This window comes from Mucilaginibacter galii (assembly GCF_014635825.1).
In the GTDB taxonomy this organism is placed as follows: Bacteria; Bacteroidota; Bacteroidia; order Sphingobacteriales; family Sphingobacteriaceae; genus Mucilaginibacter; species Mucilaginibacter galii.
Genome location: NZ_BMDO01000006.1, coordinates 1 through 230,686, shown reverse-complemented (window position 1 = coordinate 230,686; position 230,686 = coordinate 1). Strand labels below are relative to the sequence as shown.

At 44.0% G+C, this 230,686-nt stretch carries 204 protein-coding genes, 5 tRNA genes and 2 pseudogenes (1 of these 211 cut by a window edge); 115 read left to right on the top strand and 96 right to left on the bottom strand.

The annotated features are described in order from the left end of the window. Together IEV61_RS12480 and IEV61_RS12475 are read left to right on the top strand one after the other, a co-directional pair. Positions 1-844: the final stretch of a DUF885 domain-containing protein gene (locus IEV61_RS12480; RefSeq protein WP_229747125.1), read on the top strand. The gene continues 920 nt to the left of window position 1, outside the view; the window shows 844 of its 1,764 coding nt (coding positions 921-1,764); its start codon lies beyond the left edge, outside the window; the stop codon is at positions 842-844. A gap of 221 nt (positions 845-1,065) precedes the next feature. Continuing rightward, positions 1,066-1,245: a hypothetical protein gene (locus tag IEV61_RS12475; protein WP_188417325.1), complete on the top strand. Its 180-nt coding sequence runs from the start codon at positions 1,066-1,068 to the stop codon at positions 1,243-1,245. Here IEV61_RS12475 and IEV61_RS12470 read toward each other — a convergent pair. Continuing rightward, positions 1,220-2,857: a M28 family metallopeptidase gene (locus IEV61_RS12470; protein ID WP_188417140.1), complete on the bottom strand. Its 1,638-nt coding sequence runs from the start codon at positions 2,855-2,857 to the stop codon at positions 1,220-1,222. The two genes, IEV61_RS12475 and IEV61_RS12470, sit on opposite strands and share 26 nt — an antisense overlap. Positions 2,858-2,995: 138 nt before the next feature. After that, positions 2,996-3,193, bottom strand: coding sequence for a hypothetical protein (locus IEV61_RS12465; RefSeq protein ID WP_188417138.1), 198 nt, complete (start codon positions 3,191-3,193; stop codon positions 2,996-2,998). A gap of 177 nt (positions 3,194-3,370) precedes the next feature. Between IEV61_RS12465 and IEV61_RS12460 the strand changes: the two genes are divergently transcribed. Next, positions 3,371-4,738 (top strand): M16 family metallopeptidase, encoded by a 1,368-nt coding sequence (locus IEV61_RS12460; protein ID WP_188417136.1) that lies wholly within the window; start codon positions 3,371-3,373, stop codon positions 4,736-4,738. 10 nt (positions 4,739-4,748) lie between these two features. After that, positions 4,749-6,056: a M16 family metallopeptidase gene (locus IEV61_RS12455; protein WP_188417134.1), complete on the top strand. Its 1,308-nt coding sequence runs from the start codon at positions 4,749-4,751 to the stop codon at positions 6,054-6,056. Between the two features lie 113 nt (positions 6,057-6,169). Here IEV61_RS12455 and IEV61_RS12450 read toward each other — a convergent pair whose 3' ends face one another. Next, a complete protein-coding gene (locus IEV61_RS12450) occupies positions 6,170-6,622 on the bottom strand; it encodes a DoxX family protein (RefSeq protein ID WP_188417132.1) in 453 nt (150 codons plus the stop codon). 218 nt (positions 6,623-6,840) lie between these two features. Between IEV61_RS12450 and IEV61_RS12445 the strand changes: the two genes are divergently transcribed. Then, positions 6,841-7,320, top strand: coding sequence for a universal stress protein (locus tag IEV61_RS12445; protein WP_188417130.1), 480 nt, complete (start codon positions 6,841-6,843; stop codon positions 7,318-7,320). Between the two features lie 185 nt (positions 7,321-7,505). Here IEV61_RS12445 and IEV61_RS12440 read toward each other — a convergent pair whose 3' ends face one another. Beyond that, a complete protein-coding gene (locus tag IEV61_RS12440) occupies positions 7,506-8,573 on the bottom strand; it encodes a branched-chain amino acid aminotransferase (protein WP_188417128.1) in 1,068 nt (355 codons plus the stop codon). Between the two features lie 239 nt (positions 8,574-8,812). Here IEV61_RS12440 and IEV61_RS12435 point away from each other — a divergent pair, with 239 nt between their 5' ends. Continuing rightward, positions 8,813-9,973: a TlpA disulfide reductase family protein gene (locus IEV61_RS12435; RefSeq protein ID WP_188417126.1), complete on the top strand. Its 1,161-nt coding sequence runs from the start codon at positions 8,813-8,815 to the stop codon at positions 9,971-9,973. A 73-nt stretch (positions 9,974-10,046) separates the two neighbouring features. Beyond that, positions 10,047-10,766 carry a TlpA family protein disulfide reductase gene (locus IEV61_RS12430; protein WP_188417125.1) on the top strand — a complete coding sequence of 240 codons (720 nt, stop codon included), beginning with the start codon at positions 10,047-10,049 and terminating at the stop codon, positions 10,764-10,766. A 56-nt stretch (positions 10,767-10,822) separates the two neighbouring features. Here IEV61_RS12430 and IEV61_RS12425 read toward each other — a convergent pair whose 3' ends face one another. The 3 genes from IEV61_RS12425 to secA all read right to left on the bottom strand — a co-directional run bounded on the left by IEV61_RS12425 (position 10,823) and on the right by secA (position 15,968). Further along, positions 10,823-12,007: a M20 metallopeptidase family protein gene (locus IEV61_RS12425; RefSeq protein ID WP_188417124.1), complete on the bottom strand. Its 1,185-nt coding sequence runs from the start codon at positions 12,005-12,007 to the stop codon at positions 10,823-10,825. Next, the gene (locus IEV61_RS12420; protein WP_188417123.1) at positions 12,004-12,552 is read right to left on the bottom strand and encodes an SPOR domain-containing protein; all 549 of its coding nucleotides are present in this window, start codon (positions 12,550-12,552) and stop codon (positions 12,004-12,006) included. The genes IEV61_RS12425 and IEV61_RS12420 overlap by 4 nt, the downstream gene beginning before the upstream one ends. A 119-nt stretch (positions 12,553-12,671) precedes the next feature. After that, positions 12,672-15,968, bottom strand: a complete 3,297-nt coding sequence (gene secA, locus IEV61_RS12415; protein WP_188417122.1) for a preprotein translocase subunit SecA — start codon at positions 15,966-15,968, stop codon at positions 12,672-12,674. A 200-nt stretch (positions 15,969-16,168) separates the two neighbouring features. Between secA and purD the strand changes: the two genes are divergently transcribed. Continuing rightward, positions 16,169-17,443 (top strand): phosphoribosylamine--glycine ligase, encoded by a 1,275-nt coding sequence (gene purD / locus IEV61_RS12410; protein WP_188417121.1) that lies wholly within the window; start codon positions 16,169-16,171, stop codon positions 17,441-17,443. 122 nt (positions 17,444-17,565) lie between these two features. Here the strand turns inward: purD and IEV61_RS12405 are convergent, their stop codons facing one another. The 4 genes from IEV61_RS12405 to IEV61_RS12390 form a co-directional block, all read right to left on the bottom strand. Further along, on the bottom strand, positions 17,566-20,820 hold the full coding sequence (locus IEV61_RS12405) for a S41 family peptidase (protein WP_188417120.1): 3,255 nt from the start codon (positions 20,818-20,820) through the stop codon (positions 17,566-17,568). Between the two features lie 128 nt (positions 20,821-20,948). Continuing rightward, positions 20,949-21,656, bottom strand: coding sequence for an SDR family NAD(P)-dependent oxidoreductase (locus IEV61_RS12400; RefSeq protein WP_188417119.1), 708 nt, complete (start codon positions 21,654-21,656; stop codon positions 20,949-20,951). A gap of 23 nt (positions 21,657-21,679) precedes the next feature. Further along, the gene (locus IEV61_RS12395) at positions 21,680-23,449 is read right to left on the bottom strand and encodes an aromatic amino acid hydroxylase (protein WP_188417117.1); all 1,770 of its coding nucleotides are present in this window, start codon (positions 23,447-23,449) and stop codon (positions 21,680-21,682) included. Positions 23,450-23,598: 149 nt separating this feature from the next. Then, positions 23,599-24,531, bottom strand: coding sequence for a lysylphosphatidylglycerol synthase transmembrane domain-containing protein (locus tag IEV61_RS12390; protein ID WP_188417115.1), 933 nt, complete (start codon positions 24,529-24,531; stop codon positions 23,599-23,601). A 194-nt stretch (positions 24,532-24,725) separates the two neighbouring features. Here IEV61_RS12390 and IEV61_RS12385 point away from each other — a divergent pair, with 194 nt between their 5' ends. From IEV61_RS12385 to IEV61_RS12365, 5 genes are all read left to right on the top strand, one after another. Further along, positions 24,726-25,595 carry a carbon-nitrogen hydrolase gene (locus IEV61_RS12385; RefSeq protein WP_188417113.1) on the top strand — a complete coding sequence of 290 codons (870 nt, stop codon included), beginning with the start codon at positions 24,726-24,728 and terminating at the stop codon, positions 25,593-25,595. 124 nt (positions 25,596-25,719) lie between these two features. Further along, the gene (locus IEV61_RS12380; RefSeq protein WP_188417111.1) at positions 25,720-26,793 is read left to right on the top strand and encodes an agmatine deiminase family protein; all 1,074 of its coding nucleotides are present in this window, start codon (positions 25,720-25,722) and stop codon (positions 26,791-26,793) included. 216 nt (positions 26,794-27,009) lie between these two features. Beyond that, positions 27,010-27,825 (top strand): LiaF transmembrane domain-containing protein, encoded by an 816-nt coding sequence (locus tag IEV61_RS12375; RefSeq protein ID WP_188417110.1) that lies wholly within the window; start codon positions 27,010-27,012, stop codon positions 27,823-27,825. A gap of 147 nt (positions 27,826-27,972) precedes the next feature. Then, positions 27,973-29,007, top strand: a complete 1,035-nt coding sequence (locus IEV61_RS12370) for a sensor histidine kinase (protein ID WP_188417108.1) — start codon at positions 27,973-27,975, stop codon at positions 29,005-29,007. Then, positions 29,004-29,750, top strand: a complete 747-nt coding sequence (locus IEV61_RS12365) for a LytR/AlgR family response regulator transcription factor (protein WP_188417105.1) — start codon at positions 29,004-29,006, stop codon at positions 29,748-29,750. Before IEV61_RS12370 ends, IEV61_RS12365 begins: the two co-directional genes overlap by 4 nt. A gap of 133 nt (positions 29,751-29,883) precedes the next feature. Here the strand turns inward: IEV61_RS12365 and IEV61_RS12360 are convergent, their stop codons facing one another. The 3 genes from IEV61_RS12360 to IEV61_RS12350 all read right to left on the bottom strand — a co-directional run bounded on the left by IEV61_RS12360 (position 29,884) and on the right by IEV61_RS12350 (position 31,505). Beyond that, entirely contained in the window at positions 29,884-30,609 is a 726-nt protein-coding gene (locus IEV61_RS12360) for a DUF3891 family protein (protein ID WP_188417101.1), read from the bottom strand. Positions 30,610-30,778: 169 nt separating this feature from the next. After that, positions 30,779-30,991, bottom strand: a complete 213-nt coding sequence (locus tag IEV61_RS20590) for a Beta-galactosidase C-terminal domain (protein WP_229747124.1) — start codon at positions 30,989-30,991, stop codon at positions 30,779-30,781. A gap of 109 nt (positions 30,992-31,100) precedes the next feature. After that, entirely contained in the window at positions 31,101-31,505 is a 405-nt protein-coding gene (locus tag IEV61_RS12350; protein WP_188417096.1) for a VOC family protein, read from the bottom strand. 185 nt (positions 31,506-31,690) lie between these two features. Here IEV61_RS12350 and IEV61_RS20695 point away from each other — a divergent pair, with 185 nt between their 5' ends. From IEV61_RS20695 to IEV61_RS12340, 3 genes are all read left to right on the top strand, one after another. Continuing rightward, positions 31,691-31,825: a hypothetical protein gene (locus tag IEV61_RS20695; protein WP_262890602.1), complete on the top strand. Its 135-nt coding sequence runs from the start codon at positions 31,691-31,693 to the stop codon at positions 31,823-31,825. Between the two features lie 89 nt (positions 31,826-31,914). Then, positions 31,915-32,421, top strand: coding sequence for a hypothetical protein (locus tag IEV61_RS12345; protein ID WP_229747123.1), 507 nt, complete (start codon positions 31,915-31,917; stop codon positions 32,419-32,421). Between the two features lie 51 nt (positions 32,422-32,472). Continuing rightward, the gene (locus tag IEV61_RS12340) at positions 32,473-33,234 is read left to right on the top strand and encodes an oxygenase MpaB family protein (protein ID WP_188417095.1); all 762 of its coding nucleotides are present in this window, start codon (positions 32,473-32,475) and stop codon (positions 33,232-33,234) included. On the opposite strand, the pseudogene IEV61_RS12335 reads toward IEV61_RS12340, so the two are convergent. Together IEV61_RS12335 and IEV61_RS12330 are read right to left on the bottom strand one after the other, a co-directional pair. After that, a pseudogene (locus IEV61_RS12335) lies at positions 33,222-33,836 on the bottom strand (class I SAM-dependent methyltransferase). The gene IEV61_RS12340 and the pseudogene IEV61_RS12335 sit on opposite strands and share 13 nt — an antisense overlap. 43 nt (positions 33,837-33,879) lie before the next feature. Then, complete coding sequence (locus IEV61_RS12330; RefSeq protein WP_188417093.1) at positions 33,880-36,591, bottom strand: Ig-like domain-containing protein; 2,712 nt, start codon at positions 36,589-36,591, stop codon at positions 33,880-33,882. A gap of 209 nt (positions 36,592-36,800) precedes the next feature. Between IEV61_RS12330 and IEV61_RS12325 the strand changes: the two genes are divergently transcribed. Further along, positions 36,801-37,079, top strand: a complete 279-nt coding sequence (locus tag IEV61_RS12325) for a hypothetical protein (protein WP_188417091.1) — start codon at positions 36,801-36,803, stop codon at positions 37,077-37,079. Between the two features lie 63 nt (positions 37,080-37,142). Here the strand turns inward: IEV61_RS12325 and IEV61_RS12320 are convergent. Both IEV61_RS12320 and IEV61_RS12315 read right to left on the bottom strand, forming a co-directional pair. Further along, a tRNA-Leu gene (locus IEV61_RS12320) sits at positions 37,143-37,226 on the bottom strand. A gap of 129 nt (positions 37,227-37,355) precedes the next feature. Continuing rightward, positions 37,356-37,439, bottom strand: a tRNA-Leu gene (locus IEV61_RS12315). Between the two features lie 240 nt (positions 37,440-37,679). On the opposite strand from IEV61_RS12315, the gene IEV61_RS12310 reads away from it, so the two are divergent. The 4 genes from IEV61_RS12310 (at position 37,680) to IEV61_RS12295 (ending at position 39,464) form a co-directional block, all read left to right on the top strand. After that, on the top strand, positions 37,680-38,072 hold the full coding sequence (locus IEV61_RS12310; RefSeq protein ID WP_229747122.1) for a DUF2147 domain-containing protein: 393 nt from the start codon (positions 37,680-37,682) through the stop codon (positions 38,070-38,072). Positions 38,073-38,078: 6 nt separating this feature from the next. Continuing rightward, positions 38,079-39,092: a WD40/YVTN/BNR-like repeat-containing protein gene (locus IEV61_RS12305; RefSeq protein WP_188417089.1), complete on the top strand. Its 1,014-nt coding sequence runs from the start codon at positions 38,079-38,081 to the stop codon at positions 39,090-39,092. A gap of 112 nt (positions 39,093-39,204) precedes the next feature. Continuing rightward, positions 39,205-39,277 (top strand) — tRNA-Lys (locus IEV61_RS12300). Positions 39,278-39,391: 114 nt separating this feature from the next. Further along, positions 39,392-39,464 (top strand) — tRNA-Lys (locus tag IEV61_RS12295). Between the two features lie 55 nt (positions 39,465-39,519). On the opposite strand, the gene IEV61_RS12290 is transcribed toward IEV61_RS12295, so the two are convergent. Further along, positions 39,520-39,846, bottom strand: a complete 327-nt coding sequence (locus IEV61_RS12290; protein WP_188417087.1) for a hypothetical protein — start codon at positions 39,844-39,846, stop codon at positions 39,520-39,522. A gap of 95 nt (positions 39,847-39,941) precedes the next feature. On the opposite strand from IEV61_RS12290, the gene IEV61_RS12285 reads away from it, so the two are divergent. Beyond that, positions 39,942-40,313: an AraC family ligand binding domain-containing protein gene (locus tag IEV61_RS12285; RefSeq protein ID WP_188417085.1), complete on the top strand. Its 372-nt coding sequence runs from the start codon at positions 39,942-39,944 to the stop codon at positions 40,311-40,313. Between the two features lie 97 nt (positions 40,314-40,410). Next, positions 40,411-41,499 carry an acyltransferase family protein gene (locus tag IEV61_RS12280; RefSeq protein WP_188417083.1) on the top strand — a complete coding sequence of 363 codons (1,089 nt, stop codon included), beginning with the start codon at positions 40,411-40,413 and terminating at the stop codon, positions 41,497-41,499. Between the two features lies 1 nt (position 41,500). On the opposite strand, the gene IEV61_RS12275 is transcribed toward IEV61_RS12280, so the two are convergent. Both IEV61_RS12275 and IEV61_RS12270 read right to left on the bottom strand, forming a co-directional pair. Continuing rightward, the gene (locus IEV61_RS12275) at positions 41,501-41,953 is read right to left on the bottom strand and encodes a hypothetical protein (protein WP_188417080.1); all 453 of its coding nucleotides are present in this window, start codon (positions 41,951-41,953) and stop codon (positions 41,501-41,503) included. 253 nt (positions 41,954-42,206) lie between these two features. After that, complete coding sequence (locus tag IEV61_RS12270; protein ID WP_188417078.1) at positions 42,207-42,668, bottom strand: glycoside hydrolase family 73 protein; 462 nt, start codon at positions 42,666-42,668, stop codon at positions 42,207-42,209. Between the two features lie 82 nt (positions 42,669-42,750). On the opposite strand from IEV61_RS12270, the gene IEV61_RS12265 reads away from it, so the two are divergent. Together IEV61_RS12265 and IEV61_RS12260 are read left to right on the top strand one after the other, a co-directional pair. Then, positions 42,751-43,632: a glycosyltransferase family 8 protein gene (locus IEV61_RS12265; protein ID WP_188417076.1), complete on the top strand. Its 882-nt coding sequence runs from the start codon at positions 42,751-42,753 to the stop codon at positions 43,630-43,632. A gap of 74 nt (positions 43,633-43,706) precedes the next feature. Next, positions 43,707-44,714: an acyltransferase family protein gene (locus IEV61_RS12260; RefSeq protein ID WP_188417074.1), complete on the top strand. Its 1,008-nt coding sequence runs from the start codon at positions 43,707-43,709 to the stop codon at positions 44,712-44,714. A 491-nt stretch (positions 44,715-45,205) separates the two neighbouring features. Here the strand turns inward: IEV61_RS12260 and IEV61_RS12255 are convergent, their stop codons facing one another. From IEV61_RS12255 to IEV61_RS12165, 19 genes are all read right to left on the bottom strand, one after another. After that, on the bottom strand, positions 45,206-46,579 hold the full coding sequence (locus IEV61_RS12255; protein ID WP_188417072.1) for a hypothetical protein: 1,374 nt from the start codon (positions 46,577-46,579) through the stop codon (positions 45,206-45,208). After that, positions 46,569-46,847 carry a hypothetical protein gene (locus IEV61_RS12250; RefSeq protein WP_188417070.1) on the bottom strand — a complete coding sequence of 93 codons (279 nt, stop codon included), beginning with the start codon at positions 46,845-46,847 and terminating at the stop codon, positions 46,569-46,571. Before IEV61_RS12250 ends, IEV61_RS12255 begins: the two co-directional genes overlap by 11 nt. Before the next feature lie 2 nt (positions 46,848-46,849). Beyond that, positions 46,850-47,737 carry a collagen-like triple helix repeat-containing protein gene (locus IEV61_RS12245; protein ID WP_188417068.1) on the bottom strand — a complete coding sequence of 296 codons (888 nt, stop codon included), beginning with the start codon at positions 47,735-47,737 and terminating at the stop codon, positions 46,850-46,852. Next, on the bottom strand, positions 47,737-49,212 hold the full coding sequence (locus IEV61_RS12240; RefSeq protein ID WP_188417066.1) for a hypothetical protein: 1,476 nt from the start codon (positions 49,210-49,212) through the stop codon (positions 47,737-47,739). Before IEV61_RS12240 ends, IEV61_RS12245 begins: the two co-directional genes overlap by 1 nt. Before the next feature lie 3 nt (positions 49,213-49,215). Beyond that, a complete protein-coding gene (locus IEV61_RS12235; protein WP_188417064.1) occupies positions 49,216-49,869 on the bottom strand; it encodes a DUF6712 family protein in 654 nt (217 codons plus the stop codon). A gap of 40 nt (positions 49,870-49,909) precedes the next feature. Beyond that, entirely contained in the window at positions 49,910-51,193 is a 1,284-nt protein-coding gene (locus IEV61_RS12230) for a hypothetical protein (protein WP_188417062.1), read from the bottom strand. A gap of 106 nt (positions 51,194-51,299) precedes the next feature. Next, complete coding sequence (locus IEV61_RS12225) at positions 51,300-51,890, bottom strand: hypothetical protein (RefSeq protein WP_188417060.1); 591 nt, start codon at positions 51,888-51,890, stop codon at positions 51,300-51,302. Between the two features lie 193 nt (positions 51,891-52,083). Further along, positions 52,084-53,295, bottom strand: coding sequence for a hypothetical protein (locus IEV61_RS12220; protein WP_188417058.1), 1,212 nt, complete (start codon positions 53,293-53,295; stop codon positions 52,084-52,086). 148 nt (positions 53,296-53,443) lie between these two features. Continuing rightward, positions 53,444-54,652: a head maturation protease, ClpP-related gene (locus IEV61_RS12215; protein WP_188417056.1), complete on the bottom strand. Its 1,209-nt coding sequence runs from the start codon at positions 54,650-54,652 to the stop codon at positions 53,444-53,446. A 353-nt stretch (positions 54,653-55,005) separates the two neighbouring features. Then, positions 55,006-55,260 carry a hypothetical protein gene (locus IEV61_RS12210; protein WP_188417054.1) on the bottom strand — a complete coding sequence of 85 codons (255 nt, stop codon included), beginning with the start codon at positions 55,258-55,260 and terminating at the stop codon, positions 55,006-55,008. Positions 55,261-55,392: 132 nt separating this feature from the next. Next, positions 55,393-58,422: a phage tail family protein gene (locus IEV61_RS12205; RefSeq protein WP_188417053.1), complete on the bottom strand. Its 3,030-nt coding sequence runs from the start codon at positions 58,420-58,422 to the stop codon at positions 55,393-55,395. 203 nt (positions 58,423-58,625) lie between these two features. After that, the gene (locus tag IEV61_RS12200; RefSeq protein WP_188417052.1) at positions 58,626-59,189 is read right to left on the bottom strand and encodes a hypothetical protein; all 564 of its coding nucleotides are present in this window, start codon (positions 59,187-59,189) and stop codon (positions 58,626-58,628) included. An 81-nt stretch (positions 59,190-59,270) separates the two neighbouring features. Continuing rightward, the gene (locus IEV61_RS12195) at positions 59,271-61,289 is read right to left on the bottom strand and encodes a hypothetical protein (RefSeq protein ID WP_188417051.1); all 2,019 of its coding nucleotides are present in this window, start codon (positions 61,287-61,289) and stop codon (positions 59,271-59,273) included. Between the two features lie 129 nt (positions 61,290-61,418). Next, positions 61,419-63,581, bottom strand: coding sequence for a hypothetical protein (locus IEV61_RS12190; RefSeq protein WP_188417050.1), 2,163 nt, complete (start codon positions 63,579-63,581; stop codon positions 61,419-61,421). Between the two features lie 32 nt (positions 63,582-63,613). Then, positions 63,614-64,063 (bottom strand): hypothetical protein, encoded by a 450-nt coding sequence (locus IEV61_RS12185; RefSeq protein ID WP_188417049.1) that lies wholly within the window; start codon positions 64,061-64,063, stop codon positions 63,614-63,616. A gap of 181 nt (positions 64,064-64,244) precedes the next feature. Further along, complete coding sequence (locus IEV61_RS12180) at positions 64,245-64,445, bottom strand: hypothetical protein (RefSeq protein ID WP_188417048.1); 201 nt, start codon at positions 64,443-64,445, stop codon at positions 64,245-64,247. Beyond that, positions 64,379-65,134, bottom strand: a complete 756-nt coding sequence (locus tag IEV61_RS12175; protein WP_229747120.1) for a hypothetical protein — start codon at positions 65,132-65,134, stop codon at positions 64,379-64,381. Before IEV61_RS12175 ends, IEV61_RS12180 begins: the two co-directional genes overlap by 67 nt. 129 nt (positions 65,135-65,263) lie before the next feature. Next, positions 65,264-66,472 (bottom strand): PBSX family phage terminase large subunit, encoded by a 1,209-nt coding sequence (locus tag IEV61_RS12170; protein ID WP_188417044.1) that lies wholly within the window; start codon positions 66,470-66,472, stop codon positions 65,264-65,266. Position 66,473: 1 nt separating this feature from the next. After that, entirely contained in the window at positions 66,474-66,953 is a 480-nt protein-coding gene (locus IEV61_RS12165; RefSeq protein ID WP_188417042.1) for a terminase small subunit, read from the bottom strand. A gap of 195 nt (positions 66,954-67,148) precedes the next feature. Between IEV61_RS12165 and IEV61_RS12160 the strand changes: the two genes are divergently transcribed. Then, positions 67,149-67,484, top strand: a complete 336-nt coding sequence (locus IEV61_RS12160; RefSeq protein ID WP_188417040.1) for a hypothetical protein — start codon at positions 67,149-67,151, stop codon at positions 67,482-67,484. A gap of 137 nt (positions 67,485-67,621) precedes the next feature. Beyond that, a complete protein-coding gene (locus tag IEV61_RS12155) occupies positions 67,622-68,146 on the top strand; it encodes a GNAT family N-acetyltransferase (protein ID WP_188417038.1) in 525 nt (174 codons plus the stop codon). 24 nt (positions 68,147-68,170) lie between these two features. On the opposite strand, the gene IEV61_RS12150 is transcribed toward IEV61_RS12155, so the two are convergent. Next, a complete protein-coding gene (locus tag IEV61_RS12150; RefSeq protein ID WP_188417036.1) occupies positions 68,171-68,590 on the bottom strand; it encodes a hypothetical protein in 420 nt (139 codons plus the stop codon). 426 nt (positions 68,591-69,016) lie between these two features. On the opposite strand from IEV61_RS12150, the gene IEV61_RS12145 reads away from it, so the two are divergent. Continuing rightward, positions 69,017-69,712, top strand: coding sequence for a S24 family peptidase (locus IEV61_RS12145; RefSeq protein ID WP_188417034.1), 696 nt, complete (start codon positions 69,017-69,019; stop codon positions 69,710-69,712). A gap of 60 nt (positions 69,713-69,772) precedes the next feature. Here the strand turns inward: IEV61_RS12145 and IEV61_RS12140 are convergent, their stop codons facing one another. The 3 genes from IEV61_RS12140 to IEV61_RS12130 all read right to left on the bottom strand — a co-directional run bounded on the left by IEV61_RS12140 (position 69,773) and on the right by IEV61_RS12130 (position 73,780). Then, entirely contained in the window at positions 69,773-70,270 is a 498-nt protein-coding gene (locus IEV61_RS12140; protein ID WP_188417032.1) for a hypothetical protein, read from the bottom strand. 134 nt (positions 70,271-70,404) lie between these two features. Continuing rightward, positions 70,405-70,767, bottom strand: coding sequence for a response regulator (locus IEV61_RS12135; RefSeq protein WP_188417030.1), 363 nt, complete (start codon positions 70,765-70,767; stop codon positions 70,405-70,407). Between the two features lie 238 nt (positions 70,768-71,005). Next, entirely contained in the window at positions 71,006-73,780 is a 2,775-nt protein-coding gene (locus IEV61_RS12130) for a M16 family metallopeptidase (RefSeq protein ID WP_188417027.1), read from the bottom strand. 370 nt (positions 73,781-74,150) lie between these two features. Here IEV61_RS12130 and rbp point away from each other — a divergent pair, with 370 nt between their 5' ends. The 6 genes from rbp to IEV61_RS12100 all read left to right on the top strand — a co-directional run bounded on the left by rbp (position 74,151) and on the right by IEV61_RS12100 (position 79,393). Next, positions 74,151-74,564: an RNA-binding regulator gene (gene rbp / locus IEV61_RS20690; protein ID WP_188417026.1), complete on the top strand. Its 414-nt coding sequence runs from the start codon at positions 74,151-74,153 to the stop codon at positions 74,562-74,564. Positions 74,565-74,969: 405 nt separating this feature from the next. Further along, positions 74,970-75,266: a hypothetical protein gene (locus IEV61_RS12120; RefSeq protein ID WP_188417025.1), complete on the top strand. Its 297-nt coding sequence runs from the start codon at positions 74,970-74,972 to the stop codon at positions 75,264-75,266. A gap of 100 nt (positions 75,267-75,366) precedes the next feature. After that, positions 75,367-76,392 (top strand): hypothetical protein, encoded by a 1,026-nt coding sequence (locus tag IEV61_RS12115; protein WP_188417024.1) that lies wholly within the window; start codon positions 75,367-75,369, stop codon positions 76,390-76,392. A gap of 56 nt (positions 76,393-76,448) precedes the next feature. Then, positions 76,449-76,952, top strand: a complete 504-nt coding sequence (locus IEV61_RS12110; protein WP_188417023.1) for a DUF3347 domain-containing protein — start codon at positions 76,449-76,451, stop codon at positions 76,950-76,952. A gap of 164 nt (positions 76,953-77,116) precedes the next feature. Beyond that, positions 77,117-78,403 (top strand): citrate synthase, encoded by a 1,287-nt coding sequence (locus tag IEV61_RS12105; protein ID WP_188417022.1) that lies wholly within the window; start codon positions 77,117-77,119, stop codon positions 78,401-78,403. A gap of 189 nt (positions 78,404-78,592) precedes the next feature. Then, on the top strand, positions 78,593-79,393 hold the full coding sequence (locus IEV61_RS12100) for an alpha/beta hydrolase (protein ID WP_188417018.1): 801 nt from the start codon (positions 78,593-78,595) through the stop codon (positions 79,391-79,393). A 25-nt stretch (positions 79,394-79,418) separates the two neighbouring features. Here the strand turns inward: IEV61_RS12100 and IEV61_RS12095 are convergent, their stop codons facing one another. Further along, positions 79,419-79,832, bottom strand: coding sequence for a DUF1810 domain-containing protein (locus IEV61_RS12095; RefSeq protein ID WP_188417016.1), 414 nt, complete (start codon positions 79,830-79,832; stop codon positions 79,419-79,421). Positions 79,833-79,934: 102 nt separating this feature from the next. Then, positions 79,935-83,168 carry an amidohydrolase family protein gene (locus IEV61_RS12090; RefSeq protein ID WP_188417014.1) on the bottom strand — a complete coding sequence of 1,078 codons (3,234 nt, stop codon included), beginning with the start codon at positions 83,166-83,168 and terminating at the stop codon, positions 79,935-79,937. A gap of 136 nt (positions 83,169-83,304) precedes the next feature. On the opposite strand from IEV61_RS12090, the gene IEV61_RS12085 reads away from it, so the two are divergent. Continuing rightward, a complete protein-coding gene (locus IEV61_RS12085; protein ID WP_188417012.1) occupies positions 83,305-84,552 on the top strand; it encodes a dicarboxylate/amino acid:cation symporter in 1,248 nt (415 codons plus the stop codon). A 116-nt stretch (positions 84,553-84,668) separates the two neighbouring features. Further along, positions 84,669-85,145, top strand: a complete 477-nt coding sequence (locus tag IEV61_RS12080) for a DUF4920 domain-containing protein (RefSeq protein WP_188417010.1) — start codon at positions 84,669-84,671, stop codon at positions 85,143-85,145. Positions 85,146-85,249: 104 nt separating this feature from the next. Here the strand turns inward: IEV61_RS12080 and IEV61_RS12075 are convergent, their stop codons facing one another. Further along, on the bottom strand, positions 85,250-86,278 hold the full coding sequence (locus IEV61_RS12075) for a chitinase (RefSeq protein ID WP_188417008.1): 1,029 nt from the start codon (positions 86,276-86,278) through the stop codon (positions 85,250-85,252). An 80-nt stretch (positions 86,279-86,358) separates the two neighbouring features. Between IEV61_RS12075 and IEV61_RS12070 the strand changes: the two genes are divergently transcribed. From IEV61_RS12070 to IEV61_RS12055, 4 genes are all read left to right on the top strand, one after another. Continuing rightward, positions 86,359-86,907 carry a cob(I)yrinic acid a,c-diamide adenosyltransferase gene (locus IEV61_RS12070; RefSeq protein WP_188417000.1) on the top strand — a complete coding sequence of 183 codons (549 nt, stop codon included), beginning with the start codon at positions 86,359-86,361 and terminating at the stop codon, positions 86,905-86,907. A gap of 92 nt (positions 86,908-86,999) precedes the next feature. Further along, a complete protein-coding gene (locus tag IEV61_RS12065; RefSeq protein WP_002996718.1) occupies positions 87,000-87,221 on the top strand; it encodes a DUF2795 domain-containing protein in 222 nt (73 codons plus the stop codon). A 117-nt stretch (positions 87,222-87,338) separates the two neighbouring features. Further along, positions 87,339-87,500, top strand: coding sequence for a lmo0937 family membrane protein (locus IEV61_RS12060; protein WP_188416998.1), 162 nt, complete (start codon positions 87,339-87,341; stop codon positions 87,498-87,500). Between the two features lie 32 nt (positions 87,501-87,532). Next, entirely contained in the window at positions 87,533-87,694 is a 162-nt protein-coding gene (locus tag IEV61_RS12055) for a lmo0937 family membrane protein (RefSeq protein ID WP_188416996.1), read from the top strand. A 48-nt stretch (positions 87,695-87,742) separates the two neighbouring features. Here the strand turns inward: IEV61_RS12055 and IEV61_RS12050 are convergent, their stop codons facing one another. Then, complete coding sequence (locus IEV61_RS12050; protein WP_188416994.1) at positions 87,743-88,456, bottom strand: 2-C-methyl-D-erythritol 4-phosphate cytidylyltransferase; 714 nt, start codon at positions 88,454-88,456, stop codon at positions 87,743-87,745. Positions 88,457-88,563: 107 nt separating this feature from the next. After that, positions 88,564-89,613, bottom strand: a complete 1,050-nt coding sequence (gene queA, locus IEV61_RS12045) for a tRNA preQ1(34) S-adenosylmethionine ribosyltransferase-isomerase QueA (RefSeq protein ID WP_188416992.1) — start codon at positions 89,611-89,613, stop codon at positions 88,564-88,566. Positions 89,614-89,826: 213 nt separating this feature from the next. Here queA and IEV61_RS12040 point away from each other — a divergent pair, with 213 nt between their 5' ends. The 5 genes from IEV61_RS12040 to IEV61_RS12020 all read left to right on the top strand — a co-directional run bounded on the left by IEV61_RS12040 (position 89,827) and on the right by IEV61_RS12020 (position 94,339). After that, complete coding sequence (locus tag IEV61_RS12040; RefSeq protein ID WP_188416990.1) at positions 89,827-91,071, top strand: cation:proton antiporter; 1,245 nt, start codon at positions 89,827-89,829, stop codon at positions 91,069-91,071. Between the two features lie 234 nt (positions 91,072-91,305). Further along, positions 91,306-91,998, top strand: a complete 693-nt coding sequence (locus IEV61_RS12035) for an HAD family hydrolase (protein ID WP_229747119.1) — start codon at positions 91,306-91,308, stop codon at positions 91,996-91,998. Positions 91,999-92,183: 185 nt separating this feature from the next. After that, entirely contained in the window at positions 92,184-93,080 is an 897-nt protein-coding gene (locus IEV61_RS12030) for a diacylglycerol/lipid kinase family protein (protein WP_188416988.1), read from the top strand. Beyond that, a complete protein-coding gene (locus IEV61_RS12025; RefSeq protein ID WP_188416980.1) occupies positions 93,073-93,621 on the top strand; it encodes a dual specificity protein phosphatase family protein in 549 nt (182 codons plus the stop codon). Before IEV61_RS12030 ends, IEV61_RS12025 begins: the two co-directional genes overlap by 8 nt. 88 nt (positions 93,622-93,709) lie before the next feature. Then, a complete protein-coding gene (locus IEV61_RS12020; RefSeq protein ID WP_188416978.1) occupies positions 93,710-94,339 on the top strand; it encodes a chloramphenicol acetyltransferase in 630 nt (209 codons plus the stop codon). Positions 94,340-94,449: 110 nt separating this feature from the next. Here the strand turns inward: IEV61_RS12020 and IEV61_RS12015 are convergent, their stop codons facing one another. The 3 genes from IEV61_RS12015 to IEV61_RS12005 form a co-directional block, all read right to left on the bottom strand. Next, entirely contained in the window at positions 94,450-96,924 is a 2,475-nt protein-coding gene (locus tag IEV61_RS12015) for an ABC transporter permease (RefSeq protein ID WP_188416976.1), read from the bottom strand. Positions 96,925-96,970: 46 nt separating this feature from the next. Beyond that, positions 96,971-99,433, bottom strand: coding sequence for an ABC transporter permease (locus IEV61_RS12010; protein ID WP_188416974.1), 2,463 nt, complete (start codon positions 99,431-99,433; stop codon positions 96,971-96,973). 147 nt (positions 99,434-99,580) lie between these two features. Next, entirely contained in the window at positions 99,581-100,468 is an 888-nt protein-coding gene (locus IEV61_RS12005; RefSeq protein ID WP_188416971.1) for a TraB/GumN family protein, read from the bottom strand. 117 nt (positions 100,469-100,585) lie between these two features. Between IEV61_RS12005 and IEV61_RS12000 the strand changes: the two genes are divergently transcribed. The 6 genes from IEV61_RS12000 (at position 100,586) to IEV61_RS11975 (ending at position 109,308) form a co-directional block, all read left to right on the top strand. Further along, positions 100,586-100,858: a hypothetical protein gene (locus tag IEV61_RS12000; RefSeq protein WP_188416969.1), complete on the top strand. Its 273-nt coding sequence runs from the start codon at positions 100,586-100,588 to the stop codon at positions 100,856-100,858. Beyond that, positions 100,855-101,616, top strand: coding sequence for an MBL fold metallo-hydrolase (locus tag IEV61_RS11995; protein WP_188416968.1), 762 nt, complete (start codon positions 100,855-100,857; stop codon positions 101,614-101,616). The genes IEV61_RS12000 and IEV61_RS11995 overlap by 4 nt, the downstream gene beginning before the upstream one ends. A 134-nt stretch (positions 101,617-101,750) precedes the next feature. Next, on the top strand, positions 101,751-103,052 hold the full coding sequence (locus tag IEV61_RS11990) for a flavin monoamine oxidase family protein (protein ID WP_188416966.1): 1,302 nt from the start codon (positions 101,751-101,753) through the stop codon (positions 103,050-103,052). A 375-nt stretch (positions 103,053-103,427) separates the two neighbouring features. After that, entirely contained in the window at positions 103,428-104,750 is a 1,323-nt protein-coding gene (locus IEV61_RS11985; protein WP_229747118.1) for a TolC family protein, read from the top strand. A 27-nt stretch (positions 104,751-104,777) separates the two neighbouring features. After that, the gene (locus tag IEV61_RS11980) at positions 104,778-108,011 is read left to right on the top strand and encodes an efflux RND transporter permease subunit (RefSeq protein WP_188416954.1); all 3,234 of its coding nucleotides are present in this window, start codon (positions 104,778-104,780) and stop codon (positions 108,009-108,011) included. Between the two features lie 127 nt (positions 108,012-108,138). Beyond that, complete coding sequence (locus IEV61_RS11975) at positions 108,139-109,308, top strand: efflux RND transporter periplasmic adaptor subunit (RefSeq protein ID WP_188416952.1); 1,170 nt, start codon at positions 108,139-108,141, stop codon at positions 109,306-109,308. Positions 109,309-109,437: 129 nt separating this feature from the next. Here IEV61_RS11975 and IEV61_RS11970 read toward each other — a convergent pair whose 3' ends face one another. From IEV61_RS11970 to rpsA, 5 genes are all read right to left on the bottom strand, one after another. Beyond that, positions 109,438-109,719: a hypothetical protein gene (locus IEV61_RS11970; RefSeq protein WP_188416951.1), complete on the bottom strand. Its 282-nt coding sequence runs from the start codon at positions 109,717-109,719 to the stop codon at positions 109,438-109,440. 13 nt (positions 109,720-109,732) lie between these two features. Beyond that, the gene (locus IEV61_RS11965) at positions 109,733-110,653 is read right to left on the bottom strand and encodes an aspartate carbamoyltransferase catalytic subunit (protein ID WP_188416950.1); all 921 of its coding nucleotides are present in this window, start codon (positions 110,651-110,653) and stop codon (positions 109,733-109,735) included. Positions 110,654-110,784: 131 nt separating this feature from the next. Next, complete coding sequence (gene pyrR / locus IEV61_RS11960; protein WP_188416949.1) at positions 110,785-111,327, bottom strand: bifunctional pyr operon transcriptional regulator/uracil phosphoribosyltransferase PyrR; 543 nt, start codon at positions 111,325-111,327, stop codon at positions 110,785-110,787. Positions 111,328-111,575: 248 nt separating this feature from the next. Then, positions 111,576-112,157 carry a cupin domain-containing protein gene (locus IEV61_RS11955; RefSeq protein WP_188416948.1) on the bottom strand — a complete coding sequence of 194 codons (582 nt, stop codon included), beginning with the start codon at positions 112,155-112,157 and terminating at the stop codon, positions 111,576-111,578. A 169-nt stretch (positions 112,158-112,326) separates the two neighbouring features. After that, complete coding sequence (gene rpsA, locus IEV61_RS11950; RefSeq protein WP_188416947.1) at positions 112,327-114,270, bottom strand: 30S ribosomal protein S1; 1,944 nt, start codon at positions 114,268-114,270, stop codon at positions 112,327-112,329. Positions 114,271-114,562: 292 nt separating this feature from the next. On the opposite strand from rpsA, the gene IEV61_RS11945 reads away from it, so the two are divergent. Beyond that, positions 114,563-115,828 carry an MFS transporter gene (locus IEV61_RS11945; RefSeq protein ID WP_188416945.1) on the top strand — a complete coding sequence of 422 codons (1,266 nt, stop codon included), beginning with the start codon at positions 114,563-114,565 and terminating at the stop codon, positions 115,826-115,828. Between the two features lie 12 nt (positions 115,829-115,840). Here IEV61_RS11945 and IEV61_RS11940 read toward each other — a convergent pair whose 3' ends face one another. Next, positions 115,841-116,506 carry an ACP phosphodiesterase gene (locus tag IEV61_RS11940; protein WP_188416943.1) on the bottom strand — a complete coding sequence of 222 codons (666 nt, stop codon included), beginning with the start codon at positions 116,504-116,506 and terminating at the stop codon, positions 115,841-115,843. A 166-nt stretch (positions 116,507-116,672) separates the two neighbouring features. Between IEV61_RS11940 and IEV61_RS11935 the strand changes: the two genes are divergently transcribed. Further along, complete coding sequence (locus IEV61_RS11935; RefSeq protein WP_188416941.1) at positions 116,673-118,010, top strand: BamA/TamA family outer membrane protein; 1,338 nt, start codon at positions 116,673-116,675, stop codon at positions 118,008-118,010. Between the two features lie 14 nt (positions 118,011-118,024). Here the strand turns inward: IEV61_RS11935 and IEV61_RS11930 are convergent, their stop codons facing one another. Both IEV61_RS11930 and IEV61_RS11925 read right to left on the bottom strand, forming a co-directional pair. Continuing rightward, complete coding sequence (locus tag IEV61_RS11930) at positions 118,025-118,939, bottom strand: helix-turn-helix domain-containing protein (protein WP_188416939.1); 915 nt, start codon at positions 118,937-118,939, stop codon at positions 118,025-118,027. Between the two features lie 8 nt (positions 118,940-118,947). Then, positions 118,948-119,847, bottom strand: a complete 900-nt coding sequence (locus IEV61_RS11925) for an NmrA family NAD(P)-binding protein (RefSeq protein WP_188416937.1) — start codon at positions 119,845-119,847, stop codon at positions 118,948-118,950. Between the two features lie 167 nt (positions 119,848-120,014). On the opposite strand from IEV61_RS11925, the gene IEV61_RS11920 reads away from it, so the two are divergent. The 8 genes from IEV61_RS11920 to IEV61_RS11890 all read left to right on the top strand — a co-directional run bounded on the left by IEV61_RS11920 (position 120,015) and on the right by IEV61_RS11890 (position 128,372). Next, positions 120,015-120,617, top strand: coding sequence for a DUF5694 domain-containing protein (locus IEV61_RS11920; RefSeq protein ID WP_188416929.1), 603 nt, complete (start codon positions 120,015-120,017; stop codon positions 120,615-120,617). Further along, on the top strand, positions 120,596-120,907 hold the full coding sequence (locus IEV61_RS20785) for a DUF5694 domain-containing protein (protein ID WP_373867839.1): 312 nt from the start codon (positions 120,596-120,598) through the stop codon (positions 120,905-120,907). Before IEV61_RS11920 ends, IEV61_RS20785 begins: the two co-directional genes overlap by 22 nt. Positions 120,908-121,075: 168 nt before the next feature. Then, positions 121,076-122,020 (top strand): hypothetical protein, encoded by a 945-nt coding sequence (locus IEV61_RS11915; RefSeq protein ID WP_188416926.1) that lies wholly within the window; start codon positions 121,076-121,078, stop codon positions 122,018-122,020. 226 nt (positions 122,021-122,246) lie between these two features. Then, positions 122,247-123,530: a tyrosine--tRNA ligase gene (gene tyrS, locus IEV61_RS11910; RefSeq protein ID WP_188416925.1), complete on the top strand. Its 1,284-nt coding sequence runs from the start codon at positions 122,247-122,249 to the stop codon at positions 123,528-123,530. A 37-nt stretch (positions 123,531-123,567) separates the two neighbouring features. Beyond that, positions 123,568-124,062, top strand: a complete 495-nt coding sequence (locus IEV61_RS11905) for an Xre family toxin-antitoxin system antitoxin (RefSeq protein ID WP_188416923.1) — start codon at positions 123,568-123,570, stop codon at positions 124,060-124,062. 2 nt (positions 124,063-124,064) lie between these two features. Then, complete coding sequence (locus IEV61_RS11900; RefSeq protein WP_188416921.1) at positions 124,065-124,514, top strand: RES family NAD+ phosphorylase; 450 nt, start codon at positions 124,065-124,067, stop codon at positions 124,512-124,514. A gap of 193 nt (positions 124,515-124,707) precedes the next feature. After that, the gene (locus IEV61_RS11895) at positions 124,708-125,691 is read left to right on the top strand and encodes a GLPGLI family protein (protein WP_188416919.1); all 984 of its coding nucleotides are present in this window, start codon (positions 124,708-124,710) and stop codon (positions 125,689-125,691) included. Next, positions 125,688-128,372: a TonB-dependent receptor gene (locus IEV61_RS11890; protein ID WP_188416917.1), complete on the top strand. Its 2,685-nt coding sequence runs from the start codon at positions 125,688-125,690 to the stop codon at positions 128,370-128,372. The genes IEV61_RS11895 and IEV61_RS11890 overlap by 4 nt, the downstream gene beginning before the upstream one ends. Positions 128,373-128,634: 262 nt before the next feature. Here the strand turns inward: IEV61_RS11890 and IEV61_RS11885 are convergent, their stop codons facing one another. Both IEV61_RS11885 and IEV61_RS11880 read right to left on the bottom strand, forming a co-directional pair. Next, positions 128,635-129,279: a PH domain-containing protein gene (locus IEV61_RS11885; RefSeq protein ID WP_188417314.1), complete on the bottom strand. Its 645-nt coding sequence runs from the start codon at positions 129,277-129,279 to the stop codon at positions 128,635-128,637. Between the two features lie 150 nt (positions 129,280-129,429). Continuing rightward, entirely contained in the window at positions 129,430-130,416 is a 987-nt protein-coding gene (locus IEV61_RS11880; RefSeq protein ID WP_188416915.1) for a LuxE/PaaK family acyltransferase, read from the bottom strand. A 152-nt stretch (positions 130,417-130,568) separates the two neighbouring features. On the opposite strand from IEV61_RS11880, the gene IEV61_RS11875 reads away from it, so the two are divergent. Further along, positions 130,569-131,240, top strand: coding sequence for a lipid-binding SYLF domain-containing protein (locus tag IEV61_RS11875; protein WP_188416912.1), 672 nt, complete (start codon positions 130,569-130,571; stop codon positions 131,238-131,240). A gap of 41 nt (positions 131,241-131,281) precedes the next feature. On the opposite strand, the gene IEV61_RS11870 is transcribed toward IEV61_RS11875, so the two are convergent. After that, positions 131,282-131,650: a hypothetical protein gene (locus tag IEV61_RS11870; protein WP_188416911.1), complete on the bottom strand. Its 369-nt coding sequence runs from the start codon at positions 131,648-131,650 to the stop codon at positions 131,282-131,284. A 119-nt stretch (positions 131,651-131,769) separates the two neighbouring features. Continuing rightward, the gene (locus tag IEV61_RS11865) at positions 131,770-134,199 is read right to left on the bottom strand and encodes a penicillin acylase family protein (protein ID WP_188416910.1); all 2,430 of its coding nucleotides are present in this window, start codon (positions 134,197-134,199) and stop codon (positions 131,770-131,772) included. Between the two features lie 191 nt (positions 134,200-134,390). Between IEV61_RS11865 and IEV61_RS11860 the strand changes: the two genes are divergently transcribed. The 3 genes from IEV61_RS11860 to IEV61_RS11850 all read left to right on the top strand — a co-directional run bounded on the left by IEV61_RS11860 (position 134,391) and on the right by IEV61_RS11850 (position 137,957). Then, positions 134,391-136,109: an alpha-amylase family glycosyl hydrolase gene (locus IEV61_RS11860; RefSeq protein ID WP_229747117.1), complete on the top strand. Its 1,719-nt coding sequence runs from the start codon at positions 134,391-134,393 to the stop codon at positions 136,107-136,109. A gap of 236 nt (positions 136,110-136,345) precedes the next feature. Beyond that, entirely contained in the window at positions 136,346-136,957 is a 612-nt protein-coding gene (locus IEV61_RS11855; protein ID WP_188416908.1) for a hypothetical protein, read from the top strand. Continuing rightward, positions 136,935-137,957 carry a hypothetical protein gene (locus IEV61_RS11850; protein ID WP_188416906.1) on the top strand — a complete coding sequence of 341 codons (1,023 nt, stop codon included), beginning with the start codon at positions 136,935-136,937 and terminating at the stop codon, positions 137,955-137,957. Before IEV61_RS11855 ends, IEV61_RS11850 begins: the two co-directional genes overlap by 23 nt. 55 nt (positions 137,958-138,012) lie before the next feature. Here IEV61_RS11850 and IEV61_RS11845 read toward each other — a convergent pair whose 3' ends face one another. Both IEV61_RS11845 and IEV61_RS11840 read right to left on the bottom strand, forming a co-directional pair. Continuing rightward, the gene (locus IEV61_RS11845; protein WP_188416904.1) at positions 138,013-141,300 is read right to left on the bottom strand and encodes a TraB/GumN family protein; all 3,288 of its coding nucleotides are present in this window, start codon (positions 141,298-141,300) and stop codon (positions 138,013-138,015) included. Then, entirely contained in the window at positions 141,300-141,524 is a 225-nt protein-coding gene (locus IEV61_RS11840) for a hypothetical protein (protein ID WP_188416902.1), read from the bottom strand. The genes IEV61_RS11845 and IEV61_RS11840 overlap by 1 nt, the downstream gene beginning before the upstream one ends. A gap of 330 nt (positions 141,525-141,854) precedes the next feature. Here IEV61_RS11840 and IEV61_RS11835 point away from each other — a divergent pair, with 330 nt between their 5' ends. Further along, positions 141,855-144,326: a glycoside hydrolase family 31 protein gene (locus IEV61_RS11835; protein ID WP_188416900.1), complete on the top strand. Its 2,472-nt coding sequence runs from the start codon at positions 141,855-141,857 to the stop codon at positions 144,324-144,326. A gap of 185 nt (positions 144,327-144,511) precedes the next feature. Here the strand turns inward: IEV61_RS11835 and IEV61_RS11830 are convergent, their stop codons facing one another. Next, complete coding sequence (locus IEV61_RS11830) at positions 144,512-145,093, bottom strand: class I SAM-dependent methyltransferase (protein ID WP_188416898.1); 582 nt, start codon at positions 145,091-145,093, stop codon at positions 144,512-144,514. A gap of 293 nt (positions 145,094-145,386) precedes the next feature. Between IEV61_RS11830 and glgB the strand changes: the two genes are divergently transcribed. Continuing rightward, the gene (gene glgB, locus IEV61_RS11825; protein ID WP_188416896.1) at positions 145,387-147,663 is read left to right on the top strand and encodes a 1,4-alpha-glucan branching protein GlgB; all 2,277 of its coding nucleotides are present in this window, start codon (positions 145,387-145,389) and stop codon (positions 147,661-147,663) included. Between the two features lie 124 nt (positions 147,664-147,787). On the opposite strand, the gene IEV61_RS11820 is transcribed toward glgB, so the two are convergent. Continuing rightward, entirely contained in the window at positions 147,788-148,270 is a 483-nt protein-coding gene (locus tag IEV61_RS11820; RefSeq protein ID WP_188416894.1) for a tetratricopeptide repeat protein, read from the bottom strand. A 122-nt stretch (positions 148,271-148,392) separates the two neighbouring features. Between IEV61_RS11820 and IEV61_RS11815 the strand changes: the two genes are divergently transcribed. Together IEV61_RS11815 and IEV61_RS11810 are read left to right on the top strand one after the other, a co-directional pair. Then, positions 148,393-148,584: a hypothetical protein gene (locus tag IEV61_RS11815; protein WP_188416893.1), complete on the top strand. Its 192-nt coding sequence runs from the start codon at positions 148,393-148,395 to the stop codon at positions 148,582-148,584. A 98-nt stretch (positions 148,585-148,682) separates the two neighbouring features. Then, positions 148,683-149,270, top strand: a complete 588-nt coding sequence (locus IEV61_RS11810) for a hypothetical protein (protein ID WP_188416891.1) — start codon at positions 148,683-148,685, stop codon at positions 149,268-149,270. A gap of 80 nt (positions 149,271-149,350) precedes the next feature. On the opposite strand, the gene IEV61_RS11805 is transcribed toward IEV61_RS11810, so the two are convergent. Continuing rightward, on the bottom strand, positions 149,351-150,310 hold the full coding sequence (locus IEV61_RS11805) for a helix-turn-helix transcriptional regulator (protein WP_188416889.1): 960 nt from the start codon (positions 150,308-150,310) through the stop codon (positions 149,351-149,353). Here IEV61_RS11805 and IEV61_RS11800 point away from each other — a divergent pair. The 6 genes from IEV61_RS11800 to fbp all read left to right on the top strand — a co-directional run bounded on the left by IEV61_RS11800 (position 150,276) and on the right by fbp (position 156,824). Then, on the top strand, positions 150,276-151,562 hold the full coding sequence (locus IEV61_RS11800) for an FAD-dependent oxidoreductase (protein WP_229747116.1): 1,287 nt from the start codon (positions 150,276-150,278) through the stop codon (positions 151,560-151,562). The genes IEV61_RS11805 and IEV61_RS11800 overlap by 35 nt on opposite strands. 205 nt (positions 151,563-151,767) lie before the next feature. Then, entirely contained in the window at positions 151,768-153,990 is a 2,223-nt protein-coding gene (gene purL / locus IEV61_RS11795; RefSeq protein WP_188416887.1) for a phosphoribosylformylglycinamidine synthase subunit PurL, read from the top strand. Next, a complete protein-coding gene (gene gloA2, locus IEV61_RS11790) occupies positions 153,991-154,380 on the top strand; it encodes an SMU1112c/YaeR family gloxylase I-like metalloprotein (RefSeq protein ID WP_188416885.1) in 390 nt (129 codons plus the stop codon). A gap of 118 nt (positions 154,381-154,498) precedes the next feature. Continuing rightward, positions 154,499-155,206, top strand: a complete 708-nt coding sequence (locus IEV61_RS11785) for a tRNA1(Val) (adenine(37)-N6)-methyltransferase (RefSeq protein ID WP_188416883.1) — start codon at positions 154,499-154,501, stop codon at positions 155,204-155,206. Positions 155,207-155,260: 54 nt separating this feature from the next. Beyond that, positions 155,261-155,758, top strand: a complete 498-nt coding sequence (locus IEV61_RS11780; protein WP_188416881.1) for a metallophosphoesterase family protein — start codon at positions 155,261-155,263, stop codon at positions 155,756-155,758. 16 nt (positions 155,759-155,774) lie between these two features. Next, positions 155,775-156,824, top strand: a complete 1,050-nt coding sequence (gene fbp / locus IEV61_RS11775; protein ID WP_188416879.1) for a class 1 fructose-bisphosphatase — start codon at positions 155,775-155,777, stop codon at positions 156,822-156,824. Positions 156,825-156,886: 62 nt separating this feature from the next. Here the strand turns inward: fbp and rnhA are convergent, their stop codons facing one another. Then, positions 156,887-157,357, bottom strand: coding sequence for a ribonuclease HI (gene rnhA, locus IEV61_RS11770; RefSeq protein ID WP_188416877.1), 471 nt, complete (start codon positions 157,355-157,357; stop codon positions 156,887-156,889). A 113-nt stretch (positions 157,358-157,470) separates the two neighbouring features. On the opposite strand from rnhA, the gene IEV61_RS11765 reads away from it, so the two are divergent. From IEV61_RS11765 to IEV61_RS11715, 11 genes are all read left to right on the top strand, one after another. Further along, positions 157,471-157,544: transfer RNA gene (locus IEV61_RS11765), tRNA-His, on the top strand. A gap of 172 nt (positions 157,545-157,716) precedes the next feature. Beyond that, positions 157,717-158,961, top strand: a complete 1,245-nt coding sequence (locus IEV61_RS11760; RefSeq protein ID WP_188416875.1) for a phage integrase SAM-like domain-containing protein — start codon at positions 157,717-157,719, stop codon at positions 158,959-158,961. 545 nt (positions 158,962-159,506) lie between these two features. Further along, complete coding sequence (locus IEV61_RS11755) at positions 159,507-160,085, top strand: RNA polymerase sigma factor (protein WP_188416873.1); 579 nt, start codon at positions 159,507-159,509, stop codon at positions 160,083-160,085. A 112-nt stretch (positions 160,086-160,197) separates the two neighbouring features. Next, positions 160,198-161,331 (top strand): FecR family protein, encoded by a 1,134-nt coding sequence (locus IEV61_RS11750; RefSeq protein ID WP_188416871.1) that lies wholly within the window; start codon positions 160,198-160,200, stop codon positions 161,329-161,331. A 278-nt stretch (positions 161,332-161,609) separates the two neighbouring features. After that, positions 161,610-165,284 (top strand): SusC/RagA family TonB-linked outer membrane protein, encoded by a 3,675-nt coding sequence (locus IEV61_RS11745; protein WP_188416869.1) that lies wholly within the window; start codon positions 161,610-161,612, stop codon positions 165,282-165,284. A gap of 15 nt (positions 165,285-165,299) precedes the next feature. Further along, positions 165,300-166,817: a RagB/SusD family nutrient uptake outer membrane protein gene (locus IEV61_RS11740; RefSeq protein WP_188416866.1), complete on the top strand. Its 1,518-nt coding sequence runs from the start codon at positions 165,300-165,302 to the stop codon at positions 166,815-166,817. An 85-nt stretch (positions 166,818-166,902) separates the two neighbouring features. Further along, positions 166,903-167,835 (top strand): ABC transporter ATP-binding protein, encoded by a 933-nt coding sequence (locus tag IEV61_RS11735; RefSeq protein ID WP_188416864.1) that lies wholly within the window; start codon positions 166,903-166,905, stop codon positions 167,833-167,835. 3 nt (positions 167,836-167,838) lie between these two features. Then, positions 167,839-170,283, top strand: coding sequence for a Gldg family protein (locus IEV61_RS11730; RefSeq protein ID WP_188416862.1), 2,445 nt, complete (start codon positions 167,839-167,841; stop codon positions 170,281-170,283). A 73-nt stretch (positions 170,284-170,356) separates the two neighbouring features. Beyond that, on the top strand, positions 170,357-171,703 hold the full coding sequence (locus IEV61_RS11725) for a MutS-related protein (RefSeq protein ID WP_188416861.1): 1,347 nt from the start codon (positions 170,357-170,359) through the stop codon (positions 171,701-171,703). Next, a complete protein-coding gene (locus IEV61_RS11720) occupies positions 171,703-173,040 on the top strand; it encodes a MutS-related protein (RefSeq protein ID WP_188416859.1) in 1,338 nt (445 codons plus the stop codon). Before IEV61_RS11725 ends, IEV61_RS11720 begins: the two co-directional genes overlap by 1 nt. Before the next feature lie 34 nt (positions 173,041-173,074). Then, complete coding sequence (locus tag IEV61_RS11715) at positions 173,075-175,861, top strand: M16 family metallopeptidase (protein WP_188416857.1); 2,787 nt, start codon at positions 173,075-173,077, stop codon at positions 175,859-175,861. Positions 175,862-176,233: 372 nt separating this feature from the next. Here the strand turns inward: IEV61_RS11715 and IEV61_RS11710 are convergent, their stop codons facing one another. The 5 genes from IEV61_RS11710 to IEV61_RS11695 all read right to left on the bottom strand — a co-directional run bounded on the left by IEV61_RS11710 (position 176,234) and on the right by IEV61_RS11695 (position 182,841). Next, positions 176,234-178,243, bottom strand: a complete 2,010-nt coding sequence (locus IEV61_RS11710) for a sensor histidine kinase (protein WP_188416855.1) — start codon at positions 178,241-178,243, stop codon at positions 176,234-176,236. A 480-nt stretch (positions 178,244-178,723) separates the two neighbouring features. After that, the gene (locus IEV61_RS11705) at positions 178,724-178,948 is read right to left on the bottom strand and encodes a helix-turn-helix domain-containing protein (protein WP_188416853.1); all 225 of its coding nucleotides are present in this window, start codon (positions 178,946-178,948) and stop codon (positions 178,724-178,726) included. 504 nt (positions 178,949-179,452) lie between these two features. Further along, on the bottom strand, positions 179,453-180,739 hold the full coding sequence (locus IEV61_RS11700; RefSeq protein WP_229747115.1) for a group II intron reverse transcriptase: 1,287 nt from the start codon (positions 180,737-180,739) through the stop codon (positions 179,453-179,455). Positions 180,740-180,742: 3 nt separating this feature from the next. Next, positions 180,743-181,129 carry a reverse transcriptase N-terminal domain-containing protein gene (locus tag IEV61_RS20580; protein WP_229747114.1) on the bottom strand — a complete coding sequence of 129 codons (387 nt, stop codon included), beginning with the start codon at positions 181,127-181,129 and terminating at the stop codon, positions 180,743-180,745. An 809-nt stretch (positions 181,130-181,938) separates the two neighbouring features. After that, positions 181,939-182,841: a potassium channel family protein gene (locus IEV61_RS11695; protein ID WP_229747113.1), complete on the bottom strand. Its 903-nt coding sequence runs from the start codon at positions 182,839-182,841 to the stop codon at positions 181,939-181,941. Between the two features lie 373 nt (positions 182,842-183,214). Between IEV61_RS11695 and IEV61_RS11690 the strand changes: the two genes are divergently transcribed. From IEV61_RS11690 to IEV61_RS11655, 8 genes are all read left to right on the top strand, one after another. Then, the gene (locus IEV61_RS11690; protein WP_229747112.1) at positions 183,215-184,075 is read left to right on the top strand and encodes a DUF5694 domain-containing protein; all 861 of its coding nucleotides are present in this window, start codon (positions 183,215-183,217) and stop codon (positions 184,073-184,075) included. A gap of 476 nt (positions 184,076-184,551) precedes the next feature. After that, a complete protein-coding gene (locus tag IEV61_RS11685; protein ID WP_188416849.1) occupies positions 184,552-186,066 on the top strand; it encodes a type IV secretory system conjugative DNA transfer family protein in 1,515 nt (504 codons plus the stop codon). Continuing rightward, positions 186,066-186,488 (top strand): hypothetical protein, encoded by a 423-nt coding sequence (locus IEV61_RS11680; RefSeq protein WP_188416844.1) that lies wholly within the window; start codon positions 186,066-186,068, stop codon positions 186,486-186,488. The genes IEV61_RS11685 and IEV61_RS11680 overlap by 1 nt, the downstream gene beginning before the upstream one ends. Positions 186,489-186,539: 51 nt before the next feature. Further along, entirely contained in the window at positions 186,540-186,950 is a 411-nt protein-coding gene (locus tag IEV61_RS11675; RefSeq protein WP_188416843.1) for a hypothetical protein, read from the top strand. Next, a complete protein-coding gene (locus tag IEV61_RS11670) occupies positions 186,947-187,384 on the top strand; it encodes a M23 family metallopeptidase (protein WP_188416842.1) in 438 nt (145 codons plus the stop codon). The genes IEV61_RS11675 and IEV61_RS11670 overlap by 4 nt, the downstream gene beginning before the upstream one ends. Then, positions 187,362-188,552 (top strand): ArdC family protein, encoded by a 1,191-nt coding sequence (locus IEV61_RS11665; RefSeq protein WP_188416841.1) that lies wholly within the window; start codon positions 187,362-187,364, stop codon positions 188,550-188,552. The genes IEV61_RS11670 and IEV61_RS11665 overlap by 23 nt, the downstream gene beginning before the upstream one ends. Before the next feature lie 3 nt (positions 188,553-188,555). Then, entirely contained in the window at positions 188,556-189,320 is a 765-nt protein-coding gene (locus tag IEV61_RS11660) for a DUF4099 domain-containing protein (RefSeq protein WP_188416839.1), read from the top strand. Next, a complete protein-coding gene (locus tag IEV61_RS11655; RefSeq protein WP_188416838.1) occupies positions 189,320-189,916 on the top strand; it encodes a hypothetical protein in 597 nt (198 codons plus the stop codon). Before IEV61_RS11660 ends, IEV61_RS11655 begins: the two co-directional genes overlap by 1 nt. Positions 189,917-190,831: 915 nt before the next feature. Here IEV61_RS11655 and xseB read toward each other — a convergent pair. Beyond that, positions 190,832-191,059: an exodeoxyribonuclease VII small subunit gene (xseB, locus tag IEV61_RS11650; RefSeq protein ID WP_188416835.1), complete on the bottom strand. Its 228-nt coding sequence runs from the start codon at positions 191,057-191,059 to the stop codon at positions 190,832-190,834. After that, complete coding sequence (gene xseA / locus IEV61_RS11645; protein ID WP_188416833.1) at positions 191,034-192,473, bottom strand: exodeoxyribonuclease VII large subunit; 1,440 nt, start codon at positions 192,471-192,473, stop codon at positions 191,034-191,036. Before xseA ends, xseB begins: the two co-directional genes overlap by 26 nt. A 200-nt stretch (positions 192,474-192,673) precedes the next feature. Between xseA and IEV61_RS11640 the strand changes: the two genes are divergently transcribed. Both IEV61_RS11640 and IEV61_RS11635 read left to right on the top strand, forming a co-directional pair. After that, entirely contained in the window at positions 192,674-192,976 is a 303-nt protein-coding gene (locus IEV61_RS11640; protein ID WP_188416831.1) for a hypothetical protein, read from the top strand. Next, complete coding sequence (locus IEV61_RS11635; protein ID WP_188416829.1) at positions 192,925-193,851, top strand: SOS response-associated peptidase; 927 nt, start codon at positions 192,925-192,927, stop codon at positions 193,849-193,851. The genes IEV61_RS11640 and IEV61_RS11635 overlap by 52 nt, the downstream gene beginning before the upstream one ends. 1 nt (position 193,852) lies before the next feature. Here IEV61_RS11635 and IEV61_RS11630 read toward each other — a convergent pair whose 3' ends face one another. Genes IEV61_RS11630 through IEV61_RS11615 form a run of 4 tightly spaced genes read right to left on the bottom strand, consistent with a single transcriptional unit; the run spans position 193,853 to position 199,629 of the window. After that, complete coding sequence (locus tag IEV61_RS11630; RefSeq protein WP_188416827.1) at positions 193,853-197,056, bottom strand: error-prone DNA polymerase; 3,204 nt, start codon at positions 197,054-197,056, stop codon at positions 193,853-193,855. Next, positions 197,053-198,555 (bottom strand): Y-family DNA polymerase, encoded by a 1,503-nt coding sequence (locus IEV61_RS11625; RefSeq protein ID WP_188416826.1) that lies wholly within the window; start codon positions 198,553-198,555, stop codon positions 197,053-197,055. The genes IEV61_RS11630 and IEV61_RS11625 overlap by 4 nt, the downstream gene beginning before the upstream one ends. Continuing rightward, positions 198,548-199,273: an ImuA family protein gene (locus tag IEV61_RS11620; protein WP_188416824.1), complete on the bottom strand. Its 726-nt coding sequence runs from the start codon at positions 199,271-199,273 to the stop codon at positions 198,548-198,550. Before IEV61_RS11620 ends, IEV61_RS11625 begins: the two co-directional genes overlap by 8 nt. An 11-nt stretch (positions 199,274-199,284) precedes the next feature. Further along, a complete protein-coding gene (locus tag IEV61_RS11615; RefSeq protein WP_188416822.1) occupies positions 199,285-199,629 on the bottom strand; it encodes a hypothetical protein in 345 nt (114 codons plus the stop codon). Positions 199,630-199,719: 90 nt separating this feature from the next. Between IEV61_RS11615 and IEV61_RS11610 the strand changes: the two genes are divergently transcribed. The 4 genes from IEV61_RS11610 to IEV61_RS11595 are packed head-to-tail and all read left to right on the top strand — an operon-like array spanning position 199,720 to position 201,333. Beyond that, entirely contained in the window at positions 199,720-199,995 is a 276-nt protein-coding gene (locus tag IEV61_RS11610) for a hypothetical protein (RefSeq protein WP_188416820.1), read from the top strand. Next, entirely contained in the window at positions 199,979-200,473 is a 495-nt protein-coding gene (locus IEV61_RS11605) for a helix-hairpin-helix domain-containing protein (protein WP_188416818.1), read from the top strand. The genes IEV61_RS11610 and IEV61_RS11605 overlap by 17 nt, the downstream gene beginning before the upstream one ends. Positions 200,474-200,477: 4 nt before the next feature. Further along, a complete protein-coding gene (locus IEV61_RS11600) occupies positions 200,478-201,086 on the top strand; it encodes an alpha-ketoglutarate-dependent dioxygenase AlkB family protein (protein ID WP_188416815.1) in 609 nt (202 codons plus the stop codon). Positions 201,087-201,099: 13 nt separating this feature from the next. Beyond that, the gene (locus IEV61_RS11595; RefSeq protein ID WP_188416813.1) at positions 201,100-201,333 is read left to right on the top strand and encodes a hypothetical protein; all 234 of its coding nucleotides are present in this window, start codon (positions 201,100-201,102) and stop codon (positions 201,331-201,333) included. Positions 201,334-201,549: 216 nt separating this feature from the next. On the opposite strand, the gene IEV61_RS11590 is transcribed toward IEV61_RS11595, so the two are convergent. Then, positions 201,550-202,653, bottom strand: a complete 1,104-nt coding sequence (locus IEV61_RS11590) for a S1/P1 nuclease (protein ID WP_188416811.1) — start codon at positions 202,651-202,653, stop codon at positions 201,550-201,552. Positions 202,654-202,752: 99 nt separating this feature from the next. On the opposite strand from IEV61_RS11590, the gene IEV61_RS11585 reads away from it, so the two are divergent. From IEV61_RS11585 to uvrA, 3 genes and pseudogenes are all read left to right on the top strand, one after another. Further along, a complete protein-coding gene (locus IEV61_RS11585) occupies positions 202,753-203,535 on the top strand; it encodes an SDR family oxidoreductase (protein WP_188416809.1) in 783 nt (260 codons plus the stop codon). A gap of 70 nt (positions 203,536-203,605) precedes the next feature. Continuing rightward, positions 203,606-203,716, top strand: a pseudogene (locus tag IEV61_RS20780) (DUF3606 domain-containing protein); the annotation flags it as partial. Between the two features lie 260 nt (positions 203,717-203,976). After that, positions 203,977-206,499, top strand: a complete 2,523-nt coding sequence (gene uvrA, locus IEV61_RS11575; protein WP_188416807.1) for an excinuclease ABC subunit UvrA — start codon at positions 203,977-203,979, stop codon at positions 206,497-206,499. An 82-nt stretch (positions 206,500-206,581) separates the two neighbouring features. Here uvrA and IEV61_RS11570 read toward each other — a convergent pair whose 3' ends face one another. Beyond that, entirely contained in the window at positions 206,582-206,965 is a 384-nt protein-coding gene (locus tag IEV61_RS11570; RefSeq protein ID WP_188416805.1) for a winged helix-turn-helix transcriptional regulator, read from the bottom strand. A 109-nt stretch (positions 206,966-207,074) separates the two neighbouring features. On the opposite strand from IEV61_RS11570, the gene IEV61_RS11565 reads away from it, so the two are divergent. Next, positions 207,075-208,052: an NmrA/HSCARG family protein gene (locus IEV61_RS11565; RefSeq protein ID WP_188416803.1), complete on the top strand. Its 978-nt coding sequence runs from the start codon at positions 207,075-207,077 to the stop codon at positions 208,050-208,052. A 68-nt stretch (positions 208,053-208,120) separates the two neighbouring features. Here the strand turns inward: IEV61_RS11565 and IEV61_RS11560 are convergent, their stop codons facing one another. After that, positions 208,121-209,185 (bottom strand): SDR family oxidoreductase, encoded by a 1,065-nt coding sequence (locus IEV61_RS11560; RefSeq protein ID WP_188416801.1) that lies wholly within the window; start codon positions 209,183-209,185, stop codon positions 208,121-208,123. A gap of 115 nt (positions 209,186-209,300) precedes the next feature. Here IEV61_RS11560 and IEV61_RS11555 point away from each other — a divergent pair, with 115 nt between their 5' ends. From IEV61_RS11555 to IEV61_RS11510, 10 genes are all read left to right on the top strand, one after another. Then, entirely contained in the window at positions 209,301-210,083 is a 783-nt protein-coding gene (locus IEV61_RS11555; RefSeq protein ID WP_188416799.1) for a helix-turn-helix domain-containing protein, read from the top strand. 26 nt (positions 210,084-210,109) lie between these two features. Further along, positions 210,110-210,664 carry a Crp/Fnr family transcriptional regulator gene (locus IEV61_RS11550; protein ID WP_188416797.1) on the top strand — a complete coding sequence of 185 codons (555 nt, stop codon included), beginning with the start codon at positions 210,110-210,112 and terminating at the stop codon, positions 210,662-210,664. A 125-nt stretch (positions 210,665-210,789) separates the two neighbouring features. Beyond that, complete coding sequence (locus IEV61_RS11545; RefSeq protein WP_229747111.1) at positions 210,790-211,407, top strand: hypothetical protein; 618 nt, start codon at positions 210,790-210,792, stop codon at positions 211,405-211,407. Between the two features lie 184 nt (positions 211,408-211,591). Beyond that, positions 211,592-212,200 (top strand): Crp/Fnr family transcriptional regulator, encoded by a 609-nt coding sequence (locus tag IEV61_RS11540; RefSeq protein ID WP_188416794.1) that lies wholly within the window; start codon positions 211,592-211,594, stop codon positions 212,198-212,200. Between the two features lie 60 nt (positions 212,201-212,260). After that, a complete protein-coding gene (locus tag IEV61_RS11535; RefSeq protein WP_188416792.1) occupies positions 212,261-213,070 on the top strand; it encodes a sulfite exporter TauE/SafE family protein in 810 nt (269 codons plus the stop codon). Further along, a complete protein-coding gene (locus tag IEV61_RS11530; RefSeq protein ID WP_188416789.1) occupies positions 213,067-213,630 on the top strand; it encodes a YeeE/YedE family protein in 564 nt (187 codons plus the stop codon). Before IEV61_RS11535 ends, IEV61_RS11530 begins: the two co-directional genes overlap by 4 nt. 2 nt (positions 213,631-213,632) lie before the next feature. Continuing rightward, positions 213,633-214,043 carry a DUF6691 family protein gene (locus IEV61_RS11525; protein WP_188416787.1) on the top strand — a complete coding sequence of 137 codons (411 nt, stop codon included), beginning with the start codon at positions 213,633-213,635 and terminating at the stop codon, positions 214,041-214,043. Positions 214,044-214,103: 60 nt separating this feature from the next. After that, on the top strand, positions 214,104-215,435 hold the full coding sequence (locus IEV61_RS11520; RefSeq protein ID WP_188416785.1) for an MBL fold metallo-hydrolase: 1,332 nt from the start codon (positions 214,104-214,106) through the stop codon (positions 215,433-215,435). A gap of 192 nt (positions 215,436-215,627) precedes the next feature. Further along, complete coding sequence (locus tag IEV61_RS11515) at positions 215,628-216,524, top strand: LysR family transcriptional regulator (protein ID WP_188416783.1); 897 nt, start codon at positions 215,628-215,630, stop codon at positions 216,522-216,524. Between the two features lie 98 nt (positions 216,525-216,622). Next, positions 216,623-217,603 (top strand): YeiH family protein, encoded by a 981-nt coding sequence (locus tag IEV61_RS11510; RefSeq protein ID WP_188416781.1) that lies wholly within the window; start codon positions 216,623-216,625, stop codon positions 217,601-217,603. Positions 217,604-217,721: 118 nt separating this feature from the next. Here the strand turns inward: IEV61_RS11510 and IEV61_RS11505 are convergent, their stop codons facing one another. The 5 genes from IEV61_RS11505 to IEV61_RS11485 all read right to left on the bottom strand — a co-directional run bounded on the left by IEV61_RS11505 (position 217,722) and on the right by IEV61_RS11485 (position 221,509). Then, positions 217,722-218,489, bottom strand: coding sequence for a LytR/AlgR family response regulator transcription factor (locus IEV61_RS11505; protein ID WP_188416780.1), 768 nt, complete (start codon positions 218,487-218,489; stop codon positions 217,722-217,724). Then, positions 218,470-219,513 (bottom strand): sensor histidine kinase, encoded by a 1,044-nt coding sequence (locus IEV61_RS11500; RefSeq protein WP_188416778.1) that lies wholly within the window; start codon positions 219,511-219,513, stop codon positions 218,470-218,472. The genes IEV61_RS11505 and IEV61_RS11500 overlap by 20 nt, the downstream gene beginning before the upstream one ends. Beyond that, complete coding sequence (locus IEV61_RS11495) at positions 219,510-219,989, bottom strand: hypothetical protein (RefSeq protein ID WP_188416776.1); 480 nt, start codon at positions 219,987-219,989, stop codon at positions 219,510-219,512. Before IEV61_RS11495 ends, IEV61_RS11500 begins: the two co-directional genes overlap by 4 nt. Before the next feature lie 2 nt (positions 219,990-219,991). Then, a complete protein-coding gene (locus tag IEV61_RS11490) occupies positions 219,992-220,921 on the bottom strand; it encodes a heme-binding domain-containing protein (RefSeq protein WP_188416774.1) in 930 nt (309 codons plus the stop codon). Positions 220,922-221,077: 156 nt separating this feature from the next. Beyond that, a complete protein-coding gene (locus tag IEV61_RS11485; RefSeq protein ID WP_188416772.1) occupies positions 221,078-221,509 on the bottom strand; it encodes a winged helix-turn-helix transcriptional regulator in 432 nt (143 codons plus the stop codon). Between the two features lie 108 nt (positions 221,510-221,617). On the opposite strand from IEV61_RS11485, the gene IEV61_RS11480 reads away from it, so the two are divergent. Then, positions 221,618-222,364 (top strand): SDR family oxidoreductase, encoded by a 747-nt coding sequence (locus IEV61_RS11480; RefSeq protein ID WP_188416770.1) that lies wholly within the window; start codon positions 221,618-221,620, stop codon positions 222,362-222,364. Positions 222,365-222,410: 46 nt separating this feature from the next. Here IEV61_RS11480 and IEV61_RS11475 read toward each other — a convergent pair whose 3' ends face one another. The 7 genes from IEV61_RS11475 to IEV61_RS11445 all read right to left on the bottom strand — a co-directional run bounded on the left by IEV61_RS11475 (position 222,411) and on the right by IEV61_RS11445 (position 230,362). Continuing rightward, a complete protein-coding gene (locus IEV61_RS11475; RefSeq protein ID WP_188416768.1) occupies positions 222,411-222,860 on the bottom strand; it encodes a MarR family winged helix-turn-helix transcriptional regulator in 450 nt (149 codons plus the stop codon). A 2-nt stretch (positions 222,861-222,862) separates the two neighbouring features. After that, entirely contained in the window at positions 222,863-223,954 is a 1,092-nt protein-coding gene (locus tag IEV61_RS11470) for an efflux RND transporter periplasmic adaptor subunit (RefSeq protein ID WP_188416767.1), read from the bottom strand. Positions 223,955-223,958: 4 nt separating this feature from the next. Further along, positions 223,959-227,198: an efflux RND transporter permease subunit gene (locus IEV61_RS11465; protein WP_229747109.1), complete on the bottom strand. Its 3,240-nt coding sequence runs from the start codon at positions 227,196-227,198 to the stop codon at positions 223,959-223,961. A 14-nt stretch (positions 227,199-227,212) separates the two neighbouring features. Then, on the bottom strand, positions 227,213-228,604 hold the full coding sequence (locus tag IEV61_RS11460) for a TolC family protein (RefSeq protein ID WP_188416765.1): 1,392 nt from the start codon (positions 228,602-228,604) through the stop codon (positions 227,213-227,215). A 100-nt stretch (positions 228,605-228,704) separates the two neighbouring features. Next, positions 228,705-229,076 carry a hypothetical protein gene (locus tag IEV61_RS11455; RefSeq protein WP_188416764.1) on the bottom strand — a complete coding sequence of 124 codons (372 nt, stop codon included), beginning with the start codon at positions 229,074-229,076 and terminating at the stop codon, positions 228,705-228,707. Positions 229,077-229,180: 104 nt separating this feature from the next. Continuing rightward, on the bottom strand, positions 229,181-229,570 hold the full coding sequence (locus IEV61_RS11450) for a YidH family protein (protein WP_188416762.1): 390 nt from the start codon (positions 229,568-229,570) through the stop codon (positions 229,181-229,183). Positions 229,571-229,843: 273 nt separating this feature from the next. Next, positions 229,844-230,362, bottom strand: coding sequence for a hypothetical protein (locus IEV61_RS11445; RefSeq protein ID WP_188416760.1), 519 nt, complete (start codon positions 230,360-230,362; stop codon positions 229,844-229,846). Positions 230,363-230,686: the final 324 nt, after the last annotated feature.

Sequence of the window (230,686 nt, the reverse complement as noted above, 5' to 3'; positions counted from 1 at the left end):
AGAGTTGATCGGTAAAATAATAGACACCTTATCTACAAAACATGTTAAACCCGAAGAGTTTCAACCGGCTATTGAGAAGCTGATACCTAAGTTAACTGAGTTTGTAAAAGCTAAAGATCTGCTGACCCAGGATGCAAGCAAACCCTTAATAGTGCGTAAGGAACCTGCCTACATGGCGGGCGTAGCAGGAGCATCGGTAAGTTCGCCGGGACCATATGACAAGGGTGGCAATACCTATTTTAACGTAGGCAGTTTAGCTGGCTGGGCACCAGAACGTGCGGAGAGTTACCTGCGGGAATATAATCAGTACCTGCTGCAGATCTTATGCATTCATGAGGCTATACCGGGGCATTATACGCAGTTAGTTTATTCCAACAAAACGCCAAGTCTTATTAAATCGGTGTTACAAAATGGGGCAATGATAGAGGGCTGGGCCGTTTACAGTGAAGAGATGATGCTGGATGCCGGTTACGGCAACAATGAGCCCGAAATGCGCCTCATGTGGTATAAATGGAACCTGCGCTCGGTGTGCAATACCATACTCGATTATAGCGTGCATTGCAATAATATGAGTAAGGAACAAGCCATTAAGTTGCTTACCCGCGAAGCTTTTCAACAACAAGCCGAAGCCGAAGGAAAGTGGAAACGTGTGAGTGTAAGCAGTGTACAGCTTACCAGCTATTATACAGGTTATAAAGAGATAGTAGACCTGCGCGATGCTTACAAAAAGAAGATGGGCGACAAGTATTCGGTGAAGGAATTTAACGAGAAATTTTTGAGTTATGGCAGTGCCCCTGTTAAGTTTATTAAAGAGCTAATGTTGGGGAAATCAGCTAAAAAGTAACTTTAGAAATTCTACGGATTTCTATCATAAATCTTCATGTTTCTTCACAAAATTACATATTTACTCATTGGTAACAGATGGTTCACGGACCGGGTAAATATGGGTTGGACCAACCTTCGAAGAGAGTGATTTTTTAGTTATTTCACTGTTCAATCAAAGTGACGGTTGTTACCTGATCTTGCGTTTAGTGGTTACCTTTGTCAAGCTTAACAATCCTCCTCATGATCAAATGGCTTAAACGTATTGGTGTGGTTGGTTTTCTGTTCTTTTTGGTTAAAGGGCTGGTATGGCTATATGTGATATTTTTTATTCGTTCTTGCAGCCAGCAGCAAAAAGAAAAGGCCGGAAATAGTTCCCGGCCTTCATCTTCTATATCTATTTCATATACTTATCGCGGATAGCTTTAAACTCCGAGCCTGCTTTCCATTTAGGCCATAAGGTGCTGGAGTAAGCCAGTTTTTTACCAACCGAAAACAACAATTGCAGATCTTGTAGGGTGCCGGTTACATTCCATGTGGCGGCGTTGTATTCATCGCCCGGTTTGTGGTATATGTTTGTGGTAAAGTCATCCTGTAGCTGTCGGCCGTAGGCCTTACCTTTTCCGGGAATGTCTATGCCGGTTTCTATATACAGGGCGGGGATGCCTATTTTAGCAAAGTTGAAATGATCCGACCTGAAATATAGGCCTTTCGATGGATCCGGCTCTGGAGCTACATAGCGGCCCTGTTGCTTGGCGGCATCCTTCAGGTAATCTTCCAGTTCCGATTGTCCTGCGCCTATTAAAGATACATCCATGGTTTTACCGTAGGGAAACAGCATATCCATGTTAATATCGGCCACGGTTTTTTCTTTCGGAAATACCGGGTTTTCGGCATAATAGGCCGAACCCCACAAGCCCTGCTCTTCGGCCGTTACCGAAAGGAAGATGATCGTACGATCGGGCTTGGTCTTCATGGATTTGAAGCCTTTAGCCAAGGTGAGCAACGCGGCTGTGCCCGTGGCGTTGTCGCCTGCACCATTGTAGATGCTGTCGCCTTTGGCATCGGGCTTGCCTATGCCCAGGTGATCCCAGTGTGCAGAGTAAATAATGCACTCGTCGGGCTTTTTACTGCCCGGTATTTTGGCTATCACGTTGTGCGATTCCTTGTACTCGGTAGCCACCGTTAAAGATGTGCTCAGTTTAAGCGGCGAAGGTTTGGCTTTAAAGTCGGTACGCAGGGCTTGCGCTAACAAGGCCTTGTAATTAGTACCCGCGGCCTGTAAGATATGCTCTGTGGCGGGCAGGGTTAGCCAGCCTTCAATAGCACATTTATAGCTTTCGTGTCCGCGCGGGTCAAGGTAAAGTTTGGTTGCTTTCCAGCTGTTTTGCACCACGCCGAAGCCATAGGCAGCCGGGCCGGTATCATGTACAATTAAGCAGCCTTTTGCACCATGGCGGGCAGCTTCATCATACTTATAGGTCCAGCGGCCATAGTAGGTCATGGTTTTACCTTTAAACTGTTGGGCATCATAATACCCCGGGTCGTTCACCAGTACTACTACCACTTTGCCTTTTACGTCAAGCCCGGCATAATCGTCGTGGTTAAACTCGGGTGCGGTAATACCAAAACCGGCAAATACCAGTTCCTCATTGTTAAGGTTAATAGATGGTGCAGTTTGGCGTGTCCACAATACATAATCTTTCAAGCCTTCCAGTTCAAAATTACTGTCGGGCCCTGTAATGGCCATATTAGCAGCAGGGTTAGTAGTGATAGCCACCATGGGTACCGGCTGAAAGTAGCTGCCCTTATTACCAGGCTGCAAGCCGAGGGCCTTAAATTGCTGTTCTAAGTAGTTAATGGTTTTGGTTTCGCTGCGGGTAAAAGGCTTGCGGCCTTCAAAAGCATCAGACGCTAAAGTTTTTACGTAACCTGTATAGCTGGCTGCACTTAAGTTACCTGTTTGGGCCGATGCCGTTAGCGCAGTACAAAGGCTTAACCCGCTAAGCAGGACTTGAAATTTTTTAGAGCGCATAAAAAAGCAGTGTATGGATTAAATACACTGCCCAAAATAACTATTTTCAGTAGAATGTGTGCGTTAAAATTCGGTAATGGTTACGTTACAAACTTTGCTCGCTTATAAAGTACGGGTAAGCAGCACGCAAAGTTTTGCCTACTTGCTGTCTTTTGAATTGGCTTTAAGCATAACCCTTCCTTTTTTGGTTAAGGTACAAACCGGAACTTTTTCGGTTGCATCAATGTCTATAAGGTTATACTTTTTGAGGTCTTGCAAGTCATCTTTACTTATACCTGCTGCTGTTTGGGTATCGGCAATTGTTTTAAGCGCAGCAACTACTTCTTCATGTTTCATAGTACAAATGTAGGCATTTCAGTTTTGCCTGTGCATGAGCGCATATATTATTAAATACGCGGTCAGCGTTCAACTCTAAATGAATGGCATTACTCAAAAGTTAAAATTCGGCTTTGTGCTGCCCGGAGTTTTATAAATGAATAATGTTATTTAGCTTAAGCCCTTTATTTGAACCTTATGACAAAAAGACTTTTATTGCTCTTTAGCCTGCTTTTGCTTTTAGCTACAGGTCTGCAGGCGCAAAGCAAACTGCCTGCTAATATGTTTTTGCGCAAGTTGCCCAATGGACTTGATGTATTGGTGGTAGAAGATAATAGCGTGCCCCTGGCCACCGTTATGATTACCAGTAAAAACGGTTCTTACACCGAAACGCCGGCCTTCAACGGGCTAAGCCATTTGTATGAGCACATGTTTTTTAAAGCTAATAAAGATTATAAAAGCCAGGAAGAATTCATGGATCGCGTAAGCGAACTGGGTATAGATTTTAATGGTTCTACCACGTTTGAAAACGTAGATTACTTTTTTACCCTGCCCAAGTTTAATTTGAAGGATGGTTTGAAGTTCATGAACTCTGCCATCCGTTATCCTAAGTTTGATGCCAAGGAAATGGCCCGCGAGAATATTGTGGTAGATGGGGAGTTTCAGCGTCAGGAATCAAGCCCGGGTTATGCGTTGAGCGAGGCTATGGATCGCCATTTGTGGGGCGATCTGTACAGCCGCAAGAATCCTATTGGTAACCATAATGTGATCCGCAATGCCGTACCTGCGCAAATGGATTCTATCAAGAACAAATATTATTATCCTAACAATTGCCTGCTTACCGTAGCCGGCGATGTACTGCATGAAGATGTTTTTAAGCAGGTGACCGCTATTTATGGCAGCTGGAAATCGTCGGACTTTGATCCGTTTAAAAAATGGCCTATCCCGGAGATTAAGCCGTTGCAAAAGATTGATAACTTCTTTGTGGTATCTAACCTTACCCAGGTACCGGTACTCGAAATTACCTGGATAGGGCCCGATACCCGCACCGATATTCCGGCCACTTATGCTGCCGACGTATTTTCATATATCTTGAATCAAAACTCATCGCGGTTGAGCCAGTCGCTCGTGCAATCGGGCCTGGCATTACAGGCCAATATTGGTTATTTAACGTTGAGCCATTCGGGGCCTATTACGCTGTTTGTGGTGCCTAATCCTTCAAAAATAAGCGAGTGTCTGGCCGAGGTAAAAAGGCAGATAGCCTTGTTTGATGCCGACGATTATGTAAGCAACGAGCAAATTGAAACCGCTAAACTCAAATTAGGCATCAGGCAAACGGAAGAGGCCGAGGTAACTACCGATTTTGTGAAAACACTTTCGTTTTGGTGGGCATCTGCTTCCATTGATTATTTTACCACTTACCAGGAAAACCTGAAAAAAGTTAGCCGGGCCAATTTGCAGGAGTATGTGCGCAAGTACATCAAGAACAAACCTTATTGCGCAGGCTTACTGGTTAACCCACAATTACGTTCACAGGTACCGGCCGAATTTGTAGCTTCTAAATAATTTAAATTCCATGAAAAAAATCATTGCTACCCTAATTATAGCGGCCACCTGCATACTGCCTGTTTTAGCCCAAACTACCGAAAGTGTAAGTACTTTAACCACTACCTCGTTTGAGGTAAACGGCTTAAAGGTGATATTTAAACCCACCGTCAAAGAAGTGATCAGCGTGCGTATGTATTACCGTGGCGGCAATACCAATTACCCCGCCGGCCAGGCAGGTATAGAAAACTTTGCCCTGAAAGCCACTACAGAGTGTGGTGTAAAAAAGTATGGTGCCAACACGTTTAAAGACATGGCCGATAACTACAACATTAATATTGGTGGTTCATCAACTTACGATTATGGCAATATTAGCCTCAACTGTGTAGCCAAATACTTTGACCTTGGATGGGACCTGTTCTCGCGCGCCGTTACCGAACCTTCGTTTGAAGCCGGCGAGGTAGAACTGCTTAAAGCCAAACTGCTGGCCGCTATTGGCAGCAGCGCTACCAACCCCGACGATCGTATTGAAAAGCTGGCCATGAAAGGTGCTTTTGAAGGCACACCTTACGCTTATGATCCCGATGGTACCGAAGAAGCAGTATCGGCCTTGAACGCTGATGCCCTGAGAGCGTACTATTATAAACTGCTGAATAAAAAACGCATGTTTTTAGTGGTAGCCGGTAAAATTACCCGTGAGCAGTTGGAGCAAAAAGTGAAAGCTGCCTTTGCCAACCTGCCCGAAGCTCCATACCAGCCGGCCGCATACCAGGCACCCCAATGGGAAGGGCAAAAAATACTGGCCGAAAAGCGCGACATCGCCACCAACTATTTAAACGCTATGATGAATGCACCGGTAATGAGCAGCCCCGATTATGTGCCGTTTCGTATGGGAATTAACGGGTTGAGTGGTGTTCTTTTTTCGCAATTGCGTACTAAGTACAACCTGTCGTACGCACCGGGTGCATATTCTGTAATGCAGCAAATGCCTTATGCTATGATGTATGTAAGTACTACAAACCCAAAAGAAGCCGCCAAAATAATGCTCAACTGTATTGATCGTATTAAAAATTCTACGCTTACCAATGCCGGCCTGCGCGATATGAAAAGTGGTTACATTACCTCCAACTATATGAAACAGCAAAGCTCAGAAGCGGTAACCGGCAACCTGGGCACTGCTGAAGTTATGGGCGATTATATGTATGCCGAACGCATGCCCGATTTGATCAACAACGTAACGCCGGCCCAAATTAACCAGGCACTCAATAAATACATTAAAGGTTTACGCTGGAGCTACCTGGGTACCGAAAAAGATGCTGTTGGCTTGTTACAGGATTAATAGTGTTAAAATTGACTGCTCCTGCATTTAGTTCCGAAGAGCGGCGGTTGAAGATATGGCATGGTGCTTAATATGGTGAGAGTGATGTGTACGATAGGCATATAATGGCAGCACTACAACGCACACCAGTAAACCCAGGCTATAAAAAATAATTGTAAGGGCACCCTAAACCAAAGGTAATTTAGGCCGCTGCCCATATAATTTGCTTTTTCCAGGTTAATATGCTGCCTGGCGGCTATGATATTTGCCGGGAGAATGATTATAAAGAACAGGATGAGCAAAATGCCCGTTACAAGTCTTGTGGCCGGTAGCAGTAAGCCGGCCGCTGCCAATAGCTCTACAACACCGGTAAAGTACACCATGGTTTTTTTATAAGGAATAATACTGGGTATCATCAGCATCATGCCGCGCCAAAACACCCAATGAGCTACCGATGTAAAGGCCATCATGGCGGCCATGGCCACGCAGCCGCTCTGCCTCAAGTTTGCAGTACTCCAGCCTGTATAATAATATGTGAATAAACAACTTAGCCCAAAAACGCTTAAAAGCACCAGTAATGGTTTCATGGCGTAAAATTAGAAGTGATTAATCAGAATTAATATTTTTTTAGATAAGTGGTAGTAAACCATCATTGAACCGGTTTATTTGACGGATAAATTTTGTTTCAGGACAAATATTATTTAAACATAGCCCCCGTACACCTGTATAATTTGAAGTATTGGAGTGGATAAAAAACATATTACGCTTCAACTGTTATTAATTACACACCATAAAACCTTAAAATATGGATATTACAAGAATACTGATAGGTATTGACGACAGCAAGTATGCCGATCATGCCGCACAATATGGTTTCGACCTGGCCCGTAAACTAAATGCCTCGGTGGGTATAGTAAGTATTGTGGAGCCTATCCCCGCTGCAGTTACGCCAATAAATGATACCGGTTTTGGGATGCCCTTTGAAGGTGCTGCCGATATTAACAGTGTTGAACTGATGGAAACCCAAAACCAAGCTGCCGATAGCCTGCTTAACCGCATCATTGCTAAATATGGCACCGATATGGAGGTTACCCAATATACCGATTATGGTTCGAGTGCCGATGGTATTATTAATTGCAGCGCCACTTTTGGTGCTAACCTTATCATTATTGGCACCCACAAACGCAGTGGTTTCGACCGCTTGCTAATGGGCAGCGTAGCCGAAGATGTGGTACGTCATGCTGATGTACCGGTTATGGTTGTGCCCCTGAAAGAAGAGGAATAGTCAAATATTAGAAGTCATCTCGAACGATAGTGAGAGATCTTGTTGGATATTGTAATTAACCATGTTGTAGGAGTAACATGGTTTTTCGTTAATACTTGATATGACATGATCTAAAATAATCAGGCGCTTCTGAAAAGAAGCGCCTGATTATTTTTTATACTCCCACTTTTGGGGAATGTGGTCATTTACACCATGTAATTCCAGTCGTGTGTGTCTTCCGTACGGCCATAACGAATGTCGTTCAGGGTATTGAACACACGGTTAGAAAACTCGCGGGTGGCAGGGTCGCTTAGCGGGTACTCTTCACCTTCGTAATTTAACGAACCTACCGGGGCAATAGTGGCAGCGGTACCGGCACCAAAGGCATCGGTTAGTTTGCCGTTTTTAGCGCCTTCCACAATTTCCGCAATAGAAATGCGGCGTTCTTCCACCGGGATGCCCCAGTCTTTAGCCATGGCTATTACGGTATCGCGCGTAACACCATCTAAAATAGTATCGCGGGTTGAGGGGGTTACTAACGTACCGTCGATAAAAAACATCACGTTGGCGGCACCCATTTCTTCGGCGTATAAATGCTCTTTAGCATCGGTCCATATCATTTGGTCAAAGCCTTCTTCAACGGCACGGCGGGTAGGCAGCATAGCACCTGCGTAGTTACCGGCTGCTTTGGCGTAACCAAAACCACCTTCGGCAGCGCGGGTAAACTTAGTTTCAAACTTAACACGCAACGGTTTAGTAAAGTAAGGCCCAACCGGGCAGGTAAGTATCATGAATTTGTACGTTTTTGATGGCACCACACCCAAAAACGGATCGGTAGCAAACATAAACGGACGAATGTATAAAGCGTGGTTTTCTGCTGTAGGTATCCAATTGCGCTCTACATCTACCAAAGCTGCAATGCTTTGAATAAACATCTCTTCGGGCAGTTCGGGCATGCAAAGGCGCTGTGCCGATTTATTAAAACGGGCTGCATTCTTGTCAGGGCGGAAAACCGATACCTGGCCATCCTGATGTTTATAAGCTTTCAGGCCTTCAAAAAACGCTTGTCCGTAGTGTAAAGACGAGATAGCAGGGCTCAGGCCAATTTCGCCATAAGGTACAATTTCAAAGTTCTTCCATTCGCCGTCGGCATAATCGGCCACCAGCATATGGTCGGTAAAAGTATGGCCAAACACCAGCTGGCTAAAATCTGTTTGTGCCAGGCGCGATTGTGCGGCTTTAGTTATCTTAATGTCAAGGGTTTCTGTGGTCATGGCCCGATGTATTTTAGTAAAGTTGCAATTTATGATTTTTTTAAGGGAATTGGATAGTGCATCAGAAAAAATAGAAAGGGGCTGCCAGTTTTCCAAGCATGAATATTTATAATTGCGTAAAATATTCTACTTATTTGGTAGTCTTTTTTTAATATTGATAAAAGCTTGATTAGCTGTTGGATTTAACGTTTTACAATATTAGATTTGTGAATACACGATTTACATACACTTAAAAATATATGAAAAAAGCAGTCTTTACATTATTGGCCGCCCTGCCTTTAGCCGCCATGGCCCAGGCCCCGACCGGAGCTTTCACCGTTAAAGGAAAAGTAGGTGCGGTAAGCACCCCTGCAATGGCTTACCTTGAGTACCGTAAAGATGGCAAAACCATTGATGATTCGGTTGCCATTAAAAATGGTGAATTTGAGTTTAAAGGCGAAACTGCTAAGATACCTTCCCAGGCTTACCTGATCATGAACAGGGCCGGTACCGGCATGAGCAAAGCCCGCGATTATCAGCAAATTTACCTGGAACCGGGTGTAATTACCGTTAAGAATGCGGTTGATTCTATGCAAACAGCTACGGTAGGAGGTACTCAAACCAATATAGAGAACGAAGCTTATAAACTGGCCAACAAGCCGGTGAACGATATTTATGCTGCCATGAGCGCCAAGCGTAAAGCGGCCACGCCAGCCCAGCGCGAATCGGCCGAGTTTAAGGCTGAGATGGATGCAATGGATAAGAAAGCTGACGAACTGTCTGACGGGATCAGCAAGAAGTTTGTTAAAGCCTATCCTAAATCATTGATCAGTTTAAACCTCATCCGTAACCTGGCCTACAGTACAGATTATGCCGAGATAGCACCGATATTTGCCGCCTTGTCGCCCACAATTAAAGATAGCGAAAGCGGTAAAAAGTTTGCTGCCCAACTGGCCGGTATGAAAAACGTAGCCATTGGCGCTACCGCTACTGATTTTGCCATGGCCGATACCAATGGCGTTATGGTGAAACTGTCATCGTTCAGAGGTAAATACCTGCTGGTTGATCTTTGGGCATCATGGTGCGGCCCTTGCCGCCAGGAAAATCCTAATGTGGTACGCACCTTTAACAAATACAAAGACCGCAACTTTACCATTTTAGGCGTATCGTTAGACCGCCCGGATGCCAAAGCCAAGTGGCTGGCCGCTATCCACAAAGATGGCTTGCAATGGACACAGGTATCTGACCTTAAATTTTGGGATAACGATTTGGCCAAACTGTACGGCGTACAAGCCATCCCCCAAAACTTCCTTTTAGACCCTAACGGTAAAGTGATAGCCAAAAACCTGCGCGGCGATGCGTTGGATGCCAAGCTGGCCGAAGTGTTGGCTAAGCAAGAAAAAGTGAAAGCTGAAGAATAACCGTTGAATTATCAATAATAATAAGACAGGCATTGCTTTAAAAAGTAATGCCTGTTTTGCTTTTATCTTAATTATGACTACTGTGAAATATATTTTACTGACCATAATCTTGTGGAGTGCTTATGCAATTATCTGTAATGCTGGTGTATTAACAGCAAACGAAGACACGGCACAGGTTAATACCATTCGTTCGTACATTGTTAAACATCCAAACGATGCCAAAAGCCTGAGGATGGTAAAAGGATTATCCTTTACGTACGATTATACAACCATAGAACCGTTATTTAAACTCTTGGGCAACAGCTTAAAGCAAAGTCCTGCCGGGTTGAAATTTGGCCGGCAACTGGAGGGAATGAAAAATGTAATTATTGGTAACACCATGCCTGATTTTACATCAACCGATGCCGATGGCCATCTATTGAGCTTAAGTCAGTTCCGGGGTAGTTATGTGCTGATTGACTTCTGGGCTTCCTGGTGTGTACCCTGTCGGCAAGCTAATCCGGCACTGGTGAAACTTTATAACAGGTTTAAATCTAAAAATCTGGTGATCGTTGGCGTATCGCTCGATAGAAAGAAGGAAGCCTGGTTGAGTGCTATTAAAGCTGATGGTTTAGCGTGGTATCAGGTGTCTGACCTGCAATATTGGGATAATCAAGTGGCTAAGCTTTACGGTATACAAGCCGTACCTCAAAGTTTCTTAGTTGACCCTGCTGGGAAGTTGATAGCCAAGAATTTGCGCGGCGATGCTTTGGATGTAAAACTCGCTGAGGTGTTAGTTAAAGATGAAAAGTGAGGTTTAAACAAAAAGAGCTGCATTAGCAGCTCTTTTTGTTTCCTATTGTTGCTTTATCAGTTACCCAATTGCTTCAACGCCATGTAAGCCATTAAACCAGTACTTACACCCAACGCACTTTCTTCCACATCAAAAGTTGGGGTGTGTACTGCTGATGTGATGCCACGGCTTTCATTGCGGGTACCCAGGCGGTAAAAGCAACTGTCGGCTACCTGCGAGTAATAGGCAAAATCTTCGGCTGCCATCCAGATGTCGAGGTCTAATACGTTCTCTTTCCCCAGGTAATCTTCGGCATGGCCACGTACGGAGGCGGTTAGTTTTTCTTCGTTGATGAGGAACGGATAGCCACGCACGATGTTGAAATCGCAGCTGCCACCCATGCTTTCGGCAATGCCTTCGGCCATTTTCTTCATGCGGATGTGTGCTTCGTTACGCCATTTCTCGTCCATAGTACGGAAAGTGCCTTCCAGGTAAACCTCGTTGGGGATAATGTTGGTAGCCCCATTGGCAATCACTTTACCAAACGATAATACAGACGGACTTTTAGGGTCGGCAAAGCGGCTTACTACCTGCTGCAGGGCTGTAAGCATATGGGCGGTAATAATAACCGGGTCGATATTTTGTTGTGGTTGCGCACCATGGCCGCCTTTACCTTTTACGGTTACATAAATCTCATCGGTGCTGGCCATATATTTACCGGCACGGAAACCTACCTTGCCGGCATCAATCAACGGCATTACGTGCTGGCCTAATACCGCATGGGGCTTAGGATTTTCTAACACGCCCTGCTGTATCATCAAATTTGCACCGCCGGGCAATTTCTCCTCGGCAGGCTGGAATATAAATTTAATAGTACCGGCAAACTGATCTTTCAAATTGCTTAGTATCGTAGCGGTACCCAATAATGAAGAAGTGTGCACATCATGACCACAAGCATGCATTACGCCAGGATTGGTCGATTTGTAAGGCACGTCGTTAGCTTCCAGAATAGGTAAGGCATCCATATCGGCACGAAGGGCAACTACCTGGTCGGATGGTTTGCTCCCTTTCAACAAGCCCACAATACCGTTATCGGCCATGCGGACATGAGGGATGTTCAGTTCATCTAACTTGGCTGCCACATAAGCCGAGGTGGCTACCTCGTTAAATGATAATTCGGGATGTGCATGCAAATGACGGCGGTTGGCCACTACATCGTTAAATACTTTTTGAGAAAGCTCTTGTATTTGTTCTTTGATCATTGCGGGGTGGTATTTGGATCGGCCAGTTTCGGCGGATTAATTCTTTCGGATATGATGAACAGGCTGGAAAATATGCCTTTAAGGTCTTGTATGAGTTTTGTAGCCTCCAGCCGACTACGAAAATCACCTGCTTTTACTTTAAAGTTGGGTTCCTTGTAATTGATGTAAGTCCGCAGCTCGGGATGCATTTGCAATAACCGGTTCTGCGCATTAAAAGCCTCCTTACGGTTAGGTCCGCTGTAAAACTGCACACGGTAACCGTATGCCGATATACTGCTGCTGGCTGTACGGCTTGAACCACCTTTGCCAACGGTATAGCGATGAGCAATGAGAGAATCTATGCGGGAATCCTTAATAATCTCTAAATGGCCGCGGGTGGGTGCAGTTTGGGCATGGCTAACCTGTATGCTGAAAAGTATCAACACATAAGTAATAAAAGTTAATTTAAAAAAAATGTCATGCTGAGCTTGTCGAAGCATTATGCGTTCGGCTAAGTCTTCCACAGGCTCAGACTGACCATATTTAGTGTTTTTGAACTTATGCATTACCTCTTATAACATCAATTGCGAGGTTCGAAGCAATATGCGCTTTTAAGGCTGTTTGCCTGCACATAGGATTGCTTCGTACCTCGCAATGATACGATTGTATTTATTTGATTAACTCCTTACGCGCCGTGGCAGTTTTTAAACTTTTTACCGCTACCGCAAGGGCAGGGGTCGTTACGGCCAATGCGTTGCTCGGCTTTAGCGGGCACTTGTTTTTGTGGTTCCTGATCCTCAAGCTGTATAACAGTGCCATCTGTATCAAGTTCAGGTTTGCTCATACGCATTTGGCGCATATCGGTCTTAGGCTCAGGACGGGCTTCGCGAATTTCTTCGGGAGCTTGCTGAACCGGAATACCACCTCTGAACAGGAAGCTCACCAATTCTTTATTTACCGTAGCCAGCATTTGGCGGAATAGTTGGAATGCTTCGAACTTATAAACCAACAGCGGATCTTTTTGCTCGTAAACGGCATTTTGTACCGATTGCTTCAACTCATCCATTTCACGCAAATGCTCTTTCCATGCATCGTCTATCAGGTACAAGGTTACGTTCTTCTCAAAAGACTTGAACACTTCCAAACCATGATTTTCAACTGCTTTTTTCAACGGAACGGCTACCTGTATACCGTGTACACCATCGGTAAATGGCACCACAATGTTTTCCACGTACTCGCCGCGGGTTTCGTATACATCTTTCAAAACAGGGTAAGCCTGCTCAGATATAGCTTCGGTTTTACGTTTGTAAAAGTCGGTTACTACGTTTGAGGTGCCTTCTATCAGGTTATTCAAATTAGCTGCGGCAAACTCTTCCTGGGTAATTTCCGGATCAACAGAGAACAAACGGATCATTTCCAGTTGGAAACCTTCATAGTTGTTAGCTTCTTTGTACTCAGTAACCACATCCTCAACCACATCGTAAATGGTGTTGCTGATGTCTACTTCCAAACGCTCGCCAAACAAGGCGTTTTTACGTTTAGCATAAACTACGGTACGCTGTGAGTTCATCACATCATCATACTCCAGCAAACGCTTACGTATACCAAAGTTGTTTTCTTCTACTTTCTTTTGCGCACGCTCAATAGATTTAGAGATCATAGAGTGCTGAATTACTTCGCCCTCTTCAATACCCATACGCACCATGAGGTTGGAGATACGCTCCGATCCGAATAAACGCATCAGGTTATCCTCCAACGATACAAAGAACTGTGAAGAACCCGGATCTCCCTGACGACCGGCACGACCACGCAACTGCCTGTCAACACGGCGAGATTCATGGCGTTCGGTACCTACAATGGCTAAACCACCCGATTCCTTAACACCTTTACCAAGCTTAATATCTGTACCACGACCGGCCATGTTGGTGGCTATAGTAACAGTACCTGCCTGACCAGCTTCGGCCACAATGTCGGCCTCTTTCTGGTGCATCTTAGCATTCAGTACGTTATGCTTGATGCCACGCAGTTTCAGCATACGGCTTAGTAACTCCGAAATTTCTACTGAGGTAGTACCTACCAGTACTGGTCTGCCGGCTTCGGTCAGTTTTACAATTTCTTCGGCTACGGCATTATATTTTTCGCGCATGGTGCGGTATACCAAATCCTGACGGTCATCGCGCTGGGCTTTTACGTTGGTTGGTATTTCTACCACATCCAGTTTGTAAATTTCCCAAAGCTCGCCGGCTTCAGTTACGGCAGTACCCGTCATACCGCAAAGCTTGTGGTACATACGGAAATAGTTTTGCAGCGTAATGGTGGCAAAGGTTTGGGTAGCATCTTCTACCTTCACATTTTCTTTAGCCTCAATAGCCTGGTGTAAACCATCAGAGTAACGGCGGCCATCTAATACACGGCCGGTTTGCTCATCTACAATTTTCACTTTACCTTCATCCAGGATGTATTCGGTATCCTTTTCAAACAGGGTATAGGCTTTTAGCAATTGGTTAATGGAGTGTATACGCTCAGACTTGATAGAAAAATCGCGCATCAGTTCATCTTTATGCGCCAGTTTATCTTCGGCAGAAAGGTCTGATTTTTCAATCTTGGCAATTTCGGTACCTACATCAGGCATCACGAAGAAATTAGTGTCTTCGCCAGATGCGGTGATCAGATGAATACCTTTTTCGGTCAGTTCTACCGAGTTGTTTTTTTCGTCTATAACGAAGAACAGTTCTGTATCAACCTTAGGCATATCCTTGCCCTGGTCTTGCATGTAACTATTCTCCGTTTTTTGCAGTACGGTACGGTTACCGCCCTCACTTAAAAATTTAATTAAGGCTTTGCTCTTAGGTAAACCACGGTGCGCGCGCAATAATGCTAAACCACCATCATCAATGCCGGTTTTACCTTCGGCAATTTGTTTTTTAGCTTCGTTTAAAGCAGTGTTGATGTATGCTTTTTGTGCATTCACCAAACGCTCTATACGTGGTTTCAGCATATAAAACTCGTGCTCATCGCCACGAGGTATAGGGCCTGATATAATTAAAGGGGTACGGGCATCATCCACTAACACGGAGTCAACCTCATCCACCATGGCAAAGTGCAGTTTGCGCTGTACCAATTCTTCAGGTGTGCGTGTCATATTGTCACGCAGGTAATCAAAACCAAACTCGTTGTTGGTGCCAAAAGTAATATCGGCCAGGTAAGCATTGCGGCGCTCCTCAGAGTTTGGCTCGTGCTTGTCAATACAATCAACCGATAAACCGTGGAACTCGTACAACGGGCCCATCCACTCCGAGTCACGGCGTGCCAGGTAATCGTTCACGGTTACAATGTGTACGCCTTGTCCGGCAAGTGCATTCAAGTAAGCAGGTAGTGTTGCTACCAGCGTTTTACCCTCACCTGTGGCCATCTCGGCAATTTTACCGCTGTGCAGTACGGTACCACCTATCAACTGAACATCGTAATGTACCATGTTCCAGGTAACATCGTTACCGGCAGCCTTCCAGGTGCTACTGTGGTGAGCTTTATCACCTTTAAGTACCACGTTACCTTTTTTAGAGGCTAAGTAGCGGTCAAATTCAGTAGCGGTAACTTCAATGCCATTGCCTGCCGAAAAACGTTTTGCTGTTTCTTTAACTACGGCAAAAGCTTCGGGCAATATATTTAATAAAATAACTTCAAGTTCCTTATTGCGATCTTTTTCCAGCTTATCAATACGGGTATACAAATCAACCTTGGCATTTACATCCATATCCAGATTGGTTTCTATATCACTTTTAATGGCAGCAATCTGCTCATCAATGATGGCCAAACCCTGTGCAATTCTTTCTTTAAAATTGATGGTCATGGCCCGTAGCTCATCGTTGCTGATATTTTCGAGCTTGGCAAATTCGCTTTTTATTTTTTCAACCAGTGGCTGGATGGCTTTAACATCGCGCTCCGATTTGCTTCCAAAAAGCTTACTAATAAATCCTAACATGTTCAATAAAATATATTCCGTCTAAACCAACAATTGCGCCAATAGGTTGTAAAGGCCATTATGGCAGGTAAAGGTAGGAAATTTGCAGGGAGTATCAAGTATTTAGTAGCAAGTATCAAGACATTTACCGGTGATATAAGCACCTAATCTTGCTACTAAATACTTGATACTTGCTACTCAAAAATTCTATCTTTACCGCCATGAATATCCTGTTAATTGGTTCGGGCGGCCGCGAGAGTGCATTTGCCTGGAAACTTACCCAAAGCCCGCAATGCGAAAAACTTTTTATAGCACCCGGTAATGCCGGTACAGGCCAGTTTGGTACCAACGTTGATTTGAAGGTTACCGATTTTGAAGGCATTAAAGCTTTTGTATTGGCTAACGGGATTAACCTGGTTTTGGTTGGACCCGAAGAACCGCTGGTAAAAGGTATTCATGATTTCTTTTTGGATGACGAACAACTGAAAAGCATCCCGGTAATTGGTCCGCAGCGCGAAGCCGCACAATTAGAGGGCAGCAAAGATTTTTCTAAACAGTTTATGCAGCGTCATAACATCCCTACAGCGGCATCGCGCACGTTTACGCGCGACACTTTGCAGGATGGCTTAACTTACCTGGCTACCCAAGGCTTACCCATAGTTTTAAAAGCGGATGGATTGGCTGCGGGTAAAGGCGTTTTAATATGCCTTTCATTACAGGAAGCACAGCAGGAATTAGTAGAAATGCTGACCGAAGCAAAATTTGGCGAAGCCAGTTCGAAAGTAGTAGTAGAACAATTTTTACAAGGCATTGAGCTATCGGTTTTTGTACTCACAGATGGCAACAGCTACAAAATACTACCCGAAGCCAAGGACTATAAACGTATAGGCGAGGGCGATACAGGCTTGAATACCGGCGGCATGGGCTCAGTATCTCCCGTACCATTTGCCGATGCCGCCTTTATGCAAAAGGTAGAAGAGCGCATTGTGATCCCTACCGTAGAAGGTTTAAAACAAGAAGGCATACCTTACAAAGGCTTCATTTTTATAGGGTTGATGAATTGTGATGGCGACCCCTACACCATTGAATACAACTGCCGCATGGGCGACCCTGAAACTGAAAGCGTATTGCCCCGCATAGAATCTGACTTAGTTGATTTACTGATGGGCGTAGCAGAAGGTAATTTGGTAGAAAAGCAATTCTCCATTTCGCCCAAAATTGCGGCCACCGTAGTTTGCGTAGCAGGTGGTTACCCTGGCGAGTATTTGAAAGACAAAGTAATTAGCGGGTTAGATAACGTACGTGGTTCCATCGCTTTCCACGCGGGTACAGGTATGCAAGGGGATGATGTAATTACTACCGGCGGACGGGTGCTGGCCATTACCTCTTTGCAGGATGATCTGTTTACCGCCCTGCAACAATCCACACTGGATGCCAGCCGTATTTATTATGACGGTAAGTACTTTAGAAAAGATATTGGGTTTGATTTGTTGTAACACCCCTCCCAACCCTCCCCAAAGGGGAGGGCTTTTCTTGTTTAGAGGAAGTTGTTATTCCGAATATACTAAAATGACTTATCTTTTAAAGCCCTCCCCTTTGGGGAGGGTTGGGAGGGGTGTTACTTCACCGTTTTCAACATCTCCTTAACCGCGGTTTCCAGTTGCTGATCTTCGCCGGAAAGTACCTTATTATAATCGTTTTGCACTTTAATATCGGGTTCTACCTGGGCGTTCTCGGTAGGGTGGGTGGCACCAATACCCCAGGTTGATACCATAGGAATGCCGAAAACCAGCGTGCCGTCTATTTGGCGTTCCCACCATACGGCGGTACCGGTACCTGCCACCGGCATACCAATGAGCTTACCTAATTTCAATTCTTTATAAGCCCAGGGGAAAATAAAGGCATCAGAGTAGTTGCCCTCGCTCATGAGTACACAGCTTGGTTTGTTCCACTTGCCTAAAGACTCGCCACCTTCAGTGGGGTGACCCTGCGGGCGCAACTCCATATATTTCTTTCCACCCAGGAAAGTCACCAAATCATCGTGCAGCCAGCCGCCTCCGTTAAAGCGGGTATCAACGATCAGCGCTTTTTTGCCATAGTTCTTACCTAATACTTTGTCGAAAGTTACACGATAACTTGGATCGTTCATGCCTTGAACATGCACATAGCCTACTTGGCCGTTAGACAGGCTGTCGGTCATGCGTTCCATGCGTTTCACCCAGCGGTTGTATAGTAATACGCTGCGCTCAAAACTCGGACTAACCGGTTTTACGTTTTCTTGGTACTGGGTATTGGTTTTAGGGTCGTGGAAGCTAATGAGGGTATACTTGTCAACTTTGTGGTTAAGTAGTTTTGCCCAGTCGGAATCGTCGGTTATGGCGTCGCCATCAATTTTGTCAATCACATAGCCTTTTCTCATTTTAGTACGGGCTACGTCAAAGGGGCCGCCGGTAATAATATCGGTCACTACCAACCCGTTGCCGCCTTTGCTTTGATCATACAGTAAACCTAAAGCACCGGTTTGATCTGCGTTAGGGAATACCGGCGAGTAACGTCCGCCGGTATGTGAGCCGTTGAGTTCGCCCAGCAGTTCGCTTAGCAGGATCTGGAAATCGTAGTTGTTATTAATGTGCGGTAAAAATTGGGCGTAAGCGGTATGATAATAGTTCCAATCCACACCTTGCAATTTAGGGTCGAAGAACTTTTTGCCTACCTGTTTCCAGGCATGCTCAAACACGTAGCTACGCTCAGCAGCGGCATCCAGATCCATAGTGCTGTTGATCTTTACCGGCGTAATTTTGCCATCCTCAACGTTTACCTTCATTACGTTACCGCTGGCTAACACGAACAGGCTTTTACCATCGGGCGTTAGCTCTAAAGATCCTCCACTGGCATTCAGTGCTGCTAATACTTTGGTTTCTTTGGTACGGGCCATGGTTTGCCATAAGTCGTAACCTTTGTCATACTTGGCCAGATAGAAAAGTTTCTCGCCGTCTTTAGAAAGCACATCATCAGAAATACTGGCCGAGCCCACAGTTAAACGAATAACGCGGTCGTCGAGGTTCTTGAAGTTTGGCTCGTAAGCATAAGGCGCAACACCTGCCGGTGTTTTGGCATTAGCTGGGGTAGATTTGGTGGGTTTACTGGCAACCTTATCCAGCGAATCGCGTTTCTCTTCCTGCTTACGGATGTCCAGATCTTCTTTGCTCAAGCGGAATCTGTCCCAGGCCGATTGATCGAAAAACATAGCATAGATATCAGTTTGCGAGCCGCTCGACAGGTTTTTCATTCCCAGCTTATCGCTTAACCAGTACATCATTTTACCATTTAAACCCCATTGCGCATGCCCATCATCAAAACCGCTTTCGGTTAAGTTTAGGCGCTGACCTGTACCGTCGGCTTTAACCAAGGCTACTTCACTACGGCCAAAGGCGCCTTCTTCAGATTGAATGAGCAGGTACTTGCTATCGGGGGACCAGGAGAAATACTGATCTCCATCTGAGTATGAAAAGTTCACGCCGGCCGGTAAAACGGTTACCGTTTTTTTAGTGGCAGGGTCATACACCTTTACAATGTTCCTTTCTTCCAGATAAGCTATCTTTTTTCCATCGGGCGAAAATACGGCCTGAAATTCGTCCTTATCCGTATTCACCACAGGCTCCGATTTTAAGGTTGTGCCCGCAAAAAAGTAAGGCTCTGAGTTAACCGATAGCGTGGTTTTATAAATATCCCACGATCCGGCGTTTTCAACTGAGTACATCAGCGTGCGGCCATCAGGGCTAAATTGTACCATGCGTTCCTGGTAAGGCGTATTGGTAATGCGCTTAGTAATATTACCATCGGCCGAAGTAACAAAAATTTCGCCGCGGTAAACCAGTGCTACTTCTTTGCCGTTTGGAGATACCGCAATTTCGGTAGCATCTCCTCGTACAGGCATGTTTTGTACCTGGTCGCCGTTGAAATCGGCACTCAGGCTAATGTTGATCTTTTGAGGTTGTCCGCCTTCGCGTAAAGTAAATAATTCACCATTTTGCGTAAAGGCCATCAGGCCATCGTCGGCGCGCGACAAATTGCGCACAGGATCTTTGGTAAAAGTGGTAAGCTGGGTGATGCTGCTTGTATTGGCTAACGAAGATTTGTAAAGGTTTTGATTGCCGTTGCGCTCGCTCAGGTAATAAAAGCTGTCGCCGCTGCCCCAAACCGGTTCGCGGTCTTCGCCCACGTAAGTAGAAACTTTGGTGTAAGACTTTTGAGGTACATCGTATACCCAAATATCGCGCGTAACGGCCGAGGTGTGATGTTTGCGCCATGGGTCTTCGTAACCCTTGCGGTCTTGGTAAATAAACTTGTCGCCTGTTTTGTTGAAGTGCACGTACTCTGTCCCTGCGGAGTTAAACATAATGCTGCGGCCACCTTTTACAGGCACCACATACATTTTCATAAAATAGGCATTACCAGGAAAACGTACCGAGGTATAGATATCATGACGATCGGTGCCGAAGTACACTTTCTGGTTATCGGGCGAAAAATCAAAGGGTATGTCTTTATCCGAACTAAAGGTTAGACGTGTAGCCGAACCGCCGTCAGCAGGCATGGTGTACACATCAAAATTGCCGTAACGGTCGCTCGCAAAAGCAATGGTTTTACCATCGTGGCTCCATATAGGGTAGCCGTTATAGGCGCTGTTTATGGTGAGCGGCACGGCAGTACCGCCGGCAGAGGGAACTTTGAATAAATTGCCTTTATACTCAAAAGCCAGCCATTTGCCATCGGGCGATAGACTGGGCTGCTGCATCCAAAGTAGGTGCTGCTGTGCAAAAACGCTGCTTTGCGCAATAATAAAGGTGAATAAAGCAAGTAATAGTTTTTTCATGAGATTACTTAAGTGAGAGTTAATGCACTAAAATAGTTAAAAATGCATTTAATAATACTTAACCACCTGTTTTTTAGAAAACGGGTGGTTATCATCTCTTTAAGTAACCTGTACGATAAGTAATGTATTTATGGCGTAGTTACCGCTACGGGCAGCACCTTACCGTTGAAAAATTTATTACCGGTTAAAGCAAAATCGGCAATGTATTTACCCATTTCAAAAGCCATTACGGGCGATTGGTAGTCGGGGAAAGCTTTCTCCAGCATTTCGGTTTGGGCCGAACCCAGAGCCAGGCAGTTCACGCTGATCTTGCGGTCGGCAAGTTCTAAGGCGAGGCATTCGGTTAAAGTATGCAGTGCTGCTTTGCTGGCCGAGTAAGCTGCCAAGCCTGGGAATTTTACGCTTCCCTGAACGCCGCCCATGCTGCCAATGTTTACAATGTGCCCGCCATTGTTAATTTGAGGCAACATATTTTGGATCATGCGCACATGGCCCAGGTAATTGCTTTGCAGCATTTCTACAAAATCAAACTCACCCATTTGGGTAAAAGGCTTGTTAATTAAAGCCCCGGCGTTGTTGATAAGGATATCTATATGTCCATCCAAATGCATGTTGACGAACTGTTGCAGCCCGGCATAATCATCATGTACAATATCAAAGGTTACAGGGTAAAGTACGCAATCGGGGTTTAATCCTTTGGCAATTTCGAGCAGGCGGGTAAGCTTATCTTGCGAACGGGCCAAAGCCAAAATTTTATAGTTTTTGTTTTGCAAACATAGCTCAATTACGGCCTCGAAGCCTACGCCGCTGCTGGCACCGGTGATAATGATATTCATGGTAAAATTCTGATTCTTAAAATTTAATCTTGCTCAATAGGATGAGCTATCAGCGCAAGGCCATCCTGAATGAGTTTACTTAATGCTAATTGTTTTGCTGCCTTATTTGCCAAAAATCCGCTTATAGATTTTTGTAATTCCTGATTCATGTTTTCCTGATGTAATAGTTCTAATATTTCCAGGGAACATAACCAATCATCAGTAAATTTAGTTTGTAACTGCTGCCACAAGCCGGTTAAGGCATCGTAGCCACTTTGGTTTCCCCTAATGTTACGCACCTCCTGATAAACAGACTGCAAATTTAAGGTAGCATCATCATATGCTGCATGATAGGTTTCTATCGTAGATTTATAGGTGACGTTTTCAAATGCGTCTTTATCGGCAGTGCCACAAAATACAGATACTATTTTTTCGCCAACGGCCATATCATAATTTCCCCAGGAAGGATCGAACAACAGTTGTCCTTTTGCATTTGTAACAGTGCATTGGGTAAAGGTAATGAGCTGTATTTGGCTGTTTTGCGACAGTATGTTTTCCACCCGGCCTTGTACGACAATGCCAGCTTCAAATTTGAGAACGGTCGTATGGTGTAAGATCAATCCGGCAGTTTGTAATTCTTCTGCAGTAAAGTTTTCTAATGGTTTATCATAACCGGTTATTTTACCCACGGGCGAACTGAAGCCATCCTTGTGATAGTTCTTACCATGACCATCTAACTGTGTGTTGTCGACCGCCAGGGCCGTAGGGCCCGTGGTTTTAATAAATAAAGGCTGATCGTTATTGCCAGCAGTAAAACCCGTAAATACTCCCGACACCTGCAAGCCCGAACTGTAAACCGCTGTGCAAACATTCATGCTGTTTACCGCCTTTTCTAAACCATAAATGCCACCCACCCTGAAAGACATGGTATTGGCATATTCATCAAGCACGTCAATTAAATTTTGAAAACTGGGCGTTACAAAAAGCTGGGGTTGTTCGCGGGTAATATCGTAGGTGTAATTAATGGTATCAATATTATACCATAGCTTTTTGATCTCCGGTTTCATGCAGGTAGCGCTTTCGCCTATAGAAGAAAGTAAGCCGGCACCGTATATCTTAGGGTTCTCCAATGTGCCAATCAGCCCGTATTCTACGCTCCACCAGTGCAGGCGGCTAAGCAGGGCCATCTCAGAGGGTTGGCCCATGTTGGCCTGGCACCATGCAACCTGCTCTTCAGCGGCTATGATGGCATCTCCGTTGGCATCGGGCATTTCCTTGAGGATAGAGAGGCGGCGTATGGCTTCGTACAACTCAAAGTCTTGTGCCGAAAACATAGCTTTGGCACCTATTTGTCCAAAGTAGCTCAAATAAGCGTGGTAATCGGGTTCGGCAATAATGGGGGCGTGCCCGGCCGATTCGTGGATAATATCGGGTGCGGGTGTGTATTCTATATGATGAAGCTGGCGTATATCTGCCGCAATAACGAGCACCTTATAGGCTTGGTACTCCATAAATGCAACGGGAGGTATAAAGCCATCAACCGTAACCGCGCCCCAGCCAATACGGCCAAGCGCGTTGTTCATTTCCTGCAAATCGGGAATGCGCTCAATGGTGAGGCCTGCTTTGCGCAAGCCGGGTATGTAAGGATAGTAGGCAAAATCTTTTAGGTAACTGTAATTTTGGCGCATTACATACCGCCATACGGCTTGGTCTACAGCGGTGTAACGGCTGTATTGCTGCGGAACAATATACTGCCTTAAATGCCGGGGCAGCGCAGCAACCTGCGGATTGTTGAAATCATCAAAATCGCTCATCACATAACTCATTTATCATCTCGAAAGATAATGAAAGATCTTCATTAGAACCTTATACCGCGTCTATCGGCTGTAGTATCAAGATTTCTTGATACATTCTAAATTGCAGTTTTTAAAACTTCACACCAGCCTTAATTGCTATATGTTCCTTAGGTCAGTTCATCTGCTTCAACCGGTGGTAAGCCTTCCTGTAATTTATCTTCGCGGAAAACATAATAAACACCAGTTAACGAAACAATGGCCGAAATAACATAAAACGATAAGCTCAGAAATACCGCCAGTTCATCATTCATGTGAAAAATATCGGCTATAACGTACTTGAAGATAAATTCACGGGCACCCAAACCGCCAAAAGTAAATGGCACCACTGCTGCCAGCGACGACATTAGGAATGCGAACAAGTAAGGTGCAAACTTAGTTTCGTGGTGTAAACCAACCATCACCAGTAGAATGGTTAACACCTGTAACGATTGTACCACAATGGCCTTACCATGCGCTTCAAAAAAGTGATTGGTATACTCTCTAAAAAACTTTTTAGCTACAACATAGTAAACGATAGTTCCTACTACAAAAATAGCCAAGGGGATGGCTATATGTACGCCCATTTGCGGCAAAAAGGCTATGAGTATCACTGTTATAAAGCCAATTGCCCAAAAGCCGCTTAACCTGTCGAACAAAATAGCCCAAAATACTTTTTTTGCAGGCAGTTTATAGCTCTTGTTAAGCAGGTAGATCTTGTAACCATCGCCGCCAATGCCGCCGGGTAAAAACAGGTTATAAAACATGCCCAGCAGGTAAAGCCGCAGGTTAAAGCGCCAGTCGAGATGCAGGTGAATAGATTTAAAAAAGCTTAATAACCGCGATGCCGAAACTATGGTAGAAGCAAAGAAGCATACAATGGCAGCAATAATCCAGTAGGGGTTGGCTTGTGCTACCAGCAACTTTACTTTCTGAATATCAATCTTATTGAAGATATAATAAAGCAATGCGCCGGTAAAGGCTATTTTAAGCACAATCTTGGTAACACTCCATAGGGTTGTTTTCCAGTTTTTGGGCTTTGGAAGAGTTTCCGAATCAGTCATTTGCTGGCAAAATTATAAAATTCGTTGTATATGTGAGTAGTGAGTGGTTGAATAGTTGGTAACAGACGTGTAACTATTTAAGCTAAAAAGTCAATTCATAGAAATGTAATAAACTGCCGGCTGCTAACTATTCAACCACTCACTACTTACTATTCACTACACAATTCTTATTTTTGCGGCAAATTTTATAGCCCATGAGTAAAGTTAAAGTTGGTTTGGTACAGATGAGCTGTACGGCTGATAAACAGCAAAATTTGGAAAAAGCCATTGAAAAGGTACGTGAAGCCGCTAATCAGGGTGCGCAGATTGTATGTTTGCAGGAGCTTTTTACTTCTTTGTACTTTTGCGACGAAGAAAATTACGATAATTTTCAACTGGCCGAAGCTATTCCCGGCCCGTCAACAGATGAGCTATCGAAAGTAGCAGCTGAGTTGGGCGTGGTTATTATTGCCTCTTTATTTGAAAAGCGTACCCAAGGGTTATACCACAATACTACTGCCGTGCTTGATGCCGATGGTGCTTATCTGGGTAAATACCGAAAAATGCATATTCCGGATGATCCGGGTTTCTATGAGAAGTTTTACTTTACTCCGGGCGATTTAGGTTATAAAATATTTAATACCAAGTTTGCCAAAATAGGCGTATTGATTTGCTGGGATCAATGGTATCCTGAAGCTGCCCGTATCACTGCCTTAATGGGTGCCGAAATATTATTCTATCCAACCGCCATTGGCTGGGCATCAACTCAGGATGTAGATACCAATACGGAGCAATACAATGCATGGCAAACCATCCAGCGTTCGCACGCTATTGCCAACGGCGTACACGTAGTAAGCGTAAACCGGGTAGGCGAAGAAGTGGGACTGAAATTCTGGGGTGGTTCTTTCGTGTCTAACCCTTTCGGTAAAGTCATCTTTCAGGGCGATCATCATGATGAACAAACCACCACCATTGAACTGGATTTAGATAAGACAGATCACTACCGTACCCACTGGCCATTTTTGCGCGATAGAAGGATTGATACTTATCAGCCTATCACCAAACGTTTAATTGACGAGGATTAATTTAAAAAACTAAAAAACCATGTTATTGCGAGCGTAGCGTGGCAATCTCCGACGCCCGGTAACCAAGCGCACAGAGATTGCCACGTCGCTATCGCTCCTCGCAATGACATTTATATAATTGACAATGACTAACCAGACCGACTTACGGACTTACGGACAAACGGACTTCCCTGCATCACAAGGCTACACCTTCCCCGCCGAATGGGCACCGCATACCGCTACCTGGTTAAGCTGGCCGCATAAAGAGGCTTCGTGGCCGGGCAAGTTAGAGCGCATTTATGCCCATTACTGTGCTTTTATTAAAGAAGTAGCCAAAGGCGAACTGGTACGTATTAACGTGGGCAGTCAGCAATTGAAGGATTCGGCTATAACACACTTACTTAAAGCCGGTGTGGATATGAACCGCATTGAGTTTTACGATTTTCCCACCAACGATGCCTGGTGTCGCGATCACGGTCCGGCTTTTCTCATCAACAAGGAAACCAAAAGTAAAGTGGTGGTTGATTGGGGCTACAATGCTTGGGGAGGCAAGTATCCACCGTTTGATCTGGACGATGTGATTCCTACCCGCATTGCCGAGCACTTTAACTTGCCGGTGTATCATCCCGGTATTGTGATGGAGGGTGGCTCAGTAGAATTTAACGGGAAGGGTACCTTGTTAACTACTACCGCCTGCCTGTTAAACGAAAACCGTAACCCGCATTTAAATCAGCAGCAAATTGAAGAATACCTGCATAACTACTACGGTGTGGAGCAGGTGCTTTGGTTAGGCGAAGGCATAATTGGCGACGATACCGACGGCCACATTGATGATATTACCCGTTTTGTGAACGAAGATACCGTGGTTACCGTGGTTGAAGAGAATAAGAACGACGAGAACTACCAACTGCTGCAGGAGAACTTGCAAGCATTAAAAACCATGCGCCTGCTTAACGGCAAACAATTAAATGTAATTGAACTGCCTATGCCTACGCCGGTCATCCATGAAGACCAGTTGCTACCGGCATCTTACGCTAACTTTTACATTAGTAATGCCGCCGTTGTAGTGCCAACTTATCGCTGCGCTACCGACGACAAAGCTTTAGACATTTTACAGCAATGCTTTACCGACCGTAAGGTTGTTGGTATCGACTCTACCGATATCATCTGGGGCCTGGGCAGCTTTCACTGCCTCAGCCAGCAAGAACCGGAAGTATAAAAGAAAAGGCCTGATCATCACATCAGGCCTTTTCTTTTATAGTTGAACTATGGAATAGCAAGCCTCAATTCCAGGGTTTGAAAATCACTTTGTACAATTTCCAAATTATTTCACCGACAAAACCATGCCGTTTACCGACTTACTATAGCCGGTTGCCATATAACCGTAGGCTGGCTGTAAGTTCTCCATTACATTTACATCATTATTAACAGAGTCATGAGTATACAACCATCATATCCGCACCAGCCGCGCAACAACGGAAAAGTTTTTGCCGGCTTAATACTGCTTGCCGTAGGTAGCTTATTGCTGCTGCGCCAGTTCGATTTCTTCTTTTTTCCAGGTTGGATTTTTAGTTTTCCCATGCTGCTCATCGTAATAGGTGTGTTCACGGGTATTAAGCACGACTTTAAAAAGCCTACATCCTTTATACTGATTCTCATTGGTGTAGTTTTCTTGTCGGGCCGTTTAATACCCTGGTTCGATCTGCGTTCATTCATATTTCCAATCGTGATCATTGCCTTAGGGCTTTGGTTAATTGTAAGGCGCAATAATCAGCATCAACCCTGGAAAAAAAACGGCGGTTTTACTGCTGATCCTTTTACTACCGACAATGCCGCTTTTGTTCCGGAAGCCGATTATACCGTTAAACCCGATGGTTACGTAGCCCCCGAACCTAGGCAGGCTACGTTGAACGACGATTATATTGATGCCGTGGCTGTGTTCGGCAGTGTAAAAAGGATCATCATGTCTAAAGACTTTAAGGGAGGCGAGATCGTGAATATTTTTGGCGGTGCCGAGATAGACTTTACCAACGCTGATATTAAAGGCGTGGTAACCATAGAAATAACCCAGGTTTTTGGCGGAACCAAGTTAGTAGTACCATCGCACTGGCAGGTACGCTCGGATATGGCTGCTGTTTTTGCCGGTATAGACGATAAACGCTTTGGCAACGCCGGCGCACAAAGTGCCGATAAGGTATTGATACTGAAAGGCACCTCCATTTTTGCCGGCGTAGATGTCCGTAGTTTTTAACCATAAAATTTTTGAATTATGAACTGGTATTTGATCATCATTAGTATTTACACCATCTTATCGGCAGTTATTGGCTTTTTAGCCTGGCCGGTAAGCTAAAATACTTTCAACCTAAACCTTTTTACATAACTGACCACTCCCTATAGCATGTCTGCACAATATACTTTATATAGCCGTTTGGGCATAGTGTTCGCCATAGGTGGACTGGCCTGGGCGGCACTGCAAACCTATATTTTGCATAGCTTTGGCTTTGAGTGGTACGTTGCAGGCATGGATAGTGCAGTAAGTGTAGTGCCATTGGCGGCATCGTGCTGGTTAATTGATAATAACCTGCGTTATTACCAGCCCGGCAAAGGGAGCTACATTAACCTGCTTATTTGGTGTGTGGTTTTAGCTTGTTTGAGCACATTGGCCATCAGGTGGACGCTGCCATTCTTAAACCTGGGTCAGGCACACCGGGTGTTTTTGCTGCAATCGCTCACGCTGCGGTTCTTTACCAGCTTTTTAGCCATTGGCTGGATGGCCATGATAAGCCTGATATGGTATGTGCAGCAAGATCAAAAGGAAAATGAGAAACGTAAGGCCGAGGCTGAACAATTGGCCCGCGATGCAGAGTTGTATAACCTGCGCCAGCAATTACAGCCACACTTTCTTTTTAACAGCTTGAATTCTATCAACGCATTGATAGGTTTTAAGCCCGATGAAGCCCGGAAGATGATTCACCAATTATCTGACTTTTTGCGTGGTACCCTTAAAAAGGACGATCAAAAACAGGTGCCTTTAAGCGAAGAATTACAGCACCTCAACCTATACCTCGACATTGAGAAAGTACGTTTTGGCCACCGCCTGCAAACCGAAATTAGTTGCGATGATCATTGCCACGAAGCTATGCTGCCTCCCTTACTCTTGCAGCCTATTGTGGAAAATGCTATTAAGTTTGGTTTGTACGATACTACGGGTGAGGTAACTATCAGCATTCGTGCCGAAATTGAGGATAAGTACCTGGTGGTCATGGTGCAAAATCCTTACGACCCGCAAACTGCCCGCCCTCAACATGGTACGGGTTTTGGCATCAGGGGCATACAACGCCGCCTTTATTTGCTTTTTGCCCGTAACGATTTAGTGGAAACTTACTTAAATGATGATATATTTACCATCATGATTAAGATTCCGCAGGCATGAAACGTGTACTGATTATTGACGATGAACCGCTGGCACGAATGGTAGTGCTGGAGTATTTACAAGCGTTTACTGAACAAATTGAAGTAATGCAGGAATGCGGCGATGGTTTTGAAGGTATTAAAGCCATTATACAGCACCAACCCGATCTTATTTTTTTGGATGTGCAAATGCCTAAGATCAACGGCTTTGAGATGCTGGAACTCGTGGAGCAGCCGCCCCAGGTCATATTCACCACCGCATTTGATGAGTATGCCATTAAAGCATTTGAAACCCATGCGGTTGATTACCTGTTAAAACCATTTAGCCGCGAACGTTTTAACAAAGCCATCGAAAAATACTTAGCACAGGCGGGCAGCAAGCCATCTCCTAAACCAACCGAAGCTCTGTTAGAAGCCGCGGCACAATCACCCGCCCAGCATGAGCGTATAGTGGTAAAAACCGGCACAAAAGTGAAGATAATTCCTGTGCATGATATAGAGTACCTGGCAGCAGACGATGACTATGTAAGCATATTCACTCCCGAAGGTTCATTCCTTAAAAACAAGACCATGAACTTTTTTGAACAAACGCTTGATCCACGGCATTTTGCCCGGGTGCATCGTTCGTATATAGTAAGCATCTCGCAAATTACCCGTATAGACCCATATGAAAAAGACGCTCACCTGGCCATCCTCAAATCGGGTGCGCGTATCCCGGTGAGTAAGGCGGGTTATGTGAAGTTAAAGCAGGTGTTAGGAATTTAATAGTCAAAGTACTTCAACGCTGTCATTTCGAGTGATAACGAGAAATCTTGTTTGTCAATGCTATTGTTAGCATTGTATTTTGAACAGTTTTTCTCACTATCGTTCGAGATAAAAATTAAACCACCTTGTTTTATTACTTCTTTCTTAACTCCCAGCATTTCTCCTCAACCTCGGCCGCTAAAAACTGCTTTTTAAAATCCTCATTATCCTTAAATTGTAATTGCGGAATAATGCGTTTCTCTAATCTTAACTTAAAGGAACTATCCTCAAAAGGCCAGGGAGTAACGGTTAGCTGGTTGCCTTTAGAGAGGAGATGATAGGTTGTGCCATCGGGGCCCTGGCTAATTTCAATAGTGCGCTCCTCGGGTTGTACTTCGTGGCGACATAACAGCAGCGAAAATGCATCGCACCACTCTAATAAATGATAGATGCACTTGGCTTCATCTGGTTCAATGTTAAGTTCTTTAAACCATTGTTTTTGCAATTTCTCCTGTTCTTTTAGGAATGGTTTAACCAGTGGGTTAGTGCCTTCTTCTTTTTTAAACAAGAACACCATATGCATGGAGGTTAACAACGCAATGTACCTGCTTTTTGACAGGGAGTTATTGAACATTAACCTGCAATGATCGGGGTTGAACAACTGCATATCAAAATTAAGAGGGCCGCCTTGTGGTGTAAGCAACTCATCCGATTCCAGTTCGGTGCGGGCATCATCATGCTCGGCAATAGCCAGTATGGTTTCTGTCCAGCGCTGCGGACGTTCTTTAACGGCCCAGTGCATGGCTATCTGCGCGGCCAATAGTCCGTGGGCACGCTGAGTAACAATCTCCCATCCTTTATTAGTATAATTAACAATCATAGCAGTAACTGGCAATAGCCGATAATACAACTGTTAAAAAGGATATAATGTGTTAGTAAGAAGAAATAAAATGAGAGTGAACTAAGGATGCGGCGATACATAGACAAGTTATGGATAACAACCCGATCATCCGCAATCGAATAATCGGGTTGTTATAAATTTTGGTTACCTACTCTTTCCAAACCAGCACGTCAGCAGGTTTCAATACTTTTTGGCCTATCAGTATCTTTGCGTTAGCAGGCAGGGCAACCGTATATGGTTTACCCGAATAATTTACGCCTACCCAAAAGCCATCGCGCCATTCTAAAATTACACCTTCAGGAAGTTCTCTAACAGGGATGCCGGCTTGCTGGTAAACCCGGCGCAGCACTGCTTTTCCCAAAGCACCATCATCGGTATCGGGGCCTACATAGGTAACAGTGCCCTTTAGGCATGTTAGATAACGAAAAAGGCCTTCTGTTAAGAAGACCTTTTCGTTAGTAGTTGTATGTTTATGCTTGAAGGTGAGCCGGATCCATCCAGGCGTATTCCCACAGGTGGCCATCGAGGTCAATAAAATCACGACCATACATAAAGCCGTGATCTTGCGGTGGGTGAGGTGCTGTTGCGCCGGCCTCAATAGCCTTGCTTACCATGAGGTCTACATGGGCTCTGCTATCGGCCGATAAGCAAATGATGCACTCGTTGCCGTTGGCCGTATCGGTGATTTCTTTCTTAGTAAAACCTTTGAACAACGGCTCAACCAGCAACATCACGAAAATATTATCGCTGATGATCATACAGGTGGCGTTTTCGTTGGTAAACTGTGCATTAAAGGTATAACCCAGCTTTATAAAAAATTGGACAGACTTGTTTAGGTCCTTAACAGGAAGGTTTAAAAAGATTTGAGTAGCCATGTGGTGTTGAAATTTATGTATAGCAAACATACGGCACATACATAAGCTGTGGCATGTGTGTAAGCGACAAACTAAGGGCTAATCACGACATAATAGAAATAAAGAGCTTGAAGAGAAAATAATATTAGGAATGGTAACCTATTTAAGTTTACTTTGTATTTGAAAGTACTTTTAATATTAAAAATATGCAGACAAGTAAAAGCTGGATTAGCTACTTCACCATGAATGCCCGTAAGCAAAGGGTAAACTGGAATTTAAAACCTGCCATAACCGGCAGGAAATTGCCGCCATACTGCCATCCCTTCAAGCCTGGCAATTAGGCGAAACATCGGAAGGGGAGAACCTGATCAAAGCTGCTACGCGTTATGCCTGGCGTATAAGGGATTCTGATTATGTTGATGCCGTCCGCTTGTTTATAAAAGAGGAGCAGAAGCACGGCAACAATTTAGGGATGTATTTAGATGCCATTAATCAGCCTCGTATTCAAAAAGATCTGGGCGATTCGGCATTTCGTAAGTTCAGGCATTTTTGCAGCAGTATGGAAGCCTGGACACTAACCGTTATTATTATTGAAAGCACCGCACAGATATTTTATCAGGCGCTTAAAGATGCCACCCAATGCGAGTTGTTGCAGCAAATATGCACCGATATTTTGATAGACGAAGCTTACCACATTACCTTTCAAACCGAGCGGCTGGCTGTCATTTTTGATAACCGGTCTTCTTTTGGCAAAGTATGGCGTAAGGCTTTTTACAAGTGCTTCTTTTTTGCTACTTCGCTGGTGGTATGGTTCGCACATAAAAAATTATTTAAGGCCGGCGGTAATACGTTTGCCGGATTTTTAAGAAAGATGAATTTTAAATACCAAAAAACCATCAATCAAATTACTACGCCTTTCTTGGTCGAACTGGCTTAGTGAGAGATTAAAACACCAATAAATTTGTAGCGAAAAACGTTAAATAATTGTATGAAATTTTTTGTGAACGAAGGTTCTATTGTGAGAAAGATATGGGGTAAGGCTGATACGGTTCTCTTTATTTTTGCAGGTGCCGCAGCCGAGTTTGCACTTAACAAGGCGGTAGATTGGCTTTATTTTACAGGTCGTTTACCTGCCGACCCGTTAGGCCGTTTGTTTTCTACCGTAGAATACTCCAAGCGTATCCTGTTTTCGGAGCATGAAGCAGCTTTAAAGGCTATAGATCAGATAACAGCAATACACCAGGGGGTAGAAGCTGCTCGTGGCGCACAAATACCCGACTGGGCTTATAGAGATGTTCTATACTTGCTCATAGATTATTCTGTACGATCTTTTGAGTTACTTGAGCGGGATTTAACTAACGATGAAAAGGAAGAGGTTTATGATGTGTTTTATAGAATGGGACAACGTATGCAACTTAGCGGTTTACCGCATAACTATACCCAATGGCAAATAGCACGTGCACAGCAACTGCAAGATAACTTTTTAAAAAGCACGTTTACCATTGACCTGTACAAGCAATACCGAAAACACTTAGGCTTTTTGCGTTACCACCTTATGAAGCAGGTGCAAACATTGCTCGTACCTGCGCAGGTTAGGGAACTATTGGGCTTAGGCAGATTTGCATTGTTGAAACCGGTTTTATGGGGCTATAAGCTTACCCGTTTAATTAAGTTGGACTGGCTGGTTAAGGAAGCGATATTGCCGACAGATTATAAAGCGCAAATACGTAGCCTTGATCATAGCTTTTGAACGCACCAAGTGGTCATACAACGTAAGTTCTGCACATTCGTCGTTTTAATGGGCTCGTGCAATTGGCCTTGTAATTCATAGGTATAGCGTAACAAAGTATGTTCGTTTACCAAAAAGCGTTCAGATTCGTCGGGTAAAAGATAGCGGCCGTTACCGAGGCTCTGCACTTTATTCTCGATGCCAATGTCTGAGGCCAGCCGGACAAATAAATAGCCTCCTGGGTGCATCACCCGCCAAATTGAGCGGAGCATACTGTCAAAATGCTCATGATTTTGTGCAAAGTGAAGCACAGCACTGCAAATTACGAGGTCAAACATACCATCTGCAAACGGCATGTCTTCGGCGAGATGAACAATAAAGTTTTGTAGCGGGTTTGCAGGTGCTAAAGTGGCAGACAAATTTTTGACCGCCTCTACCGCTTAAGGGTTAGGATCAACACCATATACCTCAAAACCGTTTTGTAAAAAGTATACCAAGTTACGCCCACCACCGCAGCCAACATCAAGCACATTATGGCAACCGTTATAAGTGCCTTTCAGCAACTGGTCAAACAGGTATATGTCGATGTTGCCGTATAGCTGTTGCAGGTTATTGGTTATCATATGTTATTAATGCTCCCTCCCTCTTGGGGAGGGCGGAGTGGGGTTACTGTACCTTATACCGGTAAATAAAACGGCCAAGGTTGCCATCTTTATCCCAGCCTTCAATTACCGCACGATAGGAGCCCTTGCCATCAGCGTTATAAAACTCTAAAGATGCAGTGCCTGTTTTATCTGTGCTTACGCGCGGATTCCAGTAAATGGTACTGCGATAATCAACGCCTATTGGTTTAGGTACATCATACTTGGGCGAATAAAACTCGCGCGAAATATTGTAGCCCATAGGTGTAAAGTTTACTACGTTGGGTTGTGGTATCATATCCTGCAAATCTTGCAAACTAATTTTAGTGCCTTTGGGGGGCACTTTCGTATTAATTACGATGACACCGTTGGTTTGATAAGCGTTATTAACCAAGCCTAATTCATCCCTCAAAAATACTTCAATAGATTCTACGTCGGCACCGTTTAAACTGGCTAAGTAGCTTACATCAACCGGCATTCCTCTTACAAAAACCGACATCGGTACTTTTTTGCCCTGATTATAATCGCGGCTAACGTAAAAGTTGTTGTTTTCAAAAGTAACACCTGCCAGCATGCCTTGTAAGCATAAAAGCAGAGTAGAGCAGCTTTTCAGCTGATCGGCGTTTACAGTGTGGTCGGCCATCATACTTAAACCGGTTAACGCGGGGTAATCAGTGTGGCTTGGTCCTTTAGGAGTAGGAGCCCTTACAATAACCTCCTTAATTTGCTGCATGCTACCCAAGCGCTTTTTGCTGTTGAGCAGGTAAGAATGCATGGTGCTGTCAATATTAGTTTCCTCATCAGGGTAAAGCTTGTTTTTAGGCAAAGCAGGGAAGGTGCTGCCATCTATCATCAGCATTAGGTTTTTTGCATTGTAGTTGTTTTTGGCAGTGATGACAACTTTGGCGGTATCTGTAAAAGTAAGATTTGTGAATTTAAACTGTCCTTCGGGATTGCTTACCGCATTGGCCGAAAAGTAGCGGTTAGGGATGAGCATACGCAGGTTTCCGCCTTTAACCGGCATGCCATTAAGTGTGCGTAGTGTGCCGGTTATCTCAATTCCCTGTTCAGGCAGGTATGTCACCTGCGGTAATGCATTTGCAATTACATCAGTGTATGTAAAGCGACGGTAACCCTGGGTCAACATCAATATATCCAGGTCTGATGCTGTTTTCTCATTGATCTTAGAGAAATAGTAGTTAGGCTTTTCTACGTACCCTTTTAAATCTGAGGTCAACAGCAGGCTGGATAAAATTGTTGTTTCTGCGTCTTCATCAACTGGTACCTTGCTTTCGTCAATTACTGCAACAGAAAAGTCGCCCTCTACCGGTGCGGTTTTATTTTTAGCCGTAACTGCTAATTTAACACGTTGCCGTACGCCGTATAAGGGCTTATCGCTGCTAAGGCTTAGGTTAAGTTGATCTTTATGCTGAATGAAAACAAGGCGTTCGCTCAAAGGCACTCCCGCCGATGACAGCAGCGTAAACTGTACTACACCTGTAGGGAACTTATTCTGCGAAATTACGGCAGAGTAAACTTGTTCTTTAAGCACTGTTTGTGCTGCAAAGCACACCGTGCCCACACTTTGAGCAATAAGGTAAAATGCTTTGCCCTTATTGGCTGCAAAAAAAGCAGGACTGGCCGAAAGTTTTAAACTTAGATTGTCGCCCTCTAAGCTGTTTATGCTTACATTAAAACCGGCGTCCTGTGTTTTAGGCAGGTCATAAGTGCCTTTAGTTCCATTAGCGAATGTAATGTTAGCTTTATAAGTTTTGCCTTGCTCCGGAGTAATAATAAACACACCCATACCTGCATGTTGCGAAGATATATTAGCCATCACTGTACCTGCATTGTCGGTTATGGTACCTGTAAAGTTAGTTCCCAGCCCGCTGGCAGCTAAAGCTTTAACCGCCACCTTGCCGCGTACTCCGGTAAGCAGGTATCCACCTTCTGGAAAGAATTGAACATCAGTGTTGCCTAAAACAGGTTTGAGCGATATGGTACTGCCTGCGGTTTTACGGTTGCCTAAATCTATAATGGCAACAATGTTGGCGCCTGTTAAATCAATTTGCTTGTTGTTGGTAAAGCTGATGGTTAGCGCACCCGACTGATCGGTGGTACCGCGGCCTTTAGCTACATCATCAACATTGCTCGATACTTCCCAGTTTACCTTTTTGTTAGATAGCGGGTTGCCATCCATGTCTTTATATACTACCCGGGTGGTAACTTGTAACGACTTTTCGCTGCCCGTTCTAGTGAATGATACTTGGGTATTTACCTGTTTTTCGATAGCATTGCCCACCAGTATCGTTTTTTTGAAAAAGTAGTCGGCATCAAAATTTACCATCCACTTGGTATAAGCACGAATGTGGTAATTATCTTGCCGGTAAGAGCCTTCGGGCAGGGGGAAACTACCGGTGGTTACTCCGTTCTTAACAGGCAATCTAAGTGTTTTTACCAGCGAATCGCGGCTGTTCATCAATTCAACATAAAGTACCTTGCTTAATTGTGAGGCCTGGTGAAAGTTATCGCTAACGTAACCTTTAAACCACATGGTATCATCAACTGCATAGTAAGGCTTATCAAAATGCAGGTAAACTTTTTCAATGGGCCTGGCGGCGTTCATTTTGCCGGTCCGCTCAATTAAAGTATTGAGGCTAATACTATCGCTTTGCGCCCGTACAGGTAAATAGCAGCCGACAAAGAGTAAAAGGGTAATAACGTAACGGTATATCATTTAAAACAGTTAGTATTGGTGCGGTAAATATACTATGCCAAACCCTGCCAGCCTAAGTTTGGGTGTAGGTTTAACATATTTTTACATAAACCCCGATTTAACAGGATTTATTGTTTGGTTATTAATAATAGCTTACTTTGAAGCGGCCAGATATAAGTCTGTATTTTGTAAGTAGCTTATGTTAATTAAACAATTATACAAAAAACTATATGGAAGATAACAGTTACGCGGTTGAGCAATATTGCATTGTGATAGCATCACCTCAATACTTTAGCAGTAAGATCAAACTTTTAATTGATTTTGGGAAAGAGTCGGGTACAAATTATGATCAGCAAACCGATAATGAAGCATTGAATACCATGACTTCATTGGTAGATGCGCTGAATTACATGTCGAAGCAGGGCTGGCAACTGATCAGTAGTTATACTTATAATGATCCTAACAAGGGATCCCTTCAACATTATATGATGCGAAAGAAGGTCAGATAAAAGGCGGAGATTTAAAATAGAAGAAATAAAAAAAGACTAACCGGTGAGTTAGTCTCTCAAATGTGCCCAGAACGAGATTCGAACTCGTACAACCTTGCGATTGCCACCCCCTCAAGATGGTGCGTCTACCAATTTCGCCACCTGGGCAGGGTACTTGTCATTAAACAGCGAATATTTCTGTTTAAAATCATTATCAAAAAAAATAGCACTTGATGAAGAGTGCTATTTTAAACTTTTTGGCGAATAATCAAAACTTTCAAAGCTTTGACGGTAATGTGCCCAGGGAGAGACTCGAACTCTCAAGAGACAATTCTCAACGGCTTCTGAGACCGCAACGTTTACCAATTTCGCCACCTGGGCTATTATTTGTGATTAGCCTGCATGAAATCGAACTAATTACTCTTCGATACACACTGCTGTAACCGCTATCAGCATTGGGCTGCAAATATAGCAGATTATGATAAATGGCATCAATAAAAAATAAAATTTATTAGTGTTTTGCTATAGTGCTTTATACCTGATACTTTCGGGTAACTAATTATAAATATGATGATGAAAAGAATGAGTTTTTTGCTGTTGCTTTACAGTTTGTTAAATGTTATGCCTGCACTTGCGCAGAATGCTGACGCTGTTTTAGGTAAATGGATAAACCCGAGCGGAGAAGGGCAGATACAAATTTATAAGAAAGGTAACTTGTACTATGGCAAACTGGTTTGGCTCAAATCTCCAAACGATGAAGCTACCGACAAGCCCAAGTTAGACAGAAACAACCCGGATAAAAACCTGCAAAGCCGCCCTATCTTAGGACTTGAGATTCTAAAGAACTTTAAATTTGACGGCGACAACGTTTATGAAGACGGTAATATTTACGATCCTAAAAACGGTAAGGACTACAGCTGTAAAATGACATTGAACGTAAATAAGTTAAAAATACGGGGTTATATAGGTATCTCGCTTTTAGGCCGATCTGAAGTTTGGACACGCGTTAAATAGCCATAAATGAAATATATTATATTCCTTGTCTCGATTTTGCTGGCCGTTGATACGCTAAGCGCTCAAACTATAAGCATTGTAGAGCAAAGCAGGAGCACCAGTATTAGAGGTTTATCAGTGGTTGACGAAAAGGTAGCATGGGTGAGCGGAAGCAAGGGACATGTGGCTTTGAGCACAAACGGAGGACAAACCTGGACCTGGCAACAAGTAAAAGGGTTTGAGCAAAGCGATTTTAGGGATATTGAAGCATTTTCTGCGAAAGAAGCTATTATTATGAGTTCGGGTACGCCTGCTGTGATCTTAAAAACCACAGATGGAGGATTAAGCTGGCAGCTTTGTTACCGAGAAGATGATAAAACCTATTTTTTAGACGGATTGGCGTTTTATGATAAGATGCACGGTATTTCTATGGGAGATCCCATCAATGGGAAATTTTTACTGCTGGAAACTAAGGACGGCGGGAAAACCTGGACTGAGGAATCTGCCGGACCTGATGCATTAAAAAATGAAGCTGCATTCGCCGCAAGCGGTACTTCGGTTTATATCGTCAATAAAAAAGCTAATGCCGTTGTTTTAACAGGTGGAAGCGTATCCCGACTACTGTATAGAACTAAGGCTGGTACCTGGAATCCAGTTACTATGCCTTTGGCTCAGGGTCAGGCCAGTAAAGGTGGCTTCTCGGTTGCTACAGGTGGTGGACAAACTGTTTTAGTAGGAGGTAATTATAGTAACGATAAGAATAGAGATTCAATTGCGTGCTACTATAATGGAGAACAAATAACCGGAAGTAATTTTCATCTCGCGGCTACAATGCCTAACGGGTACCAATCGTGTGTTACTTACATTGAAGGTAAGGTCTTTTTATCTACCGGCACCTCAGGTAGTAACGTAAGCTATGATGGCGGGCTTAATTGGAAGCCGGTTGACGCGGGAAGCTATAACGTTTGTCAAAGATCTAAGAAAGGAAAACTGGTATTGTTGGCCGGTGATAAAGGTAGAATAGCTATATTTAAGTTATAGGTTTCTGATAATTAACTACTTAAAATAACATGTAAATTTAATTGAAAAACTTTTGCAGGGAAAGGCAATAAACTCTATATTTGCACCACTTTAATCGGAAATGATAAGAGTTGATTCCGTAGCTCAGCTGGTAGAGCATTACACTTTTAATGTAGTGGTCCTGGGTTCGAATCCCAGCGGGATCACAAAAAAAGCCTTCTGATTTGCAGAAGGCTTTTCAATTTAAAAGTAGAAGGCTGTACTATGCTAACTACAAATAAAGCTTAGTTTCCAGGACTAAGCGTATTCTTAATAAAAATGATTCCGTAGCTCAGCTGGTAGAGCATTACACTTTTAATGTAGTGGTCCTGGGTTCGAATCCCAGCGGGATCACAAAAAGAGCCTTCAAATTATTTTGAAGGCTCTTTTTATTTTCTTTAAAAACTTATTACAACAAGTCAGGATCGGTTCCACCTGTGTTGGACTGTGTAATTTTGCTTAGGTTGTAGCTAACCTCACCATCTTGCTCAGCGCCTTTAATTAAACCCTTTTCGTACAAATTCATTAAAACTTGTTCAGCCTGGCGATGTAATACCTGTGGTGCTTCCTCCGGCTCATATTCGGTAAGTTTGGCAGCTACGTCGGGTGCTGTAGCTTCGCCTAATTGTGCAAGTGCATAAAGTACCTTATCTTGCCAACTGGCTTCAGGATGGTAAGCTTCTGGCGGGGCAACGGGTTTAAATTCGTCGTTGAAAGATTGATCAGCTTTGTTCATAGTACTCAAACAGTTACTTTAGATACAATGTTTAGAGATGATATAAATTTAATTAATCGCAAGTTGTCACCAAATAATAAATTATAATTGCGTTTATGATCAAAGCGTACCAACTATACACCGCAAAAGACGGGCACTCATATTTCAAAACAGGAAACGTATCTGAGGCTGTAATTACCCGCGCTCAATCTATTCGTTTTCAGGAATCACCTCCAGGGTCAGTTTATGACTGGCATCCTGCGCCTACCATGCAATTTGTTATAAATTTAAAAGGAACCTTGGAGTTTACCACATTCCAGGGACAAACCTTCACTTTAAAGCCGGGCGAAGTGCTTATTGCACAAGATACAACTGGCAGCGGGCATAAATGGCGTTTGTTAGGAACTGATCCATGGCAACGTGCCTATGTAGTTTTTAATCAAACTACCGACATCAATTTTGTGCCCGAACAGGTTGCAGATGTTTAGGGACTTGGCTTATTATGATTGATTAACAGGTTACAAAGAGCTGTATAATCTACATGGAAAGCGTATTTTGAAGTATTTCCTTATATTTAAGGCGTATATGCAATTAAAATATTTCAAAGAACTTGACGGCGTACGTGGCCTGGCCGCAATCATGGTGGTTTTATTCCACATTAAACAATCGGGAATAAGTAATGACGCTGTTGCCCGCATCCTATATAAAGCAGGTAATTTTGGACAAACAGGGGTTATCTTGTTTTTTGTGCTTTCAGGATTTTTGATTACCCGTATTCTGTTAATATCTAAACATAAAGAGGCTTACTTTAAGAAGTTTTACATCCGTAGAAGTTTACGCATATTTCCTCTTTACTATCTTGCGCTAGCAATTTTTGTAATAGTCGTTCCTTATTTTACTACCGGAAAAGTTGTCCCGTTTTCACAAAGCTGGTCATTTTGGGTGTACCTTCAGAATATAGGCTTTACTTTTAAATGGTCTTTAACAGGGCCTAATCATTTTTGGAGTTTAGCTGTTGAAGAACATTTTTACCTGGTGTGGCCGTTTGTGGTTTATTTTCTCTCTGAGAAGTGGTTGCTGCGTACTATAGGGTTAATTGTATTAGGCAGCATTATTACGCGTATTATCATGCTTAATATGGGGTATGCAGGCATTTTTTACTTTACACTTACTACAATGGATTGCCTGGCAATTGGTGGATTTGTGGCGCTTAATGAGCGGAATAAGTGGATAAATGTTAGGCAAACTTTATACATAATGGCGGCCACCTTGCTTTTGCTTATAACAAATTGGGCCTTATTTAAAGGCGAGGGGAATGATTTTATACAGGTATTGAAATTGCCTTTCATTTCAGTATTCTATATGTGTGTGATCAGCCTGCTCGTTTCTACTGTAAGCTATCTTAATAGGTTTTTCCAGTCATCTATATTAACTTATACCGGCAAGATAAGCTACGGTTTATATGTATTCCATCCATTATGTATTCTTGCAGTTGAAAAATATTTTAAAGGGCAACCTTTCATTGTGATACTAGCATTGATTGCTATAACGTCTTACTCGGTTGCTTCAATAAGTTATTATGGTTATGAATACTGGTTTTTAAAACAAAAAGACCGGTTCGAGAACTTCACATGGTCGAGAATAAGCAGAAAGAACCCCGCAAAATCAATTTAACTTAATTTGTTTTAAAGCGGTTTTGATAATACCACTCCATTATGGATGCTCCGTCTTGCCAGGTTAATTTGCCATCGGCAGCTACCTGGGCTATTAATACAGAAAGATTGTGAAGGAAAGCACTCTTTAGGTCGCCGGTTAAACTTTGGAGCGTTTTTATCGCGCAGCTCGTTAGTTCGGTCGGGTTGTTAATTTCGGAACAACTGTCGGCTAATTTTAATTGTATTAGTATTTGTGGAATAGCTTTACGCAGAACTACTCTTATGCGGTCATCCGTTTCTCCAGGAATTAACAGGGTTATAATGTCTGCTACCGGTGAGTCAACAAATGTTTTGATGTTTTCGGTGATTAGTACACCGGTATGAATTGCTACTTTGAGTTCTTCGGGTATGTGGTTAAATAAAGATTGAATAGCTTTCCAGATTTTTCTTAACCAGATTGGGATTTTTATCATTGCTTTTTAGATTTAATTTTAAATTGTCGATAGATCTTGATACCTCCAATAACGCCTCTAACTATCCAGGACAATGCAGTTGCGCATCCCACAACACAACCTGCACAGGAAGATATTGCAGCAACAAGTTTTAAAGTTTCATCGGTAAGGAGTAAACCTTTTACTGCAATTACATAACTCGTTAATGCAGATAAGATGCCTATTTGAGGCTTATAGTTGAAGTAGTGATATAGGTATTTGACGGTGTTTTGCATTACAGGTCGTATTGTTTGAGGTTGTATTTTTGAATGATACTAATGAGCTTTTGAGGGTAAGCCGGGTCTGTAGCGTAGCCAGCCTTTAAAAATGCTTTGGCCTGCTCTTCGGGTGTTGGGCTGCTAAAAACTCCGTTTATGGTGTAGCGCTTGTTGACCTGTAAAAATCTTACACGGTCGGCAAAGCCGTCGGTTAAGGTGGAGTAAGATCGGAACGGCTGTTTAACAGTTATAATTTTACCGTGTACGTATTCTTGAGTGGAGTAGATAACACTATCACCTTTCCAGCCAGCGCTTGCTTTTATACCAAAATAGTTATGGTGTAAACTTGATAATCGCGATCTGCCGTAATTGCTTTCCAGGCATGCCTGAGCGATCATTAGCGAGGGAAAGAGTTTTGTATTTTTGCAGACGGATATTGCTTGTTGGCAAATATGTTTAATGAAATTGCTCTGTTCCATAATAAGTATCAATGATTGTTATGAATTTTATATATTTTAGTGGCATATGCCGATTGGGATTTATCACATCATAATTTAATATATGAACATTGCTTTCTGTATCAACCGCCTGGCATTAATAGGGTTAGGTGTTACCGTATCCTCATTAATTCGCAACTGTTCAGATTCGAAGCAGATAACTTTGTGGTTTTTATGTGCTGGCTTATTGAAGGAAGATAAGAGCAATATTGAACAGCTACTCGCAAACGAAGGATTTCAGGGTAAGCAACATTGTATAGACTTTGATCCGGTTGCTCATTTTGGTTCTTTTCGTTCGCTCCATGGCGATTGGACACCCTATGGAAGACTTTTACTACCAGAGATATTAAAAGAGGATTCAGTTTTATATCTTGACGCGGACTTAGCGGTTGAATTAGATGTATTAACTCTAAAAGATGTTAAGTTAGAGAATACAGCCATTGGTGCTGTGGCAGGTGCTCAAATCAAATATGCTTTAGAAAATAAGTTTTTCATAGAAGACTTCAATCTGTCGCCTGATGATCGCTATTTCAATTCAGGTGTATTGTTGATGAACTTGGAATATTGGCGCCAAAACCAAATTAAAGATAAATGTATAGAGGTAGCCAGGCAATATTCAGAAAAACTAGCGGCAGTTGATCAAACTATATTAAATGCACTCTTTAGCAGAAGCTTCGCAAGTCTGCCTAAGTCTTTTAATTGTCCCTGGTATGCAGATAAGGGTAGACCTGTGGTTGCTGATAAGATGATCTTACACTATGTAGGTTCTCCAAAGCCTTGGGACATCGGAGCTAAATTTCTCCATAAAGGCTACAGAACTTGGCAAAGCTACCTCACGGCCGAGTGGGCTAAGCAGTATGGCTCGACTGCACGAGCAGACATTGTGAGAGCCTGGAATATCAGACGGTCCTACTTAAGAATTTTAAAGAAAGCTATTAAGGGTTAATAAGCTGGCACGCAGTTTCACCTTACTCACTGACGCACTACAGTCTTGATAAGTACGCTTTAATTATAGAAATAATGTCAAGAAACAAGATTAATGCTTTAGAGTCGCTACGGGGTTTTGCAAGCATTTACGTGGCCGTTGGTCACTGGATTTTATGGAATAAACTTAACCCAATATTCGATTCGCTGTTCAAATTTGGGACTGAAGCTGTAACAACTTTTTTCCTTTTATCTGGATTCGTTATTTTTTATTCAACGTTAAAATCAAGTGATATAAACTTGAAAGATTATTTCATAAGGCGTTTTAGGCGAATTTATTTTCCATTTGTTTGTGCTATTATCGTTTCCATCGCTATCTATCAAAGCTTAGATATTTCTCTCTCCGAATTCTTGGGAAATCTTTTTCTTCTTCAGGATCAAAGACGAACACCCGGTAATATAGTAAATCCTTTTTTAGGTAACCAGCCATTATGGTCACTGTCTTATGAGTGGATATTTTATCTAATTTTCCCTTTTATTTTTCGTGCAATTAAAAATACAAAACGTCGGGTTCATATAGTTGGAGTATTTAGTTTGCTAAGTTTTGGTATTTATTTACTTTTCCCCAATCACATTCTACTGGTTTTTGCACACTTTATCTTATGGTGGACAGGATTAGAGTTGGCGGAGTACTTTTTTGGAGATCGGACACTAAAACGCTGTAAAACGCTTATTATATATTATGTATTATTTATTGCTTTACTAGCTGTTAACTGGTGGTTTAATTACTCGAGCACGAAGGTACTTGACCTCGGATCTTACCCATTTTTGCCTTTGCGTCAATTCTGTTTCGCCTTCATTTGCTTACTATCGGTAATATACTTAACTAAAGCGACGAAAATTTTAGTAAGCAGATTAGATATTTTTATTAAGGTAGCGCCAATCTCTTATAGCATATACATACTTCATTTTCCAATCTTAATACAACTTCATATACCAGTACCATTTTTCATCGAAATACCATTGAAATTGTTACTTCTAATCGGCTCTTCATATTTGATTGAGGTTATATGGCAACCAAAAATCAACAAATATTTGAAATGACAGCTTTCTATATGGCAGAGGTATAACTCTTACTTTGTCCGTTCGTTCACAAATGCATGGTTCCATACATCGCCTTCGATGCTTATTTGGACATGAATTACTAGGAACTGAACTTCGCTATTTAGAGAAGGAATGCGCGGCTATAATCTGACTTGTGGCAACATTGGTGGTGCATTATCGCCGCCTCTTTAAAAATAAGCCCAAGGGTGGGGCCAACGCTCGTTATCCAGCAAAGCGGCGAAATATCTTAAGGTGTAAATTAAAAGGTAAGGCAGATAAAAACTAAATTGATGAGGCTTTTTTACTGCTGCTCACATATTCTATAGTGAACAATCTTACTCGTACTCCCGCCAGGTGCAGCTAAATGCGCCGTTACACCTTTGAAGCCGGTGGCTATCTCCAGTGTCTGTCTTTTGGTATAGAACACACCAATACCCTTGAAGCCCCTAATCGGCTGCACTGTTTCAGCCTTCTTTGTAAATACGGTTACACTAAACATTGCTTGAAAGGTTAGTTAGTGTTACCCGCAGTTGAATCCATACGGCGGATACGGGCGAAGTGATACCATTGGGATTAAACGAGGCGCTGCCGTTGCCATAACCGGCATTGTCAAAAATTGGTTTAGTATTCCATTCGTACCTTAAAAAATTACCGGGAGCAGTGATACCGCTGTTTAGCCAATCCACATCGCTACCTGGCATAAGGTCGTTATCAGTGTGCCTCATCTCATAGCTTAAACGGTCGGGGTTACCTCCTCCAGTAGTGTTATCCCCTGCAAATACGTTGCTGTCGGGCACGTTTACATTCGTGCCACTTCCACCCGCTAAACTTTTATTAAAGAGTAACAGGCCGTTATACTGCATTTTTTCTATTTGCACCGGGTTAAGTGCTATGCGCATAGGTGCCGAAGTAATAATGCCCCTTGTTTTGCCCGGGGCAATTGATAGATCTGTACCGGATATAACAAGGTCAGGAGTACCATCGGTTACTGAAATTACAGCTCCGTTAGCTACCTGCCATTCAGGTGCGGTTTGCGCTACGTATGGATTACCAAACAAAGTACCTCCTATGTTTTTGGTGTTATCACTTGCTGCGTTTAGCATAGGGCTATCAAACTGCAAAGAAAAATCCAACCGGGGCACGCTGTTGAACCGTGGCGAAAGCGTAGGTACAAGACTGTGCGTATTGTACGTTGGAAAGTCCGTATTAAAGTCGGTCAGGTTTTTATACGTACCCGATGAGGTATTCCGGATATAACCCATGATGTGGTTATAATCGAAGTTACCCACCGACATCCCGATCATGCTTACGGTCAGATAACAGTTGCCATTAAAATAACAATTAATTGCGCTACCTGCCAACAATGTACAATCAATGCATATACAATAACTGTAAGCAAATGAGTTAATAATGGCACAATTAACAAACACACTGTTTTGATTTATTGAACCCGAAGTGCCATTTATTGTAGGAATATTTTTTATCAAACAATTTACTACCCCCGCCCTTAGCGATATAGATGCATAATTTTCGATGATTAAACCGTCGAATATAGGTGCACCAACACTTGCATTGAGATTATTAGAACCGTTGCCCCTAATAACCACGTTGCCGTCCGCCACAATTCTCGACCCGCTGCCCATCTTTGATGTAGCCGGAAAAGCCTCCTCATAAGTACCACTGCCCACAATAATGAGCGCGGCTACGTTAGAACTAAGATTGCTTATTGCTGTGATTGCCCCTGACATAGTGGCCTTTGGAGCATCGGGAGTTGTCCCTGCATTACTGTCATTACCCGCCTTGCTAACATAATAAATTGCATTATATTGATTTGCCGGTACAATATATCTAAAATTATTTGCCATCTTGATAAGTATAAATAGTGTCCTCTAAACCTGCCCACTCTTTAGATGAGGCCGGGAAATTGTAGATATAATCAACGCTTAAAAGGCCATTGAAGAAAGTGTACTGCTCGTTAAGCACACGGCTGTTACCATCCCGGCAGGGTTCCGTAGTGCGGCTCACAGGCTCATCACTCATTGCTGCTCCAACGGCTTCCTGCACTTCGTAATCTTGCAGGTAAATTGGTTTTTCGGTGTCCCACACCAACGTTGCATTTAATTGAATAATCATTGTTATTGTATTAGAAGGTTAACTGATGCGCTAACCTGGTTAGCTGAAAACTTAATGCGCCACCGTACCCATGTTCCGGCCTGTATGGTAATATAGGTTGCTGGGGTTAGCGGTAGTGAGGGCGTAATGTAGCTTTGGCCGTCATTGATAGAATAAGAAAAAGTGTCGGCATTTTTCAAAACCACCTCCTTGATCACGGTTTGATTACGGAAGTAATCAGGCTCCGTAATACTACGCGGTGAGGCAAAGCCAACGGTAAAGTCGGTCACTATTTTGGCCAACTTGCTTTTTTCCGTTTGGGTGTAGTTTTGGTCAGACAACATTTGTGCACCTTTAACCCACGTCCACCAATTTTTCACACCTAAAGGGGTTGCGGCTTTAGTGTTGTCGGTACCTGTTTGCATATCCGTATCGGTAGCAATGCTGACAGGGCCAGCCGGGCCGGTATCACCCTTTGCACCCGTATCTCCCTTTGCACCGGGCGCACCATCGGCACCCTTTGCACCGGTATCGCCCTTTGTGCCTGGCGCACCATCGGCACCCTTTGCTCCTGTATCACCCTTTGTGCCGGGCGCACCATCGGCACCCTTTGCTCCTGTATCACCCTTTGCACCGGTATCGCCTTTAGGGCCTTGTAGTACGTTTATATCAACCTGCCAACCTACGCTCAAATTATTGATCTGATTAACGTCCTTTAAACGGTAGACCTGCTTTTCGCTAATTACATAGACAACCGTTATGTATTGCTTCAATTGGTCGACCTTTTGGCTAAAGTCTGTCAGTAGGGTTTGAAGGTTTGCGGTAACTTTACCACCACCCCTTATAAAATCGGCATCAACATAAGCAAGATCGGGGTTGTTGTGTCTTTTTTCGTCTCCTGAATATAACATTATGAAAAGGCTAGTGAAACGTTAGTAAATGCATTAGGTGCGTTTGAACGACCAATGATTAGTGAGGTGTTAACACCGGCGTTGTTAACAATGGTTACTCTTGACTGGAATGCAAAAGCTGTGAAATATGCTTCAACGCCATTAAGAATAATAGATGTGTATTCGCCTAATGCAGCATCATAGATATACCAGATAAAATTACCTACTCCGGCGGTGACACTATTGAACGTTCGCGCCCTGGAAGCCTGAAAGGCTCCGGCATTATAATTTTCCTGTATTTGTTGTAAAGTAAGATCAGCTGCTGAAATTAAAAATCCCCGGCCTCTGAATGCAATGGAGGCACTATCTGAAGTTGTATCATTACCGGTTGGAAATGCAACTTGTGAGCCGGCGACTATTAAACCACTTTTAGGTTTTGCGAAGGTAACATTGTAAGTACTATCTGCAACAATATTGTTGAGGGGCACGGTACCCGAAGGTGTATTAGCCGCCGGAAAGGGCGTACCGGCAAACAAACCACCAGCTGTTTGGGGTTGAGGCAGGGACTGAACAGGCGATGGTGCCGGATAGTTGTACTTTGCGGCTAAGTCGGCTTTTACCCCTTTGTCGACGGTTAATGCCTTTAGGCTGCTTACTGGGTTCATGTAATCAGAACCATCAGCTTTGTGCAGCAACCATGTAACTGAAAGGGTTGGAGTAATCAAGGATTTACTTTCGAGGTCAAGCTTTATTTTTTTTTCGCTCGTAATAGTAAGCCCTTGATCTATATCATCAGACTTGATGAAGCCAGAATCCTCTATAAGCCTATCAACATAAGTTTTGTCCGCCTTCAAGTCAAAGTCAATGGGGACTATCACGGTTCCGCTGCCCCAATCACTATTCCGCTTAGGGCCAAATAGGGTGTAAGTGCTGGTGTTTATGTAAAAGTCGCCATCAACACCCGTGGCCTGATTGGAAGGATCGAGGAGGCCATTCAATAAACTTTTGCCGTTTAAGCCAGGCAGTCCGGTGTCTCCCTTTGGGCCTGGGCCGCCTGTGGGTCCATTGAGCATAGAAAATACCTGCTGCCAACCGGCGGTTGCTTTTTGATAGAACCTTCCATTTGCAGTATTGATATAGGTATCGTTGATTTGCCCGCTGGAGGCATTAGGCTCTCCTAACCCGTAGGTAATTCCGCTACCATTGGAAGTGCTGCTGGCCGGTAGAGTATAAGTGTTTATCCAATTGTTAACCTGCTTTTGATAGAAAGCTCCAGTGGTAATGTTGATAGCAACGTCTGAATTTTTGCCTGTGTTGTTTTGTGGTACAGTGCTTACAAAAGTTACGTTGCAACCGGTGGCTATGTTTTGTGATATGTAGCTCAGTAATTGGCTAAAAGCATATTGGTAATCAGTTCCATTATTAACTAAGATACCTATATCGTCGCCTGTAATGGGTGGTGCTACCTGTAATTCGGTTATTTTTTTATCGGGCATAGTTTATAAGAAGATATCTAAGGGTAAAAAATTGTCTATCTCGGCTATCCCCGTCACGTCATTAAAGTTGGTACGATCAACACTGCGTATACGTGGGCCAGATTGGCGAGCGCTCTTATTGCGCTCGTTGTAGCGCCATAGCGGGTAATCGTTTTGCTTATCTTGCAAAAATTTTTCAACCTCATTGGCGTGGGCATTAGCTACGCTGCGTTGCTGCTGTACCAGGCGGGTTAAATCTTGCGTGCTCACAGCCTGTGCATTGTCGTACTGTTTAATTACCGGACCGGTGGCTGTATAGTGCACACCGTTGCCTTCAATAAAGCGGGCAAACGTAAAGTACACTAAAGTTGGAATCAGCCCTTCGTACCTGCTGATATAGCCTGATCTGTCGGTGTATTCGCAGCCATTTACCAGGTTCTTGTAGACTTGTGGCGTGTCGGTTTTCATTTGACCGTCGGCTTCAAAATATTTGTTAAGCTGGTAGTAAAGTGGGTAACTTAAAAAGGGCTTCAGGTCTAATTCCTGAGCTTTTTTAATATAAACCTGCAGGCGTTCGGGCTTAACGTTGATAGATATATCTTCAAATTGCTGGAAAATGGCGGGCGTAATAATCCCCCAATTCCCTGAAAGGGGAGTAGTGGTTTGATTGTCGGTCATGATATAATTGTGTTGTCCCCTCACAGGGAAAGGAGAGAAATTAAGCGGTCATGGCCTCTGCTTCGGCTTGTTTAAAGCCGTATGCATGAACCAGGATGGCTATCTTGTTTTCGCTAGGGATGGCAGATAAGAGTATTTGGTTAATACTGGTGCCGGCAGTCATACCTGCGCTATCATCGGCCACATTGCCGGGTACCGGTAGTATGTTCCAGTTACCTGATGGGTTTAAATTTTGACAGAAGTTGCTGAACAGTTCTTCAAACACCTCGCTTAGTTCTAAACGATCGGGTGCGGTATTGTCATTAAACTCACGGATGGCTTCTTTTTTCTCACCTCCATTGCTTAAGCCAGATGATTTTTCGGCGTTGATCAATTCTTTCGGAACCGAGAAGCCTTTGATAATTCGTGCTTCAACCGATTTTTCTGTGGCCTCAAATAACTTATCGTTATTTTGAATAGCATAAGGTTTAAATTCGGGTTTGGAAGCTTCATCCTCGTATTCAATTACGATGATCTTTTGCGCACTTTTGGTTCCCTGAAATGCACCCAGGTCTTTCTCTAATTGTGATGGCGAGTTGCTTCCATTCAGCAAATCTGCGTTAGGCGTACTATTGTCGGCTTCTTCTCGCCTTGCCTGCATAAACAGCATTGTGGAAGGTAAAAAGCCGGTAGTAACCTCGCGGTTATTAAAAGTTTTGATGCCGGCTTCAGTTTCAAAATCTTCCCAAACGCTGTCGGCTTCAATTAACGGATAATCTTCCACTTCAGGGTTAAAGTAATACAGTTGACCTTTGTAGTTTTCCCAACCACCGGCCTTTTCTACCTGTTCATCAATAGCTACCGGGTCAGGGTTGTAATGATCAATAAATACGATCTTCGAGCGCATTACATGCTTCCAACTCTTCCGGCCCCAATCATTGTAAATGGCATACTGGTTAGCAGTGTCTAAGGAATCGGTATTACCCATACGGATGTCTTCAAACTTAACGTAGTGCGCCGATGCAATTTGATAGTTGGCATTATAGTTCAAATGAATGCCAAATCCGCTGAAGAGTGCTTTATCAGTAGCTACAGCTTTAAGCAGCTTGGCCAGGGTTAAGCCTTTATCATTTACTAACTTCTTACCCAGTGTTTTTTCTTCGAAGCCGTTACCGCCTATAAATTTAGCCCGCTTGTTCCAGCAATCTTTGGCGGTAGGGGAGGCGGCCACCAACTCCAGCATACGTTGCGGGTAAGCGTTATCAACGTCGTAATTAAGTATACCAAAAGTTTGATTTGGGCGCACTCTTATACGACGCTCAATTTGTGGTAAGTAGGTTTTCATTTGATGTAGTTGCTTGGTTAGAGTGGCGGGTTGCGAGGTGAGGTTTTGGTTATAGAAATTGAAATTGTGATTGCCCGCAACCCGCTGCTCATAACCTATTACCCAATTAGGCTGCGGTTAATGCTTCAAGGGCAGCAATAGTGCTCGCGTAGCTTGGCGAACCAGAGTCGCCAATAAATACAGAACGTGGTGGAAATGGCTCGCGCAGTTTATCGGGGTTGGTTAACTTTAGTTTGTAACCACCTTCTAAAGCCTCATCGGCTGCATTGCGTTCCGCTTCGGTAAGGATGAGGCTGGTAACGGCGCCGAACAGTTCTACAGATGAATCGCTTTCTTTAAAGTTATTGATCACGATGGCTTTAACGCGGCCGTAGCCCATGGCACGTAACTGACCTTTAATATCTACCGATAAGCCGGCAATGTTGAAGTCAATTTCTTCGGTGTAACGTGGGCCAACCTGTGTTTTGGCCAGTTTGCTCATGGCGTTGAAGCTGTTGTTGGTTCCTTCAAATTTGTATACTTTACCGGATCCTACCTTTTCCAGATCATCAATAATGAGCGGATTGGTAGTGTTGTAAGTGATCTTGATATCGTCTTCGTTAAAGATATAGATCACATCTTCGATGCCTGAAGTTACAGGCGATGCAGTGGCAAGGCTGAAGCCTGCGTTGATTTTATTATAAATGGATGTTGGCATGGATAGTTAATGAGTTATTATGTTAATGAGTGATTTTTAGAATAGTATCAGGTAATGAGTATCAGGTATCAAGACAAAAATTATTGATAAGGGGACGCAGAATAAGGGAACCGCTTAATAGCAGTAATGATGATAAGGCAGATAGGAATTTAGAGCAGATTAATCTTGATACCTGATACTAACTACTTGCTACTTAAATAGCCGACAGGTAAAACAGCTCGTTGGCAAACTTAAAGTTAACGGCGGCTTTCATACGGGCTTTCATGCGCACCACATTGTCGTTAGTGTAAGGCTTCATGTAAACGGTTGATAGTTCTGAAGCATCGCCCAGCAAATCAACGCCAAGGAACAGGTTGGTAGAACGCGCACCCAGGATGGTATTTGCCTGCCAGTGGTTCATCAATTGAAGCGGCATACCAAGGTAATCCATCTTCTTTTTGTCGGTAAATGCATTTAACACGTTAGTAGCATTATTAGCCTGTGCTTGTGCATAAGCATAACCAATGTGTAATGGAATTTGCAGGTTAAAGTCTTCCTGACTGCGGTCTGCCGGATCTAACTGTGAATATACGCTGCTTAACACACCCAAAACGTTGCTGGCATTAACGTAGCTAATGCTGGCTACCGATGATGTACCGGTAAATGTTGCTGCTTTACGGGTGTTGATCTCGTTGTAATTACGCACCAATTTAAAAGTTGTAGCACCTAACACTTTAATAAAGTAGGATTGGGCTGCCACATCAACGCCCGGAGCGCCATTAGTGGTGTCTTTACTGGTACCGGTTGCTGCCGAAACTGTAATAACGTCGCCATCGGTTAAAGTGGTAGTGCTGGTTACGGTAACTACACCATTGGCATCAATACCCGAGGCCGACATGTAAGTAGGTGCTTTGCTTAAACCAACTTTGTATACGCCGGTACTTTCTGCTATGGCGGGTAGTAAGCCTTTAAACGCTGCGGTAAAAGTGGCTTCTTGCGTGGCCGATTTGCCCAACCAGTACAAGCGTTCGTTAGCGATCTGAATTTTGGTAAGGTAACGTTGCACCATAAAGTCCGACAGGTCTACCACGCCTTCATAATCGCCGAAGGCACCCGGTGTTAAACTTTGGGCTTCCCAGCTTTGCACCAGTTTATCCCATTGTTCCTGCTTCATGAATTCGTAGGTAACAGGGTCGAGGTAGGTTTCATCCTGGCGGGCGGTAGTACCCTGATCGATAAACATGCCCGATGGGTTCTGCAGTTTAACGTCGTCGTCTACGTCGAGGATTATCTTTCTCGATTTTACATCATTTATTACAGTTAATAGTCCGCGTTTAACGGAGTCGGCCTCGAGCAAAGTGCTAGCCATAAACCCGGCCAGCGCTTCGCCGGCATAGGTGTTGTTGGTAAAGGTAAATTGAGCCATTAAGATTGTTTAGTTTGTTATGGAGAGGTATCAAGTAGTTAGTATCAGGTATCAAGAGAAGATAACTACAGGATCAAAAAGGTAATAAGGGTTTGGAAAGATGAGTTTGAACGATTTCAAGAATGTAAATCTTGCTACTCGATACTAACTACTTGCTACTATCTACGGCTTGTTTAACCGCGTTTTTAGCAATGGTGGATTGTGGTGCAAAGAACGGTTGAGTTTCAGTTTGTGCTTTGTTACTGCGCTTTGAACCTTCGGGGGTGAAAGTAGATTTGATCTCGTTTTTTACCTGGGTATGGGTTTGCTGTAAGCGTGACTGGGCATTTTGCAAGGCGGTGCGTGCTTCAATGAGCAAGGCATTTTGGGCATGTAGTTTCGCTTTAAGGGTGGCTACCTGGTTTTGCACTTCGTGAGGCTTCATTTTACTTTTAGGTTTTTGCATCACTTCTTCTTCCTCACTCTCTGCAGCTTCCTCACCACCCGGTGTTATCTTTTTCACCTTGCCTTTTTCAACAGCTACCTCATCACCTTCGGCAGTGGTGTACACATCATCTGCGGCGGCTTCTTCCATGTCTTCGCTGTTGTATACTTCGGCGCCGGGCTCCAGTTCGGTGGTGTGGTGCAAAGGGCCTTTGTCGGTCATGGTTTGCTTGTTCATCACTTTCTTAAAAAAGTTCATCATCTTGTTTAAAACCAGCGTGGTTTTGTCCACGAGATCGGTGTTGTGCATGTTCATTTGTTTGTTGGGTGATTGATTTTTGTTTAGTAATATTTTGTTGATGCAGCGCTGGTAAACGGCCGGTGCGGTACTGGTGCACTTTTGCAAAATGGCGCTGTTGGTAATAGGGGTTTGATAATCATCAATACGGTCTATAAACCCCAGGGCCAGTGCCTGGTCGGCCGTCATCCAGGTTACGGCGTTAATGAGGCTGTTAATGGTTACCTCGTCCAGTCCCGTTTTATCGGTGTAGATGCTGGCCAGCCGCTCTTGTACAGTGTTTAGCATTTGTACATCTTTCAGTAACTCGTCGGCATTGCCACCGTTACCGGCCATGGGTTTGTGTATCATGAGCAGTGCGTATTTGCTCATCACAATGTGGTGCCCGCCCATGGCTACAATTGATGCTGCTGATGCGGCCAGGGCATCAATGTAGGTGGTTACACGGGCGGGATATTTCTTTAACAGATCGTAAATGGCAATGGCATCAAAGGCCGAACCGCCGGCCGAGCTAATGTGCAGCTCCACCTCCTGACCGCCGGCCACCTGCAACTGCTGTTGCACGTAGGCCGACGAAAGCGTTCCGGAGCCGATACCATCCTGATCGGTATCGTATAGATATATTTTGTAAGGCATGAGTTAGGTTTTTGATGTGAAAATGTGCGGGTGGGCAGATGTGCAAATGGCGTTGAGGAATTTGTTTGAACCGGAATTTTAAGAATTAATGGAATGGCCAGAATTCTCAAACGGGTAGGGATATTCTGTTATTTCTTAAATCCTGTGAATTCGGGTTCAGGAAAGATTTTTGATTGGCAATTCAAATATCGGGAACTTTCTGGATGATTGTGGTGACACAAGTGTGTCAGTAGTCGTTTTTTTGTAGGTCGAACAACCTTTTTTAGCTAATACTCACTCAATCACTCATTACAACATTTACACATTGCTTTATATGCTGATTGGCATAGTTCAAAGGTGCTAATAATAATTTATTAAAGTGGTGACACAAGTGTGTCAGTACCCGAAAAACTATTGATGGCGCGCCAAATGGTACGTTCATCCTTCTGGAATTTTCCTTGGGCTTCAATTACTGCCTTGTTCTTGCTTAGTTTACGCGTTTCCATTTGTGAATGTACCCACAAATAAATTTCACGATAGCTAAAAAATTTTTCGGTGATAAAACCTGCCTTGTACATTTCGCTCAAGGTGCCGTTGCTAAACAGGTGGTTAGCTGTTTGAATATTCATGGTTTGAAGTTGTTTGTGGTTGCGTGGAGCGGGGTTTTGAGGAGTGGGGAGGGAAGGGTGCGAGGTTATTAGTGTGGAGGAAGAAGATGGTGAAATATGCGACTTCTGCTCCCCCTTCAGGGGGCTGGGGGGTTATAAATTTACCCTATCAACCGTTTGCGCCAGAATGTTTTGCTGATTGTTTACGTCTTTCACATCTACGTAAATAGGGGGGAAGTTATTGATCATTTGGTAAGCCAGCGTGTTGGCCAAATCCTTCTGGTCGTTTACAGGCTGACTGTAATACCGGTTAGCATTACCACCATCGGTAAATATACCACCTATGGCATAACCCCGCCCTGCGTTAGGCACCGAAAAATCGCGACCGCCATGTGCCACGTTGATAGCGCTCACCAGGTTACGCGCCCAAGGGTTGCGCATAGCCTCCGACACCACCACCGCCTCGCCCGAACGCAGGTAAGCGTTGGTGTTATCGGTACGGCTATAGCCGGGTAGAATAGCGCCACGACCGTCAGACGTATAGTGGCCACCCCGGGCAAAGCCGGGCTTTTGTTTTGCAATTTCGGCAATGGACATAGCTCCTTGCACGCCAATGAATGCTCCTTGTGCTATAGCCAGTGCCTGACCTATAAATGGCATACCGGCATAACCTTTAAACGACTCAATTATAGCCGTCTTAGTACTCATAATTACATCAGCAATGGCAGTAGCTTTTTTTGCTAAAAATGCAGCTTTGTAAATAGCAGAATCCTTTTTTGCATTTTTAAGTACAGCATCAATATATTTATCACCAGCGTGTATCTTGGAAGCTACCAATTTACTTTCGAGGTCAGCTTTCTTTTTTGCATAGTCGGCTTCTATCTTTACTACGTCGTCGCCGTTCTTTTTAGCTGCTGTAATAGCTGCGGTGTGCTGGGCTTCTAATAGTTGCTTTTGTAGTTGTAGGGCTTTTATGCTGTGGCCGCCATCTTGAGCTTGGTCTATGCCGGTTTGCAGGTCATCCTGCTGCTTTTTTTGGTCAGAGGTTTGGTTTATGTCAGCTTCGTCATTACTTTTTTTAGTTTGCAGAGTGGCTTTAATGTTTTTGGCGCGAGCTATAAGTGCGTCTTCGGCACCTTTAGCAAGAGCATCAGTTGTGGCGGCTTTGCGGGCTTCGGCATCAGCAATTTGTTTATCAATAACGCTTATCTTAGCTGTGTATTCATCCTCTAACTGTTGCAAGGCTAACTCCTTAGCATTTTTGCCTGCTGTTTTACTAATTTTTAATAACTCAGCTTCATATTCATCCAACTTCTTTACATCCTCATTTTGAAATTTTTCAGTTATTTGCTTCAGTGCAGTTTGATGTGCTATTTCAACATTTTGAATTTCTTGAGTAGATAAGTTCCGTTTCTCCTTGAGCGATTTAAAGTAATTATTTGTTGCTTCAATGTTTTTGCTATAATTATTCAAGATCTCTTTCGAGTCTTGCCCAATAATATCTACTGTCAAACTTGAATTAACAACAGTATCACCCTCAGACTTTTTACTGCCAGTACGTCTTGCGCTTTTGGTCGATGACGTCTTGGTTCCTTTTCCTGCTGGTGGCTTTGCTCCTAATTTGGGAGGCCTGTCATGACCTTCCTGATAAGTCTTCTGTGCGCCATCAACCACCTTTGTGACTAATTTACCCGCATCATCATATAGTTCATTAACCCCCTTTTTAAATGTTTGCACTGCCTTAGCTGTTTTGTCAGTTATATTGGTTACTCCGGTTCCAATCTGCACAACACCATCTGCCATCTTCTTAAAATCCATGTGGAAAAGACCTTCTAACAAGACTTTTATACCTTTAAAGCGGCTAACTAAGTTATCTATGATCACATTCCAAATCTTCTTTACAGCTTCGCCAGGGTGCTTAAAGGCGTTCCCAATATTGTTGCCAATGGTTGAGAATATCGAAAATTTGTCTTTAATGAAAGCACTTAATGTTCCCCAAATCTTTTTAGCGGTATCTACTGGGTGCATTACAGCATCGATAATTACAGCTTTTATGGAGTTAAGCGTGTCTTTTACAAACGCTATTGCTTTTTGAACTACAGCCAATCCACCCTGGAACTGTTTGATTCCTTCCTTGTTCTTAGTAAAGTATTCATAGACCTTTTCAAGCACCAATTGTAGGAGCCATAAACCAGAACTTTTTATAGCACTGCCTATCCCTGTAAACCCGGTTTTGACCACATCAAAGCCCGACTGCATCATGTTAAAGCCCGTGGTTACGTCTGATACAGCACTGGCAAAATCGGTATTGCTTTTTTCAAGGTCATTAAAGGTTTTATCAACTGCTTTACCTGCTTCATCAAAAAAGTTTATACCATCAGCACTCTCCTTGCTCTTCTCAGCAGATTCGGTTACTGATTCGCCTAATTCGTCAGCAGACTTCTTTAGATCATCCGTTGTTTTTGAACTGTTGGCCTCTGCTTTGGCTTGGTCTTTTAAGGACTTTATACTTGATTTTGTTTTCTCGGAGAGCTTCTCTTGGGTCTTGCTTAAAGTGTTTAAGTCTTTATCAAGCTCTTTGCTTTTTAAATCGTCTTGTTTGCCGGCGTCTGCTACATCCTCATCACTAGTTTTTGCAGATTTCTTCTTTTTAGCACCTTCGGGCTTTGATTTGCCTTCAGTTTGAGAAGTTAACTCCTGATTTTCTTTAAGCTTCTTATTGGCTGCATCTACCTTTTTAGCTAAAGCATCATAGGCCTTAGCATTATCGGTAACTGCTTTTTTGTTTTTGGTGTGGTTAGTGGTAAGTTCTTTCAAAAACTTACTCAGTTCTTTCACCTTTGCTGAAGCGTCTTTTAAAGAGGTAGATAGTTTCTTTCCCTCCTCAGATAATTTTGACAGTTTTGATTCGCTGCCTTCTGCATTTTTGCCTGCAGTGTCAATGGCTTTATTAAAGTCCTTTAATTTTTTATTTACATCGTCAAATCGTTTGCTTAAAGCCTTTACCTTGTCATCATTCTTCTTGAGCGTATCAGTAGTTTTCTTGCCATTCTTAATAAGCTCTTCTTCTTCTTTAACAATATCGGCAATGGCTTTTGCCAATTTAATCGCTTCGCTTTCAAGTGCGGTAATCTCTTTAGTTATTTCGGATAGGTTTCCTTCGGATAGATTAAGTGTACTCATAGTATGTATTAAATGCCAAATGGCATATTTTAGAGGCGGTAATTCAAGTGTAATAATTGGTTAAATTTAAAAATAGAATTATCGGTATGTAGATCTTATTGTTATTCAGCAATCATATAAATGATTGCTGAATTGTTAAGCCTCGAGTGGCTGATTAGAAAAATGTAAAACAACGATTTTACTTTTAATAGGATTTGATATAACTACTTTCTGGAAAAAAGACACAAAAATTCTTGATATCGAGAATCTGGTTCTATATTATCAACTGCCGTATCATATAGTTTAAACTTTAGAATCGGAGATGTTTTTAATAAAGCAATATCAGCAGCAGTAAGAAGAATCATGGATTTACGTTGTGTCACATCGTTTTCGGTCTCTGTTTGTACCAATTGAGCTGGTTTGACTAACCGTTTTCCACTTTTTAATATAATTATTACCCCATTATTGTCATCTGCTTCATCCTCAGCATCAGCAGTTAAATTTAATAAGAAAGATACTTTCCCTTTTTCAGTCGCCTTTATAAGATTGCAATTATACATAGGCAATTTATTACCGTTTTTAATTGACTGCTTTATTTCATAGCTTGTAGGCGCAAAAGAAGTGTATACATACCTAATTTGCTCAAATTCATCATATTTTTCTGCTATAGCATTACAGGGGTTCTGTTTAACTTTTAAGTATTCGTTACGTTCTACAGTTGCACTGTCTTGTGCGAAAGCAGATGTAGCTAAAGTTGATACAAGTAATAAGGTAAGGATTGTTTTCACTTATATTGCTAATTTTATTGGTAAATATAAAATTCAACTTTAGAAATTACAAGTATCTTGAAAAATAAACTAAAGTTTAGGTTACCCCAACTTTACGAGCTCCACCTTGGTAGCCTGCCCTTTACGCCAACTATCAATTTTATTGATGTAATAGTAAGCGCCGTCTTGCTGCAGGTAAACGGGTATGAGCAGGTCAAGTTCTAAAATATCGCGTGGGGTAAGTAAAAACCAACGCACTACCTTCTTACTGTGATACAGTATCTTCTCCAGTTCGGGGTAATATTGCTCGCGCAGCTTTTCAAACATAAGGCTGTGTGCACCGCCGGGTTTATCAAAGTAGGGTGTACATATCACATCATTTACTACACGGTCGGTGCCGAGGCCATCGGTAAACTTAATGCTGCGGCCCAGGCTCCGCAAATCAACCAAATCATGTATAAGCAGGCGTGGCTGGGTGTTTACGCTAAAATTTATATTACCGCTGCCGGGTTCTACCTTGTTAATTTGAGCTATAGTGCCGCCAATATAGGGCCGGTTAAGTGTTGGCGCAAACTGACTCTCGAACAAGGTGCCGCTAGCAGGCAAGGTTCGGTCGTTGACGGTAATTTGCCCGTTGGCCAAATTAAGAGGCAACACGTTCTCGTCCTCCTTGTATTTTAAAAAATTATTTTGCGCATAGCCACCCAGCTGAAATGTTATGTTTTTGCCTTGATTAAGGCATTTGGTGGTCCAGTCTTTAGCCTGAGGGATATTGTTGACCAAATTACGCAGCGATGCCATGGTAACCATGCGGCGGGTATTATCGGTTTGGCAAATAATGCCGAAACGCTGCAGGGTATCTTTCAATAGGTCTTTAATGGCCAGGTCTGGCAAAATGCGTTCGGCTTGTACCTGCTGTCCGTAGAGTACGTTGCCTAACTTATCGGTAACGGTAAAGGTGGCTCCAGGGTGCATGTGAAAATAAACTTTCTCTTTAACTGCCTGTTCTATGTCATAAGCTATCTTTACCGATTGGCCAACGTTGAGAGAAGTATTAACGGTGATAGTTTGCCCGCTTATTTCGCCCTGGAAGTACTTGCCATCTTTAGGCACCCTGTCTGATCCGTGCCTGATGGAACCCAGCGAACTAACTTGTCCATCAGCATTGTTAACCAGTTTAATGGAAATGGTAACTGCTCCATCCGGTTTTTCAGATTGATAAAATATACCGTATTGCAGGGTAATGGTTACGTCGAGTTCGGCTGTGGCTATATAAGCGCTGGCCGGTAAGCTATAAATACGGCTGTTACCTCTAACGAGGTTACTAAAGCGAAGGTCTTCATTAGCGCCGTTTCGCTTGTACTGATAGCCCTGTAAAATAGTACTTTGCGCTATGAGCGAATAATTGCTGTTACTGTTATCATAATCAGGGCCGTGCTCAAAATTATCATTAGCGAACTGGATGATGAGCTTATTATACAGATCATCTTGCAGTAAAAAGCTCTCGGGATTTAAGGTGTAACCGCCGGGCTTCAGCATTACTTCCATTGCCGTGCGTAAGAAAAAACCAGGACGCAGGTTGCGCACATCAACAGTTGGCTGTCCATTGAAAGAATCGGGCAGGGTGCCGTAATCAACCACAGGCCATATCCACCCATTTTGGTAAGTGTGCTTTTGCGACGCCACTACATTGTCTATAGTCCAGGCGTGTTCATAGGGCTTCCATAGTTGTAGCCTACCTAGGTCTGTGGTGTTATCGCCCATGTCGTATATCTTCCCTTCAATGCCATCAAAAAAATCAACGTTGCCCGAAAGTACGGTGATACTGGCGGTACTGTCGTCAACGCTGTTAAGTTCAGCCTGGCCATAGGGAATGATCTCTAAACCATCCTGCATTATTTTGGCCGTGTATTGTTGATAAGGCTTATCATCGGTAAAGGCTACCTCATCGGGGAAACCCAAAATTTGACGGTTACGCTGGGTGAGGGGCAGCTTGAACTGGTTGCTGGTATTGCCCTGCTGGTTCTTAACCTCGGCCAGGTTATTAATTTGAAAGGTAAGCGCAATGGGGCTATCGTCGGTTAAATCGACCAGGTTGTCGTTAATGAAGAGTTGAAGCATAGGGTGGTTACGTGTTATGAGGTGCGGGGAGCGAGGTGCGAAGAACGGGGAGCGAGGATTTAGGGAGCGAGGTTTAAAGAGCGAGATTATGCATACTCCTCGCACCCCGCACCCAACAACTCCGCTCCTCTACTGCGTTTGTATATTAAGTGCCGGCAGGTTAAAGGTTACGCTGAAGGGGGCCTGACCGTTGCGGGTTTCATACTCGGCAAAGGTGGCGGTGTTGAGTACTACGGTTTGCCATTTAACCGGGTTTTTGTTCACAAGCATTTGCACTTTAGGCGAATACTTGATGGATTGCAGCCCCTTAATATCGGCCACCGACAGATCCTCTGCCATAACCTTCATTTTCATCCCGGCGCTTTTACTGATCACGTCTTCAGTGGCATCCTGGTTGGCCCAGTCGAGGATGTGGTTTTTTACGATAACAGCATTCTGCACATCTAAAGTTAGTTCCTGGTTATAAACAAAACGATAGTAGTTCCATGAGCCGCTCAAGCCTATCCAGCGCAGGTAAACCGATTGATCGTTTACCGCATCATCAATCCTCACGGTTTGTGTTTGGGTAATGGTATGTGTAACATTGCCGGAATATGTATACTTAAGGGCAAGGGTAAAGTAGCTGGCCTGCTCACTAAATTCGGTGTTGATGCGTAAGCGGTTAAGTCCAACACAGCGTGCTAAGGTTTGGGTAATTGGCTTGTTAATGATCTCCAGCCGTTTAATTACCAATTTGCTGCTATCCTGGTTAAGCAAAAACGAACGGTCCTCGTTAAGCAGGTAACTTACTTGTATACTGTTCAGTAGCGGATTACGGTTAACATCTAACGGGGTAATCTCTACATAAACATCAAGCCCGGCCAGTTCTTCACCGTAAATAAAACCTATATCAAAGGGGTAGCCGGTACTGTAAGCCGGTTCGGCAAAATCAGTGATCCAGCGTGCGCGGCGGCTTGCGCCGTCTACGGTTTTGAAGGGTACGTAGGCCGCCATGTTGCCACCAAAGGTATCTCCTAATTGCCGGGCCGAATACATGACGTAGTACGGCTTGCCTGCATCTATGTAAACATCGCCTGCTTTACCGCCGGTAGCAGGGTTTTGCCAAACCTCAGCGTATTTTATTTTATAGCTGGCGCTCAAATTGCTATCGCGAAAGTTTATCCGGGTAAAGTTGCTATCGTCTTTAGCGCGTAACAGGCTTTGCAAAAAACTGGAGATATCGGCCTTTACAACACCGTTTAAGTTGGGGCGATGGGTACAGGTGATGGTGTTTGTTTTTAATGTAATAGGATCCTCGTATTCAATTTGGGTATTAACCTGGTAATATGGCTTAAATTTATTGATGTTAATAAATCCTGTTTTATTCGCGGGGCTGCTGTAAGCTACGTCAATGGTAATCGTATTGTTGTAAGTGTCAACACCCGCAATTTTGTAAACGCCATCATAGTCGCCGGTGTTTATGTAAACCATATCGCCGGAGGTAACGCTTATTGTGTTTGAACTTAACGAGGCATTGATAACAAACGTTGTATTTTGTCCGAAAGCGGTGGCATAGGTGTCGCTGATGTAGAAGTCGCGGCGCTGATAGGTGAATACAATGGGGTTAAAGGCGGCGCTCCAACGGCTTAGGTTACCGTTGCCTACTTCAACCGTGGGGTCGGCAATAAGCAAACCGGCTACCGTTTCTATATTGAAGCTTTTGGAAGCCGTACCACCTATAGCATCTTTGATATATGCTATATAGCCGCCACCTGCTAAGCTTGAAAAAGTAGCACTATATTGCCAGTTAACACTATCCAGGCTATATTGAATGTTGCCCGCACTGGATGTTGCTATAACGGTAATTTGCCCATCTTTTCGTCCTGAGCCACTTTCTGTTTGATTGATGGTAACCGTGCTTATCGCCGCGTCGTAAATTGGAGGAGGTATGTAGCCGCCATTATTCTCCATTACATCGCCTATGATATCAGCACCAAAAACTGGGAGTGGAGACATGCTCGTATCTTCCAACAAGACATTACGCCCTATTTGATAATTCGTGCCTATGACGGTAGCTGTCTGTATGCCCGCTGCTACTCCATCGTAATAAGTCTGATATTTTACTGTTAGATAATCACCAGCAACAGGTTGTTCATTTTCATCTTTAATTTCAATGTAAACATCACCATAAATTCGATAGCCCGACAATGGGACTTGTGGCTGATTGTCGCTGACTTCAATGTCCGGTGCTATGCTGAACCCCGCTCTTATTGGACGACGCTTTACTTCATTTATGTATGCAAACTTAGGCATGATTAATATTAATAGATAGTTAGTTAAAATGATTAATTGAAGCTTTCGAAGCCCATGGCCTGTAAGTTGAGTGTGAGGCTTACACCAGTGGTATTCACATCATATTTATTATAAACCGGCACACACTTAGCCTTGCTGTTAGCCATTACTTTGAAGTAGCGCGACGGGCCTTCCTGGTACCGCGATGCCTTGACTAAAAACTCATTGGCCAGCTTTAATGCCCGGCTTACGTAAACTTCGTTATCGGCCGTGTATTGATCAAAATCTGTATTAAACAGAAATTCGAGGTTTAAAGTAAAGTTATTACTTACCGATCCGTTAATGGTAGGCGACAGTTCTATACCGGGCAAGGGGTACATAAACACGCAGGGAAAGGCTTCATCATCGGCCAGCCGGTTAAGCTCGTTAGCGGTACCGTAAATAAAGCCCGGCGCACCGGTAAGGCTTTGCGTTATATTATAAATTTGATTGCGTATAGGCATGAAGGAGATTTTTTAATGTGCAGATTTTTTGATGTGCAGATGTGCAAATGATGAATAAACTCAAACAATGCATCGCAAAGCCAATTCGAACTATGAACTATGAACTATGAACTATGAACTATGAACTATGAACTATGAACTATGAACTATGAACTATGAACTATGAACTATGAACTATGAACTATTTCTGCGCATGCAGTAATTCTGTGTAGCGCTTTTGAAAGGCGGCTTCGGTTTTGTTGAGCAGGAGCTTGGTGAGTACCCGGTTATAGGGCAGGTTAAGGATGAGGTTCCACTTGGTTACATCGCCGCCTGCTAGGGCATTAACGGTGTTGATATAGCGGAAAGTTTCAAACTCACGTATGCCAGCACGCTGTTCCAAAGCCGATACAGGCGATGCCAAAAGCCGGTTTTCGGTTTCGATAAGCTTGGAAAGTTCAAAAAAAAATATTTAGCAATGGGTAAACTTTGAGTGATGGGCAATTGCTCAACCTGTTGTGTAAAGGCGGCGGCCAGTTCTTCGTCATAAGGCTGCCCTGTTACCTTGGTATAAAAATATTGGGCCAATACCTGGCTGCAAACCTGTAACGACGGATTGAAACTTTCCTGCCAGTTGTCCTGACCATGCAGCGCAATGTGCCGGTTTATTTCTTCGGCAATAATATCGCGCGAAGCCATAAAAGCACCGGCAGGTTCAACGCTCAGGTTGCTCATCACTTTTACCTTTTTGGGCTTTCCATCTAGCTTAAACGTAACCGTTTCAAGTATGGCTTCGCTGTTGTAGAGCTGTTTGATCTCGATGGCCAGTGCTAAAACCTGTTCATTAAAAACTTGCAGTTCGGCATAGCTTTGTACCTGCTTCAATTCTTGCAGAGGGATGCCCGATAGGATATGGATTGCCTCCAGGTCGGTCATGTTTTCGGTAGCCTGCATGGCCATTAACTGCCCTAACTTAAGCTCATTAAGGCTGGTAGGTATGGCTACCGTTAGGCTACCTGTTGTTGTTTTTAGTTTTTTTTGGATCATGGGTTGATTCAATGGTTCATTAGGATGATAAAGTTTCACCGTCATGCCGAACTTGTTTCGGCATCCCACCAGAAAAGTTGACGGTAAAAACTATTAAACTTGTTAAGGAAGATGTGCAGCTTAGCGCGTGGGTTGCTGAAACAAGTTCAGCATGACATTAAATTTTGAACAGCCTTACGCCAATCCCATTACATCATCCTGTTGCACAACTGGTGCTTTCCATGGCATACGTGAGCGCATTTTGCCTGTAGAGCTGATCTTGAGCTTATTCAAGGCCACATAACGCAAAGGGTCAATCAGGTGGTTCCAGGTGTCGGTAGGTACGTTTAGGGGCCTGCCCGTGGTGTCTGTTTTCCATTGATACCGGCTCAATTCTTTACGCAAGTTAGTGCTCTGGCGGGTAACATTGATGCGGTATCGGCGCAAAATGTCTATGGAGTTTAAAATACTGTCGCCGCCTTTTTGAGCACCGGCCATATTCCAGCCTAATCTACGCAGTTCTTCAATTGATTTGGGCTCGGCGCTGTCGGCCACAATTTCGGTGTTTTTACTGATGCCTGCCGCCTGCATGCGCTGGTCTATATCCTGGTTAGTAAGGCTGGTTTCATAAAGGAGTTCATTTACCCATAGTTCGCCGTTTTGCAGGTATACTTCCAGTAAACCGGTTTGGTCGTTAGTATAGCCAAAATCTAAACCATAAGCCAGGCGCCTGGCCTGTTGCGGTATGGCATCGCACAGCAGCCAATTGGTAAATACAAGGCCCGTCACTTTTCCGGTTAAACCGCGGGCATAAACTTTCCACTGTTCTTCATCCTCGTTGCGTATACTTTCTATTTTTTGATGCGTATTATCATCCAAAAACGGATTATGCCTGTGGTCGGAGATCAGCAGTTGTACATCCTCTTTGCCAATTAGCCTGTCGTGTACCCAAAATGCGGCGTTGGGGTTATAATCCAAAAAAATTCGCTTCCGGGTGCGCAGGGCCAGTTCGTTGTATACATCCCAGCTAAATCCATTGGCTTCGTTTACGAATAAGTAATCGCGCTTACCGCTTTTGGCATCCTGGGCGTCGTCATAGCTCTTAAATTCAATAATGGAGCCGTTGTGAAACTCATATACCCGGTCAGATTTATTGAATGTCCGGATCATGCTTTGTATGTGAGGGCTGTGGCTCACAATGCTTTGCGCATCGCGCATGGCGCCTGCTTTGAGGTTAGGTATATCTTGCCCTACAATGGTTATAACCTGGCGGGTATTTTGGCAGGCCAGTGTAAATAGTACCTGTTCTATAGCATAGGTTTTGCCCGAACTGGTACCTCCCTGGTTTACAACTACATGGTGGCTGGCTTCATAATTATGTTGAAAAAGTAGCGATGTTTTCATGTTAAACTTTTACATCCTGCTCGCAAGATGCCGGTGCCGGGCCTGTGGGTATGATCTCTATTTTGAGGGTAGATTCGGCCGGTGTAAACTCGGGCGACTTGACAGTTTGTTTTTCCATCCACCCTAAGCTTTTTAAGGCAAATATGGCGCCGGTAGCTGGTTGATGGTGGAGCATTTTTTCGTACTCGCTTTCAATTTTGAGCCGTGCCCGCTGGGCTATAGCCGCAAAACGGCCGTTTTTTTCGTAAGCTTCAAAAGCTTGCAGGCTATCGAACCCAAGGTGAAAAGCCAAACCGCTGAGGGTAGGGGGCTGTGGTTCGCGATCCCAAACCTTTTGCTCGCGCATTTCGGGCGGGCTTTTAGCCGTAGGCTTAAATGGTAATAGTTGAGTATGGTATTCGCCTTCTATCCATTTAAAATAGTCGGCAATGCGATGGCTGATCTGTTCAACCTTGCTGAATAAAATGTATTTGTGCTTCATTATGATAGGAGTGCCGATTGGCATATTGGAGAGTGTAAAAGTAGTAAAAATAATTGATAAATGCAAATATTTTTAGCAATTTGTTGTTTGTAAACAGTCGTGTGTCGAACGGATTTAAGTTGAAAAACTAAGACATAAAAAAATTGTCGCCTATATTCTGAAACAAATAAAGTAATTGCCACCTTTGCAATACATATGAGACCCGGAGATAAAGTAATTTGCATTAACGATAAAATTGACGCCGATAAAGCTGAAGAGATCCGTCGCGATTTTGAAATTTGGATTACTAAAGATAAAGAATATACCCTACGCGAGATCTTAGATAATAACGGCATTGTGACTGGTGTACTGCTCGAGGAGGTACATAATTTCCCAAAATTCTTTAAACTCATCAATCGTTTCCAGGAACCTGCTTTTGCTATATGGCGCTTTCGTAAACTTAATTATGCCACCGCGCAACAGGCCGAAGAACACACCGAAGAACTGGTTGAAGTTGGCCGCCCCGCTAAGGAAGAAGAGGGACAGTTTTAGCTTTGAGGTGTGAGGATCGGGGTGCGGGCATTGTATATTGTACATAAATCAATTGCATTTATTAAAACCACATTCCGCTTAGCAAATTTGACTACTGACTACTGACTACTGACTACTGACTACTGACTACTGACCACATGATCATACGTTTAGCTACTTTACAAGATATCGGGCCTATTACCCAACTGGTGGCGCAGGTAGTGCCTGTAATGCAGGCCGCCGGCAATTTGCAATGGGATAATACTTACCCTAATGATGAGGTGTTTACCAATGACGTGCATAAGGGACAGTTATGGGTAGCCGACTTTGATGGTCAAATAGCTGGTGTAATTGCCATTGTAAATGAGCAAGAGCCTGAATATGCGCAGGTGCCAGGCTGGGACATTACAGAGCCTGCTGTGGTTGCACACCGTTTGGCAGTAAGCCCCGATTTTCAAGGTAAGGGTATTGCTGCTGCCTTATTGCACCAGTGCGAAGTAGTGGCGCGAGAACAAGGTGTTGATCTCATCCGTTTAGATACCAATACGGTAAACAGGCTTATGCAAAATCTATTTTTAAAGATAGGCTACAGTTTGGGTGGTGAAATTACTTTGCATAAAAAGCCCGGACTTCTTTTCATGGCTTTCGAAAAACGGTTAAGCACCCAAAGTGTGGATTTATGATACTGTTGCCAATTGGCATAGTTATTAAAAATCTAATTCGTAACTATACGTTTCGGTTTCTACCAATTGTGTAAGAATACTCTTCAACAAGGCTTCTCTCGCCCATTGTTGCTCTGTGGTACTGGCATCATTAGTGTACCAATGCATGGGCGAGCTAATAGGAATTTGAGTAGTGTAAACATACTTCTTGGTAGGATGCATCTTGGTTCCCTCATAGCTGTTCATGTTTTCGGCCTTAATAAGTTTGGTTAAATGGCTAACCGGTATGTGAAGCTGCAGGCATTCATCCAACGTATTTTTGTAATCCTGTTTGTCTTCCAACCACAAGGTTAGGGTTTGCCCGTTAATTTCATGGTCGGCAATGGCAATACGGCTATAGGTATAGTCTACCGAAATAATGAGCCACCAAAGCTGGTTACGTGTTTTCTGATTAAGCTTTATCATGTTGAATAAGTATTGTGTGGTTAGTAATGGTTAGCAGATGATTATGCTGTAACTAATAGCTATCTGTAAGGCTACCTAAATGCAGGTTTCCAACCGGGAAGGTATTGTTGAATAGTCGCTATTTCGTTCTGGTACTTTTCGCAGGCCGCCTGGTAGCCCTGGTATCGGAGCTGTCGTGCCTTCTTAGTAAAAGATGGTTTGTTGGATTGGTCGTTTTCATTAATGTTGCGGAGTGATGAATAAGCAAGGTGCATCTTTTATAAAATATGATATTTCCGTTTTACAATTTTTTATTGATAATTAGCTCTAAATGATCTCTGATTTGCATAATTCAATTTTTTTGTATTTCTTTGAATTATTACAGAACAAATATAAAGAAATATCTGTATTTAAGTAAAGAAAGTTATCAACATTATTTATTCGTGTATGGACAGTCAGCAGAAGATCGGTAAAATTAAAACTGTACGCCCGGAAACTTTGGAGTTTATTATACTGTACAATCAGCTTAAAGGAAAGGCATTTAGTAATAATGCAGAACTGGCTGAAACGTTGGGTTTTAACTCGCCCAGCTCAATTACAGAAATAATAAAGAGCAGGCAAAATATTGATACAGAGAAACTTCGTATATTTAAAGAAAAATTTCAAGAATATTTAGATGGCAAATCTGTATCGAGGGTTAATGATCCTGTGAAAAAGCAGTTTGTAGGTATACCTATGTACGAGGTAATTGCCACTGCCTCGGGTGTTGAGGTGTATAACGATATAAACGATACCCAGCCGGTAGGGCATATGTATTTCCCTGGCATTGAAGATTGCGACTTTGCCTTGCCTGTATGGGGGCACTCTATGTACCCCTACCTGGAGAATGGTTGCTGGGTGGCGTTAAAAATCATCCATGACAAAAAGATATTGCCCGGTGAGGTTTATTACATTGAATGGGGCGATTACCGCATGTACAAGCGCCTATTAGCTACCGATAAAGACGACGAAGTGATTGCCCACTCCGACAATACTACTGAAATGATTGCCGGCCGCTTAAAATATTCACCCTTCGTGATCAAGAAATCGGAGATTAAAAAGCTTTGTTTAGTTAAGGATATACATAAAAAGCATAATCATTAAATGATTATGCTTTTTATGTCTTTTAAATATCTTGTAAAGTGCTATTTAAAGTGCTTTGTTCTATTTATTGCAATCTGTAGGCTTTAATTCAATGGAATAAGGTGCAGCATGATCTGTTATTTGTCGGCCTGTAGCTGCATCGGCTTTCAGCGGTTTTTGAAGTAAGCTGGTATGGTTTAACCTAAATTCAACTGCCATGGTATCTTTAACACCTTCCTGCATAAAGGCCCATATGGCATTAATGCTCTTATCGGTGTTCATGGTGCCGGTTAAGGTACCTTTACGGCTGTCTTTCTCAAAAATTTCGTTAGTCATTTTACCGCTTACCTTGTTGTCCTGAATATGTAACTGTACATATAGGGTGTCTTGCATTTTATTGCCGCTGGTATACAGGTAACAGCCGTCTTGGGTGCGTTTAGAAATCTTTCCTTTTTTTCCTTTGGTTTGCGTAGTGTCGCCGCCAGTGTTTTTCTTTGCCGAACTTTGGCAGGCTGTGCATAAACTCAATACAGACAGTATTATAGCAATGTGCTGATAAGTGTTTTTGATCATTTTCATAGTGTTGGCTGAATATTCGTTATAGTAAACCCAGCACCATGCGTTTTGTTAGTAAAAACAAAATTTATGTGAAATTGATAATTTATCAAATGAAGCAATCGTAATCCTGTGTCTTATTACGGTAAATGATTTTCTTATTTTCCTTGTTTTTCAGAAAATGAGCGGATAATACGGCCTAAGTTGCTGATGTTGAATGGCTTTTCAACAAAGCCGTCGGCGCCGCTTTTTTCTGCCAGTTGTTCGAGGTTAGGCATGGTTGAAACCAGTACCACAGGAATATGCTTTAGTTCTGGATCGGTTTTAATGTACTTACACCACTCGCTGCCGCGTTTTCCCGGCAATAATTCGTCCATTAAAACAAGGTCGGGTTTTATCTCGCTAAACTGTTCGGCAATGGTGCCATCTTCAGAGGAGATTACTTCGTAACCGTCGTCTTTGAGGATATAATCCATTATTTCACTGATGTCGGGGTTATCCTCAATTACTACAATCTTCACCTTTACTCAATATTTTGGCTGCAAATATAACTTAAATTCAATAATGTTTTAATTCTACAGTTACAGCAAGCTGCTTATGTATCACAATGATAATGAATAACCATGAAATTTTAATTCAAACAGTTGTTTAAAAACCTGATTTCTTACGCTTTATAGCTCTAACAATTTTAATGTGAAAAAATACAGTCATAAAAAAAGCCGCAGTAAATAACTGCGGCTTGGTATTAATAAATAATGATTATTTAGCTTCAGCGGCTTTCTTTTTGGCAAAGTCGCCTGCCTTTATAATACTAATTTTACTGCTATCGTAATATTTTTTAGCAGCAGCATTAATTTGGGCGGTAGTTAATTTACTAACAGCATCGTCCAGCTTTTGCCAGAAAGCGATATTTTCGCCATAGTAAGCGTAAGTATTTAACGTGCCTGCCAATGCGTTATCTTGAGCAAGACTAACACTGCGCGATTGCAGGTAACCTTTTTTAGCTTCGGCCACTTCCTGGTCGGTAAATCCTTCTTTAACAGCTTTATCAACTTCCTCTTTAAAGGCAGCATCTAAGCGGCTTGCATTTTCAGGGGCATATATGGCGTAAAATTGCTCCATACCGGTGTTCTGATCAAAATAGCCAGCTGAAAGGCCCGAACCTACACCATAGCTAATACCTTCTTTTTGACGGATACGGTTAGCCATCCTTGAGTTCAAAGCACCACCACCTATAATATAGTCGGCCATTAAAAGTGCAGGATAATCGGCATCTTTAGTGCTTATCTGCAAAGGTTGAATAGCGAAGAAAAATGCGTTGGCTTTGTCTGGTGTCTCAATGTTTTTGATTAGCGGGGCAAAGTCTTTACGTTTAGGTATAAGGCGTGAAAAAGCTTGTGGACTTTTCCAGCTACCGAACTCCTGGGTAATTAAACTCTTAGCCTGTGCAGCATCAAAATCTCCGACAATAGAAACGTACCCATTAGATGCGCCATAGAAATCTTTGTAATAGCTTTTTACATCGCCTTCACTCACGGCTTTAGTCATTTCTATAGATTCGTCGATGCTTGGAACATAACGCGGGTCTGTTTTTGCGTAAGGATTCATGTAACGTTGCAGTTCATTTACTGCAATGTTTGTAGGCTCGCTGCGTTGTTGCTCAACCGCTGCTATGCGCTGTTGCTTCAATTTTTCCAACTCTTCGCCAGGGAATGTTGCTTCTTTCAGTATTTCTGAAACCAATTTTAATACCGCCGGGAAGTTGGTCTTGTTAGCTTCAATGCTTACCGAAAGATTATTAGCGCTGCCACCAAAACCAACGCGGGCTTTAAGTCTGTCTAACTCATCTTGTATTTGCTGGCGGGTCTTGCTTTTAGTGCCTTTATTTAGCATGGCTGCAGTTAAAGAAGCCGTAAGGCCCTTATTTTGCAATGCAGCTTCGGTTCCAAAGTAAAAACTCATGGTAGCAATAACCGATTCACCACGGGTTTGCTTGGTAAGCATATTTAGCGTAATGCCGCCTACTTTAGTAGTAACCAAGCGTTTTTGAATATTGGCCGGAGAGGCATCAAATGCTTCGCCCTGGGCAATGGTTTGAGAACCGGTATAGCCTTTTAGCATAGCGGCCAGATCTGGCGTAGCCGGTATTTCGGCACGGTCTGGCTTCTCGGTTGGGATAAATACGCCTAAGGTACGGTTTGATGGCTTGAAATATTTATCGGCCACACGTACCACATCGCCCGGGGTAACATTTTTCAACTGGTCGCGGGTGTAAAATAATAAGCGCCAGTCGCCCTGGGCAATATACTCGCTCAGGTTTAAGCCCACATTTTGTGATGAGTTTAAAGCAAGTTCAATGTTTTTAAGTTGCTTGTTGCGAATACGCTCAACCTCGGGTGCAGTTGGCTTCTCGGCCGAAAATTTTTCGATAGTGTTCAACAAGATCTCTTTGGCTTCATCCAGGCTTTTATCTTTAGGAACATCAACATCAAATATAGCCACACCCGGATCGGCGGTTTCATAGTCGCCTCCGCCTACACTGGTCGCTTTTTTGCTTTCAATAAGGTTTTTATATAAACGGCCCGAAGGCTGATCTGTTAGTAAGCCCACTAACACGTTTAATGGCTGAGTATCGGGGTGAGGGCCCGATGGTACGTGGTAACCCGCACTAATAGCCTGAATATCGCCTACACGACGTAGTGTAACCATACGTTCACCATCTTGCGTTGGCTCAACCGTATAGTTGGCAGGTAATACGCGTGCCGGCTTAGGAATAGTTCCAAATTTTTGATTAATGGCAGCCAGCGTTTTCGTCTGGTCAAATTTACCGGCAATAGTTAACACCGAATTATCGGGCTGGTAATATTTATGGTAAAAGGCTTGTAAGCGGTCAATAGGTACTTTCTCAACATCGGCACGGTTACCAATGGTAGATTTACCGTAATTGTGCCATAAGAACATGGTTGATATTACGCGCTCGTTCAATACGCGCTGCGGGCTATTCTCGCCCGATTCCATTTCATTGCGTACTACGCTAAATTCTTTGTCCAGCTCAGTTTTAGCAATAAAAGAATTAACCATACGATCAGCTTCTAAATCGAGCGCCCAGTTCAGGTTTTCATCGTTAGACGTAAAGGTTTCGTAGTAGTTGGTGCGGTCTAACCAGGTTGTTCCGTTAAAGTCGGCGCCATGGGCATTCAGTTCCTGCGGAACGTTGCGGTGCTTTGGTGTGCCTTTAAAAACCATATGTTCCAGCAAGTGGGCCATGCCGGTTTCACCATAGTTTTCAAATTTAGAGCCTACTAGGTAGGTAATGTTTACGGTAGCGGTTTGCTTCGACTGATCGGGGAACAGGAGCACGCGCATACCGTTGGCCAGTTTGTATTCGGTAATACCTTCTACAGAAGTTACCTTAACAGGTGCCGGCGGTGTTTTGACAGCAGGTTTTTTTGCCGCAGCTTTTTGTGCCATTACTGGCATAGCGCAAACTGCCGACAATGCACAAACCAGCATTGTTTTTTTGATCGTTACCATTGTTAATAAGCGTAATAGATTTTTCACCTAATATATATATTATTTATACAACTAATTATTAAGTTGTAATTTTATGTAAGGGAATTTTAGTAGAAGAATAGAGTAGGAGGGATTAGCTCTGCAGTTAACAAGTTTACAAAGCTGTATTTATGCTTTAATTTGAATTATATAATTGTTAAAAGCACAAAAATTACTTGTTAAGAACCTATTATTTAAGGGTTTTTGAATGTCAAAAAGGACATAAATTGGAGATTTTATTGATAATTAAAATTTATTTTTTTTATAAGCACAAATAATGAACAAATACAGAAATTTTTATGTTAATTGCGTTGTTAAGCAACCATGCTTGAAAATTGTAATTTAAAAATTGATGAACATTTTTGTAGGAAGCCTTCCTTATCGCTTAGAGGAAGCAGATTTAAAAGAACTCTTTGAAGCATACGGAGAGGTAAGCTCAGTGAAATTAATCTCTGACAGAGAAACCGGTAGAAGCAAAGGTTTTGGCTTTGTTGAAATGCCTGATGACGAAGCAGCCCAGAAAGCCATTGCTGGCTTAAATGGTGCTGAAGTTAGCGGCAGAAGCATTGCAGTTAGCCAGGCTGAAGAAAGAAAACCAAGCAGCGGCGGTGATCGTCGTGGTGGTGGTGGTGGCGGCTTCGGCGGTGGTAACCGTGGTGGCGGTGGCTATGGTGGCGGCAGCGGCGGCGGAAGTCGTGGCGGCAGCGGCGGTGGCTATTCTAAAGATAACAACCGTGGCGGTGGCGGCGGTGGTCGTTGGAGCTAATCATATAACAAAAAACGCCGGGATATTATTATTCCGGTGTTTTTTGTAATTGTCCCCAGTGGTTAACCCACTCGTATTATTTAATTTTCTCAGCCGTTCTAAAGGCTAAATGTTTGGGCATAATTGTTACGGATAAAGATATCCTTGTTTTACAATGCCATGATTATTAACTGCGACCCTTGTAGTTAAATACCCTGCCTATCTAAATAAATTTTCAATATTTTTTATAATTCATTAACGTTTCAGAAATGTTAAATGTATTTTCAATGTGCTGATTTTTAATTTACTAACATAAAAGTTGTAAAAAGTAGTTTGGTTGTGCTAAACCATCTTTAAAGTTCATCGTCTTACCTATATAACAAACAATGCGAAAGCGTTTATTTTTAACAAAGTAAATACAAGACTATGAAACGGATTACATTTTTAGCAGCACTTATAGTATCCCTGATGAGTTTTAGCGCCGCCAAGGCACAGGTAAGTGGCCATATTGGTATCAATATTGGTAGTCCCGGTTATTATAGCGGACCCGTATATCGCGAACCACGACGTGTAGTAGTGGTTGAGCGCCCGGTTTATCGCCGTTATCCGGTAAGAGAAGTCTATTACAATCGTCCGGTAATTGTGCGTCGCGATTATGGTTACTATGGTCCTCGTAGGGTTGTACATTACCGTCATCACGGTCGCGGCCACGGCAGATGGTAATATAAATGCAGTAAAATAAATATTAAGCCCTTTAGTTCTTCTAAAGGGCTTTTTTGTGTTAGGCTTAATAGTAGCCATAAAAAAACTATTTTTACATATCATGGCTTTACAAACGCATCCCCAATCAAATCACAAAAGAAATGCATTTATCATTGCCTTATTTGCTATCTTATTATTTGTGGGCGGGTCATATATGCTACATCGCATTAGCGTACCTAAGCGAAACAGCGTAGCCAACGGTTTACTGGCCGATATGCTAATCACTTTTCCGGTTGCTTATTACTATTTAATCATCAAGCCTTTTAAGTATAGTATATGGAAACTGTTGTTGGTTTTTACATGCTGTAGTGCTGTGGCTTATATGGTGCTGCCCCTGCAACAACAGCACTACGTACTTCAATTACGTAAAGTTTCTGTTTTAGTGGAGTTGGCTGTTATTGCCTATGCTATATCAAAGTTCAACAAGATAAGGCAAGAATACCAGCGCTTACAAACTGAACTGCCAGATGGGGCTTATCATATGCAGCAAAGCATAATTGCAGTACTTGGTAATACGTTTACCATACGCATGCTGGCTTGTGAGTTAACGGTTTTACGTTTCGGCTTATTTTGGTGGATGAAAAGCACGTTTGTTTCACTTGGGGCAAAGCGTTTCACTACGCACAGGGAATCCGGTTATATGGCTTTGTTTGGTGTGCTGCTATTTGTAATGTTGGTAGAACTTTTTGCCGTTCATTTGCTGCTAATGCAATATAGCGCTAAGGCAGCAATTATAGTAAGTGCTTTAAGTGCTTATGGAATGTTGTTCTTGCTGGCCGATATGGTTGCTATTAGTAAAAACCCGGTGCTTATTTTGGAAAAACAATTGTTGCTGCGTACAGGTATGCGATGGCGTGCGCACACCTGCCTCGGGAATATTGAAACGATCACCAAACTCAGCTATGATTATGAGCCGGAAGAGAACTGTTTTAAAGGCGCAATCATCAAAAGTAGCGCTAACCTTTATCTCAGGTTTAAACAACCGGTAACAGTAAGCAGGTTATACCGCAGCCCTATAATAGTTAACAGCATAGTATTAAGTATTGATGAGCCAGACGCCTTTACAGCGGCATTGCAGGTAGGCTAATTTCGCAATCCGTCTCAAATTAGTACCTTAGCAAGTATTAATCATTTTCAGCTACCATGAAAAAATATCTTTTTATAAGTGTCATAGCATTACTAAGCGCTTGCCAACCATCAGGCAAAAAAAGCGAAACCATAACCGACACTAAAGATGCTACGAGCAACGCTCAACTTACCGATACCGCCAAAGTATACAACGCTTACCTTAAAGTGAAGGATCACTTGGTTAAAACCGATGGCAAAGCAGTGCAGCAATCGGCAGATAGCCTTGCCCAAACGCTTAGTGCCATTAAGGGTTGTAAGGAAGCAGAAGAACTGGCTACTAAAATGGCTGCCACTAATGATATTAAATCTCAACGCACACTTTTTTTACAGGTAAGCCAAGATGTAATACCGTTGGTAAAAGGTATTAAAAACCCGCAATCGCCTATTTATGTGGCGTATTGCCCTATGACTAATGAGGGTAAAGGCGGTTACTGGCTCTCGGCACAAAAAGAAATTAAGAACCCTTATTACGGTGATGAGATGCTGGAGTGCGGTGAAGTGAAGGAAGAGATTAAGTAAACCATAATTACAACAGTAGCCTCGTAGTGTACTGTAAAATAATAGCAAACAATTACCTGTTTATTCTATTAATTTAGGGTAATTTTTACGTGATAAACCTCATCCGCAAACATGATTAATGGCATATTTATTTACATTTGCTGCGGATACAACTAATTATTTCTATGTCGGAGACAGCACAACTAAAAATCGGTGATAAAACTTATGATTTGCCTGTTATAGAAGGTACAGAAAACGAAAAAGCACTGGATATATCCAAACTTCGCGATCTGACCGGCTACATTACTTTAGATATTGGTTATAAAAATACAGGTGCCACCAAAAGTGCCATCACCTTTTTAGACGGGGAGCAGGGTATTTTAAAATACCGTGGTTATCCTATTGAGCAGCTGGCCGAAAAATCAACGTTTATTGAGGTAGCTTACCTGCTAATTTATGGAAAGTTGCCTACAACAGAACAACTGGATAAATTTCAGTTTGAAATTAACCGTCACACACTGGTTCATGAAGACATGAAGAAGTTTTTTGATGGTTTTCCGTCAAAATCTCACCCTATGGGGCAGTTGTCTTCATTAATTGGCGCGTTGGCTGCTTTCAACCCCGAGTCGTTAGAGCCCGGCTTAAGCGCTGAGATTGTTGACCTTGAAATACACAAGCTTATTGCTAAAATGAGCACTATTGTATCCTGGATCTATAAAAAATCTTTAGGGCATCCTGTTAACTATCCTAAGAACAAGTTTGATTACGTTACCAACTTCATGTACATGACTTTTAGTCAGCCTACTGAACAGTACGAAATTAACCCGGTGGTGATAAGCGCCATGAACAAGTTGCTGATACTGCATGCCGATCATGAACAAAACTGCTCGGCTTCTACCGTTCGTATCGTAGGTTCTTCGGATGCAAATCTGTACGCTTCTATTTCGGCTGGTATATCTGCATTGTGGGGACCGCTGCATGGTGGTGCTAACCAAGCTGTTATAGAAATGCTGGAGCAAATTAAAGAAGATGGTGGCGATACCGATAAATGGATAAATAAAGCGAAAGATAAAAACGATCCTTTCCGCTTAATGGGCTTTGGTCACCGTGTTTATAAAAACTTTGACCCACGTGCCAAGATCATCAAAAAAGCTTGTGACGATATATTAGAGAACTTAGGTGTACAAGATGAGGTGTTGGAAATTGCCAAACGTTTGGAGGAAGTAGCTCTGAAAGACCCATACTTTGTAGAGCGTAAGCTTTACCCTAACGTAGATTTTTACTCGGGTATCATCTACCGTGCATTAGGCTTCCCAACCGATATGTTCACTGTACTTTTTGCTTTAGGCCGCCTGCCAGGCTGGATCGCCCAATGGAAAGAAATGAAAGAAAATAAAGAACCAATTGGTCGCCCGCGTCAAATTTATACCGGTGCCACTGATTTGGATTATAACGACATTAGCAGCCGCTAACCGGCTTAGTACACATGAACAAAAGGTCGATAGCTTGCTATCGACCTTTTGTTATTTTAATGGTTTATATAATTCAACAGAAATATCTTATTGCCTTAGGCATTTATTCCGTATAGAAGAGACGTGATACTTTACTCAATGTTCAAGTTTGGCAAGGCTATTGCTCATTGCTGCATCTAAGTGATGATAATGGAAACCGAACAAGAACAGTATATACAAGCTGATGAACAGCAACACACCGCAAGCCCTCAGGTACAAATTTTAGACGAGCATTTTAACATGCCCGAACTACAAACCGATAGAAGAGTATGGCTATACTTGCCGGCCGATTACGAGCACTCTGGCAAGCATTATCCCGTCATATACATGCACGATGGTCAAAACCTGTTCGACCAGTATACAGCGAGTCACCAGGAATGGGCAGTTGACGAGGTGATGGATGAACGTTTTTACCACAACGCCTGTATCATAGTAGCGGTAGATCATGGCGAGGAAAGTCGCATAAACGAATATTGTCCTTATGATTCGGAAGAGCATGGCGAAGGGAAAGGTGATGCTTACACGGATTTTTTAGTAAATACCCTCAAGCCTTTTATCGATACTCATTACCGTACCCAGGCAGATGCTCGGCATACTGCTATTGCAGGCAGTTCTATGGGAGGCTTGATAACGGCATACGCAGCTATAAAGCATCCGGAAGTATTTGGTAACGCCGGTGTCTTTTCGCCTGCTTTTTGGTTAGCCAAAGATATTTATGCCTTTGTCTTGGGGCAAGATACGCTTACCAACTCCCGCTTCTACTTTGTTTGCGGCGATGCCGAGAGTGAAGATATGGTAGGCGATATGCAAGGCATGGCAGAAATTGTTAAAGGCAAAGTTGCTAACGAAAGACAGGTATCCATTCAAATTATACCGGGTGCGGGCCATAACGAACAGCAGTGGCACGATGATTTTCCGGCGTTCTATGAATGGTTGCTGCACGGCTTTTAAACTCTTGAAGTAGTGCGGTAAAGCACTACTTCAAAAGTATTCGTAAAGTCTTAGAATCTTTTTCGCCATGATAATACTTCTGCAAAACTTCATCAAAAACCGGATCGGCATTGGGCACCAGCGAAAACAAGGTCATGCTCGATTGTAATTTCATTTCATCAGGGCTACCCAATATAGCATAAGCATCGTTGCCGTCCAGTTCCAGCATGGCTTTACTGATCTCAATTAACCGTTCGCTCAAAACCGGGTGCGCTAAATATACTTTTGCTTCTTCTATATCTTTAATAGCATAAAATCGTGCAAACTCGCTATTGCCTAAGCCCTGTATTTGCGGGAAAACGTACCACATCCAGTGCGTACTCTTTTTGCCATTTTTAATTTCGGCTAAAGCATCAGCGTAATTTTTAGCCTGTGCTTCTGTAAATCTGTTTAAAGACATTTTTATATCATAGTTAAGCTAATAAATAAGTTCACGCCATTTTTTGAAATTGAAGGTATAGTCATGCTCTATCATTTTCTAAGCAGCTAATAAACGTTGTCATTAATTTTCTCCGTCGCCGCTACCAAATAAATAGGTTTCCGTATTCCCAACAGGCATATTCATCATATCGCCGCGGTTAAGCTGCCACCAAAAGCGCAGTCGAGGCTTTTCGCTATTTCCTGTTTCATTCATCGAGTCCGAATCGTATAAGCGGCCATTTACCATTACATACTTAATATGGTCGCTGTTGCGTATATCATCTAAAGGGTTTTGGTTAAGTACTACCAAATCGGCCAGCTTGCCGACTTCTAATGAGCCGATTTCTTTATCCATGCCCAGGTAAGCGGCGCCATTTAAAGTAGCACTGCGTAAAGCTTGCATAGGGGTAAAGCCACCCTGACCCAGCATCCAAAGCTCCCAATGAGCACCTAAGCCCTGTAATTGTCCATGAGCTCCCAAGTTAACTTTGGTGCCGCCATCGGCAATTTGTTTAACTGCTTTTGCTGCATCAATATGTCCGTAGTCGCCATATTCTGAGGTGGTTCTCCTGCGTGAACGGGCATCAATAATGGCCGGAGGGGTGAAACTTAGCAGGTGCTCATTTTTCCAAACCTCGCTGCGGTCATACCAGTAGTTTTCGCCAAACTGGGTGCCGTAACTTACAATAAGTGTGGGTGTATAGGCCGTTTTACTGGCGTTCCAAAAGCTTTTCACATCTTTATAAACAGGCCAAACAGGGATGTTGTGCTCAATGCCGGTGTGACCATCGGCTATCATATTCATATTGGTAAAAAATGTAGAGCCGCCTTCGGGTACCACTTCCATTTGTAATTCGCGTGCTGCTTCTACAATTTGCTGCCGCTGTTCTCGGCGGGGTTGGTTATAGCTTTTTACCGAAAATGCACCTACAGCCTTTAACCGGCGTAGATTGGAACGTGCATCATCAATGCTGTTGATCACCACTTTAACGTCGCCATCAGCACCATACAAGATAGTGCCGGTGGAGTAAACCCGTGGACCAACCATGCGGCCGGCCTTCAACATTTCCGATTGGCTAAACACCATTTCCGTGTTGCTTGATGGGTCGTGTGAGGTGGTAACACCATAAGCCAAATTAGCAAAGTAATGCCAGTCTTGCTGCGGCGAAATACCGTCGGGGCTTACGCCCAAATGTCCGTGCACATCTATTAAACCGGGTATAATGGTTTTACCAGCCACATTGTAAACTTTAGCATCGGCCGGAGGCTGTACATCTTTACCAACAGCCATGATCACATTACGGTCAATCACAATCGTCCCTTTTTCAATTACCTCATCGCCCTTCATGGTTATAATGCGGGCATTGGTGAAAGCTATTTTGCCACTGGGTTGATCTGATTTTAACCTTAAGCCTATATCTATGCCCGCTGTATCGGCAATAATTATTTTATCGTTATTGTCAATAAAAGCAAATGTGGTGCGAATGTCGCGAGTATAGTATTTGGGTCCTAAGGTCCAGAGCAGCTTTTGGCTGTCTTTACTCCAATGCAGGTAAGTGCAGGCATCGCGGGTAAGGCGGGTAAGCGGCAGGGCCTTGTTAGTAGCCGTAAGTTCCTGCGCAGTGCCGGTATAAGTTAGCGGCGTAATGTAGCAGTTGTATAGTTCCGTAAAAGCCATCCACTTACCATCAGGACTGGGTGTAAACTGTGTTGCGTAGGTTGAGGTGTATAGCGTTTTAGGCGCCATACCCGGGCTGTTCAGGTCAATTACCTTAAAAGCCTTCTTGCCGTCTTCGGTACTTTGATAATAAAGTTTGCTGTCATCTGCCGAGAATTGCGGCCTGATACCATTGTTAAGAATACATTGGGCCGCGCCACCGGTTGCCAGCACCATATAAATCCCCGGATTTTTACCGAAGGCATAACCCAGCACATCGTTTCCCTCACCTTTGCGGTAAACTATTTTGTCGCCTTTGTTGCTGAAGGACGGTGTGTAATAGAAACCCCTGTCTGCCGTTAAGCGTGTTACATGGCGGGTAGCCAGGTCGATGGTATTGACAGAACCCTTGAGTTCATCGCTCCAGGTGGTGTAAGTAAGTTGCTTGCCATCGGGGCTGAAAGATGGTTCATATTCAAACTCGGCAGTAGTGGTTATACGTTCGGGCTTGCCATTGGGCAAATCTTTAATATAAATGTAACCGGCTGCATTAAAAGCAACACGCTTACCATCGGGCGATGTGGTTAACTGGCGTATCATTCGTACCGTAAATTCATCCTGATATACCTTTTGCGGAAAATGCAAAGCTTCGGTAATGGTTTGCTGCGAGGTAACCTCAAATGGAATATTTACGGCATTGAGCGTGGTAATGTCAAGGTTCCAGATTTTACCTTTAGCATAAAATATCAAATGCTGGTTATCGGGCGTCCAATTAAAATTAGGGTAGGTGCCAAATACGGCCCATGTTTCCTGCTGATCGTGGGTAAGGCCATCATAAACCGGGTATTCTTCGCCGGTGCTCAAATTATGAACGTATAGCACCGATTTTAAACGCACCCGTTTTACAAAAGCCATCAGCTTACCATCAGGCGATATTTGTGGCCTGCATGCACCACCGCTGCCGCCGTTTACCGTTTCTATTTGCCCGGTTTGACGGTTTAAACGTTTAATGGCATATATGCCCTGGTTAGGATCTTTATTATATTGAAAATTTGGGCCGGGAGTTACGTCTTCGCTCCAATAAACATACGTTCCTTTAGGCGATACGATGGGTTCCCCAACATCCTGCTGGTCATTTTTGCGCTTGGTTAACTGAACGCCTTCCCCGCCGCTTTTGTGGTACAACCAAATTTCGCCTGCACCTAAAGAGCGCGAAGCCGTAAAGTGCTTGCGGGCCACGAGGTACTGTCCGTCGGGTGTCCAGTAAGGGTTGTTTAATAGCCTGAAGGTTTCTTTTGTTACCGGGTGCTTACCGGCGCCCTCGGCTCCCATAATCCAAATGTTATCGCCACCATCGTGGTCGCTGGTGTAGGCAATAGTTTTACCATCGGGGCTAAAGCGCGGTTGCACATCCCATGCACGGCCGCCGCTTAGCAAGGTTGCTTTTCCGCCGGTTACGGGTATGGTATAAATATCACCAAGTAAATCAAAGGCTATGGTTTTGCCGTCGGGGCTAACATCTACATTCATCCAAGTGCCTTCGTCGGTAGTAATAGCCACCTTTTTTGAAGGCCCTGGAGTATTTTCAATATTCCATTTTTGAGCTGATGAGTTTAAGCTAATTAATGCGAGTAATATGCCAAGGTAGATGTTTTTCATAATGCTATAGCTTATGGCGAAATTAACAAAAAATGGCCCTCGTAAATATTTGTTATTACAGGAAACTGGGAAAAGCAATTATCATTAAACACCCAAAGGCTAAGCCAAGGCTTTTTACTACATTTAGCAACAGGACATGAATAATTTTTACAAGAACTATAAAGGCATTATTTGGCTGCTTACCGGCATTTTATGCGGCAGTGTTGCCGGGCTGGCATTAGGTAAAAAGATAGAAGTGCTCAAACCCATTGGCGATATTTTTTTAAACCTTTTGTTTACAGCCGTTATCCCGTTGGTGTTCTTCGCTATATCGTCGGCCATAGCAGGCTTGGAGCCGGGTAAAAAGCTTAGCCGCATTATGGGAGTGATGTGCCTGGTTTTTTTGGGAACGGTGATTGTAGCTGCCTGCCTAACCATGATAGCCGTGTGGCTGTTTCCGGTTCATGAACAGCTTACCGGCGCTATACTTACTGAAAAAGTTAACCCGCAGCCAATAGGTAACCAAATTACCGCCTTGTTTACTACAGGCGAATTTTACGAGTTGCTATCGCGCAAAAGCATGTTGGCCATGATCATATTTTCGGTGATTATTGGCTTTGCTGCTTTGCGTAGTGGTGAAAAGGGTACAGCTTTTACCCGTTTTTTGCATGGTGGTAATGAGGTGTTTAAGCAGGTGTTTATCATTATTATGAAACTGGGGCCGGTTGGTTTAGGCGCTTACTTTGCTTACCAAGTCGGCGTTTTTGGGCCGCAGTTGTTTGGTGCATATGCGCGGTCGTTAGGGTTGTATTATGCTACTGGTGCCTTTTATTTTGTAGTAATATTTAGCGTATATGCTTTCATAGCCGGAGGTGTAAAGGGGATGCAAAAGTTTTGGCGTAATAATATTATTCCTTCGGCCACGGCAGTAGGTACCTGTAGCAGTATTGCTACTATACCTGCCAATATGGATGCTGCCAAGAAGATAGGCATCCCCGATGTAATAGCCAATGTAACCATCCCGTTAGGTGGTACACTCCATAAAGATGGTTCGAGTATTTCGTCTATTATTAAAATGGCGGTAGTGTTTGCCTTGTTTGGCAAAAGCTTTAACAGTGCCGATGTTGTTTTATTGGCCCTGGCCATGACCGTTTTGGTAAGCGTGGTTGAGGGGGGCATCCCCAATGGTGGCTATGTGGGCGAATTGCTGTTTATTGCTGCGTACGGTTTTCCGCCCGAGGCATTACCTCCCGCCATGATCATAGGCACATTGGTAGACCCTATGGCCACCTTGCTAAACTCCACCGGCGATACGGTTGCTGCCATGATGATCGCTCGTTTTACGGAGGGTAAAGGGTGGATGGAGAACGGAGAGTATGGTTTGGAGAGCGGGGTTACGGAGTAGATACAATAAGTTCAATTTATCCCATTTTATTAAAATGCTGATCGATAAGTCTTACTGTAAAATATGAATACTGATATTTAAATATTTAATACCTTTAGGCCAACAATAAACTGTATATGAAAGCATTAACTTTATGGGTAGCCGCTATATTATTAGCTGCTACTACTTACGCACAACAAAGTGCTATTAAACCTGCTGCTGCCGGGGTAACTTATGGCAAGGCAGTAACAAAGGATAAGGCGATTACCTTAGCAAGCTTAAACCAGGAATTAAAAAAAGATACGATTTATACAGGGAAAGTTGCCGGCGAAGTTACCGAAGTTTGCACCAAAAAAGGCTGCTTCATTAAACTGAAACAAGCCAACGGTGAAGATATCATGGTACGTTTTAAAGATTACGCGTATTTTATGCCGCAAAATATTGTTGGTAAAAAAGTAGTGATTGAAGGAGCCGCTAAAGTAAGCGAAACCTCTGTTGAACGTTTACGCCACTATGCGGCAGACGCCGGAAAAAGCCAAAAAGAAATAGCCAAGATCAGCAAGCCTAAAAAGGATGTGACCATTATGGCCGATGGGGTGCTGGTAACAGAGTAAGTAACATACAAGATAAAAAGCCGCAGACATTAAATTGTGTCTGCGGCTTTCTTATTTACAGTCGATTCTTGGCTCTTGGTTCTTATCTCTTGTTTCTTTCCTTCTTACTCATTCACGCCATATAAATACGGCTGCATTTTACCGCATGAGCAGTTGGCACTATCCTGTACGCCTAACTTGCCTAAAAAGTACTGGTAAAATTTCATGCGGTCTTTCATGCTGTAATTATTTTCGCCTTTATTGCACTCCACTTCACCATTAATAATGTTAATGGTCATACCAAAGCCGGGTGCGCGTCTTTTAGCCTTATCGCTGGCTTTGGGCTGCCAAACGCCTACCATTACATTATGGGCCGATGGTTTATGGGTTTGCGGTGTCATCCAAAAATAGATAGCCGTTTTAAAAGCCAGCACCGGGTCGGTTTCTATGAGGTCGGGGTTGTTAAGCAATATCTTGTCGTCGCCTAAAATACAATCGCCCGCATAGCCGTAATTGCCGTTATAGCTCAATTGTACTGGTCCGCGGCCATAATACTTTTTGCCCGGAACGGGAGGATACTCATCGTTTTCGGCAACATAAGGCAACGATGTGTTTTTTTCGTGAATATACATCAGGCCGTCGGTAAAGGTGTCATCGGTGCCACCGCGGGTTTCGTGTGCTATATTTGCAAAAAAGGCCGCCAGTTCTTTCTTATTGGTAATAGCATCTTTTTCTGTACAAAACTTTCCAAAGTCAACCTCAAAGCTGCTGTCGGGTTTTGCTTTGGCCCAAGCTTCGTTCCAATCAACATCCTGGCGTACAACAGAATCTTTGCCGGTAGCTTTATCGGTTCTAATGATCTGGTAAACCGACACCGCACGGCGGGTTACTTTTATTTTAACCTGGCCTAATTCTTTAATTGCTTTGATAAAAGATTGATAGGTGTAAAATCTATTACGTTGTGGGAACAGCTCGTTAAACATTTTCTCGGTAATTAAACCGGCTGCTGTAACTGTCGGCTTTTCCGACTTTTTTTCTATAGCATTTTCTTTGTTTTTTACTGCGTTCCCACAGCTAAAACTCAGCAGCAGCGACGCGCCGACTATGAAAATTATGATTTTATTGTATCTGCTTATAAATAGGGTGGTTTTCATAGCTTATGGATTTGCGGTAAACATTAAAAATTATTAACAGTGCATCAAATTATTATTAAAATTATTTATTTGCACAGGATATGAAGATATATACTAAAACCGGCGATAAAGGTTTGACCTCGCTCATTGGAGGAAGCCGAGTACCCAAGTACCATATCCGGATAGAGAGTTACGGCACTGTTGATGAATTGAATTCGTACCTGGGTTTAATTGCTTGTCAGGATATTTTACAACACGATAAACAAATTATAAAACAAATACAGGATAGACTGTTTACCATAGGTGCATCATTAGCCGCTGACCCAGATAAACCGGGGATGGTATTGCCGGATATAAAGCAGGAAGACATTGGCCTATTGGAAAATGAGATGGATGCAATGGAAAGGTTATTGCCTGCCTTAAAGCATTTTATTTTGCCGGGTGGAAGTAATGATGTATCGTATTGCCATATTGCACGATGTATTTGCCGCCGGGCCGAGCGTATTACGGTACAATTAGCCGAGGAAAGCTCTGTTGATGAAAAAGTTATTGTATATTTAAACAGGTTGAGCGATTACCTGTTTATGTTAGCACGTAAAACAGGGCAGGAGCAGCATCTGGAAGAGAATAAATGGATACCGAGATTGTGACAAATTATCGAAAAAATAATTTGACAAACCATATAAAAATATTATATTTTTGCAAAAAAGTGATAATTAACCCAACAATAAAATTATAACATATGTACTGGACTCTTGAATTGGCTTCACATCTGGAAGATGCACCATGGCCTGCTACTAAAGATGAACTGATTGATTATGCTATCCGTTCGGGTGCACCTGTAGAAGTTATAGAAAACTTACAGGCCTTGGAAGACGATGGCGAACCTTATGAAAATATTGAAGAGATATGGCCTGATTATCCTACAAAGGATGATTTCTTCTTTAATGAAGACGAGTATTAAAATAAAAAAACCTGCCTAAAGCAGGTTTTTTTATTTTTTAACAACATTTTGGAGTGGTATTGGTTAAGTAAATATTAAACACATTTATCTAACGAAAAACATTTTAAAATTAAAGTTATGAGAGGCATATTGTATCTAATTGCTGTAGTATTAGTCGTATTATGGGTGGTAGGATTTCTATTCCATGGACTGGGTTCATTTGGTGATGGTGGCATTATCCACGTGTTGCTGGTAATTGCTATTATCGCGCTGTTATTAGGTGTTATACGTAGAGCATAACTTAACTAACATCTAACTTAAAAAAACAAATCATGGGAAATTTATTGTACTTGATCGCGGTAATACTAATCATTCTTTGGGTAGTGGGATTCTTATTCCACGGCCTGGGCACATTTGGCGATGGTGGAATTATCCACGTTTTGCTGGTAATTGCAATCATCGTTATTTTGCTTAAGGTTATCCGCAGAGCATAATTTAACATGATCAACATAAGCCTTCCGGTTAGCGCTGGAAGGCTTTTTTTATTTCATTAATAATTCAGCAATGGCGATGTCTTCAGGAAAAGTTATCTTGAAGTTTTGGTAACTGCCCTCCGCAATATGTATGGCATAACCGGCTTGTTCTGCCACGCTGGCATCATCTGTAAAGCTTTCCTGGTATGGGTGTTCGTAGGCTTCTTTTAATAAGCTGGCTTTAAATGTTTGTGGTGTTTGTACAAGGTAGATCTCATCACGTAACAAGCTTTTAGTTTCCCCACTTTTTAATTGCCTTATTGAATCCCTGCTTTTTACGGCTACTACCACCGCACCATGTTTGGTAGCCTGTAAATAGGCATCTTCAATAATTGCTGAACTGATTAGCGGACGTACGGCATCATGTATGGCAACCAAGGCATCATTTGGAATTAATTCTAATGCATTTTTTACAGAATGAAACCTGGTATGCCCACCACTTACCAGTTGGTAGGGTAGAGCAAACTTATAATCGGCGCATAACTGTATCCAATATTCATGGTAGTTTTGGGGCAGCGCTAAAATAATTTGAGGCTTTGGATGGCTGTTATGAAAAGCCTGCATGGTATGCATAAGCACTGGTAAGCCATTAAGTAACAGAAATTGTTTAGGAACGGCCGACCGCATACGAGAGCCGGAGCCACCTGCAACTATAATTGCAAAACGCTTTTGAGTGTTAGCTGAACGTTGTAAGTTGAAAGTTGCAGGATCGTACGTTGACATACTTAGAAAAATTTAGCAAATATAAGCTAATAAAAAACGCCACCGATTACCGGTAGCGTTTTATAAGATATATCATTGCTGTAGAAAAGTTCAGATCAACAAAAAACTTATATCATCAGCATGGCATCGCCGTAGCTGTAGAAACGGTATTTCTCTTTTACTGCAACTTCGTAGGCATTCATTACATTTTCATAACCACCGAAGGCACTCACCATCATTAACAAGGTTGACTCTGGTGTGTGAAAGTTAGTGATCATAGAGTTCGCGATACTGAAATCGTACGGCGGGAAAATGAACTTGCTGGTCCAGTCGTTAACCGATTTCAGCGTTTTATTTGCCGATACGGCCGATTCAATGGCGCGCATTGATGTTGTACCCACGGCACAAACACGGCTTTTACGTTCAATAGCGCGGTTCACAATATCGGCTTGCTTTTGCTCGATGATGATCTGCTCTGAATCCATTTTGTGTTTGGTTAAGTCTTCTACCTCAACCGGGCGAAAAGTACCTAAGCCTACGTGCAGGGTAACCTCGGCAAATTCAACACCTTTAAGTTCAAGGCGTTTCATTAACTCGCGGCTAAAGTGTAAACCGGCAGTAGGGGCTGCAACAGCACCTTCGTTTTTAGCAAAAATGGTTTGGTAGCGCTCCTTATCTTCGGCGGTAGCCTTACGTTTAATGTATTTAGGCAGCGGAGTTTCACCCAGGATCTCCACGTTACGGCGGAATTCCTCATCAGTGCCATCAAACAAAAAGCGTATAGTGCGGCCACGCGATGTAGTGTTATCAACCACCTCGGCAACCAAAAGATCATCATCACCGAAATATAACTTATTACCAACGCGAATTTTACGGGCCGGGTCAACTAACACGTCCCATAAGCGTAATTCTTTATTTAATTCGCGGAGTAAAAAAACTTCAATAGTGGCACCAGTTTTCTCTTTATTACCGTACATACGGGCAGGGAAAACTTTGGTGTTATTCAGGATCATTACATCTTTATCATCAAAATAATCCAAAACATCCTTGAATATTTTATGCTCAATTTTGCCCGAATCGCGGTGTAACACCATTAAACGAGCCTCATCACGGGTTTCAGCCGGATTATGAGCAATCAGTGAATCGGGTAGGTTGAATTTAAATTGAGATAATTTCATATCTTTTTCAAATAGATTTTTAGGGCGCAAATGTACGCATTTTTTCTTGCAAATGTAAACGTTTTAACAGGTGCTTTTGTGTGAGGATATGGCAAACAAAAACGGGGTTCAGTTTTTACCTTATTGAGCTATCGGTATATAAAATTCTGATTGCGCGTCATTACAGTTACCGTTTACCTTTCACGCTTAATGTTGTGAGTCCTTATTTTACACATGGATCAATATATTGTTATCATCAGCGTAATTGGTATAGCTGCCTTGGGCATGGCTTGGATGCCTGCTTTTACTAAGCGCACTGGTGTTTCTTATGCCATATTATACACACTGGGCGGTATGCTTATTTACCTGCTTTTTCCACATTTGCTGCCAGCCGCTAATCCTAAAACAAACCTTACTTATACCGGGCACTTAACCGAACTGGTGGTCATTATTTCGCTCATGGGTACGGCTATAAAAATAGACCGCCCGCTAAAGTGGAAAAGCTGGCAAAGTCCTTTACGGCTGGTAACCATTGGCATGGTGGGTTGTATAGCCGTAGCATCTCTGTTAGGGTATGCTTTTTTTAACCTAGGTGTCGCGTCGGCGTTGCTGCTGGGTGCGGTATTGGCCCCAACAGATCCTGTATTGGCTTCTGACGTGCAGGTTGGGCCGCCTAATGAAAACATAAAGTTTGAAACCAAATTTGCTCTAACAGCCGAAGCCGGCATGAATGATAGCCTGGCCTTTCCCTTTGTATTGCTGGCTATAGCTATATGCCATATGGGTGGAAGTGCTGATGTTAATTTGTGGGAATGGCTCGGTTACAATGTGATTTTACGTATGGTAGTTGGCCTGGCTGTTGGCTTCCTTATTGGCAAACTTTTGGGCTACATCCTGTTTACCATGAGCGATAAATTTAATGTGCTGGAAACCCGCGACGGTTTTGTAGCATTATCGCTCACTTTAATGGTTTATGGCATTGCCGAATTATTGCATGGTTACGGTTTTGTAGCTGTTTTTGTAGCCGGCCTTACACTTAGGAATTATGAGGTTGGCCACAACTATCATGATAAGCTGCATGCTTTTACAGACCAAAGCGAGCGCATTATGCTGGCTATTGTGCTTATTTTGTTTGGCGGGAGTTTGCTAAGCGGTGTGCTAAGCGGGTTAACCTGGCCCATGGTGATGTTTTCTTTGATGTTTTTATTATTGGTCAGACCCATTACTTCGTATTTAAGTTTAGCATCATGCAATCAAGTGCACTCCACTGAAAAATGGGTGATCAGTTTTTTTGGTATCAGAGGTATGGGTTCTGTATTTTACTTGGCTTATGCTTTTAAAGAGGCTAAATTTCCACATGCCGACGAATTGTGGACGATAGTAATGTTCACTATTCTGCTATCTATTTTACTGCATGGATTAACGGCTACCCGGGTTATGAAATATATGGAAGCCCGGTTTGCAAAAGAAATTAAGTAGTTACTAGTTGATTCACGCTTGCTTAAAAAATAAAGAAACCGGATACTCGCTATCCGGTTCCTAATCTAATTTTACTTATGAAAACAACAACATCAAGATGATGCCTTCAATACAAAGGTACTCTTATAAGTTGTGGAAAGCAATGTTTTCATAAAAGTTGACTCCGTTATAGTAGTTATCATAGCATTAACCAAAAAATAAAGGGTATTTCTTAATATTGCCAACAAATTGTTCATGATGAATATTAAAGTTATTGCCTTTGATGCCGATGATACGCTTTGGGTAAACGAACCTTATTTCAGGCGCACCGAAGAAAAGTTTTGCAACCTTTTTAGTGAGTTTTTGCCCACTCATGACATTGAGCGCGAACTGTTGAAAATTGAAATTGGCAATTTAGGGCTTTACGGTTATGGTATAAAAGGTTTTGTACTGTCGATGATAGAAACAGCGTTGCGAATAACGGACGGACAAATTAATACTCAAGCCATAGAAAAGATACTGGCTTTAGGTAAGGAGCTACTTAACGAGCCCATTGAGCTATTGGAAGGCGTAGAGCAGGTGCTGCAATCTTTACAAGATAAATACAGGCTGGTAGTAGCCACTAAGGGCGATCTGCTCGATCAGGAGCGCAAACTGAAAAAGTCAAACCTGCTGCAATATTTTCACCACATAGAGGTAATGTCCGAAAAGGATGACGCCAGTTACCAGAAACTGGTTAAACACCTCGATATCCAACCCAACGAATTATTAATGGTGGGCAACTCCTTAAAGTCGGATATTTTGCCGGTGCTTAATATTGGTGGGCACGCCATACACATACCCTACCATATTACCTGGGTGCACGAAATGGTGGAAAACCAGGTAGAGCATGATAATTTTAAGAGTGTAACCCATATACAGGAAGTGCTGCAGTACATCGCGCTATAACTAACTACAATGTTACGTCGCTTTCTTAACATCCTTTCATGCGTTAACATCTGGTTGTGCCATATACTTTACACAATGTTAATACTTACTGCTCAACTATTGACAGAACCGAGTGTTAACGTTTAAGTATATGATGTACAGGTAAAGCTGTGCTTAGCAATAACAACAATTCCAGCTGCATCTTCATGAAATTCAAGCATATTCATTTCATTATCAATCCTGCATCGGGTAATGAAGAACCTATCCTATCTTATATTAACCAGGTTCTTGATCATTCAGACACTAACTGGGATGTTACGATTACTAAAAGGGGCATAAGTGCCGGCGAAACTGCGCATACTTTAATTGGCAAAACCGATCTTATTGCCGTATACGGCGGCGATGGCTGCGTAACTGAGGTAGCCAGCGCAATATTTGGTACGACAATGCCAATGGCCGTAATACCCGGTGGAACCGCCAACGTAATGGCAAAGGAATTAGCCATACCCATTGATACAAAGGAAGCTATTCAATTGTTGATTAGCGAGCAAGCCTCATTCAAGACCATGGACATGGGGCTGATGAATGATCGCCCTTTTTTGCTCCGCATTAACTTGGGCATTATGGCCGATATGATATTGCAAACAGACCGTAACCTTAAAGACAACATCGGTCAGCTGGCTTATGGAATAACAGCCATTAAAAATATTGCCAATGCTGAACCCATAAAATACCGGCTCGAAATTGATGGTCAGCTTATAGAAGAAAGCGGTGTTTCCCTAACGGTAACAAACTCGGGTAATATAGGTATAGGCGATTTTGATTTACAGCCGGGCATCAGTATTACAGATGGCTTTCTTGATGTTATATTGCTTAAAGACACTGATTTCGTTTCACTGCTAAAAGTCGCGGGAAGCACGCTGCTGCAAAACGACACTGATGCCATCAAGCATTGGTCGTGTAAACAAGTGACCATAACTACCGAGCACGAACAGCATTTTATTTGCGATGATTACGAAGAAACTGCACGTGTGTTAAACATTAAAGTAGCTCCTGCGGCCATTAAAATATTAGTGCCGCAAAATTCCAAAACCAATGCATAAACTTAAAAGCTGGATCAGACTGGTTATTATATTCTTACAACAAACAACCGATCATTTTTACCGGTTGATTGCAGGCAGGCCTATGCTTAAGCGTAGCCAGATTACGGCAAACCTCTTTTTAGGAAGCCAGTATAATTTGGTGGGCTTAAAAAAGTTGAAGGCCTTGGGCGTAACGGCTATCATTAACATGCGCATGCACTCAATATATAGCGAGGCGCAGTACGAAGGCTTTCATTATTTGCATTTGCCTACTGAAGACAATACCTCTCCGAGTATGGAAGTATTAATCCAAGGTGCTGATTTTGTCGACCAGGAAATAAAGAACGGCGGAAAAGTTTACATTCATTGCAGGCAGGGCTTAGGGCGAGGGCCCACCATGACCATAGCTTATCTGCTAAAAACTGGTTTAACTTATGATGATGCTTACGCACTGGTAAAAAAAGTACGAACCTTTATCAATCCACGGCCTACGCAGGTAACAAGGTTGAAAGAGTTGGAAGAATACTATAACCATGAGAAAGCCGCTGCTACAATTATTTAAGGGCTGCTAAAAAGTTCTGTAATTTTCTAAATCTTTGTAGCCCTGACGGTTTTTGCTCAACAGCAGGACCGTAAAGATTATAATAATTATGAAACACAAGCTCGACTTAGCAACCTGGCCGCGTAAGCAGCATTTTGAATTTTTCAATCAGTTTGAAGAACCCTATTTTGGCGTTACCGTAAACGTTGATGTAACACTTGCCTATGAGCATGCCAAAGCTGCCGGGGTTTCTCTGTTCATCTATTACTTGTATCAATCATTAGGTGCAGCTAATCTTACCGAACCTTTCCGTTACCGTATAGAAGATGGTGAGGTAATGGTTTATGACGATGTTCATGCATCGGCCACGATAAACCGCCCCAACGGAACGTTCGGGTTTTCTTACATTAATTATCACGAATCTTTCCAGATATTTTTGGAAGGTGCTGAGCAGGAAATAGGCCGTGTGCAAAGCAGTAACGAGCTATTGCCCTCAACCTCAGGGCAAAACGTAATTCATTATTCTACCTTGCCCTGGATCAACTTTACCTCTATATCGCATGCGCGCATGTTCAGTTATAAAGAAAGTGTACCCAAGATCAGCTTCGGGCGTATAACCGATGTGGACGGTCAAAAAATAATGGCCATGTCTGTTCATGTGCATCATGCCTTAATGGATGGCGTACACGTTGGCCAATATGTTCAACGCTTTCAGGATCTGTTGAATATGGGATTGTGATAGGTGCGAGGGTTAGGAGTTGTAAGGAGCGGAGGTAATTATGGGATTGCCCGCAAAATTGCTGTCTGTTTTGAAAACCTCCGCTCCACATAATATAAACCCCTGCAACTTCATTCGCTACGCAGGCTCTTAACCGGGTTGGCCATGGCAGCCTTAACAGTTTGCAGGCTCATAGTCAGCAGCGCTATACAAATAGTTGCTAAAATGGTAATGGCAAACATCCAAGGATTAATTGTGGTGTGGTAGGCAAAGTCTTGTAACCAATGGTGTAAAAAGTACCAGGCAATAGGAGCTGCTATGGCAAAAGCTATTACTATAAGTTTTATAAAATTGGTACTTAACAGTGCTATGATCTGGGTTACACTGGCTCCCATAACCTTACGTATACCTATTTCCTTAGTCCGCTGGCTGGTGGTGAATATAGCCAGCCCCAGTAAGCCCATGCAACTGATCAAAACTGAAATTCCAGTAGCCCATTGCAGTAATTTACCAATGTTCTGCTCTGCCTTGTAAAAGCGGGCTACACTTTCATCAACAAAGCGGTATTCAAATTCTTCTTCAGGATAAACCTCGTGCCATGCGGCTTCCATTTTAGCTATGGCCGCTTTCCAGTTGTCAGAACCCGGCACTTCGGGCTTTAAAGCAATGTTTAGGGTACGCATGTGCCTGCTGCCTGCTGTATAGCATAGTGCTGCCGGTTTCAAAGCATACTGTAACGGCTTCTGATAAAAATCTGGCACGACCCCAATAATCGGTTCTTGCTTATCATTAACTTCTACCATTTTACCAATAGCTTGCTGCGGGCTGTTAAAACCTAAAAATTTGCGATAAGTTTCGTTAATAATATAGGCACCAGTGCTATCGTGCTGCTGTAGGTTGCGGCCGGCCAGTAATTTTAATTGGTAAACGTTAATATAGTTAGGGTCGGCATACTTAAGTTCAACGTCGGTTTCGCGCAGCGTTTTACCATTATTATACTTAAATGTTGTAGAGTGGCTGTTTAGGGACGACGGAGCATCGCTGGCTATACTTACGGCCTCTACCTGTGGCATAGCTTTTACCTTGTCGTAATACACCTGTTTTAAATTACTTTTCACACTATTTTGCGGTGTACGGATGTAAAGTATGGCATCTTTTTTATAACCTAAATCCTTATTCAACAAGTAACGTATTTGGTTACTTACCAGCAGGGTAAATAAAATAAAAACCTGCGCAATTGCAAACTGCAGCACCGTGAGCGATTTGCGTAAATTTACTGAACCGACTTTTCCTGCACCTGCCAATCCTGCACCTTTCAAAACTTGTACCGGTTGATAGGAAGACATCACTATCGCCGGATATAACCCTGATATAACCGATACCGTAATGATGAGTATCACGATAAAGCAAAGCATTTCGACCGTAAACATTTGTGCATAGCTAACCCCGGCAGGTATAAAGCCCGAAAAAAGTTTTAGCAAGTAATAAGATAAAGCCGCCGAAATAATGGCTGCAACAATAGTAAGTAATAAGGTTTCGGTTAAAAATTGTCCAATAAGCTGTTGTTGTGTGCCCCCAATAGTTTTACGCACACCTATTTCACGTGCGCGTTGCGCCGATTGGGCTGTGGTTAAATTGACAAAGTTTATACAGCCCAATATTAGTATAAATGCAGCCACGCCCAGTAAACTAAAGAGCACCTTTTTGTTAGCCACCCGCTGTCCAAAATTATCATAATCAGCGTTGAAATGAATATCATTAAGAGGCTGTAGTACAAACTTGTGTGTTTCACCCGCATTAATGTCTTTTTTGTTGCGGAGTATTAAGGCATTAAGTTGAACTTCGATTTGCTGAGTCGAACTTTGATCTTTTAGTTTAATAAACAGTTGATTGTAAGATGAGGTACTGCCCCAGCTATCCTCATGATAGCCTCCATCCAGATCACCACCTGTGGGTTGAACTTGAAAGTGATCAATAGTGTGTAAACTAATAAAATCGTGAAATGTCAAGTCAGTGTTCTCTTTAATGTCGGCTACTATACCCGAAACCGTCATTTTGAGCGAATCGTCATACATTACCGTCTTGTCAATAACTTGTAGCGGCGTGAGGTTGGGAAAGTACAGCTTTGCACGGCTTTGCGTTAGCACCACTTGGTTTGGATTGTTAAATGCTGTAGCGGCCGACCCGGCAAGCCATTGATAGGTAAAAAGCCTGAAATAAGCTTCGTCACAAATAATTACCTTTTCCTGATTTTTAAATATTGTGGGCGATGTATTAGGTGCCGGAACTGTAATGCGTACATCTTCACTGTAAATACGGAAGGGAGCGGGTTGCTCTATTCCTGTTACTGAATTGATGGCTTTATATAAGGGAATAGGTACGCCTGAATTATGGCTTACCTCTCCTTGGTAGGCAATAGCCGATACTACTCTGTAAACACGCTCACCATCCTTTTCAAACTTATCAAAGCTAAAATCGTATTGCACCACCATGTAAATAACTATGGCGGCGCTAATGCCTATGGCCAACCCAATAATATTAATAAGCGTAAAGGCTTTATTTTTTAACAAGCTCCTGAAAGCAGTTTTAAAATAGTTTTTGATCATGACAAGTGTTTTTTAGGTTGAATAGCTGACGTTGTAGAATTAATTATTATTCACTACGCAGGCTCTTAACCGGGTTGGCCATAGCAGCTTTCAAGGTTTGGGTACTCATACTTAACAAGGCAATCAAAACAGTTGAAACAACGGTTCCGGCAAACAGCCAAAAGCTTATAGAGGTATGATAAGCAAAATTTTGAAGCCATTGATTGAGAGCATACCAGGCAATAGGTGCCGCAATAATGAATGCCAAAATAATGAGCTTCACAAAATCGAGGCTCAGCATAGATACGATTTGCGCTATGGTAGCTCCCATAACCTTGCGTATGCCTATTTCTTTAGTACGTTGGGTGGTTGTATGTATGGCCAGCCCCAGTAAACCCAGGCAACTTATGAATACAGATAAACCTGTAGCCCAGTTAAGCAACTTACCCGTATTTTGTTCGCTTGTGTAATAGCTGGCTACACTTTCATCAAGAAAGGTATATTCAAAGTCTTCTTGGGAATACACCTGCTTCCAGACTTTTTCAATTTCCATAATTGCCTCATGCCAATTGCTAGATCCCTGCATTTGCTTGCCCAAGCCTATATGTACTACCATATTTCGATAAGGTGAATCACCATAACCCAAGGCCAAAGGCATAATAGGCGCATGTAACGAAAGCTGGTGAAAATCTTTAACCACACCAATAATTTCAACGGGTTTGCCGGTATCGTTAGAACCAAGCATTTTGCCAACCGCGTTTGCCGGGTTACGAAAGCCCAGTTCTTTGCAAAACGTTTCGTTAATTACAATGCGTTTGAGTGTGTCCCGTTTTTCGGGGCTGCGTCCGGCCAATAACTGCAAACCGTAAAGTTTAAAGTAATTTTCGTCTCCAAACTTTAAATATACAATGCTTTCTGTTTCTTTCTTACCATCTTTATAGGTCATGTGTGTAGACATGGTGCCCCGAGAAGACGGTGGATCGGTACCCAAACTAACTAAACTAATTTGCGGTATAGCCTTAAGTTTATTTAGAAGTACGTTTTGGTGGTTGGTATTTACCTGGCTATAAGGTGTGCGTAAGTACAGCTTTGCATCTTTGTCAAACCCAAGGTCTTTATGCAGCAAATAGTAAATTTGATTGCTTACCAGCAAGGTAGCCATCACGAATACCTGTGCAATAACGAACTGCACAACGGTTAAGCCCTGGCGTAAATACTGAGTGTTGCCCTTGCCACTCACTGTACGCTGATTCTTAATAATTTGTACAGGCTGGTAGGCCGACATGACCAGCGCCGGGTACAGGCCCGAAAGTGAAGTAATACCAGCTAACAACAGTATAATAAATAAACCGGTACCGGGTGTAAACAGCATTGAGTAGGTAATACCTGTTGGAATGAAGCCCGAAAACAACTTAAGCAGGTAGTATACCATTACTGCCGATAGCAGTGTAGCTACAGTAGTAAGCAAAAAGGTTTCGGTTAAAAATTGACTGATGAGTTGCTTGCGGGTGCCTCCAATAGTTTTGCGTACGCCAATTTCTTTAGCCCGCAAGGCTGATTGTGCAGTAGTTAGGTTAATAAAATTAATACAGCCCAACAGCAACAAAAATGCCGCTACGCCCAAAAGGCTATACAATACTTTTCTATTGGCAATACGCTGATTGAAGTTGCCGTAGTTAGCATCAAAATGCAGATCGCTTAAAGGCTGCAAGGCAAACATCTGGCTTTTAAACCCAGCCCTGTTCTCACTATGACTTTGGTAAATTGCGTTAACTTGTTTTTGAACCGAAGCCAAAGAAGAGCCTTTACTTATTTTGATAAATAACTGGTTTACATCTGATGTATTGTTCCAGTTTTTATTGGCATAATCGGCTTGTATTCCGGGGTTATGATCGGCTGATGAAAGGCTTATGAAATCCTGAAAAGTAAAATCGGTGTTTTGATCAAGATCGGCAACTATACCAGATACGGTAACCTTGAGGCTATCATTATAAATTACCTGTTTACCTATAATATTGGCAGAGTTAATACCTGGAAAAAGAAGCTGTGCCCGCGCTGCCGTAAGCACCAATTGGTAAGGTTTGGCCAATGCGTTTTTTTGTGAACCAGCCAGCCATTGATAGCGTATAAGTTTGAAATAGGCATCATCGGCTAAAATGATCTGGTTCTGCTTTTTGAGTAACAGGGGGTTCGAGGCTGATGATGGTACACTAATATGTGCATCATGGTCGAAGATAAAAAACGGTGCTGCCTGCTCAAGCCCCGTTACCTGGGCACGTACACTTTCCCCTAAAGGTGCAGGTACGCCGGAGTTATAACCAAGCAGGTCCTTTGAGTTAAAATTAGATACAATGCGGTAAATTCGGTCGCCATCTTGGTGGAATTTATCAAAGCTGAAATCATACTGCACCACCAGGTAAATGATCATGGCCGCACTGATACCAATGGCCAGCCCCGAAATATTAATAAGGGTGAATGCCTTGTGTTTTAGTAAGCTCCGTAAGGCAGTTTTATAATAATTTCTGATCATGATCTACCGGCCAATTAGATTTATACCCAATTTGCCGATAATATTATGCCACGCTTTAAGGTGTTGTTTTTTAGGGTGTTGTATAATTATGGATGACTCTACTGTTCATTTTCGTACAGTTGTTGTACGATAGCGTTGCAATAAAAATTAATGAGCTTTCACAAACGTAAAAGGCACATTTTTAAAGTGATAGCCCTTTTTCTTCAATAAGGCAATTAGGCCTTGTTCGCCTCCCAAATGTCCGGCTCCAACGGCTATCATGGTGCTTTTGGGGCCAACCAGTTTCTCAATGCGGCTGGCCATAATGATGTTGCGTTTAATAAGTAATGCTTCGTTAAAAGCGGCATCCATTGGTGCTCCGTCACTCATTTCGGCCAATAAAGTGCTGGTCTCCTGTTTAACATAAATACCGGTCAGCTTTTTAATGGCATCATCGGCGTTGGTGTAAGTTTTAAGCATTTCTTTCACCATTTGAGCCTGAGTGGCTGCCGATAATGCATTGATAGCACCCATTTGTTCCTCAACGGTTTCAATGCCGCCTATGCTATCTTTTAGCTGCTTGGCCCGGTTATACATTTCCATATCAATAGCTACCGATTTTCCATTATTCAGCAGCATAGTGGTCAAAAATATGGGCTTTAACCTAAACATGTTATCGCCCATCATTTGCAGCATGGCCGATGATTTGGCAATAGCCCTGAACTTTTGTAACGAAGCCGAATCCAGCAGCTTATCCAAGCGCTCGGTGCTGTCTTTAACCAAGGCATATTTCATCATTTCCATAGGATTGATCTTGCCAAAATCCAGCTCAAAATATACTTGTTTGGTTTGTGTAAGCTTGGCAAGCACTGGTTGAGGAATTTGATACATTGAGGTATCGAACATGTGTATGGTGCCGTACAAGTAAGTGGGCTCTTTTATATTATTACCGGTTATTTGCCAAAGCAAACCCTTGCTTTGTGCCAAGGCATTTTGAGTACAGGTAAACAGTAGAAAGCTTAAAAGTCCAAGGAAAACGGTAGTGGTTTTTTTCATGATATGGTTTAATGTGCAATACGCTATTAAGAGGAAACCAGCGTTGTTATGTTACAAATGTGAGATAAAATTTTAAACGCTTACCAACAATCGATAGATTTATTACTTTTGAATGTAATGCTTACCAATACCAATCATACGCTCGATAAACTGGAAAACTTACTTAAGTGTTCCGGCTACAAGGTACGTTATGAAAAAGGTAATTTTAAAACCGGGGCCTGCCTGCTGCAAAACAGCCGCATGATTGTGGTCAATAAGTTTTCAAATTTGGAAAGCAAGATACAGTCGTTAACAGAACTCATCAGGCAGTTGGAAGTTGATGTAAAAACACTTGATGATAAGCAGCTGGCATTTTTTCAATCTATTAAACAAACTGAACTGCAGCTGTGACCATTACATTTTTAGGAACCGGAACATCGCAGGGCGTACCCGTTATTGCCTGCGGGTGCGAGGTATGTACCTCTACTAATAAGCACGATAAGCGACTGCGTACCTCTGTTTTAATAGAAACAGATGGTAAAGTGATCGCTATTGATTCGGGGCCCGATTTTCGTTACCAAATGCTGCGTGCCGGTGTAAAACACCTGGATGCCGTAGTGTTTACTCACGAGCATAAAGACCATACCGCAGGTTTAGATGACATCAGAGCCTTTAACTTTATACAGCAGGCTCCTATGGATATTTATGCCGTGCCCCGTGTGCAAGAATCTTTAAAGCGCGAGTTTGCCTATATTTTTGCCGCATACAAATACCCCGGCATACCTCAGCTCCATATGCATACTATAGGCCCCGAGCCTTTTAGTATTGGCCCTGTTGAAGTAACTCCTATAGAGGTTATGCACTACCACTTACCCGTACTTGGCTTTCGTATCAAGGATTTTACATACATTACCGATGCAAAAACCATAGCCCCTGCCGAAATGGAAAAAATAAAAGGCAGCCGTATCCTGGTAATTAATGCCTTGCAAAAGGAGCCGCATATTTCGCATTTTACTTTGGATGAAGCCGTAACACTGGCTAAGCAAATAGGTGCGCAAACCACTTATTTTACACACATTAGCCATCGTTTGGGTAAGCATGTCGATGTTTCGGCAGAGCTACCCGAAGGTATAGCGTTAGCTTATGATGGCTTGACGATAAAGTTGTGATCTTTTTCTCATTTCTCTACTGATCATTACCAGCTTCTATCCATTTTTTGCATTGCCTGTTATTCCATATTGTTGTGCAGAAACAAATTCCATTAATTAAAACAGGAATTTTTAACTTGCAGCATCTACACTTTATGGAAAACACAAACGTAATCATTGTGGGCGCGGGTGCTGCCGGTTTAATGGCGGCTTACACGCTTAGCAAAGCCGGCAAGAAAGTAACCGTACTCGAAGCCTGCAACCGTACTGGCGGCCGCATACGCACGCTGGACAATACGCAGTTTTTCAATCATGCTGAGTTAGGAGCCGAGTTTGTGCACGGCGATCTGCCCGTCACCTTGGGGTTATTAAAAGATGCTAATATTCCATACTATCCTGCCGGGGGCGAAATGTGGCAATACAGTAACGGCACCTTTACCAAAGATGCCGGGATTATAGAAAGCTGGCCGCTGCTCATGGAACAGCTTAACGCGCTGCATGACGACATGACGTTAAATGATTTTTTGGAGCAGCACTTTACCGATGTAAAATTTGAAGACTTAAAGGAATCGGTAAGGCGGTATGCAGCCGGGTACGATACGGGCGATCCTGCGCGTATGAGCGCCCTTTCTTTACGCAGCGAGTGGCAAAATGAAGATGAAGGTGCCCAACACCGCATTGAGGGTGGTTATTGTAGGCTAATAAATTACTTGGTTACTGCTATTAAAGAGGCTGGCAACCACATATACCTTAATGCTCCCGTTACCCAAATCAGATGGTCGGCGGGTAAGGCGAAAGCCATTATTGCCGACGGCGAGATTTACGAAGCTTCAAAAATTATTTTCGCAATACCGCTTGGCGTTTGGCAGGCACCAAAAGCAGCTAAAGGCTTTATACATTTTGAGCCGGCCATTGAGCCGCAAATGCAAGCTCTGCAAAACATGGGCTTTGGCGCCATTATTAAGGTTTTGTTGCAGTTCAATGAAACGTTTTGGGAAGATAATGTTACCGAAGAACTGGCCCATCAAAGTTTAAAAAAAATGGGCTTCTTGTTTTCTGAAGAAGCTATACCTACCTGGTGGACACAAGCTCCGCAGCATTCACCCATGATAACCGGTTGGCTGGGCGGTCCCGCAGCTAAAGACTGGGCAAATAAGCCTGCCGAAGAAATATTGCAGCACTCTTTACAATCGCTGGCTAATATTTTTAACCGTAGTGCCGATTGGTTAAAAGGTCATCTGATAGCATCGCACATAGCCAACTGGACGGCCGATCCTTACATTTACGGATCTTACGCTTACGACACTATACACACGGCTCAGTCCTTAGAACTGCTCAAGCAGCCTATTGGTGAAACTATGTATTTTGCCGGCGAGTATATGTATCAGGGCCCTGCCATGGGTACAGTAGAGGCGGCGTTAACAAGCGGTAAAGACGTCGCTGAACAGTTGCTCTAAGCTTTAATCTATAGTTACGTGTTTCGATATAAATTTAAATACTTAAGTAAGTATATAATGCTCTCGTGGGTATAGTGAAGTTTAATTCGCGAAGCTGAATACTATAGATCTCATTGAGCTAGCTATCATCGAGCAGTTAAATAAGTAACTGCTTACATATTGTCATGGTAACGTCTGCCCGAGGCAACATTCTTTTTACATTGATAAATAAAAGCTGTTAAAACTTTTATTTTTTACAATAGAACTTACATTTGCTTCTGTCTATCGTAATTTTCTTTCCTAATGATTAAAAGATTACTAATTGTCCTTTTTGTCGGCAGCTCATTTTTATTGGTTACTCATACTGTTATAGCTCAGGAAACAATTGCGCTTAGCATGAAGGAGGCTGTGCAATTGGGCGTAGAAAATTATCCGGCCATACAGGCTAAAAAAAATCAGCTTAATTCATCAAGATCTTACCTGAAAGAAACCCGTACAGAGTACCTGCCCGATCTTAATTTTTCCGCACAAAATTCTTACGGTACTATTAATGGTCAAAATGGTCCCCTAATAGGGTATAGGGGTTTGGCGGTATCTTCGTCTGGCCCGGCATTGCCCGAGCAAAGCTGGAACTCTGCCTTCGGCTCGCTATACCTTACCAACGTTAATTGGGACTTCTTTGCCTTTGGCCGTGCCACAGAGCGCGTTAAGGTACAGCAACGTGTGGTTAACCGCGATGAGGCAGACTTAGGTCAACAGCAGTTTCAGCATAAGATCAGAATAGCAGCGGCTTACCTGAACGTGTTGGCTGCACAGCGCCTGGTTAAAGTACAGCAGGATAATTTAAACCGTACACTCGAAATACGCCGCGTGGTAGTGGCCCGTGTAAAAAATGGCCTCAACCCAGGTGTCGATTCTTCCTTTGCCAACACCGAAGTGTCTAATGCTAAAATTCAGTTGACCAATGCCCGGCAAAACGAACAGGAACAGGTGAATCAACTGTCGCAGTACCTGGGCTACACTATCCCACCCGCCGATTTTGTGCTCGACAGTACTTTTGTGGTGAGAAATCCAAATATGCCTAACCCGGTAGCAGCAATTAAACAGGAAGATCACCCGGTGCTTCAATATTATAAAGATCGTATACAGGTGAGCGATGAGCAGGCCCGGTACCAAAAAACATTTGCGCTGCCTACTTTTTCTTTAATAGGAACTTTTCAAGGTCGTGGGTCTGGGTTTACACTGGCACCGGCCATTAATACCCCGGTGGCTCATAACGGCAGTTATATTGATGCACTTAACCCAACGCGGTTCAACTATATCATTGGTATTGCCACCAGCTGGAACTTTACCAGTTTGTTTCGAACCAAATACCAGGTACAATCGCAAAAATACATTTCGCTGCAATACCAGGACGAATATAACTTGGTTAACCAGCAGCTGAAAAATCAACAGGTGTTGGCCGAAACGCGGATAGGTAATGCGCTTAAAAATGCACAGGAGGCCCCGGTGCAAATTAAATCGGCAAATGATGCTTATGTGCAAAAAATAACGCTCTACAGAAACGGACTAGCTACCATTACCGATTTTACACAGGCGTTGTATGTACTTTACCGAGCCGAAACCAATAATTACATTGCCTACAATAATGTATGGCAGGCTCTGCTGTTCAAAGCTGCCTCAACCGGCGATTTTGACCTGTTCATCAATAACTTTTAAGCTACTCATCTGCTGAAATACATTTAAATGGGACTCATAAAATTTGCACTTCGTAAACCCATCACTATCCTGGTTTTTGTAGCCGGTATATTTTTCTTCGGGCTCAATGCCATTAGGAGTATCAAGATCGATATTTTCCCCGACCTAAACCTGCCGGTTATTTACGTGTCCCATCCATACGGTGGTTATACGCCTACCCAAATGGAATCTTACTTTGGTAAGCAGTATGTTAACTTGCTGTTGTATGTATCGGGTGTTAAGAGCATCGAAACCCGCAACATACAGGGTTTAACCTTAATAAAATTATCGTTTTACGAGGGTACCAATATGGCGCAGGCCGCGGCCGAGGTATCGGGTTATACCAATAGGGCGCAGGCCATATTTCCGCCGGGTACGCAGCCGCCGTTCATTCTAAGATTCGATGCCTCTACACTGCCGGTAGGGCAGTTGGTATTAACCAGTCCTACGCGGAGTAATAACGAACTGCTCGATCTGGCCAACGTATACGTACGTTCATCATTTACCTCGGTACCCGGGCTGGTATCTCCGGCACCGTTTGGCGGTAATACGCGTTCGGTGGTAATTAAGGTAGACCCCAGTTTATTGCGTTCGCACAACCTCACGCCCGATCAAATTGTGACCGCCATCCGCGAAAACAACTTGAACTCGCCTGCAGGTAACGTACGTATAGGCGATTTAAACTATTTAACGCCTGCCAATACTTCCATTAAAAAAGTGCAGGATTTTGGTAACATACCCTTATATCGTAATGGTATACAAACCGTTTTTCTGCATGATGTAGCCACGGTTGAAGATGGTGCAGATATTACCAGCAGCTATGCCCTCGTGAACGGCAAACGTTCGGTTTACCTGCCCATCACCAAATCGGCCGATGCCTCTACCTGGGAAGTGGTACAAAACCTGAAGAAAGCTATTCCGCGCTTTCAAAGCTTACTGCCTGAAGATGTAAAGCTGTCGTACGTGTTTGACCAGTCTACCTATGTTATTAACGCCGTGAAAAGTTTGGCCGAAGAGGGTGCTATTGGCGCGGTGCTTACCGGTTTAATGGTATTGCTTTTCCTGGGCGATAAGCGCGGTGCTTTGATCGTAATCCTGACCATACCTACTTGTATAGTATCGGGCATTTTGTTCCTGTCGTTATTTCATCAAACCATTAATATCATGACGCTGAGCGGGCTGTCGCTGGCTATAGGTATTCTTGTAGATGAATCTACAGTAACTATTGAAAACATACACCAGCATTTTGCTATGGGTAAGCCCAAGGCGCTGGCTATATGGGATGCTTGTAAGGAAATTGCTTTCCCTAAATTGCTTATCCTGTTCTGTATTCTGGCGGTGTTTGCGCCGGCCTTTACCATGAAAGGCATCCCGGGTGCTTTGTTCCTGCCTTTAGCGCTGGCAATTGGTTTCTCCATGATCACGTCTTACTTGTTATCGCAAACGTTCGTACCCATTTTGGCCAACTGGATTATGAAGAACGACCATGAAAAGAAAGACTTTGTGATGGACGATGACCATGACTTGAAAGAAGAATCGGCCCGTCATGCCATAGAGGATCATGGCGCAGAAGAAACCCGTTTCGACAAGTTTCGTCACCGCTTTATGGGCTGGATGGATACCATGCTACCCAAACGCAAATGGATAGTGCTGATTTATATTGTAGTTTCTGTTAGCTTGGCCTTACTGCTGTTCACCACCATAGGCCGCGATGTATTGCCTAAGGTTGATTCGGGCACTTTCCAGGTAAGGCTGCGTGGAGCTGACGGTACACGTTTGGAGCGTACTGAAGCCATGACGGTGAATGCACTTAAAATATTAGGGAAACTGGTAGGGAAGGACAAAATAGCTGTGACCTCGTCTTTTGTAGGTACGCACCCCTCACAGTTTTCAACCAGTCCCATATATTTGTTCATGGCAGGTCCGCAAGAGGCCGTTATACAAGCAGCACTGACCGAGGAGTATGACGGCAACTTAGACGATTTGAAAGAAAGTTTCCGGCGCGAGATACATAAAGCTATGCCTAATGTGAAGGTGTCTTTTGAGCCTATTGATTTGACTGATAAAATCTTAAGCCAGGGCTCGCCCACACCTGTAGAGATCGGCATATCCAGCAAGAATAAAAAGCAAAATGTGGTTTATGCTTACAAAATATTGCGCAAACTTAATGAGATCAAGTACATGCGCGATGTGCAAATTGGCCAGTCATTCAAGTATCCGTCTATTAACATTGATATTGATAGGGTACGTGCGGCACAGTTAGGCGTCGCCGTAGGCGATATTTCACGCTCGTTAACAGCCTCAACCTCGTCGTCGCGCTTTACCGAAAAGAATGTTTGGCTAGATGAAAAAGTGGGTTTGAGTTATAACGTGCAGGTGCAAGTACCCGAGTACCAAATGTCGAGCTTGAACGATATTAAGGAAATTCCCATTATGGCCAACCAGCGCCGACCAGTATTGAGCGATGTGGCCAGTATAAAAATGGATACCACTTATGGCGAGAATGATAACATTGGCGCCATTCCCACCATATCGGTCACAGCAAATTTGAATGATAAGGATTTAGGTACTGCCACGGATGATGTAAAAGAAGTAATTAAATCGTTAGGCGAATTGCCCCGTGGTTTAACTATTGAGCCCCGCGGACTTAGCCAAACCCTTGATGATACCTTGGGTAGTTTGCAAAGCGGTTTATTGATAGCCATCCTGGTAATATTTTTAATGCTTACGGCCAATTTTCAATCGTTCAAGGTATCGCTGGTGGTACTTTCCACCGTTCCGGCAGTAATTTTGGGTTCTTTGTTGTTGGTGAAGTTTACCGGTGCCACACTTAACCTGCAATCGTACATGGGTATGATTATGGCGGTTGGTGTGGCTATATCCAATTCGGTGTTATTAATCACCAACGCCGAAGAACTGCGCATGATTAACGGTGATGCCTTGAAATCGGCACGAGAATCGGTTGCACTACGCTTGCGCCCAATTTTAATGACTAGTTTGGCCATGATTGTAGGGATGATCCCGATGGCTTCGGGCTTGGGTGAGGGGGGAGATCAAACTTCGCCGTTGGGGCGTGCGGTAATAGGAGGCTTGTTCTTTTCTACTTTTGCTTCCTTATTAATATTGCCATTGGTATTTGCCTGGGTGCAGGGTAAAACCACCACGCAATCGGCATCTTTAGATCCTGAAGATGAGCAGAGTAAATATTATGTGCCGTTGCACCATATTAAAAGTGCTGATTAATAAGTGCGGAGAGCGAGGAAAAAGAAATAAATAGAAAAAACTCGTCATTGCGAGGTACGAAGCAATCTCTGAGGAGGTTTCAACGCGATGCAATAATTTGATATAATATTAGCTGTTGAAAGTCAATATGAAGAATTTGAAAAGTAACATAACCACTGCCATTTCACTACTTGGCTTAACCGGCGTATTAACCTTAGGCGCCTGCCATTCGGATGATAAGGACAAGGCCGATCAACAGCGTGCACAGCAAGAGCAAACCGACATTGAAGTGCCGCCGGTAGAAACGTTTGGCCTGGAAAAAAGTAAGCTGGCATCAACCCTGCAGGTACCGGGCGAATTAATGCCTTACCAGCAGGTAGCCCTGTATGCTAAAATCAATAGCTATGTAAAACGTTACCTGGTTGATGTAGGTTCTGAAGTGCATAAAGGCCAGCTCATGATTATTTTAGAAGCGCCCGAAATTAATTCACAGCTTGCATCGGCACGTGCGCGCATTAAGCAGCAGGAGGCTACTTACCTGGCCAGTAATGCCACCTATGGGAGGTTGTTTAATACCGCTAAAACGCCGGGTACCATTGCCCAAAATGATATAGAGCAGGCTGATGCCCGCCGCAAGGCCGATATGGCTAACGTGGAAGCTGCCAAAGCCGTCTACCAGGAAGTAAGCTCAAACCTGCAATATCTTCAAATACGCGCCCCATTTGATGGTGTAGTGAGCGAGCGTAATGCCAGCATGGGTGCATACGTTGGTCCGGGTGGTAAAGGTTCTGATCTGCCTTTGTTTGTGGTTCAGCAGCAAAAGAAACTACGTTTGGTTATTTCGGTACCTGAGTTAAGCACAGGTTCGTTAAGTAATCAGGAAGAAGTGGGTTTTACGGTTCGTGCTATACCTAATCAGCAGTTTACGGCTAAAATTAAACGCGCTGCAGGTGCACTGGATGCTAAACTACGTTCAGAACGCCTTGAAATGGACGTAGAGAACCCTAAAAAGGTTTTATTGCCGGGTATGTATGCCGAAGTGAACGTGCCGCTGAAATCGCATGATAGTACTTTCGTTATCCCTAAAACTGCGTTGGTACAATCCACCGAAAAAGTATTTGTGGTACGTGTAGACGCTCAACACCGTGCGCAGTGGATTGATGTACAAAAAGGTATTCAAAGTAAAGACGTGGTTGAGGTGTACGGCAAAGACCTTCACTTAGGCGACAAGCTGGTGAAGGTAGCCACTGATGAGATACGGGACGGTCAGCCGGTGAATGATAAGCCTGCTAAAAAGGGCGAAAAAGTGGAGGAATAAATATGCACGATGCTGTAAAAAAGGGGTCTTTGCGAGGAGCGATAGCGACGCGGCAACCGCACGCGTTCATTACCTGTACGCGTGCGATTGCCACGCTACGCTCGCAATGACATTATAGTAGTAGTGTTACTACAGCTTATCCAACCCATCAGCCATTACCCTGGCTTCAATAGTTCCTATGATATCGCCATTCATGTAAATACTAATGGCGTTCTTGGTTTTCTGAATTTGTAACCTGCCTTTAAACAAGTGAGCATCGCCCCCATAAACAAAATCGAGCAGCGGGTTGATGCTTTCTTTACGGCATACCAGCTCCTTGCCTAACTGCTTTACAATAAGCCTCACGCGGCCCGGCTTTTCCTTTTCAGGTTCAATTTTTAATACGTAATCATGTAATAACCTGAAATTCATAGTTTATTAAAAATTAGTTCTGTCCGGCTAAAAGGTATAATACAGCCATACGTACAGCCACACCATTCTCCACCTGATCTAAGATAATAGATTGCTTACTGTCGGCCACATCGCTGGTAATTTCTACGCCACGGTTAATGGGGCCGGGGTGCATAATAATGATCTCTTTATCCAGGCTGTCCAATATTTGTTTATTCAACCCAAATAGCATTGTGTATTCGCGTAGGGAAGGGAAGTATTTAATATCCTGACGCTCCAGTTGAATGCGCAGCATGTTGGCCACATCACACCAGTTCAGGGCTTTCTTGAGGTCATGTTCCACCTTTACGCCCAACGAGCCAATGTATTTAGGAATAAGCGTGGTAGGGCCGCAAACCATTACTTCGGCGCCTAATTGTTTAAGGCATAAGATATTGGATAAAGCAACACGAGAGTGAAGTACATCACCCACGATTACTACTTTTTTTCCGGCTACATCGCCGAGTTTTTCGCGGATAGAAAAGGCATCTAACAATGCCTGTGTAGGGTGCTCGTGTGCACCATCACCCGCATTTACAATTTGTGCCTTTACGTGTTTGGAAAGAAACACTCCAGCACCTGCATAAGGGTGACGCATCACCACCATATCAACCTTCATGGCCAAAATGTTGTTTACGGTGTCGATCAATGTTTCTCCCTTGCTAACCGAAGAAGATGACGCTGCAAAGTTTAGCGTATCGGCAGATAATCGGCGCTCAGCCAGTTCAAATGATAAGCGAGTACGGGTAGAATTTTCAAAGAAAATGTTGGCAATTGTGATATCGCGCAGGGATGGTACTTTTTTAATAGGCCGGTTAATCACTGCTTTAAAAGTATCGGCAGTTTCAAAAATCAGCTGAATATCTTGTGGATTTAAATCTTTAATACCTAATAGATGTCGTGTACTTAGTCCCATGTTTATTTCGAATTTCGAATGTTCAATTTCGAATGTATATTGAACTGCTATAATGAGCAGCTTTGACTATTCAATGTTATACTGTTTAAGATCTCAAATTTCGAAACTGAACATTCGAAATTCGAAATCTTTTATTGTGCTTCTGATAACAGCACAATTTTGTCCTCCCCATCAGTTTCCTTCCAGCTAACAACTACCTTTTGTGAGGCAATAGAATCTACCTCAATGCCAGTATAGTTTGCTGTAACGGGTATATGGCGCGAATAGCGACGGTCTACCAGAGTGAGCAGTTCTACCTTTGCAGGGCGGCCAAAGGCCAGCATAGCGTCCATAGCGGCACGTATGGTGCGGCCTGTCCACAGTACATCATCCATTAAAATAATGTTCTTCCCTTCGATAATGAAATCTATACGGGTTTGGTTGGGTACCAAAGGACCCTCGCGTCTACGAAAATCATCACGGTAAAAGGTAATGTCTAAGTCGCCCTGTAAAACGGGCTTGCCTAATATTTTTCCTAACTCTTCGGCCACGCGGCGGGCCAGATAAATGCCCCGGGGCTGTATACCTATTAATATAGCATTAGCAAAGTCGTTATGGTTTTCTATTAATTGCCGGCAAAGGCGCTGTATGGTGATCTGGAATTTTGGCCCATCAAGCAACGTCAGGTTCTGCATCGTTTCAGTAGGTTTGGGCAAAGGTATAAAAAGTTTTTATAGCAGGCTATGCCTAAAGTAGCACAGGCTACTTAAAAAGATAAACTTCAGCCTCCCGAACTAATCAGCTTTGTTAAACTTATTGATTGAATAGGTTTTTTGCTGTATATGAGCGAATTTTAGATTGATTACTGTTGGGGTACTATTGTATAGTATTTAATCGTAAGAATAGTTTATGGTTAAAAAGCGTATACTGAATCAATGTGGCTTTAAGCTGCGGAATTTGATATCATGATAGGTTCTGAATGCCACTCTGGTGTGTACCCTTTAAGACGCCCAATAGCAGCCAACACCTTAAATGCCGCCTTTTTGACAAGGGTCCATCGACCTGCAATAACATAATGATCGCCATAATAATCGAGCATCACGGCAAGATGTAAAAGAGTAGGGGCTTCTTTACCTGCGGCATGGCGGGCTTGAGCAAATGAACAAGCTGACTCATACATTTCAGCGGTTTTTAAAGCAGGACGTATTTCACTAATAATATTAAGTTCTTCTTTCTTGCTGGCATTCCACCATTGGTGCGAGGTGCCTGGCTGAATAACCAACATTTCGCCGGCATCATAACGTACTTTTTTGCCGTTCACAATGGTCATCATACTACCCGATTGTACGGTGATGATCTCGGTTTGCGCCGGATGCTTATGAACAAAACCACTGCGTTGTTTACTGCCAACATCGGCAATGCATTTTATTTTTAAAAACTCACCATTAGTGTCTTGTGAAGTTAACAAAAAAATGAATGTTTTTTTGGTCAGAGGGTTATAAAGTTGGTCGCCGGTACGTAGCATATTTCTTAGTAAAAAAGTATTTCAAGGGGCTTGCAGCCTCTGGTTAGAACAATTGTCCTATTGTTATTACGTAAATTAAAACAATTTGATACACATGTAGCAATAAAAGTGCCCAAAAAAAAGCCCCGTGCTTGAGGCACAGGGCTTTAAAAGAGAAAGTATTTAATGATTAATTCTCGTCGTTAGATTTACGTGCTTTGTTTTCAGCACCTTCCATCTGCTCTTTTAATTGAGCAAGAACGCTTAAATCGCCAAGGGTTGATTTTTCAACAGATTCTTTTACTTTTTTCACCGCGCTTGTAGCAGCTTTCGCTTCTTTTTTACGGTTTTCAAAGTCTTGAACTCTGGCTTCAGAACGAAGGTCTTCCCAAATACGTGAGTGAGAAATAACGATACGTTTGTTGTCTTTACCAAACTCGATGATCTTGAATTCGGCAGTTTCTTCGGCTTTCAAAGCTTTACCGTCTTCTTTTACCAAGTGTTTGGTTGGCGCAAAGCCTTCAACACCGTAAGGTAATGCTACAACAGCACCTTTATCAGTTACTTTCAACACAGTACCTTCGTGGATAGAATCAACGGTGAAGATAGTTTCGAAAGTGTCCCAAGGGTTTTCTTCCAGTTGTTTGTGGCCTAAGCTCAGTTTGCGGTTATCAACATCAAGTTCTAAAACTACTACATCTAATTTTTCGCCTACTTTAGTAAACTCGTTAGGATGGTTAACTTTTTTAGACCATGAAAGGTCAGAGATGTGAATTAAACCATCAATACCATCTTCCAGTTCAACAAACACACCAAAGTTGGTCATGTTCTTAACGGTAGCAATGTGCTGAGTGCCTACGGCGTAACGTTCAGCAGCGTTTTGCCATGGATCTGGCGTTAATTGTTTAATACCTAAGCTCATTTTGCGCTCTTCGCGATCTAAAGTTAAAACTTGAGCTTCAACTTCGTCACCAACTTTCAGGAATTCCTGAGGATTGCGCAGGTTTTGTGACCATGACATTTCTGATACGTGGATCAAACCTTCAACACCAGGGGTAATTTCAAGGAATGCGCCGTAATCAGCAACGGTAACAATTTTACCTTTAACATGTGAGCCAATTTGGATGTTTTCATCCAGGCTTTGCCAAGGGTGAGGAGTTAATTGTTTTAAGCCCAGAGCAATACGTTTTTTCTCGTCATCAAAGTCAAGAACAACAACGTTGATCTTTTGATCCAATGCCAATACTTCACGAGGGTGCTCAATACGTCCCCAAGAGATATCAGTAATGTGCAGTAAGCCGTCAACGCCACCCAAATCGATGAACACACCGAAATCAGTAATGTTTTTAACAGTACCTTCCAATACCTGACCTTTTTCAAGACGGGCAACAATTTCAATTTTTTGGTTTTCTAAATCGTCTTCAATCAGCACTTTGTGCGATACCACTACGTTTTTAAACTCGTGGTTGATTTTAACAACTTTGAACTCCATGGTTTTACCTACATACACATCGTAATCGCGGATAGGCTTGATATCGATCTGTGAACCAGGTAAGAAGGCTTCTACGCCCATTATATCTACAATTAAACCACCTTTAGTTCTGCTCTTCACAAAACCGGTAATGATCTCATCGTTAGTCAATGCATCGTTAATACGCTCCCATGATTTTTGTGTTTTAGCGCGTTTGCGTGAAAGTACCAACTGACCGTTAGCATCTTCCTGCGACTCAACGAACACGTCAACAGTGTCACCGATTTTCAGATCTGGTGTATCACGGAATTCAGACAATGATACCATACCATCAGATTTAAAGCCGATGTTTAATACCACGTCTTTGTTGTTGATGTTTACTACAGTACCAGTGATGATTTCGCCTTGATTAATTGAGCTGAAGGTACCATCGTACATTTGCTCTAATTTTTCGCGGTCTGCATCGCTGTAGTTACCAAATTTTTTCTCATCTGCATCCCAGTCAAAATCTTCCGGAACTGCTGCGATTTGAGATTTGATCTCATCAATAGAAATTGAATCAGCTTCTGACTCAATGCTTTCTTTTTCTGCAAAAGCCGGAACTGTACCCAATTCAGCCTCTTTTGACTTTAATTCTTTTTCTGCTTCTTGTTTTTTTGCCATTAAATAATTTGTCTCCTTTTCCCAATTAATTGGGACTGCAAAGGTACGGATAAATATTTCTTATATAAAAATAAAATATAATGTTATAGACTGATTTTGAAGCGTATGTATATTAAATATGTATATGTGCAGATGTGCAGATGTGATGATGTACAAACAAGAAGTAATTACAAGTCATTTGATGCCTTGAGATGTATCTTGAACTAATAAAAATAAAACCGCTTTAGTCACAGTTTGTAGTATGTACATCATCTGCACATTTTGCATATCAACACATCTGCATATTCACTTCATGTCTGCATTATCTACCACTTTTCGTTCATTAAAATACTATAATTACCGGCTATACTTTGTTGGGCAATCCATATCGCTTATTGGTACCTGGATGGAACGTATAGCTATCAACTGGCTGGTTTACAGCACCACGCATTCGGCCCTGATGTTGGGTGTGGTTAACTTTGCCGGTCAAATTCCAACACTGCTGTTATCACCTTACGGCGGAACTATATCCGACAGGCATAACCGTTATAAAATCTTATTAACTACTCAAATAGCCGCCATGATACAGGCCAGTGTTATGGCTACGCTGGTCATACTGCATATATATAGTATGCCGGCTATTATTTGTTTGAGCATTGTGTTAGGGGTAATTAACGCTTTTGACACACCTTCGCGGCAGTCGCTCATGATTAAGTTGGTTGAGGATAAAAATGATCTGCAAAATGCCATTGCCCTCAATTCGTCTATGGTTAACCTGGCCCGCATGGTTGGGCCGGCTGTGGCAGGCATACTGTTAACCACGGTAGGTACGAGTATATGTTTTTTACTGAATGCGTTGAGTTTCATCGCGGTGATTACTTCATTGCTGTTCATGAAGCTGCCCTCGATGGAAGTTAAAAAAGTAACCGTAAGCGTATGGGCAGGCCTAAAGCAAGGCTATAATTACTTAAAACAAGCTCATGATATTAAGCTCATGATACTGCTGATGGCCTGTACCAGCTTTTTTGTAATGCCTTACAGTACATTGATGCCGGTTTTTGCCAAAGACATATTTCATGGCGATGCGGGTACTTACAGCATGCTCAATAGTGTATCGGGTTTAGGGTCGCTTATTGGCGCTATTTATATGGCTACCTTGAAAAATACGGGCAATATTAAACGCATTGTTGTTTTTGCCTGCGCCATGTTCAGTGCCGGTTTGGGCATATTTGCCTGGTGTAATAATATATGGCTTGCGCTACTATTCATTATGCCGGCAGGGGCCGGGGCCATGATGCAAATTGCGGCCACCAATACTTTTGTACAAACCACCGTAAGCGATGAAATGCGCGGCCGGGTAATTAGTTACTACGTAATGGCCTTTATGGGCATGCAGCCGCTGGGTAGCTTTTTAGTAGGTTTGGGCGGCCATTATGCCAGCGTAAGAGTCATACTTTGTATACAGGGTGTGGCCGGTTTGTTAACGGCTATTGTGTTTGGTATGCTGTTTAAAAAATCGGCAGCGAGGGAATTGCAACATGAAAAAGACCTGCCGTTAACGGGCATCGAGGCACAATAGAAAACTTCAGATTTACACCATTAATGTAGCTATTTCTTCAAAAATACTCATGAAATTACTTTTTAAGATTTCGCGGTATTGAATGATGACCTGGTTCATGCTTTCTTCCTGTTCGGGGGTAAATGGGTTGTTCCAAATGCGCATACAAATACGTTTGAGTGCGTAGGCTACCTGCCCGGTTTGGGCGTAAGTGTGAAGGTACTGGTTCTGTTTAAACTTCTCAAAAAACCTGATGAAGGCAGCCGGGTCTTTCATGCCACTGCGTAACAGGAAATCGGTGATAGCCTCATGGTCGCAGGAATCTAAATGTGCGTAGAAACTATCGGCAGTAAGTTGCACGGTGGTGAGCAGCAGGTTGTCTAAAATAAGCTCTAGAGCAATGTGCCCTAAAAAGAAAGGTTTTACGGGCGAGCCTGTAATTACTTCGCGTAAACGGAGTTTAAGCTCGTGCGAGTGCGTTTTAAAAAAGGCTGAATTATGAAAATGGCGATCCACTTCCAAATGCTTATGCCAGCCGTTACAAATGTGATGAGCCGGTCCGGACGGGTAGCTTAACTTTTCGGGGTGTAGTATGGTGCTTTTGTCGGCGTTCTTGATCAAGTCGGGCAGTACTGTTCCTAAAACATGGTAGCAGTTGCTCGTATGGCGATCAAAGTAGTAGTGCGACAAAAAATTCATATATAGCGGTAATGCAAAATACACCATTTTTTGTACAAGGCGAAATTATACCTTAACTATAACGTTGTGTTTACGGCGCATTAATACTGCCGTTTAAAACATTTTCGAATATTCAAAGGTTCCAACGTAATTATGGCTGATGCATTATCAGTTTAAACTTTACTTCATGGTATTCAAAGCAAATTATAGCGCACTATTTAAAAAGTTTGCAGCATTAGCCGTGTTGTTGCTGGGAGTTGGCATAAATAGCCACTTGCAGGCGCAGGTAGCAGGCCCCACCGATTCGCTTAAAAGAGACTCATTGCGTGCAAAAGGAGGTAAGCTAAAGCCTGCCGATACACTGTATAAGCAGTACGACGTGGGCGATTTGTTCCAGGCTATATTTCATCCTAATAAAAAACCCGACTCGTTGAAGAAGCGCTCGGGGATCACCATTATTCCCAATGTGGCCTCCAACCCAAGTATTGGTTCACAAATAGGTATTAAAGCAGTAGCGGGGGTAAGGCTGGGTAGTGATCCAAAAACCATTATGTCGGTAGCGGCAACATCGGCTTCCATCACTACCAAGAACATCATCTACTTTTACCTCAACCATAATATATTCACACCAGGCAACAAGTGGAACTTTCAGGGTAGCCTTGTAGCCGCCAAAACCGTTACGCCCGATTTTGGCTTGGGTATTGGCCAGGCTTCGGGACAAACAGAGGCCGACCTTGCGTTGAGCAACCCTGGCCGTAAGGCGTATGTGCTCAATTCACTTTATTTTAATTTCAGGGAGAAGGCCTATAAAGAAGTTGCCGAAAACCTGTTTGTAGGAGCAGGTGTATCGTTCGATATTAGGAAGAGTATTGAAGACAGGCGATCGACCACCAGCCTTACGCCTTACAATATTTATAACCAGCGCTATGGGTTTAATGGTGACAGTTATAATGCCAACGGATTGCTTTTTAATGTGCAGTACACCACACGCGATAACCAAAACCGCGCCTACAAAGGTATTTATGCCGATGCTGGTTTCCGTACAAATCAAACCTGGATGGGAAGTACGAAGAATGCAATGCAGTTTACTACAGATTTCAGGAAATACTTCAGTTTGTCGCGCCGTAACCCGGAGCATGTAATTGCTTTTTGGAACTGGGGTTCGTACCTGGTAAGCGGCGCCTTGCCTTACCTTGAACTGCCCGGAACGGCCAAAGACCCGGGTTTCCGCAGCGGCAGGGGATATACGGTGGGCTATTTCAAAGGCACGCAGTACAACTACTCCGAAGTAGAATATCGTTTCCCTATTACCCGCAATAAATTTATCAGCGGGGTAACCTTCTTCCACATGCAAACTGCCAATGACGAACAGGGCACCAAGCTGTTTGAACAATGGCAGCCCGGCGGCGGCGGCGGTTTACGAGTGTTATTTAATAAAGCCACCCGCACTAATTTATGTTTGGATTACGCTTTTGGTAAATATGGCGCGCGCGGCTTCTTTTTAGGGTTGAACGAAGCGTTTTAGATCTATCACCATTATTAGTTAAACGATTGCCTGAATTCTAAAGGTGAATAGTTGGTTTTGGTTTTAAACAGCTTGCTGAACGATTGCGGGTGCTCAAAGCCCAGCTCATAAGCAATTTCGCTTACTGATAAATTAGTGGACGAAAGCTTCTGTTTGGCTTTTTCAATCAATTTGTCGTGAATATGTTGCTGTGTGTTTTGCCCCGTTAGCACGTTTAATAAACTGCGCAGGTAGGTGGGCGATATGTTGAGCGATTCGGAAATGTATCCTACCGTTGGCAGTCCTTTCTGTAATAACTCGTTACTATTAAAATAATCGTCCAGCAGTCTTTCCATACGCTCCAATATGCCATGTGCTGCTTTTTTACGGGTGATGAACTGGCGATGATAAAAGCGTTCTGAATGGTTGAGGAGCAATTCTACCTGCGAAATAATGATGTTCTGACTAAAGTTGTCTATGTTAGCGCAGTATTCCTGTTGTATTGATAACAGAATATCGGTAATCATCTGCTCTTCTTTTTCCGAAAGGAACAGCGCTTCATTCACTGCGTAATCAAAAAACTCGTACTTGCGGATATTTTGAGCAAGATGCGTGTTCCACAAAAAATCGGGATGGATGAGTAGTATCCACCCCGAGTGTTTTACTTCTTCGCTTGCCTCAATACCCACAACCTGGCCCGGGGCCGTAAAAAACATCACACCTTCATCAAAATCATACAACTGCTGGCCGTATTTGTACTTTACATTGCTGGCCCGTTTAATGGAGATCGCATAAAAGTCGAACACAGCCGTTCCCTGCACAGGGACCGGCGGCATCACTACGTCTTCAATATTCACCACACTAATTAATGGGTGCTGCGGCTTGGGCAAACCGCGCAGCTTATGGAAAGCAGAGATTGTGCTGATCTTAAATGGTGAAGTATCGGGCATGTTGCAATTTACTGGTTTTGATTATATGCAGCGGCAAAATCTTTGGCAAAGTCGATAAGTTTAACTTTACCTAATACCGGCTTGTGTTTGTAGAAATCATCGTACAGGCTGCCATCGCGCACGCCAACGTTCATGGCCACGTAGCCTTCGGCTGTTTCCGGCTTCATGCCTGCGGTAATTAAGCCGTCCATCATCTGCTCATCGCTAATCTGGATCCATTGCAGGTCGGGCTTGCCAATGGCTTCACCAAATATCCGGGCAATATCGTTAGGCGAGATTTCATCGCTGGCAATATAGCGGATAGGGCGGCCTTCAAATGGTTTTTCTATTTCTTCGGCTATCACCGCGGCAATATCTAAAGGCGATACCCAGGGCGTTTTGCGGTCGCCGCCATCGCTCGAGTAAATGGCACCCTGCTGTTTTATCATAGGGATGAACTGGTACATTACATAATAGAACCCTACCGGGCGCATGAATTTGATGAAGACATCGGCCGGCAGTTCGCGCAGTATGTTTTCTACGTTATAATGAAAGCGGAGCAGTCCGGGCCCTGTGTCGGCACCAATGCTACTCAGGTGTACTACTTTTTTTACCCCCGAGCGCTCAATAGCTTCTTTATAGTTGCGCCCAATTTGCGTGGTGGCCTCAATCACATCCACGTTGTGGTCAAAAAATGCGTTGCCGGCCAGGGTTTCCATTACATACAGCACGTCGGCCCCGGTAAAAGTTTGTGTCAAAAAATCGGTATCTTCCATGGTGCCTATGGCTGCTGTGGCACCTAATGCTTCAATGGCGGCTTTACGCTCTTGAGTGCTGCTAACTACAGTTACCTGGTGGCCTTTTTCAATAAGTTCAGTGGCCAATGGTTTGCTGATGTTGCCCAGCGAGCCTGTTACTACTATTTTCATGTTTTTTGGTTTTGAATGTAGTGTAAAGGTCGGCAGCTAATTAAAAGCCAGTGTAGCCAAACCGCCTTTTGTTGTAGCCGGAAAAAAATTGATATCAATGGCGTGCATGAATTGTAACCTGTCACATTGTAAGTTATTTGGTGTCTTGTCATTAAAAAGATACGCTCATGCTTGTAAAACGTTACCTCATGTTCCTGATTTTGATCAGCCAAACGGCTTATGCGCAAAAGGCAAGGTTGCAACAAGCAGTTGAACGGAACGCAGAGATTTTTGAAGATAATAAACCTAAACCAGAGGTTTTATTATTAGGCGTTTTTCATTTTGCAGGCGAACAGGTAGATGCCAACACCACACCGGCCAATCTCCGGGTTGATATGCTAAGTGCCGAAAGGCAAAAGCAGGTGCAAAAATTGGCAGACCGGCTGGCAACTTTCAAACCTACCAAGATTGCTATTGAGGTGTCGCCTAAAATGCAGCCTTACTACGATTCGCTTTTTCGCGCATATTGCGCCGGTACGCTGGTTAACAGTAAATTGGTTAAGCTGGCCGATGAAAGTGTACAACTGGGTTTTCGCCTGGCCAAAATGCTTAAGCTCGTAAAGCTCTATGCTATAGACGCTCAGGTATTCCGTTTTAAATTAAGCAAGGCCGATTCGGTGCTTACTTTTGATAGTATAGCGATCAAACCGATTCTTCATTCACCTATTGGGATAAGCCTTATCATGAAGAAAAGCAGTTTCAGGATTCACTGGCGTACTTTCTTCCGCTGAATGAATATCTGGCCTACTTAAATTCGCCTCAAAAGCAGGCGAGGGCAATAGGAAGGTGGCTGGTAACCACCAAGCGGGGCAGTAATACAGAGCCTATTGGTGCCGACGGGTTTATTACCAGGTATTTTAACCGCAACGTTCGTATTTACTCCAATGTGCAGCGCATTGTTGATAGTAAAAACGATCGGATATTGATAATTTATGGAGCTACACACATGTACATTTTAAAACAGCTTTTCGAGGCCAGCCCCGAGTTTAAAGTTAAAGATGTAATGGATTATTTAAAATGATATAGCTAAAGTGTTTAATACTGTTTTGTTAAAATTGTATGGATAGTAATAGCCCTGGAGAATCGCAATAAGCTTAAACCGCAGACGCAATGTTAGCGTATATGGTGTATGTTTATAGCTGCCGTTAAGACCCATAATAAGTGTTTGTTTTTGTTGATTTGTTTGCTGTTGAGCATTGCATTTACGGCCAGGAGCAGTATACAGCAAGATTCTTCAATAAAACTACCCGATACTACAGATAAGGTGAAAACCACGCGAATCATCAACCAAATGTTTGATGATATTTACCTGCAAAATGCCCGGCTTTCTACTTTTGGTAATGAGTATGGCAATGTATTAAAGACCAGTCTCGTGGCCGATCTGGTGGGTAACTTTGTGGTGTTCAGTACGCCTAAGTCGCGCTTTGCGTTTATTTTTAACCCAAGGGTAAAACTGCGTTTGCTCGATGCTTCCGGAGCGCCGGTAAAGTCGCCCAGCTATATGCCGGGAGGTACGCTGTATTTCAGGCTCAACCGTAATTACGACAAGCCTTCGTTTTTGTCGCTGGCTTATTCACACCATTCTAACGGTGTTAAAGGGCCTACCTTAAACCCCAATGGCAGCTTTAATCGCGATACCGGTAAGTTTACTACTAACTTTTATACCCTTACTTATACGCATGGTAAGCGGGTAGACTATAAGAATTTAGTCAGCAATCAATACCAAAGTGTAGGGTTGGAGTTGCATGCTGCGCTGGTGGGCCTGGGCTATGCCAAAGCATTGAAAGATCAGTATGGTTTTGCCCGCCTTAACGGTAGCTGGATGTATAACCTGTCGCGTGCACGCGCTGATGATATAGATAGCCAAAAACGCAGTTTTTACAACTGGATGCGCCTGCAGGTAGATATGCAGTACATCTTGGATAAGTACAGTAATTATAGCTTTACCCGTGTTTCTAAACGATTAAATATTAGTGCGCTTTACTATTACCAGTTCCCTTTTATGAAAAATGTAGCGCTTATGGCCGGTGGCGGTTACCGCGGGCAAGATGATTATAATATATTTTTTCAGGACAGTTACGCCTACTTTACCGTGGGACTGGCGGCGGGCGTGTCGTTCGGGTTTCATCATTAAGCCCCTCCCAAACCCTCCCCGGGAGGCAGGGCTTTTTGATAGTCCTAAAAGATAGCCATTGCGAGCGTAGCGCGGCAATCGCACGCGTTTATATAGCATGCATGTGGTTTGCAGCGTCGCTATTGCTCCTCGCAATGTAAGCCCTCCCTCCCGGGGAGGGTTTGGGAGGGGCTACTTCCTACTTTCCGCTAATCTGTTATCTTTGCCATCCTTTAAATGATATAAAATGAGTTTTGTTGAAGAATTACGCTGGCGGGGCATGCTGCACGATATTATGCCCGGAACTGAAGAACTGCTGAACAAGGGTATGGCCTCGGGCTATATTGGTTTCGACCCAACGGCTGATTCGTTGCATGTGGGTAGTTTAGCCACCATCATGACGCTGATCCACTTTCAACGCGCCGGGCACAAGCCTTATGCGCTGGTGGGTGGTGCAACCGGTATGGTGGGCGATCCGTCGGGTAAATCGGCCGAGCGTAGTTTGCTTTCTGAAGATGCCTTGGCCGTAAATTTAAAAGGTATTCAAAGCCAGTTAGAGCGTTTTTTGGATTTTAACAGCGGAGAGAACAGTGCCGAAATTGTAAATAATTACGATTGGTTCAAGGAGTTCTCTTTTCTGCATTTTATCCGCGATGTGGGTAAGCACCTCACCGTGAATTACATGATGGCCAAAGATTCGGTAAAAAGCCGTTTAAGCGGCGACAGCGGCATGTCGTTCACCGAGTTTAGTTACCAGTTGATACAAGGGTATGATTTTTACTACCTGTGGAAAAACAAGAACTGCGTAATACAAATGGGCGGCAGCGACCAATGGGGTAACATTGTTACCGGTACAGAGCTGATCCGCCGTAAGGATGCAGGTGAGGCTTATGCTTTAACCACACAGCTAATTAAAAAAGCTGACGGTGCTAAGTTTGGTAAATCTGAAGGTGGCAACATCTGGCTGGACGAAACCAAGACATCACCATACAAATTTTACCAGTTCTGGCTCAACGCTACAGACGAGGATGTAAAAAAATTCATCCGCATATTTACCCTGCTCGACCGCGAAACCATTGAAGCGATGGAAGCTGAGCATGACGCGGCACCTCATCAACGCGCGTTGCAAAAAACGCTGGCTAAAGATATTACCATCCGTGTGCATGGTGAGGCTGCTTATGAAAAAGCTATCCAATCGTCCGACTTTTTGTTTGGCAACACTGGCATTGAGTTTTTAAGCGAATTGACCAATGAAGAAGTGCTGGGTATTTTTGAAGGCGTACCTAACTATACAGTACAGTTAGCCGATATGCAGCAAGGTGTAAACGTGCTGGATTTATTAGCTGCACAAACCGCGGTATTTGCATCAAAAGGTGAAGCTAAGAAGATGATACAGGGTGGGGGAGCAGCCGTTAACAAAACTAAGATTACATCGCCGGAGGCTACCTATACAGCTGAAGACCTTATAAATAACAAATTCTTAGTAGTGCAAAAAGGAAAGAAGAACTACTTCTTAATTATTGCCGAATAATTTGCAAATACGACAAAAGTGTTTTATATTTGAACAAATGTCGTACAGTAAAAAACATATCATTAAAAATGAAGTTCATGAATCTATGGCGGCTTATATCACCACAGATAGTGTAACCTCATTTTATCATTTGCTTACTGGTGTAAACCCGGCCAAGCCATCTTCTGATTTTGACGTTATCCGTTTAGCACGGCAGGGTTTACCTAAAAAGGTATTAACCACGCTGGCGCAAAAAATATCTCTTACTTTACAAGAGTTAGCCGGTATTATGCACATGAGCGAGCGCACCTTACAGCGCTATGAAGATGATACCGTACTTAAAACCGAGTATGCCGAAAAGGCCGTAGAACTGGCCCGCCTGTATACCCGTGGCGAAGAGGTTTTTGGTTCTATGGATAAATTCAAGCTTTGGATGAAAACTCCAGGTCACGTATTCAAAAATGAAACCCCTGTTTCTCTCTTAGATACCTCTATAGGCTTTGACCTCGTTTTACGTGAGCTGGGCCGCATAGAGCATGGTGTGTTTGCTTAAATATGCTGCTTTACCGTATCTCTAAATGCACTTATATTGAAGACCTGAGCGGTACTGGTGCCCGCCTGTACGGCGGCCGCTGGAACAGCATAGGCAAACCTATGGTGTACATGGCTTCCTCGCGTGCGCTTGCTATGCTGGAAGTGTTGGTGCACTTGCCTCCCGGATTGATTCCTGCCGATTTTTGCCAGGCTACTTTTGAGGTGCCAGATGATATCCAGGTGCTCGATATGGCCAAGCTTCCATCCAACTGGCAGGAATACCCCGAGCCTGCCCGCCTGAAAACTATGGGCGACGCCTTTTTAAAAGCCAGAAAACATTTACTACTAAAAGTGCCATCGGCTGTGGTAAGCGAGGAGTTTAACTACCTGCTTAATCCTGCACATGTGGGTATTAACACAGTGAGCATTGTAGAGGTAAAGCCCTTTACTTTTGATGAACGGTTGATATAAGAGGGGTTTGAAAAGCTGAGAATCAGTCATTGCTTCGCTACCGCTCAGCAATGACGGGGCAGATAAATTACTTAGCCTGTTAAAATTTGTTAAATAACTAACTTGTTAGTTTTATAACTAATTAATTAGTTATATTTGTTCATGTCATTCTTCAACTGGGTGACAATAGAACAAACCAACAAATTTTATCAATATGAAGTTTAAATCTTATCTAACCATTGCATTCTCTTTAGTTTCGGCTGCGTTTGCCCAAGCACAAAAAGCCGATACCGCACAAGCAATTGTTCATTATAAATTTAGCCACATACGCGATACCACCAAGCGCGATACGCCTTACGTAGAAAACATGGTGCTGCTTATTGGCCGTAATGCCAGCGTTTATAAGAGCTACGATTACAAAATGCGCCAGGAGCAAATGCGCAAAAGTTTTACCGAGCAGATGAACTCCGGAAGTACTAATTTAACTTTTAAATCGCCCGGTAGTTTAGGAACTGTAAATGAGCTTTTCCAATTTCCTAACGATAAAAAGTTTATCACCAAAGATGTGGTAGGCAATAGCTACCTGGTTGAGGAAAGCATGCCGGCCATGACCTGGAAAATAAGCACTGATACGGCAAACTTCAGCGGCTTATCTTGCCAAAAAGCAACTACTCATTTTAAGGGCCGAGATTACACAGCCTGGTTTTGCCCTGATCTGCCTTACCGTGCCGGTCCATGGAAGTTAAACGGTTTGCCCGGTTTAATTGTGGAGGCTTACGATACGCGGAAAGAGGTAGTATTTAAATTTGAAGGATTAGATAAGGTTGACCCTAAGGCCGCCGCACTGGCAGCAGAGCCAGCGCCAAGCATGCCGGGACGCACCATTGTTATAGGAGACATAAGCGATGGTGCTAAGAATGCGAATATTATTGCCTTGCCTAAAAACGGTATTAAAGCCACAGCCAAAGAAGTAAACGATTTGCGCGAGTTGCGTAGAAAAGACCCACAGGCATTTATGCAAATGCAGATGGCAGCTATGCAGGCGCAAATGGGCGGCAACACTGTGATACGTGGCAGTGCGACCTCCTCAACGGGCGGCGGACTAAATGGAATAACCAGTGTAAATATTCAATCATCGGGCGCTTCTGCAAAGGCGGCGGTTATGAATAACCCACTCGAATTACCTGAGAAAAAATGATAAGGGTTATCATAACCTCTATCATCTGTACCTGTGCCTTCCTGTTTTCTAAAACTACAACTGCCCAAACTATTAAAGGCACAGTAACAGACAGCACGGGTAGGGTGGTGCCTTATGCCAACGCTAAGCTCATGACGGGCGGTAATTTAATTGTAGCCTTTGCCGCCTGCGATAATAAAGGGGTATACAATTTGCCCATCCCGGCCGATGCTGATAAAAATGCTCTGCGGGTGGAGATAAGCTCGGTAGGGTTCAAAAAGCAAAGCAAGAATATTACCAGCTTATCGGCCCCATATAATTTTACGCTGAGCAGTACTACCAACCAGTTAGCTGCGGTTACGGTGAAGAATAAAAATCCACGCCTCAGTGTAAGGGGCGATACCCTGAACTACAATGTGGCCGATTTTTCGAGTCCGCAGGATAGGGTAATTGGCGATGTGATCAAAAAGCTGCCCGGTATAGAAGTGGATGCCAACGGCAAGATCAAATACAACGGCAAGGCTATCTCGAGCCTGAACATTGGCGGCGATAACCTGCTGGATGATAAGTATAACATTGCCACCAGTACCATCCCTAACGGGGTGGTTGACAAGGTGCAGATCATGGAAAACTACCAGCCGGTAAAAATGCTGCGCGATAAGGTAGTGAGCGATGATGTAGCCCTTAACCTCACCATTAAAAAGGATGCGGCTATACAAATGGTAGGGCAGGGGAATGTAGGTGGCGGTTTCCCCGGAAAGTATGATGGCAATGTTAACGCCATGATGTTTAAGGATAAATACAAAGCCATTAACTACCTGAAAGGAAACAATACCGGTAACGAAGTGCAAAATGATTTGATTTCGCATAATATATCGAGCTATTTAAGCCGTTTGGATAATGATAAGCCAGGTAACCTGTTATCATTAGGGGCAGCGGGCAACCCTAACCTGCCTGCCAACCGGTATTTGTTCAATCAATCGGCATTGGTTAATTTAAATAACCTGGTTAACCTGCAAAAAGAGGTGCAGCTGAAAGCCAATGTATCTTACCTGTACGACAGGCAGCTGCAAAATTATTACAAGGTGCAGGAAACCTACCTACCGGGCGATACCATCCGTTATACGGAAGTGCAGGATAACCGCCGCCGCCCAGATCTTATTCATGCGCAGGCTACGCTCAACATTAACCGGTCAAACTATTACCTCAACAATACCTTGCTGACCGACTATCAGCATTACGGATCATTTTCGGCCTTAACCACCAATGCTATGGTATCTGCGCAGAACATGAAGAACAGTAGCCTCGATTTTTCGAACGAGTTTAATCTCATGAAAACTACCAAGGCAGGCCGTATTTACGAGGCATACTCTTACATTAACCGCCTCACCAATCCCGAAAGCCGGGTGCTGCTGCCTGGTGCCGGGTACGAGTACCAGCCGGTGTTTAACCAGGGGCAGCCGTATACGCAGCTGGTACAAAATACCAACATACCTACCTGGTTCACCAATAATTACCTGTCGTTTAAACGGCCGGGCGATAAGATCACCCAGTCGTACCGGGCCGGTTTTAGTTTGCAATCGCAAAACCTAAATTCGGCATTAACTACGGTTAGTGCTAACGGAAACGAGGTTTTGGCTACTAATAATTCGGTTAACAATCTCGATTGGTTCAAGAGCAAGGTGTACAGTTCTGTTGGGTTTGATATGCCCGGCGAAAAGCTCAAGCTAACGCTTAACCTGCCGTTAAGTCTGCAGCATATTAATTATTCAGATGGTTTATATGACTTAGATAAATCACTTACCCGGCTATTCTTTGATCCGCAATTTACGGGCAGGTACAATACCGGTGCCGAGCAGTTCATCAGTGCATCCTATAATTACCGTAATAGCATTGGCGATATTACCCAAGCCTACCGGGGCGATATTTTAACCAGCTACCGTTCGTTAAACGCTAATAACGCCGATTTGACTGAACGCAAAACGCAAACGGCGGCTATTGGCTACAACTACCGCAAAGCCATGAAAATGTTTTTTTGGGGTGTAAGCGGATCGTTTAATCACATCAATCAAAACAACATTACCTCGCGCTTGCTTACCGATAACTTTAACAGGTCTGTTGTATTACCTTTTGAAAACAGTATGAATACATGGACGATAAATGGAAGTATGAGTAAGTATGTATATCCTTTACATACCACTTTTAGCGGTGGCTATACCTGGTCTAACAATAAGCTCAACCAGTTTTTAAACGGCGTTTTGCTGCCTTACAGCACCATTGCCAATAGCGTAACGGTCGGTGCCGAAACCAAGATCTCCAATCAAATAAATTTCAGTTATAAGTTGTATGCTACCCGTACCAACAGCCGGTCGTCGGTAGCTAATTCCAGCTCCTCGCAGATTACGCAGCTGCAGCACCAGGCCGCTATTTATTATAACCCGCTGAATAACTTATTCCTAAAACTATCGGGCGATCATTATTACACCGGCCAAAGCCTGCGCGATGATCTGAACTACTCCTTCGCCGATTTTTCGGCCCGGTACAAGCTCGATAAACAAAAGGTTGACCTGGAACTCAACGTGCTCAATATGTTAGATACCAAAACTTACAGCGCTCCTTACTTAACGGCCAATGCGTTCACTAATAGTATTTACCAATTACCTGGCCGCATGATGACCATGAAGGTATCGTTCAACTTTTAAGGACGCAAAGCTTTTGCAAGGCCGGAGTAATGCACCGGGCGAGCTGGTTAAATAATAGTTTAGTTAACTTATTGCTCCGTCCTTGCAAAGGTATAAAGCAATAAAGCCTCCTGTTATGGGAGGCTTTATTGCTTTATAAATTATATTTTATGTCATTGCGAGGAGCGATAGCGACGTGGCAATCGCAAGGATGCTTATCTAAACGCGAGCGATTGCCACGCTATCGCTCGCAATGACATGAAGTTTTAATTTTGCTAAATACCTAAAAATCGCTCAGCAAATCCAGCTTTTTGGTATTATACTCTTCTTGCGAAATCAATCCGTTATCAAAAAGCATTTTTAATTTTTTCAGCTTCTCGGTCAGTTCATCAGGCTTTGCCTGTTCGGGTGCTGGAGCCGGGGTTGGCGTTGGTGGTTGCGGCGGTGCAGGTGCTTCAACAGGCACAGGCCTTGGAGCAAAAAGCTGCTCTACGGGTTTTTCTACCGGTGGTGCGTGCTGTATTCTTTGCAGTTCCTCACGTTTGCGCTCGTTTTCGCGGCATTCCTGCGAAAACTGGTATAGTTTACGAGCCTGTACTTTAGGCAGGTAATCAACACCCATTTCGGCACCTTTGGTAGTCTTAATGGTAAACACTGCACCAATAATCTCTTCTTTCATGCTTACATCGGCAATGTCTTTCCAAATAAAGTCAACAAACTTAATAGAAAGGCCAAGGTTGGCGTAAGAGAAAAAGAGAATACGGCGGTTAGTAACCACGATAGAATCGGGCTGTAAGTTCACCACCGGCATTTTTTGCACGGCTATATATAAAGTTTCTTCGCCTGCGGGCAGTAACTCTTTTAAGCGGGAGTATACTTTTTCAACCACTTTGGGTTCCTGCTGGTCGTTTAAAAAATGTTCGATCATATAAGATTTATATATCTTGTTTGTACCAAAAGTAACAATAAATAGTGTCTTGCGAAACCCCTCCCAAACCCTCCCCCAAGGGAGGGCTTATTAATAGCTTCGTTTTCAAAGTCTCCCCCTTTGGGGGAGATTTAGAGGGGGTTAAGGGGTCTACGCTATCAGCAAATTACACCCTCTAATGTCTGATGCATCGAACCTGCCTAATATCTCAAAGGAATTATCTTCATAAAGCTTGCCTAAATCTTGCGTGGCTAAAAAAGAGCAGGAGTTTATATTAGCGAGGTCAATAATGTTTACGCCGCCAGTTTTGCCGTGGCCTATGTTGCTTACTGGGTCGTTGGGGTCGCGTATTTGGATTTGCATCCAGGGTGGGCAGTTAAATATGCCTTGCCCTTTGGAGTAGGCTTGCGATAATAACTCCGTCATACCGTATTCGGAGTGGATGCCCTCCACACCAAAGCCACTACAAAGTATCTCGTGCAATTCTTCCCTGATCATTTCTTTGCGGCGGCCTTTCATGCCGCCGGTTTCCATCACAATCAGTTCAGGGAAGTTTATAGGGTGCTGCTCTACAAAGTCTAACAGGGCAAAGGTTACCCCAATAAGCAGGGTAGGTGTACCGGCTTGCTGTTGTTTAAGCAGCTGTTGGTGCAAATCTTCGTGGTTATATAAGTAGAAGCCGCTGTCTGGGTGATTGGATTGATTGATCAGATCATTAGCCATGTACACCAGCGATGATCCTGCACGTTCAAGGTATGCAGGGAGCAGCGCCAAAACGCAGTAGTTTTCTACTTTACCGTAAAAAAGCTCAAATGCCCGCCTAAAGCTTTGCTCGTACCAGCTTACCTCGGTAACTACATGGCTGCTGGTAATCATGCCTGTTGTCCCAGAACTGGTAAAGGTAATTTCGGCAGCATCATCACTACTTACTACCTCATGCTGTTTAAAAAATTCGATTGGGAGGAAGGGTATTTGATCCGGTTGATTTACCGTAGCCACGTCGATGTTCAGGCCGTTTATAAATTGCTTGTACACTGCACAGTTAAGGGCCTGATACCTGAATACCTGCAAGGCGGCCTCGTTAAACTGAGCGAGACTACTAATTGAAAATATTTGCTGCTGTTGCGGCTTCTGCATACTGCAAAGATAATAAGAGCAGTGCCCTTCCCGTTAAAATTGGTATTGATTGCTATTATTTAACACTGGGCTGAATAATAAAACAAATGTTAAACCATTTGCACCCTTGGTTGATCTTAGTAATGAATAGTATTCAACAAAAATCTATGACTATGAAAATGTTAAAATTATTGTCGGTTCCTGCGTTAATGAGTGTTATGCTCATCCTGGTTTCGGCTACCGAGCTAAGTAAAGAAACCGAGCGTTTGCAAAATGCCACGAAGGTAGTTACCACTTTTGCAAACTCCGACGAAAGTATACCTCAAGAACTGCTCAAGCAAAGTGAAGGATTGGTAATTATTCCTAAAATGATCAATGCCGGTTTTGGTATTGGCGGTAAACGCGGTAAAGGCGTAGCGGTTGTTAAACTGCCCGATGGTAGCTGGAGCAATCCGGTATTCATCACATTGACCGGTGGTAGCTTTGGTTTCCAGATAGGTGTACAGTCGGTTGACCTAGTGTTGGTGTTTAAGCACAAAGGCGTATTGACCAAGGTAAAAAACGGCGACTTTACCATTGGAGGTGATATTTCTGCCGCCGCCGGACCTGTTGGCCGTAGCTCAACTGCCAGCACCGACCATACTTTAGAAGCTGAGGTGTATTCCTACTCTCGCAGCCGTGGCTTGTTTGCCGGTATCAGCGTCAATGGCTCAAATCTGGCTATAGACAAATCGGCCAACGCCAATTTTTACGGATCGAATACTACTTCACACGAGATATTCGAAACCGGCAAAAGTTCTTCGGCTCCTGTAGTAGAATTGAAGAGTGCTTTGAAGGGTTTGTAAGGCCCCTCCCAACCCTCCCCGGGAGGGAGGGCTTTTAAAATTTATTTCTTTAAAGTCTCCCCTCCCGGGGGAGATTTAGAGGGGGCTGCCCGTTTCACATACAGCCCCGACAGTGCCGCCGTACCGCCTACTAATCCTCCAATAAGTGCAGTTACGCCTAAAAGTACCAGCCAATGCGGTGCGCCAAATAGGGCAGCTACCCGGGTAGCCAACATATGATTGTTGGGTATGCTTTTGAATAGCGCAATAATTACCCAAACACAAAATACCGCCCCAAAGCCCGACCAAAATGCCTGTGCCTGCCGGTAACCCGCATATAGGGCGGCTGCAAATGCAATTATGGATATAGCCCACCAGGGCAGTATGTAACTGGTAGCTAAACAGAGAATGAATATGATGAAGAAAAGCACTTTTAATAGATTTTTATAATCATGTCATTGCGAGCGATAGCGTGGCAATTGCACGCGTTAATTTGCCTGCGTGCGATTGCCACGTCGCTATCGCTCCTCGCAATGACATTGTTGTTAATTTATCGTTTTAAAACTAAACTGCTCTTAATTCGCCTCGATTTTTCATTAGCCGATTTTAAGTACAGCAATTCGTTCAATCGTCCGTCTTTCCAGGTTTGCAGCAGGTTGGTATAAAAAAAACTGCCCGGGTTGCCCGATTGTCCGCCCGGGTAAATACCATAGCCTTTTACCTGCGGGCCCATTTGCACCACCATACGCCACGATGGACCGTTACCACCCGCTATGGCATTAACCGTACCACCTGCGCCACCTGAAGCAAAAGTACCCGAACCAAAGCCGGGTAAATTGGCTAAATGGTCTATTTCGGTAGGTCGTACTAATCCCCACTGCCAGGCTTTACCCGGTTTGCCATGTTGGGTAACCAATTGATCAACCGCCTGGTTAAATGCTTTGCTGATTACGTCGTTTATCGTTTCGGGAGTAGCGGTTTTTACATCATCAAACCATTTGGCTTTAGGCTGCTGTAAGAGCAACTGGATGGTACGATCGCGCGAGGGAAGGCGTAGATTTTTGCCATCAAACTCGTCTTTCCATGTCAAATCGTATACATTAAGCCACCAGTTGTTAAAAATGCTGGCACCTATGGCATCGGCATCATAACGGAGGTTCCATGCCTTTACCAGCCGGAGGGCTTTTTGCTGGGTATCGTCTAATTGAGTGGAGTCGAGATGCCTGACCAGTGTTGGTAGTATATCGCGTGCTGTTACGCTGTAATTATCGGTTTGCAACAGCCGCATACTATCTACGGTTATCTTGTTCATGGCCACCAAACGAGTGTTAATGCGGTGTCCACGCTGGTAGGAGCCAAACTGCCAGTTGATATAATAAGGGTAAGTGTTATCGGTAGATTCCTGGTTGGCCGAACTCACAAAACCACGCGGCGGATTTTTAACCGTTGGGTTCTGGTCGGCCGGTATCCATCCCTGCCACTCGTTGGCCGGGTCTGTCCCGTCTAATACATACTTGCCTTGCTCTTTAAATTTAAGGGGCAGTTTACCGTTGGGTGTAATGGCAATATCGTTACCGGCACTGGCAAAAATAAAGTTCTGTGCTGGCGCAGTGTAGTAAGTGAGTGCTTTGCGGTAATCAGCATAGTTTTGGCTGCGGTTAAGCAGGTAAAAGGTACGTACATCGTTCGACTCGTCATGAGCTATCCAGCGTAAAGCGGTTCCGGCGGGTACATTGTTCGGCGCCTTTTCGGGCTTTTGTGCATCATCATTATATACAACGGGGCCAAAGTGCGTGTAAATTACAGTCTCGGTAACCGGTTGTTTTCCCCGCACATTGATCACCTCGATACGTTTAGAAGTTTTTCTCCATTGATTATTGTACCAATACTCGTTTTTCGAAGCATCTTTAAATTTAATACGATACCAGTCCAATACATCAGCATCTACATTGGTTACTCCCCAGCTTACCTTTTGGTTGTAACCAATGATCACATTAGGCGATCCGGGTAGCGATACGCCGTACACATTCACCCCCGGCGCAGTTAACTGTATTTGATACCATATGGAAGGAAAGGTAAGATGCAAATGAGGGTCATTAGCCAGTATGGGATAACCTGTGGCCGTTTTGCTGCCCGCCACGGCCCAGTTGTTACTGCCAATACCTTCCACCTTACCGGCAGGTTTGAGGTTGCCGTTGAGTTGAGCCTTAAAGCTTGCCGATGGTTGCGGTACAGGCAAGGGCTTAAAGCTCCATTTGGTTCCTGCCGGGATAATAGGTTCTTTTTGGAAGTTCTGATCGGGGAACAAGTCATTAGTAACTGCCAACCCAAACTTGTTAAGTGTGGCGGTCATTTCCATGTCGTCCGATCCGCCCGCCAGGTTTTCGGTCATTAGCTTAAGCAGCAGTGCGCAATTGATGGGCTTCCACTCCTCGGGTTTATAATCTAATAGTTTGTACTCGATGGGATAATCGCGGATGGTTAGATTTCGGATATAGGCATTAATACCCTCGGTATAGGCTAATATAGATGTGCGCGTTTGCGGGTCTTTCATCATGCCGCGCAGCGTATTTTCGGCACCGTAAACCATACCCATGCGGCGGTGGTAACGGTCTATCTCCAAGGCTTTGTCGCCCACTACCTCGGCCAACCGGCCCGAGGCACTGCGGGTTTGGATATCCATTTGCCAAAGGCGGTCGGTAGCGGTGATATAGCCTTGGGCGTAGTACAAGTCGTGGTCGTTCTTAGCAAATATGTGCGGAATATGGTTCTCATCATAGCGGATGATCACTTCATCCTTTAATCCGTTTAAATGGAGTTCTTCGTCTTTGATTAGGTTCTTGCTTTCGGCATTCTGCCAAAAACCTGTGGCCGGATTCAAAAACTTGCCCAATGGCGGTGCCACTCCAAACTTGGTTTGCAAGGCCCAAATGAGTGCCAGGGTTAAGGCTAACGAAAATATAGCACGAAGAATTTTCATATTGATATGAACAGAGGCTGTGAAATGTTTAAACGGGTAAGGTAAGCTAAAGCCATTGAATGAAAAACGGGTACTTATTGTTTTAGCTCCAGCCATAGCAATGCAAGTTACGTTGTTTTTATAAATACTGAGTCGCAATAAAAATGTGGCTGAGCAAAACCAAATTCTTGTATAATTGCTGCTGCAATACTATGTCGTCATCAACAAAACATAAACTCATCATATACCAGTTGCTGCCCCGTTTATTTGGCAACACCAATACAACCAACAAGTTTTACGGTTCTGTTGAAGAAAACGGCAGCGGTAAGTTTAACCAAATTACCGAAAAGGCGCTTACCGAAATTAAAGGCATGGGCTTTACCCACATTTGGTATACCGGCATTATTGAACACGCCACCATGACCGACTATTCGGCTTACGGCATTACACCCGACGACCCCGATGTGGTGAAAGGCCCGGCCGGTTCGCCCTATGCCATTAAAGATTATTACGACGTAGACCCCGACCTGGCCGTTGATGTGCCCAACCGCATGGCCGAGTTTGAAGCACTGATCGAGCGTACCCATCAGCAGGAGTTGAAAGTGATCATCGATTTGGTGCCTAACCACGTAGCGCGGACATATCATTCGGATGCAAAGCCGGCGGGGGTGAAAGATTTTGGAGAGGATGATGATTTGACGAAGGCTTATAGTCCGCAAAATGATTTTTACTACATACCAGGCCAGCCATTTACTGTTCCGCAGGATTATAATCCCGGGGGCGATGAGTTTGCAAGTCCATTGAAGGACGGCAAGTTTAATGAAAACCCGGCCAAGGGTACGGGCGATGATGTTTTTACCGCAAGCCCATCCATCAACAACTGGTTTGAAACAATTAAGCTCAATTATGGGGTAGATTTTAGCAAGGGCTATGATATGCACTTTGACCCTATACCACCCGTATGGCAAAAAATGCTGGATATCTTGTGCTATTGGTCAGCCAAGGGTGTGGACGGTTTCCGTTGCGATATGGTAGAATATGTGCCCTCAGAGTTTTGGGCCTGGATTATTCCGCAGATGAAACAGCGCTATCCGGAGCTCATCTTCATAGGCGAGGCTTACCAAACCGGCCAGTATCCCAATTACTTATTCAGTGGTAAGTTTGATTACCTGTATGATAAAGTGGGCCTATACGATGCCCTGAAACGCCTCACTTGTAACGAGCCTGATGCCAGTACCTGGCAAATTAACAATGTTTGGAACAACCATTGCCGCGGCTTTGACGAGCGTATGCTCCGCTTTATGGAAAACCATGACGAGCAGCGCATAGCCTCGCCCCATTTTGCCGGCGATGCCTGGCTGGCCGTACCGGGCATGATCGTAACGGCTACCCTGGCTACGGGACCAGTAATGATCTATTTTGGGCAAGAGGTAGGCGAACCCGCCACACAGGCTGAAGGCTTTAGCGGAGCAGATGGCCGTACCAGTATTTTTGATTATTGCGGCGTGCCCGAACACCAGAAATGGGTTAACGGTGGTGCTTTTGATGGCGGACAATTAACTGAAAACCAGCAAGCTTTGCGCAGCTTTTACAGCAGGCTGCTTAATATATCGGCGCAGAGCCAGGCTATAGCCGAAGGGAAGTTTTATGAGTTGATGATAGCCAACGAACACAGCGAAGGCTTTAACGAAAGGCTTTACCTATACCTGCGCTACACGGCTCAGGAGCGGGTTTTAATAGCCGTAAACTTTAACCGGCACGAGCAAAATATTAACATTAAGCTTCCGGATGATTTGTTAAATGAGTTTAAGTTAAACGGTAATGTTGAATTTACTGACCTACTGAGCGGTACACCTTATGTAACTGCTGATGCGACGCAGGCCTTACCGGTTATTTTGCCCGCTATGCAGGGACTTATATTAAAGTTCTAATTTGATCACAAAACATCGTCCCTTTTCGATTCCTCCGCGGCAAATACGGACTATGTAAATAAATATCTTTTAGATACTATCAGCTGATTTTTATCTCACTATTGCCGGTTATTTCTTTTTTATAATAACAAGATTAATATTATGTGCCTCAAACCTTTTTGAGCTTGATTTCTTTATAGTTAACCCTTGTAGTTGTAAACTATTACGTGTTATAATGCCTCAACCTCATATTAACCATGGCTAAAAAAATAATCCTTATCATAGTTATTGTATTTATAGTTACCACCGGGGTAACGCTTTTAATACTTAATGGTATGAAAGACACCAATAAGGAAATGGCCGGGCGTACCGAAGCCGACTTTACCACCCAGCGCTTTGTGGTTAACGAGCTTTGGGAGCGGCAACAAAAGCAGAATAATATGGTGCTCATGTCGTACCTCTTTATTAAGGTCAACAATGAGCCTATTAAACTTCGGTTGCCGGTAGGAGGGGCTGAGGACACAGAAGAGTTGGCCAGCCAGATCAATAAAGGTGATAATATTGATGTTAAAGTATTAAAGACCCAACTGCAATCGGCTCGCGAAAATGGTGTGCTCAAAGCCATTAACCGTTTTATTATGGACGATAAGCGGGAGGTTACCATTTTCAGGTTATCGGTTAATAACAAACTTTTGGTAGATAAGGATATTCACAGTTGGAATGATGCCCGTATCACGTTGCTTGGACGGTTAGTAGATAACCCATTCATGTTTTTGTTGCCTGTGTTTGTGATAGCCATGTTTATCATTGGCGCTGTAAAACGCAGAAATCTAAAAAAACAGCAAGATGGCAAAGTCGTATCAAATTAGTAAGGAACAAATTGTTACGCGCCCGCTAGCATTTTTAGCGCCTGTAGGTATCGTTTTTATCGTCATGTTTTTGCTGATGCCGGTAATGGTTACCCTACTATCTGTTGAGGGCAACATAAGTAATATTACTGCAAGCGATATGAAGGGGATGGTTATTGTGATGCCTTTTATACTGGCTTGCATCCCGTTTTTTACGTATAGCCGCAGGCAGATAATTTTTAACGCTGCCGATCATACCATTTACCGTCAAACCATTTTTCGCCGCAAGCCACTACTAAAGTTTAACGAAGCAGGCGATATTGTACTGAAAATAGGTATGGGTCAAAGCTACTACCTCAAAGCCCTGGCCGATCGTTACGGTAAGGGGTACCGGATCTCTTCGTCGTTTTCGGGCGAGAAGGATAAGGACAAGCACGAATTTGAGGAGGTGGTATTGCCTGCCATACGCCAGATGCTGGCATTGCAGCCAGCTGCTAACCTGGTTTACAATAGTAAAGTCTTATTTGAAGCCGGGATATTGAACTACTATACCGAGCATCCGCAAGGCTATATTTTAAAGCCAGGTGGACTGCTTAAATTACTACCGGGGCTTATTATACTTGGGTTAGGTGCTTGCTACGGATGGTATACTGTAATTACTAACCCAGGAGGAGATAAAGCTCTGGCGGTTGGCACGTCGGTTGGGTTTGTATTCATGGTATTTGCGTTTACCAAGCGGTTAATATTTGATACATCGGCACGGCAGGTAATTGTGTATTATTTAGGTTTGCCCATAAGCAGGTACGCTTTAGCCAACTTTGCAGGGTTTAACATTGTGCGTAAAACCTACAACGGGCTTTATAGCGGTACCGACGTGCGGCTCAAATTTCAAAAACCCAGCAGCCATAGCACAACGGATGTTACCCTGGCCGATTTTAACAAAACCAACCCCATCGAACCTTTTATTGCCGAAACCGAATACGTGTTAAGTAAGGCAGGTTCAGGCTCCGCAAAGCTATAAATCCCTGGAGATTCTTTAAAGGCGGTTTTTACAAAAAACGCATTCACTTAAACTGTTATTTGCCTTTCCCCTCCTTTAGCCATTCGGTAATTAATTTTTGTGCCTGCAATCGCCAGTTCACATTTTTGGTTTCCCAGGCCGAGTAGCAGTGGTAATCTTCAAAATCGAGTTTGCCAGGGGCAGTTTTGGCAGGTTTGTAAACGCCTATCTGCTTCCTTTGCTCCTCATCGTTGGGGTCGGTAAACTGGTAAGCGTAGTATGTGTTGCCTTTGTATAATACCGGTCCTAACAGGCTTATTTTTTGAGGATATTCCTCGCTTTCCGAGTTTCCGCCCACGTAGTTGTACATACATACGCGGCCAAACTCGGCAGGTGTGCGGTATTTGGCGGGTACCTTGCTCAGTTCATTTACTTTACTGTAGGCTTCCATAATTTCAAAGCGGGTATAAAGGCTGTCTAACAAGGTGTTTACAACCGGTAACGCTACCGGCAAGCGGTTAGCAATACGGGTTTGCACGGCATTGAGTAGGCGTGGCTCATCTTTACCTTTTTTGACAATGGCTGCCGTAAATGGGTCTGCAGCTGCATCGCCGGGCAGTTTCTTCATTAACTGCAGGTAATAAAACACACCGGTGTTATAAGAGGTTGCGCTGGTATCGGTTAAGTAGGTGTTTAAATCTTTATCACGGTGCTGAATAAGCGTTTTGTAATGGATTTTTACCGGTTGTGCATATTGCGGATGTTTATCATCGTTTAACAGATCATTAGCTAACGATAGTACCTGGTAACGGTAAGGCGTATGCTCCAGCAGCGGTACCAAACGCTCAAAATTTGTTGCCGTATAGGCGAGCGAATCTTGCAGGGATGAAAATGCCTCGTAGTTGTCCACCGTTTTTACATACGGGCCTTTGGTAAGCAGGTCGAGATAGGCGTCATAGCCTTTTTGGTGGTCAATCTCGGTAAGGTAGTTGAGCACGGTTAGCCGGGTGGTATCATTAGACCTATTAGAACGATAGAGGTTGCTTAACTCGCCAAGGGTGGTATCATCATGTATTTTGGTAAGCAGTTTAATGATCTGGTACCGTGTGCCGCGTTCCAAGGTATCGTCGGCGTAGGGTTTCTTTAAAGCCGTGTAGATCAGCGGCAGATCGGCTTGCTCAAAATCGTAATATTTCAGGGCACCCATGGCTTTTTTGGTGGTAAGCGTATCGGTAGATTGCAGGTCTTGCAGTATCATCTTACTTTTAGAACTGCCAAGATCAAAAGCAGGTGCCTTCTTTAAAGGAACGTAAGATGTGAAAAACCGGTTGCTGGCCGTGCTGAAGATCTCATCGGCATTCATAAAGCCGGTGAGGTAAATCATGGTGCCATTGTCTACAAACAGGCGGTGCCGTCTTTTTTCGTTAGTGTTTTTATTGAGGGTGATAAACTCGCGTCCTTTTGCGCCGGTTAATGTAATGGTATCTACTTTCAGCAGCGTGTCTGTACGTTCCATCAAGCTTTTAGTGATCTTGCTGTAAACAGAATCTACATGGCTGGCTTTAAAATAAGGGCTAAGTGTAGCCTGCTCGGCAAAATGTACCGCACCCGATGATGGGTTGGTAGACATGGCAATTACCGAATTTTTAAGATAGCCGTCATAATTATTATTGGTTATTACTTTAGGTTCGTTAAACAGGCTCAAACTGTAGCTTTCATCAGCTGGTTTGTACGCGTAAGCAGGCGCCTCGTCGTAAGGTAAAAATTTAAACGACTCGAAAAAGTTATCGGCAATGGTAATAGGGTTAGCGGTTGAGTTTTGCCTCAACAGCAGGTACTGGCGGTTGCCACGCATATACATCTTTACCTCAGCATAAAAGCCCTTTACATTCATCGTTGCCGCCCGGCCCTCAAAGCCATCTTTCATGATCTTGAGGGGTTTACCAATAAAAGTACCCATGGTTTTAAGGCTGTTAAATATGCTTTCAAACGCCGCTTCTTTATCCTGCATGTACATACCGGCGGGCATATCATTATACCGCATAAGGTAGTTAACCATATTTTTAGTGTCGGTAGCTACGTAGAGGTGAAGCATATAAGGTGTACCTACTTTGGTATTTGGGTTAGGTACTTCCTTGTCAATTGCCTGGGGCTGCACCGGTACAGATACTGAAAAGGCAGCTTGCGGGTTTTTGTATGTTATCCAGGGCAATGCCGGCTTTTCGGCTACTTTGAATATTTTAAGCGAGTTGAAAAAGCGTTTTTCGGCATCGGTAGGTATGCCGGTTTTATTATTGGTGTAAAGGCAATATAGGCGGCTATTTTGTATCACAAACTGCATAAGCAGCGATGTATTGCCCGCTTTATGCACAAACAGCATTCCGGGCAGGCCGTTCACTATTACTTCTTTTTCATTGCTTATTTTTATATTTTCTGTTTCCTTGTATAATTTCATCGCATTTTTAAGGGCTTCATTTACATTGGTATTGGTAAATGAGGCCGCCATTTTTATGGAGTAAGCCGAATAGCAGATTTCGCTCACCATATCAGGATAAATTATAGCGGTTTTAACAATGCTATCGCCCATATTATGCATCATGGGGCGGCCGGGCATCTCCAGGCTAAAGCCTTTTTCTTTAGAAGTATAAGGCACCCATACAAACTTTGATTGATCTATTTTATAGGTATCGCCCACGCCGGTAAAAGCGGCGGTTACCGGTGTTACGGTGTAACCCTGCGCACGCAGTAGCGCAATGAGTCCGTCATTTCCGGGCAAGTGCGCTACACCAACGGCAGTAAACAAGCTGCCGGTTTTTATAAAACGCAGCATGCTGTTCAGCATTACAGTGTTGCGGTTGGCCAGTTCTGCATCAAAGGCATCGTTATGGTCCAGGTAGTTAGCTATCAGGTTCAGGTTACCGCCTGCGTAAAGTTCGGTCAGTTCGTTCAGCGCCTCGTCTTCCTCTTCGGTATTGGCATCATCCAGGTATGATTCTATACGGTCTTGCAAGTCGTTCTTGGCCTCCAGTGCTTTAAGCTGGTCTGCTGCCGGTTCCAAACCCAGCACATTCTTATGCAATGTTTTAGCAACGGCATACAGGTAAGCATCCAAAAAAGTTACTTTATCACCGGGCTTTGAGCGGTCTTTGGCAATGAGGTTTTCTATCAAAAGCGGGTTAAGCTTATCCATCTCGTACCCATTCTTCTCTTCAAAACGTTTAGAGAGCTGGCTATACTGTTCATCGCTCAGCATACTTTCTATTTTGCCGCTATCACTTTTATTCATGGCATCGTACATGGTATATAGCAGCGTATCGGGGTGTACCTCCATGGCAAAGGCATCACTTTTTTGCAAAGCGAGCATCACCGAGTCGCTGAAGCCAAAAGCACGTTATCTTTTACGTGCATGGTACCAAACAGGTACGAGGATTTTTTTAAACCGTGGCCGCTAATGCGCCATAACAAACTGTAACCGGGTTTATTTTGCGAATATGCAGGTGCCGAAAGTTGCATCAGCATGCATAAAAACAGGTAGAGCTTAAGCATTAGGGTCATGCCGCTTGCCTTCAGAAATTGTGATATTAGCATAAGGTTGAGCCCGTTTAAAGGGCGCCGTTGAAAATAGCAAATATTAACGTGGTTGCACAAATAAAGATGATAATTGCCCACGGAATTTGAACGATTTGACCTTGGTGAAAATTGAACAGCATTGTATTGGTTATAAATACGCTAAATGCGTAAAAAGCTAAAAAAACTTACGCAGTTGGTAAATTTCTTTCTACTTTTCGGGCAGTTGTTGCGTATACAGCCCAACGTATGGTTAAGCGCTGCAATTATAGTTTAATTGTTGAAACTTGATACCTGATTACACCCTTACTGTTAGGGTTAATATTTGCTAATGCTCACTAATTAATTTAAATGGAAGAAAATATACCCTCAACAACACCGGTTCCTGAATCGCCTGCTGTAAAATTAATTGAACAGGAGGAGGAGATTTTTCAACACGTTAACAATCCTGTGCTGGGCTTAAAGCCCATTGTCAAAAAGTATCTGAATGCGCCAACCAGCGTTGAGCAAAAGGATAACCGCTTTTACTTTACCGACAGCGAAGCCAGGGTAGAGGTGGTGGTGGTAACCGACGAGATCATCCGTGTGCGTTTGGCACCTCATGGTGTTTTTTTAGAGGAATTTTCTTACGCCGTGCCTAAGCATGAGCATAAGATAGCCGTTTTTCACCTGCACGATGAGCCTAACGAGTACCGCATATCTACCAATACGGTCAACTGCCACATCAGCAAAAAGGATTTTTTCATCTCTTTTTCTGATAGCCAAAACCACATAACCAGCGCCGATGCCGTGCAAATGCACTGGGAAGAAAATGTACAGTTTGGCGGCTACTACGTTTTTGGTACCAAGGTTTGCCATACCGAAGAGGCTTTTTTCGGCCTGGGCGATAAACCAACCGACCTCAACTTACGCGGTAAACGCTTTGTGAACTGGAACACCGATGCTTACTCTTTTGCCTGGAACCAAGACCCCATTTACCGCAGCATCCCGTTTTACATTAGTTTGAACGAAGGGATAGCACACGGAATTTTCTTTGATAATACTTTTAAAGCGCACTTTGATTTTGGCGCCGAAGACCGGGGTAAAACCAGTTTTTGGGCCGATGGCGGAGAATTGCAATATTATTACATACATGGCCCTAACATGATGGATGTGGTAAAACGCTACCACTTGTTAACAGGCACACACCCCATGCCACCGCTTTGGGCGCTGGGCTATCACCAATGCCGCTGGAGCTATTACCCCGAATCGAAGGTGATGAAGGTGGCTAAAGGTTTCCGCGAAAATCAGATCCCGTGCGATGGTATTTACCTGGACATTGATTATATGGATGGTTACCGTTGCTTTACCTGGAACCGCAAGTATTTCCCTGATCCTAAAAAGATGATCAAAGAACTGGCGGCCGATGGTTTCAAGACGGTGGTCATCATCGATCCGGGTATTCGTGTGGATGACAATTATTCGGTGTTTAAAGAGGGTAAGGCTAAGCGCTATTTTTGCCGCCGCAGCGACGATTATTTTATGGAAGGCCACGTATGGCCGGGCCGCTGCCAGTTTCCCGATTTTACCAATCCTGAGGTACGCGAATGGTGGGGAACCCTGTTTGATGAACTGGTACAAATGGGTGTAGCCGGCGTTTGGAACGATATGAACGAGCCGGCCGTTTTCGGTGCAGGTACTTTCCCCGATGATGTGCGCCACCAGTACGATGGTTTCCGTGGGTCACACCGCAAGGCGCACAATGTATATGGTATGCAAATGGTACGCGCCACTTACGAGGGTATGCGGAAGTTGATGAAAAACAAGCGTCCGTTCACCATTACCCGTGCAGGCTACTCAGGCGTGCAGCGTTTTACCTCAGTATGGACGGGCGATAATGTAGCCTCATGGGAGCATTTGCGTTTGGGTAACGTGCAGTGCCAGCGTTTATCTATGTCGGGCATACCGTTTTGCGGTACCGATATTGGCGGCTTTAGCGGCGAACCCGATGGCGAACTCTTTACCCGCTGGATTCAGATGGGCACTTTTTCTCCGTTTATGCGTGCGCACTCGGCCGGAGATACCAAGGAGCGCGAGCCCTGGAGCTTTGGAGAGCCCTTTACGGCCATTAACCGTAAGTTTATCGAACTGCGTTACCGTTTAATTCCTTACCTGTATTCTACTTTTTGGGAGCATCACCGTTATGGTTTCCCTATACTGCGGCCTGTGGTAATGCAGGAGCAAGATCAAATTCATAACCAGGCCCGCCAGGATGAGTTTACCTACGGCGATAAGATATTGGTATGCCCTGTCATGGAGCCCGGCCAGCAAAGTCGCTTGGTTTATTTACCTAAGGGCAACTGGTACAACTACTGGGAAAATACCTTGGTTGAGGGTGGCAAGGAAGTAGAAGTGGCTACCCCGTTAGAAACCATCCCTCTGTTTGTGAAAGCCGGTTCTGTAATACCCGAATACCCGGTAATGCAGTACGTAGGCGAAAAAGAAATAGAAGAGGTGAAGCTGAATGTTTATTACAGTGATGCCCCGGCCAATTCTTTCTTCTTTGAAGATTACGGTGAAACTTTTGCCTACGAGCAGGACATCTATTCTGAAAAGAAATTTGTGGTAAGCGGCAAGCATACTTCCATGACCATATTGCAAAGCATGGAAGGTTTATATACCCCGCGTTACGAAAACTACCATTTCCATATAGCCGGTTTACCTTTCAAAGCCGCCAAGATCATTGCCGACGGTAAAGAAATAACCGAGTTTGCCTTTAACGAGGAAGAAAAAGTATTACAATTTAAGTTTACTAAGAACTTTAAACACATAGAGGTATTGTAAACCCTATCAACCCTCCCCAAAGGGGAGGGCTATACCCTAATATGTTATTGCGAGCGATAGCGCGGTAACCTCATGCGTTTAGATAAACATGCGTGCAGTTGCCACGTCGCTATCGCTCCTTTCAAGGACAGGGTAGTAAATATTACTCACTATGCTGAAGTTGGGATTACGATGAGAATATCCTGTCAGATCTTTACAGTATTGTAATAATGGTTCTCACCTTCATCGGTAAATTCTTCTGTTATAATCAATCCCGATGCAGATAATAATTCTTTATACTTTTTAGCGCCGAGCGATACAGAACTTTGGCCGGTCATTGCATCAACCCAGGCAGTTTGTTCATGTGGTGCGGTAAACAAGAATTTGCCTGATAATTTTAAAGCCTTGGCTGCTTTTTGTATTATTTTCTGCTGTATTTCCTCAGGTAGCAGGAATAGTAGTCCCCAGGCAATAATGGCATCAAATTCCTTTTCAAACAGTAAAGAATCTTCTACAGCTTCGCATACAACAGGAATACCGGGAAAATTTTTCCGGAAAGATTTGACCAACGATGGCGATGCATCTATTGCGTTAACGTCCATTCCCGCATCAACCAAAACTTTGGTAATTGGCAAGCCAGTTCCGCAACCCATATCTAACACTGTAGAGTTTGGGGGCAGCGTTTTTACCCACTTATAAACAGATGATACGCCTATGCCCTCAATGCTTCTCCCTCTGCCATTGATAAAAGTAGCCGCCACGCCTTCATAGCCGTTCGATTTTTCCATTACGCTGCACAATTTTTAATATTACGCAATATAAGATTTGTGAAGCGGGTACAGTTAGTTACAACTCACGCTGGTTAACTTTCAAGATCACTTAGCTTGGAGTACTTCCTATAAGTTTAGCTCAAAAATAGTTTCGATAGGGATGGATAAAATTTTGCTACTATTGTAAGCAGCTAAAACAAGGAGTGCTAAAGTAGTGTTGCCTTATTTAAAATAACCAATGTTGTTTTGCAGGCATATTGCTTAGTCTGCAAGCTTCGAGATCTACCGTCTGTAAAAGACTACCCTATACTATGGCCAAAAAAACCAATAAACCCCAGCCCAACAATACTGCCGTTGAAGCTACAACTAACTTAACGGGCGAACAGGCTGCGCCTTTTCCCGAATCACAACCGGTAAAAACTAAAAAAGCCGCATCGGCCAAAAGTAACTCCGAGCCGGCTGTATTTCCTGAAGCTGCACCGGTTAAAACTACCAAAGCAGCTACACGCAAGCCAAAGCCGGCCGAAACTGCATCGGCCGAAACATCTATAAATGAACTGGTTACCAATATTGCGGCCAAGAAGAAAAAGACAGCTGGTGCCAACAAAACAGAAGCGAGTAACCTGCTGCTAATACCCGAAAGCCCTGACCAAGTCACCATAACTCAAACACTAAACCCGGTTGAGGCTTATAGCCGCTTTACCAACTTTGATATAGATTTGTTTAAAGGTGGAAAGCACTTTAAACTTTACGAAAAACTGGGTTCGCACGTGGTAACTCACAAGGATGTTGTGGGTACTTATTTTGCCGTTTGGGCACCTAATGCACAGTTTATTTCGGTAATAGGCAATTTTAACGGCTGGAACAAAGGCAGCCACGCGCTTAATCATCGCTGGGATGGTTCGGGTATATGGGAAGGTTTTATACCGCACATTGGCAATGGCGAAGTATACAAATATTTTATCCGTTCTAACAGCGGCGAACTGCTGGAAAAAGGCGATCCATTTGCTTTGCGTTGGGAAGAACCACCTCAAACGGCATCCATTGTGGCCGATACTTACTACGAATGGAAGGATAAGGACTGGATGGATAACCGCCACCAGCACAACGCTTTAGACAGGCCTTATTCGGTTTACGAACTGCACCTGGGTTCGTGGGCACGTAATAACGAAAGTCCCGACGAATTTTTAACCTATAGCCAGATAGCCGACAAACTGGTGCCTTATATTAAGGAGATGGGCTTTACGCACGTGGAGTTTATGCCCATTATGGAGCATCCGTATTATCCAAGCTGGGGCTACCAGTTAACCGGGTACTTTGCGGCAACCTCACGCTATGGTACGCCCCAACAGTTAATGGAGCTTATAGAACGCTTCCATAACGAGGGCATAGGCGTAATACTGGATTGGGTGCCTTCGCACTTTCCGGGCGATGCGCATGCGCTTTACCGTTTTGACGGTACGCACCTGTATGAGCATGAGGATGTACGCAAAGGTTACCACCCCGACTGGACCTCTTATATATTTAACTACGGCCGCAACGAGGTTAAAGCCTTCCTTATTAGCAATGCTTTATTTTGGCTTGACCGTTACCATGCCGATGGCTTGCGGGTAGATGGTGTGGCCTCTATACTGTATCTCGATTATTCGCGCAAGCATGGCGAATGGGAGCCTAATATTTTCGGTGGCAACCAAAACCTCGAAGCCATTGATTTCCTCAAAGAGTTTAACATGGCCGTGTACAGCAACTTTCCTGATGTACAAACTATTGCCGAAGAGTCTACATCCTTTAAAGGCGTAAGTAGCCCGGTTTATACCGGCGGATTGGGCTTTGGTATGAAATGGATGATGGGCTGGATGCACGATACGATCAATTATTTCAAACAAGACCCTATCAATCGTAAATACCACCATAGTGAGCTAACGTTTAGCCTCATTTACGCCTTTAATGAGAACTTTATGCTGCCGTTCTCGCACGATGAGGTAGTGTATGGTAAGGGTTCGATGTTAACTAAAATGCCGGGCGATGATTGGCAAAAGTATGCCAACCTGCGCCTGCTTTATAGTTATATGTTTACCCACCCCGGTACCAAGCTGCTGTTTATGGGGTCGGAGTTTGGGCAAAATGCCGAATGGGCCTTTGATAAACCTTTAGACTGGTGGGTAACCCAGTTCGATTGCCATGCAGGTATGCAGGAAGCCGTAAAAGCACTTAACCATGTTTACCGCAACGAGCCTGCTTTGTACGAAAAAGGTTTTAGCCATGAAGGCTTTCAATGGATAGATGGCGGTAATGCTAATGATTCTATTTTGGTGTATGCCCGTAAGGGCCACGATGCCGCCAACGATGTAGTGGTGGTGCTCAACATGACTCCGGTAGTTCGCTACGACTTTCGCATTGGTGTAACCGGTGCCGGGGAGTGGAAAGAGATTTTCAACTCCGACCGTAAGCAATACTGGGGCAGTGGTGTAGATAACCCCCTACCGTTAAAATCAGATGCGCAAAGCTGGCACGGACAGGATAACTCTATTAGTATTACCGTGCCACCATTAGGAGCAATGATGTTTAAAAAAGAGTCAAGATTGTAGAGTCAAGAATCCAGATAAATGAATATAAACAACATAGGCACCATGGGTGCCTATGTTGTTTGACGATAATTATGTGAACCTTGAAGGTTCTATATTCTTGATTTTGTACTCTTGACTCTAATTCTTACAAAGTAGCTTTATATTCACAATTTCCAATAGCGCGTTTATAGTCTTCTATCGAGTCAAAATTCAGGCAAAGCTTAATGGCTTTCTTGTAATAGTTAATAGCTTCTTCGAAGTTTTGAGCATATTCTTCAATAATACCTAATCTGTAGTTGATCAATGATTTATCAACCAGCGGACGGATAATAGCTTTGTCGGCAACCTCGCGGGCTTTGTCCCACTCTTCGAGGTTGGTATACAGAACGATCAGGTTAATATAAGCGTGCGGATATTGTGGGTTACTTTTAATGGCGGCTTTATAGTGGTTTTCGGCGCGGGTATAATCATCAAATTGGGTGCGGTAAAGCCAGCCTAAAGAGTTGTGGGCTTGTGCGGTGCTCGGCTCCTCTAAAATAATGTTTTCCAGCAGTTGTTTAGCTTGCAGATAATTAGCGTTACGTATAGCTTCTTCAGCTTCTAAATATATATCTTCCCAGTTTTGCATATTCAAATTAATCAGGTGTGTGAAAGGCAAGGTACAATAATTGCAGTTAACCAAACCGGTGTTTGGCCTAAATGAAACTTAAATTACATAGCAAGGTTATACTCGATACATAGTTTATCATCATGAGTCCAAAATTTTTTTATGCTTACCTGGTTGGAGCTATAGTAGCTTTGCTGCTTGCTGCATACCGTTTAGTTGCCGTTTACAGCCAGGTTTCGGTTAGTGAGGCTTTCCTCTATTTTATACCTGCTATACTGTTGTTTTACATGGCCTATAAGGTTTATCATATAAAGAATGATAGTGAACTGATGTAATGTGCATAACTACTTTGAGTTAACTTTTTTCATGTTGCATTAAAAACAAACGTTCGCTATTCAAGGTTATTCATACAACACATAAACAAAGAAATCCTATGTTAGCATTTGATCAAGACACCTGGACCACGGAACAGGAGATACCTACCCAAGCGCGCCGCCAGTCTGGTTTAGACGAACTGGATCGCGATAGATTGTCGAGAGCAGCTACACCTGATCCTGACGATGAAGATTTAGAAGATGATGACGATCTGGATCTGGATGACGATGATGAATTGGATCTGGACGATGATGAGTTAGAAGATGATGATCTGGATGCCGATGTGGTGCCTGATTATGACGAAGACGATGATCTGGATGAGGACGAAGATATTGTTGACGATCCGTTGAGAGCATCTATTGACGATGAGGATGAACCTCTTGACCTCGACGGCACTAATGATCCTGACGAAATACCTGAGCGCGAAGAAGCCGATAATGAAGATCTAGGTTATCCAAGCGAGCAGGAATATACTACACCTCAAGAAGGTAACGATACTAATTTCAGTGAGCAAACTGATGTTACGCCGCCGCGTGAGCATGAGTTTCCATCAGAAAGAAGTCCTAAAACCGACTTTAGCAGCCGTAATTTAGGCCGCACCACCGGCCGTATGGTTGGTCATGAACCAGGTACCGAAGGTATTTAGTACATAGTTGTTTATACAATTTTAAATATGAAAAGCCATCCTAAGCATAGGATGGCTTTTCATATTTAAAATATCCTGGTTTAGTTAGAAGAGTATCTTTTGGGCTTGCTACCCGTATGCTGGGTAAAAACCCTCGAAAAATGACTAAGGTTGGTAAATCCTACTTGGTAACCCACCTCAGCCACGCTTAACCGCTTTTCTCTCAGTAATTGTGCGGCTTTTTGCATTCGCGCAAATTGGTAATATTCAAACACGCCCTTCCCAAAAGTATGTTTAAATAGTTTTCTTAATTTGGGTTCGCTCATGCCGGCATTTTTTGCCAGGGCTTTCACATTTGGCGGCTCATGTAAATATGCCAATAAATGGGTTTTTATAGCATAAATGGCTTTAATGTCATTAATGTGCATATTGCCAGAGGGTATAGCGTCCTGTTGCATTAGCAGAGTGAAAATATGACACAGCAGTTCCTTACATTTCAACTTACAGTACTGGCTTTCCATGCTTTCCGGAACCGGGCGCAATAGCATTTCGCTTGCGGTGGTAATAATTTCGGCAGAGATGCCGGTTTCAAATATAAAATTATTCGTGGCTTCTAAAACACTGCTAACTACCGGATGCTCTATGTGTGCAAACATCTGTTGCAAATAATGCTTTGAAGCCGCTATAGTTACGCTTTTGAAAGCGGTATTACGGGGCATAGCTATAATAGAAGACACCGCATGCCTGCAAATTACCATATTTGCCTGCTCGGGCAATAGTTCTTCTTCCGGATGTATAGGCGAAGGAAATATTCCGCTTAGTAAGAAAATGATATCTTCCTGGCCCTCAGCCAGCTCATTTGTGCGTTCTATGAAAACATCTTCTTTAAGGTGGTAATTCCGTATCATCATTCGCAAATCTCGTCCCCAGGCAAAGCCCGTTAGGTAGCCCGACCCTTTACTTTCAGGGATGTTTACGAAGCGGCCCAAAATTGTGGCACCTATTGCCCGAGCAAACTCTTTTGTGATGCCCGATCCATCATCGGTAATAGAAATTTTCATTTACGACTATTTTATGAGCGGAAGCAGCTATTTTGATTATAAATATATGCAGAATTTGCTGGTAATTAACAAACAAGTAAATTTAGAAAACATGTTATTGCAAGATAAACAAGTAGCCATTATAGGTGGTGGTCCTGGTGGGCTTACGCTGGCCCGGCTTTTACAGCAAACGGGAGTGAACGTAAAAGTATATGAGCGCGACGCTGACCAGTATTTTCGCCAGCAAGGAGCAACCCTCGACTTGCATTATGAATCGGGTTTAAAAGCACTGAGAGCGTGTGGATTAATGGATGAGTTTGAAAAACATTATCGCCCGGGTGCAGAAAGGGTGACCATTGTAGATAATAACGCCGTGGTTTATTACACTGAGCAAAACAAAGCACCCGTAATTAATTTAAATGATGAGCATGCGCGGCCCGAAATTGATCGAGGTCCCCTTCGTGACCTGCTCATTGCTTCGTTGCAGGCTGGCACGATGGTTTGGAATGCGAAGTTTGTTGAGTTGACAGCAATGGGTGAGGGCTGGAACATGATTTTTGAAGACGGCACTACCGCCTACGCCGACCTGGTAATCGCAGCAGACGGTGCCAATACAAAAATCAGAAAATATATAACCCACATTCCGCGTATATACTCGGGTTCTACCATTGTTGAAGGGAATATATATAACGCTGCAATGAATGCGCCCGGTTTATGGAAGTTAACCAATGGCGGTAAAGTTTTTGCACATTGGAACGGAAAAACCATCGTATTGAGTGCAAAGGGTGAAGGCTCACTTTCTTTTTACACCATTACCAAAGAAAGTGAAAGCTGGGTAATAGCTCCGGGCATTAATTTTAATACTAAAGAGGAAGTTTTTACCTGGTTTAAACAATGCTATGCCGATTGGAGTAATCACTGGCACGAAATATTTTCGACGGATGAATCTTATTTCGTTCATCGCCCGCAGTACTATTATCCTTCAAATCAAACCTGGACATCTCTTGTCAACTTAACTATGCTGGGCGATGCAGCACACCAAACACCGCCGTCGGGAGATGGTGTTAATCAAGCCATGTTGGATGCAGTTGATTTGCATGAAGCGTTTTTTTTAAAAAATAGCAGTAGCGTGCAAGAGGCAATAGCAGTGTTTGAAAAGAAAATGCTCAACCGAACTTCACTGGCAACAAACGAGGCGATGCAGTTGGTGGATGCCATGCTTTCAGAAGATAATCTTCAATTTATGGTTGATTTCTTCAATGATCTAAAGTAACATTGATTGGAGAACCAAGGCAAACCGATGGTCATTTATAAGCGGTAATGATAACAATGACTTAATAGTATCAAATTAAAGCAACGGGTATACTTTTAGTGTGATAAAATTACAGCATACAACAATTACTACAAATCAAAATTAAACCACCTGCTTTCGGTGCATTTTTCTAATTTTGCGCATCCATCCATCAAAACACAACATTGTGGAGCAAATTGAACTGACTACCGTTGATACGGCCAAAGATTTAGGCCTCCTGCCCGAAGAATACGATCGCATTATTGAAATCCTTGGACGTGTTCCTAACTTTACCGAACTTTCTATTTTTTCGGTAATGTGGAGCGAGCACTGCTCGTACAAAAACTCCATTAAATGGTTAAAAACCCTTCCGCGCGATGGCGCCCGCATGCTGGCTAAAGCCGGTGAAGAAAACGCAGGCGTGGTTGACCTGGGCGATGGTATTGGCTGTGCCTTCAAAATAGAATCGCATAACCACCCTTCGGCTTTAGAGCCTTATCAGGGTGCGGCTACCGGTGTTGGTGGTATTAACCGCGATATTTTTACCATGGGTGCACGCCCAATTGCGCAGTTAAATTCCCTGCGTTTTGGCGACATTAACCTTGATCGTACCAAATGGTTAATTAAAGGCGTGGTAAAAGGTATTGGCGATTACGGCAATGCTTTTGGTATTCCAACCGTTGGTGGTGAGTTATTCTTTGATGAATGCTATAACGTTAATCCGTTAGTTAATGCAATGTCGGCCGGTATATTAAAGGCCGAGGATATGGTATCTGCTACTTCTTACGGCGTAGGTAACCCGGTATTTATCGTAGGTTCATCAACAGGTAAAGATGGTATACACGGGGCGGCATTTGCCTCTAAAAATATAACTGAAGATTCGGTGAACGATTTGCCGGCCGTACAGGTAGGTGATCCGTTCCAGGAAAAATTATTGTTAGAAGCTTCGTTAGAAGTGATAAAAACCGGTGCCGTAATAGGTATGCAGGATATGGGCGCTGCCGGTATCATTTGCTCCAATTCCGAAATGTCGGCCAAGGGCGAGCATGGTATGGTAATTTGGTTAGACAAAGTACCAACCCGCCAGGAAAACATGAAGCCATTTGAGATCTTGCTGTCAGAATCACAAGAGCGTATGTTGATTGTGGTAAAGAAAGGACAGGAGGCAGAAGTGCAGGCCGTATTTGATAAATGGGACCTGAACTGTGTGCAAATAGGTGAAGTTACCGATACCAAGCGTTTGGAGTACTTCATGAACGGCGAGAAAGTTGCCGATGTACCTGCCGATGATTTAGTATTGGGCGGTGGTGCCCCGGTTTACGAACGCGAATACCGCGAGCCTGCTTACTATCAGGAATATCAAAAATTTAATATAAACGACGTACCTGTACCTGAAAATTTGGTTGATGTGTCGGAGCATTTAATAGCTCATCCAAACATCGCATCCAAACGTTGGGTAACCGATCAATACGATAGCATGGTAGGCACCGCCACCATGACCACCAACCGTCCGAGCGATGCTGCCGTAGTTGCCGTAAAAGGTACTGATAAGGCTATTGCCCTGACGGTTGACTGTAACTCGCGCTATGTAAATGCCGACCCACAAAAGGGTTGTGCTATTGCCGTAGCTGAGGCTGCCCGTAACATTGTATGCTCTGGCGGCGAGCCGGTGGCTATTACCAACTGCTTAAACTTTGGTAATCCTTATGTGCCCGAAGTTTTCTGGCAGTTTGTGGGTGCCATTAAAGGTATGGGCGAAGCCTGCCGCAAGTTCGAAACCCCGGTAACCGGCGGTAACGTAAGCTTTTATAACCAAAGTACCGATGATGGTCCGGTTTTCCCTACGCCAACTATTGGTATGCTGGGTGTGCTCGATCATATTGATAACATCATGACGGCCGACTTTAAACAGCCGGGTGATTTTATCTACCTCATTGGCGAATCGCAGAACGACATTGCTTCATCTCAATACTTAGCTTCCTACCATAAAATTGCTGCTTCACCTGCGCCTTATTTCGATTTGGATAAGGAATACGATATGCAGCAGCTGGTTAAAGAACTGATTAAGCATAAGGTAATTGCCTCTGCCCATGACGTGGCCGATGGTGGTTTGTACATTGCTTTGCTGGAATCTTCTATGCCGTTAGGCCTAGGCTTTGATATCGCTACTGATGTGGAGATACGTAAAGATGCCTTCCTTTTTGGCGAAGCGCAGGGCAGGGTAGTGGTAAGTGTATCTCCTGAAGAGCAAGACCGCTTTACCGAAATGATGGCTACCAGTGAGGTTGAGTATACTATGCTGGGTAATGTTACCAACGGTTTCCTGAACGTAGATGAAGAACTTTACGGCCATGTAACCGATATTAAATTGGTTTACGATAACGTACTGCACGTAACCTTAGGTGAGTAAATGCTGGGGTTAAAGCACATACACCACGTAGCTATCATCTGCACTAATTATGAGCAGAGCAAGCATTTTTATGTGGAGATAGTGGGTTTAACCGTATTGCAGGAAGTTTACCGCTCCGAAAGACAATCATACAAGCTCGATCTGGAAATTGCAGGCCGATACCAGATCGAGCTTTTTTCTTTCCCCAATCCTGCTGCCCGTCCGTCAAGACCCGAAGCCACTGGGTTGCGTCACCTGGCCTTTGCAGTGGATAACATTGAAGATGCCGTAGCACACTTGCAGGTTAACGGCGTAACAACCGAACCTATCCGTATAGACGAGTACACCCAAAAGCGCTTCACTTTTTTTGCCGACCCCGATGGCTTGCCGTTGGAGTTGTATGAGGGGTGAGTGGAGATTGTTAGGTTTGTCATGCTGAGCTTGTCGAAGCATTCGCCGCTTTGTTAAGTCTTAGACAAGCTCAGACTGACAACAGATAACACCAAACAGACAACCTATTTAATCGCTCATGTCTATCTTCCGCTTTAAGCAATTCAATGTAAACCAAAGCGGCTGTGCCATGAAGGTAAATACCGATGGCGTATTATTAGGTGCATTGGCTAAAGGTGAAGCGGCTAACATGCTGGATATTGGCACAGGTACCGGCGTTATTGCGCTGATGTTAGCACAGCGCTTCCCCATAGCTAAAATTGATGCTGTGGAACTTGATACAACCGCATCTCAAACCGCTGAAAGTAATTTCATAGATTCTCCTTTTGCAAACAGGTTAACGCTTTACCCGCAAAGTTTCCAAGACTACTTTACGGCAAATGTCGGATTGAAATACGATCTCATCGTTTCTAATCCGCCATTTTACATCCAGTCGCTGCCATCGCCGGGGGCGGGTAAAGCGATGGCCAAACACGCCGGTGATAGCTTCTTTTCAGAACTGATACAGGGATGTGCCGGGCATTTGCATGAAAGCGGTAGTTTATGGCTTATTTTACCAACATACACTGCTACGCTGGTGAAAGAATTAGCTATCATACAGCAGCTATACGTTCAGCACATCGTTTATGTGTTGTCGTACCCGCACTCTGTCCCTCACCGCCAGATACTGAAACTCGGCCATCAGCAAACAGAAATTATTGAGGAGCGTTTAATTATATATAACGAGCCGAAAGTTTACAGTAACGACTATCAAACCGTATTAAAAGACTTCCTGACTATATTTTAGTAGCGCTGTTTTTGTCTGTATTCTAATATTCTTTACCCTTGATTCTTAAATTCTATGACCCGTATTGGCCTGATCTCAGATACGCACAGCTATCTGGACGATGCTGTTTTTAAATATTTTGCCGATTGTGATGAGATATGGCATGCCGGCGATTTTGGTACCCTCGAACTGGCCGACCAACTGGCCGCCTTTAAACCGCTACGCGGTGTTTACGGAAATATAGACGGTACAGACATTCGACAGGTATACCCCGAAAACCTACGGTTTAATTGTGAAGATGTGGATGTATGGATGATCCACATTGGTGGTTACCCTGATAAATATAGCCCTGTCGTAAAGCGTACTATTTACACTAAGCCTCCCGGGCTTTTCATTAGCGGGCATTCTCATATCTTAAAAGTAATGTTTGATAAAAAGATCAATTGTTTTCATTTAAACCCCGGAGCGGCTGGAAAACAGGGATGGCACAAAGTAAAAACGTTGATGAAATTTTGCATAACTGGAAAAAAAATTCATAACTTGGAGGTCATAGAACTAAAAAATACTATGTAATAAATACACTAAGCCTATGAAAGCAGTAAAAACTTTAGGACAATTCATCATTGAGAAGCAGGCCGACTTTCCTTATGCCAAGGGTGAGCTGTCGCGTTTACTTCGTGATATTGGCATTGCAGCCAAAATAGTTAACCGCGAAATTAACAAAGCCGGGCTGGCCGATATTATTGGTGAAGCCGGAACCACCAACATACAGGGAGAAGGTCAGAAGAAACTGGATGTTTACGCCAACGAGCAATTTATAGCCGCCCTGCAAAGTGGTGGCGAGTGCTGTATTGTGGTAAGCGAAGAGAATGATGAATACATTTACATAGATTCTGAAATATCTAAAAACGCCAAGTACATTGTAGCTATCGACCCTTTAGACGGTTCGTCAAACATTGATGTGAACGTTGGTGTGGGGACTATCTTTTCTATATTTCGCCGCAAATCGGTAGGGGGCAAGGCCACTTTAGAGGATGTGTTGCAAAACGGTACCGAGCAAATTGCTGCTGGTTATGTGATCTACGGTTCTTCTACGATGATGGTTTACACTACGGGTAAAGGTGTTAATGGATTTACTTTAGATCCATCGATAGGGGAGTTCTGCCTGTCGTACCCTAATATGCAAATTCCGGCAGATGGTTACATCTACTCTATCAATGAGGGTTATTATACCCACTTTCCCGATGGTATCAAAAAATACATCAAATATTGCCAGGTAGAAGACGATAAAACCCGCCGCCCTTACACCTCACGTTATACCGGCTCCATGGTGGCCGATTTGCACCGCAGTTTAATTAAAGGTGGTATATTTATGTACCCCATTACGGCACAAGCACCTAACGGTAAACTGCGTTTGGTGTACGAGTGTAACCCAATGGCATTTATTGTGGAGCAAGCCGGTGGCAAGGCCAGCAACGGTTATGAGCGTATTTTAAAGCTTGATGTTACCGAACTGCACCAGCGCTCGGCCATTATGATAGGATCAACCAATATGGTAGAAAAAGCCGAAGAAATGCTGGCTTGCTTTTCACCGCAGGTTACCAAGCGTAACTTTGATGGTGTGGTTACTATACAGTAGAGTTCCTCCCTGGCTCTCCCCGGGAGGGAGCAGTAAGATAAGTTCTCCCTTCCGGGGAGGACTTAAGAGGGGTTTCCTTTCGCCGATTCCATTTCAAATACCGAATCAACTAACAGATCGCGCTGTTGTGAGGCGGCTACGGCCAGGCGGTCGCAGCGTTCATTCTCAGGATGACCGGCATGGCCCTTTACCCATTTAAAGCGAACGTTGTGCAGTTTGCTTATCTCCAGATAGCGCAGCCACAGGTCTTTGTTTTTTTTACCGGCAAAGCCTTTGTTTACCCAGCCGTTCAACCAGCGTTTTTCAATAGCATCAATAACATACTTTGAGTCAGAAAATACAGTGACCTGCTGGTTCGGAGCTTTCAACGCTTCGAGGCCTTTAATTACAGCCAGCAACTCCATACGGTTGTTGGTTGTTTTGCGGAAACCCTCGCTCAATTCTTTATAATGTTGGCCGGCACGTAGCACCACGCCGTAGCCGCCAGGGCCGGGGTTACCGCTTGAGGCACCGTCTGTAAAAATTTCGATCATAAATTAAATGCAATGATAGGAAAATGGCCGCTTTGAAGCCAGCAATAAATATTTAAAAAAAGGGTTTGCAAACAGCGTAAAGATTTCTATTTTTGTACCCGCAAGCAAGCACGGTAGATGTAGCTCAGTTGGTTAGAGCATCGGTTTGTGGTACCGAGGGTCGTGGGTTCGAGCCCCATCATTTACCCATTTCTAAAAAGCCTTTTTACAGTAGTAAAAGGGCTTTTTTTATGCCCTAGGGGCAGATTTTCAATAAAACAAAGTTCGTCAGATGAAAAACTGATGCGTTGTGTTAAACACGAAAATCTGCTCAACTTGACGAAAATGTTTTACAAATGTTTTACAACGGACTCGTCATTATGGCAACAATTAAGGAAGTGGTTCTCAAACACCACAAAAAAGAGGATGGTACTTACAATATTAAGTACCGGTTGACTCACAATCGAAAAACAACTTACATCAACACCAACCATTTTGTTGATGAAAAACAACTCAAAAAGGACCTTACAGTAAAAGATAAATTTTTGCTTTCCGTGATTTCTAATGATGTTGCGGTTTACAGGAAAAAGCTACTGGATCTTGATCACCTGCTCATACACCTTGATGTAAAGGATCTGGCTGATCGGCTCACTCAAGTTGAGGAAACCCGTGTTATTGATTTTATAGAATTTGCGAGGCAATATATCAGTGAATTGCAAAATGAAGGCCGCAATGGCACTGCCTACCCTTTGGCAACCGTTACAAATAGCCTTTGCGATTATTTCAACACTCAAATAGTTGAAATAGAAAGGATAAATGTGCTTATGTTACCTGATTACGAAAAGTACCTACGAAAAGAAAGGAGGTATAAACGTAAAAACCAATTTGGTAAAGAAGTCAATTACATTAGTAAAGGGTTATCCGATTCAGGTCTTCATAATCATATGCGTGATCTGAGGACGCTTTTTAATGCTGCGAGGGATAAGTTTAATGATGAGGATCGTGGGATGATTAGAATCAAGCATTACCCATTTAAAAAATACAAAATTGCTGAAGCACCGATGACTGGGAAACGAGCATTGAACATTGAGCAGATCAATAAGATTCGCAGGTTTGAATGCACTCCTGGTTCGCGTGCTGAATTAGCTAAAGATATTTTCATGCTGTCTTTTTACCTATGTGGTATGAACGCAAAGGACATTTACGGGATTAAGAACTCCTCAATTGTTGCGGGCAGAATTAACTACAATAGGTCAAAGACCAAGACAAGAAGAAAAGACAATGCGTTTATCAGTATTACACTCATTCCCCAGGCAGCTCTCATCTTATTTAAGTATATAAATCGACTTCCTATAAGATATGCAGATTCTAATAATTTTAATAAAGCCTTAAGTAAAGGATTAAAAGTAATTGGTGATGAAATAGGTATTACTTCATTGACTATGTATTGTGCTCGCCATTCATTTGGAAGTATTGCACGAAACCAGTGTAGATTTTCTAAGGACGATGTTGCCTTTGCTCTTAATCACGTAGACCAAACCACAAAAACTACCGATATCTATATAACGCCTGATTGGCAGATTATTGATGAGGTTCAACAGAAAGTGGTATCATTCCTCACTTAATAATTTCGTGAGAAATAGCGTTTAGTAGGATGAAATGATTAAGAGTCAGATGCTCTACCAGCTGAACTAAGAAGTCATTCAATACACAATTAATCACAAAACGTCGTTTTTGGATTTTCAAGGGCTCATTTATAAAATTATATCTTCTATTTATATTTTTAAAAATGCAGTCTAAAAAACTCTGTGACGTATTTGTGACGCTTTTAAAAAATTTGTCGAGTGTATTTTCATATAAGTAGCTTGTTTAACAATCTACGAGAATCTGTGCGTAAGCTAAAGAGGAGTGTTGGGTTTATAATAATAGAAAGAAAAACGGGCATGTATTTATCGGCTATTACTAGATAGAAACTGAAGCTATAAAGCAAATGTGTGAGGTAGCAGAGAGGATTGATTGGCTTATGATCCCTATACTAAGATAAATAGGAATAAGCGTGCTGATTTAAATAAAATAGATAGTAACAGACATTGTTTAAATGCCGAATATATAACGAGAAGATTTTTTTATGATATTTTATTTACCTTAGGATTATTTTAATTCAATAAACTTGGTTTCTCTGGTCGCGACTACTGATGATGTTCTTATTTCCTTGCTTCGCGAAGGTAACGAAGAAGCCTATACTGAGATATACAACCGATATAAGTGGCTATTGCATACACATGCTTACAAAAAATTAGGTGATAGAGACGCAGCCAACGATATAGTGCAGGACCTTTTCACCAATTTGTGGTTAAAACGCGAAGATATTTTTTTAAACACTACCTTATCGGCTTATTTGTACACGTCGATACGTAACAGGGTTCTGAATATTATCGAACACCGCATTGTTGAATCAAAATACATGGATTCTTTATCAGCGTTTGTTAAAGATTTTGTTCCACCAGCTGATCATTTGGTACGACAGAACGAATTTAGTGCAATAATAGATAAAGAAATCGCTGCCCTTCCTTCAAAAATGCGGGAAGTTTTTGAATTGAGTCGAAAATCATATTTAACACATAAAGAAATCGCGGAAAAACTTGGTATTTCGGAACAAACTGTAACAAAGCAGATAAAAAATGCCCTGAAAGTTCTAAGAATTCGCCTCGGTCTAATTGCTTACATTATTTTGATAAGTAGATTATAGATTAATGAACTAAATCTTAAATAATTATAAATTTATTTCTTTTTCATCTACCCCTTACCTCTCCCTTTTCCTGTCATGTATATAATTAAGGATGAAAATCTGAAAATTATATATGACAGATCAACAAATTACTGAATTAATAAAGAAATACAATGCAGGATATGCCTCGGATAACGAAAAAGCATTGATTGAAGCGTGGTATTTACAATTTGAACAAAAAGACATACCGCAACTTTCCGATGATCAAAGACAGAGCGACCTTGATAACATTTGGAAAAATCTTCCTGTTAATAGGGCGAAGATTAAACGCATAGGTACCTGGTACCGCGTAGCCGCTGCTGCTATGCTGCTTGCCTTTCTATCTGTCGGTATTTACCTATCAAAGTATCAGGAAATAAAACAAGGCAACGTCATTAATGAAATTTCACGTATTGCTAAACCGGGTGGCAATAAGGCGGTATTAATTTTAAGCAATGGCCAGCAGATAGTGTTAACTGATGCGGAAAACGGCCAGGTCGCTAAGCAGGGTAATGCTACCATTAGTAAAACAGCGGACGGAAAAGTGGTTTACAACTTCCGTCAGGCTGCTGATCCAGGCGTTCAGGAGCAAAATACGATTGCTACACCAGCTGGCGGAACCTATGAACTCACACTGTCCGATGGAACCAAAGTTACATTGGATTCACATTCATCCTTGCGCTATCCTGTTGCTTTCAACGGTGCAGACCGTAAAGTGGAGCTTACCGGACAGGCCTATTTTGAAGTTGCACACAACAAAACAAAGCCATTTAAAGTCACCAGTATCGGGCAAACGGTTGAGGTGCTTGGTACACACTTTAATATCAATGCGTATACAAATGAAGGGACTATTACCACGACCTTGCTGGAAGGGAGTGTAAAGGTATCGAATGCTGATAAAACCGCTATGTTGAAGCCCGGTCAGCGTTCCATGCTATCACGGATTAGCGGTACTGCTCCCATCAGTGTGAACGACGCGGACGTAGAAACCACCATAGCCTGGAAGAATGGCCTTTTTCGTTTTAAACGTGCCGACTTGCAAACAGTAATGCGGCAGTTTGCAAGGTGGTATGATGTTGAAGTGGATTATGAGGGCGAAGTTCCTGATGTAGCGATAACCGGTAAAGTACAGCGTGCATCCAATGCATCGCAGGTGTTAACGATACTTAACAAATTAGGTATAAAATTCAGAGCCGAGGGCAAGAAGATCACTGTCCTGCAGAAATAAAGAAATAATTAATTAAACTATTAACCCCAAAATCCAGAGTAATATGGCCAATTATTTACGACAACAGCGATAGCCGCAAAAGGGAGCCATAAAAAACCGCGGATGTGTTGACGCACAGCCACGGTAGATTTTGGACTAACCCTTCCCGTTACCGGGAAAAACAAAATTTGAACTGAGTTTAGTGTATTAATCCAAACATCACAAATGTAATGAATTTTCGTGCTATTTTAATAGCCATGCCTTTGGCATGGCCTAACCTTAAACAACTCCTTAGAATTATGAAGTTGTCAACACTACTGCTCCTGATCGGTTTTTTACAAGTAAGTGCAAAAAGTTTTAGTCAGGTAACTCTTTCTGAAAAACACTCGCCTTTAGAAAAGGTTTTGTCAAAAATAGAAAAGCAAACAGGTTATAATTTTATTTATGATGAGGATAAATTAAAAGTCCCCTTTATAAATGTAAGCGTACATAACGTGTCTATTGAAAAAGCACTTGACGCATGTTTTACCGGTTTACCGGCTACCTATTCTATAATTGGTAATACCGTTATTTTGAAGCCAGCCTCCCCATCAGTATTAGAAAAAATCAGATCATTTCTATCATTTTCTATACCGGTGAAAGGCATTATAACCGACACGGCTGGTAACCCGCTTAGGGGCGCTACGGTTTTTTTTGTCAAAAAGGCCAAAGGCCAGCCTACGCGTAATGCTAAACCCTTAGTTGCTACGTCTCCTATTGTGGTTGGTGGTAGTGAAGGTATGCTGGTTCCCTCTGAAGCAAAGGCACCAGCCACTTCCGGCGACTTAACCTACATGACTGACAATACGGGGAGTTTCAATTTCGATGCCGAAGTTGGGGATGAATTAGGCATATCGTACATCGGCTATAAAACCGTGATCATTAAGGTTACGGAGAAAATGCCATTTCAAAATATAGTGCTGCATAGCAACACTATGCAACTGGTTGAAGTTAGAGTACAGACCGGCTATCAAACATTATCAAAGGAACGTGCTACAGGTTCATTCTCGAAGCCAGATATGAATGTGTTCGGAAATCGTTCTAGCTCGCTCGATGTGATAAGCAGGCTGGAGGGGCAGATACCAGGACTAGTTCTTACGCCTATTGGGCTAACAAACGGTTATGACTTTGACCCGACCACAGGAGCTAAAACACAAAGGGCTGTAATAAGGGGTGAAAACACCATTCGATTAAATTCGCAACCTTTATATGTAGTAAACGGCGTTATTGTACCAGATTTTAGCGTAGTAAACGTTGACGACATTGCAGATGTTACCGTATTAAGAGATGCTGCCGCTGCTGCTATATGGGGCGCACGAGCTGCGAACGGGGTGATCGTAGTGACAACTAAAGGGGGTGCCAAAAATCAAGGATTAAAAATTGCCTATAATGGATTCATTAATTTTGAAGGCAAGCCTGATTTTGATTATGCACGCAAAAGATATTTAAGCAGCAGCCAGTATATTGATGTAGCAAAGCAACTATTTGATCCGGTAAACTACGACTATGGATCAATCAACAGCCAATACAATTTTTACGGGCCTATTGCTCCAAGCTTGCAGGTGCTTTATAATCAACAGCAGGGACTGATATCAGCAGCCACTGCAAGTGCGCAGTTAGATAGCATGGCAAGAATAGATAATTCAAGTCAGGTTAAAGATTTGTTTTACCGTAATGCCTATACTACGAATCATACCCTTTCTGCTTCCGGAGGTACACGTACCTATTCCGTATATGGTTCTTTAGGGTACGCTAATTCGCAATCTTCGGCCATTGGCACTGGTAACAGCGCCTATAAAATAAACCTTAGCCAGTCGTTTACACCTAACGATCGTTTTTCCTTCTCTTTATCAACACAGCTGGCTAACAATACCAGTTCATCTAAAAGCGGACTCAGCCTTGGAGCTGATGTATTACCTTATCAGTTGTTTAACGATGCCAACGGTAACCCTATCAACATACCTTACCTCTCAGGTTGGACTCCGGATGTTATTAAAGATTTATCTGCACAAAGTGGTATCGACCTGGGGACTTACCAACCTTTTGACGAGCTAGATTACAAGAGAAGAAAATCCAACACCTACGCTGTAAATGTGGTAGGTAATGCATCTGTAAGGTTATGGAAAGGATTGAAATACCTGGGTACCTACGGCTATTCTGTGTCGCCAACATCAATGATTTCTACTCAGGACAATAAAGCATTTAGCTACCGTAAGCAATTGCTGGACAATGCCTTTGCAGGAAGTCCACCGACATATCTTATCCCGGTGGATGGCCAGTACTACGAATCCGCTAATAATAACCAGCGTCGCTGGACAGTACGCAACCAATTGGCTTATAACTATTCTGGCAGAGGCGGTAATGACCTGCTATCCTTACAAGGCGGACAGGAAGCGAACGAATTATTCAGCACCGGAAGCACAAGGTCAATTTATGGCTATGATCCACAACTGCAAACGTATCCTTTACTGGATTATTATACATTAAATCAAGGTGTGTTCGGCACGATAGGCGGCTTTGGCGGTTTCGTAAATCAACCATTTCGAGAAGATGAAACTACAACCAGATACAGTTCTTACTTTGCACTGGCCAGCTACACGTTAAACAATAAGTACAGCATTGATGCAAGCTGGAGAACAGACCATAGTAACTTGTTCGGTAGCGATGTATCTGCCCAAAACAAGCCTGCCTATAGTGCTGGCTTAAAGTGGAACGTTAAAAACGAGCCATTTATGGCGGGTGTTAAGTGGCTTGATGCGCTTGCCCTTCGCGGTACCTATGGCGTGATGGGGAACTCACCATATGCCGGTGGCGCTACAGTTTATGATGTATTATCCGCAGAACAGACGAACTATCTCTATTCCCTTATCGGCGGCCCTGCTTACCGGTTATCAGGTGCGCGGAATAGCAAGCTGAGCTGGGAAGCTACCCATACCACTAACATTGGCGTTGATTTCGCCGTTTTACAATCGCGCCTTTACGGCTCTGTTGAATACTATCACAAAAAAACAATCGACTTGCTCGGCGACTCTCCGGTTAATTTTTTCACAGGGTCTACCTCTTCAACCGCAAATATCGGCAAGCTAGTGAACAATGGGATCAACATAACCTTGAACAGTACAAATGTAACAAGCAGGAACTTTACATGGCAAAGCAGCCTAATTTTGGGCCGCAATACGAATAAGATTGTTGAATATGAAATACCTACCAGTTCACAAAATGCTCCTTCATACTTAATAAGTGGTGCATATGTTGTTGGCTATTCCCGTAATTCGCTTTTTGCCTATAAATATGCCGGGTTGAACAATCTGGGTTACCCGCAGGTATATTTAAAAGACGGCTCATTTACGTCCGATCCCAATAAACCAACACGTGATGACCTGATATACATGGGAACTACCATTCCTAAAGTAAACGGTGGTTTCAGCAATAATTTCAGGTACAAGCAATTCAGGCTTGCTGTAAATATGTATTACAGCCTGGGTGGGAAAATGCGCAGGGATATGAACCCGACTTACAATGGCTTTATCAGTACCTCCAACAATTTGGGCGGAAATTTAAATGTTGAGTTTCTGGAACGCTGGCAAAAGCCCGGTGATGAAAAAACAACTGATATACCCGGATATTTATCAGTAGAGAACAGCAGCGCCCGTAACACCCAGTTTTATACTGCTGCAGATATTAATGTAGTAAGCTCTTCTTACCTCAAGTTAAATGAGGCGTCGTTAAGTTATGATCTTTCTCCAGGAGTATTACGCTTATTAAAGGTAGGAAGCGCATCAGTACGCTTGCAGCTTAACAACGTTTTACTTTGGAAAGCAAATAAATTTGGCATTAATCCAGAATTCCAGGATCCTAATGCCTTTTACGGCGGTGCACGCATTATGCCAATTAATCAACACACGATTACGCTGGGTGCAAACATTAATTTTTAACCACTAACAAATCAGATGATGAAAAGATATAACTATGTCACAGCAGCCACCTTTGCCCTCTTCGCGCTGGTATTGGGATCCTGCAAAAAGAACTTCCTGGAAATAGTACCAAAGGGAAACATTGTCGCTGTGACCTACGACGATTATAACAAGTTAATGAACGGTTCTAATTTTTATATGCTTGGCGGAGGAAACGTTGGTATTTATACACCTGCAGCACTTATGGGTGATGAGGTTTCAGCCGAAGCTTATGCTTATAATTTACCCCGTAATGCCTATCCGGGCGCACGGTCATTATTTCAATGGGAGGCAGATGTCTTTACGGTGGTCGATCAGCCAAATGATCGCAATTCAAGCAGAGCTCAGTTCATGTCGTTTTTATTGAGTAATCTATATACCATCAATAAGATTATCAACGAGGCAACAAGTTCAACAGGTGGGACCGTGCAGCAAAAACTGCAGCTCAAAGCTGAAGCTATGGCTCAGCGGGCGTTCACTAACTTTCAACTGGTAAACTTTTTCACTAAGCCATATAATGCAAGTTCAGCTGCTTCAGACCCGGGGTTTCCTATCATTAAAGATGCGGATATAACTGTTGCTACGTTTAACCGGGGTACCGTCCAGGAATCCTATGATTTCATGATCAGTGACCTTACGCAGGCCATTGATAATTTGCCTGTCCAGCCTGCTGTGCAAACCCGCGTTTCTAAAGGTGCTGCCGAGGCGATGCTTGGTAAATTATACCTGTTCATGGGAAAGTATAACGACGCCCTAACTATGTTCAATAAGGCATTTGCTGATATGGCTGCAATGAAGGATGCACCAACTTTATATGATTATAATGTAACGATGAGTTCCGGCGGATCGTTCCTGCCTATCGATCCTTACAGCGGCCCGAATTCGCCCTTTACAAACGCAACTGACACGAAAGAATCCTTGTGGGCAGTGTTCACTTTCGCCGGCACCTATAGTGGCAACCAGTTTCCGACAGATTTTTTAACTATACCGACGAAAACAATCGGACTATTTTCTGCAAATGACTGGAGATTAAAATTTTATACTAAACTGAGATCGGACAAAAAGACATTGATTCCTGGTGGCAGATTACAACGGAGCAACCTTAAATTCATCCGCATTGGAGTAGAGTTGCCCGACCTGATTTTGTTAAAGGCCGAAGCAGAAGCCCGCACAGGAAATATTTCCGGCGCGGTGGCCGATCTTACAACATTGCGTACGCACAGAATTCCACCTGCCGAAGCTGCTGTTCCGGCAAGTGCGAAAACAGATAACGCTGCGTTAGTGAAATTTATAATTGATGAAAGGACCAGGGAATTTGCTGTGGAGGGACATCGTTGGTTTGATATGCGGCGCCTGTCAACTGATCCTATATTTTCAGGCCAGCCAGCGGCACAGCACTTTCTTTACACTGATGCCACGCAAGCAACTACCTATACGCTGACACCGAACAGGCTCACCTTACGCTTACCCCCAAGTTATGTTATTCAAAATCCGGGAATGGTGAACAATCCATAAGGATTCATAACCCGAGGAAAAATGCCACCGGAATGGTCGTAAAACCATTCCGGACTGGAAAACTATACATTAAAGATTTATAAAAGTGAAACAAAGCATCGTTAAAATAGAAAATCTGTCGCACCGTTACAGCCGGGACTGGGCCATTCGCGATATTAATTTCGAGATAGACCAAACCGGTATTCTTGGCATGTTGGGATCAAATGGCGCAGGTAAATCAACGACCATGAACATTTTATGCGGAGTGCTCAACCAAACTGAAGGAAATGTTTATATAGATGGTATAGATATTAGACAACAACCCGAGGAAGCCAAAAAACTACTGGGTTTTCTGCCGCAAAATGCACCCCTTTATTTGGAACTTACGGTTAATGAATACCTGACTTATTGCGCAGAGATCCGTAATATTGATAAACGTAACATAGCCCGGGCCGTTGCCGAAGTGATGGAGAAATGCGGACTTACGCATTTTGCCAACCGGTTGCTACGAAATCTTTCCGGCGGATACCGCCAGCGCGTGGGCATAGCTCAGGCCATTATACACAAGCCCAAACTGGTGGTGCTGGACGAGCCAACTAATGGCCTGGATCCTAACCAGATATTGGAAGTACGCAAATTAATCAAAGAAATTGCCGAAGAACGCGCCGTAATATTCTCAACACACATCTTGTCGGAAGTGCAGGCCATATGCCGGGACATCAGAATGATAGAAAATGGCCGCATGGTATTTGCCGACACCATGGACGCCTTTAACAATTATATTATGCCGGACACCATGCTGGTGTTCATGGATAACCCGCCACCTACGGAGGAATTGGCCGCTATACCGGGCATTACCGGTGTAGATCCATTGAATGACCGCAGCATCAGACTGCGCTTTAATACCTCTCCGGATATATCGAAACTAATAATCACCATGAGTGTGCAAAAAGGCTGGGAGCTCAAAGAGATCACGCTGGAAAAAGGCTCACTTGATGAGGTATTTGCACAATTATCCAACAAAACATCAAATAGATAATAAATGAGAAAAATATTTAAAATAGCCAGGTTAGAACTGAGCATTCTATTTTATTCGCCGGTGGCCTGGCTGGTGCTCACCATATTCATGATCCAGTGTGGAATCACCTTTTTAGATAACCTGCAACAAACGCGTACCACACTATCTTTAGGCTACCAAACCTTGCCCATCACCGGCACCCTCTTCAGTGGTCAGTTGGGTCTGTTTAGCGCAATGCAGGGATATATTTACCTGTATCTGCCCATATTGACTATGGGCCTTATGAGCCGGGAAACCAGCAGTGGTTCCATCAAACTTTTGCTGTCATCGCCGGTAAAACTAAGGGAGATCATATTAGGTAAATACTTTGCTATAATAGGATACGGGTTAACGCTCATCGCTGTATTGGCGATATTCGGAATCATTGGCTCTCTTTTCATTGTTCATCCCGATCTTGGGCTGATCTGTTCAGGTCTTATCGGACTTTATCTGCTGATTTGCACCTATGCCGCCATCGGACTGTTTATGTCTTGCCTTACGACCTACCAAGTGGTGGCAGCAATCAGTACACTAGCCGTATTTGCAGTAATGCGCTATGTTGGTTCTTTAGGCCAGGAATATGATTTTGTGCGTGACCTTACTTATTTTCTTTCTATATCGGGCCGTACCGAAAAGATGGTTGCAGGGCTGATTACTACCAAAGATGTATTTTACTACCTCATCATCATCGCATCCTTTTTATCATTGTGCGTACTGCGCTTGAAAACAGAAAGGGAGCTAAAGCCCTGGACGGTTAAGGTTGGTCGTTATGTAGCGCTGGCAGCTGTCGCTTTAACGCTTGGATATATTACATCCAGACCAATGTTAACGGGTTATCTGGATACTACCGATCTCAAATCACTTACCATTGCTAAGCCGAGCCAGGAAATTGCTAGAAAGCTTGATGGACCGTTAAAGGTTACAACTTATGTAAATATGCTGGCACCAAACCTTTATCAAGTTTTGCCGCAATCAAGAAATTCGGATTTGGGCAAGTTGGAAAATTATCAGCGTTTTATACCAGGAATGAATGTGAAATATGTTTACTACTATCAAAAGCCGGTTGATAGCAATTATTATACTTTTAAATTCAATCCCCTCCTTAAAGGAGTAACTAACGTTGACAAAATTGCCGACCAGTCGGCAACAACTATGGGTATTAACGGCGATCGGTTTATGCCTCCTGGTGAATTAAAAAAACAGATCGATCTTACAGACGAAGGTTTCCTGCTGGTGAGGAAACTGGAATATCAGGGCAAAAGTACCTACCTGCGTTTTTTTATGAACGAGTCGGATCCCTATGCAAGTGAGGCGGAGATGAACGCCGCTTTGAAGAGGTTAGTAACGCCGGCCTCAAAGGTGGTGTTTATAACCGGAAACAAAGAACGGGGCACTGACAGCCCGGTAGACCGGGATTACCAGATGGTAAGCGCATTAAAAACCCGTCGTAATGCACTGATAAATCAAGGTTTTGATGTTGATACGATAAACCTTAACATAAAGGACATCCCAGGCAAAACCGACATCCTCGTGATTGGAGACCCGACCATTCCATTTACCCCCGAGCAATTGGCAAAACTTACAGCTTACATTAATAAGGGCGGAAACATGCTGATTGAAGGCGAACCGGGCAGACAGCAAATACTTAACCCTTTACTGCAGCAATTAGGCGTCCGGTTGAAGAGTGGAATATTAGTTAAAACGGATAGAAAACTTACACCTGGTTTGATCAATGCCCAACTAAATGTAAAGGCTGCCAGCATAGACTCAAACCTGGCAAGGATGCAAAAAGGTAGTGTTCCTGTAGTAGTTCAGGGCGCTGCTGCAATCGAATATGACCCTTCCGGAGGTTTTAAAGCTACTCCTTTGTTAATGAGCTCGGCAGGTGGCTGGAATAAAGTGTTTGCTCCTGGTACTATAAAAGAGAAAACTGCTCCCGCCAATGCTAAAGGTGCAGTACAATCTTTAACTAGCGGCGGTGGATTGATAGCAGCATCTGCGGATCCGGCAACTGCTGCTGATATGCATGCGCCCGTTAATGTTGGTTCGCTTGATCTCTCAACTGCCGACCTGAGTTTTAAACCAGAAGAAGGCGATGAAAAAGGGATCTTCCCGGTTAGCGTAGCGCTTAGCAGAGTGATTAATGGAAAACAGCAGCGCATAGTCGTATCAGGCGATGCGGATTTTGCAAGCAACGGCGAAATATCGAGGCCAAGAAGCAGGTTTAATGAATACTATTTGCAAGGCCTTTTCAGGTGGTTCAGCAACGGGGCGTTCCCGAGCGATGTGAGTCGTCCGCCGGCAAGGGACATGGACATCAAAATATCCCGCGGGCAAATAACGGGGTTAATGTGGCTATGCAAGGCGGTCATCCCAGCTCTTATTACGATAATGGGTGCCATCGTATTGTTTAAAAGAAGAAGAAAATAAGGTGGATGATACAGGGAGCTGTTGAGACGCAACTGTCTCCCTGTACCGCTTTCTAAAAATTAGACATAACTCCATGGGTTTTAATACCGATAAACAAACACTCGACGACCTGAAAATCCTAAGCAAGCCCGGCACCGATTCGGTATACGGTCTGTATAACAACACCTATACTAAAGGTGGCGCAGATATACTGGAGCAGATGTTCCTCTACCCGCTTAGTGACGCCCAGGCTATTAATAACCGAAGCGCAACTATTCAGTACTTCAAAAATATCCAGGCCAAGTTTCCATTTAAAACAGATTTGCTTGATAGTGCCGAGATTTATATGGCTATGACCGATCAGCGCACTAAGCTCAGGCACGATGAGAACAACATCGGTCGTAAAATAGGCAATCTGATTTCTGCTGATGGTGATTATAAAGTAATATACAACGGCATAATAGCTATCGTTACGCTTCTGCATACCCTGAATAACTTTGTAAAAGAGATTGGATCTTCGGCATTCAATACCCCTTATGATCAGGACCTGGCGCAAATGTTGGCCTTGTTGACTGATCCCGACATATCTCCGCTGGTGGCCCTGAAGCGAATAGATAAACTATCCCACAGGGAAATAGTAGACTTAGACCACCTGCTACGCTTTACCTTCGGTTTTAAAATAAAAAAATTGCTTAGCTGTATCTACCAGTTGGATGTATACATAGCTATTGCAGAAGTGGCGTTTAAACTTAACTATGTATTCCCGGTAGCTTTAACAGGCGAACAGTACTCCGTAAAGTTGGCCGGTGTTTACCATCCCTTGGTTAAAAATGCCCTTGCTAACAGCATTGACATCACTCCTCATAATAACGTTGTTTTTCTAACCGGGGCTAATATGGCAGGGAAATCAACTTTTATGAAAACTGTAAGCATAGCACTTTACCTGGCCCACATGGGATTTCCGGTGGCCGCCCAAAAAATGGAATTCTCGGTGATGGATGGTTTATTTACCACTATCAACCTACCTGATGATCTTGGGAGCGGCAACAGCCATTTTTATGCGGAAGTGCTGCGGGTTAAAAAGATAGCCAAAGAGTTGGGTGCGGGCAAAAAACTGTTTGTCGTTTTTGATGAGCTGTTCAGAGGGACCAACGTAAAAGACGCTTACGAAGGCACAATTGCCATTACGAAGGCCTTTGCCGAAAAGCGCAACTGTATGTTCGTCGTATCAACCCATATTATAGAAGCCGGGGAAGTGTTGCGGCAAGATTGCAGCAACATCAACTTTGTGTACCTGCCTACGCTTATGGAAGGAAATTCGCCGGTATATACCTACAAACTGAAGCAGGGCATTACTGCCGACAGGCATGGAATGATCATTATTAACAATGAAAGGATCTTGGAAATTATTGGTAGCCGCAAAAATAAAAAAGCAGTATAATGAGTTTTTTTGCAGATAAACAAACGCTGAACGACCTGAATATTCCGGGCAGGCATAAAAATAATTCGATTTCGCGGCTATTTGATGAGGTGATAACAGCAGGCGGCAGAAAGCTGATGGACGAAATGTTTCAGTACCCGCTTACAGATTACGACGCTATCAATAAGCGCAGCAGCATCTTTAAATATTTTACCGGCAATAACATTCAGTTTCCGTTTACACAGGCCGAGTTTGGCATCATGGAAAATTACCTGGCTTCCGGCAGCAATAGTAACAGGCTGGCAGTTGGCATAGGTGTTATTTCAAAAAAGGTCATGCAAATAGCAGCGCAGGATACCGCCTATCAACTGCTTAACGACGATGTATGCCAAACTATAGCACTGTTAAATCGCTTCAGTGCCTTTGCCGCAACGCTACCTGTTGAAGAAAGCCAGTATAAGCAACAGATCGAAAATGTAAAGACCATTTTTAATAACAAAGATTTGATTTGGCTTAAGCAGGAAACCGGCATTGCTAACCTTACCCTATTGAAGATAGTGAAATATGATCATTTGTTACGTACTCGCTTACATGAGCAAATGAATCAACTCCTGGAATTACTGTTTCAGTTGGATGTATATATAGCCGTAGCTAACGTAGCGTCCCGGATGGGGTTCTGCTATGCAACAGCATTGCCAAAACATAGCAATACTCTATCAGTTTCGCGGCTGTTTCATCCAACGGTGCGTAACGCAATAGGGAATTCTCTTTCCATGGATGAAAGCAGGAATGTTATTTTCCTTACAGGGGCTAATATGGCAGGCAAATCAACCCTCATGAAGGCCTTTGGGATCAGCCTTTACCTCGCACATATGGGTTTTCCGGTCGCTGCGGATGAGATGACCTTTTCCGTAAAAGACGGGTTATTCTCTTCTATCAATGTTTCTGATAATCTGGAAATGGGTTACAGCCACTTTTATGCAGAAGTGATGCGCGTGAAAACTGTTGCAGAACAAGTTGCAGCAGATAAAGACCTGATCGTCATATTCGATGAGCTTTTTAAGGGTACTAACGTCAAGGATGCGTATGATGCTACATTGAGTATAACCGAAGCATTTTCCAATAACCGCAACTGTTTCTTTATAATCTCTACCCACATTGTTGAAGTGGGTGAAGCGCTAAGGGAAAGATGCCAGAACTTTCGGTTCACCTACCTGCCAACAGTCATGGAAGGTTCTGTTCCGCGATATACTTACCGCCTGACAGAAGGTATAACCGCCGACAGGCACGGAATGATGATTATAGAAAACGAGGGTATCCTTGAAATTATCAGAGGGACTACGTCCGAAACAAAATAATAGCCTAACAAAAAAATATTCAATTCTTAAATTCATGAACTTTAAAAAAATCTTTTCCACAGCCATTGCAGCGGTATTGTGCTACACGAGCCAGGGACAAAACTTACCCTTTGATGGGGCTGTGCGTACCGGGAAACTGCCTAATGGTTTTACTTACTACATCCGCCATAATGAGGAACCTAAAAGCCGGGTGGTATTTTATCTGGCCAACAAAGTAGGTTCGGTATTAGAAGATGATGACCAGCAGGGCCTTGCTCACTTTATGGAGCACATGAGCTTTAACGGAACCAAAAATTTTCCTAAAAGCGAATTGGTAAACTATCTTCAGAAAACTGGGGTCAGGTTCGGTGCCGACCTGAACGCATATACGAGTTTTGATGAAACTGTTTATGAGCTACCTCTTCCTTCGGACAAGCCCGAAATTGTACAGAACGGTCTGCAGATCATGCGTGACTGGGCGCAGGATGCCACACTTGACCCGGCCGAGATAAACAAGGAGCGCGGCGTTGTATTGGAAGAGAAACGCCTTGGAAAAGGTGCAGCGGACAGAATGCGTATCAAATATTTCCCGATAATGTTAAACAACTCTGTTTATGCTAATCGTTTGCCGATAGGTTCAGAGGAAGTATTAAATAATTTCAAGCCTGAAACCATCAAACGTTTTTATCATGACTGGTATCGGCCCAACCTGCAGGCGCTCATCGTGGTAGGTGATATTGATGTAGATGCCATGGAGAAAGCTATTAAGGGGAAATTCAGTGACCTTAAAAATCCCGAAAACGAAAAGCCAAGGCCAATATTTAAAATCCCGCTTACCGGGAAAGATCAGTTCATTGTAGTTACTGACCCGGAAGTTACCGCTACACGCGCAGAGGTAACGATCAAGCTGCCAAAATTGGAATTACATACTGCAGCAAATTACCGGGAGTTCATTATTCGCGAGTTGATGAACAGGATGTTAGGCGAAAGGTATGCCGATTTGCAACGTCAGGCTAACCCTCCTTATTTGGGTGCCGGAGGTGGGGTAAGTAGCTTTTTAGCTGATCTGGACAATTACTCCGTGTCGGTAACACCTAAACCAGGAGAATTAGAAACAGGCTTTAAAGCTGCATGGCGCGTAAGCGAACAGGCAAAACGGTATGGCTTTACAACTAATGAACTGGAACGTGCGAAACTTACTTATTTAAATCGTACAGAGGCGGCCTTGAAAGAAAAAAACAAAACCCGGTCTGACAGCTACGTAAATGAATACGTACAATACTTTTTACATGGTACGGCATCGCCGGGCATAGAGTTCGAATATACACTGGTTAAAGATGAACTTTCAAAAATAAAGGCTGACGATTTGAATGCTTATATTAAAACCATTATTAAAGGAACTGGCAGGGACGTACTCATTACCGGCCCTGATAAAGAAAAGGGATCTTTTCCCTCGCAACAGGTTTTTATGAGCTGGATTAAGTCAGTAGAGGGTGAGACTTTAACGGCTTATCACGAAGAAACAAATACTTTAAGTTTGTTAAATAAAACACCGGCACCTGGAAAGATTGTTAAAACACAATACGATAGAACACTTAATATTACAACCTTAGTTTTAAGCAATGGTATTAAAGTTTTGTTGAAACCCACTGATTTCAGGAACGACCAGATCTTGTTTAGCGGCATATCGGCGGGCGGCACTTCACTGTATAGCGATGCTGATTTTCCATCAGCCGACGCAGCCAACCTCATTCCGTCCTTTGGAGCGGGCAATTACAATAATGCTGCGTTGTCAAAATATATGTCGGGTAAGCAATTTGGTGTTCGCACATCTATTGGCGAACGCCAGCAGAGTATTAGTGGCAGCAGCAACCTTACCGGTCTGGAACAGGCGTTGCAATTGATGTATGCGTACGTTACCCAGCCGCGCAAGGATACCATCTTGTTTAAAAACTATATCTCACGTGCCAAGGCAGCATTGGCAAACAGGCAGAATGACCCTGCAAGTGTTTTCAACGATACGGTTATTGCGGTGATGTCGGGTCATAACGTCCGCAGGGCTCCTCAAACATTAGCCACACTGGATAAGATTAACCTCGATAAGGCATATGCTATTTATAAAGAACGTTTTTCCGATGCCTCAGGATTTACTTTTGTATTTACAGGCAGCATCGATACTACAGCAATAAAGCCTTTGCTAGAGAAATATATCGCCAGCCTGCCTGCCCGTAATAAAAAAGAAGAGGCTAAAGATCTGCATATAAATATTCCCGCAGGTCAAATAGCTAAGACGGTTTATAAAGGGACAGAGGCCAAAGCCAACGTGATACTGGTGTTTTCGGGATTGTTTGACTACTCCTTAGCTAATAATATGAAAATGGATGCCCTGAAGGAAACTATCCAGATACGATTGATAGAGCGTTTGAGGGAGGAAGAAGGAGGGGTTTACTCGCCCAGCATTCGCGCAACCACAACCAAATTACCACAGGGCAGGTTCAGTTTATCAGTATTATTTGGCTGCGCCCCTCAAAATGTTGAGAAATTAATTGCCTCTACCCTTGATGAAGTTAATAAAATTAAAAATAACGGTCCTTTACAAGTTAACCTGGATAAATTCAAAGCAGAAACGCAGCGCTCCATTGAGCTAGAACTAAAATCCAACAACTTTTGGCAAAGTTATATGGTTAACCAGATCCAGAATAAAGAACCGCTTGACGATGCAAATAAATATGTTCAGGAGGTTGACAAGATAAGCACTACGGATATCAAAGCAATAGCTAATAAATACCTCAATGGCAAAAATTATATACGGATGGTCTTACTGCCGGAAGCAAGTAAGTAAGCATTATTTTAATAGACTTCTTCGTTCTTTCAGTTAATAATTTAGTTAATATAGCGCCTGCCCTGAAGAAGCAGGCGCTTAACTTTTGAAAAACAATTGGATTGATTAATCCACCATATAAGGAATATTACATAACATTACCTACTTCGTGTGTTAAATGTTCCATATCGCGATTAGTGCGGTCTTTAATTAATTGAACCGGCATTCGTCATTGACGAGTATAGCCAAATTTATTTCGTTTGCACATTGCTGCCTAACTTAGGTAAGCTGACAGCAGAATATCACGCGAAATAGCACCTGCTACCTAATAATTTAGACCGAATGTTTTGGAAACAGTTTTCATTTCGTTCAGCTTTCCGTTATACTTGGATGTTATATAGGAAGCCTCACTGAAAAGATAGTACCGCCACCGCTTCGGTTCTCAAACCAGATCTCTCCACCATGTCGTTCCACAATGTTTTTAGAAATCGATAATCCTAAGCCGAATGGCTGTTCTCCGTTAGTGCCAACTCTTTTTGCGGGCGTAAACATCTCATAGATTAATTCGCTGTGTTTTTCAGGAATACCGATACCCCGATCCGCTATAGTCACGATTACATGATCTTCTTTTTGCAGTAAAGCCACCTCAACAGTGCCTTTCACATGGCTGAATTTCAAGGCGTTCATAACCAAATTGTTAATTACACGCCACATTTTTTCATAATGAAGATTGACCATTACCGGTCCCGATTTGCCGGTATAACTAATTTGCTGCTCCTTTTCATTGGCTTTAAATTGCAATAGCTCAACAGACTCATACAGTAAGGCATTAAGGTCAGTTAGGTCCTTTTGCAATGGTCCGCTGTCGCCCAGATCAGATTTAAGTAATTCATTGATCATTTCTAAGGAATGGATACTCGTAGTTTCGATCAGCCTGAGCATATGACGGCTTTCCTCATTTAACTCATCATCATCAAGCAGTAATTGCGCAAGGCCACTGATGCCACCGAGCGGGTTTCTAAGGTCATGTGCCATAATTCGCATGATCTTGATATAGTTCTGGTTGACCCGCTCAAGCTCAGCAAGCGCTTGTTCCAGTTTTTGATTTTGGATCGTTGCATTTTCCCTGGCTTTTTGTGTACGACGAAGACTGCGTACAATGAGTATAATAATCATGGTTGCAAATAGGAGGGCAGCACTGATGACGGCAAGATATAGCTTCCGGTATTTTGCCTTCTGTTCCAGGTCCGAAACTCTGGCCTGTTCTTGGAGGTTATTCACTTGCCTGGCAATATCTGTTTTGTACAGTTCAGACTTTGAAAGGCCGAGTGAATCCTGCAAGTGCATATAGCGGCTTTGAACCTTATAAGCTTCGCTTAGCAGGTTCCGCTTAAACAAATAAGCAGCCAGCACCTTAAACCGCCTGGCATTGAATTCGTCGTTCGGGTAACGTTTCAACAGCAAGACACAATGGTCTAATGCCGCTTTTGCCATGTCTAATTTCCCCGAAATTACATAGGCATCGGCTAGCTTGATGTAGGTCGTTACCTTTGTAGGGTTGGTTTCCTCGTTGGACAGGTCAATGCTTTTGGACAGGTAATTAACAGCCGCATCAATCTTCCTTTGCTGAATAAAAACACCACCCAGATTATCAAAGACCACGGAGCGGGCGGCATCTATATTTCTTTTGGCCGCTAAATTCAGACGATCAGCACTGTCAATAAGGTTAAGGTCCTTTCTATAATAGAACATAGCACTATCCAATAAACCTGCCCGTTCGTAAGAGAAGCCGGCATTGTTAAGATTTGCTTGCAGTGTGATAAACTTTTTTTCAGGCGTAAGATTAGAAGGACATGAAATTACCTGCTGGTACTTCTCGATAAAGTATCTTGCCGCAATGCGGTAATTGCCTTGCTCGTAATAAACACCTGCTATTTTCACTGCAAGATCACCATCATCACAATCGCCCGCCTTTTTGAGTTCTTTGGCCTGGGCATAATAACTTATTGCCGCCAGATACTTTTTATTTTTAAAACAGGCGTCTCCCTTGATAAAAAGCGCCTGTCTGAAATTTCCCGGATAGGATGACTTACGGGAGGAATTTTTAAAGTAAGCTAGTGCACTGTCCGCGTAGGTATTACCATGATCAGGCCCGAAGAAATCAAGAGAGGACTGGTAACAGTAATACTCGGAGATAAACGGATCTTCCGGAGGTATGGCCGATCTTAATGTGTCTAAAAGACGAATGGCAATCTCATTCTGTCCCACTATGACCAAGCTGTCGATTATCTTCAGTTTTTCACTGAAATTTGGGTTGTTAGCTGGGACATGGCGGCTGCAAGATGTTAAGATTGCCGTCAAAAATAAACTTGATGCCAGAAGGCAAGTAAGATGTTTTTTCAAAATACTGGCTTTAAGAGCCAATTCAACAATAGGATTGGCTAAAAAATCATCAATGAATTAGTGTGATTTTGAATTTTAAAAAAAGCAATTCACCAGCTTTAAGCTAAACGGCTAAGTAATGAACATAACGGGCTCATAGTACGTTAATTAGTTAAAGTTGGATAATATAGATAATGATATAAATCCAAGCTCGCAGGGAAATGCTTCTTTTAAGGTTTAATTCATTACCATCACAAATATGAATAATCCTTACTAAATGAATATTTAACGAATATGTAAAATAACAACCATCAAAATTACTAAAATTTATTAGTTGCCGATTTTTACGTTATCTGTAAGAATTTGTTTTGGTGGAGTTCTCTGTTGATTAGGTATTTGTACAAAAGATAACATCTAATTTGGGATCAGTTAATTCCTTTGATTAATTAGCTCTTATTTGTCGCAGAAACTTTACGGGGAGTAAGGAGAATATTTAACCTGTCAAAAATCCATCAATTCCTGGTGAGTAACACCCAATGCACTAGCCAGATCGATCAGGGTAAGTAAGGAGATATTAATTTCTCCTTTTTCGTATTTCTTGAGGTTGCTATAGTCAATGTCACAGCGCTGCGCCAGTTTACGAAAGGATAGTCCTTCGCGTTTCCGCAGCATTTCCAGGTGCTTGCCGAATTTAACCAGATTTTCTTGTTGCGCTTCGCTATACATGTACCGTATTCGATAGCGAAAATTGTTTATTAGCTGTTTAGAAGTGTTGGTTTATAAACCCACACTTTGTATTTTTATTTGACTAATTCAAGTACTCGTAAGTTGGTTGTATAGCTATTCCGACTTTTATCAATGCATAAATGATTGATTTCACCATGGTTTTAAAGAAAAAAGGGAAAGGGAACCGGAAAAGGGAGCAAGTGGTTTTTGCCTTAGGGGTTTTGTTGCTCTGGTTGTTGGTGTACCTTTTTACCCGGTAATTCCTTGAAAGTCTATAGCCTGTATCGGTTGCTGCCATAAAATGGTTGCTGTTCAATTGCTGCATGAACGTTATTGGCTGTGAGTTGGAACTAACCTCCACGTGATAGTAGCACTGGGCATCCCCTGCGGGCGGGCTATACGCTATATCTTCTGACGAAGGATTAAACTCAGCCGTAGAGTCGCCTCTACGGCTGGTCTTCAAAACCGTGCGTGAAAGTTTCCCTTCACACGGCTCCTCGTCCGTTAATCATTTATATGAAGCAAGCTATCTTTCCTCGTTTTGGTGACATGACAATGAGCGTGCAATAATTGCACATTAGCCCATATATCTTTTCCTGCCAAATGCAAAGGAATAATATGATCGGTATCCATATCATCCCCTAACGTAAACTGCAATTTGCATATTGAACATCGACCTTTTTGTTTCCTCAAAAGCATGGCTTTTCTGTTTGATAACGTAGGGTATCGACCAAGCCTTGCGCCCCAATAAGACCAGTCACCATCATATAGTGAGCGGTTCTCTTTAACTTTGACGTGCCTGATGATTGGAGTTTCACTATAGAGCCTAAGAGGCTTCCCTTTACGAGCAGCAAATGTCCAACGACCGGTTTCCAATCGCCAGTATTTGCGATTTACCCAAGTCTGGGTCTTATCCGGGTGTCTTCGATTCGCCCATCGCCTCAAAGATTGAAACAACTTGTGTGACATATTACTGAACACCCTCTTTGATACAACTGTTGAATGAAATTTACTCCATCCCCTAATGACAGGATTAAGTTGTTCTATCAGGCGTTCTTGTTCGATTGTACGGTTGCGGCGTACAATGTTTTGTATGGCTTTATGTTGTTTCTTTTGAGACTTTTTCGATGGCCTAATAAAAGTTTTGAAGCCGAGAGGTTTTCCGTAGTTGCTTTTTCCTGTATGTGTTTTGCCAACATTGTATTGGCCAATGTGCATACCTAAAAAGTCGAATCCTCGGTTGCCATGTTCATCCTGTAGTAGGGTGTGTGCAATTCTCGTCTTCTCCTCTTTCAGATTTAAATCAATATCTGCAAGCCATAATTCTATAGCTGTTTTACAGTGATTTATAACCGCGAGATCTTTATGAAAGACTAAGAAATCATCAGCATATCTAATAAGTATTGGGCCGCCACGAACAGGGAATTTCTCTTTAACGATTTGTTCCATGCCGTGTAATGCAATGTTAGCCAATAGTGGAGAAATTACACCGCCTTGCGGCGTGCCTTGTTCAGTCTGATTAAATACATCATCCTCTAACGCCCCGGCTTTTAACCAAGCCCTAATCAATCTTCTTAGGCTGGGAATGGTATTTAACTTTGTTAACAGTTTTTCATGACTGATTTTATCAAAGCATTTCTCGATATCGGCATCTAATACATACTTAGGCTTACTTTTGATTGATAAAAAGATTGCTTCAATAGCATCATGGACTGAGCGACCAGGCCTAAACCCATAACTATTGGGTTCAAACCTCGCTTCCCATTCGGGTTCAAGGGCTAATTTAACCAATGCCTATGCAGCACGGTCTTTCATAATGGGTATGCCCAAAGGGCGTTTTTCATCGCTGTTTGGTTTCGGAATCCATATTCGGCGCGTTGGTTTAACCTTTGCTTCCAATAAGTCTTGGTTGCTAAGTTTCATTCGCTGCACCGGCGTTAGTTTTCTTACACCATCAACACCCGCTGTTTTCTTGCCTTGATTGTCCTGTGTTACTTTCCTAACCGCCAATAGCTTGGCGGCATTAGATTTCAATAACAGTTTTTGCAGTTTTCGCATAGATATTATATCTCCGCGCATGCTTGCCTGATAAATCCGTTTTTGCAGCTTGAAAACATTACGCTGAACCTTCGTCCAGTTAATTGTGTTCCATTCATACATCGGTCGTATTGCCGTGTTCATCGTCTTAAGTTGCTACTTACTAAATCTATCATTAACGTCGTGGGTACGTCTGCTTATCCTTTGGCTTTCCCAAAGGCATTTGCTTTTTAACCAATCTCTTCTTACTAAGGCATAAGGATGGCTTCCCTCTGCTATTGCAGAGCCTTAATAAGATTACCTTGTTCCGATTATCTGTATGGTCTTAATTGACTAAGGGTTAGCGTCCTATTCTTCACCGGATTACAATTGTTTGAACGATCGATGGACGACATAACCATCAATCCTGTAACCGTTCCCATTTTGGGCAAGCCTTACAACCGTGGTTGAGTAATCTGAGTAGGCTTGTTGATCGTGACGGTGATTCAAACATAGGTTCGTTGCCTACGCATACCTCTACACTTGCAAAGGATTGAATGTCAGATTCCATTCTTACCTGCTTTCTTCCCTGCTGCACTCATGCAGATGCCACCTGCATAAATGAGGAAAGTGTTTTCATCTGTTCAAATAGATGGAATGGTGTTTCCATTCACCAGATATCAGTTATTACAAAGAACATTTGTAATGTCCGCTTACTTTACTCACGGACAACAAGTCACACATGCCGCTGCTATCCCTGATTCTGCCCCATGCCCGGGATCAGGTTCAGGCATTTGCTCCGCTGCATGGCTTCACCACATCCCGGGCCGCACCGCAAGCCCCCTTCTGCCGAATACCCATCCGCAGGCCGGAACCGACCGTACGCTCCGCTTAACCTGGCAGTTCCTGCGCACGCATACGGCTGAAGGGGACTTGTGTGGGGGTGAGTTCGTGGTTAAACTTCGTTAAATTCATTAACTGTTTTTTGTCAATCCTGCAACTAAAAAACCTAATGTGATTGCTCCGAATAACGCTTCAATTGCTGCGAGTATCTTTAGACCACCTATAGGACTTAGGTCACCATATCCAAGAGTTGTAAAGGTCACGATACTGAAATAGCATGCATTGAAAAGAACCGCGAAATAATTTTTGCCTGCTAGCGCATTATTCGCAAATGAAGATGGGAAAAATGAGTAGACAATTGCAAGTAAGAAAATGGAGATTAGTGAGACTTTGATGAGTTGAAATGGCTTCTGCCCATATCCCCAATAAGCTCTGTTTAGCGTCATCCAAAACCGGTCAAGCCCCTTTTTCTTTTCTCTGATAAAATCAAGTTCCCTTATTTTATAATCGGCGGCAAGTTTCCTGTTACCAGAATCATCTGCTGCTTTGGACAAAGTCCGATAGGTTTTTTCAAAATCTTCTTCATGATGCAAACCGTTATGAATGACCTTCCACTCGTCTAACTCACTATTTACAAAGGTGGGTGTGAAGTTTCTACCATATACACGAAAATGAAACAGCTTGCTATCTGAGATTATACCGCTGACTAAACTTGTAACGAAAAGCCAGCCACTTATATCTGAATTGGCAATTTGAATATTGCGAACTGAACAGTTTTCGAAAGACAAACGAGGGATGTCCAGTTCACGGCATTTAAGGTTATCAACTGCACAATGATTAAATTCCAAGTTTCCTTCTGAGCCGAAATAGAATTTTCCGTGCAATATCAACCCAGTTACATTAATAAATTCGAGCTTTTTACCTCGGAACATTATCTGTAATGCATTAGTAGGAGGTTCCATACCACCCATTTTTAAATTTGCCTTTCGAGCAATCAAAGTACTTGAAAGGTATGGACACAGGGAGATTTCCAAAACATCACTGCTGATTGATATTATGATCTTCAGTGCTAAGTGAATGAGGTTACTGCTTTAAAATTAGTTGCCTGATGTTGACAATACGACCATTGGAACTAAACAAGTCGGCAGTAATAAAAAGGGTAAGTAGCCCAGTGCCGTGTTCGGCTGTTCAAAGCCAAACTGTTGAAACCTTTCTAATAAGGAAAGAAAGGCTATAGGTACTACCTTCAGCAATAGGACAAGGCAAACCAAATCGATGTTATAATTGATAGTTTACCTGTTTTTAACTATGCCTTCTCCTGTAGCAAGTGCTGCCTTCTTTTAAATGACGTTTCATGCAGCGTTTCCTTTTTTACATTGTCTTATAGTGATAAACATGATGATTATTATGAAAAATGCCTACTCAAAGAAATTAATGTTTCTCTCCCTATTTTTACTTAGCGCTTCCCTGGCTTTCGCACAGAATAAATCCGAAATATTACCGCTGTCGTCGTTTTTTCCAAAGCCGGTAAAGGTATTATTCGTTGGAACCTTTCATTTTCACTATCCGGGATTAGATGCCCATGTTATTGCCGATAGTAACAAAGTTGATGTGCTTTCTGAATCCAGAAAAAAAGAAGTTACAGAACTGGTCAACTATATCAAGAGATTCAAACCTACAAAAATCGCCATTGAGGCTTTTCCGAAATGGGAGCCGACTGAAAAATTAAGGGATTACAAAAAGGGTGCATACAGAATGGAACGTGATGAAAGATATCAGCTCGGGCTGCGGATTGCAGATGAACTCAATTTAGATACGATCTATGCAATTGACGATGTTCCATTGGTATCAGACCCAGGAAAGTTAGACCCGGTTTACGTTAAAAACCTGTTCAAAGATTATGACTATAAAAGCGATGACCCTTATAGTAAGATATATGAAGAATGGTATGCCTACGACGACAAATTGCGGCTAAGACTAAATTTGCTTGATTATTTTAAACATACCAATTCGAGAAGTTACCACCAGGCAGGGCACGGAGCCTATTTAATAGGAGATTTCAAATTAAATCATAAAAGAGGTGCAGATGCGCTTGCTATGAACTGGTACAGTAGAAATTTGCGGATATTCAGAAACCTTCAAGGAATAACCGAAAGTTCAAAAGATAGGATTTTAGTCATATTTGGAAATGGACATGGTTCCATTCTCAGGCAACTACTGGAAAGCTCCCCAGAATATGAATTTGTAGAATTTGACAAACTAAAATAAGTAGGACAAACTAGATGGAAATTCCGAGGCCATTGACCACCTCATTCCGGGAATGTAATTAATCGATTCCACAACACTTTGACCAGGCTAATTTATTGACTGAATAAAATTAAATTGAAAATCAGATTACACAAATCGGTGCTCTAAATCCTACGGAATGGTATGGTCAAGCCATGCGGAATCTCCACCAGGCCACGCTATACGCTAAATCTTTTATCGAAGGCAACCACTGTTATTCCTGATGCTTCTCATCAAGCCAGGCAAACTTTAGCTGCGCTGCAAGATTGACCTGCCCAACGTTTTCAAAACGCCTTCATTTCGCCTTCACTTTCGCCTGCCACGCGCCGCTTTGCTCAGCCGGGCAGGCTTTCGTTCGTCTGCATTCCTGCCTTTTGCGGTTCTCCGGTGGGTAAGTTTTGTCTGGATGACTATTTTTTAAGCCAACGGGTAAAAAGAATTCGGAGGCGGAAAGCTTTATGCAGCCGCTTCAGAAGAAGGAAACGCCCTATTCGGTCAATATCCCGATGCTGTTCTACTTCGACAAAAAGGTACGGCATGGGTGGATCAATATCTGTAATGTCTTTCGCGGCACCATGGTCATTGGTACCCCCGGCTCAGGTAAAAGCTTTTCTATCGTCAACCCTTTTATCCGGCAGCTGATTGCCAAGGAATTCGCGGTTTGTCTTTATGATTTTAAGTTCCCCGACCTTGGTCAGATCGCTTATTATCACTACTTACTGGCCCGTGGTCAGGGTAAGATGAAGGGTTACACCTTTCATGTGCTGAACCTGAACGAGGTGGAGAAAAGCAGGCGCATCAACCCCTGGCGGGCAGATTATATCCGCTCGCTGGCGGATGCTTCGGAAACGGCAGAAGCACTGGTTGAGGCACTCAAAAAAGGGGACAAGTCTGGCGGGAGCGATCAGTTCTTCACCCAGTCGGCTATCAATTTCTTAGCTTCCTGTATCTATTTTATGAGCAAATACCAGGGCGGTAAATATTCGAGCCTGCCGCACGTGCTTTCGCTGCTGAACCGCTCTTACGAGGAAATATTTAATACCCTGACCTCGGAGCAGGAACTCCGGGCCCTGTTATCTCCCTTTATGACGGCCTTCAATGCCAAGGCATTCGACCAGCTCGAAGGACAGATCGGCACGCTCAAGATCTTTATCAGCCGCCTGGCCACCAAAGAAACGTATTGGGTGTTTTCGGGTGATGATTTTGATCTGAAAATTTCGGCGAAGGGGAATCCCGGTATTCTGGTACTGGCCAATGACCCGAATACGCAGAACATCAACTCGGCCTGTTATTCCATCATTATTAACCGCCTGACCAAGCTGATCAACACCAAAGGCAATCTGCCTTCCGCATTGATCGTCGATGAGGTGCCCACGTTGTTCGTGCATAAGGTGGAAAACCTGATCGCGACCGCCCGCAGTAATAAAGTGGCCGTGCTTATGGGCTTACAGGAATTGCCGCAGTTCAATCAGCAATATGGCAAGGACACCGCAGCGACCATCACGGCGGTGATCGGCAACGTCCTTTCCGGCTCCGTTCGCAACAAGGAAACGCTGGAATGGCTCGAACGGCTGTTCGGTAAGTCCAAACAGTTAGGGGAGGGGCTGTCCATTGACCGTAATAAGACCTCTACGTCCCTTAATGAAAAGTTAGAGGCACTCATTCCGGCCGGTAAAATTGCGTCCCTCAATGCCGGGGAAATGGTCGGCGTCATCGCGGCCGATGCACAGGAAGTTTATACCGGGCAATTTGAAACATCCGCCGTGAATTGCCGGATCAACCTCGATATGAAGGCCATCGGGGAGGAGGAAAAGAATTACAAACCCCTGCCCACTTATTATGATTTCGGCGGAAAGGCCGACGAAAAGCTGCGGCAGAACTATGACCGCATTACCCGGCAGGTTCAGGAAATGGTACTGGCCTTCAAACCGCCTGCCCCGGAAACACCTGCCACCACTTTTAACAGAACTTAATGCAGAACCAAAAAGAACTATTCAACCTGCCGGATTACATCATGGTCGATCCGGCACTGGCTGACGACCCGCGTCTGAGGGGCGGTGAGATCGGGCGCCTTACCTATGCCATTATCAACTGGAACGAATTCTATATCGGCTTCGACGATGTGAAAATACGCGTCTATGGCGCTGCCGACCTGTTGATGCTGAAAAACGCCGATGCGCTGTTTCAATATATCGAAGATCATGGTGCTACGCTGAACGAATACGAAATGAATGCCATCACCAATGTGGCCTTACTGGAAATCTATGCAGCAGACTCGGGCTACCAGAAGGAAGCCTTTAAGATTGCCCTGCAATATCCTTCGCTTTGCAACGCCTTTCTGATCAGTATCGAAGATAAACTGAAACTGGGCAGGGGCCTGAAGACCGGGCGATAACCAATGGCCGGTGCTTGCCTGCATCGGCCGAACCATCATTCATTTTTAATTATGAACAACGACAATTTGCACGCCACCCTGGTGATGGTGCATCCTGAACTGAAGAACGATCCCCTGCAAAATCAGGGCAAGATCGCCATGGTCAACTATGACCGTGACCTGAACCACGAAGTATACGTGGCTTTTGAAAACGGACAGAATGCCGTCTATCATCCCGCAGAACTGCTTCGCCTGAAAGATAAACAGGAGGTGTTCAATGACCTGATGACGAATGGATCTGCCATGGCGCCCAACGATTTTAAAGCGCTCTATAAAATTATGCTGCTTCAAGAACGCGAGACGCCTAAAGCGAATTGGGAGGCATTAGAAATTGCACGGGATAACCCGGGCACCTGGGCGCGTGCTTTGGAAGCGCCCAAGCAGAACCGCAGTGTTGAACTGAACAAGGCCTTCACGCGATGAAACTGCTGATCAGCCTGTGCCTGGTCTGCCTTCCCCTGAAATACCTCCGGCTCAATTCTGCCTTCGGCTACCGTAACCATCCGCTGACCGGTACCCGTAAGCTTCACGAAGGCATTGACCTGCACGCCCGCCGGGATACGGTCTATGCCATTATGGATGGGCTGGTGACCTATACCGGTTATGATGGCGGACTGGGCATTCATATCCGGTTGCAGCATGGCGCGCTTAGTTCCGTCTACGGACATTTGAGCCGTGTCTTTATCGGTCAGCAGGATTCAGTCAAGGCGGGTGAGGCTATCGGCATTACCGGCGCGACCGGCCGGGTAACCGGCGAACACCTTCATTTAAGTATCCGTTACCGGGATCGTTACATCGATCCTCTACAATTCTTATATCAAACCATTATTCATCATGGAAAAATCCAAAAATTATAAACCTTTTTATGCCCAGGTGGCAGATAAGATCATTGCTTCCCTTGGCGCAGGTACCTCGCCGTTCCAGCAGCCGGTGAGGGAAAACGGACAACCTGCTTTCATTAAGCCCATCAACCCGACGACCGGCAAGGGCTACAGTGCGCTTAATGCCCTGGCGCTTTCCCTCAAGGGACATGAAGACCCCAGGTGGATGACCGCTGAAGCTGCCCGCTTCGCTGGTTACCTCGTCAAGAAGGATTCCAAAGGAACAATGATCACCTTCCCAAAGACCAGCGACATCCAGGCCATCCGTAAGCCGGACGGCTCCAAAATTACGGACGAGGCCGGCGTGACCCAGACCAAACTGGTAGAATTCGAGAAGCCGGAGAAAGGGGTGGCTTTCTTATTCAACGGCTCGCAGATCGATAAAATTGAGCCTTTAGCGGAATACCTCGCCAAACAAAACGAAGGACAAACGCTCTCGCCCATCGAAAAGGCGGAAAAACTGCTTAAAAACAGTAAAGCCGTGATCATTGATGGCGGACAGGAAGCCTACTATGACCATAAAAGGGATGCTATCTTCATGCCCGAGAAGGACCAGTTCCCCAGCGAGACCGCCTATTACCAGGTAGCTATCCATCAGCTTGCCCATTGGACGGGCCACGAAAGCCGTCAGAAACGCCCGATGGAAGGTAAGTTCGGTTCAGCCGAGTATGCGAGGGAAGAGTTCCGTGCTGCCATGGCGGCCATGATCATCGGCGGCGAAATCAAACTCGGCCATGATTTCGGTCCGCACAAGGCGTACACCGGGAACTGGGTTAAGATGCTTAAGGAGGAACCCTATGAGATCGCCCGCGTAGCTAAGGATGCACAGCGTATCGCCAATACCATATTAGGTACAGGCCAAAAGCGGGAAGTGGCCCAGGATAAAGCTGCCACCGTAAGCACTGCCCTGGCCAAAGGCGATGCCATCGTGTACAATAATACCATCTACAACGTATTGGACAAAAAGGGTAAAACGCTGGATATGGAAAAAGCCGATACCGGGGAGAAGTTCAAGCTCAAACCTACGGATGCGCTTTACGGCAAGCTGTTGGAGGCTAAGAACAACCCGGTAGCATTGCAGGTCGCCGAAGTACAGAAGCAGGAGGAAGGCCAGCAGCAAACTTATTCAAGAGGAGGAAGATAAACCATGAACTTCAGAAAATTTAAAGAGCAGCAACTCCCCATGGAGGATCTGGAAACCATCGGACTGGCCGCAGGTGGCCAGCTCCTGTTAAATGTTGATGATCTGAAAGCATTGCTGTCCGGCGGGCGCACCAGTTTGCTGCAACTCAGCAACCTCGAAGCCGAAAACATCAGGATCAAATCCATGGATGCCAAATTATCGCTGCAGCCCGATGCCAAAGGTAAGGTCAACCTGCTCATTCACCCGGTCTACCGCAAAGCGGTTGCGCCGGAGTTTTTGAAAGGGGATGAAGCGAGGCAATTACAGCAAGGGGAGTTTGCCAATTTGCTTAAAATTGTGCCCGACGGAACCGGTCGTCACAAACAGCTGATTGTAGAATTTGATGCAGATACCCGTGAATTCATCATTTCGGATTCCGCCAGGATACTGGCTCCGGATATGGTGAACGGCGAGTTTTTGATCCCTGCCCAGAAGGAGGCTTTTCGTAAAGGTAAAGAAGTACAACTGCCCGATCATACCCGGTTCGCTTATACGGCCATTGACCCGCAGGGGATCAGGGCGAACAAGCTCGCTTTGATTGCCTCAATCCTGATCGATGGTGGTTTAAGCTATGCCCTGTACAAGGGACTGAATGCTCTGTTCAATCAAAAACATGACGAGCAGGCAGAAAAGCTTAGCGCCGGTTATCATAATGCGTTAACCGATATGGAGGAGCAGGCAAGTTCATTAAATGTGGAAGCATTAACCGTTAACCGGATGTCTCGTTAATGAACGAATTGCTGACCAGGCTTGGGGTGCCCCCGGCACTGCAAGCCTGGTTTGACTGTGAAAAAGAGACCGTCTTTGATTATGGTGGTGCAAAGGAGATCTTTGCAGCGGGCTTTCATAAGGTACCTACTACGGTGAACCTGTGGCTGGGCGGGAACCGCTCCGCCTCAGAAGTGGTGATCACCCATTCTGTCATGGAAGCGATAGCCTTTCTGACTTTGCATGCTGGCCATTACCCCCGGCGGGATACCTTGTCGTTTATCGCAACGGGCAACCTGCCCGGCATGGCCCAGTTACAATGGATCAGGCAAAACTTCAAAAAGCGAAAATTCACACTCGTTTTCGGTAATGATCTGCTGGGTGCCCTAACAGATATTAAAGTGGCCGCCGGTTTGAAAGGGCAGGACACCAGGCTGCTGTTGACCGGGGATGATGTACGTATTCAAATGAAAACACAGATGCGCATCCTATCCGTTCCGCAGGTCAGCTTGTATGCTTTTGAAAAGGCTTTCGGGCTACGGATGGGCATACGGACCCGAAAACCGCCTGTCGCTTCCACATTTTTAGACCAGTTGAAATATGGGCAATCAGCTTAGCTTGTGCTGGTTCTCCCGTCTTTCAGAGAATCAGGTGATTTTAAAGGCTTAAAAATGCCTGACAAATATTTGCGCAGAACTAAAAAATTTAGTAAATTTAAGTACTAAACGTTATGAGAACATTCCTGCATCTGATCGCTACTTTTGTTGTTTCCACACTTGCCCTATGGGGTACCCTGGGTAAGGGAAACCCATGGCCGTGCTATGGCGTAGTCCTGGCCGTATGGGCATTGTTCTTTTGGCGCTACCATCGCCGGCTCAAACGGGATGCTTCTAAAAAACACTTCGAACAGGCGATGTTTCGCGATTATATGCGTGCACAGCCACGTAGCCGCTACCGTTAAGGCAAAGCCCCTGCGGCTCATTCAGCTCCAAAACCTCATCACGGCCTTCAATGACCTTAATCATCCTAGAGCTACCTCGTTCCTGAAGAACAACTTCCCGATGACTGCACCCTAAACCCGCAGCGGTAGAGTATTTTACCAGCTACGATCCTGCGGCCGGTATAGCGGAAAAGGCACTTTTGCATTGCGGGAAATCGGTTCGGGATATTTGCGGACATCGCCGCTGTCCTCGTTCGTTATGAACCGGGGTTAACGCTGCCCGATATGGTCAGGAAGATCGGAATTACCCTGTCTGCATTTAAAGGGAGGTATACACTAACAGAGTTTTGTCAGATAAGGGGTTTAAATATACGTTGCCTGATGAGATGACGCCCTAAAGACAATCCGTCTCCCCGTTTCTTACGTAATTTGTAAAGGCAGGCCACTAAGCCTGCTAATTGTGATAAGGTTTAGGTTGAAGCCTTCCTGCAGCGAGTGTGGGAAGGCTTTTTTATGTAAGGTTACTTCCAGATCAGAACCAAACCGGCTCCTGATCGTGAAAAGACCACAGCGTTGCCGTGATCACGGTGTATTAAATGTTGGTGTTGGTCTTCCCGTTATCCTGTTCCATTTCACTAATGATCGCACTCACATCACGGTCGGCACCCTGCAGTTTGTCTTTGCAGTAATTCACCAAAAATGCCGTACGCTTCAGCTTTTCAGCCAGCACATCTACCGGAACTTCCCCCTTCACCAGTGAGCTATGAATTTCGTCCAGTTCCTGGAACGCCTCATCATAGGTTAACTTCTCTTCCGTCATAATTTTTGATTTCGTCTACCGTCGCCTTAATTTCGCGATCCGCTAATATAATAGCTATTTCATTACCCTGCGCTAACTGATCACCCCGGCTAATGATCTTTCCTCCTTTTTTGATCAGGGCAAAACCCCTGTTGAGCAGGCGTTCCGGGGATATCAGTTCCAGTTCCGACTGGTAACGCGCCAGGCTTGTTCCCAGGTCTTCCAGGCAACCTTTGACCTGCTGTATAATCGCTGTGCGCTGCTGCATCAGATCCCGTTCGTGACCATACAAAACCAGCTGAGCGCGGCCGGTTATCCCGCTGCTTAACAGGCGAAGCCGGTGTTGTTGAGCCATCAGCAACGATTGACCGAGCCGCGTAATGCCCTGGCTCTTGTCCTGAAGCCGCCGTTTATGGTGGTTTAGATACGTTTCACAGATCATGCTGATCTCAAACTTCCTGGCTGATAATAAGTGGTGGTGCCGCGCCAGTAACTGCTGCGTTTTGATCAGGATGCTTTTTTCAAGCGAAAGCAATTCGTCTGCAAAAGCCCTGTTATGTGCCACCAGATATTCAGCAACCTTGGTCGGCGTTTTGAGTGCCGTATGGGCCATCAGATCCGCGATCGTCTCATTTTTCTGGTGACCGATGCCGGTCAGGACGGGTATAGGGAACCGGGCGATTGCCCGGGCAATACCATATTGCTCGAAGATCAGCAGGTCTGTTTGTGAACCGCCGCCCCGAATAAGCACGACCGCATCATAGCTGATCCCGGATTTATAGATGGTGATGAACTGGTCTACGATAGATTGTGCATTCGTTTCTCCCTGGACATAAGAATAATAGATATCTGCCTCAAAACGATATCCGAAGCCGTTATTGTCTAAGGTGTGCTGGAAATCTTCCAGGCCTGCAGAGACGGTTGAGGAAATGACCGCAATACGCTGAATGACCTTAGGTAAGGGGAGTCCCTGATTAAAAGTCACATAAAATCCGTCCTGTAACCGTACAAGCTCCGGGTTCTCTGCGACCAATCGGAGGAGCGTGTCTTTCCGCTGCTTTTCCAACACGCCCAGGGTGAAATTCGGATCCACATCCAACAGTGTGAGCTGTAAGCCGTAAACCGGATTGTAGGAGATGCTCACCAGGCTTAATACCTTTAGCCCGGTTGTAAAAGCCTGCCCGGTCACCGTTTTAAAAGCGCTGATCTTTTGAGCACCTTCCGCCCAGGCACGCGTAGGCAGTTTGGCAATGATGGCGATACCGGCTGCATCCTTCTCGATCAGGTCAAAATAATGCCGTCCATTTTTCTGGTTATGGTTAGCCACATCAGCGATTACCCAAAAAGACTGCTTTCCCAGCGCCTGATCCACGAGCTCCCTGACCAGCCCCGCAAGTTCTGATAAGGTGATGGGATTGTTGTCCGCTGAGCTCATAGGGGATAAAAATAGCTACATATTATACTTATCCCTAATTTTTTCCATAGAACATAGCCTGACCTCATCAATCCATACATTTAGCTGGTGCCATCACCAGCGCTCTGATTTTTGGAAATGGTTACTGGCCAGTTCAACTTACCACTTCGGAAGGAGCGAAAACTTCAATATTTACTAATTATTTTAGTAGTATTGCATTCATGGATGATCCTAATTTATTCGAGGTTGAGTTGAACGGCCGGATGGTAAACGTAAGCGTTCACCTGATCAAATCCGCTAAGATTTTTCATGTCGTTCAACCCGGAAGTAAACAGCCGTTAAATATTACTATTGCGGAGAACAAGGACGGCGAAAAGTTCTGGACATCGGTTCCCGAAGGACGCCAGGAAGAAGCGGAACTTGCAGGCAAGGTTATTGCTGCTTATATTCGTGAATACAGGAGGAACCAGTTATGTGCTACTACAACGGACAAAAAGTTACCCGCGCCGAATCTATTCGGTTAAAAGGCATAGAGAAAGCGATCAAGAGATATAACTTTCTGAACGTTGGCGTACATAATGGTTTCAATTACGCGCCCTGCGCGATTTTGATTCCCTCAGCTAACGGAAAGGACTTCGACATCGTACAGGCCGAATGGGGTTATGTACCCGGCTTTGTGAAGACCCGGACCGAAGCCAATATCTTTCGTGCTAAATATACCACACTCAATTTCAAGTCGGAAAACCTATTCGTGAAAGAAAATGGCGATCGCTCGATGTGGGCTGATGCGGCTAAGAACCGCCGTTGCCTCGTGTTATCAACCGGTATCGTAGAATCACGTCATGTCCCCAAAATTGGCAAGAAAGGGCAGGAGCTCAAGGAAATGATCAAATATCCCTACCAAATCAGTTTAAAAGGCCAGGAATATTTCTACTTGCCAGGGCTTTATAACGAGTGGCTGGATCCGGAAACCAGCCAATTCGTGATAACCGTAGCATTCGGTATTACGGATTCCAATCAGGTAATGTCGCAGATCCACAATTCCAAAAAACGCATGCCGGCCATTTTAACCGATGAACTGGCCTGGGAATGGCTCATGGAGAAACCAAGTGAAGAACGTCTCTCTCAGATTGCCAGGACACAGATCCCTTCCAGGCTGCTGGACTTTTGTACGGTTGACCGTAATTACCGGACGACGTTGGAAGCTACACCTTTGGATTATCCTGAACTGGCACCGATCGATACCGCTTTCATCGATACAGAAGAACTGAAATTTAATCATTGGCCTATGGAACTGGAGCAATTGTCCGATCAAAAGGAGGAAATGGTTCTGGCTGGAGAAACAATCCCAGCTTATTACCCGCCCAGGATAAACAAGCAGGGTGATCTGTTCAGTTAATTTATTTGAAATTTCTTCCTTTATGGAAATTGTCCTCAGGCTGCTGCGTCTTTAGCGGCTTATCCATTGGAATAAAAGGTGCGGCTTTTTCATCTGCCCTGGATAAGGTGAGCACCGGTTGCTGTTCATTGCGAACAGCGGTCAGATCGCCCAGTAGTTTGGTCACGTCAAATATTCTGCGCACGATGATATGCGTCACCTCCGTCCGTTCCACAACACCCTCGACCATCAACAGGCGCGCACGAAGGATCTCTTTACGATACTGATCAAAGATCTTGGGAAAAACCACCAGGTTGGTCGTCCCGGTCTCATCTTCCAGGGTGATAAAGCATACGCCCTTAGCCGTCCCTGGTCGTTGCCGGATCAGGATCAGTCCAGCCGTTTTAATTGTCGTTTTATTCTCGGCCTGTATAATTTCCTGTGCTGGAACTATGCGCAGCAGTTCAAGTGTATGCCGGATAAAGGTCAATGGGTGACCCTTGATCGAAAGACCAGTCGTTGCATAATCCTGCACCACCTGTTCGGAGAGCCTTAACTCGGGTAAACAGACCTCAGGCTCATGCAAGCTTTCAGACGGCTGCCCCTTCATTAATTGTACAGGCCGGTCATGCAGGGCGGTAACTTCCCAGAGTGCACGCCTGCGGTCCAGGTCCATCGAGCGGAAAGTATCGGCATTCGCCAGTATTTCCATAGTCGCTACGCTCACACCGGCATCACAAAGCTGGTGTGGTTCGGTATATGGCTTAACCCGGCAGGCGATCAGTTTTTCCATTTCCTCCTGGCGAATGCCGGTGATTTCCCGGAAGCCCCGGCGTATGGCAAAATATCGGCCTTGTTTAGTTTCCAACGTATTATCCCATTGCGATCGGTTCACATCGATCGGCAGCATTTTAACACCATGTTCCTCGGCATTCCGTACGATCTGTGCCGGCCGGTAGAATCCCATCGGCTGACTGTTCAGCAAGGCCGTAGCAAATACATCCGGGTAGTAGAATTTCAGCCAGCAGGATACATAGACGAGGAGCGCAAAACTGGCGGCATGGCTTTCCGGGAAACCGTAACTCCCGAATCCTTCCAGCTGCCTGAAAATACGGCGGGCATACTCCTCGCTGTAGCCGCGCGAGGTCATGCCGCTGATCAATTTGTGCTCGAACTTGCTGACCATGCCATTGAACTTAAAGGTCGCCATGGTACGGCGCAGCAGGTCAGCCTCGCCCGGCGTAAACCCGGCAGCCACTATAGCCAGTTCCATCGCCTGTTCCTGGAACAAAGGCACGCCCAGTGTCCGTTCCAAAATTGAACGGATCTCTTCGGATGGATATTCTACGGCTTCCTCACCATTCCTTCGCCGGATATAGGGGTGCACCATGTCGCCTTGGATCGGTCCCGGCCGGACAATAGCTACCTCGATCACCAAATCATAAAAACAGCTGGGCTTCATTCTGGGCAGCATGGACATTTGGGCTCTGCTCTCGATCTGAAAAACGCCGAGCGTATCGGCTTCTGTGATCATCTCGTAAACCTTCGGGTCATCCTGCGGGATGTTAGCCAGGGTAAGTGTTTCACCATAATGGCTCTTCACCAGGTCGAAAGCCTTGCGAATACAGGTGAGCATCCCTAAACCTAAAACATCCACTTTCATGAAACCAAGCGCATCGATATCATCTTTGTTCCATTCGATATTCGTGCGGTTCTCCATCCGGGCATGGAAGATCGGGCACAGGTCGCTAAGCTTGCCGTCGGTAATGACAAAGCCCCCGGTATGCTGGCCCAACTGCCTGGGGAAGCCGATCAGCTGCGAAGTCAGTTCGATTACTTTCAACAGGTGCGGGTCTTTGGGATTAAGGCCCAATTTACTGACCTGCTCAGCGGTTATTTCTTCATCAGAAAGCTCGCCGAAAGCATCGGATAGTGTTTTAGTAGTATCTACCGATAGTCCCATGGCACGGGAAACGTCATTGACCGCCCCTTTATAATGCAGCATAAAAACCGTCGGCAGGATTGCTGCGCGGTCGCGGCCAAAGCGGTTGTAAACATATTGGATCACCTCTTCGCGCCGCTCGTGTTCGAAGTCGACATCGATGTCCGGCGGTTCGTTGCGTTCTTTGGAAAGGAAGCGGGCAAATAACAGGTTAGATTTATCCGGGGCAACCGAGGTAATGCCCAGTACAAAACACACGGCGGAATTAGCGGCTGATCCACGGCCCTGGCAGAGGATCCCTTGTCCGCGTGCCCACGTCACATAATCTTCTACCGTGAGAAAATAGTCTGGAACATCCAGTTCTGCAATGATCTCCAGTTCATCTTCGATTGCTTTTTTGACCTTAGGTGGTACATTGTTCTCATAAAAGTTGTTAGCACCTTTCCAAGTCAGGTATTCCAGTTGCTGCTGAGGCGTGCGGCCTTCTGTCGTGAGTTCACTGGGGTATTTGTATTTCAGCGATTTCAGGTCGAATCGGCAGGCATCCGCAATAACCTGTGAATTAGCGATCGCTTCCGGATAGTTACGGAATAAACGCTCCATTTCCACTCGCTCTTTAAGATGCCGCTCGGCATTCTGGTGCAGTTTATAGCCAGCATTGAAAATGGTGCACTTCTCCCGGATGCAGGTCAGAATATCCTGCAGTTCACGCCTGGACACATCATGGTAATGCACATCGTTCGTCGCAACAAGTGGTACGCCCAGTTCCGCGAGTAAGAAAAGGCGCTTGGCATCATCACCGGTATAGTATTTGGTAGCGGCTATATACAGGTTAGGCAGGTACTGCTGGTAATCGCGTACATGCGTTTGAAAAACGAACTCGAATTCAAAGTCCTGTGTAAGCTTATCAGGCGGCATGATGATAAAATAGCTGCCTTCCGCGTGCTGGTAAACATCCTTTTTGGAGATAAAGCATTTTTCTTTTTCCGCACGTAGGTTGCCGAGCGTCAGTAAGGCTGAAAGCCGGCCATAGGCTTCCTTATCGGTGGGATAGGCCAGCAGGCTGGGGCCATCGAGCAGGTCCAGACGCACACCAGGGAGCAGCCGGATGTTGCGGTCTTTAGCCACCTGGTAAGCACGGACGACACCGGCAAAAGTATTGCGGTCGGTAATTCCGATGGCATCATAGCCCAGGTCGGCCGCCTGGTCGACGAGCTCCTCCGGATGGCTGCCGCCACGCCGGAAGCTGAAATTGCTGGTCAGCTGTAGTTCGACGTAGCTCATGCGAAAAAGCCATGTAAGTACCAGTGCTGATTATTCTCTGCGTTGTAGTGCCCGGAACGGAAAAGCCAGTAACGGCTTCCGGCCTCGTCTTCGACGATATAGTAATCCCGGTGCTCGCCCGGATCATCCCACCACTCGCGCTCAATGCGTTCAGGTCCATCGGCACCGACGATGAGATGTTGCTCTCCTTTCCAGATAAATAGTTTGGGCGCATAATCCGGTGTCAGGGCCATTGTCTCTATTGGTTCCGGCTGATCAAGTATTTGCATCGGCCGCGGTTTGTCCGTTCGCCATTCGCTTTCGGGTGCTTTTTTAATATCCGGATCAGGTTTCGGTGTGCGTTCCGGCCAGTAATGTTCGCCGGGCAGGTAACGTTGAATGTAAGCACTCCCGATCCGTCCCGCGACCCGGTCAAGCAGCTCCGCCACTTCTTCGTTATCTGCGCCACCCTTCAATGTCCAGATCTCACTTTGTTTGTCGCTCACAGGTTCTGTTTTGAGCGCATCCAGAACAAATAATTCAATACCCATTCCGGGGGCAACCGTGTCCATCTTGATGAAAAACAGTTTGAACAGGTGGGGCACCCGGTTACTGGAATGGTTGGTCCCGATCTTAATGTTACCGTTCTTCCCATCGATCCGGTACCAGGAGAACAAAACCGAACGCAGGCCAAGGCCTTCGCCATAAAGCCGTTTACATAATCTTTCGAGCAGGTCGTTCAATGCGATCTCGATGGCGGGCCTTGTCTTGATGGGTTCCAGGCAAGCCAGCTGTTCGGTATAAGGAACGGGTTCTTTGAGCGGGAACAAATATTCCGCTTCCTGGCCAAGTGCCTGTTTTAAACGCAAGACCATGTTCTTGCCAAAGCGGCGGCGCAATACCGAATCGGGCATGTAGATGAAACTGCTGATCTGGTGCAGACCCAGGTTGCGTAGTTTGATCAGCAGGTCAGCAGGCAACCGCAACGCGGAAGGGGGGAGAGGCATCAGTGCATTCCGGTGCGCACCTTCTGGTACAATGAGACCGGAGGTCGCAAAGCGGGCGACGCCCCAGGCGGAACCGATGGTATCGGCAATCGCGGGACGGATATGATAACCGGCCGCTTTCAACCGGGACACGATCTCCTGTAAATACGCTTTTTCGCCTCCTTTCAGATGGGTGCAGCCCGTCACATCCAGCAGTAAACCGTCCGGTGGATCCAGCTGGACGTATGGCGTATATCGCAAACACCATTCTGCCAGGCCGGTCAGCAATTTCAGGTTGCGACCTGGTATGCCGTCAAAGACCTGCAGGTCAGGGGCTATGATCCTTGCATCTGCCACGGTCATTCCTTCCGTGACCCCAAATTTTCGGGCTTCATCCGTTAACGCGGTGATAAGCATTCTGCCATGATCCGGTTCGGCAAAGACATAAGCCTTCCCTTTCAGCTCAGGCTGGCGGATCGCTTTCTGATCGGTAAGCAGACGCCGGAACCATATGGATGCAAAACGCTTAGGCATAACGGCGGGCCGGTTCAATGATTCGAGGTGCGATAATGGTCTGGAAACTTTGCTTTTTCCATTCGATGATCCAGTTACCAGGCTTGCCGTTCCGGACTTTTACCAGTTCTACCTGCCAGCGTGGATGCCCGACGCCGGGCATGCCGGTTCGGAGCTGGCTACGCACCGGGCTGATTTGCCAGCGCGTTATACAGGCGGTCGTGTTCACCTTCTTCACATCCTTTCTCAGCACGAAACCGGTCACATGGCTTTTCTCCACTGCCAACTGTAAACGCTGCGATTCCATAAAGCTCAGGTCTTTGGTTTCGCAGATCACCGTGGCCACTCCTTCACATTTCAAGGCCTCCTCAGTCACCCAAAGCACATCTTTCTGCAAAGGCACATCAATAAAAATTACCCGGTCAGGGTCAACACCAAACAGTTTGAGCGCAGGCGGATAGAGCCGCCGTGTATAACTGATCCACAAACAGGCACCGCCGCTGAGCAATAACTTCTGAACCAATCCCGCGATAAAACCGCCGGTAGCTGCCGTACTTTCCGGTTTGCTGCTGATAAACTCATGAATGGCACCGGTCGGGAATACACCATCGGGAAAAGCGGCCGCTACAGGGCCCAGCCCCAGGTCGTTGTCAGCGCCGGGCTTTGGTGGGCGGAAACCTTCCCAGCGGAGCATATCCTGCCGGAGCTTGCTGACGATCTCTTCTTTGGTTGCTTTCATGGTTGCCATTTTTAAAAGTCGAAATGCATCTGGTCAAATTTCAACGCACGGCTGCTATTGTATGCTTTGATTGTTGCTGCGATCGCGCCGACCTCTTCGGGGGTAAAAACTTCATCTTCATCGAAATCTGACAACTGTTCGGGGTAATGAATAGCTTCATACTGATTTTCCGCATCGGGGACAGTTACGGGCGTCGGCGGCTCCTCTTCCATGTTCATACAGATGACTGACCGCCGTTCACCGGCAACAATCTGATAACGCATAAAGCCTACTGTATCAGTCAATTGATCCAGCTGTTCGGCAGTGCCGATTACCTGACCTTCCTTAAATTCGAATTCTAAATTAAATGGTACCATGCCTGTCAGATTTTTGGAACCACAAATCTATGCTAATATTTTTAGTATTTTTATATGCTTTTTTACAATTTTTTCTCCACATTTGTTTTAATGAAAAGTAAGTTGTTCGAGGAGAAGACAGTAACTGCCAAAACAAGCGCTGAAAGATGGGTCCGCATTTTTCCGGATCAGGGCGACGGCTATCAGCTTTATGATGCTTTGCAGGAACGCGATGTCGGACGCATTTTGTTCGATGCTGATGGTAACTGGATCTATGATGGTACGGCACTAAACATTGATGAGCAGGAACACATAGCCGGATCAATCAGTGGAAATTATAAGGAAATGGATAATCTGATCAGAGGCCTCTATGAAAAAGAATATTGAATTGGAGCTGACTGCTGTTGAAAAACAACAACTGAAGGAACGCAAGATAAGCTTGAAAGCGCTGCGTGACTATGCACCGGATGAGATCTCGACGTTATTGAAGGCTTCGCCGGAACGTGCCCGAGAATTATCGGCGCTCGCTGAATTTCAGCGTATCCCGTCGCTTGGGATCGGTTTTGCGAAGGAACTGATTGCCCAGGGGTACTATGCACTGGAGCAATTGAAAGGCAAAGGTGCGGTTGAGTTATTCGATGCCTATGAAAAGCATTGCGGTTGCTGGGCTGATCCGTGTGTGGAAGATTCTTACCGGCTTTTGGTTCATTATATTGAGCATAAAGACGAAAGCAAACGCTGGTGGGATTTTACTAAAGAGCGAAAAGCTTACCGTGCAGAGTTTGGCTTTCCGGCAGACCGGCCGGTAATGGCCTGGTACGAAACGGATCAATACCCAAAAGCCAAAGCGCATTTGAAAAAGTAAAAAGATGGAACAACTAGCGTTATTTGCGGAAGCCGGGCAAAGTAAGGGATTGCCAACAAAATACCTGGAGTACATCCCGAAACTGATCGAGCCGTTCATCGGCCGGCAATTTCTGGAAAAATTCATTGAAGAGACACCCTGGAAACAACAGGTAAGAATGATGTATACCAAAGAAGTGGTCACGCCACGCCTGACCGCCTGGTACGGTGATCCGGATGCGTACGACTACCAGTCATTAAAGAAGACCATTCCTTTGAGGTGGACACGCGAACTGCTGATGATCAAAGAACTGGTCGAACCTATGGCCGGGGTTCAATTCAATAGTGTGCTGCTGAATTATTACCGGGACGGTAATGACTCAGTGGCCTGGCATAGCGATAAGGAAGAGATATTGGGCAGGAATCCAGTGATTGCATCGGTTTCCTTTGGTCAGGTACGGAGTTTTGACATACGTAACAAACACAACCATAAAGAACATTACTCAGTAAAGCTGGAACATGGTTCCTTTTTGTTAATGAAAGCGGGCTTACAGGAAAACTGGGAGCATCGGATCGCTAAATCCGCCAGGACGATGCAGGCAAGGGTGAACTTGACTTTTCGTGTTGTCAAATAATTCCTATTTTGCAATGATGATCACCCATTACGATTTCCTGAATATGAACGAAGCTGAGCAGTATGCAGCAGTCTGGAAAGGGACCTTTCTGGGTGACCGGAGGGAAGCCGGCCTTTGGATCCAGTGTTACAGCCTGGAAAATTTCTATGTGGAGGTTTATTATGACGCGAATGCAAATAGATTAGCGCGTATCCGTTCTTTCACCAAAATTGATCAGCTCGCGCCTTATCTTGGCCAGAGTAGTTAAGAACCTAATTCTCTATGAAGGACTACTTTAACTGATGAAAACTGACAAAGGCAATACCTAAGGTTTGAAATAGGCGAGCAATTGCTAATTTCTGAAAATGAATTGTTGATCAAGTTCGGTTTGGGCACAGTTAGATCAAAAGCTACCAGGCATCGGTCAGCCCGATAGCTTTTAATTTGAAATAATAGTTGGGACTTTACTTGCTGCTTTAGGTGGTTACTTAACAATCAATAATGCCGGATCGGTAATAATGATCTCCGGCTTGCCTTTATAATCGATGACCTGACCGGTGATCGTCACCTCTTTACCCTCAATGCTGCTACCTAATGCCTTGGCCTCTCCCTTTAGCGCCAACGTGAGTAACTGGTTGGGATAGGCTGCACCTAAATTGACCAAAACCATACTGCCGATATCCCGACTGCTGAACGCCTTGCCGCTAACGGTTACAGTCTTGCCTGTATAATTTTTGACTTCCTCCAGTTTGACGGTTGTCGTTATAGCTGTTACAGCCGGGGTAGGAGGGGCAGGAGCTTTAACGGCAGTTATTTTCTGACCGGCCAAAACCCGGTTCAGTTCCCCAGCCAGGCGGATACCAGCCTGGTCAATCCGCTTGCGGATCACCGGTATATATTTCTGGTAATAGATCTCGTCAATGTTTTGGCCCGGTTTGGCATTCGCATATAGTTCAGTGGTGATCTGGTAGCTTTCCCACAGCCATTCGATCGGGCTGTCCGCTTCCCATTTTTTAATCTCAGCCGGTGTGGCCGTATCATAAGTCTTCACGATCTCTTCCTGACTTAATCCTTCGTGGTCGATCAGTTTACTATCCCACAAGCTGTGCAGATTAGTTCCTTTATTGTCAAAGCGCAGCTGGATCGTGTTGCCACCCTTGTCTTCCTTCCGGCTCACGTGCATCGGCTGATGCGCATCACCAACTAAATGGATGAGGTATTTTAACGCCTCATTCTTAGCATCCGCAGACGCGTTCACATCTTTTAACGTCGATTCCATTTTGAGTATGGCGGAATACACGTTGTTATCGCTTTCCTGTACCGCTTTGACAAAGGCGTCCCGCGAAAGGCCTAGCGGTAAGTTAATATAGTGCCAGGGTGCTGTTTTGGGATCACGGTTTTCATCGGCCCAGGTACTTACTCCTTCCATCTGTTCCCCCTTCAGGTAAGCCGAAACGGTATAAGCAATGTTGGAAGTCAGATGGTGTTGTGCAATGGTGGCTACAGCGCGGTGCCCTTTAAATCCCCAAGAGACCAAACCTAAAGCGGCCAAAAGGATGCCGCCGGATAAAAATGAATATTTTCTCATAAGCTAATTATGCTGCAAGATGGTAAACGTTTGTGAATTCACCATGAATTTTAAGGGGGGAAATGCGAACTCTCAGCGCTCCAAATTGTTAATCTTTTTATGGCAAGAATATTCATTACCGGCTCAGCCGACGGACTAGGACAGATGGCAGCCAAAATACTGGTAGGGCAGGGCCATGGGGTCGTGCTGCACGCCCGCAATGAAAAACGTGGCCGGGAAGCGATGGCGGCAGTTCCAGGAGCAGAAACGGTATTAAGTGCAGACCTGTCAGTCATCGCGGAAATGAAAAAGCTTGCTGGAGACGTCAATGCATTAGGCGCATTTGATGCGGTCATACATAATGCTGCCTTGGGCTACCAAGAGCAGGGACGTGGCAATACACCGGACGGTCTGCCATCCGTCTTTGCAGTGAACAGCCTGGCGCCTTATGTCCTGACCTGCCTCATCAAACAGCCACAACGGCTGGTGTATATGAGTTCCGGTCTGCATACGCAAGGAGATGTCAGTCTCAAGGACCTAACTTGGAAAGAGCGCAGGTGGAGCGGGTATGCGGCTTATGCCGATTCTAAATTGCATGACCTGATCCTATCGCTGGCTGTTGCCCGCCATTGGCCTGATGTCTTGTCTAACGCGGTTGAACCCGGCTGGGTAGCCACCAAGATGGGTGGACCCAATGCCCCTGATAACTTACAAAAAGGTGCCGAGACACAATCCTGGCTGGCAGTTAGTGAAGATGTTGCCACAAAAGTGAGTGGAAGGTATTTTTATCATCAGCGGGAAAAGAATTTTTTAAGTGGTGCGTCAGATGAAGGAACCCAGGAGCGCTTTCTCAAAGGCTGCGAAGACATTAGCGGAATCAATTTCGCAATCAAATCAAAATAAACATTACAATGGACAGTAAACAAAACATTGGAAGCCCGGACCGGGACAGGATCAACATCATGAAAATTACGAGGTTGAGTATTGGATCCAGCAGCTCGGTGTAAGCGAAGAAGAATTAGTTGCGGCTGTTAACACGGTAGGTACGTCCGCCGATGCGGTACGTGAGCATTTAAAAAAGTAAACTAGACGATTCTGGAGGGATGTAATAATTAACGGAGCTTCTCCGAAACCTAAAAACCGAAAGAAGCAAGAGTAAACATCCTCAGACTAACTGTTGTTAAACAACATGATGCCTCCGGTCTGTATGATAATTTCCGCCAGTAGGTGTATAGCGTGCTAATTGATTATCAATTTCAGGAAAGTTAATTGAAGAGTGGCTTCAAAAAATTTCATTCTTGAATTTACCTTCAAACTTAGGCTGCCTTTTCCCGTTTAAAATCCATGGCTAAATCTGATACGGAATTTACAGGGTTTGTGAAAGTACGCGGCGCACGTGAGCACAACCTCAAAAATGTAAACCTGGACATTCCGCGCAATGCATTGGTGGTATTTACAGGCATTTCCGGTTCAGGGAAATCCTCGCTGGCTTTCGGTACCTTATACGCAGAGGCGCAGCGGCGCTACCTGGAATCGGTTTCGCCCTATGCCCGGCGTTTGTTCAATCAAATGGCCATCCCGGAAGTGGATGAAATTGAAGGTCTGCCGCCGGCGGTGGCCTTACAGCAGCAACGAGGCGCGGTAAGCACCCGCTCCTCTGTGGGCAGCGTAACCACCTTGTCTAATTTATTGCGCATGCTTTATTCCCGTGCCGGCGATTACCCCAAGGGACAAGGCATCATTTACGCCGAATCTTTCTCACCCAACACGCCCGAAGGTGCCTGTACAGAATGCCATGGTTTAGGCCGCGTTTACGAGATCACGGAAAAAACGATGGTTCCCGATGATACGCTTACTATCCGTGAAAAAGCGATCGCTGCATGGCCATCGGCCTGGCAAGGGCAAAACCAGCGCGATATATTGACCACAATGGGTTACAACATTGATGTGCCCTGGAAAGACTTGCCTAAAAAAGACAGGGACTGGATCTTATTCACCGAAGAACAGCCTGTGGTACCGGTCTATTCGGGCTATTCGCACGAGGAAATTAAAAATTTTATCAAGAACAAACGCCAGCCCGATTATATGGGCACCTTTACCGGTGCGCGCCGCTATGTGCGGCATACGTTTGCCAACTCTCAAAGCGCATTAATGAAAAAGCGCGTTTCACAATATATGATCAGCAGCGAATGCCCGCTCTGTAAAGGTAAGCGCCTCCGGCAGGAATCTTTGTCGGTAAAGTTTGCGGGTTATGATATTGCCGAATTGTCCCGGCTTGCACTGAATAAGCTGGCAACGATATTTGCACCCTATGCCACCGGCGAAGCAACTGCATTAAAAAAGATAGAAACGGCTTACCCCGAAAAAGTTGAGGTAGCCAAGCGCATAGCCGAAGACTTTGTTGCACGGTTGCAGGTTATGCTGGATTTGGGCTTAGGATACCTCACCGTTGAAAGAAGCACGCCAACCTTATCTCCCGGCGAACTACAGCGCCTGCGGCTGGCTACACAAGTCCGCTCTAACCTGTTTGGGGTGGTCTATGTGTTGGACGAGCCCTCGGCAGGCTTGCATCCGGCGGATACCGAGGCGCTATTGCGGGCACTGGATAAATTGAAAGCTGCAGGCAATTCCTTATTTGTGGTAGAGCACGAAATAGATGTGATTCGCCATGCCGACTGGATTGTGGATGTTGGTCCGGCTGCAGGTGAAAAAGGAGGGCATATCTTGTACAGTGGTTTACCGGAAGGCTTGCGCAACATAAAGGAATCATTAACCCGCCAATATGTTTACGATAATGTGGTTAGCAATAGTAACGAACCAAGAACACCTAAAGACTGGTTGAAGCTGGAAGGGATTACCCGGAATAATCTTTCAGAGTTAACCGCATCCTTTCCGTTAGGTGTGTTAACCAGTGTGACCGGTGTATCAGGTTCCGGTAAAAGTAGTCTGGTTAGCCAGGTACTGGTGGAACTGGCAGCAGAACAGTTAGGGTTACAAGTCGATATTACTGCTGATAAGGATGAGGACCCGCTGGAGCAATCGGAAGTGCAGACGCTGGGCGGTAAGATCGTTAGCGGAATGAAAAGCATTAAACGACTGGTGGTGGTAGATCAAAAACCTATTGGCCGCACACCGCGTTCAAACCTGGCCACTTATACAGGTTTGTTCGACCATGTACGCAAGCTGTTCGCAGCTACGCAGATGGCCAAAACCCGTAAGTTTGACGCCGGACAATTTTCTTTTAACGTGGCAAAAGGCCGCTGCCCGCATTGTGAAGGAGAAGGGATGGTTATGGTGGAACTGCTGTTCTTACCAAGTGTTTACACGCCTTGTCCAACTTGCGGTGGTACCCGTTACAATCCCAAAACATTGGAGGTGCGGTATAAGGATAAGAACATTGCAGAGGTATTGGGGCTCACGGTTGATGAGGCAGCCAGCTTTTTTGATGAGGAACCGGCTATTAGCCGTGCTTTGGAAGTGGTGCGCGAGGTAGGTTTAGGGTATTTGCGGCTGGGACAGCCCGCTACCGAACTAAGCGGCGGCGAGGCGCAGCGTATTAAGCTGGCGACCGAATTGCAACGTGCCCAAAACGGCCAAACGCTTTACATATTGGACGAGCCTACCACCGGTCTACACCCGTCCGACGTGGAGCGTTTGCTCCTTCAACTAAACCGGCTGGTTGATGCCGGAAATACGGTAATATTGGTTGAACACGATATGGACGTCATCGCTGCCAGCGACTGGGTAATCGACATCGGGCCGGGAGCGGGGGAAGCTGGCGGTAATATCGTTGCAGAAGGAATACCTGCAGACATCGTTAAAAGTAAACATAGCAGGACGGCACCTTATCTTGCTAAACACTTATGAAAATCATAGTAAGAATACTTATGTTAAAAAACCATGGAAATTCCTTCACACGGAAGGAGGTAGAACCTTTACATGTAAAACACTAGTCTAAAAAGGGGTGACCAACAAATTCGCCTTTTTGTGCGGCAACCTCATTGCCCCAACCCAAAATTGCATCAAGTAGGGGTCTGCAGGACTTACCAAAGTCGGTTAAGCTGTACACCACCTTGATCGGCGGCTTGTCGCCATATACCTGTCTGGAAATTAAACCATCTTCCTCCAATTGCTTCAATTGCAAACTGAGTGTGCGTTCAGTAACGCTACGCATTTCCCGGTTAAGCTCACTATAGCGTTTATTGGCATCTTTTAAGTGGTAAAGAATAACCGCTTTCCACTTACCGCCAATGAGGTCCATAGCAACACTCACGGTACAGGGATACACTTTTTGGTTGACTTTTATAAAATCATTTTGACATTCTATGCGCATAGCTATGTTTAATCAAGCTATCCAAATGGATAGTTATTGCAAATATATCAAGCTATCAATACGTTTGCAACTATACTTTTTATAGTTCAATTATATAGATAAATCAAACATGGTACATGACATCAATAAACTGAAGGATAGCACACAAAATGACAAACCACTTATTACAATCGTCGGCGTATTAGGCAAGCAGGGGCAAAGCGCTGCGCGTACGTTATTACAAAGCGGACGTTATCGCGTTCGCGGTATTACTCGCCGGCTTGATTCACCAGAGGCGCGTAATTTTGTGGAACAAGGCGCTGAATTGGTGAACTTACCATTGGATTTAGGGTACCATAAAGATTACGTAGAAGCATTCCGTGGCTCACACGGCGTTTTTTTGATGACGCCGGGCATTGCCCCGCCACTCTTGTACGAGACGGAACTAGGTAGGCAGCTTGCGGATGCCGCAGTTGAAGCGGGAGTACAATACCTTGTATTCAGCAGCTTGGAAAACGTCGACGAAATTACTGGTGGGAAGAAGTTTGCACCTCATTTTACAGATAAGGCGCGGATCGAACAATACATCCGTACACTTCCCATCAAAAGTTCGTTTATCTATATGGCCTTCTTTTACACAAATTTGCTGGAGTTTTATACGCCTAAAATGGAAGGTGATACGCTGGTATTTCCAATTTATTTACCAAAGGATTTTCGTGCCCCATTTGTTGATCCTCTTACCGCTACCGGGCCGGCAGTGCTGGAGATATTTTCCCATCCAGATCAGTATGCAGGTAAAGCCTTGCCGGTCATCGGCGAGATGATCTCGCCTCAGGAAATGGTCGATACTTTCGTTCGGGTCACCGGCAAAAAAGCGGTATACAGTTCCGCATACACACGGGAAGATTTCCTTCTTCATTTCCCAGATTTTAGCTCGAATGACTTATTAGTACAAGAGATTTTGGGTATGGCCGAGTACGCTGTTGAGTATGGTTACTTTAAAAAGGATCGTAACCTGTTTTGGAGCCGTCAGATAAACCCGGGTAGCCTGAGCTGGGAACAATTCCTTCGCACCACAGGCTGGCAGGGACAAAAGCTTACTTATTAAGCTAACAAAATAAGAAGCCTTTATAGTATTGTAAAGGCTTCTTATTTGCTTATCTAAACAAGGCTCCGCTAATTAGGAATTACTCTTTTTGCTTTCAGTTCATCGAATAGGCCATAAAACATTTGCTCGGTATCAATAAACTCATGAAAGCCTAACCGCCGAGCTTTCGTTCCATCGGCAAAGAAATCATAATCCCAACTGAAAACTGCATCACCGAATGGCCAGGAGGAAAGCTCTTGATAGGTATGCTGTGCTAATCCGTATTGCTCCTGTATGCTTTTCCATAAAGGTTCCTTGTCGGCCATTACAGTTGTTAAAGACATAGACAAGGGCGCTGCGGTTTCCATCCCGAAATAGCTGGCTATCTTAGGCCACAAGTCGTTCCATCGGAACAAGTCACCATTCGTAATATTGAAGGCCTGGTTAGCACATTGCTCGTTTGTAGCCGCCCAGATGGTTGCTTTGGCCAGTAAGCCCGCGTCCGTCATTTCGAGTAATTTATCATATGCACCCGGTTTGCCGGGGAAACGCAAAGGCAAGCCGAGTTCTTTGGACATCGACGCATAAATGGCGATCACCATAACCAGGTTCATCGGGTTACCCAACGCCGTACCGGCAACAACCGACGGGCGGATAGCAGACCAGTTCCATGCTTTACCTTTTTGCCGCTTTTCCAGAAAGTCCTGTTGGTCAACATTAAACTCCGGCGGCATATGACCTCCATCACTTTCCTTAGCAGGCGTTTTAAACGGACCAAGATGCGCACCATATACCTTGTAGCCCTGCATTAAACTGATATGCTGAAGTTTTGGAGCGATAGGTTCAATCGTTTCCACCACATTGACCAGCATTGCCAGGTTCGGCGGCACCAGTTCGGCCCAGGTCGGCCGGTCCTGGTACGCAGCATAAAAAATATGGGTGACGGCTGTAAGCGATTGCAGTTGTGACCGGCAACTTTCAGGATTGAGCACGTCAACTGCAATATACCTGACTGCATCTGTGTTTTGGCCACCTCGGCGCGACAGCCCGATAATATCCCAGCCGGGTAAGGATGAAAGATAATGAATAAGATTAGTGCCAATGACACCATTGGCACCCACTACGAGCGCGGTGTTAACGGTTGTTGTGTTCATGGGAATGTATTTAATTAATTTCGTAAAGCGTTGATCAAGATCAACAGGAGCAAAGTTGAGCTATAGCCAGGCGGATTTTCTGTAAAACAACACTATATAGTTGTATATTTCCGACATGAAGCGTTACAAACAGTTTCAGCCTTTGGCGATCTCGGAATTTGAGGCAGCTGTCTGGCAGCATCCGGTTCATAAACACAATCATTTTGAGCTCATCATGATCCGGCAGGGAAGCGGTGTACACCATATCAACGGGAATGAGATTACTTATAATGGCTCAGCAATTTTCCTGGTAGGCCCTGATGAGGAACATTTCTTTGAAATCGCGGAGCGTACCCAATTTATATTTATAAAATTCACAGATGCCTATATCCATCAGGTCAACTCCGGTTCGTCCTTTGGTTTGCAGCAACTGGAATATTTGATTAAAAGCCGGGAAACACATTTAGCCGGTTTTCATTTAAACGAAGCCGATCAGCTCACTGCTGAATCGGTCATTAATGTAATACTATCTTTAAAACAAGACCTCCTTTCCAACGAGCAATTGATCTGGCTTCAGGTACTGGCGCTGGCCGCATTGTTACAACGCAACATGCCGGAGTTAAAGGTAGCAGCACATCGCAGCAAAGACATGCAAGCCGTTTTTTGTTATGTGCATAAACATATTTATAACCCCGCCAAGCTTAAGTCCCGGGTTATGGCATCGCATTTCAATACGACACCAGACTATATTGGGCCCTATTTTAAAAGAAATACAGGCATTACACTGAGGGATTACATAAGTAACTATCGCAAAAAGATTATTCACCAAAGGCTGGATAGCGGTAATTATAGCCTTAAACAGATCGCCGCTGAGTTCGGGTTAACCGACGCAAGCCATGTAAGTAAAATCATACAGTGAATCTCCTCTAATAATACCTACACGACATGTACACCAATTTTAACCTACTTGCCGAACTGAATGAGACCGCAAATCAGGAGATTCAACGTTACCTTAAACTGAAGAAGTTCAAAAAAGGCGAGTACTTGCTCAAAAAGGGTCAAGTATGCCGTTATATTTTTTTTATTCAAGAAGGTCTTGTCAAAATTTGTTTCACAAATGAGACGAGGGAATTCATTATGCGTTTCTTTGCCGAAAACGGCATTGTAACGGTTATTGACAGCTATTTTAAGCAGTCACCTTCGGCTTATGATGTACTCGCACTTGAGCAAACTACCGTTGCCTGCATATCCAAAACAGATTTGGACAGGCTTTGCAATGAAAATCACAGCGCCGAACGCGCTTTACGAAAATTAGTCACGCAAGCTTCCATGAATATGATGGAGCGCGTCAGCGAGATGCTGGAAGAAAATGCAGGGGAACGGTACGCTCACTTTTTAGCATTGAACGGCCAGTTAGTTAACCGAATAAGCTTAGGTGATCTGGCCAGCTATCTGGGGATTACACAGGTATCACTGAGCCGTATCAGAGCTAAAAAGTGATTATTTATCATTTGTTAAAAATTACATCATCTATTGTTTGAAGATTTGCAGCTCATCTTCAAATTATGCCCCCATCAAAACTCAGTCGTACATTCAGCTTAATTATAGCCGCATTGTTCTGCACTTTGTCACCAATAATCGGTTACCAGAAAATCGGATGGCCACCCGTCATCATTGTCGGGGGATCCGCCATTACCGCCTTTATTTTCTGGTATTTTACTTACCTGCACAATCCTGTTAGACCCTCCCTGATCTTACCGCTTTTTATATTTACCGTTGCCGCGTTGCAAATTCATATTACCGAAGAATACTTAACCGGCTTCGGCCCGGCCATGAGCCGCTTGTTTGCCATTCCATGGAGCGAGCGCAGTTTCCTGATGATCTTTGCCCTTGTAGGCCCTGCTTTATATACCCTGACCACGTATGGCCTTTATAGGCAAATACCGCTTGCGGGCTTTGTTGCCTGGTTTATTTTTATTGGTCCCGGTATAGCCGAATTCACGCATTTTATTTTTCCGTTGATTCGCCCCGGTATCGACCCGGCAATAGCCAGCACTATTAGTCAGGACATCAAAGGAACGATGATTGAGAACATGCCAAATTACTATTACAAGACAACAGGGCGGTTTTATTTTGCAGGCATGTATACGGCCATCCTGCCTATGATACCGGGTAGCTATGCAATTTATCGCCTCACAAAAGAACACTGTCGAAAGTCTATTGATCAAATCACAAGTCAGTAATATTGTCTAGTATGAAGTCGGAATTTCTTGACCACTTCTGCACCTGTTTAAAAGTACGAAGAGTTATTAAAGGATTTTCCTTCATTGGTAGGCATAATTAGATCTAAATAACATAACTTGATACATTTAAAAGTTGTGTCATTAAGATAACAAGACGTTGTTTACTATGTTCCTATCTTCGTAAATGCAACTCTTCGGTACAACACTAGCAAATGAAGTAACTGCCCATAGCCAGCGAAGGAATCTGCCGGCTGAAACGGTATTGGTACAATCAAACAGTTACATCCGCTCGTTGCCTATTGTCCTGTCTGGCAGTATTCGTGTCATTCGCGAGGATGAAGACGGTAAAGAGATCCTGCTTTATTATATTAAACCCGGTGAAAGCTGCATTATGTCTTTTCTGGCCGGTATACATGACGATACGAGCAAAGTCCGGGCAGTTGTAGAAGAAGATGCCGAGGTCCTGATGCTGCCTATTGTCAAAGCCAATGAATGGGTCAAGCAATATCCTGAATGGGCTGATTTCATATTTAAACTCTATCACCGGCGTTTTGAAGAACTTTTGTCTGTCATCAATGCCGTAGCTTTCCAAAAGCTGGATGACCGGATCGTCGAACTGCTGAAAAAGAAGTCGGCCATTTATGGTTCAAAGGACATCACGATCACCCATCAGCAATTAGCCGAGGAATTGGGTACGACCCGGGAAGTGATCTCCCGCTTGCTAAAGCAGATGGAAAAACGGCAAATGGTCACCTTATCCAGAAATAAAGTGAGCCTTATTTCCGCTCTGTAACATAAGTCACCGTTTAACGGTTGTTAACCAGCCTACCTTTGTTTCACAATCTTAAACAACGTGGAACTAATAGGATATTCAGCATCAGTTTTAATCGGACTTTCTCTGGGTTTGATCGGCGGCGGCGGCTCGATTCTCACCGTACCCATACTGGTCTACCTCTTCGGGATGGACGCATTGGTGGCTGGCAGTTATTCTCTATTTATAGTTGGTATCACCAGTTTGACAGGCACATTTAGCCACTATCGCAAAGGCAACGTTGACTTGACGATCACCCTGATTTTTGGCCTGCCCTCCCTGATCGCTGTATTTATCATGCGAAAGTGGGTCATGCCGGCCATACCACAGCATTTGTTCCATGTTGGGTCCTTCGAACTTTCAAAACCGGTGTTGCTAATGCTCACTTTTGGTGCACTGATGCTGACCGCCTCCTATTCGATGATCAAGGGCAGACCTGAGCAGTTCCATACACAGAAAAAAGAGCCTGGTTATGCCAAGCTCATCCTGCAAAGCTTACTTGTTGGCTTGATAACCGGTTTTGTAGGTGTTGGCGGCGGCTTTCTGATCATTCCGTCACTGGTGTTTCTGGCCGGGCTAAGTATGAAAAAGGCGGTCGGTACGTCACTATCTATCATGACGATCAGCTCCCTTTCGGGCTTCCTTGGTGATCTGACCAGGCAAAGCGGGCTGAATTACCACTTTCTGAGTAAATTTTCAGCGTTCGCTATCGCAGGTATCCTTGTGGGAACCTATCTCAGCAGGTACCTCGCCAATGAGAAATTGAAGCCTGCTTTCGGCTGGTTCGTTTTAGGTATGGGTACCTTTATTTTGATCACCACTATCCTCAAATTAAATCAAATAAATATATGATCGAATACATTCAACAACCCTGGCCCTGGTATATCGCAGGGCCGCTGATCGGCCTGGTCGTACCGGCCTTGCTCTTGTTGGGTAACAAAACCTTTGGTATTTCTTCCTCACTCCGGCACATTTGTGCCGCCTGCCTGCCTGCAGGGATACCCTTTTTCAATTATGACTGGAAGAAAGAAAGCTGGAACTTGTTTTTTATGGCCGGCATTATCCTGGGCGGATTTGTGGCCACTTACTACTTATCCAGTCCCGGGCCGGTAGCCATTAACCCGAAAACCGCAGCCTTGCTGCAGGCCCATGGCGTAAGAGATTTCAGTGGAATGCTGCCAAAGGACATCTTTAGTTTCAGTCAACTCCTCACGCTGCGGGGATTCATTTTTACGGTCCTGGGCGGCTTTCTGGTGGGCTTTGGCACCCGATACGCAGGTGGCTGCACCTCAGGACACGCCATCATGGGCATTTCTTCCCTGCAGTGGCCGTCACTGGTAGCTACGTGCTGCTTTATGCTTGGCGGCTTTTTAATGACCTGGTTTATTCTACCTTACCTGCTTCTCCTATAACTATGAGAAATTTGAAATATCTGCTTCCCGGGCTGCTGTTCGGCGTCATCCTGGTCAAGTCTCAGGTGCTATCCTGGTTCCGCATTCAGGAAATGTTTCGTCTTCAGTCCTTTCATATGTATGGCATTATCGGAAGTGCCATTGCTGTCGGTATGATCTCTGTTTTGTTAATTAAGCGTTTACACCTGAAAACCATTCAGGGAGAAGCAATCGTTATTCCGGACAAAAAGTTCCACTGGGGAAATGTATATGGTGGACTAATCTTCGGTTTTGGCTGGGCCGTTACCGGCGCTTGCCCGGGGCCGATCTTCGCACAGATTAGCAGCGGCTATCTGGTCACGATCGTAACCCTGCTAAGTGCCCTTGCAGGCACCTGGTTATACGGAAAGCTCCGTGAAAAGCTCCCGCATTGATCAGGTAAGCCACTTGACACACCAACTCCCAAATGCAATAGCACTCATTAAAATAATCCAATGAAAATCGAACAGTTTGTTGATGAAAATCTATCCCAGTTTTCGTACGCTATTCTAAGCGAATGGGGAAGTAGCATGATATTGATTGATCCTGCCCGGGACATTAAGCCATACCTCGACTATGCGGCCAAACAGCATGCGCAAATTACTGGCATCATTGAGACGCATCCCCATGCCGACTTTGTAAGCGGTCACCTGGAACTGCACCAAACTACCGGGGCGACGATTTACAGCTCAAAGTTGGTCAAAGCCGCTTACCCGCATCAGACATTTGATGATGGTGATGTTATTACCCTGGGAAAGGTCAGGCTCAAGGCCTGGAATACGCCGGGGCACTCGCCGGACAGTATTTCTGTAGTCGTAGAACATGAAGGAAAAAATGTAGCCGTTTTTACAGGTGACACCTTATTTATTGGTGACTGCGGCCGGCCTGATCTTAGGGAGACCACCGGAACGTTGACTGTAAAAAGAGAAGAACTGGCAGCTGCGATGTACCGGTCACTGCGCAGACTGGCTACTCTGAATGATGAGGTACTCGTATACGCGGCACATGGCGCAGGTACTTTATGCGGCAAGTCGTTGAGTGATGCTACCGAAAGTACAATAGGTGCTGAAAAATCAGCTAACTGGTCTCTGCAGGAAATGGCGGAAGATCGATTTATACAAGCGCTGCTGGAAGACCAGCCGTTTATTCCTAAGTATTTTCCCTACGATGTAGATCTTAACAAACAGGGTGCAGAAGCATTCATGGCAGCTATAGCGACTGTTCCTCAGGAAAAGCCGCACCGACTGAATGCCAATATGGCCATCGTGGATACGCGGCCGCAACAGCAATTCAAGCAAGGGCATCTGCCGGGTGCACTTAATATTCAAAACGGGGCGAAGTTTGAAACATGGCTGGGCAGCATTATTGCTCCGGGGGAGCCATTTTATCTGCTGGCAGAAAATGAACAGGTTTTGAGGGATTTAATCCGCCGCACAGCCAAAATAGGTTATGAGAAATTTATTGGCGGTGCTTTCGTTTCTGACGGGGGAAGCGAATTCACGGGCAACTTTGATGTAGAAAACTTCAGTGCACATAAGGGTGATTATACAATTGTTGATATGCGAAATAGCACCGAGGTGAGAGAACATCCTTTATTTGAAAACGCTTTGACTATTCCCTTGCCGGAGTTGCGGGAAAGGGTAGCAGAAATTCCGACCAACAAATCTGTGGTCGTACACTGCGCTGGTGGTTACCGTAGTGCGGCTGGCAGTAGCATCCTGCAAAAGGCATTGTCTGGCAAGGTAAAGGTGCTGGATATGGGCGAAGCGGTAAGCTTATTTCTTTAGCCTACAACTTCATTACTTATTTAAACAGGAACCTTTCAATTGCTTACTAAAGGGCTGCCCTTTAATTAAGATCGGTTACCATGCTAATTGAAGTGCCACTAGTTCGATAACACAATTATAAGAGTTTAAAGGTTGAAATTATTTCAATTACTTCCTCAACTTAATTTAAATTATTCCGGTTAGTTTTGCGGTATGCTTGATTTCCGTCTTCGGGTTTTTTACACTGTTGCTAAAAGGCTTAACTTTACTAAGGCGTCTGCAGAATTGTATATCAGCCAGCCGGCTGTAACTAAACACATCCAGGAGCTAGAAACGCACTTCAAAACTACACTGTTTGAGCGAAGCGGCAATAGAAAGATTAGCCTGACACCGGCTGGTACCTTGCTTTTACGATATACGGAGCAGCTTAGCGGTACTTACAATGAATTGGATTTTGACATGCATCAACTGGTAAAGCAGCATGCAGGCATCCTGCGCATTGGCGGCAGCAATACCGTAGCGCAGTATGTAATTCCTCCGGTACTGGCACAGTTTCGCAAAAAGTTTAAAGAAGTGCAGATCAAGCTGATCTCCGGCAATACAGAGCAAATAGAAGAGGCTTTGCTCGCAAAGGAGATCGACTTGGGCATTGTAGAAGGTATACACCGCAACCCGCAGATCGGCTACCAGGAATTTTTAAAGGATGAACTGGTACTGGTATGCCGTGCTGACAATAGTTTAGTCAAAAAGGACACCATCAAACCCGACGAACTAAAATCGTTACCGATGCTGCTTCGCGAACCGGGATCAGGTACGCTGGATGTCATTGCCCACGCACTCAAACCATTGCACCTTAAGCTTTCTGACCTCCAGCCGGAAATGCAGCTGGGCGGCACGGAAAGCATCAAATCGTATCTGCAAAGCAGCAATTGTTTTGCGTTCCTGTCGGTACAATCGATCATCAACGAACTAAAAACGGGCTCTCTTAAAATTATCGACGTGAAAGACTTGTCAATGGTGCGGCCATTCTATTTTATTCAGCCTCATGGCCAGCCAACTTCGCTGGTGGAACTTTTCATACGCTTTGCGCTGGCTTACCGCCCCCAATAGAGAGGTACAAAATCCATAACTTAAAGTTATCAATCATTCAAATTGATGATGAAAATTGACCGGCGTTCTGATAGACCTTTGGATATCAAAAGAAACGTATGGCAACTTCAAACTATCCATTTACCCATCAAGGACAAGGTTTATTATTACAGGTCAGTGAACCGTCACGCAAAATTATCTTCATGGCATGCATCGCCCTGTGCCTTTCCCCACTGGTGAGTCCTGCCATTGCTTTACTTATGGGACTTATCATTGCGCAGTGTACGGGACATCCTTACCTGCATTTGAACCATAAAGCAACGCATATTTTGCTCCAATTTTCGGTCGTAGGGCTGGGCTTCGGCATGAATGTACACAGTGCCCTGCAAGCAGGTAAAGAAGGTATCCTCTTCACGGTCGCATCCATTTCTTGTACTTTGATATCCGGTTATCTGATGGGCAAGTGGCTCGGTATTGAAAAGAAAACTTCTTATTTAATTTCTGCCGGAACAGCTATCTGCGGGGGCAGTGCCATTGCAGCTATCTCACCGGTTATCAAGGCCGAGGAAAAGCAGATTTCTGTTGCTTTAGGTTGCGTATTTATTCTGAATTCTGTTGCGTTATTCATCTTTCCGGTGATTGGTCATCATTTGCATTTAAGCCAGTCACAGTTTGGTTTATGGTGCGCCATTGCCATACATGATACCAGTTCGGTGGTAGGCGCGGCGAGCAAATATGGGCCGCATGCGCTGGAGGTAGCGACTACCGTAAAGCTGGCGCGGGCGCTTTGGATCATACCGGTAGCCTTTCTATCTACCTTTATCTTTAACAACAAGTCCAAAAAGATCAGCGTCCCTTACTTTATAGGTTTGTTTGTGCTTGCTATGATTACCAATACTTATATACATGCCGTAGCCGGCATCAGCCATTATATGGTTGCAGCGGCCAAAGCAGGCTTAACCTTAACACTATTTTTGATTGGTGCCGGCTTATCCCGGCAGGTATTGGCGGCAGTAGGCTTAAAACCCATGATCCAGGCCATTGTGCTTTGGATAGCGATCAGCGGTTCTGCGTTATACGCGGTCATGCACCTGGCTTGATGCCTATAACGCTCGCTGGTGGAAGGGCCGATTAGTTGGAATAACCTAAGTGGCGGCAGATTTATCGTAATACTTCGGGCCGCGACCCGGGGGTTCCAATGCCGCTATCATTGATAACCTAACGCTCTTCAAGCCATTGCAGGAAGGCTGTTGTTTTGTCTTTTCCAACTAATAGCTTTTCTTCTGTTTGCACGGTAAGTTTGATGAATAATTTACGGGCGAAATAGTGTTCAACTTCCTTAACGGCTTTAAAGGCGATCAGATATTGTCTGTTTAGCTTAAAAAAGCTTTTGTCGCCTAACTGATTAGCCGTTTCTTCTAAGGATTGATCAATACCAAACATCTCGCCTTCAAACGTGATCAGGGTAGTTTGTTCATTGCGGATAAAAAAGTAAGCTATATCAGGAATGGGCACCGTTTTGTAGCTTCCACTCTTAAAAACCAAAAAACTTTGTTTTTCGGCTTTTGGCTGGTTTGCCTGAAGGAGTTGCGTTATTAAAGATGTTGGTACGGAGTGGGCTCCTAAAGCGCTGCCGATTTTTTCGAGCTTAGCAAAAGCGGCCTTAATGGTTTCTTCTGAGAACGGCTTTAAAATGTAGTCGACACCATTGGCTTTAAATGCTTTAAGGGCATACTCGTCAAAAGCAGTACAAAATATGACCGGCGCTTCAACTTTTATCTTTTCAAAGATTTCGAACGATAAACCATCTGCGAGTTGAATGTCCATAAAGATCAGATCGGGAGAGGGGTGCGATGATAGAAAATCAACCGCTGATGACACCCGTTGCAAAGGGCCATCTATTCTACTTCCCGGGCGAACAGTTTCAATTAGCTTAATCAGAGCCCTCGCCGTTTTCAACTCGTCTTCAATGACCAGGATATTCATAAGCCGGAAGTTTTACTGTAAAATATCGATCATCGGCAATCACCTCTATGGGCTGTCCGGTTAAGTGCAGGTAACGTTGGTTAATGTTTTCCAAACCAATCCTGGTTGAAGGTTCCGGCATATTTTTCAACTGCAAATTATTCTGAACGATGATCCGATCTGCTAAAGAACTAATGCTCACCTGCAATGGCTGATCAATGGAAATAATATTGTGCTTCACAGCGTTCTCTGCCAATAATTGAAGGGTGAACGTTGGAATCATAGCTTTGTAATGTTCAGGCGAGATAGTTATTTTTAAGGATACCCCATCTTCAAAGCGTGCCTGTATGAGGAAAAAATAGGCTTCTAATATTTTAAGTTCTTCCTGTAACGATACAACGTCTTTTTGCCGGGTTTCCAAAGAAAAGCGATAAAAGTCAGATAACTTCACGATAAAATCTGCCGAATGCGCATCACCGATCTCCACCATAGATTTGAGCGTGTTTAAGCTATTGAACAAGAAGTGTGGGTTAACCTGTTGCTTCAATAGCTCGTACCTGGCTTCCAGATGGTCGGCCTTTGTACGTTCCAGTTCTATGGCTATGAGCTGGTTCTTATAACTTTGGTAAAGCAGGTATATGAACATGTAGATGGTCAGGTTGATCAAGATCCCTCTAAACTGGTACATCAGTATCATGGCGCCAATTAAACGGTCTTTAAATAACAGCTGATTAATGATGACCAGTATGCCCATAACCAAAACACCAAGTATAAGGCTCCTGGTCAAACGCGCTCCAAAAAATTTGGTGGTAATTGCTTGGTTGGTGTATTTCGGGAGGGTATATAAGTTATAAAACCACACGTATAGTGAGTAGAAGAAAGCAATGATACAGTCTACAATAACTTCATTTAGGCTTACCTGTAATTGCAATATCTTTGGAATGGAAGCCAGTATACCCATAAAAAGGGCAGACAGCCAGATCACCCTTGGTGAAATGGCGAATACCCTGGAGCTTTCAGGCCGTATGTATCTTTCAAAAATCATGGCATAATAGACGCTTGTTGCGATAATATGAATTTCACACGGGCAGCGTTTCCTGTTGTATCGGCTAACTTAGCTAATTCTTTGCCTTTAAACTTTTGGTAATGATAAATAATCCGCGAACAGGAATCAGCCAAATGGAGTGTTTCTGCCGAGATCAGATCTCCGGGTATGCGTGCGCCAAACCAATGAGCGTCATCCTGCTGTTGCCAGGTTACCAATGTAAACGATTGGCCTGAACTTCTAATTGACGTACCTCCATTTGCTGCGGCATACGCCTGATTATTGCCATATAAAATACTCGTGGTATGTTTACGATTATTGATAAAGGAAGTAATTACCTTTTGATGCAGTTCTGAAAGTTTAAAGCTTTCTGGCAAGGATGCTTTCTGATTGATTAATACATCTGCCCCGGGCGAAGGCTTGCAACCGCTGAATATAGCAAGGGAAGCGAGCAGAATTTTGAATATCACTTTCATGGTTAGTTTTTGATGGGAAAGGTGAAAACAAAGTCGTTATCTTTCATTGGTTTATGACAGTTGATACATTCTGTAGTGAACATACCGTCTTTGCCGTAGGGCTTGAGTTTAGGGGTCTTAAACCGCGCAAAGCCCCAACCATTGGTTGTCCGATATTTCACATTATCTTTGATCATGAACTCCACCTGCTTGAATGCGCCGGTAGTCACGTTGCCTTGTTTGTCTTCCAGCTTGTCCCAGGCGGCTTTAGCGAAAATTGTACCGTTGGGCCATGGGTTAATGTGATGCTCTTTAACGGCTTTTACAGCAACATCATTGCCGTATATTACGCGCATGGTGCCGTTATCAAATCTGTCTGAGGTGCTTATCACTTGCCAGTTGTTGTAATCCGGAATATAAGTTATCCCATTTAAGCTCTCAGGCAGGTTTTGCTGAGTTTGGTTGGTCTTAGCCTGTAATTGCTTGTTACGGGCATGTATCTTTGCGGTGTCATCGGGCGTTTCGTGTACCATACCGATCAGATAGTTTTTCAGAACTTCTAAATCCTGTTTTGACACCTTCGCATCGGTATGTACAAATGCATAGCTTTTAATAGGCATAGCACCTTGTTCAATCTGATTTACAGCTTCCCACAGTTTACCTTTCCTGTCCATTGGAGATAACTTATCCCAATTAGAAAAATTTAAACCCTTACGCCCCTGGCGAACATGCTCGGCTACCTGCCAATATACAGGCTGTACTTGATCATACCAGCGCAAATTAGTTTGGTTAGAGTGGCAATCATAACAAGCCCTCACCAAAATAGCCTTTACATTTGTTGGCGCCTGCAAATCTCCGGTTACAGGTGGATGACTGATCTCCGGCCTGAAAAACTGAAGGGATATCAACACAATGATAATTGCCGATGCTGCGATAAACATGAATTTTTTCATATACCATTTTAATAACTTAGGTAAACTAACAGTTTAACTTGCTTAATATAAAGGGGAAAGCCTTGAACGCGGCATATATCAGGTTGAACGCGGCGATCTGGCAACTGAAACGAACTTATCAAATGCATGGCGTTTCCGTATTTATCTCAAATTACGTTATTCACCCGAAGGAACATCGCTATTGATGCGTGCTGATAGCTTATCCCGGAGTTGCTTTATGGTGCCCTCCTTGTCTTTTTCCAATTTTTTGACCACGTCCTTTACATCGTGTGAATCATACTTTGACCCCCAAATCATCAGCTCAATAATTACCGGAATCAAGTCGATGCCTTTCTCTGTAAGGCTGTAGATAAACTTGTTCTTCTTTTCCGCAGATACGGTAGATTTTATAAAGCCGTTTGCTTCGAGCAGCTTAAGCCGGTCGGCAAGAATATTGGTAGCGATCTTTTCATCAGAGGCGAGAAAATCACCATAACTCGATTTATTGGTAAAAATCAGATCCCTTAAGATTAAAAGTACCCATTTGTCGCCTAAGTAATCTAATGAATAGCCTATCGGGCAATCAGATCGGTGCAAAATTTCTTTCATGACATAAAAATGTTAAATAACACTTGCTATTTGCAAGTAATTACCCTTACCTTTGTTTACTTGCAAATAGCAAGCAAATTTAAATATTATTATTAACAAATAGAAATCATGAACATTACAAACAAAACAGTACTGGTAACCGGTGGTGGTTCCGGTATCGGGTATGCAACAGCTAAATTGTTAATTGAAAAAGGTAATAAAGTAATTATTTCAGGTCGTAATGAAGAAAAGTTAGCCAAAGCAGCAAATGAATTAGGCGCTGCTTATATTGCCTGTGATGTTACTGACGCCACCGCGGTTAATAACCTGATTGCAAAGCTGGAAGCTGATTACAATGATCTGAGTGTATTAATCAATAATGCCGGAGTAGGCTTCGTATACAAATTGGGTGAAGGTGCAAACGCTGTTGACAAAGCCAGGCAAGAGTTTGAGACCAATTATTTCGCGCCGGTTAGGTTAATTGAAGCTTTGCTACCGCTATTGAAAAAACAACCTGAAGCAGCCATTGTCAACCTTACATCTAACGTGGCATTTCATCCGCTGGTGGTTTTACCAACCTATTCGGATGCTAAAACTGCCTTGCATTCTCATTCTGTGGCATTGCGTTTAACGCTGTCAACAGACACTAATATTAAAATTTTTGAGGTGATGCCATCACTTATCAACACAGATGCCACTAAAGATATGGGTGGTGAGCAACATGGATTACCACCGGAGGTAGCGGCCGAAGATATTTATAACGGCATCACAGAAGACCGTTATGATATTTTTGTTGGCGAAGCCGCCCAGCAATATGCCGATTATTTTGCTGACCCTAAAGCAGCCATTGCAAAATTCAATCAGGGACTATATTAATCAAAAAGCTGGATCAACGCTGTTCTTGTTCAGGAACAGCGTTGATTCAAAAGCTCTTTTCAATGTTTTTGTTGATCTTTATCAAGGTAGACCAAAGATAAAATAAACGGTCTTCGTTAAGATTGCGAAATGCAACCAGTTCAACATTTTTCATGGCATCTCGTAAGCTGGTCATCGCGGTTACTGCTTTTCGTGTCATCTTGATAACATGCGTTCTATTATGCTTGTTGTGTTTCTCCCTGGTCACGTAGCCTTTTTCTTCTAATACATTGATCGAAGCCCGCGTGGTTGATTCACCGACCTTCAGATACCGGACTAAGTCAGTTTGAGTAGCCCATCCGCCCATCCTCGTTAGTATAAACAATAATTGGTAGTGCTGTGCCAGCTCTGCGTTATCCAGGAACTTATTGAATAAGTAATGTAACGAGCGATAGGTCATCATGAGTTGCAGGCTCAGATCGCCTGCAAACTCTATGGTTATTTCGTCAGCTGGCATCTTTACCTGTTTAGTGGAATGAGTTGCCCTTCTTTGGTATCATCTCCCGCATGTAATACGATGTGGTCCCCTGACTTTAAATTACCAAAAACCTCAGTAAATTCCTCACCTGCAATACCTTCTTTAACATCTGCAAACACTGCTTTTCCATCTTTTACCTTAATCACATATTCTCTTTCGGTCGATCTGACGATCGCATTATTCGGAACCAAAAGCGATTTGGCGCCAAAAACAATAGGGATTTTAACCTCGCCATACATCCCGGGTTTTAGCCGCTGATCTTTATTCATCACATCTACCTCGATAGCTTCAGATCGCTGTGTACCTAAAGCGTTCGCAGAACGGCTGATGTAAGCTTTATTGTCTTTTCCCGGTAAGGCATTGAAAACGAAGGAAACCTGTTGTTTTAAGTCGACCTTATCTACATAATTTTCCGGTATCATTACTTCCAGGCGTAGCCTGCGTGTATCCTGCAAGACCAGCATTGGCTGATCTGTCGATTTACCAGGCCCTACGAGGGCTCCGGCGGAAACATTGCGCTGGACGATCATGCCGTCGAAGGGTGCGCGGATGTTTAAATATGATTGGATGTCCCTAACTGATGTGGCGGTAGATCTCTCGGACAACACGACGGCTTCATCAGCCTTCATTTTGGATAGGGCATTGTCCAGGTCCAACGGCGAAACGGCGCCTTCTTCTTTGGCTGCTTCCTTTAAACGTCGATACTTCTCCCGGCTGGCAGTCGCTGATTCCTGCGCCTGCAATAATCGTGCGTTGGCAGATTGTACCTGTGATGCCATTTCTGGCGCTTCCAGCACGGCCAATAACTGCCCTTTGTGTACGACGGAGCCGCGATCCACATAAATCTGTTTGACAAAGCTATTAATCTTGGCAAAGATGTTCACCTCATTGAAAGGCTTTAGTTGTCCGGGTAAACGTACATAGCTCGAAAGTGCTTTTTCGGATACTATACCGGTTTCAAGTTTATTTTTCGAGGCTTTTTTTTCCGCAGTCATATCCACCGGTTTTTCTGAACCTGAACAGCTGTATAGGGAAGCAGCAATTGCTGCGGCAATAATTATTTTAAGTTTCATATGCTTACTGATGATTTAAGATAAGGTCTTCTTTGGTTGTTTTTTCGGGCATAAGTGATGGTGAATCATAGGTAGTCATTCCCTGGACCCAGGCGAACACTAATGGCAATATAAAAAGTGCTGCTATAGTTGATGCAAACAGCCCTCCAATTACGGCACGGCCTAATGGGGCCGATTGTTCACCTGCTTCACCCATACCTGATGCCATAGGAATCATCCCCGCGATCATGGCCATACTTGTCATCAAAATGGGGCGCAACCGGATGGATGCACTGGTTACCGCAGCTTTGGTTGCATCCCGGTAGTCCAGGCGCAGGTTTTCTGCATTCGTGACGATCAGTATAGCGTTTGCCACTGAAACCCCGACCGACATGATCATACCCATATAACTTTGCAGGTTAAGGGTAGAACCTGTGAGTAGCAGTGCGGCTATGGAACCCAACACCACCGCCGGAACGGTTGATAGTACGGTTAGTGATAATTTTACCGACTGGTAATTTGCGGCGAGCAATAGGAAAATCACCAGGATCGCGAAGATCAGACCATTTTGCAGGCTGGATAAGGTATCGGTAAGTAAGCTCGACATACCCTGTACCTGGGTAACGATACCCTTTGGCGGGGTGCCTAATGAATCTACGGCGGCTTGTACCGCAGTGGTAGCCGTACCCAGATCTTTATGATGGATATTGGCACTAACCGTCAAATAACGCCTTGGTCCCATGCGGTCATATTCTCCTGGCACATAAACTGTCTTGAACGAAGCTACATCGCCAAGCACAGGACTGCTTTGTCCTTTCACCAGTGGGATCTCCCTGATCTCATCCATGTTGTTCATTACATATTCAGGGATCTGTACTTGTACCTGGTAGGTGTTGGATGCTTTTTCATCCAGCCATTGGTTCTTTTCCGAAAAGCGGCTCGATGACGTACTGGCGGTTACTGAGCGCGAGATCTCACTCACACTCAAACCCATTTGGGCCAGTTTGAGGCGGTCCAACGTGATTTTAACCACCGGGAATTTCAGCGGCTGATTGATCTGCACGTCACGCAGGTAATCTACCTTCTTCAGCTTAGCTACCAATTTATTACTATACGCCTCTATCTGCGCCATGTCCTTTCCGGCAACCGTGACCTCAATAGGTGTAGCAGCACCCTGGCTCATAATTTTCTCGGTCATATCTATAGGTTCGAAAGTGACACGCAATTCAGGCATGGCATAGGTAATATTTTTACGCAGCGCTTCCTTGAAATCATCCATATTTACGTGGTAGTCGGCGTCCAGATTTACCTGTAGGATCGCCTCGTGGGTACCCGTATTGAATACATACAAGTTACTTACCCCATAACTACTGGGGATCAAACCTACATACCCGGAGCTGATCGCCACATGATGGTTAGATGTGCTGTCAACGATCTGCAATACCTGCTTGAGTTTGTTCTCCGTTCTTTCCAGGCGGGTACCGTCAGGCTCTTTGATCCTGATCTGAAATTGCCCGTTATTGAGTTTAGGCATCATGTCTTTTCCAATAATAAGGAAACCACCTAATGCTAAAGCCAGGACTACAACCAGATAAACGGGGACGATCATTCGCTTATTCGGCATCCACCGTTGAATAATATGCATAAAGCGCATTTTTACCCGCTCGAACAGGTCGTTCTTTTCAGGATGTTCCTGTTCTGCCCCAAGATGAGTTTTAACCTGTTTTTCTTCCCGGTGATCCAGTGCCTCACCCGCGTGTGCATGCAGCTGGCCATGATGGCCGTGCTGATATTGGGAAGCATCGATCATCCAGTTGCTTAGGATAGGAACCAACGTTTGCGCGATCACATAGGAAACGATCATCGTTAACCCGATGGCCAATGATAAAGGCAGGAACATCGCTTTTGGCACGCCAGACATCATAAACGACGGGGCAAACACGGCCAGGATACACAGCAGGATGAGCAGCAGTGGGAAGGATATCTCCTCACAAGCGTCATAAATAGCCAGTTTTTTTGATTTCCCCATTTCCAGGTGCTGGTGGATGTTTTCTATCGTAACCGTTGCCTGGTCGACGAGAATCCCAATGGCCAGCGCTAATCCACTTAATGTCATAATATTGATGGTTTGGCCAAAAAAGCCTAGCAGCATTACTCCAATGACGATGGATACTGGAATGGTGATGACCACGATCAAACTGCTTCGCCAGTCGCGCAGAAAAAGCAATACCATCAAACCGGTAAGTATAGCGCCCAGTCCACCTTCGGTGAGCAGACTTTCGACGGCATTGATCACGAAAACAGACTGGTCAAATTCGTAAGAAACTTTTACATCATCCGGCAGTAAGCTTTGAATGTCGGGTAACTTCTTTTTAAGGGCTTGTACCACGGCCCATGTGGACGCATCGGCTGTTTTTACCGCAGGAATATAAACCGAACGCTTGCCGTTAATGAGCGCATAACTAACCGTCACATCAGCGCCATCGGATACTTTGGCAATATCTTTAACAAAAACAGGGCTGCCGTTTTTGCTGATCACGGGGATGTTTCCAAAATCTTCTACCTGCCCGATCAATGAATTCATGGTAGTTACGTACATCGTATTGTCCATACGCAGGTTGCCGGATGGCGACATGACGTTGTATTTAGCCAGCGCACCAACTACCTCATCAGGTGTGAGGCTGTAGCTACGCATCTTATTCGGGTCGACGTTGATGATGACCGACCTGCTGTTTGCGCCAAACGGCGGTGGCGCGGATAATCCGGCTACGGACGAGAACATCGGCCTGACACGGGTAGTGGCCAGATCGTAAATGTCTTTCAAACTGCGTGTCTTGGAGGATAACACCAGCTGCCCTACAGGTAAGGAGGAGGCATCAAAACGCAGCACCTGCGGTGGCAAAGCCCCAGGTGGGAAGAACTTCATTGCCCTGTTCACCTGTAACGCCACCTGTGCAGAGGCTTCACCCATATCTGTCCCTTCATAAAAGCTGAGCTTTAATAGCGTAAGACCTTGTATATTTTTACTGGTGATGCTTTTAATCCCGTTGACGTATAGGAACTGATCCTGCAAACGGGTAGAGAAGAAACCCTCCATTTGCTGGGGTGACATACCGCCATAAGACTCGATCACATACATCGTCGGCATGTTGAGCTGAGGGAAAATATCGATAGGGATTTTGATCGCGCTGAGTACGGCAAATATCAACAGGCTGATCGTGATAATCACTGTTGTAACCGGCCTTTTCAGTGCAGAGGTAACCATGGACATAGCTTAGATTAATTTAAAAGGTTAATAACGGTATTGACTTGGTTCTCGGTCACTGCCTTTTGGAAAAGGGCCTGTGTGTAACTGTACTTTGCTGATATAAAATCAACTTCTGCCCGGTAAAGCAAGGCTAAAGCTGCATTAAGTTCAATAATATCGGTAAGTCCACTTTTATACAGGGAGAATTTTTGACGGTAAGCAGCATTGGCTGCAGTCAGTTGTTTGGGTATTTCCTGCAAGCGTTCGAGTGCGGTACCAACATTCGCATCTGCCTGTGAGGCGCTTGCTGCCAGTAGGATTTTTTGTTCATTAAGCTTGCGCATAGTATATTGGGAGGTGATCTTTTGCGTATTGAGCTTAAGTTGTCGGCGTTTCAGGTCGAACAGATTGTAAGAAATTCCTACGCCGACCAAATAATTTTGCCGCTGGAAACCCCATCCGTTATGCAGGCTGGTGAAGTTGTTATTGGCGTCGAGACTTGCCGCGCGTCCCCAGGCAGCAGCCTGTAAGGAGATTTTAGGATTGTAGCTTTTCTTAACCAAATCTTCCCGCTGCAAACTATTTTCGTATAAGGATTGATAGTAGCGGATAATTGGGTGATTGGTCGTGTCTGCATAGAATAGTCTGCGTTCGGCTGATTGGCTAAACAGCTTTCTTTCTGCTGTAGTGTCGGGAATAATAGCTTGGTATGGCATGCCGCTGATGGCTGACAATTTTAGCTGGACCTGTTTGGCTTGGTTTTTTAATTCAATGTAGTTCAACCGGGACTTGGAAAGCTCCGCCTCGGCTATACTGGTATCTACGCCGGCCCTGATACCGCTTTTCGCCAGCGCCCTGATCGAGCGTCTGATCTCTTGGTTGCGTTCAATATTTCTCAATTGCACAGTGAGATACTCTTGTAGGCGAAGCAGCTGCAAATAGTTATCGATCGTGTAAGCCTGGAGATTGTATTTGGAGGTCTCGAACTGCCTTTGCTGAACTGCAACTTCCGAACCGGCTGCTATATTTTGGGCTTTATAGGCGCCAAAGTTGTAGACCTCCATATCGAAGGCGGCTATTCCCAGGTTGGTTAAGACGGCAGTAGTATTACTTTCATCGCGTACTCCGCGACTATTGGAGGGAACAATGCCGAATCCAAAATAAGGGCCTCCGGTATTGTTGTTCGTACCGATGTCGGCTTGGTAGTTTAGCTTTAGGTTTGGAAGCCAGTTAAATCCGGTTTCTCTGGCTTGTGCCTCCTTGATTAGTATAGCCGACGAATCGGTAAGCAAGGTGGGCGCATTTTGGGCTACCTGTTTTAGGAGGTCTTTGAGGGTAATGCTTTGAGCGGGGACTTGGGCATAGAGCGAACTGGTTGCCAGTAGCAACAATGCCAGGCACCAGCTATGTTTAAAACGTAGCATCGAAATTAAATACTAAAATGATATAAAAATAGAATAGTTCACAGCGCAGCTGTGACAGCAAAGAATTAGTTTATCCGCAGGGAACGGACAAGTGAAAATATCAGATAGTAAGTCTGCAGGTCAGTAGATAGATAGGGTCGATACTGTTCAGAAGAGGCGGACCCAGGCTGACGTTCCGGCGACGAAATAAACTTAAACAGATGAAAATTGGAAATACGGAAAGAAGCAGGGCACTGATCGTCAGCATAAACTGCTGACTCTTTTCCTTTATCAGCGCTTGAAACGCAACCGCACTTGTAATTGCCTCCTCTAAGAACTCAGGTTTGCGCTTAGCGAAAATCTTGACGATCATGCTATTTTCTTGACTATTGTTCTGCAACTGCTCATACAAACCATATCCCATGAACGGCTTGGCGATGAAGATCATCGCCGCTATACACAAGATTAATTTATAGACCTGCATCCGCTGCATATTGATTAGTAACTTATTTAACGCCTAAAGTTGAATAGATTTTACATTCGTTTTTGATTGTAACAGCAATATTGCATTGCCAAATACAATAAGGCAAACGCTCGCTATAATCCTGGCAACAAATAGATGATGAGTAGCACGCTGATTATAACAATGGTAATGGTGACTAACATAGTAAGCATATAAGATGGCGCATACTTCTTGTCAGCCAGCTGCCGCTCGGTAATCCTATACCGGATGAACGAGAATAGCGCTATTAGTGCCCCCAAGGCAACCAGAAGTACTCCGATAATCGAAGAATATCCTTTACCAGGCAAAACAACCTTGTCGGTCAAGACCAGCGATAACTGTTTGATGAACAAAGTGAACTTGACCACTACAAATCCGAATCCCATCATGGCTATGCTTGTTCTGATCCAAGCCAAAAAAGTACGTTCATTGGCTAAATGATCACCTGGCGAAGATTTGGATTTTTCTGACTCATTGATTTCCATTATGAGAAAAGAAAAATTTGATAAGAATTGTTTAGGCTTGTTAACCAAGCTTAGAAAGACAATAAATTACTATATTTGATTAATTGACACCGATTATCATATGTAAGCAACATGGCAGTACTTCATGCTTATGTTTTACAAATGTTTTACAGAATAATCGTGTTGATAGTCAAGTTGCTGTAGTATAGGATATTAGAATAGAGTGCCATGAGTTTGTGGTACCGAGGGTCGTGGGTTCGAGCCCCATCATTTACCCTTTATGGGGCAAAGTCTTTAAACGAGGTTTTTGCCCCATTTTTTTGCCCGTAACTCTTTGTTTTCCAGATATATTAACTCGGCTGCCCGGTTGAGTTTTCCGGTTCGACATACCCCCTCCACATAAGTCATTTTTTCAGGGAACAAAATACCTACTAGATACCTTTTAGCCTCAATACTGGCAATATCATAAAGCTTGTCCACCTCACAAAGTGCATTTACAGCCATTTGAGCCAGCTTTTTGATGTTCACATGAGTCGACTTCTGTACGTTTACTTCATTTAGCCGCATCTCCAAACGAGCAACTGTCGAACCGTTCTCCTCTTTTATTTTCCGGTACTCACCCGCTTCCAACTCATGCAAGAGCAACAGCTCCCGTGCATTGTCCACTTTTCTATTGGCATCGCCAATCAGCCTGATTAATTCGTCGCTTTCTTCCTTTACTGCGCGGTGCTGGTTATTATAGGCTTCGGCAATACTAACGACAAACAATTCGGGATAACCTGAACGTGGCAGCAGCATTGTCAGTTCATCCATAAAAGCGTTATTGACATCTTCTGCCTTGTATCGTATTCCGCATGATGAGCGGCAATGATAATACACTCTGTAGGTGTTACGACCCTTTGAGGCGCTCCCCGTTAACATTCTTGGACATCGGTTACACTTAATGAAATTACGTAAGGGCAGATCTTTAGGCGTAGCAATCGCCAGTCCTTTTAAGATTTTCGACCTGCCTTGATATTCCGGGGATGTTGACCACCTAATTCCGTGGCAAAGTGACCAGGCGATTAGCTGGCGAACGATAGCAGCGAGAGCTGTAAAAGCGTTTTCAAAGTTAGTTATTAAAAGTGGTTATTGATA

Bases quoted from the DNA above. Each gene is read 5' to 3' on its own strand.
- pyrR (WP_188416949.1), bottom strand. From the start codon at position 111,327: ATGCAGAACCTGACGTTGCTTGATGGGCCAAAATTCCAGATCACCATA.
- IEV61_RS11760 (WP_188416875.1), top strand. From the start codon at position 157,717: ATGGCAACAATTAAGGAAGTGGTTCTCAAACACCACAAAAAAGAGGAT.
- IEV61_RS11860 (WP_229747117.1), top strand. From the start codon at position 134,391: ATGTCGTCATCAACAAAACATAAACTCATCATATACCAGTTGCTGCCC.
- IEV61_RS11940 (WP_188416943.1), bottom strand. From the start codon at position 116,506: ATGAATTTTTTGTCGCACTACTACTTTGATCGCCATACGAGCAACTGC.
- glgB (WP_188416896.1), top strand. From the start codon at position 145,387: ATGGCCAAAAAAACCAATAAACCCCAGCCCAACAATACTGCCGTTGAA.
- IEV61_RS12290 (WP_188417087.1), bottom strand. From the start codon at position 39,846: ATGAACAAAGCTGATCAATCTTTCAACGACGAATTTAAACCCGTTGCC.
- IEV61_RS12210 (WP_188417054.1), bottom strand. From the start codon at position 55,260: ATGAATATTCAAACAGCTAACCACCTGTTTAGCAACGGCACCTTGAGC.
- IEV61_RS11900 (WP_188416921.1), top strand. From the start codon at position 124,065: ATGCTGCTTTACCGTATCTCTAAATGCACTTATATTGAAGACCTGAGC.
- IEV61_RS12050 (WP_188416994.1), bottom strand. From the start codon at position 88,456: ATGTCAACGTACGATCCTGCAACTTTCAACTTACAACGTTCAGCTAAC.
- IEV61_RS11705 (WP_188416853.1), bottom strand. From the start codon at position 178,948: ATGTATAGCGAAGCGCAACAAGAAAATCTGGTTAAATTCGGCAAGCAC.
- IEV61_RS12140 (WP_188417032.1), bottom strand. From the start codon at position 70,270: ATGAAAATGATCAAAAACACTTATCAGCACATTGCTATAATACTGTCT.
- IEV61_RS11835 (WP_188416900.1), top strand. From the start codon at position 141,855: ATGGAAGAAAATATACCCTCAACAACACCGGTTCCTGAATCGCCTGCT.
- tyrS (WP_188416925.1), top strand. From the start codon at position 122,247: ATGAGTTTTGTTGAAGAATTACGCTGGCGGGGCATGCTGCACGATATT.
- IEV61_RS12330 (WP_188417093.1), bottom strand. From the start codon at position 36,591: ATGATATACCGTTACGTTATTACCCTTTTACTCTTTGTCGGCTGCTAT.
- IEV61_RS11510 (WP_188416781.1), top strand. From the start codon at position 216,623: ATGGCAACTTCAAACTATCCATTTACCCATCAAGGACAAGGTTTATTA.
- IEV61_RS12470 (WP_188417140.1), bottom strand. From the start codon at position 2,857: ATGCGCTCTAAAAAATTTCAAGTCCTGCTTAGCGGGTTAAGCCTTTGT.
- IEV61_RS12325 (WP_188417091.1), top strand. From the start codon at position 36,801: ATGGAAGATAACAGTTACGCGGTTGAGCAATATTGCATTGTGATAGCA.
- IEV61_RS11885 (WP_188417314.1), bottom strand. From the start codon at position 129,279: ATGATCGAACATTTTTTAAACGACCAGCAGGAACCCAAAGTGGTTGAA.
- IEV61_RS20695 (WP_262890602.1), top strand. From the start codon at position 31,691: ATGCAGACAAGTAAAAGCTGGATTAGCTACTTCACCATGAATGCCCGT.
- IEV61_RS12115 (WP_188417024.1), top strand. From the start codon at position 75,367: ATGGCTTTACAAACGCATCCCCAATCAAATCACAAAAGAAATGCATTT.
- IEV61_RS11605 (WP_188416818.1), top strand. From the start codon at position 199,979: ATGAAAAAGAATATTGAATTGGAGCTGACTGCTGTTGAAAAACAACAA.
- IEV61_RS11620 (WP_188416824.1), bottom strand. From the start codon at position 199,273: ATGAAAGCAACCAAAGAAGAGATCGTCAGCAAGCTCCGGCAGGATATG.
- IEV61_RS12420 (WP_188417123.1), bottom strand. From the start codon at position 12,552: ATGCATAAGTTCAAAAACACTAAATATGGTCAGTCTGAGCCTGTGGAA.
- IEV61_RS11550 (WP_188416797.1), top strand. From the start codon at position 210,110: ATGTACACCAATTTTAACCTACTTGCCGAACTGAATGAGACCGCAAAT.
- IEV61_RS11560 (WP_188416801.1), bottom strand. From the start codon at position 209,185: ATGAACACAACAACCGTTAACACCGCGCTCGTAGTGGGTGCCAATGGT.
- IEV61_RS11845 (WP_188416904.1), bottom strand. From the start codon at position 141,300: ATGCTCGCTTTGCAAAAAAGTGATGCCTTTGCCATGGAGGTACACCCC.
- IEV61_RS12165 (WP_188417042.1), bottom strand. From the start codon at position 66,953: ATGAAGCACAAATACATTTTATTCAGCAAGGTTGAACAGATCAGCCAT.
- IEV61_RS12240 (WP_188417066.1), bottom strand. From the start codon at position 49,212: ATGCCCGATAAAAAAATAACCGAATTACAGGTAGCACCACCCATTACA.
- IEV61_RS12260 (WP_188417074.1), top strand. From the start codon at position 43,707: ATGTCAAGAAACAAGATTAATGCTTTAGAGTCGCTACGGGGTTTTGCA.
- rpsA (WP_188416947.1), bottom strand. From the start codon at position 114,270: ATGGCAAAAAAACAAGAAGCAGAAAAAGAATTAAAGTCAAAAGAGGCT.
- IEV61_RS12360 (WP_188417101.1), bottom strand. From the start codon at position 30,609: ATGATTGTTAATTATACTAATAAAGGATGGGAGATTGTTACTCAGCGT.
- IEV61_RS11865 (WP_188416910.1), bottom strand. From the start codon at position 134,199: ATGAAAATTCTTCGTGCTATATTTTCGTTAGCCTTAACCCTGGCACTC.
- secA (WP_188417122.1), bottom strand. From the start codon at position 15,968: ATGTTAGGATTTATTAGTAAGCTTTTTGGAAGCAAATCGGAGCGCGAT.
- IEV61_RS12450 (WP_188417132.1), bottom strand. From the start codon at position 6,622: ATGAAACCATTACTGGTGCTTTTAAGCGTTTTTGGGCTAAGTTGTTTA.
- IEV61_RS11450 (WP_188416762.1), bottom strand. From the start codon at position 229,570: ATGGAAATCAATGAGTCAGAAAAATCCAAATCTTCGCCAGGTGATCAT.
- IEV61_RS12100 (WP_188417018.1), top strand. From the start codon at position 78,593: ATGGAAACCGAACAAGAACAGTATATACAAGCTGATGAACAGCAACAC.
- IEV61_RS11725 (WP_188416861.1), top strand. From the start codon at position 170,357: ATGGGTTTTAATACCGATAAACAAACACTCGACGACCTGAAAATCCTA.
- IEV61_RS11855 (WP_188416908.1), top strand. From the start codon at position 136,346: ATGGCTAAAAAAATAATCCTTATCATAGTTATTGTATTTATAGTTACC.
- IEV61_RS11925 (WP_188416937.1), bottom strand. From the start codon at position 119,847: ATGAAAATAGTAGTAACAGGCTCGCTGGGCAACATCAGCAAACCATTG.
- IEV61_RS11665 (WP_188416841.1), top strand. From the start codon at position 187,362: ATGGAAAAATCCAAAAATTATAAACCTTTTTATGCCCAGGTGGCAGAT.
- IEV61_RS12270 (WP_188417078.1), bottom strand. From the start codon at position 42,668: ATGGAACAGAGCAATTTCATTAAACATATTTGCCAACAAGCAATATCC.
- IEV61_RS11935 (WP_188416941.1), top strand. From the start codon at position 116,673: ATGGTATTCAAAGCAAATTATAGCGCACTATTTAAAAAGTTTGCAGCA.
- IEV61_RS11850 (WP_188416906.1), top strand. From the start codon at position 136,935: ATGGCAAAGTCGTATCAAATTAGTAAGGAACAAATTGTTACGCGCCCG.
- IEV61_RS11975 (WP_188416952.1), top strand. From the start codon at position 108,139: ATGAAGAATTTGAAAAGTAACATAACCACTGCCATTTCACTACTTGGC.
- IEV61_RS12395 (WP_188417117.1), bottom strand. From the start codon at position 23,449: ATGAGCGATTTTGATGATTTCAACAATCCGCAGGTTGCTGCGCTGCCC.
- IEV61_RS12150 (WP_188417036.1), bottom strand. From the start codon at position 68,590: ATGATAAAGCTTAATCAGAAAACACGTAACCAGCTTTGGTGGCTCATT.
- IEV61_RS11970 (WP_188416951.1), bottom strand. From the start codon at position 109,719: ATGAATTTCAGGTTATTACATGATTACGTATTAAAAATTGAACCTGAA.
- IEV61_RS12280 (WP_188417083.1), top strand. From the start codon at position 40,411: ATGCAATTAAAATATTTCAAAGAACTTGACGGCGTACGTGGCCTGGCC.
- xseA (WP_188416833.1), bottom strand. From the start codon at position 192,473: ATGAGCTCAGCGGACAACAATCCCATCACCTTATCAGAACTTGCGGGG.
- uvrA (WP_188416807.1), top strand. From the start codon at position 203,977: ATGGCTAAATCTGATACGGAATTTACAGGGTTTGTGAAAGTACGCGGC.
- IEV61_RS11895 (WP_188416919.1), top strand. From the start codon at position 124,708: ATGAAGTTTAAATCTTATCTAACCATTGCATTCTCTTTAGTTTCGGCT.
- IEV61_RS11595 (WP_188416813.1), top strand. From the start codon at position 201,100: ATGATGATCACCCATTACGATTTCCTGAATATGAACGAAGCTGAGCAG.
- IEV61_RS12120 (WP_188417025.1), top strand. From the start codon at position 74,970: ATGAAACGGATTACATTTTTAGCAGCACTTATAGTATCCCTGATGAGT.
- IEV61_RS11820 (WP_188416894.1), bottom strand. From the start codon at position 148,270: ATGCAAAACTGGGAAGATATATATTTAGAAGCTGAAGAAGCTATACGT.
- purD (WP_188417121.1), top strand. From the start codon at position 16,169: ATGAATATCCTGTTAATTGGTTCGGGCGGCCGCGAGAGTGCATTTGCC.
- IEV61_RS11615 (WP_188416822.1), bottom strand. From the start codon at position 199,629: ATGGTACCATTTAATTTAGAATTCGAATTTAAGGAAGGTCAGGTAATC.
- IEV61_RS12400 (WP_188417119.1), bottom strand. From the start codon at position 21,656: ATGAATATCATTATCACCGGTGCCAGCAGCGGCGTAGGCTTCGAGGCC.
- IEV61_RS11905 (WP_188416923.1), top strand. From the start codon at position 123,568: ATGTCGTACAGTAAAAAACATATCATTAAAAATGAAGTTCATGAATCT.
- gloA2 (WP_188416885.1), top strand. From the start codon at position 153,991: ATGCTGGGGTTAAAGCACATACACCACGTAGCTATCATCTGCACTAAT.
- IEV61_RS12255 (WP_188417072.1), bottom strand. From the start codon at position 46,579: ATGGCAAATAATTTTAGATATATTGTACCGGCAAATCAATATAATGCA.
- IEV61_RS12435 (WP_188417126.1), top strand. From the start codon at position 8,813: ATGAAAAAAGCAGTCTTTACATTATTGGCCGCCCTGCCTTTAGCCGCC.
- IEV61_RS11680 (WP_188416844.1), top strand. From the start codon at position 186,066: ATGCAGAACCAAAAAGAACTATTCAACCTGCCGGATTACATCATGGTC.
- IEV61_RS11555 (WP_188416799.1), top strand. From the start codon at position 209,301: ATGAAGCGTTACAAACAGTTTCAGCCTTTGGCGATCTCGGAATTTGAG.
- IEV61_RS12405 (WP_188417120.1), bottom strand. From the start codon at position 20,820: ATGAAAAAACTATTACTTGCTTTATTCACCTTTATTATTGCGCAAAGC.
- IEV61_RS12265 (WP_188417076.1), top strand. From the start codon at position 42,751: ATGAACATTGCTTTCTGTATCAACCGCCTGGCATTAATAGGGTTAGGT.
- IEV61_RS11990 (WP_188416966.1), top strand. From the start codon at position 101,751: ATGGAAAACACAAACGTAATCATTGTGGGCGCGGGTGCTGCCGGTTTA.
- IEV61_RS20580 (WP_229747114.1), bottom strand. From the start codon at position 181,129: ATGAACACGGCAATACGACCGATGTATGAATGGAACACAATTAACTGG.
- IEV61_RS12455 (WP_188417134.1), top strand. From the start codon at position 4,749: ATGAAAAAAATCATTGCTACCCTAATTATAGCGGCCACCTGCATACTG.
- IEV61_RS11505 (WP_188416780.1), bottom strand. From the start codon at position 218,489: ATGAATATCCTGGTCATTGAAGACGAGTTGAAAACGGCGAGGGCTCTG.
- IEV61_RS12055 (WP_188416996.1), top strand. From the start codon at position 87,533: ATGGGAAATTTATTGTACTTGATCGCGGTAATACTAATCATTCTTTGG.
- IEV61_RS12340 (WP_188417095.1), top strand. From the start codon at position 32,473: ATGAAATTTTTTGTGAACGAAGGTTCTATTGTGAGAAAGATATGGGGT.
- IEV61_RS12305 (WP_188417089.1), top strand. From the start codon at position 38,079: ATGAAATATATTATATTCCTTGTCTCGATTTTGCTGGCCGTTGATACG.
- IEV61_RS11780 (WP_188416881.1), top strand. From the start codon at position 155,261: ATGACCCGTATTGGCCTGATCTCAGATACGCACAGCTATCTGGACGAT.
- IEV61_RS11945 (WP_188416945.1), top strand. From the start codon at position 114,563: ATGTCTGCATTATCTACCACTTTTCGTTCATTAAAATACTATAATTAC.
- IEV61_RS12370 (WP_188417108.1), top strand. From the start codon at position 27,973: ATGTCTGCACAATATACTTTATATAGCCGTTTGGGCATAGTGTTCGCC.
- IEV61_RS11740 (WP_188416866.1), top strand. From the start codon at position 165,300: ATGATGAAAAGATATAACTATGTCACAGCAGCCACCTTTGCCCTCTTC.
- IEV61_RS12285 (WP_188417085.1), top strand. From the start codon at position 39,942: ATGATCAAAGCGTACCAACTATACACCGCAAAAGACGGGCACTCATAT.
- IEV61_RS11730 (WP_188416862.1), top strand. From the start codon at position 167,839: ATGAGAAAAATATTTAAAATAGCCAGGTTAGAACTGAGCATTCTATTT.
- IEV61_RS11465 (WP_229747109.1), bottom strand. From the start codon at position 227,198: ATGGTTACCTCTGCACTGAAAAGGCCGGTTACAACAGTGATTATCACG.
- IEV61_RS12225 (WP_188417060.1), bottom strand. From the start codon at position 51,890: ATGCCAACATCCATTTATAATAAAATCAACGCAGGCTTCAGCCTTGCC.
- IEV61_RS12000 (WP_188416969.1), top strand. From the start codon at position 100,586: ATGCTTACCAATACCAATCATACGCTCGATAAACTGGAAAACTTACTT.
- IEV61_RS12080 (WP_188417010.1), top strand. From the start codon at position 84,669: ATGAAAGCATTAACTTTATGGGTAGCCGCTATATTATTAGCTGCTACT.
- IEV61_RS12020 (WP_188416978.1), top strand. From the start codon at position 93,710: ATGAAACACAAGCTCGACTTAGCAACCTGGCCGCGTAAGCAGCATTTT.
- IEV61_RS12220 (WP_188417058.1), bottom strand. From the start codon at position 53,295: ATGGCTCAATTTACCTTTACCAACAACACCTATGCCGGCGAAGCGCTG.
- xseB (WP_188416835.1), bottom strand. From the start codon at position 191,059: ATGACGGAAGAGAAGTTAACCTATGATGAGGCGTTCCAGGAACTGGAC.
- IEV61_RS11720 (WP_188416859.1), top strand. From the start codon at position 171,703: ATGAGTTTTTTTGCAGATAAACAAACGCTGAACGACCTGAATATTCCG.
- IEV61_RS11840 (WP_188416902.1), bottom strand. From the start codon at position 141,524: ATGCTAATATCACAATTTCTGAAGGCAAGCGGCATGACCCTAATGCTT.
- IEV61_RS12245 (WP_188417068.1), bottom strand. From the start codon at position 47,737: ATGTTATATTCAGGAGACGAAAAAAGACACAACAACCCCGATCTTGCT.
- IEV61_RS11600 (WP_188416815.1), top strand. From the start codon at position 200,478: ATGGAACAACTAGCGTTATTTGCGGAAGCCGGGCAAAGTAAGGGATTG.
- IEV61_RS12440 (WP_188417128.1), bottom strand. From the start codon at position 8,573: ATGACCACAGAAACCCTTGACATTAAGATAACTAAAGCCGCACAATCG.
- IEV61_RS12475 (WP_188417325.1), top strand. From the start codon at position 1,066: ATGATCAAATGGCTTAAACGTATTGGTGTGGTTGGTTTTCTGTTCTTT.
- IEV61_RS11670 (WP_188416842.1), top strand. From the start codon at position 186,947: ATGAAACTGCTGATCAGCCTGTGCCTGGTCTGCCTTCCCCTGAAATAC.
- IEV61_RS11875 (WP_188416912.1), top strand. From the start codon at position 130,569: ATGAAAATGTTAAAATTATTGTCGGTTCCTGCGTTAATGAGTGTTATG.
- IEV61_RS11585 (WP_188416809.1), top strand. From the start codon at position 202,753: ATGGCAAGAATATTCATTACCGGCTCAGCCGACGGACTAGGACAGATG.
- IEV61_RS12375 (WP_188417110.1), top strand. From the start codon at position 27,010: ATGAGTATACAACCATCATATCCGCACCAGCCGCGCAACAACGGAAAA.
- IEV61_RS12025 (WP_188416980.1), top strand. From the start codon at position 93,073: ATGCATAAACTTAAAAGCTGGATCAGACTGGTTATTATATTCTTACAA.
- IEV61_RS12185 (WP_188417049.1), bottom strand. From the start codon at position 64,063: ATGCCTATACGCAATCAAATTTATAATATAACGCAAAGCCTTACCGGT.
- IEV61_RS11955 (WP_188416948.1), bottom strand. From the start codon at position 112,157: ATGCTACGTACCGGCGACCAACTTTATAACCCTCTGACCAAAAAAACA.
- IEV61_RS12040 (WP_188416990.1), top strand. From the start codon at position 89,827: ATGGATCAATATATTGTTATCATCAGCGTAATTGGTATAGCTGCCTTG.
- IEV61_RS11640 (WP_188416831.1), top strand. From the start codon at position 192,674: ATGGATGATCCTAATTTATTCGAGGTTGAGTTGAACGGCCGGATGGTA.
- IEV61_RS12250 (WP_188417070.1), bottom strand. From the start codon at position 46,847: ATGATTATTCAATTAAATGCAACGTTGGTGTGGGACACCGAAAAACCA.
- IEV61_RS12030 (WP_188416988.1), top strand. From the start codon at position 92,184: ATGAAATTCAAGCATATTCATTTCATTATCAATCCTGCATCGGGTAAT.
- IEV61_RS12160 (WP_188417040.1), top strand. From the start codon at position 67,149: ATGAGACCCGGAGATAAAGTAATTTGCATTAACGATAAAATTGACGCC.
- IEV61_RS11660 (WP_188416839.1), top strand. From the start codon at position 188,556: ATGAACTTCAGAAAATTTAAAGAGCAGCAACTCCCCATGGAGGATCTG.
- IEV61_RS11460 (WP_188416765.1), bottom strand. From the start codon at position 228,604: ATGCTACGTTTTAAACATAGCTGGTGCCTGGCATTGTTGCTACTGGCA.
- IEV61_RS11515 (WP_188416783.1), top strand. From the start codon at position 215,628: ATGCTTGATTTCCGTCTTCGGGTTTTTTACACTGTTGCTAAAAGGCTT.
- IEV61_RS11980 (WP_188416954.1), top strand. From the start codon at position 104,778: ATGGGACTCATAAAATTTGCACTTCGTAAACCCATCACTATCCTGGTT.
- IEV61_RS11810 (WP_188416891.1), top strand. From the start codon at position 148,683: ATGTTAGCATTTGATCAAGACACCTGGACCACGGAACAGGAGATACCT.
- IEV61_RS12235 (WP_188417064.1), bottom strand. From the start codon at position 49,869: ATGACCGACAATCAAACCACTACTCCCCTTTCAGGGAATTGGGGGATT.
- IEV61_RS12390 (WP_188417115.1), bottom strand. From the start codon at position 24,531: ATGACTGATTCGGAAACTCTTCCAAAGCCCAAAAACTGGAAAACAACC.
- IEV61_RS11455 (WP_188416764.1), bottom strand. From the start codon at position 229,076: ATGCAGCGGATGCAGGTCTATAAATTAATCTTGTGTATAGCGGCGATG.
- IEV61_RS12095 (WP_188417016.1), bottom strand. From the start codon at position 79,832: ATGTCTTTAAACAGATTTACAGAAGCACAGGCTAAAAATTACGCTGAT.
- IEV61_RS11625 (WP_188416826.1), bottom strand. From the start codon at position 198,555: ATGCCTAAGCGTTTTGCATCCATATGGTTCCGGCGTCTGCTTACCGAT.
- IEV61_RS11495 (WP_188416776.1), bottom strand. From the start codon at position 219,989: ATGAAAGTGATATTCAAAATTCTGCTCGCTTCCCTTGCTATATTCAGC.
- IEV61_RS11920 (WP_188416929.1), top strand. From the start codon at position 120,015: ATGCTTGTAAAACGTTACCTCATGTTCCTGATTTTGATCAGCCAAACG.
- IEV61_RS11805 (WP_188416889.1), bottom strand. From the start codon at position 150,310: ATGAAAATTTCTATTACCGATGATGGATCGGGCATCACAAAAGAGTTT.
- IEV61_RS12195 (WP_188417051.1), bottom strand. From the start codon at position 61,289: ATGCTTCAACTCTTCATTAACGACAACCTGGTCGATTTAACCGACGAT.
- IEV61_RS11480 (WP_188416770.1), top strand. From the start codon at position 221,618: ATGAACATTACAAACAAAACAGTACTGGTAACCGGTGGTGGTTCCGGT.
- IEV61_RS12350 (WP_188417096.1), bottom strand. From the start codon at position 31,505: ATGGCTACTCAAATCTTTTTAAACCTTCCTGTTAAGGACCTAAACAAG.
- IEV61_RS11540 (WP_188416794.1), top strand. From the start codon at position 211,592: ATGCAACTCTTCGGTACAACACTAGCAAATGAAGTAACTGCCCATAGC.
- IEV61_RS12035 (WP_229747119.1), top strand. From the start codon at position 91,306: ATGATGAATATTAAAGTTATTGCCTTTGATGCCGATGATACGCTTTGG.
- IEV61_RS11655 (WP_188416838.1), top strand. From the start codon at position 189,320: ATGAACGAATTGCTGACCAGGCTTGGGGTGCCCCCGGCACTGCAAGCC.
- IEV61_RS12385 (WP_188417113.1), top strand. From the start codon at position 24,726: ATGAGTAAAGTTAAAGTTGGTTTGGTACAGATGAGCTGTACGGCTGAT.
- IEV61_RS11530 (WP_188416789.1), top strand. From the start codon at position 213,067: ATGATCGAATACATTCAACAACCCTGGCCCTGGTATATCGCAGGGCCG.
- IEV61_RS11520 (WP_188416785.1), top strand. From the start codon at position 214,104: ATGAAAATCGAACAGTTTGTTGATGAAAATCTATCCCAGTTTTCGTAC.
- IEV61_RS11490 (WP_188416774.1), bottom strand. From the start codon at position 220,921: ATGAAAAAATTCATGTTTATCGCAGCATCGGCAATTATCATTGTGTTG.
- IEV61_RS11715 (WP_188416857.1), top strand. From the start codon at position 173,075: ATGAACTTTAAAAAAATCTTTTCCACAGCCATTGCAGCGGTATTGTGC.
- queA (WP_188416992.1), bottom strand. From the start codon at position 89,613: ATGAAATTATCTCAATTTAAATTCAACCTACCCGATTCACTGATTGCT.
- IEV61_RS11880 (WP_188416915.1), bottom strand. From the start codon at position 130,416: ATGCAGAAGCCGCAACAGCAGCAAATATTTTCAATTAGTAGTCTCGCT.
- IEV61_RS11475 (WP_188416768.1), bottom strand. From the start codon at position 222,860: ATGCCAGCTGACGAAATAACCATAGAGTTTGCAGGCGATCTGAGCCTG.
- IEV61_RS12380 (WP_188417111.1), top strand. From the start codon at position 25,720: ATGACTAACCAGACCGACTTACGGACTTACGGACAAACGGACTTCCCT.
- IEV61_RS12130 (WP_188417027.1), bottom strand. From the start codon at position 73,780: ATGGTAACGATCAAAAAAACAATGCTGGTTTGTGCATTGTCGGCAGTT.
- IEV61_RS12065 (WP_002996718.1), top strand. From the start codon at position 87,000: ATGTACTGGACTCTTGAATTGGCTTCACATCTGGAAGATGCACCATGG.
- IEV61_RS12010 (WP_188416974.1), bottom strand. From the start codon at position 99,433: ATGATCAGAAATTATTATAAAACTGCCTTACGGAGCTTACTAAAACAC.
- IEV61_RS11800 (WP_229747116.1), top strand. From the start codon at position 150,276: ATGCCCGATCCATCATCGGTAATAGAAATTTTCATTTACGACTATTTT.
- IEV61_RS11590 (WP_188416811.1), bottom strand. From the start codon at position 202,653: ATGAGAAAATATTCATTTTTATCCGGCGGCATCCTTTTGGCCGCTTTA.
- IEV61_RS12430 (WP_188417125.1), top strand. From the start codon at position 10,047: ATGACTACTGTGAAATATATTTTACTGACCATAATCTTGTGGAGTGCT.
- IEV61_RS12465 (WP_188417138.1), bottom strand. From the start codon at position 3,193: ATGAAACATGAAGAAGTAGTTGCTGCGCTTAAAACAATTGCCGATACC.
- IEV61_RS11445 (WP_188416760.1), bottom strand. From the start codon at position 230,362: ATGGATGAACTGACAATGCTGCTGCCACGTTCAGGTTATCCCGAATTG.
- IEV61_RS11525 (WP_188416787.1), top strand. From the start codon at position 213,633: ATGAGAAATTTGAAATATCTGCTTCCCGGGCTGCTGTTCGGCGTCATC.
- IEV61_RS12215 (WP_188417056.1), bottom strand. From the start codon at position 54,652: ATGCCTTACAAAATATATCTATACGATACCGATCAGGATGGTATCGGC.
- IEV61_RS11500 (WP_188416778.1), bottom strand. From the start codon at position 219,513: ATGATTTTTGAAAGATACATACGGCCTGAAAGCTCCAGGGTATTCGCC.
- IEV61_RS11815 (WP_188416893.1), top strand. From the start codon at position 148,393: ATGAGTCCAAAATTTTTTTATGCTTACCTGGTTGGAGCTATAGTAGCT.
- IEV61_RS12090 (WP_188417014.1), bottom strand. From the start codon at position 83,168: ATGAAAAACATCTACCTTGGCATATTACTCGCATTAATTAGCTTAAAC.
- IEV61_RS12205 (WP_188417053.1), bottom strand. From the start codon at position 58,422: ATGAGTACACTTAATCTATCCGAAGGAAACCTATCCGAAATAACTAAA.
- IEV61_RS12155 (WP_188417038.1), top strand. From the start codon at position 67,622: ATGATCATACGTTTAGCTACTTTACAAGATATCGGGCCTATTACCCAA.
- IEV61_RS12445 (WP_188417130.1), top strand. From the start codon at position 6,841: ATGGATATTACAAGAATACTGATAGGTATTGACGACAGCAAGTATGCC.
- IEV61_RS12310 (WP_229747122.1), top strand. From the start codon at position 37,680: ATGCCTGCACTTGCGCAGAATGCTGACGCTGTTTTAGGTAAATGGATA.
- IEV61_RS12425 (WP_188417124.1), bottom strand. From the start codon at position 12,007: ATGATCAAAGAACAAATACAAGAGCTTTCTCAAAAAGTATTTAACGAT.
- IEV61_RS11890 (WP_188416917.1), top strand. From the start codon at position 125,688: ATGATAAGGGTTATCATAACCTCTATCATCTGTACCTGTGCCTTCCTG.
- IEV61_RS11965 (WP_188416950.1), bottom strand. From the start codon at position 110,653: ATGGGACTAAGTACACGACATCTATTAGGTATTAAAGATTTAAATCCA.
- IEV61_RS11565 (WP_188416803.1), top strand. From the start codon at position 207,075: ATGGTACATGACATCAATAAACTGAAGGATAGCACACAAAATGACAAA.
- IEV61_RS12060 (WP_188416998.1), top strand. From the start codon at position 87,339: ATGAGAGGCATATTGTATCTAATTGCTGTAGTATTAGTCGTATTATGG.
- rbp (WP_188417026.1), top strand. From the start codon at position 74,151: ATGAACATTTTTGTAGGAAGCCTTCCTTATCGCTTAGAGGAAGCAGAT.
- IEV61_RS11685 (WP_188416849.1), top strand. From the start codon at position 184,552: ATGCAGCCGCTTCAGAAGAAGGAAACGCCCTATTCGGTCAATATCCCG.
- IEV61_RS12460 (WP_188417136.1), top strand. From the start codon at position 3,371: ATGACAAAAAGACTTTTATTGCTCTTTAGCCTGCTTTTGCTTTTAGCT.
- IEV61_RS11485 (WP_188416772.1), bottom strand. From the start codon at position 221,509: ATGAAAGAAATTTTGCACCGATCTGATTGCCCGATAGGCTATTCATTA.
- IEV61_RS12110 (WP_188417023.1), top strand. From the start codon at position 76,449: ATGAAAAAATATCTTTTTATAAGTGTCATAGCATTACTAAGCGCTTGC.
- IEV61_RS11750 (WP_188416871.1), top strand. From the start codon at position 160,198: ATGACAGATCAACAAATTACTGAATTAATAAAGAAATACAATGCAGGA.
- IEV61_RS12145 (WP_188417034.1), top strand. From the start codon at position 69,017: ATGGACAGTCAGCAGAAGATCGGTAAAATTAAAACTGTACGCCCGGAA.
- IEV61_RS12075 (WP_188417008.1), bottom strand. From the start codon at position 86,278: ATGAAAACCACCCTATTTATAAGCAGATACAATAAAATCATAATTTTC.
- IEV61_RS11690 (WP_229747112.1), top strand. From the start codon at position 183,215: ATGAAAAATGCCTACTCAAAGAAATTAATGTTTCTCTCCCTATTTTTA.
- IEV61_RS11675 (WP_188416843.1), top strand. From the start codon at position 186,540: ATGAACAACGACAATTTGCACGCCACCCTGGTGATGGTGCATCCTGAA.
- IEV61_RS12365 (WP_188417105.1), top strand. From the start codon at position 29,004: ATGAAACGTGTACTGATTATTGACGATGAACCGCTGGCACGAATGGTA.
- IEV61_RS12005 (WP_188416971.1), bottom strand. From the start codon at position 100,468: ATGAAAAAAACCACTACCGTTTTCCTTGGACTTTTAAGCTTTCTACTG.
- IEV61_RS12070 (WP_188417000.1), top strand. From the start codon at position 86,359: ATGAAGATATATACTAAAACCGGCGATAAAGGTTTGACCTCGCTCATT.
- IEV61_RS12175 (WP_229747120.1), bottom strand. From the start codon at position 65,134: ATGACGGTGAAACTTTATCATCCTAATGAACCATTGAATCAACCCATG.
- rnhA (WP_188416877.1), bottom strand. From the start codon at position 157,357: ATGATCGAAATTTTTACAGACGGTGCCTCAAGCGGTAACCCCGGCCCT.
- IEV61_RS12170 (WP_188417044.1), bottom strand. From the start codon at position 66,472: ATGAAAACATCGCTACTTTTTCAACATAATTATGAAGCCAGCCACCAT.
- IEV61_RS11745 (WP_188416869.1), top strand. From the start codon at position 161,610: ATGAAGTTGTCAACACTACTGCTCCTGATCGGTTTTTTACAAGTAAGT.
- IEV61_RS11785 (WP_188416883.1), top strand. From the start codon at position 154,499: ATGTCTATCTTCCGCTTTAAGCAATTCAATGTAAACCAAAGCGGCTGT.
- IEV61_RS11570 (WP_188416805.1), bottom strand. From the start codon at position 206,965: ATGCGCATAGAATGTCAAAATGATTTTATAAAAGTCAACCAAAAAGTG.
- IEV61_RS12230 (WP_188417062.1), bottom strand. From the start codon at position 51,193: ATGAAAACCTACTTACCACAAATTGAGCGTCGTATAAGAGTGCGCCCA.
- IEV61_RS12085 (WP_188417012.1), top strand. From the start codon at position 83,305: ATGAATAATTTTTACAAGAACTATAAAGGCATTATTTGGCTGCTTACC.
- IEV61_RS11610 (WP_188416820.1), top strand. From the start codon at position 199,720: ATGAAAAGTAAGTTGTTCGAGGAGAAGACAGTAACTGCCAAAACAAGC.
- IEV61_RS11985 (WP_229747118.1), top strand. From the start codon at position 103,428: ATGAAGGAGGCTGTGCAATTGGGCGTAGAAAATTATCCGGCCATACAG.
- IEV61_RS11635 (WP_188416829.1), top strand. From the start codon at position 192,925: ATGTGCTACTACAACGGACAAAAAGTTACCCGCGCCGAATCTATTCGG.
- IEV61_RS11630 (WP_188416827.1), bottom strand. From the start codon at position 197,056: ATGAGCTACGTCGAACTACAGCTGACCAGCAATTTCAGCTTCCGGCGT.
- fbp (WP_188416879.1), top strand. From the start codon at position 155,775: ATGAAAGCAGTAAAAACTTTAGGACAATTCATCATTGAGAAGCAGGCC.
- IEV61_RS12275 (WP_188417080.1), bottom strand. From the start codon at position 41,953: ATGATAAAAATCCCAATCTGGTTAAGAAAAATCTGGAAAGCTATTCAA.
- IEV61_RS11470 (WP_188416767.1), bottom strand. From the start codon at position 223,954: ATGAAACTTAAAATAATTATTGCCGCAGCAATTGCTGCTTCCCTATAC.
- IEV61_RS12190 (WP_188417050.1), bottom strand. From the start codon at position 63,581: ATGCCTAAGTTTGCATACATAAATGAAGTAAAGCGTCGTCCAATAAGA.
- IEV61_RS12015 (WP_188416976.1), bottom strand. From the start codon at position 96,924: ATGATCAAAAACTATTTTAAAACTGCTTTCAGGAGCTTGTTAAAAAAT.
- IEV61_RS11930 (WP_188416939.1), bottom strand. From the start codon at position 118,939: ATGCCCGATACTTCACCATTTAAGATCAGCACAATCTCTGCTTTCCAT.
- IEV61_RS11830 (WP_188416898.1), bottom strand. From the start codon at position 145,093: ATGGAAAAATCGAACGGCTATGAAGGCGTGGCGGCTACTTTTATCAAT.
- IEV61_RS12105 (WP_188417022.1), top strand. From the start codon at position 77,117: ATGTCGGAGACAGCACAACTAAAAATCGGTGATAAAACTTATGATTTG.